Annotated in this window: 183 protein-coding genes and 5 pseudogenes; 94 read left to right on the top strand and 94 right to left on the bottom strand. The window is 59.8% G+C overall.

Features of this window, described 5'->3' with window-relative positions; genetic code table 11:
- Positions 1-22: 22 nt before the first annotated feature.
- Genes KGB20_RS21805 through KGB20_RS21785 form a run of 5 tightly spaced genes read right to left on the bottom strand, consistent with a single transcriptional unit; the run spans position 23 to position 3,604 of the window.
- Positions 23-502 carry an Lrp/AsnC family transcriptional regulator gene (locus KGB20_RS21805; protein ID WP_007974731.1) on the bottom strand — a complete coding sequence of 160 codons (480 nt, stop codon included), beginning with the start codon at positions 500-502 and terminating at the stop codon, positions 23-25.
- Positions 503-514: 12 nt separating this feature from the next.
- Entirely contained in the window at positions 515-1,276 is a 762-nt protein-coding gene (locus tag KGB20_RS21800; RefSeq protein WP_154909058.1) for an ABC transporter ATP-binding protein, read from the bottom strand.
- 56 nt (positions 1,277-1,332) lie between these two features.
- A complete protein-coding gene (locus KGB20_RS21795) occupies positions 1,333-2,043 on the bottom strand; it encodes an ABC transporter permease (RefSeq protein WP_154909057.1) in 711 nt (236 codons plus the stop codon).
- On the bottom strand, positions 2,040-2,765 hold the full coding sequence (locus KGB20_RS21790; protein WP_102669631.1) for an ABC transporter permease: 726 nt from the start codon (positions 2,763-2,765) through the stop codon (positions 2,040-2,042). Before KGB20_RS21790 ends, KGB20_RS21795 begins: the two co-directional genes overlap by 4 nt.
- Positions 2,766-2,824: 59 nt before the next feature.
- A complete protein-coding gene (locus KGB20_RS21785; protein ID WP_154909056.1) occupies positions 2,825-3,604 on the bottom strand; it encodes a transporter substrate-binding domain-containing protein in 780 nt (259 codons plus the stop codon).
- 621 nt (positions 3,605-4,225) lie between these two features.
- On the opposite strand from KGB20_RS21785, the gene KGB20_RS21780 reads away from it, so the two are divergent.
- Both KGB20_RS21780 and alr read left to right on the top strand, forming a co-directional pair.
- Positions 4,226-5,272: an ornithine cyclodeaminase gene (locus KGB20_RS21780; RefSeq protein ID WP_154909055.1), complete on the top strand. Its 1,047-nt coding sequence runs from the start codon at positions 4,226-4,228 to the stop codon at positions 5,270-5,272.
- 249 nt (positions 5,273-5,521) lie between these two features.
- Positions 5,522-6,760 carry an alanine racemase gene (alr, locus tag KGB20_RS21775; protein WP_223508479.1) on the top strand — a complete coding sequence of 413 codons (1,239 nt, stop codon included), beginning with the start codon at positions 5,522-5,524 and terminating at the stop codon, positions 6,758-6,760.
- Positions 6,761-6,925: 165 nt separating this feature from the next.
- Here alr and KGB20_RS21770 read toward each other — a convergent pair whose 3' ends face one another.
- Positions 6,926-7,618, bottom strand: a complete 693-nt coding sequence (locus KGB20_RS21770; protein WP_154909053.1) for a GntR family transcriptional regulator — start codon at positions 7,616-7,618, stop codon at positions 6,926-6,928.
- 325 nt (positions 7,619-7,943) lie between these two features.
- On the opposite strand from KGB20_RS21770, the gene KGB20_RS21765 reads away from it, so the two are divergent.
- The gene (locus KGB20_RS21765; protein ID WP_150813079.1) at positions 7,944-8,678 is read left to right on the top strand and encodes an amino acid ABC transporter ATP-binding protein; all 735 of its coding nucleotides are present in this window, start codon (positions 7,944-7,946) and stop codon (positions 8,676-8,678) included.
- Between the two features lie 23 nt (positions 8,679-8,701).
- On the opposite strand, the gene KGB20_RS21760 is transcribed toward KGB20_RS21765, so the two are convergent.
- The 7 genes from KGB20_RS21760 to KGB20_RS21730 form a co-directional block, all read right to left on the bottom strand.
- The gene (locus tag KGB20_RS21760; protein WP_154909052.1) at positions 8,702-9,814 is read right to left on the bottom strand and encodes a CapA family protein; all 1,113 of its coding nucleotides are present in this window, start codon (positions 9,812-9,814) and stop codon (positions 8,702-8,704) included.
- Between the two features lie 89 nt (positions 9,815-9,903).
- Positions 9,904-10,860, bottom strand: a complete 957-nt coding sequence (locus tag KGB20_RS21755) for an ornithine cyclodeaminase family protein (RefSeq protein WP_154909051.1) — start codon at positions 10,858-10,860, stop codon at positions 9,904-9,906.
- A 160-nt stretch (positions 10,861-11,020) separates the two neighbouring features.
- Positions 11,021-11,410: a RidA family protein gene (locus tag KGB20_RS21750; RefSeq protein WP_150813082.1), complete on the bottom strand. Its 390-nt coding sequence runs from the start codon at positions 11,408-11,410 to the stop codon at positions 11,021-11,023.
- 11 nt (positions 11,411-11,421) lie between these two features.
- The gene (locus KGB20_RS21745; protein ID WP_154909050.1) at positions 11,422-12,513 is read right to left on the bottom strand and encodes an amino acid ABC transporter permease; all 1,092 of its coding nucleotides are present in this window, start codon (positions 12,511-12,513) and stop codon (positions 11,422-11,424) included.
- Entirely contained in the window at positions 12,503-13,639 is a 1,137-nt protein-coding gene (locus KGB20_RS21740; RefSeq protein WP_150813084.1) for an amino acid ABC transporter permease, read from the bottom strand. Before KGB20_RS21740 ends, KGB20_RS21745 begins: the two co-directional genes overlap by 11 nt.
- 62 nt (positions 13,640-13,701) lie before the next feature.
- Positions 13,702-14,724, bottom strand: a complete 1,023-nt coding sequence (locus KGB20_RS21735; protein WP_154909049.1) for an amino acid ABC transporter substrate-binding protein — start codon at positions 14,722-14,724, stop codon at positions 13,702-13,704.
- Between the two features lie 209 nt (positions 14,725-14,933).
- The gene (locus KGB20_RS21730; RefSeq protein ID WP_154909048.1) at positions 14,934-15,938 is read right to left on the bottom strand and encodes a LysR family transcriptional regulator; all 1,005 of its coding nucleotides are present in this window, start codon (positions 15,936-15,938) and stop codon (positions 14,934-14,936) included.
- 159 nt (positions 15,939-16,097) lie between these two features.
- On the opposite strand from KGB20_RS21730, the gene KGB20_RS21725 reads away from it, so the two are divergent.
- The 8 genes from KGB20_RS21725 to KGB20_RS21690 all read left to right on the top strand — a co-directional run bounded on the left by KGB20_RS21725 (position 16,098) and on the right by KGB20_RS21690 (position 28,067).
- Positions 16,098-16,853 (top strand): class II aldolase/adducin family protein, encoded by a 756-nt coding sequence (locus tag KGB20_RS21725; protein ID WP_150813087.1) that lies wholly within the window; start codon positions 16,098-16,100, stop codon positions 16,851-16,853.
- Positions 16,850-17,779, top strand: a complete 930-nt coding sequence (locus KGB20_RS21720) for a 2-hydroxyacid dehydrogenase (protein ID WP_154909047.1) — start codon at positions 16,850-16,852, stop codon at positions 17,777-17,779. Before KGB20_RS21725 ends, KGB20_RS21720 begins: the two co-directional genes overlap by 4 nt.
- Positions 17,780-17,801: 22 nt before the next feature.
- Entirely contained in the window at positions 17,802-19,040 is a 1,239-nt protein-coding gene (locus KGB20_RS21715; protein WP_154909286.1) for a Zn-dependent hydrolase, read from the top strand.
- Positions 19,041-19,215: 175 nt separating this feature from the next.
- Positions 19,216-20,544 (top strand): MFS transporter, encoded by a 1,329-nt coding sequence (locus KGB20_RS21710; RefSeq protein WP_095966169.1) that lies wholly within the window; start codon positions 19,216-19,218, stop codon positions 20,542-20,544.
- 80 nt (positions 20,545-20,624) lie between these two features.
- Positions 20,625-21,950 (top strand): OprD family porin, encoded by a 1,326-nt coding sequence (locus tag KGB20_RS21705; protein WP_154909046.1) that lies wholly within the window; start codon positions 20,625-20,627, stop codon positions 21,948-21,950.
- Between the two features lie 59 nt (positions 21,951-22,009).
- Complete coding sequence (locus KGB20_RS21700; protein ID WP_154909045.1) at positions 22,010-22,399, top strand: RidA family protein; 390 nt, start codon at positions 22,010-22,012, stop codon at positions 22,397-22,399.
- A 3-nt stretch (positions 22,400-22,402) separates the two neighbouring features.
- Positions 22,403-23,020, top strand: coding sequence for an RraA family protein (locus tag KGB20_RS21695; protein WP_154909044.1), 618 nt, complete (start codon positions 22,403-22,405; stop codon positions 23,018-23,020).
- Between the two features lie 214 nt (positions 23,021-23,234).
- On the top strand, positions 23,235-28,067 hold the full coding sequence (locus KGB20_RS21690; RefSeq protein WP_154909043.1) for a M10 family metallopeptidase C-terminal domain-containing protein: 4,833 nt from the start codon (positions 23,235-23,237) through the stop codon (positions 28,065-28,067).
- A 76-nt stretch (positions 28,068-28,143) separates the two neighbouring features.
- Here the strand turns inward: KGB20_RS21690 and KGB20_RS21685 are convergent, their stop codons facing one another.
- Entirely contained in the window at positions 28,144-28,296 is a 153-nt protein-coding gene (locus tag KGB20_RS21685; RefSeq protein WP_223508477.1) for a hypothetical protein, read from the bottom strand.
- A 125-nt stretch (positions 28,297-28,421) separates the two neighbouring features.
- Between KGB20_RS21685 and KGB20_RS21680 the strand changes: the two genes are divergently transcribed.
- From KGB20_RS21680 to KGB20_RS21660, 5 genes are all read left to right on the top strand, one after another.
- The gene (locus KGB20_RS21680; protein WP_154909042.1) at positions 28,422-29,858 is read left to right on the top strand and encodes an NAD(P)-binding protein; all 1,437 of its coding nucleotides are present in this window, start codon (positions 28,422-28,424) and stop codon (positions 29,856-29,858) included.
- 204 nt (positions 29,859-30,062) lie between these two features.
- Positions 30,063-30,518, top strand: coding sequence for a glycine zipper 2TM domain-containing protein (locus KGB20_RS21675; RefSeq protein WP_154909041.1), 456 nt, complete (start codon positions 30,063-30,065; stop codon positions 30,516-30,518).
- Positions 30,519-30,718: 200 nt separating this feature from the next.
- Positions 30,719-31,534, top strand: a complete 816-nt coding sequence (locus KGB20_RS21670) for an AraC family transcriptional regulator (protein WP_154909040.1) — start codon at positions 30,719-30,721, stop codon at positions 31,532-31,534.
- A 113-nt stretch (positions 31,535-31,647) separates the two neighbouring features.
- The gene (locus KGB20_RS21665) at positions 31,648-32,721 is read left to right on the top strand and encodes a threonine aldolase family protein (RefSeq protein ID WP_154909039.1); all 1,074 of its coding nucleotides are present in this window, start codon (positions 31,648-31,650) and stop codon (positions 32,719-32,721) included.
- Between the two features lie 191 nt (positions 32,722-32,912).
- Positions 32,913-33,371, top strand: a complete 459-nt coding sequence (locus KGB20_RS21660) for a metallophosphoesterase family protein (RefSeq protein WP_154909285.1) — start codon at positions 32,913-32,915, stop codon at positions 33,369-33,371.
- Between the two features lie 165 nt (positions 33,372-33,536).
- Here KGB20_RS21660 and KGB20_RS21655 read toward each other — a convergent pair whose 3' ends face one another.
- A complete protein-coding gene (locus KGB20_RS21655) occupies positions 33,537-33,968 on the bottom strand; it encodes a GFA family protein (protein ID WP_154909038.1) in 432 nt (143 codons plus the stop codon).
- Between the two features lie 192 nt (positions 33,969-34,160).
- Complete coding sequence (locus KGB20_RS21650; RefSeq protein ID WP_150813170.1) at positions 34,161-34,406, bottom strand: hypothetical protein; 246 nt, start codon at positions 34,404-34,406, stop codon at positions 34,161-34,163.
- 330 nt (positions 34,407-34,736) lie between these two features.
- On the opposite strand from KGB20_RS21650, the gene KGB20_RS21645 reads away from it, so the two are divergent.
- Positions 34,737-36,059, top strand: coding sequence for a DUF1329 domain-containing protein (locus KGB20_RS21645; RefSeq protein WP_154909037.1), 1,323 nt, complete (start codon positions 34,737-34,739; stop codon positions 36,057-36,059).
- Positions 36,060-36,166: 107 nt separating this feature from the next.
- Here the strand turns inward: KGB20_RS21645 and KGB20_RS21640 are convergent, their stop codons facing one another.
- The 14 genes from KGB20_RS21640 to KGB20_RS21575 form a co-directional block, all read right to left on the bottom strand.
- Entirely contained in the window at positions 36,167-37,663 is a 1,497-nt protein-coding gene (locus tag KGB20_RS21640; RefSeq protein ID WP_154909036.1) for an aldehyde dehydrogenase, read from the bottom strand.
- Positions 37,660-38,565: a dihydrodipicolinate synthase family protein gene (locus KGB20_RS21635; RefSeq protein ID WP_154909035.1), complete on the bottom strand. Its 906-nt coding sequence runs from the start codon at positions 38,563-38,565 to the stop codon at positions 37,660-37,662. The genes KGB20_RS21640 and KGB20_RS21635 overlap by 4 nt, the downstream gene beginning before the upstream one ends.
- A 95-nt stretch (positions 38,566-38,660) precedes the next feature.
- Positions 38,661-39,992, bottom strand: coding sequence for an MFS transporter (locus KGB20_RS21630; RefSeq protein WP_154909034.1), 1,332 nt, complete (start codon positions 39,990-39,992; stop codon positions 38,661-38,663).
- A gap of 172 nt (positions 39,993-40,164) precedes the next feature.
- Positions 40,165-41,484: an NAD(P)/FAD-dependent oxidoreductase gene (locus KGB20_RS21625; protein ID WP_154909033.1), complete on the bottom strand. Its 1,320-nt coding sequence runs from the start codon at positions 41,482-41,484 to the stop codon at positions 40,165-40,167.
- Positions 41,485-41,583: 99 nt separating this feature from the next.
- Entirely contained in the window at positions 41,584-42,306 is a 723-nt protein-coding gene (locus KGB20_RS21620; protein WP_154909032.1) for a GntR family transcriptional regulator, read from the bottom strand.
- Positions 42,307-42,582: 276 nt separating this feature from the next.
- Positions 42,583-43,566 carry a GlxA family transcriptional regulator gene (locus KGB20_RS21615; RefSeq protein ID WP_154909284.1) on the bottom strand — a complete coding sequence of 328 codons (984 nt, stop codon included), beginning with the start codon at positions 43,564-43,566 and terminating at the stop codon, positions 42,583-42,585.
- A gap of 112 nt (positions 43,567-43,678) precedes the next feature.
- Positions 43,679-44,677, bottom strand: a complete 999-nt coding sequence (locus KGB20_RS21610) for a 4-hydroxyproline epimerase (RefSeq protein ID WP_154909031.1) — start codon at positions 44,675-44,677, stop codon at positions 43,679-43,681.
- 12 nt (positions 44,678-44,689) lie between these two features.
- Positions 44,690-45,541: an ABC transporter permease gene (locus KGB20_RS21605; protein ID WP_057714865.1), complete on the bottom strand. Its 852-nt coding sequence runs from the start codon at positions 45,539-45,541 to the stop codon at positions 44,690-44,692.
- Positions 45,538-46,386 carry an ABC transporter permease gene (locus KGB20_RS21600; protein WP_154909030.1) on the bottom strand — a complete coding sequence of 283 codons (849 nt, stop codon included), beginning with the start codon at positions 46,384-46,386 and terminating at the stop codon, positions 45,538-45,540. Before KGB20_RS21600 ends, KGB20_RS21605 begins: the two co-directional genes overlap by 4 nt.
- Positions 46,383-47,501, bottom strand: a complete 1,119-nt coding sequence (locus KGB20_RS21595) for a glycine betaine/L-proline ABC transporter ATP-binding protein (protein WP_057714867.1) — start codon at positions 47,499-47,501, stop codon at positions 46,383-46,385. Before KGB20_RS21595 ends, KGB20_RS21600 begins: the two co-directional genes overlap by 4 nt.
- A gap of 78 nt (positions 47,502-47,579) precedes the next feature.
- Entirely contained in the window at positions 47,580-48,428 is an 849-nt protein-coding gene (locus tag KGB20_RS21590; RefSeq protein ID WP_154909029.1) for a glycine betaine ABC transporter substrate-binding protein, read from the bottom strand.
- Between the two features lie 197 nt (positions 48,429-48,625).
- Entirely contained in the window at positions 48,626-49,312 is a 687-nt protein-coding gene (locus KGB20_RS21585; protein WP_057714869.1) for a GntR family transcriptional regulator, read from the bottom strand.
- Positions 49,313-49,738: 426 nt separating this feature from the next.
- Positions 49,739-49,900, bottom strand: a complete 162-nt coding sequence (locus KGB20_RS21580; RefSeq protein WP_154909028.1) for a DUF2986 domain-containing protein — start codon at positions 49,898-49,900, stop codon at positions 49,739-49,741.
- A gap of 57 nt (positions 49,901-49,957) precedes the next feature.
- Positions 49,958-50,488: a nucleotidyltransferase family protein gene (locus KGB20_RS21575; RefSeq protein WP_154909027.1), complete on the bottom strand. Its 531-nt coding sequence runs from the start codon at positions 50,486-50,488 to the stop codon at positions 49,958-49,960.
- A 265-nt stretch (positions 50,489-50,753) separates the two neighbouring features.
- Here KGB20_RS21575 and KGB20_RS21570 point away from each other — a divergent pair, with 265 nt between their 5' ends.
- The 9 genes and pseudogenes from KGB20_RS21570 to KGB20_RS21535 all read left to right on the top strand — a co-directional run bounded on the left by KGB20_RS21570 (position 50,754) and on the right by KGB20_RS21535 (position 57,393).
- Positions 50,754-52,091, top strand: a complete 1,338-nt coding sequence (locus tag KGB20_RS21570; protein ID WP_154909026.1) for an MFS transporter — start codon at positions 50,754-50,756, stop codon at positions 52,089-52,091.
- Positions 52,092-52,205: 114 nt separating this feature from the next.
- Entirely contained in the window at positions 52,206-52,742 is a 537-nt protein-coding gene (locus KGB20_RS21565; RefSeq protein WP_090455142.1) for an AAA family ATPase, read from the top strand.
- Positions 52,743-52,957: 215 nt separating this feature from the next.
- Positions 52,958-53,266 (top strand): annotated as a pseudogene (locus tag KGB20_RS29355) (PAS domain-containing protein); the annotation flags it as partial.
- Between the two features lie 282 nt (positions 53,267-53,548).
- Positions 53,549-54,523 (top strand): annotated as a pseudogene (locus KGB20_RS29350) (methyl-accepting chemotaxis protein); the annotation flags it as partial.
- A gap of 169 nt (positions 54,524-54,692) precedes the next feature.
- Positions 54,693-55,028, top strand: a complete 336-nt coding sequence (locus KGB20_RS21555) for a hypothetical protein (protein WP_154909024.1) — start codon at positions 54,693-54,695, stop codon at positions 55,026-55,028.
- A 312-nt stretch (positions 55,029-55,340) separates the two neighbouring features.
- Positions 55,341-55,619, top strand: coding sequence for a DUF2790 domain-containing protein (locus KGB20_RS21550; RefSeq protein ID WP_102669614.1), 279 nt, complete (start codon positions 55,341-55,343; stop codon positions 55,617-55,619).
- A gap of 277 nt (positions 55,620-55,896) precedes the next feature.
- Positions 55,897-56,550 carry a hypothetical protein gene (locus KGB20_RS21545; RefSeq protein WP_154909023.1) on the top strand — a complete coding sequence of 218 codons (654 nt, stop codon included), beginning with the start codon at positions 55,897-55,899 and terminating at the stop codon, positions 56,548-56,550.
- 73 nt (positions 56,551-56,623) lie between these two features.
- Positions 56,624-56,830 (top strand): co-regulatory protein PtrA N-terminal domain-containing protein, encoded by a 207-nt coding sequence (locus KGB20_RS21540; protein WP_154909022.1) that lies wholly within the window; start codon positions 56,624-56,626, stop codon positions 56,828-56,830.
- Positions 56,831-56,940: 110 nt separating this feature from the next.
- Positions 56,941-57,393: a thiol-disulfide oxidoreductase DCC family protein gene (locus KGB20_RS21535; RefSeq protein ID WP_150813180.1), complete on the top strand. Its 453-nt coding sequence runs from the start codon at positions 56,941-56,943 to the stop codon at positions 57,391-57,393.
- A gap of 114 nt (positions 57,394-57,507) precedes the next feature.
- Here KGB20_RS21535 and KGB20_RS21530 read toward each other — a convergent pair whose 3' ends face one another.
- Positions 57,508-59,631, bottom strand: coding sequence for a TonB-dependent receptor (locus KGB20_RS21530; RefSeq protein ID WP_154909021.1), 2,124 nt, complete (start codon positions 59,629-59,631; stop codon positions 57,508-57,510).
- Positions 59,632-59,898: 267 nt separating this feature from the next.
- Here KGB20_RS21530 and KGB20_RS21525 point away from each other — a divergent pair, with 267 nt between their 5' ends.
- The 3 genes from KGB20_RS21525 to KGB20_RS21515 all read left to right on the top strand — a co-directional run bounded on the left by KGB20_RS21525 (position 59,899) and on the right by KGB20_RS21515 (position 63,907).
- Entirely contained in the window at positions 59,899-61,407 is a 1,509-nt protein-coding gene (locus tag KGB20_RS21525) for a PLP-dependent aminotransferase family protein (protein WP_057714879.1), read from the top strand.
- 112 nt (positions 61,408-61,519) lie between these two features.
- Entirely contained in the window at positions 61,520-62,590 is a 1,071-nt protein-coding gene (locus KGB20_RS21520; RefSeq protein WP_154909020.1) for a sugar phosphate isomerase/epimerase family protein, read from the top strand.
- 51 nt (positions 62,591-62,641) lie between these two features.
- On the top strand, positions 62,642-63,907 hold the full coding sequence (locus KGB20_RS21515; RefSeq protein ID WP_223508471.1) for an MFS transporter: 1,266 nt from the start codon (positions 62,642-62,644) through the stop codon (positions 63,905-63,907).
- A gap of 66 nt (positions 63,908-63,973) precedes the next feature.
- Here KGB20_RS21515 and KGB20_RS21510 read toward each other — a convergent pair whose 3' ends face one another.
- Positions 63,974-65,764, bottom strand: a complete 1,791-nt coding sequence (locus KGB20_RS21510; RefSeq protein WP_154909018.1) for an acyl-CoA dehydrogenase C-terminal domain-containing protein — start codon at positions 65,762-65,764, stop codon at positions 63,974-63,976.
- Between the two features lie 82 nt (positions 65,765-65,846).
- Between KGB20_RS21510 and KGB20_RS21505 the strand changes: the two genes are divergently transcribed.
- Positions 65,847-66,764 carry a LysR family transcriptional regulator gene (locus KGB20_RS21505; RefSeq protein WP_154909017.1) on the top strand — a complete coding sequence of 306 codons (918 nt, stop codon included), beginning with the start codon at positions 65,847-65,849 and terminating at the stop codon, positions 66,762-66,764.
- Positions 66,765-66,855: 91 nt separating this feature from the next.
- Here KGB20_RS21505 and KGB20_RS21500 read toward each other — a convergent pair whose 3' ends face one another.
- The 8 genes and pseudogenes from KGB20_RS21500 to KGB20_RS21465 form a co-directional block, all read right to left on the bottom strand.
- The gene (locus KGB20_RS21500) at positions 66,856-68,223 is read right to left on the bottom strand and encodes an ATP-binding protein (protein ID WP_150813186.1); all 1,368 of its coding nucleotides are present in this window, start codon (positions 68,221-68,223) and stop codon (positions 66,856-66,858) included.
- A complete protein-coding gene (locus KGB20_RS21495) occupies positions 68,220-68,882 on the bottom strand; it encodes a response regulator (protein WP_057714885.1) in 663 nt (220 codons plus the stop codon). Before KGB20_RS21495 ends, KGB20_RS21500 begins: the two co-directional genes overlap by 4 nt.
- A gap of 11 nt (positions 68,883-68,893) precedes the next feature.
- A complete protein-coding gene (locus KGB20_RS21490) occupies positions 68,894-69,538 on the bottom strand; it encodes a tetratricopeptide repeat protein (RefSeq protein ID WP_154909016.1) in 645 nt (214 codons plus the stop codon).
- Positions 69,535-70,344: an SDR family oxidoreductase gene (locus KGB20_RS21485; RefSeq protein ID WP_223532970.1), complete on the bottom strand. Its 810-nt coding sequence runs from the start codon at positions 70,342-70,344 to the stop codon at positions 69,535-69,537. Before KGB20_RS21485 ends, KGB20_RS21490 begins: the two co-directional genes overlap by 4 nt.
- Positions 70,331-71,005, bottom strand: a complete 675-nt coding sequence (locus tag KGB20_RS21480) for a TenA family transcriptional regulator (protein WP_090455124.1) — start codon at positions 71,003-71,005, stop codon at positions 70,331-70,333. Before KGB20_RS21480 ends, KGB20_RS21485 begins: the two co-directional genes overlap by 14 nt.
- Complete coding sequence (locus KGB20_RS21475; RefSeq protein WP_154909015.1) at positions 71,002-72,483, bottom strand: AMP-binding protein; 1,482 nt, start codon at positions 72,481-72,483, stop codon at positions 71,002-71,004. The genes KGB20_RS21480 and KGB20_RS21475 overlap by 4 nt, the downstream gene beginning before the upstream one ends.
- A complete protein-coding gene (locus tag KGB20_RS21470) occupies positions 72,473-73,150 on the bottom strand; it encodes a thermostable hemolysin (RefSeq protein WP_223532968.1) in 678 nt (225 codons plus the stop codon). The genes KGB20_RS21475 and KGB20_RS21470 overlap by 11 nt, the downstream gene beginning before the upstream one ends.
- Before the next feature lie 206 nt (positions 73,151-73,356).
- A pseudogene (locus tag KGB20_RS21465) lies at positions 73,357-73,548 on the bottom strand (LysR substrate-binding domain-containing protein); the annotation flags it as partial.
- Positions 73,549-73,934: 386 nt separating this feature from the next.
- Between KGB20_RS21465 and KGB20_RS21460 the strand changes: the two are divergent.
- Positions 73,935-76,845 (top strand): annotated as a pseudogene (locus KGB20_RS21460) (multicopper oxidase domain-containing protein).
- A 268-nt stretch (positions 76,846-77,113) separates the two neighbouring features.
- On the opposite strand, the gene KGB20_RS21455 reads toward KGB20_RS21460, so the two are convergent.
- From KGB20_RS21455 to KGB20_RS21420, 8 genes are all read right to left on the bottom strand, one after another.
- A complete protein-coding gene (locus tag KGB20_RS21455; RefSeq protein WP_154909013.1) occupies positions 77,114-78,619 on the bottom strand; it encodes a multiheme c-type cytochrome in 1,506 nt (501 codons plus the stop codon).
- Positions 78,620-79,030: 411 nt separating this feature from the next.
- Positions 79,031-79,489, bottom strand: a complete 459-nt coding sequence (locus KGB20_RS21450; protein ID WP_057714893.1) for a MarR family winged helix-turn-helix transcriptional regulator — start codon at positions 79,487-79,489, stop codon at positions 79,031-79,033.
- Positions 79,490-79,616: 127 nt separating this feature from the next.
- On the bottom strand, positions 79,617-80,069 hold the full coding sequence (locus tag KGB20_RS21445; protein WP_057714894.1) for an Ohr family peroxiredoxin: 453 nt from the start codon (positions 80,067-80,069) through the stop codon (positions 79,617-79,619).
- 78 nt (positions 80,070-80,147) lie between these two features.
- A complete protein-coding gene (locus KGB20_RS21440) occupies positions 80,148-80,588 on the bottom strand; it encodes an Ohr family peroxiredoxin (RefSeq protein WP_150813192.1) in 441 nt (146 codons plus the stop codon).
- 271 nt (positions 80,589-80,859) lie between these two features.
- Complete coding sequence (locus KGB20_RS21435) at positions 80,860-81,066, bottom strand: hypothetical protein (protein ID WP_057714895.1); 207 nt, start codon at positions 81,064-81,066, stop codon at positions 80,860-80,862.
- A gap of 118 nt (positions 81,067-81,184) precedes the next feature.
- Positions 81,185-81,805 carry a hypothetical protein gene (locus KGB20_RS21430; RefSeq protein WP_154909283.1) on the bottom strand — a complete coding sequence of 207 codons (621 nt, stop codon included), beginning with the start codon at positions 81,803-81,805 and terminating at the stop codon, positions 81,185-81,187.
- Positions 81,806-82,451: 646 nt separating this feature from the next.
- Entirely contained in the window at positions 82,452-83,147 is a 696-nt protein-coding gene (locus tag KGB20_RS21425) for a tRNA (adenine(22)-N(1))-methyltransferase (RefSeq protein ID WP_317849461.1), read from the bottom strand.
- Between the two features lie 111 nt (positions 83,148-83,258).
- Entirely contained in the window at positions 83,259-84,215 is a 957-nt protein-coding gene (locus KGB20_RS21420) for a threonine dehydratase (RefSeq protein ID WP_150813194.1), read from the bottom strand.
- Positions 84,216-84,311: 96 nt separating this feature from the next.
- Between KGB20_RS21420 and KGB20_RS21415 the strand changes: the two genes are divergently transcribed.
- Both KGB20_RS21415 and KGB20_RS21410 read left to right on the top strand, forming a co-directional pair.
- Positions 84,312-85,190 (top strand): helix-turn-helix transcriptional regulator, encoded by an 879-nt coding sequence (locus KGB20_RS21415; RefSeq protein WP_223473540.1) that lies wholly within the window; start codon positions 84,312-84,314, stop codon positions 85,188-85,190.
- Positions 85,191-85,300: 110 nt separating this feature from the next.
- Positions 85,301-85,924: a DUF4157 domain-containing protein gene (locus tag KGB20_RS21410; protein WP_224790374.1), complete on the top strand. Its 624-nt coding sequence runs from the start codon at positions 85,301-85,303 to the stop codon at positions 85,922-85,924.
- Between the two features lie 54 nt (positions 85,925-85,978).
- Here KGB20_RS21410 and KGB20_RS21405 read toward each other — a convergent pair whose 3' ends face one another.
- Entirely contained in the window at positions 85,979-86,935 is a 957-nt protein-coding gene (locus KGB20_RS21405; RefSeq protein WP_090455113.1) for an AraC family transcriptional regulator, read from the bottom strand.
- Between the two features lie 199 nt (positions 86,936-87,134).
- Here KGB20_RS21405 and KGB20_RS21400 point away from each other — a divergent pair, with 199 nt between their 5' ends.
- Both KGB20_RS21400 and KGB20_RS21395 read left to right on the top strand, forming a co-directional pair.
- Positions 87,135-88,088, top strand: a complete 954-nt coding sequence (locus tag KGB20_RS21400) for a diiron oxygenase (protein ID WP_154909011.1) — start codon at positions 87,135-87,137, stop codon at positions 88,086-88,088.
- 78 nt (positions 88,089-88,166) lie between these two features.
- Positions 88,167-88,589, top strand: a complete 423-nt coding sequence (locus KGB20_RS21395; RefSeq protein WP_057716609.1) for an MAPEG family protein — start codon at positions 88,167-88,169, stop codon at positions 88,587-88,589.
- A gap of 11 nt (positions 88,590-88,600) precedes the next feature.
- Here the strand turns inward: KGB20_RS21395 and KGB20_RS21390 are convergent, their stop codons facing one another.
- The gene (locus tag KGB20_RS21390) at positions 88,601-88,993 is read right to left on the bottom strand and encodes a GFA family protein (RefSeq protein ID WP_057714901.1); all 393 of its coding nucleotides are present in this window, start codon (positions 88,991-88,993) and stop codon (positions 88,601-88,603) included.
- Positions 88,994-89,326: 333 nt separating this feature from the next.
- Here KGB20_RS21390 and KGB20_RS21385 point away from each other — a divergent pair, with 333 nt between their 5' ends.
- From KGB20_RS21385 to KGB20_RS21350, 8 genes are all read left to right on the top strand, one after another.
- Complete coding sequence (locus KGB20_RS21385) at positions 89,327-90,007, top strand: DUF3313 domain-containing protein (protein ID WP_057714902.1); 681 nt, start codon at positions 89,327-89,329, stop codon at positions 90,005-90,007.
- 159 nt (positions 90,008-90,166) lie between these two features.
- Complete coding sequence (locus tag KGB20_RS21380) at positions 90,167-90,628, top strand: hypothetical protein (RefSeq protein WP_223532972.1); 462 nt, start codon at positions 90,167-90,169, stop codon at positions 90,626-90,628.
- Between the two features lie 625 nt (positions 90,629-91,253).
- Positions 91,254-92,075 carry a transcriptional regulator gene (locus KGB20_RS21375; RefSeq protein ID WP_154909010.1) on the top strand — a complete coding sequence of 274 codons (822 nt, stop codon included), beginning with the start codon at positions 91,254-91,256 and terminating at the stop codon, positions 92,073-92,075.
- A complete protein-coding gene (locus tag KGB20_RS21370) occupies positions 92,072-92,554 on the top strand; it encodes a hypothetical protein (protein WP_154909009.1) in 483 nt (160 codons plus the stop codon). The genes KGB20_RS21375 and KGB20_RS21370 overlap by 4 nt, the downstream gene beginning before the upstream one ends.
- A 658-nt stretch (positions 92,555-93,212) precedes the next feature.
- Positions 93,213-93,545, top strand: a complete 333-nt coding sequence (locus KGB20_RS21365) for a hypothetical protein (protein WP_154909008.1) — start codon at positions 93,213-93,215, stop codon at positions 93,543-93,545.
- A gap of 127 nt (positions 93,546-93,672) precedes the next feature.
- Positions 93,673-94,686 carry a helix-turn-helix domain-containing protein gene (locus KGB20_RS21360; RefSeq protein WP_154909007.1) on the top strand — a complete coding sequence of 338 codons (1,014 nt, stop codon included), beginning with the start codon at positions 93,673-93,675 and terminating at the stop codon, positions 94,684-94,686.
- Positions 94,687-94,949: 263 nt separating this feature from the next.
- A complete protein-coding gene (locus tag KGB20_RS21355) occupies positions 94,950-96,545 on the top strand; it encodes an EAL domain-containing protein (RefSeq protein WP_154909006.1) in 1,596 nt (531 codons plus the stop codon).
- Positions 96,546-96,615: 70 nt separating this feature from the next.
- Entirely contained in the window at positions 96,616-97,116 is a 501-nt protein-coding gene (locus KGB20_RS21350) for an outer membrane beta-barrel protein (RefSeq protein ID WP_154909005.1), read from the top strand.
- Between the two features lie 86 nt (positions 97,117-97,202).
- Here the strand turns inward: KGB20_RS21350 and KGB20_RS21345 are convergent, their stop codons facing one another.
- From KGB20_RS21345 to KGB20_RS21250, 20 genes are all read right to left on the bottom strand, one after another.
- Positions 97,203-98,819, bottom strand: a complete 1,617-nt coding sequence (locus KGB20_RS21345; RefSeq protein WP_154909004.1) for a mechanosensitive ion channel family protein — start codon at positions 98,817-98,819, stop codon at positions 97,203-97,205.
- A gap of 288 nt (positions 98,820-99,107) precedes the next feature.
- Positions 99,108-99,563: a YMGG-like glycine zipper-containing protein gene (locus tag KGB20_RS21340; protein WP_057714911.1), complete on the bottom strand. Its 456-nt coding sequence runs from the start codon at positions 99,561-99,563 to the stop codon at positions 99,108-99,110.
- A gap of 765 nt (positions 99,564-100,328) precedes the next feature.
- Positions 100,329-101,039 carry an NAD(P)H-dependent oxidoreductase gene (locus KGB20_RS21335; protein ID WP_057714912.1) on the bottom strand — a complete coding sequence of 237 codons (711 nt, stop codon included), beginning with the start codon at positions 101,037-101,039 and terminating at the stop codon, positions 100,329-100,331.
- Positions 101,040-101,048: 9 nt separating this feature from the next.
- Positions 101,049-102,695 (bottom strand): ABC transporter ATP-binding protein, encoded by a 1,647-nt coding sequence (locus tag KGB20_RS21330; protein ID WP_102669585.1) that lies wholly within the window; start codon positions 102,693-102,695, stop codon positions 101,049-101,051.
- A 2-nt stretch (positions 102,696-102,697) separates the two neighbouring features.
- The gene (locus tag KGB20_RS21325; RefSeq protein WP_057714914.1) at positions 102,698-103,525 is read right to left on the bottom strand and encodes an ABC transporter permease; all 828 of its coding nucleotides are present in this window, start codon (positions 103,523-103,525) and stop codon (positions 102,698-102,700) included.
- Positions 103,526-103,528: 3 nt separating this feature from the next.
- Complete coding sequence (locus tag KGB20_RS21320) at positions 103,529-104,488, bottom strand: ABC transporter permease (RefSeq protein WP_057714915.1); 960 nt, start codon at positions 104,486-104,488, stop codon at positions 103,529-103,531.
- Between the two features lie 169 nt (positions 104,489-104,657).
- Positions 104,658-106,259 (bottom strand): ABC transporter substrate-binding protein, encoded by a 1,602-nt coding sequence (locus tag KGB20_RS21315; protein WP_154909003.1) that lies wholly within the window; start codon positions 106,257-106,259, stop codon positions 104,658-104,660.
- Positions 106,260-106,358: 99 nt separating this feature from the next.
- On the bottom strand, positions 106,359-107,774 hold the full coding sequence (locus KGB20_RS21310) for an aldehyde dehydrogenase family protein (RefSeq protein WP_154909002.1): 1,416 nt from the start codon (positions 107,772-107,774) through the stop codon (positions 106,359-106,361).
- Positions 107,767-108,957, bottom strand: coding sequence for a pyridoxal phosphate-dependent aminotransferase (locus tag KGB20_RS21305; protein ID WP_154909001.1), 1,191 nt, complete (start codon positions 108,955-108,957; stop codon positions 107,767-107,769). The genes KGB20_RS21310 and KGB20_RS21305 overlap by 8 nt, the downstream gene beginning before the upstream one ends.
- Positions 108,958-108,981: 24 nt before the next feature.
- Positions 108,982-110,589: a 5-guanidino-2-oxopentanoate decarboxylase gene (locus tag KGB20_RS21300; protein WP_154909000.1), complete on the bottom strand. Its 1,608-nt coding sequence runs from the start codon at positions 110,587-110,589 to the stop codon at positions 108,982-108,984.
- A 10-nt stretch (positions 110,590-110,599) separates the two neighbouring features.
- Positions 110,600-112,699: an acetate--CoA ligase family protein gene (locus tag KGB20_RS21295; protein ID WP_154908999.1), complete on the bottom strand. Its 2,100-nt coding sequence runs from the start codon at positions 112,697-112,699 to the stop codon at positions 110,600-110,602.
- Positions 112,700-112,717: 18 nt separating this feature from the next.
- Positions 112,718-113,878: an acyl-CoA dehydrogenase family protein gene (locus KGB20_RS21290; RefSeq protein ID WP_154908998.1), complete on the bottom strand. Its 1,161-nt coding sequence runs from the start codon at positions 113,876-113,878 to the stop codon at positions 112,718-112,720.
- Positions 113,879-113,918: 40 nt separating this feature from the next.
- On the bottom strand, positions 113,919-114,710 hold the full coding sequence (locus KGB20_RS21285; protein WP_154908997.1) for an enoyl-CoA hydratase/isomerase family protein: 792 nt from the start codon (positions 114,708-114,710) through the stop codon (positions 113,919-113,921).
- Between the two features lie 356 nt (positions 114,711-115,066).
- Positions 115,067-116,491, bottom strand: coding sequence for an amino acid permease (locus KGB20_RS21280; RefSeq protein WP_154908996.1), 1,425 nt, complete (start codon positions 116,489-116,491; stop codon positions 115,067-115,069).
- A 208-nt stretch (positions 116,492-116,699) separates the two neighbouring features.
- Positions 116,700-118,955, bottom strand: coding sequence for an ATP-binding protein (locus KGB20_RS21275; protein ID WP_154908995.1), 2,256 nt, complete (start codon positions 118,953-118,955; stop codon positions 116,700-116,702).
- Positions 118,952-119,725 (bottom strand): substrate-binding periplasmic protein, encoded by a 774-nt coding sequence (locus KGB20_RS21270; RefSeq protein ID WP_154908994.1) that lies wholly within the window; start codon positions 119,723-119,725, stop codon positions 118,952-118,954. Before KGB20_RS21270 ends, KGB20_RS21275 begins: the two co-directional genes overlap by 4 nt.
- A gap of 5 nt (positions 119,726-119,730) precedes the next feature.
- A complete protein-coding gene (locus KGB20_RS21265; RefSeq protein WP_154908993.1) occupies positions 119,731-120,447 on the bottom strand; it encodes a response regulator in 717 nt (238 codons plus the stop codon).
- Between the two features lie 92 nt (positions 120,448-120,539).
- Positions 120,540-121,187 carry a TetR family transcriptional regulator C-terminal domain-containing protein gene (locus KGB20_RS21260; RefSeq protein ID WP_090455090.1) on the bottom strand — a complete coding sequence of 216 codons (648 nt, stop codon included), beginning with the start codon at positions 121,185-121,187 and terminating at the stop codon, positions 120,540-120,542.
- 246 nt (positions 121,188-121,433) lie between these two features.
- Complete coding sequence (locus KGB20_RS21255; RefSeq protein ID WP_154908991.1) at positions 121,434-122,222, bottom strand: class II aldolase/adducin family protein; 789 nt, start codon at positions 122,220-122,222, stop codon at positions 121,434-121,436.
- Positions 122,223-122,297: 75 nt separating this feature from the next.
- Complete coding sequence (locus tag KGB20_RS21250; protein WP_223532967.1) at positions 122,298-123,347, bottom strand: ABC transporter substrate-binding protein; 1,050 nt, start codon at positions 123,345-123,347, stop codon at positions 122,298-122,300.
- Positions 123,348-123,661: 314 nt separating this feature from the next.
- Between KGB20_RS21250 and KGB20_RS21245 the strand changes: the two genes are divergently transcribed.
- Both KGB20_RS21245 and KGB20_RS21240 read left to right on the top strand, forming a co-directional pair.
- Entirely contained in the window at positions 123,662-125,623 is a 1,962-nt protein-coding gene (locus tag KGB20_RS21245) for an FAD-dependent oxidoreductase (protein ID WP_154908989.1), read from the top strand.
- Positions 125,624-125,801: 178 nt separating this feature from the next.
- Positions 125,802-126,398, top strand: coding sequence for a cupin domain-containing protein (locus tag KGB20_RS21240; protein WP_090455087.1), 597 nt, complete (start codon positions 125,802-125,804; stop codon positions 126,396-126,398).
- On the opposite strand, the gene KGB20_RS21235 is transcribed toward KGB20_RS21240, so the two are convergent.
- Positions 126,395-127,327 carry a helix-turn-helix domain-containing protein gene (locus KGB20_RS21235; RefSeq protein ID WP_154908987.1) on the bottom strand — a complete coding sequence of 311 codons (933 nt, stop codon included), beginning with the start codon at positions 127,325-127,327 and terminating at the stop codon, positions 126,395-126,397. The two genes, KGB20_RS21240 and KGB20_RS21235, sit on opposite strands and share 4 nt — an antisense overlap.
- A 162-nt stretch (positions 127,328-127,489) precedes the next feature.
- On the opposite strand from KGB20_RS21235, the gene KGB20_RS21230 reads away from it, so the two are divergent.
- The 10 genes from KGB20_RS21230 to KGB20_RS21185 all read left to right on the top strand — a co-directional run bounded on the left by KGB20_RS21230 (position 127,490) and on the right by KGB20_RS21185 (position 139,092).
- Positions 127,490-128,848, top strand: coding sequence for a glutamine synthetase family protein (locus KGB20_RS21230; protein WP_150813217.1), 1,359 nt, complete (start codon positions 127,490-127,492; stop codon positions 128,846-128,848).
- Positions 128,849-128,926: 78 nt separating this feature from the next.
- Positions 128,927-130,015, top strand: a complete 1,089-nt coding sequence (locus KGB20_RS21225) for a polyamine ABC transporter substrate-binding protein (protein WP_154908986.1) — start codon at positions 128,927-128,929, stop codon at positions 130,013-130,015.
- Positions 130,012-131,313 (top strand): NAD(P)/FAD-dependent oxidoreductase, encoded by a 1,302-nt coding sequence (locus tag KGB20_RS21220; RefSeq protein WP_150813219.1) that lies wholly within the window; start codon positions 130,012-130,014, stop codon positions 131,311-131,313. Before KGB20_RS21225 ends, KGB20_RS21220 begins: the two co-directional genes overlap by 4 nt.
- 239 nt (positions 131,314-131,552) lie before the next feature.
- A complete protein-coding gene (locus KGB20_RS21215) occupies positions 131,553-132,149 on the top strand; it encodes a paraquat-inducible protein A (RefSeq protein WP_057714935.1) in 597 nt (198 codons plus the stop codon).
- Complete coding sequence (locus tag KGB20_RS21210) at positions 132,146-132,802, top strand: paraquat-inducible protein A (RefSeq protein ID WP_150813220.1); 657 nt, start codon at positions 132,146-132,148, stop codon at positions 132,800-132,802. The genes KGB20_RS21215 and KGB20_RS21210 overlap by 4 nt, the downstream gene beginning before the upstream one ends.
- Positions 132,783-134,459, top strand: coding sequence for an intermembrane transport protein PqiB (locus tag KGB20_RS21205; protein ID WP_150813221.1), 1,677 nt, complete (start codon positions 132,783-132,785; stop codon positions 134,457-134,459). Before KGB20_RS21210 ends, KGB20_RS21205 begins: the two co-directional genes overlap by 20 nt.
- Before the next feature lie 17 nt (positions 134,460-134,476).
- Positions 134,477-135,034 (top strand): membrane integrity-associated transporter subunit PqiC, encoded by a 558-nt coding sequence (locus KGB20_RS21200; protein WP_154908984.1) that lies wholly within the window; start codon positions 134,477-134,479, stop codon positions 135,032-135,034.
- Between the two features lie 375 nt (positions 135,035-135,409).
- Complete coding sequence (locus tag KGB20_RS21195; RefSeq protein WP_154908983.1) at positions 135,410-136,423, top strand: iron ABC transporter substrate-binding protein; 1,014 nt, start codon at positions 135,410-135,412, stop codon at positions 136,421-136,423.
- A 3-nt stretch (positions 136,424-136,426) separates the two neighbouring features.
- Positions 136,427-138,025, top strand: coding sequence for an ABC transporter permease (locus tag KGB20_RS21190; RefSeq protein ID WP_154908982.1), 1,599 nt, complete (start codon positions 136,427-136,429; stop codon positions 138,023-138,025).
- The gene (locus KGB20_RS21185; protein ID WP_057714941.1) at positions 138,022-139,092 is read left to right on the top strand and encodes an ABC transporter ATP-binding protein; all 1,071 of its coding nucleotides are present in this window, start codon (positions 138,022-138,024) and stop codon (positions 139,090-139,092) included. Before KGB20_RS21190 ends, KGB20_RS21185 begins: the two co-directional genes overlap by 4 nt.
- 4 nt (positions 139,093-139,096) lie before the next feature.
- Here the strand turns inward: KGB20_RS21185 and xerC are convergent, their stop codons facing one another.
- Complete coding sequence (gene xerC / locus KGB20_RS21180) at positions 139,097-140,035, bottom strand: tyrosine recombinase XerC (protein WP_057714942.1); 939 nt, start codon at positions 140,033-140,035, stop codon at positions 139,097-139,099.
- Between the two features lie 253 nt (positions 140,036-140,288).
- Between xerC and KGB20_RS21175 the strand changes: the two genes are divergently transcribed.
- The 6 genes from KGB20_RS21175 (at position 140,289) to KGB20_RS21150 (ending at position 146,159) form a co-directional block, all read left to right on the top strand.
- Complete coding sequence (locus tag KGB20_RS21175) at positions 140,289-140,444, top strand: hypothetical protein (RefSeq protein WP_159389879.1); 156 nt, start codon at positions 140,289-140,291, stop codon at positions 140,442-140,444.
- Positions 140,422-141,801 carry a UDP-glucose dehydrogenase family protein gene (locus KGB20_RS21170; protein ID WP_057714943.1) on the top strand — a complete coding sequence of 460 codons (1,380 nt, stop codon included), beginning with the start codon at positions 140,422-140,424 and terminating at the stop codon, positions 141,799-141,801. Before KGB20_RS21175 ends, KGB20_RS21170 begins: the two co-directional genes overlap by 23 nt.
- Before the next feature lie 215 nt (positions 141,802-142,016).
- Positions 142,017-143,195, top strand: a complete 1,179-nt coding sequence (locus KGB20_RS21165; RefSeq protein WP_057716612.1) for an MFS transporter — start codon at positions 142,017-142,019, stop codon at positions 143,193-143,195.
- 158 nt (positions 143,196-143,353) lie between these two features.
- Positions 143,354-144,061, top strand: coding sequence for an HPP family protein (locus KGB20_RS21160; RefSeq protein ID WP_154908981.1), 708 nt, complete (start codon positions 143,354-143,356; stop codon positions 144,059-144,061).
- Positions 144,062-144,158: 97 nt separating this feature from the next.
- A complete protein-coding gene (locus tag KGB20_RS21155) occupies positions 144,159-145,631 on the top strand; it encodes a nucleobase:cation symporter-2 family protein (RefSeq protein ID WP_150813227.1) in 1,473 nt (490 codons plus the stop codon).
- A gap of 57 nt (positions 145,632-145,688) precedes the next feature.
- Positions 145,689-146,159 (top strand): LEA type 2 family protein, encoded by a 471-nt coding sequence (locus tag KGB20_RS21150; protein ID WP_154908980.1) that lies wholly within the window; start codon positions 145,689-145,691, stop codon positions 146,157-146,159.
- A 35-nt stretch (positions 146,160-146,194) separates the two neighbouring features.
- Here KGB20_RS21150 and KGB20_RS21145 read toward each other — a convergent pair whose 3' ends face one another.
- Together KGB20_RS21145 and pssA are read right to left on the bottom strand one after the other, a co-directional pair.
- Positions 146,195-147,211, bottom strand: a complete 1,017-nt coding sequence (locus tag KGB20_RS21145; protein WP_154909280.1) for an AraC family transcriptional regulator — start codon at positions 147,209-147,211, stop codon at positions 146,195-146,197.
- 183 nt (positions 147,212-147,394) lie between these two features.
- Positions 147,395-148,738, bottom strand: coding sequence for a CDP-diacylglycerol--serine O-phosphatidyltransferase (gene pssA, locus KGB20_RS21140; RefSeq protein ID WP_154860069.1), 1,344 nt, complete (start codon positions 148,736-148,738; stop codon positions 147,395-147,397).
- Between the two features lie 216 nt (positions 148,739-148,954).
- On the opposite strand from pssA, the gene KGB20_RS21135 reads away from it, so the two are divergent.
- The 3 genes from KGB20_RS21135 (at position 148,955) to KGB20_RS21125 (ending at position 151,028) form a co-directional block, all read left to right on the top strand.
- Positions 148,955-149,518 carry a TetR/AcrR family transcriptional regulator gene (locus KGB20_RS21135; RefSeq protein WP_090455074.1) on the top strand — a complete coding sequence of 188 codons (564 nt, stop codon included), beginning with the start codon at positions 148,955-148,957 and terminating at the stop codon, positions 149,516-149,518.
- 55 nt (positions 149,519-149,573) lie between these two features.
- On the top strand, positions 149,574-150,050 hold the full coding sequence (locus KGB20_RS21130) for a DUF1348 family protein (RefSeq protein ID WP_154908979.1): 477 nt from the start codon (positions 149,574-149,576) through the stop codon (positions 150,048-150,050).
- Between the two features lie 198 nt (positions 150,051-150,248).
- Complete coding sequence (locus tag KGB20_RS21125; protein ID WP_057714950.1) at positions 150,249-151,028, top strand: TSUP family transporter; 780 nt, start codon at positions 150,249-150,251, stop codon at positions 151,026-151,028.
- Here the strand turns inward: KGB20_RS21125 and nudC are convergent.
- Positions 150,996-151,826 (bottom strand): NAD(+) diphosphatase, encoded by an 831-nt coding sequence (nudC, locus tag KGB20_RS21120; RefSeq protein WP_057714951.1) that lies wholly within the window; start codon positions 151,824-151,826, stop codon positions 150,996-150,998. The two genes, KGB20_RS21125 and nudC, sit on opposite strands and share 33 nt — an antisense overlap.
- Positions 151,827-151,832: 6 nt before the next feature.
- Positions 151,833-152,645: a crotonase/enoyl-CoA hydratase family protein gene (locus tag KGB20_RS21115; protein WP_057714952.1), complete on the bottom strand. Its 813-nt coding sequence runs from the start codon at positions 152,643-152,645 to the stop codon at positions 151,833-151,835.
- 559 nt (positions 152,646-153,204) lie between these two features.
- Here KGB20_RS21115 and glgA point away from each other — a divergent pair.
- The 8 genes from glgA (at position 153,205) to KGB20_RS21075 (ending at position 166,038) form a co-directional block, all read left to right on the top strand.
- Positions 153,205-154,788, top strand: coding sequence for a glycogen synthase GlgA (gene glgA / locus KGB20_RS21110; protein WP_150813232.1), 1,584 nt, complete (start codon positions 153,205-153,207; stop codon positions 154,786-154,788).
- A gap of 12 nt (positions 154,789-154,800) precedes the next feature.
- Positions 154,801-156,597 carry a malto-oligosyltrehalose trehalohydrolase gene (gene treZ / locus KGB20_RS21105; RefSeq protein ID WP_154908978.1) on the top strand — a complete coding sequence of 599 codons (1,797 nt, stop codon included), beginning with the start codon at positions 154,801-154,803 and terminating at the stop codon, positions 156,595-156,597.
- Complete coding sequence (gene malQ / locus KGB20_RS21100; protein ID WP_154908977.1) at positions 156,594-158,672, top strand: 4-alpha-glucanotransferase; 2,079 nt, start codon at positions 156,594-156,596, stop codon at positions 158,670-158,672. The genes treZ and malQ overlap by 4 nt, the downstream gene beginning before the upstream one ends.
- Positions 158,669-161,464, top strand: coding sequence for a malto-oligosyltrehalose synthase (locus tag KGB20_RS21095; RefSeq protein WP_154908976.1), 2,796 nt, complete (start codon positions 158,669-158,671; stop codon positions 161,462-161,464). The genes malQ and KGB20_RS21095 overlap by 4 nt, the downstream gene beginning before the upstream one ends.
- Before the next feature lie 21 nt (positions 161,465-161,485).
- Positions 161,486-161,803: a DUF2934 domain-containing protein gene (locus tag KGB20_RS21090; RefSeq protein WP_154908975.1), complete on the top strand. Its 318-nt coding sequence runs from the start codon at positions 161,486-161,488 to the stop codon at positions 161,801-161,803.
- Positions 161,804-162,024: 221 nt separating this feature from the next.
- Positions 162,025-164,187, top strand: a complete 2,163-nt coding sequence (gene glgX / locus KGB20_RS21085) for a glycogen debranching protein GlgX (RefSeq protein WP_057714958.1) — start codon at positions 162,025-162,027, stop codon at positions 164,185-164,187.
- Between the two features lie 213 nt (positions 164,188-164,400).
- Positions 164,401-165,159 carry a PIG-L deacetylase family protein gene (locus tag KGB20_RS21080; protein WP_150813236.1) on the top strand — a complete coding sequence of 253 codons (759 nt, stop codon included), beginning with the start codon at positions 164,401-164,403 and terminating at the stop codon, positions 165,157-165,159.
- Positions 165,160-165,273: 114 nt separating this feature from the next.
- Positions 165,274-166,038: an endonuclease/exonuclease/phosphatase family protein gene (locus tag KGB20_RS21075; protein WP_150813237.1), complete on the top strand. Its 765-nt coding sequence runs from the start codon at positions 165,274-165,276 to the stop codon at positions 166,036-166,038.
- A gap of 144 nt (positions 166,039-166,182) precedes the next feature.
- Here the strand turns inward: KGB20_RS21075 and glgB are convergent, their stop codons facing one another.
- The 3 genes from glgB to KGB20_RS21060 all read right to left on the bottom strand — a co-directional run bounded on the left by glgB (position 166,183) and on the right by KGB20_RS21060 (position 173,967).
- Positions 166,183-168,414: a 1,4-alpha-glucan branching protein GlgB gene (gene glgB / locus KGB20_RS21070; protein WP_154908974.1), complete on the bottom strand. Its 2,232-nt coding sequence runs from the start codon at positions 168,412-168,414 to the stop codon at positions 166,183-166,185.
- Positions 168,415-168,416: 2 nt separating this feature from the next.
- Positions 168,417-171,758: a maltose alpha-D-glucosyltransferase gene (gene treS / locus KGB20_RS21065; protein ID WP_154908973.1), complete on the bottom strand. Its 3,342-nt coding sequence runs from the start codon at positions 171,756-171,758 to the stop codon at positions 168,417-168,419.
- Positions 171,759-171,972: 214 nt separating this feature from the next.
- Entirely contained in the window at positions 171,973-173,967 is a 1,995-nt protein-coding gene (locus KGB20_RS21060) for an alpha-1,4-glucan--maltose-1-phosphate maltosyltransferase (RefSeq protein WP_154908972.1), read from the bottom strand.
- Between the two features lie 214 nt (positions 173,968-174,181).
- On the opposite strand from KGB20_RS21060, the gene KGB20_RS21055 reads away from it, so the two are divergent.
- Entirely contained in the window at positions 174,182-174,349 is a 168-nt protein-coding gene (locus KGB20_RS21055; RefSeq protein WP_167362862.1) for a hypothetical protein, read from the top strand.
- 37 nt (positions 174,350-174,386) lie between these two features.
- Here KGB20_RS21055 and KGB20_RS21050 read toward each other — a convergent pair whose 3' ends face one another.
- On the bottom strand, positions 174,387-174,884 hold the full coding sequence (locus KGB20_RS21050) for an MgtC/SapB family protein (RefSeq protein WP_154908971.1): 498 nt from the start codon (positions 174,882-174,884) through the stop codon (positions 174,387-174,389).
- Positions 174,885-175,005: 121 nt separating this feature from the next.
- Between KGB20_RS21050 and KGB20_RS21045 the strand changes: the two genes are divergently transcribed.
- The 3 genes from KGB20_RS21045 (at position 175,006) to mapR (ending at position 178,375) form a co-directional block, all read left to right on the top strand.
- Positions 175,006-175,239: a DUF3203 family protein gene (locus KGB20_RS21045; protein WP_057714965.1), complete on the top strand. Its 234-nt coding sequence runs from the start codon at positions 175,006-175,008 to the stop codon at positions 175,237-175,239.
- Positions 175,240-175,434: 195 nt separating this feature from the next.
- Positions 175,435-176,847 (top strand): cytochrome c oxidase accessory protein CcoG, encoded by a 1,413-nt coding sequence (ccoG, locus tag KGB20_RS21040; RefSeq protein WP_154908970.1) that lies wholly within the window; start codon positions 175,435-175,437, stop codon positions 176,845-176,847.
- A 118-nt stretch (positions 176,848-176,965) separates the two neighbouring features.
- Positions 176,966-178,375 carry a GntR family transcriptional regulator MpaR gene (mapR, locus tag KGB20_RS21035; RefSeq protein WP_057714966.1) on the top strand — a complete coding sequence of 470 codons (1,410 nt, stop codon included), beginning with the start codon at positions 176,966-176,968 and terminating at the stop codon, positions 178,373-178,375.
- A gap of 149 nt (positions 178,376-178,524) precedes the next feature.
- On the opposite strand, the gene KGB20_RS21025 is transcribed toward mapR, so the two are convergent.
- The 8 genes from KGB20_RS21025 to KGB20_RS20990 all read right to left on the bottom strand — a co-directional run bounded on the left by KGB20_RS21025 (position 178,525) and on the right by KGB20_RS20990 (position 192,295).
- Entirely contained in the window at positions 178,525-179,271 is a 747-nt protein-coding gene (locus KGB20_RS21025; protein WP_057714967.1) for an SDR family oxidoreductase, read from the bottom strand.
- Positions 179,272-179,356: 85 nt separating this feature from the next.
- Positions 179,357-181,474, bottom strand: a complete 2,118-nt coding sequence (locus KGB20_RS21020; protein ID WP_154860070.1) for a putative bifunctional diguanylate cyclase/phosphodiesterase — start codon at positions 181,472-181,474, stop codon at positions 179,357-179,359.
- 290 nt (positions 181,475-181,764) lie between these two features.
- Positions 181,765-183,246 carry an efflux transporter outer membrane subunit gene (locus KGB20_RS21015; protein WP_154908969.1) on the bottom strand — a complete coding sequence of 494 codons (1,482 nt, stop codon included), beginning with the start codon at positions 183,244-183,246 and terminating at the stop codon, positions 181,765-181,767.
- A complete protein-coding gene (locus KGB20_RS21010) occupies positions 183,243-186,350 on the bottom strand; it encodes an efflux RND transporter permease subunit (RefSeq protein ID WP_154908968.1) in 3,108 nt (1,035 codons plus the stop codon). The genes KGB20_RS21015 and KGB20_RS21010 overlap by 4 nt, the downstream gene beginning before the upstream one ends.
- A 148-nt stretch (positions 186,351-186,498) precedes the next feature.
- Positions 186,499-189,594, bottom strand: coding sequence for an MdtB/MuxB family multidrug efflux RND transporter permease subunit (locus KGB20_RS21005; protein ID WP_223532965.1), 3,096 nt, complete (start codon positions 189,592-189,594; stop codon positions 186,499-186,501).
- Entirely contained in the window at positions 189,591-190,907 is a 1,317-nt protein-coding gene (locus KGB20_RS21000) for an MdtA/MuxA family multidrug efflux RND transporter periplasmic adaptor subunit (protein ID WP_154860073.1), read from the bottom strand. Before KGB20_RS21000 ends, KGB20_RS21005 begins: the two co-directional genes overlap by 4 nt.
- A gap of 177 nt (positions 190,908-191,084) precedes the next feature.
- Entirely contained in the window at positions 191,085-191,585 is a 501-nt protein-coding gene (gene tpx, locus KGB20_RS20995) for a thiol peroxidase (protein ID WP_057714973.1), read from the bottom strand.
- A 266-nt stretch (positions 191,586-191,851) separates the two neighbouring features.
- Positions 191,852-192,295: an SRPBCC family protein gene (locus tag KGB20_RS20990; protein ID WP_150813813.1), complete on the bottom strand. Its 444-nt coding sequence runs from the start codon at positions 192,293-192,295 to the stop codon at positions 191,852-191,854.
- A gap of 175 nt (positions 192,296-192,470) precedes the next feature.
- On the opposite strand from KGB20_RS20990, the gene KGB20_RS20985 reads away from it, so the two are divergent.
- The 13 genes and pseudogenes from KGB20_RS20985 (at position 192,471) to KGB20_RS20925 (ending at position 209,203) form a co-directional block, all read left to right on the top strand.
- Positions 192,471-192,896, top strand: a complete 426-nt coding sequence (locus KGB20_RS20985; protein ID WP_057714975.1) for a YciI family protein — start codon at positions 192,471-192,473, stop codon at positions 192,894-192,896.
- 364 nt (positions 192,897-193,260) lie between these two features.
- Positions 193,261-193,674 (top strand): annotated as a pseudogene (locus KGB20_RS20980) (hypothetical protein); the annotation flags it as partial.
- A gap of 115 nt (positions 193,675-193,789) precedes the next feature.
- Complete coding sequence (locus KGB20_RS20975; RefSeq protein WP_090455053.1) at positions 193,790-194,737, top strand: transporter; 948 nt, start codon at positions 193,790-193,792, stop codon at positions 194,735-194,737.
- Positions 194,738-194,745: 8 nt separating this feature from the next.
- On the top strand, positions 194,746-195,726 hold the full coding sequence (locus KGB20_RS20970) for an AAA family ATPase (protein WP_090455052.1): 981 nt from the start codon (positions 194,746-194,748) through the stop codon (positions 195,724-195,726).
- Entirely contained in the window at positions 195,723-196,658 is a 936-nt protein-coding gene (locus tag KGB20_RS20965; RefSeq protein ID WP_154908967.1) for a DUF58 domain-containing protein, read from the top strand. Before KGB20_RS20970 ends, KGB20_RS20965 begins: the two co-directional genes overlap by 4 nt.
- Positions 196,655-197,254 carry a DUF4381 domain-containing protein gene (locus KGB20_RS20960; protein WP_154908966.1) on the top strand — a complete coding sequence of 200 codons (600 nt, stop codon included), beginning with the start codon at positions 196,655-196,657 and terminating at the stop codon, positions 197,252-197,254. The genes KGB20_RS20965 and KGB20_RS20960 overlap by 4 nt, the downstream gene beginning before the upstream one ends.
- Positions 197,241-198,233: a vWA domain-containing protein gene (locus KGB20_RS20955; protein ID WP_154860080.1), complete on the top strand. Its 993-nt coding sequence runs from the start codon at positions 197,241-197,243 to the stop codon at positions 198,231-198,233. The genes KGB20_RS20960 and KGB20_RS20955 overlap by 14 nt, the downstream gene beginning before the upstream one ends.
- Position 198,234: 1 nt before the next feature.
- Positions 198,235-199,815 (top strand): VWA domain-containing protein, encoded by a 1,581-nt coding sequence (locus tag KGB20_RS20950; protein WP_154908965.1) that lies wholly within the window; start codon positions 198,235-198,237, stop codon positions 199,813-199,815.
- Positions 199,812-201,233, top strand: coding sequence for a BatD family protein (locus tag KGB20_RS20945; protein ID WP_154908964.1), 1,422 nt, complete (start codon positions 199,812-199,814; stop codon positions 201,231-201,233). Before KGB20_RS20950 ends, KGB20_RS20945 begins: the two co-directional genes overlap by 4 nt.
- Positions 201,230-202,258: an HAD family hydrolase gene (locus tag KGB20_RS20940; protein ID WP_154908963.1), complete on the top strand. Its 1,029-nt coding sequence runs from the start codon at positions 201,230-201,232 to the stop codon at positions 202,256-202,258. The genes KGB20_RS20945 and KGB20_RS20940 overlap by 4 nt, the downstream gene beginning before the upstream one ends.
- Positions 202,259-202,331: 73 nt before the next feature.
- Positions 202,332-203,912 carry an arylsulfatase gene (locus KGB20_RS20935; RefSeq protein ID WP_154908962.1) on the top strand — a complete coding sequence of 527 codons (1,581 nt, stop codon included), beginning with the start codon at positions 202,332-202,334 and terminating at the stop codon, positions 203,910-203,912.
- A 191-nt stretch (positions 203,913-204,103) separates the two neighbouring features.
- Positions 204,104-206,617 carry a fused MFS/spermidine synthase gene (locus tag KGB20_RS20930; RefSeq protein WP_154908961.1) on the top strand — a complete coding sequence of 838 codons (2,514 nt, stop codon included), beginning with the start codon at positions 204,104-204,106 and terminating at the stop codon, positions 206,615-206,617.
- Positions 206,618-206,842: 225 nt separating this feature from the next.
- Positions 206,843-209,203 carry a tetratricopeptide repeat protein gene (locus KGB20_RS20925; protein WP_154908960.1) on the top strand — a complete coding sequence of 787 codons (2,361 nt, stop codon included), beginning with the start codon at positions 206,843-206,845 and terminating at the stop codon, positions 209,201-209,203.
- 121 nt (positions 209,204-209,324) lie between these two features.
- Here the strand turns inward: KGB20_RS20925 and KGB20_RS20920 are convergent, their stop codons facing one another.
- Both KGB20_RS20920 and KGB20_RS20915 read right to left on the bottom strand, forming a co-directional pair.
- Positions 209,325-209,804 carry a DUF934 domain-containing protein gene (locus KGB20_RS20920; RefSeq protein ID WP_154908958.1) on the bottom strand — a complete coding sequence of 160 codons (480 nt, stop codon included), beginning with the start codon at positions 209,802-209,804 and terminating at the stop codon, positions 209,325-209,327.
- A complete protein-coding gene (locus KGB20_RS20915; protein WP_154908957.1) occupies positions 209,801-211,474 on the bottom strand; it encodes a nitrite/sulfite reductase in 1,674 nt (557 codons plus the stop codon). Before KGB20_RS20915 ends, KGB20_RS20920 begins: the two co-directional genes overlap by 4 nt.
- A gap of 359 nt (positions 211,475-211,833) precedes the next feature.
- Here KGB20_RS20915 and ccoN point away from each other — a divergent pair, with 359 nt between their 5' ends.
- Both ccoN and KGB20_RS20905 read left to right on the top strand, forming a co-directional pair.
- Positions 211,834-213,261, top strand: a complete 1,428-nt coding sequence (ccoN, locus tag KGB20_RS20910) for a cytochrome-c oxidase, cbb3-type subunit I (protein WP_154908956.1) — start codon at positions 211,834-211,836, stop codon at positions 213,259-213,261.
- Positions 213,261-213,482, top strand: coding sequence for a cbb3-type cytochrome c oxidase subunit 3 (locus tag KGB20_RS20905; RefSeq protein ID WP_223532963.1), 222 nt, complete (start codon positions 213,261-213,263; stop codon positions 213,480-213,482). The genes ccoN and KGB20_RS20905 overlap by 1 nt, the downstream gene beginning before the upstream one ends.
- A 57-nt stretch (positions 213,483-213,539) precedes the next feature.
- On the opposite strand, the gene KGB20_RS20900 is transcribed toward KGB20_RS20905, so the two are convergent.
- The 4 genes from KGB20_RS20900 to KGB20_RS20885 form a co-directional block, all read right to left on the bottom strand.
- Positions 213,540-214,034 (bottom strand): hypothetical protein, encoded by a 495-nt coding sequence (locus KGB20_RS20900; RefSeq protein ID WP_154908955.1) that lies wholly within the window; start codon positions 214,032-214,034, stop codon positions 213,540-213,542.
- A 145-nt stretch (positions 214,035-214,179) separates the two neighbouring features.
- Positions 214,180-214,701 carry a GNAT family N-acetyltransferase gene (locus KGB20_RS20895; protein ID WP_154908954.1) on the bottom strand — a complete coding sequence of 174 codons (522 nt, stop codon included), beginning with the start codon at positions 214,699-214,701 and terminating at the stop codon, positions 214,180-214,182.
- Between the two features lie 173 nt (positions 214,702-214,874).
- Positions 214,875-215,855: a LysR family transcriptional regulator gene (locus tag KGB20_RS20890; protein ID WP_154908952.1), complete on the bottom strand. Its 981-nt coding sequence runs from the start codon at positions 215,853-215,855 to the stop codon at positions 214,875-214,877.
- Positions 215,856-215,928: 73 nt separating this feature from the next.
- Positions 215,929-216,369 (bottom strand): carboxymuconolactone decarboxylase family protein, encoded by a 441-nt coding sequence (locus KGB20_RS20885; RefSeq protein WP_150813834.1) that lies wholly within the window; start codon positions 216,367-216,369, stop codon positions 215,929-215,931.
- 204 nt (positions 216,370-216,573) lie between these two features.
- Between KGB20_RS20885 and KGB20_RS20880 the strand changes: the two genes are divergently transcribed.
- From KGB20_RS20880 to KGB20_RS20870, 3 genes are all read left to right on the top strand, one after another.
- Positions 216,574-218,007: a PLP-dependent aminotransferase family protein gene (locus KGB20_RS20880; RefSeq protein ID WP_154908951.1), complete on the top strand. Its 1,434-nt coding sequence runs from the start codon at positions 216,574-216,576 to the stop codon at positions 218,005-218,007.
- A gap of 123 nt (positions 218,008-218,130) precedes the next feature.
- On the top strand, positions 218,131-218,424 hold the full coding sequence (locus tag KGB20_RS20875) for an antibiotic biosynthesis monooxygenase family protein (RefSeq protein ID WP_150813836.1): 294 nt from the start codon (positions 218,131-218,133) through the stop codon (positions 218,422-218,424).
- 238 nt (positions 218,425-218,662) lie between these two features.
- On the top strand, positions 218,663-219,082 hold the full coding sequence (locus KGB20_RS20870) for a cupin domain-containing protein (protein ID WP_150813838.1): 420 nt from the start codon (positions 218,663-218,665) through the stop codon (positions 219,080-219,082).
- Positions 219,083-219,265 lie beyond the last annotated feature (183 nt).

The following is a 219,265-nucleotide window of genomic DNA, read 5'->3' as shown; positions in this document are numbered from 1 at the left end:
AGATGTGTATAAGAGACAGCGCTTACTCCATCGTGGTCTTGACCATCGCCAGTTCCGGGTGGCTGACCAGTTTGTCGATGTGCAAATCCGGGTCGTCAAACCAGACTTCGGTCAACACCCGGTAATGTTCCATATCACGGCAGCGCATGCGCAGGCTGTAGTCGAACGCACCGCTGATCAGACGACATTCCAGCACCTGCGGACAGGCGCGGACCTTGGCCTCGAAGGCCTTTTGCGCCGCGCGTCCGCTCTGGTTCGACAACGCCACCAGCACCAGCAACGACAAGCCCGGCGTCAGCTTCTTCTCATCGAGAATCGCACCATAACCGCGAATGACCCCGAGCTGTTCCAGCTTGCGCACCCGTTCCAGACACGGCCTGGGGGTCAGGTGTACGCGCTCGGACAGCTTTTGATAGGTGATGCGCCCTTCGTGGCGCAACACTTCAATGATTGCCTGATCGATACGATCAAGCACGATCGACAGATCGCGGATATCCGCCATGTACGCCTTGCCTCACTTCAAACGACCCGATAGAAATTGCTGCAAACGTTCACTGTTTGGCCGGTCGAGTATCGTAGCATCACCCAGCTCTTCGACCCGGCCCTGATGCAAAAACAACACCTGGCTGGAGACCTGCCGGGCAAAGCCCATTTCGTGGGTCACCATCAACATGGTCCGGCCCTCTTCGGCCAGTGCCTGAATGACCTTCAGGACTTCACCCACCAGTTCCGGGTCGAGCGCCGAGGTTGGCTCGTCGAACAACAGGATTTCCGGTTCCACCGCCAGGGCACGGGCAATCGCCACCCGCTGTTGCTGCCCGCCGGACAGAAACGCCGGGTACTGATCGGCCACCCGTTGCGGCAGGCCGACTTTGTCCAGATACGCCCGAGCGCTCTCTTCGGCGGCCTTGCGACTCATGCCCAGGACTCGACACGGCGCCAGCACGATGTTCTCCAGTACGGTCAGGTGGCTCCACAGATTAAAATGCTGGAACACCATCGCCAGTCGCGTGCGCAAGCGCTGCAACTGCTTCGGATTGGCAACGCGCATGCCGCCGACGCCCTGGCGGGTGAGGACTCGCTCGCCATCCAGAGCAATGGCGCCTTCGTCCGCCCGTTCCAGAAAGTTGATGCAGCGCAGCATGGTGCTTTTGCCCGATCCGCTGGCGCCGATCATGCTCACCACGTCCCCTGCCCTCGCGTTTAACGAGACGCCCTTGAGGACTTCGTTGTCACCAAAACGTTTATACAGATTTTCAACCGTGAGTTTGTACATGCGAATACTCCTGAAGCGGCACACTTATCGGCGCCGCTCTGGATAAAGAATGGAAGTCAGTGGGTCGGGCCCAGAAAGCTCAGCCAGCGTTTCTCAGCCAGGCGGAACGCACCGACCAGCCCGAACGACAGCACGAGGTACAGCAGGCCGGCGATACCGAAAGCCTGAAACGTCATGAAAGTCGCGGCGTTGGCATCCCGGGCGATTTTCAGGATGTCCGGGATGGTTGCGGTGAACGCCACCGAAGTCGCGTGCAACATAAGGATCACTTCGTTGCTGTAGTACGGCAGCGCGCGGCGCAGCGCCGAAGGCAGGATCAATTGCAGATACAGGCGCCAGCCACTGAGGCCATAGGCATGGGCCGCTTCGATTTCACCGTAGGGAATGCTGCGGATCGCTCCGGCGAAAATTTCCACAGTGTAGGCACAGGTGTTGAGCGTGAACGCCAGCAAGGTGCAATTCATGGCGTCGCGGAAAAACGCTTCGAGCAATGGCTGCGAACGGACCACCGCAATGCCGTAGATCCCGCTGTAGCAAATCAGCAACTGGATATACAACGGCGTGCCGCGAAAGATGTAGGTGAACAGCTGAACCGGCCAACGCAAGACGCCCCAGCGCGAGACGCGCATGATCGCCAGGGGCAATGACAGGAAAAACCCCATGGCAATACTCGCCACCAGCAGCCACAGGGTCATCGCCAACCCGGTGAGGGTCTCACCATCGCTGAACAGAAAGGGTTTCCAGTATTCGGCAATCAACTCGATCATCGCGCCATCCCCCGTACACCCTGGTTGTAGCGCCGTTCCAGCACACGCAAAACGTAGTTCGAAGCGCTGGTGATCAGCAGGTAAAGCGCTGCGGCCAGCAGCAGGAAATCAAGCATATTGAACGTACTTTTGCCGGCCTCTTGCGCGACTTTGACCAGGTCCGACAAACCGATGATCGATACCAGCGCTGTGGCCTTGAGCAGCACCAGCCAGTTGTTGCCAAGACTCGGCAAGGCAAAACGCATCATTTGCGGGAACACCACGAAACGAAAGCGCTGCCAACGGCTCAGGCCAAAGCACGCCGCGGCTTCCTGTTGACCGCGCGGCACACTCAGAATCGCCCCGCGAAAGGTCTCGGTGAAATACGCCCCGTAGATAAAACCAAGGGTGATGATGCCGGCCACGAATGGGTCGATTTCCATGTAGGGCCAGCCCATGGCCTCGGTCAGGGCGCTGAGCCAGCCTTGCAGGCTGTAGAAAATCAGCAGCATCAACACCAGATCGGGCACGCCACGGATCAGTGTCGTGTAAAAGGTCGCCGGGAGATTCAACAGTTTCAGCGGCGACAGTTTGGCCGCCGCGCCGAGCAGCCCCAGCGCCATGCTCACCAAAAGTGCGAGCGCCGACAGTTTGAGGGTGACCCAGGTGCCGTGCAGCAACAAAGGGCCATAGCCTTGCAGGGCCGAAAGATCGAGCCCCAGAATATTCAGGAAGGAGTTCACGCCAGTCACCTGTCTTGATGCGCCCCGATCGCTGCGATACAACGACTGGGGCACGAGGATCAGTTGTTGTAGAGGTCCAGATCACCGAAGTGTTTCTGCTGGATCTGCGCGTAGATGCCCTTGTCGTGCAGGGCCTTGATGGCGGCGTTGAGCATGCCTTTGAGTTCTTCGTTGTCCTTGCGCACACCAATGGCGATTTCCGACGGCACCAACGGGTCGCTGATGCCTTCGCTGTTTTGGAATTCCGCCCCTTGTGGCGAGGTCAGGAAACTCATCTGCGCTTGCAGCTTGTCCTGGATCGACGCATCGAGACGGCCAAATACCAGGTCGGCATAGACCTGATCCTGATTCTGATAGGCCCGCAGCTTCACCCCGCCTGGCCCCAGTTTGGCCTTGGCGTAGGTTTCCTGAATCGTGCCCTGCATGTAACCGATGGTTTTTCCGCGCAGCGATTCGGCGGTAGGCAGCAGTCCGGAGTCTTTGCGGGTGACGATGGCGGTCGGTCCTGCGTACAGGCGATCGGTGAAGTCGATCTGTTTTTTGCGCGCGTCGGTAACGGTCATCGAAGATTCGATGGCATCGAACTTACCGGCCTTGAGCCCCGGAATCAGCCCGTCGAAATCATTGCTGACCCACACGCAGGTCAGCTTCAGCTCGGCACATATTGCATTGCCCAGGTCCACGCCGAAGCCCTGAACCCCGCCATCGGCCGTGGTGGATTCAAAGGGTGGGTAGCTTGGGTTGACGCCAAATCGCAGCTCCTTCCATTCCTTGGCACTGGCGCCCGTGGTGCAGCAAAGCAACGCGAGTGCCGGCAAAGTCAGCCATTTGATGTTCATTTTCTAGAGTCCCGGATTATTTGGATTTATAGCGATCCGGCGCTTGCGTCGGACCACACTTTTTTGACAGGGGCAGAGAGTCGATGCGGTCTTCACCGCAGCCGTTTTTGTTGTTGTTTTCGACTGGAAGGTGCCAGTCGTCGGAGTTGCACTCCATCTCGGACAGCGATCAACAAGCGCTTGAAATGGACCGTCAGAATGCCAATTGCCGGGAGGGTGCTGGTGTCGTAACCCCACGTTCAAACAGCGTGCCTGTGCTGAACGAAGGGCTTTCACAGCCGATTCTGTCGCCCACTGTGTCCCCACATAAAAGGGAGCGGCGCAAGACATGTGCTTGTCTTTGAGGCCTTCTTTACCTGCATGACGATGCTTCGTGAAGTACATCGCGCCTGAGCCGTGCGAGCGAGATGCGAGCGGTCACTGTCACCCGGCCGATTCCGCTGTGCGCTCTGTGTTTTTCGACTTGTCTCGCTGTGTCCAGGGTCAGTATTGGCCGAAATCTTCTCTCCATTGCCTCGACAATAGGTCCGTTGCAAACACATGGACCGCCTCCTGAGTCTCAGCCGCCAAAGCGAAAGGCAGTCCGGACCGGCACACCATAAAAGCCCAAAGGAACCCAATATGACCCGTTACATTGACGTCAATGATCTGAGCCGTCTCGTCCAGGAAAAAGGTTTGCCTCGTTGCCTGATCGAAATGGCCGAGTACATCCGTCAAGACTACGTACGCTGGCCGGATTTCGAAAAGTGCGCGCGACTGGCGAACCACTCCCCCGAGGGCGTCATCGAGCTTATGCCTGTGTCTGATACCTCGCTCTACGCCTTCAAGTATGTCAACGGGCATCCGAAGAACACGCACAATGGCATGCTGACGGTCATGGCGTTTGGTGCACTGGGAGACGTCGATACCGGCAAGCCTGTCTTGCTGAGTGAAATGACCCTGACTACCGCCATTCGCACCGCTGCCACTTCTGCACTCGCCGCCCGTTACCTCGCCCGACCGGACAGTCGCCGAATGGCACTTATCGGCAACGGTTCACAGAGCGAATTCCAGGCCCTGGCATTTCATACACTGCTAGGCATTACTGAAATCAGCCTCTACGACATCGATCCTGCCGCGACGGCGAAGCTGGTAGCCAACCTGCGTGCCTACCCCGCCATACAGGTGAGCGTTGCAAAAACCGTCGCGGAAGCCGTACGTGGGGCCGATATCGTGACCACGGTCACGGCCGACAAGGCCTACGCAACGATTTTGACGCCTGAGATGATCGAGCCCGGGATGCACCTCAACGCAGTGGGCGGCGACTGCCCCGGCAAGACCGAACTGCACCGAGACATCGTGGAGCGTGCGCGAGTCATGGTTGAGTACGAACCACAAAGCCGCATTGAAGGCGAAATTCAGCAGATGCCCGCCGACTCACCGGTGATCGAATTCTGGAAAGTCATCAATGGTCAGACCCAAGGTCGCCAGCATGCCGAGGAAGTCACCTTGTTCGACTCGGTCGGCTTCGCCATCGAAGACTACTCCGCCTTGCGCTATGTGCTGGATGTTGCAAGAGCGCTCAACGTTGGCAGCGACATCCAGCTGGTGCCGGAGCTGCAGGATCCCAAGAACCTGTTCTCGTTGCTGCAACCTTCAGCAACTGACGATGTAAGGCTTCGGGCTTAACTGCACTCGACACTTCAAAGCGTTTACCTGGCGGCCCCTTCGGCTGCCAGGCGGAACCTTGAACAACCCCTCGGTCGTTTGAGCCATTTTTACAGCGCCATCCGCTGCGCCAGCGGCCTGGATCCACATAAACAAACGACGCCTTTGCATAAAAATTCCATGGCTGCTCGCCCCATGCCTGATGGACCTGGCTGATGCCAAATCCACGCCAGCATGCGGGCTTTCCTCATCCACTATGGAAGACTCGATATGCCACGTTTCATGCTCAGCACGCTGACGCTCGCCCTGGCCTTGACGGCAATGATGCCGGTAGTCAATGCCGCCCCTTTACTCGATCCCACACCTGCACACGCTCGCGTCGACAATCAATCAGGCCAGGCCAATACCTGGCTGGAGATTGATCAGGCTGCCTTCGAAGGAAACATCACCAGGCTTCAGCAACGGCTGGCGGGTAAAAGCCAGATGTGTGCCGTGATGAAAGCCGACGCTTATGGAAATGGCATAGGTTTACTGATCCCTTCCGCCATCCGGATGGGCATCACCTGTATCGGCGTGGCGAGCAATGAGGAGGCGCGTGTTGCACGGGAAAAAGGCTTCAAGGGACGCCTGATGCGTTTGCGCAGCGCTACCGTTGATGAAGTCGAGAATGCACTGCGCTACAACATCGAAGAACTGGTAGGCAATCTGGAGGTTGCACGCCAGCTCAATGCACTGGCCACCCGCAAGGGCGTGAAGCTGCCGGTCCACCTGGCGCTGAATTCGGCGGGCATGAGCCGCAACGGTCTGGAAATGAGCACGGCTGAAGGACAACAACAGGCGGTGGATCTGACCCGGCTGGATCATCTGAATATCGTCGGAATCATGACCCACTTCCCAGTCGAGGAACGTGAAGATGTGCTGCAGGGCCTGGCGAAATTCAAGGAGCAGTCCGGCTGGTTGATCGAGCACGCCAAACTGGACCGCAGCCGGATCACCCTGCACTGCGCCAATACCTTCACCACCCTTGAGGTGCCGGAAGGTTGGCTGGACATGGTTCGCCCAGGGGCAGCACTTTATGGCTACCCGGTGGGTGGGCATAACGAATTCCAACGGGTGATGCAGTTCAAATCATGGGTCGCGGCGGTCAATGCCTACCCGGCGGGCAGTACGATCAGCTACGACCGCACCTTTACCCTGAGCAAAGACTCGTTGATCGCCAACATCCCGGCCGGCTACTCCGATGGTTATCGAAGAGCGTTTTCCAACAAAGCTTCAGTTCTGATCCGCGGCCAACGCGCGCCGGTGATCGGCAAGGTCACCATGAACACGCTGATGGTCGACGTCAGTGGTATCAAGGGCGTGCAGGCGGGAGATGAGGTCGTTCTCTACGGCAAGCAAGGTGATGAAGAGATTACCCAGACGGAGCTTGAGACCATCAACGGCGCATTGCTGGCGGACCTGTACACGATCTGGGGCAACTCCAATCCGAAAGTCTTGAAGTCCAAATAAGGGAAGCCTGATACCAGTCACTTAACGAACGCAGGACATCTGTAGGAGCCGAGCTTGCTCGCGATGGACGTTAACGATAACGCGTGTTTTCTGAATACACGCGCCGCCTTGAGTCCATCGCGAGCAAGCTCGGCTCCTACACAGACCTCATCGATACAGTCCCGATCAGTTTTGCTCAAAGTGATCTTTCAGGTACTCAGCCGCCTCATCCGACGCTTGCTTGACATGCTTTGTCATCAACGCAACCGCCGCCTCCACATCTTTAGCCCGATACGCCGCAAGGATCGCGCGGTGCTCGTCCTGGCTATCAATCCCTGCTGAGCGCAGCTGCATGTAGATATGTGTATAACGCTGCGCGACGGTGTGCGCACGGATGATCATGTTTTCCAGGTGCTTCATTCGCGCAGGAGCATATAGCGCCGTATGAAGCGAGAGGTTCCATTGGCTGCTCAAGATCGGATCGTGAACTTTCTCGAACTCATCGATGATGCGTTCGACAGCATCAAGTTGCTCGGGTGTCGAAAGCGGTACCGAATGGCGCACAGCCAGTGGCTCCAGAACCGCCCGCAACTCAAAGCACTCATTCATTTCATGCCGGGAGGGCTGCGTCACCATAAAGCCACGGTTTGGCAGGAATTGGACCAGTCCCTGCCCTTCAAGCTCGCGCAGCGCTTCGCGAACCGGCACCTTGCTAGTGTTGAGTTCGGTAGCGATCAGGTCCTGACGCAGAGGTTCGCTACCGGAGAGCGCGCCGGTGACGATGGCTTCTCTGATAACGGCCGCAACAAATTGCGGTGCGGACACGCGTGCCAGCGGGATCAGTCCTGCAATGTATTTCAGTGGTGATTGGTTAGACATATGACACTAAGTGGCCAGGGGCGATTTAAAGGCGTGTCTGGGTTTGGCAGATACGAGGAACAACTACATCACTGTGGACAACCGTATACGATTATACGAAAACGGACAAGGACGGCATCCTCGGCCTGCCCTCTCGAACTTCAGTCCAATCCCTCGCCCCATCCATCTGAAATACAAGTCTCATTCATCGTTTTGTTGTTGTCGCTGGCGGATCTATAATCGTATACTTTCTACAGTAGGACGGAATGAAAACACCCTGGTTTGCCGTTTGCGATCAGGTCCTCGTCCCTCTTGCGCCATCTGCAACCACATCAGGACAACCACCGTGATCAACATAAAAAATGTTTCCAAGTGGTACGGTAACTTTCAGGTACTGAGCGACTGCTCTACCGCAATAAAAAAGAGCGAAGTCGTCGTAGTGTGCGGCCCTTCCGGCTCTGGCAAATCAACGCTGATCAAAACGGTCAATGCGCTGGAGCCCTTCCAGAAAGGCGAAATTGTCGTCGACGGTATCAGCCTCTCGGACCCGAAAACCAACCTGCCCAAGCTACGCAGCCGGGTCGGCATGGTGTTTCAACACTTCGAGTTGTTTCCGCACCTGTCCGTGACGCAAAACCTGACGCTCGCCCAGATGAAGGTGCTGGGCCGTGGCCAGGACGAGGCGCTCAAACGTGGACTGAAAATGCTCGATCGTGTTGGCCTGAGTGCCCACAAGGACAAGTTCCCAGGGCAGCTCTCAGGTGGTCAGCAGCAGCGTGTGGCAATTGCTCGTGCATTATCCATGGACCCGATCGTCATGCTGTTTGACGAACCTACCTCCGCCCTGGACCCGGAAATGGTCGGAGAGGTTCTAGACGTCATGATCAAGCTCGCAAACGAGGGCATGACCATGATGTGCGTCACCCACGAAATGGGCTTTGCCAGGAAGGTCAGTGACCGTGTGATTTTCATGGACGCGGGAAAAATCATTGAAGACTGTAAAAAAGAAGAGTTCTTCGGCTCTCCCGAAGCACGCTCCCCTCGTGCCAAGGACTTCCTGTCAAAGATCCTGCAACATTGATCACGCGGAGTCGCCAAGGGGACTCACCAACGCAACTCAAAGGCATTTTTCGCGCCCGGCTGGATGCTGCTGCCCAAGCGTGCGCACTCGCGAGAAAGGGTGTCGTGCAGCCATTGACGGTCATCCCCTTCGGCGCGACAGATGCGAAAGCGACGCAGGCGGGTGGGTACCAAGTCCAGCGACTGCAGGTGCCCGCCCGGGTCCAGCGAGGCAAAGTATAGAAACCCCAGGTCGCCGCGAAAGGCTGTGTAGCCTTCGATGCCTTCGTAATCGTTCAGAAGATCACCGCAGCCATAGAGAATCAGGCGTTCGCGGTAGACCTCGATGCCTTTGACGTGGTGCGAGGAATGCCCGTGCACCACGTCAACTCCGGCCTCGTCGATCAAGGCATGGGCGAACCAGCGCTGCTCGCGCGGGATATCGAACCCCCAGTTGTCGCCCCAGTGAATGGAGGCGACCACCAGATCCCGCGGTTTTTTGCCCTCGAGAATCCGTTTGGCCACAGGGCGCAGGCTTTGCATCGACAGATCCTCCAGCCGCGCGACGCCCGCGCCCTTATCCGTGGCGGCCCAGTCCGACGCAATGCCGCTGTCGGGTGCGCCGACGCCAAACACCAGCAGGCGCCGCCCGCCAGGCTGCAGCAATACGGCAGGCGCTTCGGCAGATCGCCGGTTGTGCCCGGCACCGGCGCTGCACATACCATTGCTCGCCAGGGTATCTAGCGTATCGGCCAGGCCGGCTGCCCCCCAGTCCAGCACATGGTTGTTGGCCAGCACGCAGCAGTCGATGCCGGCTGCGCTGATGGCCGGGAAGTTCTCCGGGCTCATGCGGTAGTTGATGCCCTTTGGCTCCGGTCGTCCGCGGTGAGATACCGCAGTTTCCAGATTGATGATGCGTGCGTGTGGCTGGCGAAGTTCGAACTCATCCAGCGCAGCGCCCCAGACATAGGTGAAATCGACTGGGCGGGGAATCGGGCCATTGACTCGCTCTGCCAGCCGGACGTAGTCGCCGGCATTCTTGACGTAAGCTTCGTAAAGCCGCGGATCGCCAGGATGCGGCAGTACTGCATCGATGCCGCGGGCAGTCATGACGTCGCCGGAGAGAAACAGCTTAAGCGTATCGGTAACAGCTGCCATGGCACCCTCCCGAATATAAGCCGGGGGATGTTTCCATCCCCCGGCTTATTATTACGCTGAAATAGGCAGAACGACTTCTGAACCTCTACTCAGTTGTTCTTCATATGCAACTGATAAAGCTCATTGGCAATGGCGATATCCTCCAGCCCCAGCCCGATTGAGCGGAAGAAGGTATGGCGCTCGGGATCGGGAAGTCGGGCGGCTCCCGTCATCAGCTCGGGCAAATCCCCGCAAATACTCTCGGGTAACCAGCCATGCTGGTCTTTTGCCAAGCGCATTTCCCCTGCGCTGTCGGGCGTTGTAGCCCGGTAATCGCAATAGACGCTCATGTTCAGCAAGGACTCTGGCGGTACTTCATGTGCCAAGGGTGCATTGGTACAAATGGAAGTGATCAGCGCCGGTTTTTTCAGCGTGACAGGGTCAAGCACCGTTCGACCGGCCGAGGTGCACAGCATGATGACATCCGCATCTTCGACCGCACTGGCCAGTTCGGTATGGATGCTCACGCGAGGATCGATGTCCCTGAGTGCCTGCTGCTCGGACGCTGGCAGAGCATCAATATTGGGTGCATACAACCTGATATCCCCCCATTTGCGCAGTGCCGAGACATGCCGGGCATGAGCCTGCCCCAGCCGCCCTACTCCCACCACGGCCAGCTTGCTGACATCCGTGGGCGCGAGCAAATCGACGGCGAGTGCAGTGGTTCCCGCCGTTCGCTCAACCGTCAGTTGTCCCGAATCACAGAGCAAACGGGGTTGACCGTCATCCATCGACATCATCAACGTCCAGGCCGTCACCAGAGCCCCTTCCGGAAGCGGGATATAGGGCGAGAGCTTTGCACCAAAGACCCGCTCCTCGGCAAGCGTTCCGAGGTAGCTGATAAAGTTGCCCTGCCCATTGGGAAACGGATTGCGCAGTTGTGGCGGTTGCACTGCCTTTTCCTGTCCCAACGCCAGGAACATACGACGCAATGCGGACAGCACATCAATCTGATCGATCAGTTTGGCCACTTGAACTGAATCAAGTACGGCAATGTCATTTTTCATCGAATTCATTCCTTCATCGAGCATCTGACAGAAAGCCTAAAACGTCGAAACCACTCGGTTCGAGTTCATGGGAAAGAGTATTCAAACAACTAGTTGAATAGCTTGAAGCTACCAAGAGAACTGATACTTCTTACTCAATACAACCCTGCACATCGGTTTTCTAAAGATGGGCAACTACATCGATTTCAATATCAAACGGAAACGGCCAAGGCTTGACTGCAACGAATGAGCGGACGGGTGGATTCTCAGGGAAATACTTGCGATACACTGTGTTTACCTCATCCATCATCGATGGATCCGTCACGAAGATCGTGGTTTTCACGACGTTATCGAGGCACGATCCTGCCGATTCAAGTACAACTTTCATCACCTGCAATACAGCATGCGTCTGTTCAATAATCGTGCCTCGAACTATATTCCCGGTCAGTGGATCGAGCGGCGGCAGGCCACAGGTATAGAGCATCGAGCCCGAACGAATCAGCAAAGAAGTCGGTGTATTCAAACGTCTTAGCGCGTCAGATAAAAACGGTACTTCTATTATTTCTTTCATGGAGGCATCCATTATTGATACAGGCGGGCCCTACGTTCACGCTCAATCGACGCAACGTAGTGTTGGATATACATGCAGATAACGAAGTAGATGACGCCGACAAACAGATAGAGCTCTTTGTAGAACCCTTGCCAGTTTTCGTCATAAAGGCTTGATCTTGCCGATCCAAGCAAATCGAAAAGTCCGATGATCATCAACAGCGAACTGTTCTTGACGAACGCGATGGCGATGTTGGCAATCGGTTGCAGCGAATGGGCGATGACTTGCGGCAAGATGACGTAGGCATGACTGCCCCAATAACCGAACCCCAAGCTTGCCGACGCTTGGCGCTGACCGACTGAAAGTGCTTGCAGGGCACCGCGCAAGGCTTCGGAAAAGTAAGCGGCGGTAAACAACGAGAGACCGATACCTGCCCGAAAAAGCTTGTCGAAAATAAGCTCGTCCGGAAGTATCAACGGAATGATCGCAAAGGTCATGAAGACAATAGTGATCGCCGGAACACTACGAATGAGATCCACATAAAGCCGGCACGGAACAGAGACAAGCGGCATCTGCGACCGACACCCCAACGCCAGCAGTACACCCAGAGGGAACGCACACACGAGGCCGGCAATGCTGATCAGCAGGGTGATCGGCAGTCCACCCCAGCGCGCACGATCCACTGACTCAAGACCGAACAGTCCGCCACTCATCAATAGATAACCAATCAACGCGGCCAGTACCCACAACACAATGGCCACTGTGTGATGGCGGACTCGAAACAAACACCAGAGCGCAACGGCCGCGATCAATGCAACGAAGGTGATCGGACGCCAAAGCGATTCCGGAGGATAGGCCCCGAACAGGATGAGATTGAGCTTGGTGCCGATGAACGCCCAGCAAGCGCCTCCGTTCTGGTGGCATTGCGCGGCATCGCCACTAAAGGTTGCATCAAGCAACAGCCATTTGAAGATATCTGGGCCAACCAAAACGACGCCCCAGAGAAAAAGCGCGCCGAGCACAATCCGGCTTGGCATACCCGAGCCCAGGCCTTTCAGACGCTGGATCAGCGTCAAGGGTGCGACAATCGACACTTGGGCACCATTATTCAGATCACCAGACATAATGTTTCTCCCAAAGACCGATTACCCGCGTCGTAATAATGTTTACCGTGACGTAAACCAGCATGAAAATGCTGATCAATTCGATGGCCTGCCCCGTTTGATTCATGGCGGTATTTCCCGCCGAGACCAGTTCCGGGTATCCCACGGCAACACCGAGCGAACTGTTTTTCATCAGGTTCAGAAGTTCACTGACCACCGCCGGCATCGCGATCCGGAAGGCTTGTGGCATCACGATGTAACGCAGCACGCCAAAGTGCGTCAGGCCCAGCGCATAACCTGCGGCAATCTGTCCCTGGGCAATGGACTGCACGGCCCCACGGATCGCTTCGGCTATGTAAGTGCCCGTGTACACCGAGAGCCCGATGAACATACTCATGAACTCGGGTGAAAAGTGCCCGCCGCCGCCGATTGAAAACTTGCTCGCTGTGGGCCATTCAAATGTCATTTGCCCGGACCACAGGGCATAAGCGGTGGACACGAAGGCAACCAGGCTCAGGAGTATCAGCAACGCTCCCGGGTTTTTCAGTGTGCTGCCACCGGTGCGCACGCTTCTGAGGACAAACGCCACGACGGTGCAAAAGATCGCGACGATTGCTGTCAATGCGAAGGGGGACGGCCACGGGAAATTGATCCCGCGATTACTGATGAACACACCCGGTACCGGCTCCAGTGCCTCCCGGACGACTGGTAGACCGTAAGTAAAAACAGCGAACCAGAAGAACAACTGCAGCAGTAGCGGTGTATTGCGGATCGTCGAGACATACACTTTGGCAATTCGTCTGGCCAGGCCGAATTTCGATAACTGAGCCAGCGCCGCCAATACCCCGAGCAGCACGGAGAACACGATGGCGCAAAACGCCACTTTCAACGTGTTTGAAAACCCCGCTAGCAAGGCGTACGCATATGACTTGTCACCGCTGAAAGCAATCATGCTTTCGCTGAGGTCGAAGCCGGCGCGAGTCCACAGAAAGCCGAACCCGGTATTGATCCCTTTCTGTGTAAGGCGCTCGTTAATCACGTGCCCGAAATACCAAACCGCAATCACGACAGCCGTGAGTACTACAAGCTGGACCAACACCGTGACTGCCCGGTGTTGGTGTTTAACTGCGCCATCTCTTGCCGACATGACCTTCACCTCTCGTTTCTGATTCGCCATCTACGCGGCGTTTGAGCCATTCACATCGCGGATCAGAAAAGCGGGGCGTACAGCAGGCCACCGTCCGACCACAGGGCATTCTGGCCACGCTTCATCTGCAAGGGAGTATTGGCACCCACGTTGCGCTCGAAGATTTCTTTGTAGTTGCCTACCGCGGAGATGACATTGATCACCCAGTCATCCTTGAGACCCAGCCCTGCCCCAACGCCAGGTGTTACACCCAGAAGACGCCGGACGTCTTCGTTGTTACTGGTGAGCATTTGTTTAACGTTTTCTTTGGTGATACCGAGTTCTTCTGCAGTAAAGGTTGCGAAGACGGTCCACTTGACGATGTCTGCAAAGTGCTTGTCATCGCCCCGCACGACTGGACCCATTGGCGACTTCGAGATCACATCCGGAAGGATGGCGTAGTTTTCAGGGTTGCCTGAGTTGAGCCGGATAACCGCCAACTGCGACACATCGCTGGTGATTACATCGCAGCGGCTTGCGAAAAAGGCCGAGAAGAATTCAGTCCCGCTTTCGATCACCACAGGTTTGAATGTGATCTTCAACTTGTCGAAGAAATTGCGAACCACATACTCGCTGGTGGTGCCCTGCTGAATGCAGACCGTAGCGCCATCGAGTTCTGCCGCCTTGGTGACGCCCAGTTTCTTGTTGATCAGAAAGCCTTGGCCGTCGAAGAAGTCCACCACCGGAAATTGCAGCCCCATCGTGGTATCGCGCGTCAGGGTCCAGGTGCTGTTCCGAGAGAGGACATCCACTTCGCCATTCTGCAGCGCCGTGAAACGTGCCTGATCGGACAGCGGGACAAACTTGACTTTCGGCTTCTCGAAAATCGCCGCCGCAAAGGCTTTGCAGAAATCCGCATCAAACCCCTGCCAATCACCTGCACTGTTGGGCGCACCAAAGCCGACCAGGCCCGGGTGCACACCACAGACAAGCACTCCACGCTCTCGAATTTTCGACAAGGTATCGGCCTGTACCGGTGCAGAAATTGCCAATGAAAGCCCCAGGGCTGCTGCGGTAGATGCGAAAAGAACTCTTAGACGTGTCATCAGATTCTCCACTCGGTAGAAAGTATACGATTTCAAGCTATATGACTTTGCGAGCGGCTGTCAAGCCACAAGAATGGTCGCATTGGCAATTTGTTTTGAGTTTAGATCGGGTGCGCTGCGAGGTGGCTGATCACCGGCGTGTGTCGCAATGGCTCAAGCAGCCCATCGGGATTGCGCAGACCCAAATCACGGATGATGCCCATCAAAAGTCAGACTTCCTGGTCGACCTTCTGATCAACGGATTGTTCTGCAACTGCGATGGCATGCTGGAAGCTTTCAAGAAATACAGTTTCTGCATGGGTCATTTTTTGCTCGCGGTTCCACAACAAGTGAATGTCCACGTCGGAGACTCCATCCCGGGGCGGCAGGCGCCAGAGCATGCCGTTGTAGAGGTCAATATCGAGTAAGTGCTCTGGCAAACAGCCGATACCAAATCCTGCGATCACCAACCTGCGTATTTCTTCAAAGTTTGATGACGACGCGACGATCTTGCCGGTGAAGCCCTGTTGGTCACGAAACACGGTAAGCGGCGAAAGATTGCCGCCAATCTGGTCGCTCGTGAAGCTGACAAAATTTTCCCCTTGCAGCTCAGCCAGATCCAGGCCCCGCACGCCAAAAAAGCGATGGCGTTTTCCGCAAAAGAACGCATATCGCTGACGTATCAGACAACGCTGCTCAAGCTTGGGTTGAGCGATGCGGCATAAACCGACACCGACGGTGGCGGTCTTCTGTATCAGCGAACTGAGAATGTCGGAGCTGCGCATTACCTCTATTTCCAACTCCACACGCGGATGATTGAGATGAAAATTCGCGAGAAAATCATCATAGACCGTCGATTGCACCCGGCTGATCGAGAGCAGGCGAACCTTCCCCACCACATCATCCTGGGGGCCTTCGATGGCCGAGCCGATGCGCGACACGTTGCCGTACATCTCTTCGGCAATCCGCAGTATTTCTTCCCCTGCCTCAGTGAGATCGAAGCGTGGCCCCTTGCGCGAAATCAAGGCGCACTCCAACTGCTCTTCCAGCCGCTTGAGCGATTGACTGACGGCTGATTGGGTAATGAACAGCCGCGCCGCAGCACGGCTGATGCTCCCTTCCTGACCAATCGCCAGGTACGTGCGCAACAAATTCCAGTCCAGACGATCGTTGAGGAAACGCCGCCCTCCCCATCTAGCCTGCATTAGCTCTTCATTCGAGTTTTTGCTGCTCATCTTAATGTCCATTATTAGCGTGACTTAATCAGCGCTTAAGGATTAGCAAATTGCTTAATTATAGAGGCTACGAGATAAAGCACGAAGGCGCCAGAGGGCAGAGCGTTACCGTGATCCGATTGATCCCTGTCGGTAAAATAATCAGAGAAAGGAACTTACATGTACACACCCGACAACATTGCCCCCGCCGAGTGGAAAGCCCGCTGCGAGCTGGCCGCACTGTATCGACTGGTCGCGTACTTTCGCATGACCGACCTGATCGACACTCACATCACCCTGCGCATTCCAGGCCCTGAACACCACTTCCTGATCAACCGCTACGGCGTGATCTTCGATCGCATGAAAGCCAGCGACCTGGTGCGCATAGACCAGTATGGTCAGGTGGTGGGCGGTGCGAACGAGCGCACCCGTGTCAACGCCGCAGGCTTCGTGATTCATTCGGCGATCCACATGGCCCGCCCGGATCTCAATTGCGTGGTGCATACCCATACCGCAGCCGGGATGGCTGTGGCCGCCCAGGAGCAAGGTCTGTTACCGATCAGCCAGCATGCGCTGAAGTTCTACGGCAAATTGGCTTATCACACCTATGAAGGCATTGCGCTGTCGCTGGCCGAGCGTGAACGATTGGTCGCCGACCTGGGGCCACACAAGGCCATGATCCTGCGTAACCATGGCCTGCTGGCGGCCGGTGGAAACGTGGCTGAAGCCTTCCACGAAATTCACTTCCTGGAGCGCGCCTGCCAGGCGCAGGTCGCGGCGCTGGCCGGCGGCAGCCAGCTGGTCTACCCCAGCAAAGAAGTCTGCCAACACACAGCAGAACAGTTCGGCCGCGACGAAGCCGAGGAAATCATGGGGCTGAGCTGGAATGCCGCCTTGACCTTGATTGAAGACCAGCGCGAGTCCTATTGCTCATGAACACCGTCGTACTGCTGTCGCGCGACAGCATCCTGCTCGGCCAGCTCCAAGCGGCCTTTGCCCGTCAGGCGCCAGACATACGGGTAGTGCTGGCCGATGACCCGGTCGCCAGTGAAGCACTGGTCGCGGCATGCTGGTTCCCGCCGGCCAACAGTTTGGGCGCGCTGCCCAATCTGCAACTGGTGCATTCGGTTGCCGCGGGTGTTGATCACTTGCACACCGATCCCAGCTGCCCGAACTTGCACGTGTGCCGAGTGGTCGATCCCGCGCACCGCCAAGGCATGACCGAGTACGTACGCTGGGCGGTGATTCACTATCACCGACGTTTCGATCAGGTCTTGCAGCAGCAGCCTGACCAGCTCTGGCAGCGCCCGATACAGATTCAGGCAAAGGATTTCAAGGTCGGTGTGATGGGCTTGGGTTCGCTGGGCGCAGCCATTGCCGAAGACCTGGCCAGTGCCGGCTACAGCGTTCACGGCTGGGCGCGCAGTGTCAAAAACATACCCGACGTGGTCTGCCACAGCGGCGACCAGGCGTTCAGTGGCTTTCTCGAAGGCCTCGATCTATTGATCAACCTGCTGCCGTTGACCCCGGCGACCCGAGGCATTCTCTGCACTGAAACCTTCAAGGCCTTGGCGCCTGGTGCTGTAGTCGTCAACTGCGGTCGCGGCCAGCACGTACGCATCGACGATCTACAACAGGCATTGAGCAGCGGTCAGCTGCGCGGTGCGGTGCTCGACGTCTTCGAGCATGAACCCCTGCCGGTCGATGATCGCCTGTGGCGCATGCCCGGGGTGATCGTTACCCCGCACATGGCATCGGCGGCGTCCCACGACTGCATCGCCAGCCAGATTGCCGAAAACACGCGGCGGCTGGCCCGTGGTGAACCCCTGAACAACCCGGTCGATACGTCCCTGGGCTATTAAGACACGCGACAAGAGGTGAATGATGAAAGTATCCAAGGTCAACGGTGAGCGCCTGTGGGGCAGCCTGATGGACATGGCCAAAATTGGCGCCACCGAGCGTGGCGGCAACTGTCGCCTGGCCCTTTCCAGGGAAGACCTGGCTGGCCGCGAGTTGTTCATGGGCTGGTGCCGTGAGGCTGGCTTGAGTATCGCGTTCGATGCCATTGGCAATCTTTTCGCCCGCCGCGAAGGCCAGGACAATGCCCTGCCGCCGATCGTCATGGGCAGTCACCTGGACACCCAGCCAAAAGGTGGTCGCTTCGATGGTATCTACGGCGTGCTGAGCGGACTGGAGGTGGTGCGTTGCCTGAATGATCAAGGCATCGAAACCCGCCAGCCCATCGAAATCGCCGTGTGGACCAATGAGGAAGGTGCGCGCTTTACTCCGGCCATGTTCGGTTCGGCGGTGTTCACTGGCATTCTGCCGTTGCAAACCGCATTGGATGCCCGTGATGCCCAGGGCATCAGCGTCGCTGAAGCCTTGGCCGATATTGGCCATGGTGGAGACCTTCCCCTGCAGCGGGCCTTCGATTCTTACTTCGAGGCTCATATCGAACAAGGCCCAATCCTGGAGGACAACGGCCTGCCAGTAGGCGTTGTCACTGGCGGCCAGGCGATCTGCTGGCTGGATGTGCAGGTTGGCGGTGTCAGTGCCCACGCCGGCACCACACCGATGCCGTTGCGTAAGGATGCCCTGTTCGGTGTCGCGGAAATGGCCAGCGTGCTGGAATCCATCGCCAGAGACTTCGCACCTAAGGGGCTGGTCACGGTGGGCCAGCTGGAGATCGCCAAGTCATCGCGCAACACCATCCCCGGCCGGATCAACTTTACTGTCGATCTGCGCCACCACGAAGACGAACAGATTTCCGCAATGGAGCAAGCCGTATGCGAGCGCTTGCAAATCGTGGCTGATAAGCGCGGTTTGAGCCTGGCGATCAGTCGTCACTGGCTCAGCCCCGCAACACCCTTCGATGCCGATTGCGTGGCCGCTGTGCGTTCGGCGGTCCAGGCGCTGGGTTACCCCCATCAGGACATCGTCAGCGGTGCCGGGCATGACGCCATTCACCTCGCCGGGCATTGCCCCACCACTATGGTCTTCATTCCCTGTGTCGGTGGCCTGAGCCACAACGAAGCCGAAGACGCCCTGCCGGACGATGTACGAATGGGCTGCGACGTGCTGCTCAATGCGGTACTGCAACGAGCTCAGCACCTGAGCGACTGATTATGCAAGCAACAACGAACCTCTGAGGTTGCGTCATTCACACGACCTCCGAGGCAGGGCCCGTTTGCGCCTGAAAAACAATAAAACCGATCTCCAGCTACAGCATCACCGTTACCCACACTGCCAACCAATAAATCAATCCACTGAGCCCAACGCTCAATTTGGAGAAAAAGGCATGAACAGCTCCGCGTGCATCCAGACCGCTACCCCGACGGTCGAACCCAGCGTCAACATGAAAAAAGTCGCCGTCGCCAGCGTCATCGGCACCACGGTGGAATGGTACGACCTGTTTGTTTTCGCCACGGCTTCCGCCCTGGTGTTCAACAAGATTTTCTTCCCGGCGTTCGATGCCTTGATTGGCACCCTCCTGGCCTTCGGCACCTTCGCTTCGGCTTATGGTGCGCGCATCGTCGGGGCTGCCTTGTTCGGCCACTACGGCGACAAGCTTGGGCGCAAATCGATGCTGCTGATTTCGCTATTGACCATGGGTGCGGCAACCTTTGCCATCGGTCTGTTACCGGATTACGCCAGCATTGGCATCTGGGCACCGATCCTGCTTTTAACCCTGCGGATCATTCAAGGCCTGGCACTGGGCGGTGAATGGGGCGGTGCGGTGTTGATGGCCGTCGAGCATGCCCCCGCCAACCAGCGTGGTTTATATGGCTCATGGGTACAGATCGGCGTGCCGGCCGGTACCATGATTGCCAACCTGGCCTTCCTGGCGATCGCCTGGCTGCTGCCGGCTGAAGACATGCTTGCCTGGGGCTGGCGCATCCCGTTCCTGGCCAGCGCGCTGCTGATTGCCGTGGGCCTGTACATCCGCCTCAACATTACCGAGACACCTGCGTTCCACAAGGCTCAAACCAGCGAGCCGCAAATCAAGCTGCCGCTGGCCGAAGTCTTCAGCAAATACTGGAAGCAAGTCCTGCTCGGCGGCGTGGCAACCATGTCGACCGGCGCATCTTTCAACATCATCGTCGCCTTCGGCCTGACCTATGGGACCCAGACCCTGGGCTTCAGCCGCACCATCATGCTCAGCGTGGTACTGGCCTCCTGTGCGCTGTGCATTGTGCTCTTGCCAGCCTTCGGTGCACTGTCTGACCGCTTCGGCCGCAAGCCGGTGATCATCGCCGGTATCGTCGGTGAAGCGCTGGTCGCCTTCCCTATGTTCTGGCTGATGGATACTCGCGAGCTGCCGCTGGTGTTTCTCGGCTATGGCCTGTTGATGACCGCGTTCGCCGCCAACTACGGGCCCATCGCAACCTTCCTCGCCGAGCTGTTCGGCACCCGTGTGCGTTACTCCGGCCTATCGGTGGCTTACATGCTCTCCGGGCTGCTGGGCAGCGCGGCCACGCCTATCGTGACCACGGCCCTGCTGGCAATGACCGGCAAAGGTTCGTCAGTGGCCTGGTACCTGATTGGCTCTGCGGTCATTTCCCTGATTGCCCTGTTACTGCTGACCGAAACCTTCAAACGCGACTTGAGCGCTGGACGGGCTGAATAGCACCAAGTGACCCACAACAAGAATAAATCCACCCGCACTTGATCCTGCTGCCATTCACGCTCCCTCTGGATTCGTACACCATGGAAAAAACTCTGCACCTGTTTGGCATGAGCGCCGGCGCTTGCCTTTTGACTCTGAGCCAGGTCGCTTCAGCCGATTTCATCAGCGATAGCAAGGCCACACTGGGCTTGCGTAACTTCTACTTCAACAACGACTACCGCGACCGGCCCGGCAGCGCCGGCCAGAGCAAGACCGAGGAATGGGCACAGGGACTCATGCTCAATTACTCCTCCGGTTTCACCGACGGCACCCTGGGGTTTGGCGTCGATGCGCTGGGGCTGGTGGGCCTGACCCTGGACAGCGGCCAGGGCCGCCATCGCGGCAGCTCGATGATCCCGACTGATGGTGATGGTGCTGCCGATGAATGGAGCCGCCTGGGCGTGACCGCAAAAGCCCGCTTGAACAAGACCGAAATGCGTTACGGCACGCTGACGCCCAAGCTGCCGATCCTGATAGCGAACGACGGTCGCCTGTTGCCCCAGACCTTTGAAGGCGGCCAGATCACCAGCAACGATCTCGACAAGCTGACCTTGACCGCCGGCCGTTTGGAGCACGCTACCGGGCGTGGCTCCAGTGACAGCACCGGGTTGGCGGTCAGCGGTGGGCGTCAGGAGAGCAACCAGTTTCTCTTCGCCGGTGCCGACTACAAAGTCACTAAAGATCTGACCGCGCAGTATTACTTGGCCAATCTCGAGGACTACTACACCCAGCACTTTTTCGGGCTGCAGCATGTGCTCGCACTCGGCGAAGGCCAGTCGTTGAAGACCGACCTGCGCTACTTCGATACATCTTCTGACGGCGCCAACAGCACGGTCAGCGGACGGGCCGACGGTTACCGGGTCGGTGGCTATAGCCGAAACGGTGCCGGTGAAATCGACAACCGCACCTGGAGCGCCCTCTTCACCTACAGCCTTGGTGGCCACGGGTTGACCGGCGGTTACCAGAGCGTTTCCGATGGCAGCAACTTCGTCCAGCTCAACCAGGGCTCCCTGGTGGACAAAGGGGCCGGTGGCGCAAGCCTGTATCTGTTCACCGACCGCATGCTCACCAGCTTCAACCGGGCCGGCGAACGCACCTGGTTCGGCCAGTACGCCTATGACTTCGCCGCCTCGGGCGTACCGGGCCTTCGCGCGTCGATGGTTTATCTCAAAGGCAGCCAGATCAAGACCACTTCTGGTAGCGATCAGCAGGAATGGGAGCGTGATCTGGCCCTGGATTACGTTATCCAGGACGGCACGTTCACAGGCCTTGGTTTCGGTTGGCGCTATGGCGTTCTGCACTCCGAAGCCGACGCTAATCAGGACCAGAACCGCTTGTTCGCCAGCTACACCCTGGCATTGTTCTGATTCACCGGCCCGCCGCCCATGCCGGGTCGGCGGGCCTCTATTCTCAGCGAGGTTCATTAATGAAACGTATACAGGCAGCACCCGGCACAATCGGCCCGGTCGGTCCTTACTCCCAGGCAGTGGTCAGCGGCCATCTGGTGTTCACTGCCGGTCAAATACCCGCCGTAGGCGGACTGGATCAGCAACCCGAAGGCTTCGAAGAGCAAGTGCGCCAGACCTTGCGTAACCTGCAAGCCATCCTGATCGCGGCAGGTTCGGACTTCGATCACGTGATCAAGGTCAACGGCTATCTCACCGATCCAGCTCAACTGGAACCCTTCAACCGGGTCTATACCGAGGTACTCGGCCATGCGCCGCCGGCACGAACCACGGTCTGCGTGGCACTCTGGGGGGTGGCACTGGAAATCGATTGTGTGGCCGAACTCATTGATTCAGCAAAGCAGAGGTAAGCCATGAACGCCCCTACTCAATTGCTTGAAAAACTCCATCAGGTCAGCTTCGCCACCCTCGGGCATTTGCTCGAAGACGGCTTTGTCAGTGCCGAAATTCGCTCCATGCTGAGCGCCGTCAAAGTTGTAGGTCGTGCCGTGACGCTGAGCGTGATCGACGCCGATGCCATTGCCGTCAACCGCGCCTTGGCAAGCCTTCAAGACGGCGACGTGCTGGTGATTGACATGAACGGTGATCGACATCACGCCTGTGTCGGTACGGTGACAGCCTGTGCAGCTAAAGCGAGAGGCGCCAGGGCCATCGTGGTCGATGGCGTGGTGACCGATATCCTTGAACTGCGCGAAGCCGGACTGCCCGTTTTCGCCCGTGGCACCAACCTGCTGACCACCAAACTGCACGGCAATGCCGAGAGCCAGTTGAATGTACCGGTGCAGTGCGGCGGGGTTCAGGTGCACCCGGGCGATCTGGTGTTGGGAGACGATAACGGGTTACTGATTCTTGACAGTCAGGCACTCGCCGCAGTCATCGACCAGGCACTGGCCAGTGATCGTGCAGAACCCGGTCTGCTGGAACGTCTTGAAGCCGGAGAGCCAATAGCATCCGTACTGCGTGTTCAATGATTGATCGCTTGTAATGCGGACCGCCGCGCGGCGGCGAGCGTCAACAAAGCGTTATTTTTTTGAAATTCTTCACAGCCGCTAATCAGTTAGTTCGGTTTTTTGACACTCCCCCGATATGCGGTCACAACTTTTGCGCTCCGTTGGGTCATAACACGGTAGCTGCCGATGGAATATTGGCATCTGCCGAGGTTTTGCCTGATACGGAGATAAACTCATGATTTTCAATGTACAAAATTTTGGCGCCAAAGGAGATGGCATCACTGACGATACGGCGGCGATACAAAATGCAATTGATGCGGCGGCCGCTGCAGGCGGGGGGCAGGTGTACATGCCGACCGGAACTTATATCGTTTCGGGAGGTGCGGAACCCTCCGACGGCTGCCTGATGCTCAAGAGCAATGTCTACTTGTACGGCGACGGCATGGGCGCAACCACCGTCAAGGTGGCTGACGGCTCCGACACCAAGATCACCGGAGTCATCCGCTCCACCTATGGCGAGCAAACCCACGACTTCGGTGTCAGCAACCTCACCATCGACGGCAACCGTGACAACACCACGGGCAAGATCGACGGTTGGTTCAACGGCTACATTCCCGGCGAAGCGGGCTACGACTCCAACGTCACCCTCGACAGCGTCGAGATCAAGGATTGCTCCGGGTACGGTTTCGACCCCCACGAGCAGACCGTGAACATGGTCATCAGCAACAGCGTGTCCCACGGCAACGGCCTGGACGGTTTCGTTGCCGACTTTCTCAGCGACAGCACCTTCGAAAACAACGTTGCCTACGACAACGACCGGCACGGTTTCAACATCGTTACCAGCACCCACGACTTCACGCTCACCAATAACGTTGCCTACAACAACGGCGGCACTGGCATCGTCGTGCAGCGCGGCAGCGAGGACATCCCCTCCCCCAGCAACATCACCATCACCGGTGGCGAGGTGTACGGCAACGGCGCCGAAGGGGTGCTGATCAAACTGTCCAGCGAGGTGACCGTCAGTGGCGTCGACATCCACGACAACGCCAGCGCCGGGATCCGCATCTACGGCAGCAACCACGTCGAGATCATCGACAACACGCTCAACAACAATTCCCTGGGCAGCCCCGTACCGGAGATCATCATCCAGTCCTACGACGACACCCTGGGCGTGTCCGGCAAGTACTTCAACGGCAGCGATAACACCATCCAGGGCAACCTCATCACCGGCAGCAACCTGTCGACCTATGGCGTTGCAGAGCGCAATGAAGACGGCACTGATCGCAACGCCATCATCGGCAACACCATCAGCCACACCAGCAACGGTGCCACTCTGGTCTATGGCGACGGCAGCTACGTCAGCGCCACGGTGCCGATGACCACCGTGCAAGGTACGGCTGGCAATGACACCCTGCTGGGCAGCGCCGCCAGCGAGATTTTCTACGGCGTTGCCGGCAACGACACCCTCAATGGCGGGGCCGGCGACGACATTCTGGTGGGTGGTGCAGGCATCGACAAACTCACCGGCGGTACCGGCGCCGATACGTTCCGTTTCGCCGCTCAGTCCGACAGTTACCGCAACGCGACCACAAGCTTTGATGACACCATTACCGACTTCGACGTCACCCAGGACAAGATCGACCTCGCCGGCCTCGGCTTCACTGGCCTGGGCAATGGCCGTGGCGGCACCCTGCAGGTCAGCTACAGCGCCAGCAGCGACCGCACCTACATCAAGGACTACGACGCCGACGCCAGCGGCAATCGTTTCGAGTTGATCCTCTCGGGCAACCTTGCCAGCACCCTGACGGCCAATAACTTCATCTTTAATCGGGTGATTACCGGCACCAGCGGCAGCGACTCGCTGTTGGGTAGCGATTCGGCCGACACCCTGCTCGGCCTGGCGGGCAACGACAGCCTCAGTGGCGGCGCGGGCGACGACAAGCTCGACGGCGGTGCCGGCATGGACACCCTCACCGGCGGTGCCGGGGCAGACACGTTCGTGTTTTCCAATCGCCTGGACAGTTACCGCAACTACAACACCGGCGGTGCAAACTTTGGCGACCTGATCACCGATTTCGACTTCACCGCCGACAAGATCGACCTCTCGGCCATGGGTTTCACCGGCCTGGGGGATGGCAAGAACAACACCGTGTACGTGGTGCTCAACAGTGCCGGCACCAAGACTTACATCAAGTCCCTGACCGCCGACGCCAATGGCAACCGCTTCGAAGTGGCACTGGACGGCAACCACCTCGACAAACTGACCAGCGCCAATTTCATCTTCGCCACATCGTCACCGACCAACCAGGCGCCGGTGCTGAGCACGCCGCTGCTGGATCAGAACGCCACCGAAAACACCGTGTTCAGCTACGTGGTGCCGGCCACCAGCTTCACCGATCCGGACAATGACAGCCTCAGCTACACCGCCACCCTGGCCGATGGCAGCGCCCTGCCCGCGTGGCTGAGCTTCAATGCCAGCAGCCTGACCTTCACCGGCACGCCGACCAGCACTGCGTCCGGCAATTACAACGTGCTGGTCAGAGCCACGGACCCGGCCGGTGCATCGGTCAGCGATAGCTTCGCCCTGGTGGTGGCCGATGCGCCCGCCAACACCGTCACCGGCACCAACAATGCCGAAACCCTCAACGGCACGGCGGGTGCCGACCTGATCCTTGGCCTCGGTGGCAACGACACGATCAAGGCCGGCACCGGCGCGGATATCGTCGACGGCGGCGCCGGACGCGATTCGCTGTACGGCGGTGACGGTGTCGATACCTTCCGCTACAGCAACGTGCTCGACAGCTACCGCGACTACGACACCGGCGGTGTCACGGCCACCGACACGATTTATGACTTCACCGCGGGCGTCGACAAGATCGATGTTTCGGGCCTGGGCTTTCTCGGCCTCGGCGATGGCCGCAATGGCACGTTGTACATCACCCTCAACGCGGCCGGCGACAAGACCTACATCAAGTCCGCCGAAACGGATGCCGATGGCAATCGTTTTGAAATCGCGCTCATCGGCAACCACCTCAACACCCTGACCGCCAGCGACTTCGTGTTCGGCGAGAGCACCCAACAGGACATCCTCTATCTGCCCACCCTCGGCCAATCCAATGCGCGCCTGCTGCGCATGACGGAGGACGACAATCAGTCCGGCACCTCGATGCTGGTCAACGACCTGGACCGCTACACCCCCTATGACGTGCGCAGCCAGTTCACCGATGCCGATGGCAACGGCATCGACATCGCGGTGGGCGGCAGCACGGTCACCGGCCTGTCGACGCTCAGCGCCGGGGAACTCGAGTTGTGCTGGTGGCTGACCGACACCAACCAACCCGGAGCGGCGCTGTTGCGCGCCGTGACGCTGCTGCGGGGTCAGCTCAGCGAACTGCAATCGATCAGTAACGTCACCATGGGCATCATTTGGGGCCAGGGCGAGGAAGCTGCCCAGGAGATCGCCCGAGCCACGGACAAAGCAGCGGCAGCAGCGACGTACAAGGCCGCGACCCTGAAGGTGTTTGATTACCTGCATGCCCAGTTCGGCAACTTCAGCGTGTACATGATGGAGACCGGTCACTACGAACAGGACGCAGCGCGTGCCCGTGGTTATTCGGAGGAGAAAATTGCCTCCATCGTCGAGGGGGGTGGCTATGTCCGCGCGGCCCAGGAAGCCATCGCCGCCGAGCGCGTCGACGTCAAGCTGGCGGTGGACTACACCGACCTCCCCTTGCGCTACGAAGTCGATCCGCTGGCGTATCCCGACGACGTCTGGCACCTGCACGAAGAGTCGGCTGAGATCGTCGGCCAGCGCCTGGCCGACTACATTGCCAATGACCTTGGCTTCCAGGGCAACCCCAACGACAACAACAGCGTGCAGGACATTTTCGACAACGCCCGGAACATGATTTCCGGTACCGACCAGGCAGACACCTTGGTGGGCAGTTCGGGCAACGACACGCTGGATGGCGACCTGGGCGCCGACACCATGACCGGTGGCAATGGCAACGATATCTATGTGGTCGACAACGCGTTCGACCGCGTGGTGGAAACCAGCACCTCGACCTCGCAGATCGATACAGTGCAGGCTTCCGTCAGCTGGACCCTGGGCGCGAATCTCGAGAACCTGGTGCTCAACGGCGTGTCGGACATCAACGGCACCGGCAATGAGCGGCACAATTTCATCACCGGCAATGCCGCCAATAACGTGCTCGACGGTGCCGCAGGGGCCGACAGCATGAGCGGCGGCGATGGCAACGACACCTATTATGTCGACAACGCCAATGACACCGTGATCGAGACCAACAGCAATGCGGCGCCTGGAGGAGTCGACAGCGTGCACAGCAGCCTGGCGGCCTTTATCCTCAGCAATAACGTTGAACATCTGTATGTCGATAGCACTGGCGCCGCCAATGGCACGGGCAACGCGTTGGACAACACGCTGTTCGCCGGAGCCGGCAACAACGTGCTGGACGGACGCGATGGCATTGACACGGTGTCTTTTGAGCGCGCCCTGTCCGGCGTTACCGTAAACCTCTCGACGTCAGCGCAACAAAACACCACGGGTTCCGGGCTCGACACCTTGAAATTCTGCGAAAACCTGACGGGAAGCGCCTACGCCGATAGTCTCTCGGGCAACAGCGCCGCGAACGTTCTGAACGGTGGTGCGGGCAACGATTCGCTGGTGGGCGGTTCGGGCGATGACCGGCTGATCGGCGGTACAGGCACCGACAACCTCATCGGTGGCACTGGCGCGGATACCTTCGCGTTCAGTGCGCTGTCAGACATGGGCGTCGGGGCTTTGCGCGATGTGATCAACGGTTTCAAGAGCACCGAGGGCGATCATCTGGATTTCACCGGCCTGGACGCCAACCCGCTGACCGCAACCGTCGACGCCTTCACCTTCATCGGCAGCAATGCCTTCGACCCTGCCAACGCCACCGGTCAACTGCGCTTTGCCAATGGCATTCTCCAGGGCAGTGTCAACGCCGACGCCACCCCCGAGTTCGAAATCCAATTGGTGGGCGTCCAGGAGCTGCACGCCAGCGATTTCACAGCCTTGGGTTAAGCCCACACCCTGCGGGAGCGGGTTCGCCCTGATGCCGGTCAGACGAGGGTGATACTGAACCTGCAGGCGTAAACGATCAGGTGCGCAAGTGCGCACTCATGTAGTCAATGAACACACGCAACTTGGGCGAGGCATAACGGCTGGCTGTCCACAGCATCCAGAAGACGACCTGGCGGTCAATGTAATCGTCCGGCACGGTGACCAACTGGCCGCTTTCCAGAGTCGACATGGTATTTAGAGAGTCTTTAAATCTGTTGGCTATGTCGGCAAGGAACAACTGTTCTTTTGCGACAAGCGAAAACAACTAGCCTGATTCGATGGAGGAGTATTTTCAACTTTCATCAGGGCGTACCTATGAACACATCCACCATAGCAACGGATTATCTGGTCATCGGCGCGGGGGCAACAGCCATGGCCTTCGTCGATACATTGCTCGATCAGTCGGATGCGAGTGTGCTGATGGTGGATCGACACGCTCAACCTGGTGGACACTGGAACGATGCCTACTCGTTCGTCCGCTTGCACCAGCCGTCTGCCTTCTATGGCGTTAACTCCTGCGAGTTGGGCTCCGGCCAAAAGGACGAATCCGAATGGGGCGGTGGCTTGTATGAATTGGCCTCAGGCGCCGAGATTGTCAGTTACTTCGATCAGCTTATGCATCATCGATTCTTGCCGTCAGGTCGGGTGCGATATTTTCCGATGCACAACTACGAAGGTGATCGCACCGATAGTCATTGCATCACTTCCCTGCTCACCGGCGAACGTAATGCTGTCCAGGTCCGAAGGAAGCTGGTGGATGCAACTATTTCACAGGCAGCCGTTCCTTCGACCCATCCTCCGCATTACCGGATAGAGCCTGGTATACGGTGCGTACCGCTCAACGACTTGCCAAAGATCGGACAGCCTTACTTGCGTTACGTGGTGGTGGGGGGAGGAAAGACCGGCATCGATGCCTGTCTGTGGCTGCTACAGAATGGCGTGGCACCAGGCAGGATTCAATGGATCGTTCCAAACGCCCCCTGGCTGTTGGATCGCGCCAACTTTCAACCCGGCCAGGAGAATGTTGTACGAACGATCGGTAGCCTCGCGAACCAGTTCGAAGCAATAGGTGCGGCAGATTCGATCCCGGACCTGTTTCTCAGACTCGAAAGTGCCGGCGAACTGCTGCGCATCGATCAAGCCGTCGAACCCACCGCCTTCCGTGCTGCGACCATTTCACAGGCTGAGTTGCGTGCGCTACGGCGCATAACCAATGTAGTGCGCCTGGGGCGGGTATGCGCGATTGAAGCCAGCCGTATCTCCCTCGAAAGGGGCAGCATCGCTGGAGATCCCGACGCCCTTTACATCGACTGCAGCGCAAGCGCTGTCCCGATTATTCCTGAGGGAAGCGTGAAAGCGTTTGATGGCAATCGCATCAACCTGGTGACAGTCAGCAGTTATCAGATTCTGTTCAGCGCCGCAGTCATCGCATACGTGGAAAGCCACCTCGACGATCAAATGCAGATGAATCAACTATGTGGGTTTGTCCCGCTGCCACGCTCACCAGTGGACTGGGTCAGGATGTGGGCCGCTTATCTGGGCAATCAGCGGCAATGGAAGAACCACGCGGGGTTGTCCAACTGGCTTGCGCAGTGCCATCTGCACCTTTTGCCGACAGTGCTGAGAAGCCTGCAGGAGGGGGATCCTGAAAAGCTTGCCGTGTTGAACCGATTTACTGAAGCCAGGAAAAAAGCCCTGGAAAACATGCCCAGGCTCCTGCAGGCCGTAGCAGGTTTGGCGCAAGAGTCCTGAACGACTGGAGTCAACCAGACCACCTGCCGCCTTTTGCGTGAGCATGGGCGAATCAGTGGCCATCCTGGTCGTGCGCTGGCGCTGGCGCGCTTTCTCGACCTCAAACACCTTGCACAGTCAGACAAGCGCATGAACCGGACTTTTTCGTCTAACGTCATTGGATGCGTTTGCATGATCCACTTCCTCTGAAAATGGAGTTCGACGATGAAAACCATCACTTCCTGGCTGACGATTTCGCTTTTTGGTCTGTTGCTTGGCGGCTGTGCCGCGGTGGGAGCCGGGAGCGGAGGCGCTGGCGAGATGGAGATTCGCTCGGGGAAAATCGAGCAGATCACACAGACCCAGATGCAGACCAATCACGATAGCGGCGTCGGTGCCATCTTGGGCGGTATTGGCGGTCTGGGCCTGGGTAGCCTGATCGGCCAGGGTACCGGCCGGGATGTGGCGATGGTCGCCGGAGCCCTCGCGGGGGCGGCGGGCGGCAACTACGTCGAAAAGAAAAAATATGATCAGCCCGTGGACGCACAGCAGATCATCGTTCGCACCCAGAGCGGCGTACTGGTTTCGGTAACGCAGCCGATCAACCCGACGCTGAGAAAAGGCATGAACGTGTACGTCGAGGGTGCCGGAAACGAAGCACGGGTGGTACCACAAAGCTAGGACGGCTACCGGGCGTTGCGCAGCGGACAAATGAGCCGTCGTCACTTGCTGCGCAACATCCTCATGGCGAGCGAGTTCGGTTGACACTCAATGACTCATGCACAACCTCAGGCCAATTGCTGGCAACCCATGGATCTATACCTCTTGCGCACTTAAACTTCGAGCCTCTCGCCCTCCTCGCCGATTGTTGAACGGGTTTCATGACTGAGCAAGCCAAGTACCATCACGTGTCCGAAGTACCAGGCCTGGTGCTGGGGTCCGCACGTTTTGCGGATGTCGGCTTCGATCGCCATTACCACCTCGATTTCCACATTGGTTTTGTCACCGAAGGCATCCAGCGTCATCGAGCGAAAGGCGAGTCGTTTCTTTTGGGGCCGGGAAGTGTTGCCCTGATGCCGCCGGGTGAAATCCACGACGGTGTATCCGAGGGCGGCGGCACTTATACGCTCAAGACATTCCGTCTATCCCAGGCGCTGGTCGCGAGCCTGGCCGAGGAAATCAGCGGTCAACCGAAAGAGCTTGAATTGACCGGTGTGTTGCTCGAAGACACGGGGCTTGCCGGCAACCTGCGCGGGTTGCACGATGCAATGCAGCAGGCCGTTGGCCCCGGCAGCCTCGCGGTGCAGACGCAATGGTTCACCCTCCTTGAACACCTGTTGAGCCAGTCACGGGCAATCAAGCCCGAAACGATTACCGGCTCGCTATCGCCCCTGCAATGGTCTCGCGTCAGGGACTATTGTTTCAGCCACATCGATGAGCGAATCACCCTCGATGATCTCGCCGGACTATGTGGGCTGGGGCGTTTCCCGTTTCTCAAGCAGTTCAAGCGGACCATCGGCATGACGCCCCACGCATGGCTGCTTCGCCTGCGTCTCGAACGGGCGTGTGGCCTGCTGTCTGGCAGCGAGCAACCGATCATCGATGTCGCCCACGCCGTCGGCTTCTACGATCAAAGCCATTTCAACCGCGCCTTTCGACAGGCATTCGGCGTCGCGCCATCACGCTACAGGACTTAGGCCGTCGACCATCAGGCGAGCGTCAATTTTTTACAAGCGCAACAACCGTCCCCCTCCATAGGATGCGCCAATCCGGGCGAAACACCTTCGCCTGCGCAGCCGAGAACTGGATGATGAACGGTGAAACAAGCAGACCGCCCGCGCTGGGTTTTTCAAGTGACAACATCGCCGGTGCATCGCCGGAGGTGGCACAAGCCCTCGTCAAACACAGTTCGGGCCAGGCGGGTCCCTATGGCACCGACGAGTTGACGGCACAGGTCAAGCGCAAGTTCTGCGAAATCTTCGAGCGCGACGTGGAGGTCTTTCTCGTGCCCACCGGCACCGCCGCCAACGCCCTGTGCCTGAGTGCGATGACACCACCCTGGGGCAACATCTACTGCCACCCGGCCAGCCATATCAACAACGATGAATGCGGCGCGCCCGAGTTCTTTTCCAACGGCGCGAAGCTGATGACCGTCGACGGCCCGGCGGCCAAGCTGGATATCGTCCGATTGCGCGAGCGCACTCGCGAAAAAGTCGGCGACGTACACACGACCCAGCCCGCCTGCGTCAGCATCACTCAGGCCACCGAAGTCGGCAGCATCTACACCCTGGATGAAATCGCAGCCATTGGTGACGTCTGCAAGTCCTCTTCCCTGGGATTGCATATGGATGGATCGCGCTTTGCCAACGCCCTGGTGTCGCTTGGCTGCTCCCCGGCCGAAATGACGTGGAAGGCCGGCGTGGATGCCCTGTCGTTCGGTGCCACCAAGAACGGCGTGCTGGCGGCGGAAGCGATCGTCCTGTTCAACACCTCCCTCGCCACCGAGATGAGTTACCGCCGCAAGCGTGCAGGCCATCTCTCTTCGAAGATGCGTTTTCTGTCGGCGCAGATCGATGCGTACCTGACCGACGATCTCTGGCTGCGCAATGCACGCAAGGCCAACGCTGCCGCCCAGCGCCTGGCGCAAGGGCTTGAGGGCCTGGGTGGCGTCGAGGTGCTCGGCGGCACCGAGGCGAACATCCTGTTCTGCCGTCTGGACTCGGCAATGATCGATGCGCTGCTGAAGGCCGGCTTCGGGTTCTACCATGATCGCTGGGGACCGAATGTCGTTCGCTTTGTCACCTCGTTCGCCACCACCGCCGAGGATGTCGATCACCTGTTGAACCAGGTGAGGCGAGCTGCTGACCGCACACAAGAACGATAGTCGATGGCGGGTGGCGGCTGTGCTCGCTCTGGTTTCAATGAGCAGCCGCCAAAGCGGAGTTACGCCTTCGACGTCATTTACCGCCCGGGGTCGGCTGCGATGTGGTTGAATTGAACGCTTCGTTCAACAATGCTCCGCGCAGGAGACATCCGCTTGAACCTGGAACCAGCATGCATCTCGAGCCGCCCGCGATGAAAATCGGCGTCATCTCCGACACCCACGGTTTGCTCCGCCCCGAAGCCATTGCCGCCCTGCAAGGCTGTGATCGCATCCTTCACGCGGGTGACATCGGTAACGAGGCGATCCTCGAACAATTGGCCGCAATCGCGCCGGTGGATGCGGTGCGGGGCAACAATGACCTGGACGCATCCTGGGCGCGGGAGTTGCCCGACTGTCTGCACCTGAAGTTCAACGGCTGGACGGTGCTGCTGGTGCATGACATCGCCGACGTGGCGGCCGATCTTGATAGCCGCATCAAGCTGGTGATCACCGGTCATTCGCACAAACCGTGCATCGACTGGCGCGGTGAACGGCTGTTCCTGAATCCAGGCAGTGCCGGGCGCAGACGCTTCAAGTTGCCTGTCACCCTGGCGTTGCTTGAAGTGGTGGACCAGTCAATCGAACCGCGACTGGTATCGCTGCTCGACTGAGTCGCCCTCAACCGTTCGATTCACGACTCGCCGGCAAGCACCCTCACTCTGTGGCAGTCGGACGGTCCAAGTTTTTGGCCGCTCGAGATCAGTGTGACGGCCCTGGTGCTGTGGTTGTTCACCTTCCAACTGTCAACGGGTCCCAAAGCCGACCTCGCGCCTGAGTCAAGCATCGACCTGCAACTCATGCAGAAGAAACCCCAGTGAATCCGGGGCTGCGCAATAACTTTTTGCCGAGCGTTGTTCATCCCACGACATCGCATCATCGGTGCAGAAATCTCCAACACACTCCATGCTCAACTCGCCATCGAGAAGTCCAAGCGGAATCCAGTAGTAAGGCGTTTCGCGAAGAACATTAGGCACGGTCGAGCCACATCGTGAGCAAAAGTCATTTCTGTACCCGCTGGGTTTGCGCCACCCCGTGATCGTCCCTTGCCCTTGCTCCCACCGAAAGTCGCGAGCGTTGACCAGCGTGGCAAGATTATGGCCGACCCCGGTTTGCTTGCGGCACAGGGTGCAATGGCAGCGATAGAAAAATCGGGGTTCAACCGCCAGCGAAAAACGTACCGCCCCGCAAAGACATTGCCCTGATGCCATGAGTATCTCCCTTGAAAAATGCTTCATCCGTATTTGCCGGTCAACGGGTTGGTATTGGAAAAGGGGGGCCGTCCTGTTACTGGCCCCTTATTGCCATGTCGGCTTGGCAAAATGATAACCTTGGGCTTTTCCTGCCCCTATTTCACGCAGCTCCCCACTAGCTCCCCCTGCATTTCAATGACGTTGAACCTATCAGTCGTCGTTGTCATCGCGATCACGGTAGCGACGGTGATCGCGATCATAGTCACTGCGATCATAGCCACGACGATCATAGTCACGGTCATAACCTTGATCATCGTCCCCTCTCTGGTCGTAACCACGTCGATGGTCATGATCGTGATATCGCCCGTACCGCTCCCCGTCATCCCAGTGCGGGCCGCACCCTCCCAACAAGACGGCGCTGGAAATGGCCACGATCAAGATTACTGCGCGATTCATATGAACGTCCTAAACGTCGGAAGTATGGAAGGGTCATGGCTGCTCGAAACCTTCGTCCGGGCAGTGTTCAGACATAGCTATGACCATTCGGTAACCTAATGATTCCGCTGAAAAATACAAACAAGTGACAGTCACTCTCCCATCGAATGCCCGACGAGGCAGCCCGGGCCTGTCATCAATAGCCAAGGGGCTGTCGTCGAATGAAAAGCGCCCCTGATAAGGCGGCTATCTAATGGCAGTACTGAAAAAGTCTCTGGTGATGAGTCGACGTAAGCGACTGCTGCGCCTGAGTCACGAGTTGCCTGGTACGCCAGGCAGGAGAATAACAATATGAAATTCGTGAAAAGTCTTCTGGCTGCCGTACCCCTCATGGCACTGGCCATCGATGCCCGCGCCTATGTATCGAGCCAGGAAGCCGCCCGGCTGGGCACCAGCCTGACGTGGGTGGGAGCCGAAAAGGCCGGTAATGCCGACGGTTCCATTCCGCCCTACAACGGTGGCCTGACCACTGCGCCGCCCGGTTTCAAGACCGGCGACAGCATGCGCCCGGACCCCTTCGCGGGCGAAAGACCGTTGCTGGTGATCAACGGCAAGAACGTCGAAGCTTACAAAGGCATGCTGACCGCCACCACTGTAGCGTTGGCCAAGCGCTACCCCGCCTTTCGCGTCGACGTCTATCCGACCCACCGCACGGCATCGCTCCCACAGGCGGTACTGGACAACAGCCGCAGAAATGCCACCAACGCCAGGTCCCTCAACGGCGGGATCGCCATCGACAACGTGATGCCCGGGGTGCCTTTCCCGATTCCGCAATCCGGCGCCGAAGCGATGTGGAATTTCCTGCTGCGCTACCAGGGCGTCAACATCCACTCCAAGTACGACTCCTGGAGCGTCGACACGGCGGGTGTACCGAGCCTGGCGGTCACCGGCGAGGCATTCGTCTCCTTCCCGATCTACGAGAACCTGTCGAAACCGTTCAACAGCTCCGACATCTACTATCAGTTGAAGCTGTCCTATACCGGACCTGCGCGCCGAGCCGGCGAATCGATCATGCTCAAGAACGCGACCAACCCGGCGGAGTTCCCTGGCCGCGCCTGGCAGTACATGCCTGCCCAGCGCCGCGTCAAACAGATCTCGATCCTGGCATACGACACCCCCAACCCCGGTACTGCCCGTGCACTCGAGCTGTACGACTGGACGCTGGTGGGCAAGCAGGAAATGATCGTGCCCTACAACACTTACAAACTCACCTACGCTCGCGCTGCCAAGTCGCTGACCACGCCTGACTTCATTTCCCCGGACTTCGTACGCTGGGAAAAGCACCGGGTCTACGTCGTGGAGGGCAACCTCAAGCCGGGGGCGAAGCACATCTACCAGAAGCGCCGCTTCTACCTGGATGAAGACACCTGGGCCGCGGTGGCCTCCGATCAGTACGACACCAGTGGCCAGCTATACCGCGGCTCCTTCGCGTTCTTCAGCCAGAGCTACGACCAGCAGGTCCCGGACGCCACCCCTTTCATGACTTACGACCTGTCCAAAGGCACCTACAACATCAATGGCGTGGTGGGCCCCCATGGCGGCATCCGCTACATCGAGCCGCTATCGACGGCGCAGTGGGTGCCAGAATCCATGGCGGGTGCCGGTATCCGTTAGGTCCGCGGCGAACTCCCGATCATGCATGACCGATGAATAACAAAGCCCCCAGGTTCAAAAGAACCAGGGGGCTTGAGATTTCCGAGCGCTGTCATCCGTTCGGTAGATTACCGCTCAGAGACGTCGATCCAGATGGTCTTGATTTCGGTGTACTGATCGTGGGCCCAGATTGACTTGTCGCGCCCGCCAAACCCGGACTCCTTGTATCCACCAAACGGCGTGGAAGCATCACCCTCACCGAAGCAGTTGACCGTCACAATCCCCGCGCGAATTTCGCGCGAGAGCTTGATGGCGTTGCGCAGGTTGTCGGTGTACACCGATGCCGCCAGGCCATACACCGAGTCATTGGCCAGAGCGATGGCTTCGTCAACGGTGTTGAACGTAGTGACCGCCAATACAGGGCCGAAGATCTCTTCCTGGAACAGTCGGCTGTCGACACCTACGCCATCGACAACGGTAGGCTCGACAAAGATATCGCGCTCGGTGTTGCCGCCAAACACAACGTCCAGTTTCTCGACGGCCGCTTGCTCGAGGTAGGAACGAACCTTCTCGAAATGCGCTTTGCTGACCATGGCACCAAGGCGATTGTCCGGATCCAGTGGATTGCCCATTTTCCATTCGCGCATCTGCACGCCGATGCGCTTCAACAACTCGTCCTTGATGTCCGCATGCACGATCAAGCGTGAGGAAGCCGAGCAGTTTTCGCCCATGTTCCAGAATGCGCCATTGACGACGTGGCTGGCGACCAGATCCAGGTCTTCAACGTCATTCATCACCACTGCAGGATTCTTGCCGCCACACTCCAGCACAATGCGCTTGAGGTTCGAATCCGCCGCGTAGTTAAGGAACCGGCGCCCGGTGGCTGTCGAGCCAGTGAAGCTGACCATGGACACGTCCATGTGGCGACCAAGCGGCTCGCCTACTTCACCGCCCCCGCCGGACAGCACGTTGAACACACCGGCGGGCACGCCTGCTTCATGAGCCAGTTCGGCGACACGCAGTGCGGTCAAGGTGGTTTCCTTGGCCGGCTTGACGATGATGGAGCAGCCCGCGGCCAGCGATGGGCCGATTTTCCACGCCAGCATCAGCAGCGGGAAGTTCCAGGGCAGCACCAGACCGACGACCCCGATGGCTTCACGCACCACCAGGCTCAACGCGCCGGAACCGACCGGTGCGGTGCTGTCGTAGATCTTGTCGATCAACTCCGCATGCCAGCGGATCATGTGAATGGTTTCCGGAACATCCGTGAGTTGGCACTCGCGAACGGGTTTTCCACTATCCAGACTTTCCAGGACAGAAAGCTCGTGGGAGTTCTGCTCCAGCAGATCGGCAAAGCGCAGCAACACCTTCTTGCGCTCGCCTGGGCTCAGTTTATGCCAGCGACCGTCTTCGAAGGCTTCCTTGGCCTTGGCCACCGCGAAGTCAACGTCTTGAGCGTTGCAGGCCGTGATCTCGGCCAGCACATCATTGGTCGCCGGGTTGGTTGTCGTAAAGGTTTTGCCCGACACCGATGTGTAGGACTCACCGTTGACGAACGACTGAGTCGGGAACTTCAGGTCCCGAGCGATGGCGGCGTATTCTTCCGCGCTGAGAAGGCCAGTCATTTTGCGCTCCCGGTCACCTGGGCGACGTCACGTTTCAGAGTGGTGATGATGTCCTGCAAGGCCTGTTTCTCGTGTTCGTACAGAGGTTGCAGAGGCGAACGTACACCGCCAGTACGAAGGCCGTTCAACTCGCAGCCAACTTTGATCGACTGCACGAATTTTCCGCTTTCCAGGAAGTCCATCAGCGGCATGAAGGCGCTCATGATCTTGCGGCCTTTATCGAAGTCTTTTTCCACGACACAGGCTTCGTAGAGCGCAACGTGCTCACGGGGAATGAAGTTCGATCCGGCGCAAACCCAGCTGCGTGCGCCCCAGGCGAAGAACTCCAGCGCCTGGTCATCCCAGCCACAGGACAGGCTGATGTTCGGGTATTCCCGTGCCAGGCGATGGACTTGCGCCATGTCGCCGGAGCTTTCCTTGATGGCCACGATGTTTTTGCTTTCGGCAACGGCCGCGAAATACTCCGGGCCCATGCTGACGCCCATGCGTGCCGGGTAGTTGTAGAGCATGATCGGCAAGCCGGCGGCACGATCCACGGTCAGCGCATGGATGGCGTTTTCTTTCTCGGTAGGTAATGCATAAGGCGGAGAGCCCACCAGAATCGCATCGGCCTTGATCTCGCGAGCGGCCTTGGCATATTCGACGGAGTCTTCAGTGCGGATTGCACCGGTACCAATCACCAGTGGCAGTCGTGCGCCGATCACATCTTTAGCCTGGGTCGCCAGTTCGATACGCTCTTGAGAGGTGTGGGCGTAGTACTCGCCGGTCGAACCACCAATGATAATGCCGTGCACTTTCGACTCGATCAGATACTCCAGCACGTCGGCGAAAGCGGCCTTGTCGATTTCACCGCTCGCGGTCAAAGGAGTAATTGCCGGGGTATAAATGCCTTCGAATTTCATGATTGCCTCTCCATTACTAAGGGAATGTTATTCAACCTGGCGTCCACCGCCATTTATCAGGGACAACTCATCGCTTACGGCTCAGTTGCAACTTCTCAACTGCTCAGCGCCGCTGCGTCGCGCAAGTTCAACGAACGTGTTTCAGGTGCCATGGCCCAAGCTGCCATCAGGCCGATAAAAGTGACCACGGCGGCCACATACATCGTGTTGCCGATACCCAGGGTCTGTAGCGAAACAGGTACCAGGTAAGTGCCAACCGCTGCGCCCACTCGGGAAAGGGAAGTTCCGATGCCTACGGCAAATGCGCGAATCTCTGTAGGGAACAACTCGTTCGGATAAACAAGCTGCAGAACTTGTGCTCCACCGATAAACACCGCGTAGGCACCGAACAGGAAGAGCACCAGTACTTCATTGCTGTGTGAAAAAGTCGCCAAGCCCAACAGCGCCAGACCCGACCATAGAAAGCTGTGAATCAGCATGCAGCGCCGGCCAATCGTGTTGATCAGCCTTGTCGCGAGTACACAACCGACCACAAACAGCATCGTGATGATCATGGAACCGTATGAGGCCCACTCCCCTTTCAAATTCAACGCCAGGAGAACCTTGGGGGCGAACGCATAGACTGCAAAAACAGGAATGATCGAGCATGACCAAAAGACGGAAACAAAGAACAACCGTTTCCCATATCCGGAATGAAGCAAATCCAGGAATGACGTTTTCTTTTGGTCTGGCTCCTCAGGGAGATCGCGAAGCGAATAGTGCTGACCGTACACATGCTTGATCACGCACTCTGCATCAGCCTCGCGCCCCTTGCTCAAGAGCCAGCGCGCGGACTCCGGGGTGCCGACACGCAGCAATAGCAGCAACAGCCCGATGACGGAGGCACTCGCCAGCGCATAACGCCAGGCGTCATCTCCGCCCACATTGAGGATTGAAGTACCGACAACGTAGGCAAATGCCGCACCGGCAAACCACAGGATGGTCAGCGCCGCGAGCCTGGGACCGCGTTGTTTCTTCGGCAGGAACTCGACCAACAACGACGTGGCCACTGGATATTCAATGCCCACCGCCAGACCGATGATAAATCTGAGGGCGAACAATACCGGTGCTGACTCAACCCAGAACTGTGCCAACGAACAAACGATGAACAGCGTAGGCCCAACGAAATAAACCTTTTTGCGACCCAGCCTGTCGGTCAACCAGCCACCGATGAAACCGCCAAAAAACACCCCTATGAGTGCCGATGCGGCAATCATTCCTTGCCAGAACTCCGACAAATTCAGGGCGGATGTTATTTGCATCATCGCTATACCGATAATGCTCAGTACATAACCGTCTACAAATGACCCGCCCCCGGAGCGGGCTGTCAGTAATCGATGGAAATTATTGAGAGGAACATCCTCAATAGAGGTATTAGGACTTGTCATTATTGTCTCCTATTCCGCTTCGGTCATTCAGAGGGCTGAAGCGCAAACCCAAAATCCGGGCGAATCAAAGCCGCCTCGATAAGAAACCATCAGCCTTAATGGACTAACCAATAAGCTAAAAACTTCTAACCAATTACTTAACGTTTAACTTGCCTGTCAGAGTGTTGCGAAATCAGCTTTCTTTCCCTGCCCGGCACTGTCCCCACAGCAAGTTCATATTCACGCCTGCTGAAAGTAAGGGTTCCGGTGGGTTTCTGTTAGGTCCTGGGGACGACAACAGAAAATCGATCAGTGGGTCCTTCTTGCCTGCCAGCCAGTCTGCCAGCAAGGTGCCTGTCACCGTGCCACGGGTCACGCCCAGTCCATTGCAGCACAGTGCACCATAGACGTTGTTGGCCAGTTGCCCGAAGTGCGCCATGTGGTTGCGCGACAACGCTAGCGACCCGCCCCAGGTGTATTCGAAATTGACATCGGGGAGCATGGGGAATCTGCGATCAAACGAATCCTTGTGTCGCTGGATAAACCGCTCCAGGTATTTCTGATGGCTGCGTCCATCGGCATTGAAGCTGAAGCTGTTGCGCACCAACAGGCGGTTATCCGTTGTCCGGCGCAATGTAGTGCCGAAAGGATCGGCAGGAATAACACCCCAATAAGGCCGACCTCCCAAGCGTGCCTGCTCATCTTCCGTCAGCTGCCGGGTCAGGCTTGCGTACGTAAAGATCGGCAGCATGCGCCCTTTCAAAAAACCGAAGCTCATGGCGAACGCGTTATTGGTCAGCAGCAACTTGTCCGCAACAATACGACCGTTCTTATGGGTGAGGATGGTTTTGTCGCCGTACTCCACGTCGGTAATCGGCGTATTTTCATAAAGCGTCACGTTGGCCGGCAGGCTGTCGGCCAGGCCCTTTACCAAGGCGGCCGGCTGGATGAGTGCCGTGCCCGGGGTGAACAGTGCCTTGCGATAGAAAGGCGTGCCGATGTGATCCGGCAAGTCCTTCTCTTCGATCATTTCGTATTCCTGACCGAGTTTGTCCAGCCCACGGCGATAAGCATCCAGAACAGAGATACCCCGGTCTTCAATGGCAGCCTGATACTTCCCGCACATGCGCAACTGACAGTCGATCCGGTGTTTTTCCACGAGGCTTTTCAGAATGTGTTGCCCTGTCAGGTTCAACGCCATACTGATTTTTGCCGTCTCGATATCGCCGATATAGTCATCGGCACCGATATCGTGTGGCAGGTCGATGGCGAAGCCGGCATTTCTACCGGAGGCCCCGTAACCGACCTCCTGGGCCTCGATCAGGACAATCTCGTCATCCGGAAAATTCAGCGCCAGTTGGCGAGCTGCCGCAAGCCCGGTAAACCCGGCACCCAGCACGACCCAACGGGCCGAGCGGATGCCCGAGTGGGACGCACGGGCCACTCTCGGCTGGCTAAGGTGGAACCAGCCGCACGTAGAGTCATCTGCAGGTGTGTATCTGATTTTTGCCATTTTTCGCGACCTGGGCTCTTTTATATTTGTAGTTACTAAAAGCGTCCCTTCTGCACGTTCTCGTCACACGGTTCATGCAAGTAGCATCGGTACTGCTTTTTAGTAGGTAAGTGCCACATCCAACCCTTCCGGCGCGGCGTACTCGGACATACGACGTCGCGACAATTCCAGATGCGCGCGCACGATATCTCCCGCCAGAACCTGATCATGGTTTTCAATGGCACTGATCATTTCGTCATGTTGTTGCGCCGCCACTTCCAGGTCTGCTTGCATGTCCACTGTCGTGGGATGGCGATAGAAGATCTTCCCCAGCCGCGCATGGTCGATCAGCAGGCGTTGCAGGCTTGGCATCAAGTAAGCGTTGTGAGCCATCTTGCCGATCTGCAGATGGAACTCGTCGTTGTAGAGCACTCGCTTCTCTACATCTTTCTCTTCGATGGCCGTGCGGAAGAACGCCTGGATGCGCTTGAGCTCTGCAATCTCGGATGGGGTTGCATGGGCGGCCGCCAATTGGGTGGTGGCGATGTAAATCAACGGGGCTGCCAGGAAAAAGCTTCTGAGCGACTGGTAGCTCATCGACGACACGCGGGCGGCACGGTTCGCTTCAAGATCGATGTATCCCTCGGCCGCCATCTGCCGCATGAGCTCGCGCACAGGTGGTCGGGAAAGGCCGAACTCGTCGCACAAGGCCAGTTCGTCAACGACTGCGCCAGGTGCCAGCTCCATGCTCAGGATCCGGCGACGCAACGCCTCTCCCAGCACAGCTTTACGGTCAACGGGCAGATCCGCGGTGGCTTGCAGATCGAGTTCTTTGGTAGCCATTTATTAGAAACCTTTGTACGGGTGAGTGAACGCTGTCTACTACCTGTATTCTCACTATAAAACAACGTTATTCTTTGTGTCTACAATTAAAATACACATTCAAAACAGCCCTTATCCCGAATCGACGGGTGGTTTTTGGGAGGCGGATATAGGGTGGCGTCAGGGCGCCGGATTTTGGCAAAAACAGACATTGGCACGCCCAGGCATACCCTGAGCGCACTCGACTCATAAATGGCGGATGGAGAGCGCCGTGAGCATCAAATCAATGGGGCTTCTTTACTTGACCAGACGAACTTCCTTCGACGGGCGATAGCCAAAGTAGGAGCTGTAGCACTTGCTGAAATGGCTGGGTGAAACAAAGCCACAGGCAACCAGCACATCGACCTGGGAGAGTTCCGTGTGCTGCAGGAGCCGACGCGCTTCGGTGATGCGCAACTCCAGGTAATAGCGTTGCGGTGTAGTGCCCAACTGCTCCCTGAACAGGCGTTCGAGTTGCCGGCGTGAGCGGCCGGCGTAGGTCGCCAGTTGCTCCAGTTCCAGGGGCTCTTCGAGGTTGGCATCCATCAGCTTGACCACCTCCCGTAGCGGCGCACTCAAACAGATGTTTTCTGTCGGCTTGATGCGCCGGTAGCGAGACTCTTCAAAAGCAAGAATGTCCTCGATGCCTTCGACCAGCGCTTTGTCGTGCAGCCCCTTGATCCAGTCCAGTGCCATGTGGAACGCCCCGGAGGGACTGGAGGCTGTAAGCCGGTCTCGATCAATCACATAGGGCTCACTGCTGACCTGTGTCGCCTTGCAGAACTCGGCCAGTGCGGGACGGTGCTCGGGGTGAATGGCGCACCGGTAGCCGGCGAGCAATCCGGCGCGCCCCAGGAACCATGCGCCATTCCACAATCCGGCGAGCGTGATGCCCAGGCCCGCAGCTGTCTTGAGTAACTGTATGAACTCATCGCTAGCCCTGAGCTCTGTCCGGTAACCGCCACAAATGACCAGCATGTCCAGATCTTGAAGTACCGAACAATTGATACGGGCATCTGGCCGGATGACCAGGCCCAGGTCACTGATGACCTCCCCGTCGTTCAAGCCGAACGTCTGGGACGAGAACAGCTTGGGACGCAGTAGATTCGCGGTGACAATCGTATCCAGCGCCTGGGTGAACGCAGGTAAAGAGAAATGTTCGAGCAACAGGAATCCCGCTCGAACCATTTGCGTCGGCTGGTTGGGGTTGTCATTCACATAGCGAAGATTCTTCCCCTTCATGCCTCCGCTAAACTGGCGTCTTTCGATCAATCTTCAATCCACTCTATTACGTTCGAGAATGCGTCATTTGTAGCGCTGAGAAGCCCATCATCCTGACGCCACTCCTGCCGCGTCAAGCAAGCTGAAAGCCATGACGAAGGGGATCTTTGTCATCGACAAAAATGGTGTTGTGTCCGGTGATCTGCGCCCAGCCACCAATACTCGGCCTGATTGCGTCAAAGGTTCCCACTTTCACCGACGCTTCGACTTTTCCTTCGAAGATCGTACCGATCAGGCTTTCGTTGCGGTACGTGTCCCCGACCTTCAACCGTCCTTTGCCAAACAGTTGCGCCATTCGTGCCGAAGTACCTGTGCCACCGGGCGAGCGATCAATCGCCTTGTCACCGTAGAATACTGCACCGCGCCCGTCTGCTGCCGTCGAGTGTTCCTCGTCACACCAGATGACATGGTGAACGCCACTGATCCTGCTGTTCTCTGGATGCACGGGATCACTGACTTCAGACAAGGCGGCGCGAAGCTTCTGGCTCAGGCTGACGATGTCTGCCGTGGTCAATCCATTCAAACCCGGCCAGTTTTCCTGCGGCTCGACCACCGCATAAAAATTGCCGCCGTAGGCAATGTCTACGACAAGCTCGCCAACACCAGGCACATCCACCACCACATCGGCGCTGTGCAGATAACTCGCCACGTTGAACAGGCGGATGGAGTCAACATATTCACCGTTCATGGTGTAGTCGACATCCACGCGACCTGCCGGTGTCTCGATGGCCAGCCGACCAGGTTCGCGAGGCGTGACCAGGCCTTCTTCGATGACGACGGTAGATAATCCGATGGTGCCCGCCCCGCACATCGGCAGGCACCCGCTAACCTCGATAAACAAGGCACCGAAGTCGCAATCCTCGCGGGAGGATGGATAGATGATCACGCCGGACATGATGTCGTGCCCTCGCGGCTCAAACATCAACGCCGTGCGCACCCAGTCATGATCACGAACGAAAATCTCGCGTCGCTCCGCCATCGACACGGATGGCAGCAATGGCCCGCCACCCGTGACGACGCGAACCGGGTTCCCGCACGCATGGGAATCAACACAAAAAAAGCTACGTCTCATTCTGGAAATCTCTTACACGAGTTTGCGCGGGGAGTGACGCTGCAACGCGCCGCGAGACAGCCGATCCAGAAGGAGTGCGACAGCGACGATCGCCAGGCCGGCACGCAGGCCCAACCCCATCTCCATCCTTGTGAGGCCTCGGGTGACTTCAGCACCCAGTCCACCCGCCCCCACCAGGCCTGCCAACACCACCATTGCCAGCGACAGGAGGATGCATTGGTTCAGTCCCACCAACAGCGTCGGCGCGGCAGTCGGCAATTCGATCTTGAACAGTATCGCCCTTGGCGAGGCACCGATGGCCTGGCCCAGTTCAAGGAACTCCTTGGGCAGTTGCTTGAAGGCAAGGGTCGTCAATCTGAGCATCGGTGGAATGCCGTAGACGATGGTCGCAATGATCGCGGGCACCCGTCCCAGGCTAAACAGCATCACGGCCGGGATCAGGTAAACCCAAGGCGGTACGGTTTGCATGATGTTGAGGATCGGCAAGAACGCCTCGTCGACCCGCTTCACCCGTGCTGCCAGAACGCCGAGCGGAAAGGCGATGGATACCGAAATCAGCACCGCAACCGAGACCAGGGCAATGGTCTGCATGGACGCGACCCACAGCCCGGAGAACAGGCAGAATGCCAACATCAACCCGGCAAACAGGGCCACTTTCTTGTTGGCAAAAAACAATGCCAACACCACTACCCCACCGATCAGGGCATAGGGATGCGGCGCAAGCAATGCACCCTCAACGCCGCCCAGTACCGCCTCGATCACCTGGCTGATGACTTTGAACAGACCATGCAAATTGGCGTTGAGCCAATCCACGGCGGGTGCGAGAAATGCGCCTGGTGAAAAATGGATTTCTGCTGAACTCATTTCGATTCTCCCATCCGGGAACGTGCGGCGCTCTGCGCCAATCGATCCAGAATCATGGTCAGGATCACGATGGCAATGGCGGCATTGATCGACTTGGCGATGTCCAGCGTGCGAACAGCGCCATAGATCGATTCACCCAGGCCGCCGGAACCGACGATGCCGGCGATGACCACCATGCCGAAGGCCATCATCAGACTTTGATTGACCCCGGCCATGATGCTTGGCATGGCAAACGGCAGGCGAATCTTGAAGAACATCTGCCATCCGGTGACGCCGCTGGCGTCCCCCAGTTCGATGAACTCTTTTGGCGTCATGCGAATCCCCAGGGAGGTCAGGCGCATGGCGGGTGGCACAGCCACGATAAAAGTCGCCAACAGTGCCGTGGCGGTGCCATAGCCCAGCAGCGCAATGGCCGGCAGCAAGTAGATGTAGGGCGGCATGGTCTGGATCAGATCCAGGAACGGATCCACGACCCGATCAAACGACGGCGCGAGCCCCGCCAGCACGCCCAGTGGAATCGCCACCACCAAGGCAAGCACGGTAGATGTCAGCACCAGGGCAAGCGTGCTGACTGTTTCTGGCCACAAACCAATGACATCACAAAACAACAAGGCCAGCCCGGTGAGGATCGCGAAACGCAAACCGACAGCCCGCCAGCCGATCAGGGCAATGGCTATCGCAATGACGTAGTAAGGTGGGTAGGCGATGCACCACTGCACGCCTTCGTAAACGCCCTTCAAAAACGCATTGGTCGTGTCGAACACGGACTCTCCATTGTCCATTAGCCATTCAAGGCTCGAGTCGACGACCGAATCGAATTGGTTGGAAAAGTCAGGCGTGCTCATGTTGAGGCCTCCAGTGCAGTGGCGGCCTTCGATACCGCGAACTCGTTTGGAATACCTTGGACGCCACGCAGCAAATCACGGGGCGTAATGATCCCCACTACCACTCCGTTATCAACCACAGCGAGTGCGTCGCGCTCGGACTTCATCGTCAAGCCGATAAGCTCGTTGATATCCGCATCGACTGAGGTTTTGATGAGCCGGGCGATGTCGCAGCCGGGGTTTGCTACCTTGAATGACTCCACGGGCGTCATGACGGAATTTGCCCTGACCAGATGCAACCTGGAGATACCGGCGACAAATTCCGCGACGTAATCGTCCGCGGGGTTGAGGACGATCTCCTCGGCCGTCCCCACCTGAATAATCGCGCCGTCCTTCATGATCGCAATCCGGTCGCCGATACGAATCGCTTCGTCCAGATCGTGAGTGATGAATACTGCAGACTTGCCCAGTTCCTTGGTCAGTTGGCGGAACTCATCCTGCAACTGCCGGCGAATCAACGGGTCGAGCGCGCTGAAAGGCTCATCCATCAGGATCACTTCCGGGTCTGCGGTGATTGCCCTGGCAAGCCCTACCCGTTGTTGCATGCCCCCGGACAATTCGCTGGGGTAGCGCGACATCCAGTCGCTCAACCCGACTTTGGCCAAGGCCTGCTCGGCAACCTTGTAGCGCTCGGCCTTGCCCACGCCTTGTACTTCCAGTCCAAACGCCGTGTTCTCCAGAACCGTACGGTTAGGCAGCAACGCAACACTCTGGAAAACCATGCCGATATGACGTGCCCTCACCTCACGCAGTTGTGCGGCATTCAACGACGAGAGTTCTTTGCCCTTGACTACGATCTTGCCGGCGCTGGGTGTGATGAGTTTGTTCAACAGCCTTATCAGCGTAGATTTGCCACTGCCTGACAATCCCATGATGCAGAAGATCTCTCCCCGGCGAACCTGGAGACTGACATCCGAGACCCCGACCACGCAGCCGTAGTTTTGCAGGATCTGAGTCTTGGTGAGCCCCTGCTGAACGACGGCATTCATCGCAGCAGGTGCGGCTTTCCCGAAGATTTTCCAGACTGACTGGCAATCTATCAGCACTTCGTTGGTATCAATGTTGGGCGTTGTCATTTTTCGTACCCGTCGAACCAGTTTTTCTGGTTTTTCTAATGAATCAAAGGGCGGCAGTGGCGTTTAAAAAGATGCTCGTTATTTCTTTATGTTTTCCCAGCGCTTCAACAGGTCAGCGTGCCCATCAGTCCAGCCTTGAATGGCTTGCTCCATGGTCTTGCCGTCCTTTACTTCACCGTTTATTGCCGTGATATCTGAAATCGGCACGTATACGCTGGCCATTACTTCACGTGCACGTGGGTTTTCCTTTGAGAAATCCTTGTGGCCAATCCAGTAGTAACCTTGTGGCGGTGGGAACACACCCTTTGGATCCTTGAGGAACTTCAGGTCGAACTTCTGCGCCATCCATGAAGGCTCCCACACTGTGACGGCAACCCACTCTTTACGATCGACTGCCGACTTCAGTGCGGCTGTCATGGCAGCGGTACTGCCTTCGAGCAGTTGCAATTTGATGCCGTAGTCCTTGACCGCCTTGCTCGCGTCATTCATCAAGCCCGAACCTGGTTCGATACCGATGATCTTGTTGCCGAACTTCTCGGCGTTGTCATTGAGTTGTTCGATTGAATCGATGTCGACGTATTTAGGTACGGCGATCGCTTGGTAAAGGCCATAGGAAACCGGGGATAGTTTTTCCAGGCGGTTCTTGTTTTTGTTCCAGTAGTCATTCGCCGCGTAGTCGGTTTGTGAGGCAAGTACCTGGATATCTCCTTTGGTCAGAGCGGCATAAGCAATACCCCACTCGGAAAACTCGATGACTTTTACGCTATAACCGGAATCCTCAAGCACCTTTTTGGTAATACCGGTAATGGGGGTCAAGTCTTCCCAGGTCAACGTACCCATGGTGATTGTTTTTTCTTCCGCGTGAACAGGCAGCATTACCATGCCCATCATCGCGACCGCGCAGACTGCCTTCCAAATCTTCTTCATGGCGTTCCTCGATCTACGTTAATATTTTTTATATTAGTCTCTAAACAATAGAGGCCCGTGGTGCACAGCTATAAGCTCACCATCTGTTTCAGTTGTTGTTGTTGCCTATCAATCCGTAAGCGGATTGATATTCAATGCCGCCGTTTCTACGACATCAACTCGTATCGACCCTCATGCCAATTAAGCGAGGACCGGTATTATTTAAATGGAGTTGGCAGGTCTGCCTTCATTCCATTGGGGGCGATAAACATTTCCATGTTCTCGCGAGAGAGCTCCCAATGCTCAAAGACCAGGTCAACTACAGCGCTCTCGTCACGACGCTCAATGGCTTCAATAAAAGAATCGTGGTGCTCTGCGGAAAGCTGTAGCCGTTGTTCCATGTCCTCATCGCGAGGGCGGAAAAATGTATGACCAATCCGTGCGTGATCAATCAGCAGTCTTTCGAGGCTCGGCTCAAGGTACTGATTGCCCGACATTTCACCCATGATCGCGTGGAATCGATTGTTTTCCACGACCATCATCAGGGCATCACGGGACACCGTCGCAGCACGGAAACGGCGTTGCGTTTCCTTCAGGTCAACCAGCTGCTGAGCCTTGAAATTCTGAACGGCCAGGCGACCTATCGCGGCGTACACCATGGGAGCCACCAGGAAAAAATTTCGCAGTGTCGAGTGGTTCATGGGAATCACCCGGGCACCGCGGTTCTCCCTGATATCGATGTACCCCTCACCGGCAAGACGTCGAAATACTTCTCGCACCGGGGTTCTCGAAAGCCCGTACCGTTCGCTGATGGCAACCTCATCCAGCGCCTCGTCAGGATCGAGCTCCATCGTGAGGATCTGACGCTTGAGGTCGTCATAAAGAGTGCTCTTGCCGTTTTTCACAATGACCTCCCGAGGCAGTCAAATCAGCGGTTACGGCTTGTTGTTGAATTCAGATTCGCACGGGTTTCGGGTGTCGTCAATGATTTGTATTTTTTATGTATACACAGAAAATACTGTAAGAACACACATAGGAAATAGATTATTTCTTTACAAATCAAATAGATAAAATTTCAAACCGAAATCATAGGGTCGTTAACAGAAATGTAACCTGTCGCAAATTGAACGGCCCTTCGGCCTCGGGATCGGGCACCTGGCCAGGTCGGATGTCCGACGGCGCCGTTTTCAAGACCGCAAACGACATGCTGCCGACATGACAAACAGGGCAATGTTCGAGAAATGTAGCGAGGGGGATCTGGTCATTCAAAGCCGCGAAGCGGCTTCGACTTGAAGGAAGGGGTCGACCACGTCTACGCGGTCCGATCTGAATCAGCTCTCAGAGGCGATCGCTGACTCGTCAATGGTTTCTGCCGCCAGCTTCAATCGGTCCGCTTTACAAATGTATTTAGGCTTGCTCTTCGGTGCCAGTTTGGCACTGGCCTTTTTGGCCTTAGCCTTGAATAGTTGCTTTAGTTTCTTTTGACGGTTCATGTTGTTCTACTCAGCCTGTAATTCTTGAATGATATCAGCTTGAGACATTTAGCCGATTCAACTTTGCGGCTCCACGATCCTGAGCCAGGGCCAGCGATCCCGATAACTTCTCGCCTTCTGATCGAACAGCTCTGGCTTGAGATTCTTTGGGTTGATTCGAAGTAGGCCGTGCTCGGTGTCGGCCAGACCGTTGGGTGCATAGACCTCACCCGTTTCGATATCCAGACCAATGCAGGTGCCGGCAATCAGGTAGCGATCTATCCCGTCTTTAGCCGACTGAAGCCTTGGATAATCCCCACCAAAGCGCTGGCGGTACCACAGGTGGACGCGGGCCTGATTCTTGATCTCAATGTTCACGTCGAGGTCCTGGAACAGACGCTGACCTGATTCGATGACCTCATTCTCAGCTTCCCATGACAGGTCATCATCGAAGTAAAAGACGTCGTAATCCTTCACGCCCCACTCTGGCGGTCGCTGTGCCTGTTGATTCCAGACGGCCTGGAACAGGCAGCCGGCCGTTAGCATGCACTGGTTCAAACCGAGTTCAGGCAAGCGAGTGGAAATCTCTGCGTTTACCGGATTGGTCATTGCGATCCTGACCAGGCTTTCGACAGTCAATGTTATCTTCATCCCTTCTGATTGATCTAATCCCGGCGACCGACAATACCCTCAACGCTGTTCAAATTTGCAAAAAAAGTCGCCCTTTTTTCTCTCTCGGCCAATCTGGCGCGAATCATGCCTGATTCAATGGCCTGAAGTCGGTACTGACTATGTGGGTGACACTTTTGAAGTGAACCACCTCAGTGCCTGCCCCGATAATCGATAGCTTACTGACGAACTGTCGAGGTCAAGCATGACGAACGCAACTACGGAACAAGTCAGCCCACAAACACTGAGAAGAGTGATTGTGGCTGCCGGCATCGGCAATTTCGTCGAGTGGTTCGACTTTGCCGTGTATGGCTTTTTGGCCACGACCATCGCCCAGCAATTTTTCCCCAGCGGCGATGCCAGTGCCGCGCTGCTCAAGACCTTTGCGGTATTCGCCGTGGCCTTTGCGTTTCGACCCCTTGGAGGGATTTTCTTCGGCATGCTGGGCGACAGGATCGGCCGCAAGCGCACCCTCGCGATGACCATCCTGCTGATGGCAGGAGCAACGACCTTGATCGGTCTGCTGCCCACTTATGCGGCAATCGGGGTCATGGCGCCGATTCTTCTGTCCCTGATCCGTTGCGCCCAGGGTTTTTCCGCCGGCGGAGAATACGCAGGTGCCTGTGCCTACCTGATGGAACATGCGCCGAGTGACAAGCGCGCCTGGTACGGCAGCTTCATTCCGGTGTCGACATTTTCCGCCTTCGCCGCGGCCGCCGTGGTGGCCTACGCGCTCGAGGCGTCATTGTCGGCCGAAGCCATGCGAAGCTGGGGTTGGCGCCTGCCGTTCCTGATTGCCGCACCCCTGGGCCTGGTGGGTCTTTACCTGCGCTGGAAGCTCGATGAGACACCGGCATTCCAGGCGGTGACTCAGGAACATGCTGTCGCACATTCTCCACTCAAGGAAACCTTGCGCAACCATGGTGCGGCGATCTGTTGCCTGGGCGCTTTTGTGTCACTCACAGCACTTTCGTTTTATATGTTCACCACCTACTTCGCGACCTACCTGCAAGTGGCCGGTGGCCTGAGTCGTGCAACAGCGTTGCTGGTGTCACTGATTGCATTGCTGTTCGCTGCGGCGATCTGCCCGTTGGCCGGGCTGTATTCGGACCGGGTCGGGCGTCGAGTCACGGTGATGACCGCATGCGCGCTGTTGATCGTGGTCGTGTATCCATCGTTCCTGATGGCCAGTTCCGGTTCGTTCGCCGCGTCCATCGTCGGCGTCATGCTCCTGGCGATTGGCGCGGTGTTGTGTGGCGTGGTAACCGCAGCCTTGCTCTCGGAAACCTTCCCTACCCGCACTCGGTATACCGCCTCGGCGATCACCTACAACATGGCGTACACCCTTTTCGGCGGCACCGCGCCGCTGGTGGCAACGTGGCTGATCAGCACCACCGGCAGCAACCTGTCGCCGGCGTTCTACCTGATTGCGATTGCGTTGCTCGCATTGGCGGGCGGGCTGGCATTACCGGAGACTTCAAGGATTTCCCTGCACGACGTTGCGGCGCAGGAGAAAGCCGAGGGCGTGGGCGCATCCGCCTGAAAACACGAAACGAGCCGGCCAGGCGTCACGTGAGCGAGGTTTCCCTCAGCGGCCGTTGACTGGCCGTCAAAACCCCGCACAATTGCCGGCTTTTTTCGCGACAGGACGTCACTCATGCAACGGATTGTAATTCTAGGCAATGCCGGTAGCGGCAAATCCACCCTCGCCCGCGCCCTTGGCAAGCGTCTGGGCCTGCCCGTGGTGCACCTCGATACCTTGTTCTGGGAGCCCGGCTGGATAGAACCCGACGCGGAGCAATTCCGCGCGCGGGTCAGCGCAGCGATCGCAGCGGATACCTGGATTTGTGAAGGCAACTATGCCCGGCGCACCTTTGACCTTCGCCTGCCCCGGGCCGACCTGATCATCTGGCTCGATACGCCGCGACTGACCTGCTTCGCCCGAGTGATCATGCGCAGCGTCAGCAAGCGCCCTCGCCCTGACCTTGCAGCCGGTTGCCCAGAGAAGCTCGACCGGGCGTTCCTGACCTTTCTGAACTTTGTGTGGAATTTCGATCAGGGTTACCGCCCCGGTATCGAGGCGGTGCGCCTGACCACAGGCCCGCGGATTCCTGTGGTGCATTTGTGCAATAGCCAGCAGATTGCCGCCTTTCTCCATGGTTTGCCCGCAATGCCAGGCACCTGCCCTGTATAGAGGGCGCATGATTTCACATTGATATCGCCGTTTTGTCATGAAATGAAAAGAAATTGTCGTCGAATGAATGGTCGATAGCCTCCCCCGTCCATAAATTTCTCTTCGGGCCCGCGCGTTGAATCCCGCGATCCGACGCCTGGCCCGGCTGGCGCAATGCCTGGGCGCATTTCTGATTTATATGCTCAACATAATAATAATCCGAGGGGTCGCATTGTATGCGTGTGAATTTACCCGTAACCGAGCATGAAAGAGTTTTCCCCACCGAACAGCGATTGATCTCCACGACCGATCTGGATAGCCGAATCACTTACTGCAACGACGCCTTTGTTGCCATCAGCGGTTTCACCTACGACGAACTGGTGGGTCAGACCCATAACCTGGTTCGACACCCCGATATGCCACCCGGGGTATTCGTGCATATGTGGCACACCATCAAGCAAGGCAAACCCTGGATGGGTATTGTGAAAAACCGCTCGAAGAATGGTGATTTCTATTGGGTCAGTGCCTACGTCACGCCCATCTATGAAAACGGACGCATGAGTGGCTACGAGTCGGTCCGCTCGGTGCCCAGCCGCGACCAGGTCCGCCGGGCATCAGCGCTCTATTCCAGGATGCGGGCCGGCAAGCCGATCGTTGCGCGCAGCGCGCGGATTTTCCGGCCACTGCGACAGGGGTGGCCATTATTGATGGCTGGCGGGGTTTCACTGTCCGGTAGTCAGTGGCTATCGACAACCGCGGCACAAGGGGTCCTGATCGCGAGCCTTGGCGTTGCCTGGTACCTGATCGAGTCCCGAAATCGCAAGGCCATCGAGCGTACCCTGGCCGAACATCCGAAAGCCTTTTCCGATCCGTTGGTCGCCCTCACCTACAGCGATAACCACGGCCCCCAGGGGCAACTGGACATGGCCATGGTCAGTGAGGAAGCGCGCCTGCAGACAGCCCTGAGCCGGCTCGTCGATGCCGGGGTCAATGTCAAGGCCAAGGCGGCGCAATCATCCGAGCTCTCAGGTTCCCAGGCACAGTCGCTTGATCGTCAGCGCAGTGAAACCGATCAGTCTGCAGCGGCCATTTCACAGATGGCCGCCACCATTCAGGAAGTCACGCAGAACGTCATCAGCACCGCACATGCCGCGTCGGAGGCTGACCAGTTGACCCGTGACGGTAGTGAGTTGGCCCGGCAAAGCCTGAGCGCCATGAAAACCATGCATGAGGCGGTCAACGAGATTGGCCAGGCGGTCGATGCATTGGCGAGCGAAACGCAATCGATCGGCAGTGTCGTGGATGTCATCACCTCCATTGCCGAACAGACCAACCTGCTGGCGCTCAATGCGGCCATCGAGGCGGCCCGGGCAGGTGAGCAAGGTCGCGGTTTTGCCGTGGTTGCCGACGAGGTGCGTTCCCTTGCACAACGCACCCGCACCTCCACCGAACAGATCCACGGCATCATCGCTTCACTGTATGCCGGTGCCGATCGCGCCGTATCAACGGCCAATCGTGGCGAGCAGATTTCCCGCGAAAGCATGCAAAGTGTCGAGGCGGTGCAGTCGGCGTTGGTCGGCATCAGCCAGGCCGTCACCCGGATAACCGGCATGAGCCAGCAGATGGCCTCGGCGTCTGAAGAACAAAGTCACGTGGCTGAAGATATCAATCAGCAGATCACCCGGATTGCCCAACTGTGCGACCACAGTGCCGGGCAGGCCAAGCAAGGCGCGGCGATCAGCCAGGATCTGGAAGTCATGGCCGATTATCTGCACAGCCTGGCCGAACGTTTCAGCCGATAGCCATCAGTGCCTGTTGACCATCTTGCATCCGGACAACAGGCAGCCTCAGTGGAAAACAGCGACGCGTCCCTCAACGCCCCCAGTCCCAATGATAGAATCCTGTTTTGAAAAAGGAGTTTCATCTGTGGAGGCTGGAAAAATGAGTTGCCCATATTGCGCGGAAGTCATCATGGCTGAAGCCATTCTATGCAAGCACTGCCAATCCGACCTCAGGCAGAAAATACAAATCCCGCCTGGGCGGCCACTACCGTCAGAAAAGAGAATGGGCCCTGTCAGCAAGGTCCTGATCGGAACCATTATCGTCATCACCTTGTACCTGGCTTTCGGCTCTTCTGTCAGTAACAGGTCGCAAGACAAGGAAATGATACAGGCCCGAGATGCCGTCGACCTATGCCGCCAGGAAGTAAACAGCTACTCCGGCCCTGCAGTCGGGAAAAGCATCATCGTAGAAACTTGTCAGAAGCTTGAAGACGAATTCCGTAAGGGTTTTGGCGACGCACTATAGGAAAAACCGATTACGAAGCCCGCCATTGAGCGGGCTTTTTTGCCTCTGGCATCAGGCAACAAATCACTGATTCACCCAGCATGAAAATCCATCATGACATGTTATGACATCGTTCAAAAACGGACTTTGGTCAACAAATACGGGGTTAAAAGGACGAATGGTCGAGAGGCGTCAAGCGTGGGGAATTGCCGGGAGTTTGCAGCCACTACAGGCTTTTCAGGCAGGCACGTTCGTCGCGGTAAGGTGAACTTCACTTACTCAACGTGTCACATTAGGTCCCCGTCAAGCGAACTTCAGTGGAGGTATAGCCTTATGAGCATGGCCACAATTGTCAGTGCCGTGATTTCCAGTCTCGCACCCAGTGTCTTTGACCAGAACAACCTGCAAGAACCCGGCGCACATGTTTCAGCCGTCGATTACCACTACGGTATGGACATCGATGTGAAACAGGTACTGCAGCGCACCGATACATCCGACAAGACCGGCGTAGTACCAGTGACTGTGGTCTACCTGGACAGCCAGGGTGAGCTTCACAAGATCCGTTTCCTCGAATGGGGTGCAAGCCCTGCCAGCCCCACCAGCATTGCCTGATCCGCTCGTCGATCGGATTCCGGGCCTCACCGCCCCCCAGAAGCGGAAGTTAAACCTCCCATGCACTCAGTGCGATTGAGGTTTTTTGTTACTTGAAAATGGACATGATCGAATGACTAAAAAGTTCATTCGAGAAACTCACTTTTATCTTGGTGGCTTAATGTCGCAAGATTAATTGATAACAATTGCTGGATCTAAATGGCAGTCAGCAACGGTAAGTTCCAATCAAACCGTGCATAGAGCCAAGTTGATTCACTATTGAAACCAAGAGGTCACCATGGAACTTAGTATGTTCTCTTCGTCCACCGTGGAATACGTGCGTTTAGGCGTTGTATATTTTCATCTTATCGCCTGCTGTGTGGCAATCGGGCTGGTCTTGACCAGTGACATTGCAATGGTCAAGCAACTCCTGAAGGGAGATGCGTCAGGCCACCACGATGACGCGCACATGGAAAGCCTTCAAAAAACCGTAGTGCTTGCACTTGTAGCGCTCTGGATTACGGGCATTGGTATTGTCGGGATCGATTATGCCGGCAAGGGGATGGAATATTTCCTCAATCCAAAATTGCAAGCCAAAATCGGCATAGTTGTGCTGTTGACCTTTAACGGTTTCCTGTTGCATAGCGCGGTATTGCCGGCGCTGAAAAAAGCCGGTTCGTTACTCAAACTCTCCTTCAGCTTGCGCATGCTGGCGCTGTTCTCCGGCGCCCTCTCTGGCGTGTCGTGGTTCTATGCCGCCATGCTGGGTGTTGGTCGTCCGCTGGCCTGGAAGTATTCGCTGGTGGAGTTGCTGGCAGCCTATCCGGTACTCATCGTCGGTGGTTTCGGAGCGATGGTACTGCTCACTACCTGGGCAAAAAGCAGAGACACCGAAGCGCGTCGGGAGCAAGGCACCTGGTCACCAGGAAACGCCGCCCTGGCTGGATGGTGAGACAAGGAAGTTCAGCTTTCGCCAATAAAACCCATTTTTAGCAGTTCGTAAAATGTCACTTGAGGATACCCAAATGAAATCCATGAAAGCCCTTTTCGTAATCGCCGCTCTGACCGCTTCTTCTCTGGCGATGGCCACAGGTGGTGGTGACAAGACGTTCAATCGCATGGAGTCGGCCCGGAAAGTCTCGATGGAGGCCTTCCAGGTTGCACAGAAACAGAAGGCTGAAGCCGCTGTCGCTGAAAGCAAAGCCAAGGCTACCAATCACACCAACAGCTGATCGATGTAGCCTGCCCCCCGGCTGACAGAAATGTGCAGCCTCAAGCCTCGCCAGCAGCACCCAAGGTGCTGCTGGCGCCGGTTTAACCGAGATCCCTTGGACCCACGCCTATGCCAGCCTCGCAAACCCGCCCCTCACCCGCGCCGTTGCTCAAACCGGGAGAGACAGTGGTTTTGTTCGACGGTGTCTGCAAGCTATGCAATGGCTGGGTGAGATTCTTGATTCGCCATGACCGCCAGCGTCGCGTGCGGTTGGCGGCGGTTCAGTCACCCGAGGGGCAAGCTCTGCTCGCATGGGCAGGTTTGCCCCTGGATCAGTTCCACACCATGGCGGTGATCCGCGACCGGCACTACTGGGAGCGTTCGCAAGCATATTTCGAAGTCATTGCCCAGTTACCCGCACGCTGGCACCCCGTGCTTCTGTTGCGCATCTTTCCTCGCAAGCTTCTGGATTGGGCATACGACCGCATTGCGCTTAATCGTTATCGGCTCTTCGGGAAATACGACACATGCCTGTTGCCGGATCCTGATCATGAAAGGCGCTTTTTGAAAGCGCCCCTATGAACGGCTTCACGCGCATTAACCGGAACGCCCCTGAGTAACCGGCTATCGCTTCAGGAGACAATCCCCTCAAACAAACGCCCGACAATGCCGGGCGCCTGTTCTTCAGGTCTGTACTCAGAAGCGATAGTTGGTGCTCAGTTCCAGCGTCCGTGGGGCACCTGGTGTGATCAGATCCACTGAGCCATGCGCCGAAGCGTAATAGTCCTTGTCGAAAACGTTGCGCAGACGCAGGGCCATGTCCCATTTCGGCTCGTTGTACAGCAGCGCGGCGTCCACGGTTGTGTAAGCCGGCATGACCACATTGTTATCCAGCGCGGTATAGCGATCATCGACATAGTTGGCCCCCATGCCCACACGCCAGGTTTGCGTCAGTGAACGCACCAACCACAGATTGGCGCTGTGGCGCGGCGTCAGAGTGGGCACCTGCCCTTCGTTGGCGACCCCGTTGGTAAAGCTGTTGGACTTGGTGATTTCGGCATCCAGAAAGGCGTAACCGGCATAGACCTGCCATTTGTCACTCAACTGCCCGCTGGCGGTCAGCTCAAGACCGTCGGTGCGCTGCTCACCCGCAAGCACCAGTTTGGTCGGGTTCGCCGGATCGCTGGTTTTCATATTGGTGCGTTCCAGGCGGAACAGCGCCGCGGTCAACGCCAGGCGATTGTCGAGCAGGTCCCACTTGCCGCCGATCTCGAAGTTGGTGGTTTCCTCTGGTTCAAGATCCTGGTTCGTCGTGCTCAGGGCGAACATCTCGGCGGAGGGTTGGTAGGAGCGGCTCACCGAGACGTAATAGGACTGCACTTGATCAGGCTGGTAGACCAGACCGACTCGCGGACTCCAGGTCGTATCGGTGCGGGACAGCTCGCTTTGCGTCAGGTCATCGGCGTACTCCTGGTCGAACACGTCGTAACGCACACCCAGCAGTGCCTTCCACTCTGGCGCCAGTTCGATCAGGTCCTGTACGTAGAAGCCGGCGGTGTCCTGGGTGTTGGTACCTTTGGCGGTTTGCCGGTTGGCCTGGAACGGCACGTCGACCAAGGCATCGCGGTACACAGGCACCCGGGCCACATTGGATTGGCTGAATACGGACTGGTCCTTCACCTGGCGCCCCAACTCCACACCATAGAGCAGGTTATGGTTCATCCCGGCAAGCACGGCGCGTTGCTTGAGTTCGGTCTGGTTGAACCACCCGTCCTCCTTGCGCTGCACGTTGCCGCGGTTGAGTTTTACCAGCAGTTCACCATTGGGAGCAGTGACGAAACGTGTCGGGCTGGAGTCAGCGAGTGTGTTGTTGCGATCCAGATCGTAGTGGTAGTAACGACTGGTATTGCTCAGGCTGAAATCGTCGTTGATCCGGTAGTCGACACCCGCCGTGAACGAGAACACTTCGCTGCGGGTGTAGTCATCATCCGGGTCGGCGGCACCGAAGCGCTTGTCGCGGTCCACATCGACCGGTCGGTCGCCTCGTGCCGGGATGCCGAAGTCAATCAGGCGCTTGTCATACAGATAGGTAGCACCCAGGTCCAGTTCCAGATCATCCGAGAGCTTGAAGTAGGCCGAAGGCGCGATGGCCTTGCGGTCGATGTAGCCGTCATCCCGGTAGGTGTCACTGTTCTCCAGCGCGCCTGTCACACGAAAGGCTTTATTGCCTTGCTGCTGATCGGCCCAGCCGGCATCGAACTGAGTGCGTTTTTCGCCCTCGCTGTCGACACTGACGCCGACCTCCTGCTTGGGTGCGAAGTTGGGTGTCTTGCTGATGCTGTTGATCAGCCCCCCCGAAGAGCCTCGGCCATAGAGCACCGCAGCCGGCCCCTTGATCACTTCCACCCGCTCGACGTTGGACAGATCACGGAAGTACAGCGCATCGTCGCGAATGCCGTCGACATACATGTCGCCAATGGCACTGAAACCACGGATGGTGACCTGATCGCGCTGACCGTCACCATTGGACAGGCCGATACCAGGGACGTTCTTCAGCACGTCCTCCATCGACCGCGCCCCCTGATCCTTGATGACGCTTTGGGGAATCACATTGACGGTTTGCGGGATATCTCGCAGAGGGGCGTCGATCTTCAGCGCGCTCCTGCTCTCGGTCGACATGTAGCTCTGCTCGCTGTACTCACTGTTCACAGCGGTTGCCGGTAGGGTTAGAGCAGACTCCGTTTCTGCCTGTAATTCAGGTACAACCAGAACACCCAGCAACGACAGAGAGGCTGGGTAAATGCGCGATCGAGCCACCATGGACACCTTTGTTTGAATTATCGCGCGAATAATAACGATTATCTTTTGTAAGTAAATAAATATCATTCCTATATGCAACTCAGAACGATCGTCTCAATTTCATGGGCGGTCGACAGAAGCGTAAGTGCAATGCCGTACTCGGCAGCCACATTATTGTGACGCTGACGCTGTGGTGGATGACTTATCCAGCCCCCCTCGATACCCTTTCGCCTCCGGGTGCCTGACGGCAATTCAGGTCAAACCACACTTCATCCAGACGAACCAAAAATGAAATCCTCCGCAGGTTTGCTGTTGTCAGGTATCGAGCTGGACCGTGCCAGTTCCATCCCCTTGTACCGCCAACTCTACTTGCAGATTCGCAAACAGATCCTCAGTGGCAGGATTCAGGGAGGCGTGCGCCTGCCCTCCACCCGGACCCTGAGCAAGGAACTGCAGTTGTCGCGAATCAGCATTCTCAATGCGTTCGATCAACTGATTGCCGAAGGTTTTCTGACGTCGAGGACCGGGGCCGGGACCTATGTCGGCCATGAATGGGAAAGCCGCGGTATTGAAGACGATGAACACAAGCGCCAGCCTCCGCGTCTGTCCGACCTTAGCCAGTCCATGCTGTCATTGCGCAGCGATCATTTTCGCGGCGTTTCCTATGCCGACTGGGCGACCGGGAGCCCGACCTCGTTCCTGCCCAGCCACAGCGCCTACGATGCATTCCCGCAATCGGTCTGGAAGCGGCTGTTGAACCGCCACCTGCACAAGCCGACCAAGGCCATGCTCGGTTATGGCGAACTGCAGGGATTGCTGGCCCTGCGCGAGGCGATTGCCGAGTACGTCTTCGATGCCCGTGGCATCGATTGCACTGCCGATCAGGTGGTCATCGTGTCCGGCGCCCAGCAAGCCTTCAACCTGCTGGGCATGCTGTTGCTCAATCCGCAGGACAGTTTCTGGATGGAAGATCCGGGGCATATCGCGGCGCGAATTGCGCTCCAGGCCCAAGGTGGTCAGGTCGTGCCGTTGCGTATCGACGAACAGGGGATCGATGTCCGGCAAGGCCTGGCTTTGTGTCCTGACGCCCGCCTGGTGTTTACCACACCTTCCCGTCAGCATCCCTTGGGCGTCACCATGAGTTATGGGCGACGCCAGGAACTCATCGACTGGGCCGCCCAGAATCAAAGCTGGATCATCGAGGACGACTGCGACAGTGAATTTCGCTACAACGGTCGCCCCCTGCCGGCACTCTATGCCATGGACCAATGGGCCCGGGTCATCTACGCCGGAACCTTCAGCAAAGTGCTCTTCCCCTCGCTGCGACTGGGTTACGTGATACTGCCGAACGCCTTGATCGAACCCTTCTGCACCCTGCGGGCGGTCATGGATCGCAGCCCGCCCACGCTGCTACAGGCCGCCACGGCGGACTTCATGCGCGAAGGCCACTTTCTCGGCCATATTCGCCGAATGCGCGCCCTGTACCAGGCTCGCCAGCAGGCACTGGTCGAACAACTGCAGAAACGGCTGGGCTCTTTCTTCAGGATCACGCCAGTGGAAGCCGGCATGCACCTGATCGCCTGGTTACCCGCGCATCTCGATGACGACGCCCTGGCCAGGGAACTCGGCCAGCATGACATTCATACCTATCCCCTGAGTGACTACTGCGTCGAACATGTCTTGCCACCGGCGCTGTTGATCGGTTTTGCCAGCACCCCCGAGGACCAGGCCCAGGCGCGCGTCGAAGCACTGGCCCAGGCCCTGGACAAAATGGGCTACCTGCAACCGGCCACCTGACTCAAGGCAAGTGGTCTTATGATTTAACTGATAATGGATCTATCGAGAGTTCCTGACTGGCGCGATAAAGGCTGCGCCGGTAGACCCGGTGTCTGAACCAGGAACGACTCGAATGAACAATAAGATCCAGGAACGATTCAACGCCTTGCTCAGCCATAAGGCTGTCGAGGCCGGAACTCCCCCCGTACTGACCGAGGCACTGGCCGGCCGGTTGCTCGACCGACTGGCACAGTTGCGCCTGTTTGCCCATGCCTACCCCTTGCTGACCAATCTGACCCACGGCCGTGTCACCCCTGGCGACCTGTTGGACTTCGCCTATCGCCACGAACTGCAGGGCCTGAGCCTGCACTTGCTCGACGGTGAGGAAAACAGCCTCAGTCAAATGACAGCCGCGCAGCTTCAGGCATTTGCAGACAAGGCCAATGCGCTGGGGCTGGATGTGCATCTGGAAATCAGCAGCACGCTGAAAAAAGATGTCGATCAAGTGATCGCCATTGCCAAGGCGCTGGGCACCCGCAACATCCGTGTCTACTCACGCTACGAAGGGGCGTTGTCCCGGGTCATGGACGTGATCGAGTCAGACCTGCACTACCTCGCGCAACAGGCAGACGAGCACGACCTGTTCTTCGACTTCGAACAGCATGAAGAACTCAAGAGCGCCGAAATCGCGCAACTGCTGAACCGGCTGAACCACCCTCGCCTGCACGCGCTGTTCGACTTCGGCAACATGATCAATGCCTGCGAGCAGCCCCTGGCGGCACTGCGCACCCTGGCGCCGCACATACGCCAGACCCACCTCAAGGGTGTGCGCATCGTGCCTGAACAAAACGGCTTCGGGCATTACGGCGTGCTGCAAGGCTGTGACGAAGACGACCTGCCCAACGCACGCATGTTGTTCGAATTGCTGATGCTCGGCGAATCATCCCCGCAAGTGATCGCCTTCATTCTGGAGCAGGAAAACCACTACGTCGCCCCGGCGTTCCGCCAGCTCGACGAAGCCGCCGACCCGTTCATTGCGTACCGGGAAATGAGTGAAACAGCGCTGCCGGAAGGCTTCTCGCTGGAGCGAATGCTGGCCGATGAGCACCGTTGGGCAAACAACCAGGTCGCCTACGTACGAGGTCTGCTGGCCGAGTTCCGCACCCTGGCCGAGTTGACCCTGGCCCATTGCGCTAACGCCTGAACCTGACGTGCCGACCGGCACTGCCTACCCAATAACGCCTGGAGAACAATAATGACATCCCATGACAAGGCCAAATGGCTCAGATTCCTGATTCTCATCCTCGGTGGCGGCACCATCTACAAGCTGGCGAATCTCAAAGACGCCTTCTACATCCCCATGCAAGAATTCATGGGGCTGTCCCACACTGAAATCGGCGTGCTGCTGAGCGCCAACGCCATCATCGCCACCGCGCTGTTCGTGGTGGGCGGCATGCTTGCCGACCGGTACGACACGCGTAAGCTGATCCCCCTTGGCTTGATCGGTACCGGCGGCCTCGGGCTTTACCTGGCGACCTTCCCGCCCTTCAGCAATCTGCTGGTGGTGTTCTGCCTGCTGGCCGTGTGTGCCGACTGCCTCTTTTGGCCTTCGCTGCTCAAAGCCATCCGCAACCTTGGCGACGATAAGGAACAGGGTCGCCTGTTCGGCCTGCTCGAAGGCGGGCGTGGCGTCATCGATACCCTGGTCGCCTTCTCTGCGCTGGGCGTCTTCGTCGCCATGGGCTCCGGTGAAAACGGTCTGAAATCGGCGATCCTGTTCTACTCGGTCATCGACATTCTTGCCGGTACCCTGACCTGGCTGCTGCTCAAGAGCGGCAAAACCCAATCGACCGTCAAGCCGAAGAACGGGTTGTCGAACCTGTTCGAGGCCATCAAGGTGCCGGGCATCTGGCTGGTCAGCCTCAACGTGTTCATGGTCTACATCGTGTACTGCGGCCTGACCTATTTCATTCCCTACCTCAAGGAAATGTACGAGCTGCCCGTGGCCCTGGTGGGCGCCTACGGCATCATCAACCAGTACTTCCTCAAGATCCTGGGCGGCCCTGCCGGTGGCTTCATTGCCGACAAACAGTTCAAGAGTTCCAGCCGCTATCTGAAGTGGGCATTCCTGGCGTTGTTGCCGCTGATGGGTGTCATCATGCTCATCCCGAAAAGCCCGGATTTCATCTACGCAGGCATGGCGGCCACCCTCTCCTTCGCGCTGATTGTCTTTTCCATGCGCGGCGTATTCTGGGCACCCATGGGTGAAGTCGGCATTCCCCAGCACATCACCGGTTCAGCCTTCGGAATCGGTTGCCTGATCGGCTATGCGCCGGGCATGTTCGCCTACGTCATCTATGGCGCCATCCTTGATCACTTCCCGGGTCAGCAGGGCTACAACTACGTGTTCTCGTTGATGAGCGTACTGGCCATTGTCGGGTTCATGGTGTCCAGCCTGCTGTATCAAGCGGTCCGCAAGAATGCCACGATCACTGGCAAAGTCAGCGCCGCGCAAGCCTGAACATAGACGGTGCATGCAGCGCGGCGGTAACCGGAGTCTCTCGGTTACCGCCGCGCTGCGCTGCCATCAAAAGGCGAAATCGGCCTCGTCCATGGCCATCAGACAATGGGCTCCGCCCCGCAGGCTTTCGCGGTGGGCACTGGCACGGGGCAGCACCCGGCGCCAGTAAAAATCCGCCGCTTGCAGCTTGGCCCGATAGAACCCGGGTTCGTCGGTACCAGCATCCAGTGCCGCTTGGGCACGCACAGCCGCCTGCAACCACAGTCCGCCCACCAGCACGTAAGCGCTGTACGCCAGGAAGTCCACCGACATGGCGCCGATTTCCTGCACATCACGCCGACACGCCTCGACCACCTCGGTACCCAGTTCACGCCACTCGGCGAGACGCTGCTGCATTGCCTCGGCCATTTGCCTCAGCGCTGCTTGCGAGCCGGCCGCGTCGACATGCACGGCCAGCTCATCGATCAAGGCGCCCAGTTCCGTTGCGCCGTCGCCCAGCACCTTGCGCCGCAGCAGATCCAGCGCCTGGATACCGTTGGTACCTTCGTATAGCTGAGTGATGCGGCTGTCACGCATCAACTGCTCCATACCCCACTCGCGGATGTAACCGTGGCCGCCGTACAACTGAACGCCCAGGCTGGCGACTTCCTGGCCGACGTCGGTAAAGAAGGCCTTGACGATCGGAATCAGCAGCGCTGCCCGACGACTCGCCTTCTGGCGAGCCTCGGGTTGTGGGTCGCCTTGTTCGAGGTCCAGTTGCAGGGCGGTGTAGGCCGCGAGCAAGCGGCAGCCTTCGCTCAAGGTTTTTTGCGTCAGCAGCATGCGCCGAACATCGGGGTGCACGATGATCGGGTCGGCGCTCTTGTCCGGCGCCACCGGGCCGCTGATGGCCCGCGATTGCAGGCGCTCACGGGCATAAGCGAGGCCACCCTGGAAGGCGGCCTCGGCGATGCCCAGTCCCTGCAAGCCAACCTGGAAGCGTGCATCGTTCATCATGGTGAACATACAGGCCAGCCCCTGATTCGCTTCACCGATCAACCAGCCTTGTGCGCCGTCGAAGTTCATCACGCAGGTGGACGCGCCCTTGATGCCCATCTTGTGTTCCAGTGCGCCACAGCTCAGCGAATTGCGCGGCCCCGGAGTTCCATCGGCAGCGGCAATGAACTTGGGAACCAGGAACAGGCTGATGCCCTTCACCCCGGCCGGTGCATCCGGCAAACGGGCAAGGACCAGATGAACGATGTTGGCGGTCAGGTCCTGCTCGCCACCACTGATGAAAATCTTGCTGCCGCTGACCTGATAGCTGCCGTCGGCTTGAGGTTGGGCACGGGTTCGCAGCAGGGCAAGGTCGGTACCGGCCTGGGGCTCGGTGAGGCACATGGTACCGGACCATTCACCGCTGACCATTTTTTCCAGGTAAGCCTGTTTGAGCGCCTCGCTGCCATGGCGATGCAGAGCCAGCACCGCGCCTTCGGTGAGGCCGGAATAAATGCGAAACGACAACGAGGCGGCCATCAGCATTTCGTGGAAGCTGGCCGAAATCAGCTGCGGGAAACCCTGGCCGGCGAACTCCAGCGGTCCGGTCATGCTCGCCCAGCCGTTATCAACGTACTGCCGGTAGGCGTCGCGAAATCCCTGGGGCGTTGTGACGTGGCCGTCGATCAACTGACAGCCCTGCTCGTCACTGTTGCGGTTCAGCGGCGCGACCACTTCGGCGGCGAAGCGGGCGGCTTCTTCGAGGACGCCGTCGATGGTTTCCCGGTCCAGCCCATTGTTCAACCGCTCGCAATGGCCGCTGACATCGAACAGTTCGTGCAGCACAAAACGCATGTCGCGCAGGGGAGCTTGATAATTCATGTCGGCCTCATGGGTTGGCGCAGTAGAAAAGATTGCCGTCACCCTAAGCAGGCGCCTACTATTTTTGAAATTTCATTTTCATATGCCTGGTATTTGTAATTTGAATTTAAAAAGCTTCGATCTGAATTTGCTCCGGGTGCTCGATATGCTGCTGCGCGAACAGAACGTGTCGCGAGCGGCCGAGCGCCTGGCCCTCAGTCAGCCCACCGTCAGCAACGCCCTCGCCCGCCTGCGTTCACTGTTCGACGATCCCTTGCTGGTGCGGGTTGGCCGCCACATGCAACCCACCTCCCGGGCGCTGGCGCTTGAAGGGCCGATTCGCGCGGCCTTGCAACAGATCGAACAGACACTCAATGCCGGGGAAACCTTCGACCCACGCCTGAGCCAGCAACAGGTGCGCATCGCCCTGACCGACTTTGTCGAACAGCTGTGCATGCCGCCCTTGCTGGCACGCCTGGGAGAGCTGGCGCCAAACCTGCGTATCGACGTTGCTCACCTGGCCCCCAGCCTTCCTGCCGAGCTGCTGGATCGGGGTGAACTGGACATGGTTCTGGGACGCTTCGAAGAAGTGCCAGCGCGTTTCACCCGCCGGACCTGGCACAGCGAAACCCTGCGGCTGGCCGTGCGCAAGCAGCATCCGCTGGCACACGACACACTCACACTGGATGACTTTCTGGGGCTGCGCCATCTCTGGGTGAGTGGCGGCCAGTCGCGGGGCATGGTCGACCAATGGCTGGGCAAGCAAGGCCTGTCGCGCAAAATCGTCTACACCACGCCCAACTACCTGCAGGCGGCGCACCTGGTCGCCCATTCCGACTTGAGCGTCGTCCTGCCGACCCAATTGGCCAATCAATTCGCGCAGTTGCTACCGCTACAGGTGTTCGAACTGCCATTCGACGTCGGCTCGTTCCACCTCGAACTGGTGTATCTGGCGCAACGCCAACATGAGCCAGCGCTGGCGTGGCTGATCGAGCAAATCCTGGCGGTGCGGCCGGCTTGAACGGACGCCCGGCATAACGCCTTGCCTGAGCCAACGCATGGGGTTTGCCGAAGTGATTTTTCGGTTGCGCCAGACAACACCAGGAACAACGTCAAGAGCGACGAATTTCCAACGTAGCGCGTAACCCTCCAGGGCTGCGGTTCTCCAGTTTGATCTGCCCGCCAAAGCGATCGGCAATGGCCTTGACGATAGTCAGCCCCAACCCTGCACCCTGATGATTTCCGCTGCTGTAGAAACGTTCGAAAAGCCGTTCACGATCCTGCTCATTGATGCCCGGCCCCTCATCTTCGACAGTCAGTTCGTAGCTATTTTCCTTTTCTACGAGCCTGACGGTGATCACTCCGTGCCGGGGAGAGAAATTCGCCGCATTGGTCACCAGGTTGTTCAAGGCAATATCGATCGCAGCGGGGTCGACTCTGGCAAGACTGATGTCGTCCCTGACATCAAAAACCAGCTCAAGCCCCTTGCTCAGTAGCCAGGGCGTCAACTGAACCAGGCTTTCGCGAACGGTGCTGGCCAGATCAATAGGCACAGGCGCTTTAGTCCCTGCTGTAGGTTCTATACGAGCCATCGTCAGCAATTGGTTAACCAGTCGGCTGGTACGGTCCACGCCGGCAATCAAGAATTCGAGCGATGCGCGACGATCCGCTTCACTCCCCGCCGCCATCAGGTTTTCAGCGTGGATCCTGAGCACGGCCAGTGGTGTACGCATTTCGTGGGCGGCGTCGGCGATAAAGCGTCGCTCGCGCCCCATGACGTCCTGAATTTGCGCGAGCATACGATTGAGGGCGGCCTGCATGGGCTCAAGCTCAGTGGGTAGCGGCGTCAATTGCAAGGGTTCGAGTGAACCGGGATGCCGGGCCCGCAGCGTTGCAGCCATATTGACCAGTGGTTTGAGTCCCCAGCCGATGGCCAGCCAGATCATGGCGGCCAGCAACAAGCTCCCCAGGATATTGGGCCACAGTGTGTGACGTACGATGCGGTCCACCAAGTCCATTCGCACGTCGTCCCGTTCGCCCACCCAGATGCGCAGGTTGTTCTCCTTGTCTACAAGCAGGAAGGCACGCCAATGCCGGTTGTTCAGGTCGACTACATCGCTGAAACCTGGTGTGACCGCGGGTGTGCTGAAGGACGGAGAACTGGCCGTATGTACCAGCACTTCGTTCCTGGCGTTCCAGACCTGAAACGCAATTTTCGTTTCATACGGATGCCCCTCGCCCCCGGGCGTCGCCTCGTTCAGGGCCTGGTTGAAAGCCTTGTACAGATCCGCATGTTCCTTGCTCACCATGGGCATACGCATGACGCCTTGTAGCAGGCGAGCGTTCTGGGCCAGATGGGCATCATAGACTTCGGCGATTTCGTGGTTGCTGTCGTGCAGATTCAACACACTGATCACGGCCAGGCCAGCGAGCATCAGGCCGATGATCAGGACCAGGGTCCGACGCCGGATAGAGCTCATCGACGCTCCTCCACCAAGTAGCCGATACCACGGACGGTGCGGATCAGATCGGTGGAGAACTTCTTGCGCAGGTGATGGATGTGCACTTCCAGGGTGTTGCTTTCGGCCTCCTCGTTCCAGCCGTACAGCAACTGCATCAAATGATCGCGAGTCATTACCCGACCCGGTGGCGAGAGCAGTTCGTGGAGCAACTGGTACTCCTTAGGTGTCAGGGCCACTGGCTCGCCTTTGTAGCTGACTTGCTGGGTGCCGGGGTTCAGGCTGATACCTGCGTGCTCGATCAGCGATTGTCCACGCCCGGCACTGCGACGAAGCAACGCACGTATGCGCGCCTTCAATTCTGCCAGGTCGAAAGGCTTGATCAGGTAGTCGTCGGCGCCGGCATCCAGACCCGCGATACGGTCTTCGGTGGCATCGCGCGCGGTCAGGATCAACACCGGCAGATTGGAACCGCTGTCACGCAAGCGCCTGAGCACTTCGAGACCGTCCATGCGTGGCAGGCCAAGGTCGAGCACCGCCAGATCGAAGATTTCACTGCGCAGCGAGTGCAAGGCGCTGTTGCCGTCCTGCAACCAGTCGACGGTATAACCTTCCCGGCTGAGGGCCTGATGAATACCCTCGCCGAGCGCCACGTCATCCTCTATGAGTAATAAGCGCACAGGGTCTCCTGTCAGCCGAGTTTCTTGTTCACATCCACCAACAGCGTCTCGATCTCCTTGCGGCGCCCGGCGTCAGCGCTCTCGCGGCCAGGTCGAGGCGCAGCCTGCAAGGCTTTTTGCAGCGCTGCCCTGGCTTCAACATAACGCTTCTGACGGTAGAGGTGATCGCCCCAGAAGTACAGGCTGTCGATGCCGTTGGGGTTCATTTGCAATGCCAGCTTGAGCAACTGTTCGGCCTTGTCCGAATCGCCGAAACCGATGGGCCAGCCCGGTACGCGGTCATAGAGAGCCCCCAGACTGGTATAGGCTGAGCCTTGCAGGGCCTTGGGGTCCAGAGTCAAGGCTGTTTCCAGATCGGCTTTCGCATCCTTGACCTTGCTCAGCGCACCCAGCCCACCCTGTGCGCCCGCCCAGCTACTGGTGACGATGCCAGACCAGATCCAGGCCTCAGCCACCGTTTGGCGCTCCTGCTTGAAACTCGAAGCCTGAGCGGCCAGCTTTTCAAAAGCCGCGGTCCGTTGCCCCTCGGGCAACTCGTATTGAATGTGCGCCCAGCTTTGCTGGATACCGTTGAGGCGTTGCTGGTCGGCGGGGTCCAGCGCCCAGACGCTCTGGCTCATTGCGCCAAGCAGTAGGCAAGCGATGATCTTTCTCATGGTTTGACATTCTCCTGGTCGGGTTTCTGGCTCAGGCGGCGGATCAGGGGCAATTGTTTGCGCAACCCACGGTCCACCAGATGGGGCAAAAAGCTGTTCAGGTGTACAAAAAAACGTTCGGGCCAGCCCAGGTACAAGTCGCGACGGTCACCGGCAATGGCGTGAATCACTGCGGCCGCCACGGCTTGCGGATCGTCGACATTGGTCTTGAGCGCATCATTCAGCGCCTGGGCCGCCGGGCTGTTCATGCTGGTACGGGTCGCTCGCGGGGCGACGTAAAGCACACTGACCCGAGTGTCGGCCAGCTCCCGGCGCAGGGCCTCAGAGAACCCGCGCAGGGCAAACTTGGTGGCGCAGTAACTGGCGTAGCCGGGGTAGCCGATGGAGCCATAGGTCGAACCGACGTTTACCACCATGGCACTGGCGGCTTGCTTTAGCTGCGGCAACAAAAGTTTTGTCAGGCACATGGGCGCACTGATGTTCACCGCGAGCATCGAATTGATCTCGCTGTCGTCCAGCTGTTCGAGCATGGCGAAATGATTGACCCCGGCGGCATTGATCAGCAGGTTGATGCCACCGATGCCCTGGGCCTGCGCCAACACCTGACGGCGGTCGGAGAGCAACGTCAGGTCCGCACGGACCCAACTCAGGTTACCGGGATAACGCTCAAGCAGCGGCACCAACGGTTCCCGATGCCGAGCCACGGCCAGCACCTGGGCACCACTGGCGCACAGTGCGGTGGCAATGGCCAGGCCGATGCCGCCGCTGGCACCGGTCAACACGACGCGAGCTTCAGACAGGCGCATGCAGATTCTCCCCGTTACGCGGCAAGCCACGAAACATATCGGTGTAGAGCCGGTACACCACTTTGGAGGCGTGAATGACGGCGGCCTGGTCGCCCGGGTCATCCAGACGGTTCATCAGTCGACGGTAGGTCTGCATATGTTCGATATCCAGTGAGCCGTGGGAACTGAGGTAGCTGAAGGCGCTTTCCGGCAAGTCCAGGCGCCGGCGAATGCTGCCGGCGGCGTGTGTGGCCAAGGCGATGCTCGTGCCTTCAAGTACGTTGACCATGCCGAACAGACCCACCGGATTGTCCCTGGCAATCAGGTCGTAAAGGAAGCTGACCATCAATTCGATCGGCAATGACGGGCGTCCATCCCGTACAGCGGCTCTGTCACCCCCGCAGGCTTCAATATCATTGAGTACCCATTGTTCGTGGCCGTATTCGTCCTCGATGTATTCACATACCGCTTCGCGCAGCCATTCCAGACGTGATGCCAACCGCGCACCACAGGCCATCATCAACGGCACGGTATGGCGCACGTGGTAATAGGCCTGAGCCAGAAAGGCCCGGTAACTTTCCAGGCTGACGTCGCCCTCCAGCGCATCACGGATGATCGGCAGGTTGAACAACTCAATGCGTTCTTGCTCAGTGGCTTTTTGCAACGTGTCAAAAAAACTCATGGTGCGGATTCCTCGGAAAATGCAGACTCGCTCAATTGCCCCCGGTAGCGTTCGACGATGGCGTCACGGCGGGGCCGGCCATTGGCGGTGAGCAAGCCGTTGGTGGCAGTGAAGGGTTGGTCGAGCCGGCTCCAGTGGTGGACCTGGGCGTACTCGGGCAAAGCCTCGTTGGCCTGGGCCACGGCGGCGGCCAGTTGTTCGTCGGTGCAGTCCGGGCGATACGGCCAGAGCAGTGCATGGTTATGGGGCATGGCCTCGCCATAGACGAAGGCCTGGGCGACAGGCCCGCGCTGCGTCAATTCGGCTTCCACCCACTCGGGGTTCACGTTGCGCCCGAAACTGGTGACGAACTGATGTTTCTTGCGTCCGTTGAGGTAGAGAAAACCCTCGGCGTCGAACTCGCCGAGATCACCGCTGGGCCACCACTGGGCGGTGTGCGGTGCCTCTCCCAGATAGCCCAGCAAGGTTGAACCCTTGATCAGCACTTCGCCGTCCTCCGCCAGGCGAATCTCCACATGGGGCAATGGCCGTCCGACACTGCCGGGGCGCCGTGCTTGCGGGCGATTGAGGCACACGACCGACGCGCATTCCGACAGCCCGTAACCTTCATAGACGGGTATGCGCACGCGTTGAGCGCGATGCAGTAGATCTTCGCTGACCCGGGCGCCGCCCACGGCGGCAAAACGCAGGTGCTGTGGGTCGAAAGCCTTTTGCTCGGCAGCGTTGACCAGCATCAGCAACAACTGCGGTACCAGAACCAGACTCTGGGGTGATCGGCTGGACAGGCAACTCAACAATGTCGGCACATCCACACCGCTGGCGCCTTCAATTCCCAGGGTTTTCGGGCCGGGCAGGCTCAAGGTGGCGCCGGCATACAGTGCAGCGTAACAACCGATGTTCTCCAGCAAAATGGCCAGCGGCAGCAGCGCCATGTGGTGTTGCGGATCGGTGGGTTTGCTGGCCAGGTGCAACTCGTGAGCGACCCGCAGAATGCTGTCGGCACTCAAGCACACGCCCTTGGGTGTGCCTGTGGTGCCCGAGGTGAAGGTCAACTTGGCGGTGCCTTCAGGCATCCGGTTCGAGCCACTGAACGTGCGGCGCCAGAACTCGCCGCACTTCTGATATCCAGCCGCTTGCAGTTCGTCCTGCAGTTGCGGTTCGGCAATGACGTGTTCGGCCTGGCTTTGCTCCAGGCAATGCCTGCGTTGCCCCGGACTGAAAAAAGGCGGCAAGGCCACACAGGTCAAACCCTCGAACAACGCGGCCAGGTCCCAGAGCAGAGCCTCGACGCCATTGTCCAGCGTCAGGGCGACCACCCTGACCCGTTCATCGCGCAGGCGCTGCTGGCGAAAAATGACCTCGGCATACAGCGTGGCGTAGTCCAGTTTCAGATGATCGCCCCACAACGCAATGGCGTTGGTTTTTTGCTCAGCATGATTACGCAGGGTCTGTTTGAAGCGCTCCATTTCAGGCGACATGGCAGGCCCCTTCAATAGAGGTCGGCAAGCCCAGGCGACTGAACAGGCCAATGTTGCGCAAATGAATGAAACCGGAGCGAACATTGCCGAAATGAACCCACGGTTTGCTTTCGTAGTAACTGCCCCAGGCATGGCGGTCCTTGCCCAGACGCGCCGGGTCGGCAGCACACAGGGTCACGGGCTTCAAGCCAAGGCGGTGAAAGCTATTGACCAGCCCCAGGTTCCCGGTGAAGGCAACCCATTCCAGCCCTCCCATGGCCAGCAGGTAGGTCATCGCGATGATGCTCATCCGTGCGCTGCCGGTGTCGCTGGCAGCCAGATTGCCTACCTCTACGATGGCTGAGCGGCTTACGGTCTGGTCGGCCGCGGCACTGATCAGCGGATCGATCGCATCGTCCAGGTAACCTTCCAGGAACAGCGGTCCGCTACGCGCCAGACGCACGCCAATCACCGCGCAAAGCGCGCCGGACGCCTCGCTCATGCCAAACAGCTCCGGCATGAAGTGGCGAATATCGGCACCGTGGGCCTTACGAAAGCGTTGCTGGATAAAGGCTTCGAAGGCACTTCGTTGCGGGGCGTCCGGCAAGGCCCTGACGAGATACATCTGCTGCGCTTCGGTCAGGCCAAAGTGCAGCGGCAACTGAACGTTCCAGTTGAAATCGGACATTGAAAACATCTCCCCCGGATCAATTGGGGAGAAGTATCAAAGGCATTTCTTAACGAAGTCTGAAGGTGAAAAAACGATTGTCGCCTTGGGTGACAGTCCGTAATGACATGCCATGGCCTGCTTCAGGAACGGACTTAGGCCAACAAATACGGGGGTTTAACCGGAGCCCCCGACTGTCTCGCCACAGTTACTCATGGCACGGACGCTTATGCGCCCTCCAGTTGATCGCGCAAAAACTCGATGAAGCGCTGGGTTTTCGCCGGCAACAGGCGCGTCTCGGTCAGCGCATACACTGAAACCGAAGTGGCGTGCCATTGAGGCAAGACCTTAAGCAGCTTTCCATTGATCAGGTCTTGCTCAGCGATGCTCTCGGGCAGCAAAACGATACCCAGGTCCAGTGGTCAGTATCCCTGCCCTCACGCACTAGTCACTTCTGCCAACAGCGGGCACCGATGAAGTCGGGACGAATGAAAGCAGCCGGTCATCGACACATTCAGAAAACAGCCACTTCTCCTGGCCCAGACGCCCCGCACAATCGCACCCTTTATTGGGGGATATTCCCCGTCATCGGGGTATTCGTCCTGGCTGCTCATACGCCAGTTTGAAGCCCGCGGACAAGGGGAGCGTGGCGTAGAGCCATTAGTCACCTCCTGTCACTTTCGGCGGGAAATTTGCATCGTTCCCATCCCGGCTCGAAATCAAACGTTTCGCCAGCCGGGCCAGGAGCCGTGGCTCGTTGCTCATCTATTGCCACGCTCCGAGGAACCCGTCAGAGGTGTTTGCGATGAAACAGGACACCGGAAGGTTGAATCCTAGTCTTTTGTCCAAAACCAGGCTGGCGCTGAGTATCTCTGCTGCCGCGATCATGTTGGGGCTGGGCTTGTCCCAGACCCAGGCAGTCCCCCTCGACAACACCGATCCCCCGCCTCCTACCGACGCCATCGGCGTTCACCAATCCGCCCGCCGACCCCAATGCCGCATTGAGGGACTTGCTCAAGCAGCCTCCCGCAAACGTCGGCGCCTTCGACTTACCCAATGGTGTGGCCGGTAACCGCCAGACCCCCTTGGTCGACAATGTGCTGCCACCCGATCTGCAACCCAGCTTCAATATCCCCACTAACGGTAACGCCAGCCCGGTGTTCGGGGTTCAACCGTTCACGCAGAAGCTCGAGCTTTTCGAGGAGTTCGGCTCGAACAAACTGGATGCGGCCGACCCTCCATCACCTGTTCCGTTTCCGGTTCCGACGCTGGGGCCCGCACCGGCGCAGGATCCCTTGAAGGTGGCGCGTAGCGGCCCGTCGCCGGCTGCGCTGGATGCCTTTCTCAGGCAGCCAGCTTTGACGCCCTTCCCGACAGAGTTCTCCAATGTACTGGACCGCAACCCGTGGAAGGCGCAGATCGAGGATTTCCTCAATCGCCGAGTCGATTCGCCCGCAGAAGGCCGGCCACCGGGAAAAGGTTGGTCGCACCAGCGTTTCAATGAGTTTTTCCCGCGCAACGCCTTCAAGACTGTGCAAGCAGGCGCGCACGTCAACAGCGGCTTACGAGATCGTATGCAACGGCATAACTACGCCGTGGGGGAATTTGCGCCAGGCGGGCTCTATCACAACACCAGCGGCAACCCGGCCAACGAGGGCACAACCAAGGGCATACAAGTGCAATTTCACGACAACTTCCCTGTCCAGGACCATAATGCGCTGTGGACTTTCGACGGCACCTTTCCGCCCAAACTGCTGCAAGTACGCTATGGCCAAGCGATGCTGATGCGTCATTACGATGCCTTGCCCATTGACCCATCGGCCAACCGGGGCTTTGGCCTGCACACCATCACCACCCACGAGCATAACGGCCACTCGCCCGCGGAAAGCGATGGCTTTGCCAACGCGTTCTTCTTCCCGGGCCAGTACTACGACTATCGCTGGCCGATCCAGTTGGCCGGTTACGACAGCATCAACACCAGCGCTCAGGATCCGCGTGCGGCGTTCCCGTGCGACCCCGGTGAAAAGCTTTTCGTCAACGACGCCAACCCCGGCTTCAAGACTTGCGACCGCGGCACCATCAAGATCCGTGGCGACTGGCGCGAAACCATGAGCACCCACTGGTTCCACGACCACATGCTCGATTTCACCGCGCAGAATGTCTACAAGGGCAATGCCACGATGATGAACTACTACAGCGCCGTGGATCGTGGCAACGAGTCGGTCGACGACGGGGTCAACCTGCGCCTGCCCAGCGGTTCGGGGCTGGGGTGGGGTAACCGCGACTATGACGTCAACCTGACGATCGCCGACAAGGCCTGGGACAAGGCCGGCCAGTTGTGGTTCAACCCCTTCAATACCGACGGTTTTCTCGGTGATCAGGTCCTGACCAACTGGGAGTACAAGCCCTTCCTGGACGTGCGTGCCCGCCGCTACCGTTTGCGCATTCTCAACGGATCGGTTTCTCGCTACTTCAAGCTGGCGTTGGTGCGTCAGGTCAATGGTAATGGTGGCGAGTTTCCTGGCCCGAAAAGCTCCGGGGTTTCATACAACCGGGTGCCGTTCCACATGATTGCCAACGACGGCAATATCATGGAGCACGCAGTGCCGTTCGATGGCAGCCTGGACCTCGATGGCGACGGCGACACACAGGACCACAATGCCATTTTGCCGATACAGGGCATTGCCGAACGCTATGACATCGTCGTCGACTTCGCGAAAAACGGCATCAAGCCAGGCGACAGGATTTTCTTCGTCAACATCGAGGAGCATGAAAACGGCAAGCGTCCCGAACGTGACATTCCATTGGCGGATGTACTCTCCGGGAAGTACCTGCCCGTTGTCAGGCAAACCAGCCACGGGCCACAGTGGGTCAACGGTGACCCGGGCGTGGGCGTGTTCATGCAACTGAACGTCCAGCCTTACACCGGCCAGGATGTCAGCATGAATCCGGTCGACTTCGAGCCCGCCAAGCCTGGCAAGCCCGAGGGCAAGTTCATGATCCCCCTGCCCTTGCACCGTGATGACCCTGCCGATATCGCCCGGCTTGCCCAGGCGCGGCACCGCACCTTTATCTTTGGCCGCTCCAACGGCACGGATTTCAAGCCCTGGACGATCAAGACCGATGGCGGCGAAGGTTTCAACATGGACCCGCGCCGGATTTCAGCCGCGCCACAACTGGCCACTGGCCCTACACCGGCAGGGTTCAAGGGTGAAGGCACGCTGGAAATCTGGAAGATCGAAAACGGCGGCAACGGCTGGAGTCACCCGGTGCATGTGCACTTCGAGGAAGGGATCATTCTCACTCGAGGTGGCAAGACTCCACCCGAATGGGAAAAAGGGGCGCGCAAAGATATCTACGATATAGGTCGTCATCCTGAGAGCCTCGACAATGTCGAAATGGCCATCCGCATCCGTGAGTTTGCCGGTACCTACATGGAGCACTGCCACAACACACAGCATGAGGACACGTCGATGCTGCTGCGCTGGGACTCTGAGCACCCGGGCCAGTTCCAATTGATGCCCACTCCATTGCCAAGCTGGGACGGCGTGAGATTCGTGGCCTCGGTTGCGTTACCGACATTCCGTACGGGAGATGGTGTGGGGCCACAGGTCGAGGTCGACAATAACCAGGAAGATGGCAGCGGTAGCGGTAGCGGTAGCGGCAGCAGCGGCAGCGGTAGTAGCGGCAGCGGTGTTAGCGGAGGCAAAGGCTAGCGTCGTCTCTGCTCAACTACCTGAGCAATGCGGTGAAGTTGACCGAGCGTGGGCACATCCTGGTTAAGGTGTGCCTGCGTCAGGCCCGCTTGAAAGTCGACGGTGTGGACATGGTTGGCAGACTCCGACGGGTACTGGGCCGGCACAGTCTGCATGTTGATTTGCTGCACAGTTACCAGCCCCACAAGAGCCACTTGCTACAACGCGAGTTACTGGATGCAGTAGCTGTCCGTGACGCGATACCTGTTCGACGATGGTAATGACATGTTCATTCTTTGTAGTAAGCGCTAGCGTCGTCGAGTTTCAACTTCGCGGGTACCACTCGCTTCGCCGTATCGGATCCGGTCGACAGGGGTACGCTCTGCGTGACATTGGCCATCCGGGTGATTTCCACCTGCAGCTTATCCTTGCCGAGCAGGTAGTCGGCCAGCTTCTGGGAAAACGGCCAGTAGTTCAGATCGGCTGTCAGGGTCAGCGGTCCGACGGCGTCGGCCGGCACCAGGAAGGAGAACTCCCCGATATTGTAGCCCTTGGGCAGAATGCGATTGTCCGAGAGTATCTGCGTGGCATTCCAGACCTCGACGTCCAATGGATTGCCGTTCTTGTCGCCTATGTGCACTTTGAAATTTCGCGTGTTGACTTCGGTCTTGCCGTCCTTGATCGAACCCAGGCGATAGAGCTCGCGACCACTGGCATCCTGCACCCGAAAATCGATCCACATCTCCCGCCCCTCGGGAAAGCCGGTTGGCAGCTTGTGCCCTGCGCCGACGTTGGTCACTTTGACGGCTACCGAGGCGTATTGTCCGGGAATGATGGCGGCCGGCAGTTGCTGGAACGTTATTTGCGCCGCGCGCGCGAGCATGTCGCGTGCGCGTTGCGCGCCCTCCTCCTGACCAAGGTGCTTGAGCATCGTCGCGTTGGCTCCGCTGAACCAATGCGAGGCGACCTCCTTACGGTCCGGCCCCATGATCGCGGCCTTGCCCGCAAAGCCCGGCATGTGGCAACTCTGGCAGGTCACATTGTTAAGGCTGTAGGTGCTCTCCTGCCATTCGTCATAAGTGCGCTCCACCGCCACGCTGCTGAACGGGTGCGTGACGTTGTGGCAGGTGCCGCAAAAGTCCGAGCGCGTGTGCAGAGCGGAATACACGGTGTCGTGATAAGGCGAAACGGCATCCTTGCGCGGGCCGAACTTGGTCGGTTTGCCGTGCGCTCGCGGGCTCAGAACATAGGCGCCGTTATCGAGGCCCGTGCGGGCACTGATGTTGTGGCAGGTGTCGCAATCGACCCCGGGCATCGGATGATTCTTCGCACTGTCTTCAATCGAGGAGCGGTTGACTTGCGAAGTGATCTGCCCGGTGGTGAGACCGATCGGGGTATGGCAGCCGGTGCAGAAGTTATCGACCTTGCCCTCGGTGGCCGCACTCGCACGCTTGAGCAAGGCCCGATAGATGGGCTCATCCCAGGCCTGGGACATCATCGACGAGCGCCACTGCCTGTAGATCTCCGTATGGCAAGCGCCACAGACCTGGGCATTGTCGAAGTCCTTCACATTCAAGACCAGGTTGCCGGTGGTATTGGCCCGATGCGGAAAGAACGGCATCGCGCCAATCACATGCATGAGCCTGGAGCGTGCCGGCTCCAGCCACTTCTCATTGTTTTGATTGTCATTGCCCTGAGGTTCGTCAGCCACCACCAGCGTTACCGTCAGCAGACAGGTTAGAAAGCACAACCGGTGCAGCGCTACCTGTGCACACGTATGTCTGGAGTGGCTCATAAGCATTTCCCCTGGACGGTTGCAGAGGATGACCGCAGTACTTCTATTGAGTAGGCCCGGTATTGAGAAGCCAGGGCTACTTCGTGATGCAAACCGATGGCTACAGGCAATCACTCAATGGAGTACTGACAGCTCCACAGCATCCCGGCCCTGCACCTTGCATGAACGGGACAAGCTCACTCAGCAATTACTCTGCCAGCGTTGTATAAAATAGGCGCGGTGACCTGAAAGATCCGCAAACATTGGCCAGCGATTGAAGTAACCGGTTAATGAACATGCGAATACCGCTGAGCAATAGCCCCCATTAGTGGGGGGCTCACTCCGAATCGGGGGGTGTCAGACGGGAGGGCCAGGGTTTCTCTGCGGGGTGCGCCTCGCAAATCCGGGGCCACTCACTTTACTCGATACGACTTACTCTCTGTCCTTGGTCGATCGAATGAGATTGCCCCGTAACTTCACAATGGCCTTCTGCATCTGCACGAAGTCGTCGGGATCAAGACCGGTTTGCGGGAAGCCGTCTTCGGTGAGACCTTCGCGCAGTTTTCGCCCCTCTTTGGTCAAACTGATCCGCACCTGGCGTTCGTCTTCCGGGTCGCGCTGGCGCATTAAATAACCCATCGCTTCCAACTTCTTCAGGATCGGCGTGAGGGTATTGGATTCGAGAAACAGCTTTTCGCCGAGGCTGCCAACGGTCTGGTTGTCTTCCTCCCACAGCGCAACGAGGGTGATGTATTGCGTATAGGTCAGGCCGAGCCGTTCGAGCATCGGCTTGTAGGCCTTGCCGAAGGCCAGGTTGGTGGAATAGACCGCAAAACACAGGAAGTCGGTGAGTTTGAGATCCAGGGCGGATGTCTTGTCGGTGTTTTTCATGGGCGTTCTCCTGGCTCAATCTTGCGAGACCGAAACTATACGTCGTACGCGATGGTATCGGAAGTGCGTATAAACGCCGACGGCCAGCTCACCGGGGAAATCCCCGGTGAGCTGGCCGTGCAGTGGGTTATGCCGTCAGGACGTTGATGTCGACATCAATATTGCCGCGTGTGGCCTTGGAGTAAGGGCAGATTGCATCGGCGTTGTGGGCCAACTCGGTCGCCACCCCCTGGTCCAGCCCCGGAACCCGCAAGGTCAGTCGGGCCTGGAGGAAGTAAGCCGCGCCGGTCTGGCCCAGGTCCACTTCAATGTCGACGGCGGTGTCGGTCGGCAGTGTCACCTTCATCTGTTGGGCGGCCAGCCCCACCGCTGCGATGTAGCAGGCCGACCACGCTCCGGCGAACAGTTGCTCGGCTTTCGGGTGCGGCTGGACGGCGGTGAGCACGTGTGCCGGTGTATCGCTGCCGGGGGACGACAGCACGATATCGAGGTTGCCGTTATGACCGCGCGAGGTGTTGCCCGCGCTGTTATGAGTGGTGTGGGTTTTGCCGCTGGCCAGTACTTTTTCGATCTTGCTCATGATGATTCCCTCAGGATTACAGTGAGTTATGTTCGTGCACGCTTTTATCGCATGCGATGTTAGTGACGCATCCAGGCATCACGCCGTAATAACGTTCAGGGCAACGTCGATATTGCCGCGTGTGGCTTTGGAGTAAGGGCAGATGGAGTCGGCAATGTGCGCCAGTTCGGTCGCGACATCGTGTGCCAGCCCTGGCACTCGCAGGGTCAGTCGGGCCTGAAGGAAATAGGCCAGACCAGTCTGGCCCAGGTCCACTTCGATGTCGACGGCCATATCCGTCGGCAACACGATATTGCGCTCCTGGGCCACCAGCCCCACTGCCGCGGTGTAGCAGGCAGACCAGGCACCGGCAAACAGTTGCTCGGCTTTCGGGTGCGGCTGTGTAGCGGTAAAGACGTGGGCCGGCTGGGCGGAACCCGGTGACGACAGTTCGATATCGAGGTTGCCATTGTGACCGCCGACACCGCTGTGGGTGGTGTGGGTTTTGCCGGTTGCCAGTACTTTTTCGATCTTGCTCATGGGGACTTCCTCAGGACTTGATATTTCGTGCGATCATATCGCATGCGATATTAGTGATATTTAAAAAGACAACGTTCATCAATTGGCGTGTGCAATGATCCAGTTGTTGCCGTTTTGGCCATGGGAAGCGTGAGCGGTTGAGATAAACATTGTGCGGCGGCTTCCGGTGTTCATGGCTGAGTCTCCAAACGGCAGGGGTTGTTGTTATCTTTAATCGCTATCGATTAAATCGTATGCGATGGATGAATATTCAACCAAAGCCCCAATGATGTCAAAGTTTATTTTGTGCCTTGCCGATGAGCGGTAGACGCGAGATCAACCTCGCTACCCTCTCCCTTGCGGAAAGGATGATGGGCTTCTCACCGTCCGGCCCTCCGGAGCCCCCGGTTACGCGCATCGGATCGCTTTCACCCATGACGATCAACGCTTTGGCGCTGAAGTGAAATGGACGTTTTTCACTCGAAAAAAAACCGGCCATTCGAGCCGGTTCTTTGATTTCCTGAGCCCCACACACAAAAAACCCCCTCACAAGGAGGGGGTCTGATGTTTGAAAGGTTCAGACAGGTTCACCCGTCTTTTCCTGGAGCCTCGTCAGTTCAGCGCAGCGCAGGAATACCCGCAAACAACCACGAAGTTTCGTGAACCGGAGTTGCTTCGTTGCGCTTACGCGCCCACTGGGTCAGCGCCACCATCATCGCAAAGCCGAGCACGATCAACACCGGATAGGCCATCAGCAACTCGGTGAGCGAATACTTCCAGGCCAGCGGTCGACCGACACCGAGCATGGCGGCATACAACCAGGACACGCCCGACAGTGCGCCAGAGAACAGGGCAAACATTCGCACATTGATCTGTAGATCAAGCAGCGAACCGGCCTTCAGCATTGCCGGCAATACATAGCGGTGCAACAACATGCCGTTGAACGTCAGCAACAATACAATAATAACTTTTGCTTGAAGTTTCGGATTGGCAAAATAGGTCATGCCTTTTTCAAGGTAATCAATACCTATAATCGCAGCTCCGGTGACCCACAAGAAGATCAACGCATTGGAAACAGACTTCTGAAGACTGGCCATATGTTCATTATCGTGCCCCGACGACACGCGACCTTTCAATAAGTCCTTTACCATTGCCGCGTCGCTGGCAAACACCAGGCCAATAGCTACGCAGCAAGCCAACAGGTGAACGTACACAACGCCTAAACGCAAAAACTCCATGGATTCTTTCTGGCCGATCAGGCCGATAATTGTACTAATATCCAAGATTACATCTCCACTTATTGCGGCAGTGCAAATTGACCATGCCCCAGGCATGCGAATTAATTAATTGCGCCTGCACGATCAAGTTCGCATTGATTGAATCAACTAAATAATTTGGTATTACAAGAGAGAGCGACTCGCCCAGCAAGTCAGTGATGACGACATACTATCACTCCAGGTCTCAGGTAAAAAAAATCCCCATGCGCATTCCATTCAATGCAGATGAGGTATACGTCCATTTTATTAGTGAGTGCAGCGCGAACTGTCAAAGGATCCGCCTGCCGGTAAATCAGAGCGAAGCATATCAAAATCGTTCACTTTTTGAGCAGTACGCTCGACAAACGGTACTAAATTCAACACCTGGAGGTACCTGTTTTCCTGGCTGAAACCTGCATAGCTACGGTGCTGAATCGATTCTCTTAGCATACCGAAAAAAAACCCGCTATTGCGCTGAACTTTCGTCGCCAGCGCCGACCAATGGCGAAAATTGCCTACTGGTCACCGGCAAATTCGAGTCGCCTGAAGGGGCCGTCGACGCGTCTCGCTCGACTCAGCCACACCCACGCTGAATCGAGGTTCTTTTTGGGCGGTGCCCCAGGCTTGCTCAAGCCAGCAATTGGGTGATCCACCGGGCCTGCCGAGCGATGTCCTGCACCGTCTCCTCGGGCACGGCCTGCTGCGCCAGGGCAAAGTGGCTCAGGGTCTTCTGTTTCTGGCGCAACTTGCGCTGCCACTTGACCAGGAACGCCGGGCTGCGGGTCTGCATCTGCAACGGGCCAAAGTACAGCTCCTGGGCGGTGTAGATCACCGGCCCTGCGCGTTCGGCGACGATGATTTCGTAGTCGAAACGATTTTCCCGCAGCACTTCTTCGCAGAGGATGCGATAGCCATTGTCCATCAGCCATTGGCGCAGTGGCTGCTCGCCGCCATTGGGCTGCAGGATCAGGCGCTCCTGACCGCTCAGGTACGCCTTGCCACTGTCGAGGATGTCACGGATGGTTTCGCCGCCCATGCCGCAGATGCTGACCGCTGTAATTCCGTCTCCCGGCTCGATCGCCGCCAGGCCGTTGGCCAGGCGCACGGTGATTTGCGAGTCCAGGCCGTTCTCGCGCACGGTGCGGTTGGCCGCGTGGAACGGCGTCAAGGCCACCTCGCCGGCCACTGCCGCCGCGATGGCGCCACGGCGCATCAAGGCCACCGGCAGGTAGCCGTGATCCGAGCCGATATCGGCCAGGCGCGCACCGACTGGCACATAGGCGGCAACGCGCTCCAGGCGCATGGACAATGTCTGTTCGTTCAACTGCGGCCCCTTTTCACCACTAACGTCCGGCGACTTGGGCCGGATCGGGGCGTGATTCTGTCGAGCAATGCCGTGCATTTCAAATTTATGTGACCAGGGTCATGGCCCTTTTCACGCAATCACTTGCGCATACACCGATCTGTCGACGTTGCCACCGGAGAGAATCACCCCCACCCTTCTTCCCGACATGGCTTCACGCTCCGAGATGAGCGCTGCCAACGCCGACGCACCGGCCCCTTCGGCAAGGTTATGGGTATCGGTGTAATACACGCGCATGGCTTCGGCGATCTGGTCATCGCTGACCGATACGATCCGCGCAGCACCTGCCGCGTAGACGGCAAAGGCTTCAGGAATCGGCTTGCGCACGGCAAGGCCGTCGGCAAAGGTGTTGGCCGAGGCGGTTTCGCAGATTGCGCCAGCGTCAAACGATAACTGTGCAGCCGCCGCCTGCGTGGAAACCACGCCAACCACTTCGGTTTCCAGACCCAGCGCATCGCGGGCGGCGATCACCCCGCAAATCCCCGATCCACAGCCAATCGGTACATAAACGGTATCCAGGTCCGGTGCTGCGTTGAACAGCTCCAGCGCATAAGTGGCGACGCCTTTGACCAGCTCGGTGTGAAACGGCGGAACCAGGAACAGGTCATGCGCGTGGGCCAGGCGGGCCGCCTCTTCACGGGCATCATCGAAATCGCGGCCATACTCGACCACTTCAGCGCCAAAGCCGCGCATGGCGTTGTTCTTTTCTACCGAGTTACCTTCCGGCACGACGATCAACGCCTGCAAACCCAGTGTGCGAGCCGCCAGTGCCAGGCTCTGGCCATGGTTGCCGCGGGTAGCGCTGACAATGCCCTTCGCGCCCGGGTGCTCGCGCTTGAGCCAGTGCATGAACGTAATACCGCCGCGCACTTTGAAGGCACCGGTAGGCGTGTGATTTTCGTGCTTGACCCACACCGTGCAACCCAACCGCTGAGCCAGCAAGGGCCAAGGGTACTGGGCTGTGGCGGGCATGACCTGGTAAACGTGGCGAGCAGCTTGTTCGATATCGTCGCGAGTCAGTGTGTGCATGAGAGGTCCCCCTGAGGTTTTGCCCAGTCTGAACAACGGCGCAGTACTCCGGCTTTCAAAAAACTGACCTGACTTTTGTCCCTCCTCTTCACTACTATGGTGTCCATGAGTCATCGAAATCGCCCGCCGCCACCACGCTTGTCCGAACCGGTCCGTCGTATCGAGGCCGGCCCTTGGGCGATCGAATTGCTCCCCGGCTGCGCCTACGCGACCCGCTATGTCGCGACCCAGGCGGGAATCGGCTTCGCCTTCGACAGCCAGCGAGGCCTGCACGCCATCGGCAGCGACCGAATACGCCCCTTCGATGCCGTGCCCAACGGCCTGGCGTTCGTCCCCGCCGGGTGTGACGTGTTGTCCGAATCCCCCCAGGGCGGCGAATACTTGCGGGTGATTCGCACCGATGGCATGGCGCTGATGGGGGATCGTGCCTTCAACAATCGCATCGACCGGCAGGCCACCGCTCTCGCGTGGCGTATGCGTGCGGCGCTGTTGCTGTCCTCTGTGGAGGACGATTGGGAGGCCTGGGCACTGGCATTGTCCGAACGGGCGACCGGTAGCGAAGCGGTGTCGACAACACCCCATGGCTCGATAACCGGCAGCCGGATGCGCTTGCTCGATGAGTTCATCGATGCAGGCCTCGAAGACCCGTTGAGCGTGCCGGCAATGGCGGGCCTGCTTGGATTGTCCGAAGGGTATTTCATGCGGGCCTTCAAAAACGCCACCGGCAAAAGCCCGCACAGCTACCTGATCGACCGACGCGTCGCCAAGGCCCGTGCCCTGATGCGCGATTCGACCGCCACCCTGACGGAAATCGCCTACGCCTGCGGTTTCAATTCCCAGGCGCACATGGCGACCACCTTCAAGCAACGCCTTGGAGTGAGTCCGGCGCAGCTGCGTCAGTCTTTGGGGTTAGAGCAGATTGACAGCGAAGCCCACGCCACAGCTGACCTGCTCGGCATGGCCAAAAGAAACTGAGGAACCCAGGGAATCGAACGGTGTCGCAGCGGTCCAACACGCGGCAGCACAATGGGCGCGAGACGCCCAACGTATTGCCTGCCGACCGCCTTTGCCCATGGGAGGACCCATTGCCAGCTATTTTTTTGCGTCAAGTTTTCCGGTTAGCGATCGTGCTCTTTTGTGCCGGCACCTCGTCCTCGGTTTTCGCCTGCCCGGCCGGGCAGTATCAGGTCTGCATGGTCGCTTGTTTTTGTGCTCCAGGTTCCGAAGAGGAAGCTGGAACGATCTTCAACGACATGAACCAGATGGCGGCCTCTGGATTGCAGAACTGGATTGTGCAATCGCGCAACACCGCGGCAACCGGCGATATCCAGCCAATCCCGCTGAATATCCGGGCCCAGCTCGAACCCTACTATGACATTCAAGTGCTCGATTCGGTTCGCTACAAGGTAGGCGATGATGTGGAGCTGAACGCCGCACACACCATGCTGCAGAATCCCGATGTACGTGCGGTCACCCTTATCGACATCATCGTCTTTCGAAATCCCGAAGATGCACTTAACGATGTCGCGCTGTGGGCGCATGAGTTGAAGCACGTGCAGCAGTACCAGCAATGGGGCGATCGCGAGTTCGCCACTCGTTATACCCGTGATTACGAAGCCGTCGAGGCGCCGGCCTACGAGATTCAAGCCCAGGTAGCCAGAACGCTACGAGCCAGCCAGGCTCGGGCAGAATCGCCTCGGCTTCCTTGAGTTCAAAAGGTCAAGCCTGGTCAGGTCAACATGGAAAGGTGGCACCGCCCCTTCTCATGCGGATTGTCTGCGCCAGGTGCCGGGGGATGTGCCGAATTGGCGTTTGAATGCGCGACTGAACGCGGCTTCGGAGTCGTAACCAACGGCAAAGCCGATTTGCGCCACATTGCCGCGACCTTCGCGCAACTGTTGAGCCGCCACGTGCATGCGCCACAGCGTCAGGTATTGCATCGGTGGCTGTCCGACCAATGCCGTGAAGCGCTCGGCGAACACCGAGCGCGACATGCCCACCTCAAGCGCCAGGGCTTCTGCCGTCCAGCCTTCGGTTGGACGGGCATGCAATAGCGCCAGTGCGCGCCCGATATGCGGATCCCGCAACCCCGCCAGCCACCCACGCCGCTCAGCGGGAAGGCTGGCGACATACTGGCCGACGGCTTCGACGAATAGCAGCTCCGATAGCTTGGCGATGACCGTTGTCGAACCGACGCGGCCCGCCGCGATTTCACTGACAGCAAAACGAAAGGAGCTTTCGATCCAGGTGCCCGAAGCCGTCGCGCGCAAATCCAGTTTCAATAAGGAAGGCAACGACGAAAGCAACGGACTGAAGGGTGTTTCTGAACCGAGGAACCCGCACAGCAACTGCGTAGCCTCGCCGCCCCCGCCGTACTTGATCCGTGATATGCCGCCGACTTCTGGCGGCTGGATGACTTCTCTGGCTGGCATGGGCGCAATGCTCAGGTCGCTGCCAAAAGAATGTGCGTCGTTGCGAGGAAGCAAAACGAGTTCGCCTGCCCCTACCTCGATGGCGGCACCACCGTCGATTTGAATTTGCATGCGCCCAGCGGCGACAAAGTGCGACGCAATGATGTGTCGAGGTGCCGCCAGGAACGGCTTGCAATCATCCGCCGAGATTCTGCCGTTGATGCACCAGGGCGCAGTGAGCTCCGCCTCGAGGAAGACCCCTCCAGACAGCCGAATCACACGCAACACATCAGAAAGCGCATCCAGCACTTGACCGCCCTCCTTTCCGGAGTCCGGAGCAGGTTTTCAGGCGCACCGGTCATTCACCGCCGGAACTGCGACGCCTAGATTAGCACCAACGCGGAATCAGCGATCGAAACTGTCCCCAGAGGCTTCACCCAGGGTCATTGGCTCCGACGTCAATCGAAATTGCCCCATTCCAACGCCACCAGGGCAGCAGGAGATCCATATGAACAGCGTCGTTACCCTACCCGGTTCAGCGTCAGGCAACACCGCCCGTTATGCGCAAATGGTCAGGTCATCGAAAAAGTCCGAATGGCAGATCGATCGCGATCTGCTCCAGGACCGCAGTTTCGACTTCTCGCGCAAATTCCTCCCCGACGGACTGTCGCAGGTCGACCGCCTGACCTTTCTCGATGCGGCCCAGGCGCGCCTGCTCAGTCAGATCCAGGGCCGGACCTATGCGTACATCTTTGGCCTGGTCGAGCGTTTTATCAGCGCCAAGATGCTCGATCAGGGGCGGGCCCATGTATTTGACAATCAACTGGCCCTTGAAGCGCTGGTGCGTTTTTCCAACGACGAGATCAAGCACCAGGAGTTGTTTCGGCGCATGGAGACGATGATGAGTTCGAAATTGCCAGCGGGATATCGTCAGGTTGCCGATCCAAACGAGGTGGCGCGCGCGGTACTGGCGGCCAGTACCTGGTCGGTGCTGGCACTGACCTGTCACATCGAGCTGTTTGTTCAGGCGCACTACGTGCAAAGCATCGCCCCGCGCGAGGAACTGTGCCCGTTGTTCAAGGATGTCTTCAAATTCCACTGGAAGGATGAAAGCCGGCACGTCGTACTCGATGAACTGGAATGGCAGGACGAGCACGCGAAACTCTCGTCGGCCGAGCACGACCAGGCAGTGAATGACCTGATTGCGCTGGTAGCGGCCGTCGACGCAATCCTGCAGGCACAATCGGCAGCCGATGCCGACTACTTCATCAGTCATGCTTCACGATCGTTCAGTGTCGATGAGACCGCGCAAATCAAGGCCTGCGTGCTGAGCGCCTACCGCTGGCAATACATTATCTCGGGCGTACGGCATCCACACTTCGGTCGACTGCTGACGCAGATGACAACGCCGGCACAGATGTCCAGGATTCAGACCGCTCTGGCCCCCATCATGAGCAATTGACCGACAGCGCGCGACTGACTGCTCGTCGGTCGCGCTGCGGGACGACGTGCTGATAATGAACCATTGAGGATGGCGGCCATGACGATACCGATGTGGATGCTGCTTGGGTTTGCAACCTGGACCTTGCTGCTATTGATGGCAACCGTCGGGGTTTATCGCTGGGTCGCAATCCTGTTCTCGAGTGTTCCGATCGCCTCTTTCCGAAGCGATCGGCTCGAAGGAGAAGATTGGTATCGCCGCGGGACTAGAGCCCACGCCAACTGTGTGGAAAACCTGCCTGTGTTTGGCGTCATCGTGTTCGTGATTACAGCCCTTGATGTCAACGGCGCCGCAGTGAACTACTTGTCCACACTCGTCCTGATCGCTCGCGTGTGCCAGTCATTGGTTCACGTCTCCCATGAGCAAACCAATGCGTTCGTGGCAGTTCGGTTTGCCTTCTTTAGCGTTCAGTTGGTGTGTTTTCTCGCGCTCATTGTCATAGCCGCTTGTTATGGCATATGAACAGGTGCCCGCTAATCCTCAAATCGCCCCGTGCCGTCTCGATCGCGCTCGTAGTGTCGGGTGAGTGCAAACGCCGGCAACCAGGCCTCGCGCCGCACAGTCCAGCTCTCGTAGGTTGGCGTCAACTGGTCAGGGGCATCCAGAGATCCAAGGTTCACCTCGACTTCGTCTGCGCTGCGTGAGAACACCGACGAACCGCACTGCGGACAGAAGTGCCGCCCGGCGTAGTCACGCGTTTCGCCCTCGATTGTCACGGCATCCTGATGAAATATCGCGGACGCGTGGAACAGCGCCCCATGGTGCTTGCGGCAGTCGAGACAGTGACAAACACCAACCCGGAACGGGCGCCCCGACGCGACAAGACGCACTTTGCCGCACAAACAACCGCCGGTGAATCGGTCCATGCGATGCCTCCTTCAGGCCGTCCGAAACGGCGTATCGGCGTGGGAACAGGAACGTTACGGCGATGCCAAAACCGGCGTTGCAAAGGGTTAGCGTAGGCAACTGTGATCGATGTGCAATTTGTCCCGACCGTGTGTTTAACAGTTTTTGAGAGTTATTGATTCGGATTATCCCGCCGCTACGGGCAGCATTCGGCCCGCATTGACCGGCGTGCAAGCACCTGCTTTGCGTAACCGACCGGCAAATACCAGTGCCTGAAAACAAGGCGCCCGGACCATTGCCCGGGGCCAGGTCGGAACCCGAATGACAACTTTCATCACTTGAGAACCAAACATATGGGCATGTCGAATAAATGGATTGCGGGTATTGCTTTGAGCTGTGTATTTCAGGTCGGCTGTGTCTCGCAAGTCGCGCAGCAAGAGCAATACTCGGGCTTCCTGGGCAATTACCAGGGCCTGGAGGAGCAAACTACGCCAAGTGAGCAGAAAGTATTGCGCTGGGTATCGCCAGGGTTCGATCCACGCGCGTATTCCACTGTGGTGTTCAGGCAGATGGAACTGTATCCATCGCCGCAGCCGACTGCTCGCGTCAGCCTGAAAACCCTGCAAGACCTGCAATTGATGGCCAGCAACAGCGTCAAGACCGCCTTTGCCCGCCGCTATGCGATCGTCCCATATCCACAGTTGGCGCCAACCAATTCACGGTCGCTGATCCTGCAGGCGGCGATCACTCACGTCAGCGCCAACAACGAAGGCATGCACTGGTATGAAGTCGTACCAATCGGGGCGATTGTCGGGGCGACACAAGCAGCCACCGGGCACCGGGACCAGACCGCCGAGATGTACATCGAAGCCAACCTGATCGACGCCAAAACCGGTTTGCCGGTAGCGAAGATCGTGCGCAAGGTGTTCGGCGAGACCATCAAGAATGCCAAGCAGCCGATCGTTGCCAATGACTTCAAGGTTGCACTCAAAGGCATGTCAGACGATATGCAGGCCCTGCTCCTCAAGCACTGACGTTCAAGCAAACCCCATCGCAAGCGTGAAAGTGCCTGCCGTCCACCGGCATTGGATGGCATCGCAAGCAGACCGGCATGGGGTTTCAACGTGGCGCCACGCCGCGTTTTCCCTCTGACAAACCGTTAGCCGTGCCGACGTCTGACGCGAGACTCTATGATGAAAATTCTGGCCCATACCCTGGCGATCCTGATGCTGTTGCCGAGCACCAGCGCCCTGGCGGCGACCGTGATTCCCCTCAAAGGTCAGACCTCCCAGACCATCCAGCAGGACACCAGTGCCTGCCAATCCCAGGGCAACGCGCAGCATCCGGTACAAAGCACCGTGCCCTCCGGTGGTCGGGCCAAGGGCGCCGCAACCGCTGCGGTAGCCGGTGCGACGGCGGCGGAAGTTCGGGGCCGCCAACATGAAAACGTCTATGACCAGATCGACGACGATACCCGCCAAGACTATCGCCAGAACCACGCACGCAGTGCCGCGGCTGCCGGCGTCGTCGTGGGGGGCGCCAGGCAACGCCAGGCGCGCCGGGAGAATCTGAGTGAGAGCGAACAAAGCATCACCGCCAACAACTCCGTCTACAGCAGCTGCCTGCAACAACGTGGCTACGATGTTTTGCCTTGATCGATGACGACAACGGCGTGAAGAACCAAAAAAAAGCCCCGGGCCCTTCATGAAAGGACTCGGGGCAAAGTCGTAGAACGAGAGGTGAGGATCGTTGACGCCGCGACAAACAAACCGTGAACACGCAACGTTCCTCGAGATCCATTTAAATCGGTAACGTCCCTGGTTAAAAGCTAATAAGAATCAAAAATAATCTTTCACAAGCCAAGTGCACAAGAACACCATCATTGATTTGTATCCTGATAGTTCAGGCTGATACAGAAACCTGGCGCAACAGCGAGGTTAGTTCATTGAGGTGTGGCCGCGCGCCCCCCCCCTCCTGCCCGAGCTTGCAGTTTTCGGATAGCGCAGTTATTCCATTCCAAGCATTATTCATGGTGTCCAAATCGAAAACCATGGGTCATCCAGCGATGCTTTTCCTTTGTATGATTGAACGGATACCTCTGACAGACAGGGCTGTTTGCCGAACTGCACGCCTCTGAAACGAGCCAATCCAGCATCGTAAATGCAACACACAGTGCACCTTCCGCTGGGCCCTCATCTTCGTTCACTTCCCAGACCAGAATGTACCGAGCCAAATCCGGCCCCTATACTCAGGCCAGCACCGCCTGAACGGAAGATTTCTATGAGTTACACCTTCAAGTTGAAAAATGGCGCCGTCGCGGTGTTCGACCCGGACAGCGCCATGCTTTCCATTACAACACCCCATGGAGATGTACAGAATTCCACGCTAGGTAGAGCTGAGTCGCGCCTGTTGGACCTGCTGCTCATGGAGCCAGGTGTCACTAAAAGCCGCGATGAAATCATCGAATACACCTGGAATGACCGCGTGGTTGCCTCCGGCAGTTTGAATCAAACGGTTTTCTCACTACGCAATATTCTCAATGACAGCCGGGATCACGAGATCTTGATGACTGTTCCTCGACGAGGATATTGCTTCAACCGGCAATGTGTCGTCGATGCACAAGCGGATGTACCGGCACCCCGGGAGGAAACAACGCAGCCCCCTGCCCCCGTCGCTGAGCAACTACCGCCGGCTGGTAGTGATGGGCTGCTTGCACCCTCAGGTAAAACCAATGAATCCGCGCGCATTACAAAAGCCCAGCTGATCGCTTATATCGTTACGCTGGCAGTCGTTGCCTTTACTGTTTTTCAATTCGACTTCGACGCGCCAAAAATTGAAATTTCCAGTGCCGACAAGAATGGACTGGTCATACACGCCGTGGGCAGTGATCTTGCCGAGGCGCAAGCGCTGATGGAGTTGTCGGCCAAACAAACCGAACAGCTGCCACCAAACCTGAAGGGCCAGGTCTGGATCAACCTGTATAAAGCCAATTATTCCGTTTCGTGCATCCGCCAGGATCTAAGCACTGCAAATCTACAATTGAACAGCAGCGAAAGGGACCTCGCCTTGATGATTCGTCAATGTCTGGAAGTCACTTTATGAAATTTGAAATTTCGCAAGCGGTTCACTGGCCTCTTATAGGCTTGGTCAATGCACTGTGCATTTTCTCTTTCGTTTACTCACCTTCGCACTACATGGAAAATATCAGTTACCAGACAAAATCCCGACAATGGCTGGAAGATCTCAACCAACTCAACACCGAAGAGTACCTCACTATCGGGCATGGCAGGCTCACGGGGACCACGCTGGAAAGCCTGAATGGGAAAATCCGCAACGCGACCATCTCAGCGAACATAATCGGAGAAACCAATAAACACGTCGAGATCAAAGTCAGCAACATCAAGCTCAGCCAGGACAATGAACTTTTTGCCATTGAAAAGACCCCTGACTTGTTCTTTAGACGTCAATACGTCTTGCAAGAAGGCGCCATTCTGAACTACGAGTTGATCCCGACCCAGGATAAAAACGCGGTGTGTTTTTACATCCATGAACTTGGCCGTTTGCGCTGCATGAACCATTAATCGGGCTCCCGAACGGGCTCGGCACCCGCCTGGCAAAGGTTCACATCAAAGATTTTCAAACAAAAATAATACTTATTGATTTGAATCAAACGTCTCCCCCGCCAAAAATCCCTCCTCGATAATCCTTGGAATCGAGCCCGCTTGATTCTCGTCCGGGACAATGCCCTACAGGGGGAATCAAGTGAACGCCATGCATTTCCTGCGAGCCCATAAATCGACGACTTTCAGATTCCTGGGGGTCTTGTTTCTGTCTGCCTTTCCACTTTATTCGTTGGCGCACGACGAGCACTCCGTCGAAAGCACGACCATTGAATATTATGAAGTTGAAACAAGCCCGGATGACAGCCAGAAACTATCGCACCTGAAGATTCACAGTGAGAATGAGTATCATGCAGACGAGCAGAGCAGTGATTCTACTCTCCCCGCCCCACCACAAAGTGACACAGGCATGAGCTACGCCAGTTCGCTCATACTTCTTTGAGGAGCGTGGTATTCACCGAGGCAAGTGCTGACTGGCCTCTTCTGACGGCCTGGCAAATATGAGTTATTGACTTTGGCAGGCACCATCGAAGTGAGATTATTTGCAGCCCAAGTCGTGGCAGAGATGCAGCTGACATTCTGCGCTGCCTGAATACACTGTTAATAAGGAATCGCCTCGATGCTACTGAAAAACTTCGTCACCGTGTCGTTTGGTTTATTGCTTTCTCTCAAGGCCATGGCCGACGACAAGGGTGTCTACAGTGCCAAATTAACGAGTGTCGAAACCAACAAAAAGGCCCCAACTACTGTGAAAACTGGCTATCAGGTAAAAAACGGTTATCGTATCGACGACTTTTACGCCTTTACAGCAGCAGCCATTGACCCGATGAAACCCCAATCGCAGATCTTCAGTTCGAAAATCGATCCGCGCAAGGTTCAACACATGGACGACTCACCGTTGGACAGCAAGTACGCATTTTCGGCGGAACTGGAACTGATCCGGGGACTCTGAAAACCCGTTCAAAGCCAGTGACAATGGGGTCGATCTCACGGACAGCAAGAACGCCCAATCGCGTATCTTCTCCATGACTGCCCGTCAGGCTTGACCCTTATCATTTAACAGATGAGCCTTCAATTTCATGAGTATCGCACCGCCCGACGAGATCTTTCATTTGTCTTCTGCCTTGCCGAGCCAACTGAACAGAACAATAGGCAAATGGGAAATGAGCCTTATTCCGACCGAGCATGAAGCGCGCATTCGGCAACACAAACTCTTTCACAGTCCGCAACTGCAGTGCAGTCGCCTTGAGTTCGACTCATCCGTGACGCTGGTCAGTTCTGTCCCTGCCGGATTCGTCACATTCGCCATCTCCCAGGCACCGATTGGCCGCCCCGTCGTGAACAATCAAAAACTACGGCCTGACGAAGTCATCGTACTGCACAGTGATGAATCGGTGCATTACACCTGCGAACCGAATGAAACACTTTTCACCATCACCACGACACTGGAAAACTATGATCGGTGCCGTCAAAATCACTCTGTCATAGATATCCTTGCAAACAGAACACAACACAGCTTCCAGGTTGAAAACTTTCAATTCATACAATCGGCCATTCAAGCCATCAGCGCTTGCTGTGTCGACATCAACGACGCAGCTTCAGCACAGTGCAGCGAAACAGAGGGTTCGACGATTGAAAGTGCGGTACTCGCTTCTCTGTTGCAATCATTGACGCCCGCTGGCCGCTTCATCCGCAAAGTCCCGACAAGAAGAAAGGTGGCGATACAAGCCATACAGTACATCCATGAAAACACAAAAAAAACGCTCACTATAAAATCGCTGGTAAGGCAACTGGAAACCACCACACGCACTTTGCATTTTGGCTTTATTGAAACGTTCGGGATATCGCCAATTGCTTATATCAGGAACTTGAGACTCGCAAGCGCCCGTCGCGACCTGATCAATAAAACGTGGCCTACCGTCACAGAAACCGCGATGTTTTGGAATTTTCACCATCTGGGCCGGTTTTCCAAGGCCTATCAACTGGCTTACGGAGAGACGCCGTCGGAAACGGCCAAGCGCAACTCGGCCAGGCCAAGGAACACGACAACATCTGTTTACAACCAGGTCGTCGGGGATAGAAATTATCGTTAACAGGCGTTTATCAAAGCCGCGAAAATGATGATTAATGATTTCCCTTGATTAACCACAAGTTTCCACAATTGCTTATTTGCCTACTCAAGGAGATAAGCATGCAACATCGAATAAACACACTTCCACTCAAGCAGAAAATCGCACTGTGTATTACCGTCTATGCCAGCGGCATCTTGTTGGCTTGGGTAATTGACTGGTACTGAAGTCGCTTAATCCGTGACTACAGAAAGCACAGCGAATTAATGATACCTCGGAGTTTTTCGATGGTTGCCGCATATAAAGCGTTACTTGGAAGGCACGCAGTCACTGTATGTCTGATTGCTGCAACAGGTTGGGCCGCATGGTTCTGTGCTGGAGGGTTGGCGGATCAATTCGTTGCACGGAAGTTGAATAATGTTTATGCCGATCTGCGTGCTGCTCAAGTGGAGCCCAATGCGCAGATCGACAAAGTACTGGAAACCCTCGGCGATCTCGATCGCTCGGGTCAGGAATGCTCCGTAGAGCAATACTCACAACTGGCTGACCTGGTCAAGAACCTGCGATTTGTTGATCAAGCGGCAATCCAGTTGCCCAATGGCAAGATCTGTTCCTCCTACGGACAAGCACCTCCCTCGATACTGGCCGATAGCGACAAGCGCAAGTTTTCCGTTGGAAAGCGAACCTACTGGGTGGATGCTGGCCACACGGTTTCTGCGGACTCCGATTTTATCATTGTGTCGGAACAGTCAACCTACGTCTGGGCAAACAAGAAGCTCCTGCTCGACAACTTGAAGTTTCCCAAGGACCTGCAACTGGACCTCATCGGCCCCGGCGGCGCAGTGCCCATTGCCTCTACGGGCCACAAACCGCTGACGGTGCAGAAACCGTTCCACCTGGAAGAACTGGTTACCTCGGCAGACAAGGTCCTCATCGCCTTTGCGGGCAACCGAAATGAACTGATCTCGGTCATTTCTCTTCCGTTGAGCTACCTGACGAGTCTCAAATTCAAATTATTCATTGGCCTTGTGTGCGTTTTCGCAGCGCTGTTTTTGCTCGCATGGTGTGTCAAACGGCATTACACCTCTACCGCCGTACGGCTTCGCAATGCCCTGAAAGCCAACAGGCTGGATGTTCACTACCAGCCTATCGTCAACCTGACGACGGGCTATCTGGTGGGCGCTGAATCACTTTCCCGCTGGAACGACAACGGCACCCAAGTGCCTGCGGATGTTTTCATTGCGGTGGCGGAAAAATCCGACTTGATCCGCGTACTTACACGTTCGGTGATTCGACAGGTGGCGGAGGATTACAGCACCTACCTTTGGGCGTGCAAGGACTTCTACATTACGGTCAATCTTTGCGCCCAGGATATCCAGGACCCAAGTTTTCCAGACTATGTGGCCAGCGTGCTGGCAACCTACAACATGCCAGTGTCCGCCATGGCTTTTGAAATCACCGAAAGGACCCTGATCGATCAGAAGCCTGCCGCCCTGCAATTGCGACGGCTTCGTGCGTGCGGACATCGTATTGCCGTGGACGACTTCGGTATCGGCTATTCCAACCTTTCGCTCCTCGATTCAGTGCCTTTCGACATTCTGAAATTAGATCGCTCATTCATCGCCGACGACAAGATCGCGGCCAAGGATGCCTTGTGGCGCCACATTGCCCAGTTGGCCAGGTCGCTGAGACTCAAGGTCGTGGCCGAAGGTGTCGAGACTCAGGAGCAACTGCCGCATCTGGTCTCGGAGGGGGTTCTATTGGCACAAGGCTGGTTGTTCTCCAAAGCGCTGCCAATTCAAGCATTGGCAAGACGCTACTTTCAATGTCCGGAAAACATCCCGCCTTACGACTCAAAAATATCAATCAATGATTTTTATTAACCCTTCATGGCCCCTCAAATGCTCGCCGAACCCTAACACCAGACAAACCTGAAGAAGGACTCCACCACCCATGCTACTTCGAAACCTTGGCTTCGCTTCACTGCTATCGCTGCTGTCTTTTCAGGCGCTCGCTGATGACAAAGGTTTATATCTTGGAGCTGGCGTAAGCAGCATACAGACCGACGAATCCAGATTGGACGACGACGACACCAGCTACAAGGTTTATGCCGGGTATCGCGTCAATAGCTACCTGGCCTTCGAGGGGGCCTACGTAGACCTGGGTCAATTCAAGGACAAGAATGTCGATTTCGATGGTAAATCGGCTCAGGCTGCCGCCCATGTCGGCTTTCCGCTGGGCGATCGGTTGCGGGTATTCGGCAGTGTCGGTGCTCACGCCTGGGACGCCGACGGTAATGCCACCGACGACGATACCGGGGTTGACCTGACCTATGGTGTCGGCGTCGAGTTCGATGTCTTTCGCAACATCGGCGTGCGCGCTGAATACGAAGTTCTGGAGGTCGGAGAGATCGACCTGAATCAGACGACTGCATCCGCCTATATGCTTTTCTGACACCGCTACAACTGAGCGGCCTCCCCCGGGCCGCTCATCGCACTCTGCACAATGCTTGTCCTCGCCCTACCTACCCCACCCTGCCATTACTTCAACGTCTCCTTCGATTCCTGCGCAGGTGCCATGTACCACTTGTCCCTGGGCACCCATTTCTCTTGTTGCGGATCGCCCAGATAGTGCGGCGACATGATCTGCACACCGTACTCGTTGAACACGTCCTGGATGTTGGCGTGCAGCATGCTCAGCAGCACGGCGCGCGGTCGAGGCTGGCTGGGTATGGCCTGGGCCACCAGCCGGTATTCCGGGTAGAAGTCCGACAATGCCGTCTGGAACACCTGCGGCGGTGGGGTTTCGAGGACGCCGGGCGTGCGTCTGGCGGCTTCCAGCAACATCCCTTCGACCTGCCGCCAGGGGGTGTCATAACCGATGGTGACTACGGTATCGACCACATAACCGGGGCCTTGTACGACCCGTGAGTAGTTCTTGGTGACCGTGCCGGTGATCATCGAGTTGGGCAGGGTCAGCACTTCGCCCAGGCCGGTACGAATGCTCGTGGTGAACATGCCCAGCTCAGTGACCGTCCCTTCGTGCTCGCCAATGCGCACGAACTCACCGGGACGCAGGGTTCGGGTGTACGTCAGGATCAATCCGGCCGCCGCCTGCCCGACGACGCTGGAAGCACCCAGGGAGATCATCAGGCCGACCAGCACCGACAAGCCTTTGAACGCATCAGTACCCGCACCCGGCAAGTAGGGATAAGCCATGGCCAGGGCAAACAACCAGATCGCCAGCGAAGTCAGGCGCTGAGTCGGTTTAAGGGTTTCGTGGTTCAGCCAGTTGAAGGTGCCAGGCGTGGCCATGCGCCGCAGTATCCGGCGAGAGAACGCTGTCGCGCCACGGGCAATGAAAAAGATCGCCAGCGCCACGCCGAGCCCGGGGATGGCCCCTAGAATCCCTTGCAGCAAATAGTCGGCGACTTCCAGCAGATAGTTGTTAAGGCTTTCACCCCAAGGCCGGGTATAGGGAAACCGCGACAGGACAAACCCCAACCACTCGTAAGAGAGCAGCAGCACGATGACCCAGCGCAGCAACTCCAGCACGCGGCTGACCAAGGGATAAAGGAAGTTGGCGTCGATCAGCGGAACCTTTCCGACTTTCAGCGCCTGGGTGTGCCGATGCATCAGTTCAGGCAGTTTCTGCAGCACTCTGCGCCGCAGGTACGACATGCCGAACAGCAGCGCGATGTAAATGCCGGTGGCCAGCAACGCAGCGACGACGGAACGCAGGATCAACTGCAGGCTACGGGCTTCCCGGGTTTCGGCCACGACCTGGCGCAGCCTGTCGGCCGCGGATTCGGCGGCCAGTTGCACCGAGTCGAATTCGGTCTCGTCGACATCTGTGGGCGAAACGATAAAAGCACGGCGAGACCCCAGCAGCACCATGTAGCTTTTCATGATCGGGTCGAGGGTGACATTGAGGTCGTCGGCGTCATCCAGCGCCTCACCGATCACCGCTTTCGCCCGTTTGACCCGCGAGGCCGGGGCTTCACCGAGGATGGTCGCGCGAAACACCATGATGCTGCGGTTGGCCACTTTCAATTCAACGGGAGCATCGACCACTTTCGGTGCGTCTTCGGCCCACAGTTGCACCGACCAAAACATCCCGAAAACAGTAAACATTACAGCGAGCAGCCTGCTCCGCATGTGTCAGATCCTTACGTCACGAAATTCAAATCCAGAGTACGTATCGCAGCGTAGTTCACCGATGAACGGTTGTCAGATTGGAGCTACAGACCGTTTCCTTATCCGTCTGTTTTCTTGAAACAGCGAGCTCAAGCCCCGGACATTGTGCTCTTGACCGAATTCTCGAAACACTGAAGATCCCTGTGGGAGCGAGCCTGCTCGCGATAGCGGTGGGTCAGACACCTGGATGTCGAATGTGCCGCCACCATCGCGAGCAAGCTCGCTCCCACAGTGTGTTCCATACCTGATTCAAGGATTGACCTGATAACCCTTGCCCTGCAAACAGCTGGTGTAAGCCGTCGTGGTGTTCGCCTGGGTGGTTTTCGATTGCTCCCGGCGTTCCTGGCGCTGACGTGAAGCACCGACCACGGCGCCGGCCGCCGCCGTCTCCTTGGCGCGGTTCTGGCGATAGTCCTGTTTCCTGTCATCGTCGACACGATCATAAGCTTCGTCATGCTGATTGCCCCGCACCTGGGCCCCGACCGCGCCGGCGGCGGCCCCGGCAGCAGCACCCTTGATCCTCCCGCCGGAAGGCGTGGAAGCCGTCGAGGCGCTCTGGCTGGCGGCGATGCTGTTGCATTCGTTGATGTCGGCCTGGGTTTGTTGCGAACTTTGCCCTTTCATCGGCACCACCGATTGCGCCCAACCCGGGGCACTCAAAATCGACAATGCGATACATAGGCTGACCGGTGAAAATCGTTTCATGATGACCTCCGACAGGCTTGCCACATCGGGCAAGCCTTTGGGTCGACTGGCGGGCGGCAAGCGGCGCCATGCGTCGCCTGCCGATCGGGTGGAGCAACTGAAAAGTGTAGTTCAACGGCCCCGCACAGAAGGACTTCCGAACAAGCGGTGGACGTTGTGCAGGAGCGAGCCTGCTCGCGATGGCGGTGTATCAGGCACATAAATGTCGAATGTACGGCCGATATCGCGAGCAGGCTCGCTCCTGCAGGTCTATTGGTGAACTGCGGATGTGCGGTTACTCAGCCGGATCGAGCCGATCCAGCGCCCGATTCACTGCCAATACCAAACGAGGGGTGGTGGCCATACGCAGGTTGGTAGACCGGCCCAGGAACCCGGCGCATCCGAAGACGCCCTACGCATGACCACCATTAAGCAGAGACAAAATACTCTGTAAAGCGTGGTGCTCTGCGCCTGGATAACCGGGCTACCAAACCCGATCGCTGTTGTTTTCCAGCGACCGGCAAACGATAGAACCCGACTCCAAGACGCACAAGCCGGCGGGTTCTGGCGTAGCTGTAGGCAATGACGCAAGCCGTCGTAGCTTGCTGGAAGTAACGCTGACAGCCGTTAAACAGATCCGGAACAGCAGGCTGCAGAATACCTGGCACACAACAAAAAACTGTGGGAGCGAGCTTGCTCGCGATGGCGGTGGCTCAGTCAACATAGATGTTGAAGCTGATGTCCTCATCGCGAGCAAGCTCGCTCCCACAGGGTTTAGGGTGTTAATCAGGCATTGGTTGTCAGCGGATAGAGCTTGTCATCAAACTCCGCCAACTTCGGAAACACCAGCGGTTGATCATCGCTCAGATGCTGCAGTCGCTGCCCGTAATCCACCAGAAACTGCTGGCGCGCCTCGTCACTGATGTACGGCACATGCCAGGCCACGAACGGCTCCAGCACATCAAAACCAACATAAGCCAGGGTGCCACGCAGGATCGGCCGCAGCATGTCCTCCAGCGGACCATGGATCGCACCTTCGCCGAACATGTGCTCACGCCCGCCCAGGGTCACGGTCACCAGCGCTTTCTTGCCGGCCAGGCCGCCCTGATCGTAAAAACGCTTGCCGCCATAGCAGATGCCCGACACCAGCACCCGGTCGATCCAGCCCTTGAGCATGGCCGGGGTGGAGAACCAGAAGATCGGGAAGTTGAGGATCAGCAGGTCGGCCCACAGCAGTTTGTCCAGCTCAGCCTGGATATCCGCCGCCAGCGACTGGCTCTTCACGCCCAGGCGTTGTTCCAGGGCATAGACCAGGTATTCGGGGTTTTCCCGATTCGAGAAGTCCGCGTCGCTGGCCACCGGGTTCCAGTTCATTTTGTACAGGTCGCTGACCTGCACTTCGTGGCCCTGGGCTTCAAGCGTGGCGACAGCCTGGTCCCGCAGGGCGGCGGTGAAGGATTGTGGCTCCGGGTGAGCGTGGACGATCAGTACTTTCATGGTGGTTCCTTAGACTTGTTCCAGCGTATCGGTTGAAGGTGTGGAAGCGCGCGTGGCCAGCAACCGGTCGAGCCAGTCGGGGTCCATTTGCGGTTCGGAAGAAAACAGCAGCCCGGTGTAGTCCTGATGCGGCGGGGTGAAGATCTGGCTGCGCGAGCCGTGGTCCACCACCCTGCCCCGTTGCATCACCAATACCTCATCGGCGATCGCCCGCACAGTAGCAACATCGTGGGTGATGAACAGATAGCCGACACCCAGTTGCTGCTGGATGCGGTTGAGCAACTTCAGTACGCCTTCAGCCACCAGTTGGTCGAGGGCCGAGGTCACTTCATCGCAGATGATCAGTTGCGGTTCGGCCGCCAGGGCCCTGGCGATGCAGATGCGTTGCTTCTGCCCGCCGGACAGTTCCCGAGGCTGACGATCCATGAAGGTCGCGGGGTCGAGTTCGATCATCTCCAGCAGTTCGGCAACCCGGGCGCGCATGGCTTTACCCTTGAGGCCCAGATAAAACGTCAGCGGCCGGCCGATAATGTCGACGATGCGCTGACGCGGATTCAGCGCGGTGTCGGGGATCTGGTAGATCATCTGGATGCGCCGCAGTTGCTCCTTGCTGCGCTGGCGAAAGTCCGCCGGCAAGGGTTCGCCGTCGTACAGCACCTGGCCGTAAGTCGGTGGCAGCAATCCGGTGATCAGCCGCGCCGTGGAGCTTTTGCCGCTGCCTGACTCACCGATCACCGCCAGGGTCTGACCACGGTAAAGCTTGAGGGAAACGTCGTGCAGCACCGGTTGCTGGCCATAACTGGCGCAACTGTTGCGCAGTTCCAGCAGCGGTTGTTCCTGCTGCGGACAGGCCTTGGGTTCGGTGCGGAAACTGCGCACCGCCCACAGCGACTTGGTGTAGTCCTCCTGCGGATCGCCGAGCATCTGCCGGGTCTCGGCCTCTTCCACCAGTTTGCCGTGACGCAGCACCATGATGCGGTCGGCCATCTGCGCCACCACCGCCAGGTCGTGGCTGATGTAGATCGCCGCGCTGCCATAGGTCGCGACTGCGTCACGAATGGCTGCCAGCACCTCGATCTGGGTGGTGACGTCCAGCGCGGTGGTCGGTTCGTCGAAGATGATCAGGTCCGGATGGCAGGCCATCGCCATGGCGGTCATGACCCGCTGTAACTGACCGCCGGAGACTTGATGCGGATAGCGCTGGCCGATGGTTTCGGGATTGGGCAAGCGCAGCACCCGGTACAACTCCACCGCCTCGCGCATGGCCTGCTCGCGGCTCATGCCGCCGTTTTTCACAGCGGTTTCGACGTGCTGGTCGATCAGGCGATGGGCCGGGTTGAACGAGGCTGCCGCGCTCTGTGCCACATAGGCAATACGCAGCCCCCGCAGTTTACGCAGGGCTTCAGGCTTGGCGTTGAGCAAGTCGATGCCGTCGAAGTGCACCGAGCCGCCGGTGATCCGGCAGCCGTCGCGGGTGTAGCCCATGGCCGACAGGCCGAGGGTCGACTTGCCCGCGCCGGACTCGCCGATCAGCCCCAGCACCTCGCCCCGTTGCAGGGTCAGGTCGATGCCCTTGATCAGCGGATGCCAGGCATCTTCGTAGTGGCCTTCGATGTGCAGGTTGCGGATTTCCAGCAAAGGTTTTGAGGTCGTCATGTTCAGCATTCCTTGAGGCCGCTGGATTTGTGCAGCATCCAGTCGACGACGAAATTGACGCTGACTGTGATCAAGGCCACGGCCAGGGCGGGCAGCAACGGGCTGATGTCGCCAAAGGTGATCAGCACCGCGTTGTCGCGCACCATGCTGCCCCAGTCGGCGGTGGGCGGCTGGATGCCCAGGCCGAGGAACGACAGCGCACTGATGAACAGGAACACGAAGCAGAAACGCAGGCCGAACTCGGCAATCAGCGGTGCCGCCGCGTTCGGCAACACCTCGCGGGTCACCAGCCACCACAGGCCTTCACCGCGCAGGCGTGCGGCTTCGACGAAATCCTGCACCACCACGTTCATCGCCACAGCACGAGACAGCCGAAACACCCGGGTCGCATCCAGTAGCGCAATCACCAGCACCAGCGACGTCGCCGTGGTGCCGACCACGCTGAGAATCAGCAAGGCAAAGATCAGTTGCGGAATGGCCATCAGGATGTCCACCACCCGGGACAATCCCTGGTCGACCCAACCACCCTTGATCGCCGCGATCAAGCCGCTCAAGCCGCCGAGCAGAAACGCCAGGACGGTGGTGAGGAAGGCTATGCCCAGGGTGTTGCGCGCGCCATAGACCAGGCGACTGAACATGTCGCGCCCCAGGTTATCGGTGCCCAACAGGAACTGCCCGCCCCAGGGGGCGAAGCCCTCGCCCACCACCTGGGTTTCGCCGAACGGTGCCAATACCGGCGCGAACACCGCCACCAGCACGTACAGCAGGATCATCAACAAACCGAACTTGGCGCTCAGGGGCGCCTGCCACACTTGTTTTAACAGGCTCATGGTCTACCCCTTCGGATGCATCAGGCGTGGGTTGCTGGCAATCGACAGCACATCGGCACTGGTGTTGAGCAGGATGTAGGTCGCGGCGAAGATCAGGCTGCAGGCCTGCACCACCGGGATGTCACGCTTGGCCACCGAGTCCACCAGCAACTGGCCGAGCCCCGGATAGACAAACACCACCTCGACCACCACCACGCCAACCACCAGGTACGCGAGGTTCAGCGCCACTACGTTGACGATGGGGGCCAGGGCATTGGGCAAGGCGTGACGGAAGATGATCCGCGACTGGCTGATGCCCTTGAGCCGGGCCATTTCGATGTAGGGGCTGGCCAGCAGGTTGATCAAGGATGCGCGGGTCATGCGCATCATCTGCGCGATGACCACCAGGCTCAGAGTCGCTACCGGCAACACCGAACGCTCCAGTACCGTGCCCAACGAGGCGTCCGGCGCGAGGTTGGAAATGCTCGGGAACCAGTTGAGCTTCACCGCGAACACCAGGATCAGGATGTAGGCGACGAAAAACTCGGGGAACGACACCGCGCTCAGCGCCGAGGTGTTGAGCAAACGGTCGAACCAGCTGTTGCGGTACAGCGCCGCGAGCATCCCCAGCAGCAAAGCCAGCGGAACCGACACCAGCGCTGCCAGCAATGCGAGGCTGAAGGTGTTGCCCAAACGCGTACCCACCAGTTCGGCGATCGGCCGCTGGTTGGCCAGCGACACACCGAGATCACCGTGCAGCAACTGCCAGATCCAGTGGCCAAAGCGGGACAATGGCGGCAGGTCCAGCCCCAGTTGCGCGCGGTAGGCGGCCACGGTTTCCGGGGTGGCCGACTGGCCCAGCATGGCCTGGGCGATATCGCCCGGGAGCATGCCGACGGCCAGGAAAATGATCACTGAGACGGCGAACAGCGAGAGCAGGCCTAGCGCCAGACGCTGCCCCAACAGCTTGAAAATACTTCTCATCGTGCAGTTCCTTGAATTTGGCACGTCTTTGAAGGCAGCGATTTCCCCTGTGGGAGCGGGCTTGCTCGCGAAGAGGTTCTGTCAGCTGACATATGTGGCGACTGACACACCGCTTTCGCGAGCAAGCCCGCTCCCACAGTTGATCGTCATTGTTTGATCGAACCCGGCATCACGCCTGCCACCACCGCTCGATCACCCGCAGGCCATCCAGCTCGCCATAGGGCGCGGTCTGTGCGCCGTGAGCAACCTTGTTCGAGCGCGCCGCCACCGAGCTTGCGAACAACGGCACGATCGCCCCGCCCTCGTCCCGGCACAGCGCCTGCATTTCGTTGTACATCTCGCGGCGCAGCGGGTCGTTCATTTCGCCGCGAGCGGCGTTGAGCAGTTGATTGAAGCGCGGGTTGTCCCAGTGGGTTTCGTTCCACGCCGCGCCCTTGGCGTAACCGATGCTGAACATGCGGTCGGCGGTCAGGCTGCTGTACCAGAACGAAGTGGTGAACGGTTGCTTCATCCACACGTTGGAGAAGAAGCCGTCCGCCGGTTCGCGCACCACGTCGATGTCGATCCCGGCGGCGCGAGCCTGTTCCTTGAACAGCACCGAAGCATCCACGGCGCCGGTATAGGCAGCGTCGGAGGCTTGCAGGCGAACTTTGAGCGAATCCAGACCGGCCTTTTTCAGGTAGAAGCGCGACTTGTCCGGGTCGTAGGTGCGCTGCTCCAGCGCAGTGTTGATGAAGCGGCTGCCAGGCTGGATCGGATGGTCGTTGCCCACCAGGCCATAGCCATGCAGCACCGAAGCCAGCAGGGTTTCGCGGTTGATCGCATGCTTCATCGCCAGGCGCACGTCGTTGTTCTGGAACACCTGACTGTCGGTGAGCATCGGGAAGGTGTAGTGCTGGGCGCCTTTGGTTTCTTCGATGACCAGATTCGGGTTGCGCTTGAGCAGCGCGACGGTTTTCAGGTCGACCTTGTTGATCACATCCACTTGCCCGGTGACCAGCGCATTGACCCGCGCCGCGCCGTCGGCAATGGCAATCAGCTCGGCACTGGCGAAGTGTGCCCGGCCCGGTTTCCAGTAATCGGGGCTGCGTTCCAGGGTCATGCGCACACCCGGCTCGAAGTCCTTGAGGCGATAGCCACCGGTGCCGGCGCCGGCCTGCCAGTCCGCCGCGCCATCCTTGCTCGGCATGATCGCCAGATGGTAATCGGCGACCACATACGAGAAGTCGGCGTTGCCCGAGTGCAGTTCGAACACCACGCTGTCGCTGCCGTTGGCGCTGACCTTGGCCACGTCACCCAGCACGGTCTTGGCCGCCGAGGTGGATTTCTCGCCGAGGTGGTGCTGGATCGAAGCGACCACGTCGTCGGCGGTCAGGGTCTTGCCGTTGTGGAAGGTCACGCCCTGACGGATTTTGAAGGTCCAGATGCGCGCGTCCGGGGTCGAGATCCAGCTTTCCGCCAGTTCGGGGATCGCGGTGCCGTCGACGGCAATTTCGGTCAGGGTGTTATAGACCGCCGAGAAGCCGACGAAGGTGAAGGTGTCCGCCCAGGAGCCCGGATCCTTAGAGTCCGTGGTGCTGCCTCCGGCCAGGCCCAGACGCAGTACGCCGCCGGGTTTTGGCGTGGCGTCTTCGGCGAAGGCACCGAACGGCAGGCCCATGGAGAACGCCCCGGCCACCGCTGCGGCAGCAGCGCTGTACTTGAGGAAGTCTCTACGCGGAAAACTGAATTCATGGTTCGCTTGAGTAATCTTGTTTTTGTTATCGCTCATTGCATTGCCCCTGATCAAAAAGCTAATGAATTACCGGTTCAAAACCACGCAAGACACCGGGCCATGGCCCGGTGCATACAACGTTTGAATCGCCAACCGTCACACCTGGATCGCCTTCACTTCGACGAACTCGTTCAGCCCCTCCTCACCCCATTCGCGACCGTTACCCGACTGTTTGTAGCCACCGAACGGCGCCTGATAATTGAACGCCGCACCGTTGAGGAAGCACTGACCGGCGCGCAGCTGACGCCCCAGTTGCAAGGCACGCTCGGCACTGCCGGCCCAGACGCCGCTGGACAGGCCGAACGGCGAGTCGTTGGCGATCTGGATCGCTTGCGCCTCATCGGCGTAGGGAATCAGGCACAGCACCGGGCCGAAGATTTCTTCCTGGGCAATGCGCATGCGGTTGTCGACATCGGCGAACAGTGTCGGGCTGACATAGAACCCGCGCTCGAACGTCGTTGGCGTGTCACCGCCGCACAGCAGTCGTGCGCCTTCCTGTTGGCCGACCTTGATGTAATCGAGCACGGTTCGTTTTTGCCCGGCCGAACACATCGGGCCGAGGAAGCTTTGCGGGTCGAGGGGATCGCCCATGCGCAGGCTCAACGTTTCCGCCAGCACCAGTTCGACGGCCTCCGCGTAGCGGCTGGCCGGCAGCAGCATGCGGGTCAGCGCGGTGCAGGTCTGGCCGGAGTTGATCATCACGTCCTGCACGCCGTAGCGCACCGCCGCTGCCAGGTCGGCATCCTCGGCGATCAGCAACGGCGACTTGCCGCCCAGTTCCAGGCACACGCGCTTGACTGAAGGTGCCGCCGCTTGCGCGACCCGCACCCCGGCACCGGTGGAGCCGGTAAACGACACCATGTCCACGTCCCGGTGTTTGGCCAGCGCTTCGCCGACTTTCGAACCCGGACCGCTGACCAGGTTGAACACCCCGGCAGGCAGGCCGATGTCCTCGATCATCTGCGCCAGCAGGAAGGCATGCAGCGGGGTTTCCTGACTCGGCTTGACCACCACCGTGCAACCGGCGGCCAGTGCCGGGGCGAGTTTGCCGATCAACTGGTGCAGCGGGTAATTCCACGGATTGATGAACGCGCAGACACCCACGGCCTCGCGGATCACCAGCGAGTTGCCGACTTCGCGCACCTCGTCCATGAGATGCGCCAGTTCGACGTACTGCTCAAGGCCAGTGATCGGCCCGTCGACCTGCACCGAGCGGCACCATTGCACCGGCATGCCCAGTTCCGTTGTGATGACCGCGGCCATCTCATCGGCACGATTGCGCAGTTGATCGGCCAGTGCACGGATATAACCGGCACGCACGCTGGACGGCGTGCGCGACCATGAAGCGAAGGCCCGGCGAGCCGACGCCACGGCGTTTTCAACATCGAGTTCATCACCCAGCGGAACGCTGCCGCAGACTTCCTCGGTGGCCGGGTTGATCACCTCGGCGATGCCCCGCCCCGACGGGATTTGCCAGCGGCCATCAATGAACAGTGTCTTGTGATTAAGCATGAACCTGGGCCTCCATCAATTCCTGGGCACAACGGGCAATGCGCTGGCAGGCATCGCGCAGCGGTTCGGCACCGACCACCAGACCGAGGCGAATGTGCCCCGCCGCGCTCGGACCAAAGGCCTCGCCCGCCAGGACCGACACGCCGTGGCGACCCAGCAGACGGTCGGCAAACGCCTGGGCGCTGAGCCCGGTCTGGCGGATATCGAGCATCACGAACATCCCGCCATCGGGTTTCAACGCCCGCACGCCGGGGCAATCGGCCAGGCTGTCGCACACCAGATCGCGACGCTGGCGATAGGCTTCGCGCATGGCTTCGAGTTCCGGCAGGTTGCTTTCCAGGGCCACCACGGCGGCGTCCTGAATGAAATCCGGCGAGCCGTAGAGCATGCACAACGCGAGGTTTTCCAGGTGCGCGGCCAAAGATGGCGGCGCCACCACCCAGCCGACGCGCCAACCGGTCATGGCGTGGGATTTCGACAGACTGTTGAGGGTCGCGGTGCGCTCGGCCATGCCCGGCAGACTCGCCGGGCTGACGTGTTCGCCTTCGAACAGCAGTTCGCTGTAGACCTCATCGGAAATCAGCCACAGGTCATGGCCGATGCACAACTCAGCCAAGGCGGCCCAGGTGCTGCGCGGCAGGCTCGCGCCCGACGGGTTGTGCGGGCTGTTCAGTGCCAGTGCCCGGGTGCGTGGCGTGATGCGCGCGGCGACATCTTCGGGCAACACGCGAAAGCCGTTTTCCGAGCGTACGGGCACCGGCACCACCACGGCACCGCAAGCACCGAATACCGCTTCGTAGGTGACGTACATGGGCTCGGCGACGATCACTTCGTCACCCGGATTGAGTACGCATTGGGCCACGCTGAACAGCGCACATTGCGCCCCGGCCAGTACGGTGACCTGATCGGCCGAAACGCTTTGGCCGCTGCGTTGTTGATGACGCCTGGCGATGGCTTCACGCAGGGCACGCTTGCCGCGCACCTCGGCATAGTGCGTGTTGCCGTTTAGCAGGCTATCGATGGCACCCTGCACGATGGGCTGTGGCGTGTCGAAATCCGGATCGCCCACGGACAACAGCAGAATGTCTTCGCCTTGCTCGCGCAGTGCCAAGGCCCGGTAGTGAATGTCCCACGCGGCGGCGCCGTCACCGGCGATACGTTGAGTCAGATCGGAAAAGCGCATGGCTTCATCCCCTTAAAATGCAGATCAATGCGCACAGGCATGCTTGAGTTCGATCAGGGTCACGCCGTTGCGCTTGAAGCCATGGCGCAAGTCGGTCTGCAACTCGGCGAGGCTTTGCGGCTGGGTCACGGTGCAGCCGAAGGCACGCGCAAGGGCGGCGAAATCCGGGTTGCGCGGCAATACGCCGATGGGCTCGATGTCCAGGCCGAGCATGTCGTCGCGGATCTGCCCCAGCGCATCGTTGTTCCACAGCAGCACCACCAGCGGGCTGTCCAGTTCTTCCACGGCGGTGGCCAGTTCCTGGGCGGTGTAGAGGAAACCACCGTCGCCCACCAGCACCAGCCCAGGCCGCTGCGGCGCACCGAATTTGGCGCCGATCCCGGCCGGCAGGCCATATCCCAAGGTGCCGTAGCCGGTCGGGTGCAACCAACTGCGAATGGCGAGGCTGTCGAAGGCATAGTTGCCGGTGTAAGCCAGTTGGGTCATGTCGGTGCTGATGAAAGCGTTGTCCGGCAGCTCCGCCGCAATGCGATCCAGGATCGACTGATGGATCGACTGCAACGGGCCATGGCTGGCCTTGACCGCTTTACGCAGTGCGGCGACCGAGGCAATCGCAGCGCTGGCCTCGCGCACGTCGGTTGGCAGGCGCCCAAGCAAGCCACTGAGGGTTTGTTGCGCATCGCCATGCAACGCCACCGCGCAGGGGTAGAAGTCGTTGAATTTGCGTGGGTCGATGTCGACGCGCAGCAGTTCGCCATTGAGTGGCAGGCGTTCGCGCCAGAAGTCGGTGTCGGCCATTTCGGTGCCGACCGCCAGCACCACGTCAGCCTCGGCGATCAGGTTCCAGCCCGACTCCACACACAGGGATGAGCCGGCGTTGAGCGGCGCGTCCGGCGGCAGCAGGCCTTTACCGGCGACGCTGGTGAACAGTGGCGCGGCCAGCCGGGTGCTGATTTCTTGCAGTTCAGAGGTGGCATTGAGGGCGCCACCACCGGCGATGATCATCGGCCGCTTGGCAGCCTTGAGTTTGGCCACGGCTTGATCAATTGCGGTGGTCGACGCCGGGCCACGCCCCGGACGACGCACTACCTCATTGCTCCAGTCACGGGCAATCGGCGCCGACAACACGTCCAGCGGCACCGAGATGTGCACCGGACGCGGGCGCTCGCTGTCGAACACCGCGTAGGCACGGGCGATCAGTTCCGGCAGGTCTTCGGCAGTCAGTGCCACGGCCGAGAACGCAGTGATCGGCGCGGTCATTGCGCGCTGGTCCTGGCACTCGTGCAGACTGCCCCAACCCTTGCCCAGGCTGGCGCTGTGGTTGACGCTGGAAATCACCAGCATCGGAATCGAGTCGGCGTAGGCCTGGCCGATGCCGGTGGCGGCGTTGGTCACGCCGGGGCCGGTGATGACGAAGCACACGCCGGGTTTGCCGCTGACCCGGGCGTAGCCGTCGGCCATGAAACTGGCGCCCTGCTCATGACGAGTCAGCACATGACGGATGCCGCTGCCGGGCAAGCCGCGATACAGCTCCAGGGTGTGTACGCCGGGAATGCCGAACACGGTATCGACGCCGTAGTTGGCCAACAGGCGCACCAGGGCCTGGCCACCGGTCAATGTTTTGCTTTGCATGTTCATGTCCTCACTCGTGGCCGAAGCGAATCAACGCATCGACCGCAGTCGTGCCTTGGGCACTGACCAACAATGGGTTCACATCGAGTTCCAGCAACTGCGCGGCGTTTTCGCAGGCGTAATCGGCCACGGCGCGGATCGCGGCCACCAGGGCGTCCAGGTCAGCAGACTCGCGACCACGGAAACCTTGCAGTAGCGGTGCGCTGCGCAGACTGAGCAAGGCATTGCGGATCGCGCCGTCGGTGGTCGGCAGCAACAGACTGCGACTGTCCTTGAGCAACTCCACCAGAATGCCGCCGGCACCGATCACCAGGGCGAGGCCGAAATCGTTTTCGCGCTTGATGCCGACAATCAGCTCAGCCAGTGGCGGCTTGGCCATGGGTTCGAGCAACAGCTGATCGAACACGACGCCCGGGGCGTAAGCGGCAATGCTGGTGCGCATCTTCTCCAGTGCAGCGCTCAATGCCGCGCCATCCTTGAGGTTCAGCGCCACGGCACCGGCCTCGGTCTTGTGTGGCAGTTGAGCGCTGACCGCTTTGAGTACCAGCGGATAGCCCAGGGTTTCTGCGTCCTTCAGGGCCTTGTCCGGCGTGCTCAATACGCCGTTGGGCGTCGGCAGGCCAAAGCCTTTTAACGCCTGTTTGGAATCCCATTCATTGAACACGCGTCCCTCGCCTTCCAGCGCCTGCGGGCACAACGGCACCAGCGCCGATTCCCCCAAAGCCAGCAAGGTATGGCGATTGCGCTGATAACCGGCGATGCGGCCCCACGCGGCCAACCCGTCTTCAACGCCCTGCAAGGCTGCGACGCCTTGGGTGTGCAGACGTTCACGGGCATGGGCCGGCAGCAACTCGGGGAAGGCCGAGGTGACAAAGCCGGTCTTGCCGTGACGTTGCAGTGCCGCGCAGTACAACTCCAGAAGCAGGTCGCATTCCTTGCGTTCGCCGGTGAACTCCGACGGATAGTCGAGCACGAGCATCGCCGCATCGGCTTCGGTGCGCAGCGCGCTGTCGAGCATGCGGTTCAAGGCTTCGCCGTCGCCCCAGATCGCCGTGGTGAAATCCAGCGGGTTGACCAGGTTGGCGTAGGTCGGCAGCACTTGCGCGAGTTCGCCGACCTGCCCTTGATCGAGTTTCGGCAGGCCCAGGTCGTTGCGTTCGGCATAGTCGGCAATCAGCCCGGCGTCGCCACCGGAACAGGCCAGCGCAATCAGGCTGTTGCCCGCCGGCAGATTGCCGCAGGCCGCGGCTTTGAGGGTTTCGACAAAACTCACCGGGCCGCTGACGCGAATCACCCCGAGACGGTCGAACAACGCGTCATACAGCGCATCGGAGCCGGACAGCGAACTGGTGTGACTCAAGGCCAGTTCGGCACCGATCTGCGACACGCCGGTTTTCAGGGCGATGATCGGAATGCCCTTCTCCAGAGCCTTGTGCGCAGCGCGGGCAAAACCCGGCACATTCTTCAGGCCTTCCAGATGCAGGCCGATGGCGGTGACCCGAGGTTCGTCGAGCAACACGTCCATCAGTTCAGCCACGCCCAGTTGCGCCTGATTGCCCACCGAGACCATGTAGGCCACCGGCAGCGAGCGGTCGCTCATGGACAGGTTGTAGGCGAAGTTGCCGCTCTGGGTCAGCACCGCCACGCCCTTCCCGACTGCGTTGCCGCCGTGGGCCACCGGCCACAGAGCGGAGCTGTGCAGGTAATCGAGCAGACCGTAGCAGTTGGGGCCGAGCAAGGCCATGTCGCCAGCGGCCTTGAGCAGTTGCTGTTGCAGGGCCTGGCCTTCGGCACCGGTCTCGGCGAAGCCGGAGGCGTAGCAGATCGCGCCGCCTGCACCGATGGCGGCCAGTTCGGCCACGCAAGTCAGGGTCAACTCACGGTTGGTCGCAATAAATACCGCGTCCGGGCCGCAAGGCAGCTCGGCCACGCTGCGCACGCAAGGAACGCCTTCGAGGCTGTCGTGCTGCGGATTGACCAGCCACATTTGCCCTTGGTAGCCGCCTTCGGCACAGCGCTTGAGGGCGCGGGCCATGCTGCGGCCGCCGACGAACGCCACGTGTTGCGGCGCAAGCATGCGTTTGAGGTTGTCACGAATGGTGTGGGACATGGGAGTTCTCCGGGCCGATCAGCGCAGCAGCGGCCGCAGCAGCTCGCGGGAAATGATGTGGCGCTGGATTTCGGAAGTGCCTTCCCAGATCCGTTCGATCCGCGCGTTACGCCAGATGCGCTCCACCGGACCTTCGTCCATCAGGCCCATGCCGCCGAAGATCTGCACCGCTTCGTCGGCGGTACGGCCGAGCACTTCACTGGCGAACAGCTTGGCCATGCCGGCCTCGCCATCGGTCATGGTGCCCTGGTCCATTTTCCAGGCGGTGTGCAGGGTCAGCAGTTCGGCGGCGCGGAGTTGCGTGGCCATGTCGGCCAATTTGAACGACACGCCTTGATAGGTACCGATCGGCTGGCCGAATTGCTTGCGGTCCGCCGCCCATTGCAAGGACACGTCCAGTGCGCGCTGGGCCTGACCGACACAGTTGGCCGCGACCATCACGCGCCCGGCGGTCAGCCAGGCGTTGGCCACGTCCCAACCCTTGCCGACTTCGCCCAGCACTTTGCTGGCCGGCACGCGGCAGTCGTCGAAGAACATTTCGAAGGTGTGATAACCACGGTTGCTCACGCACTTCGGCCCACGGCGGATGGTCATGCCCGGGGTGTTGCGGTCGACCAGGAACGAGGTCACGGCGTTGCGCTTCTTGCCGTTGTGTTCGTAGGTGTCGGTGACGGCGAAGACGATGGCGAAATCGGCGTGGCCGGCGTGGCTAATGAAGTGCTTGCTGCCGTTGAGAATGAAGTCGTCGCCTTCACGCACGGCGCGGGTCTTGATCGCATTGGCATCGGAGCCGGCACCCGGTTCGGTCAAGGCGAAGCAGTCGATTTTTTCGCCCTGGATACACGGCAACAGGTAGTCGTTGATCTGTTCGCCCTTGCAAGCCATGAGGATTTTCGACGGCCGTGCGACAAACACGTGCAGCGCCCAGGACACCTTGGACAGCTCGCGCTCGATCAGCGCCTGGGACAGGTAATCCAGGCCACCGCCACCCACTTCTTCGGGCATGTTGAAGGCGTAGAAACCTGCCGCGATGGCCTTGCGGCGAATCTGCGCTGCCAGTTCCGGGGAAACCTCGTCGGCGCGGTCGACTTGCTCTTCATAGGGCAGCAGTTCCTTCTCGACGAAGCTGCGTACCGAGTCCACCAACATTTCTTGTTCTTGGGTCAGTTGGAAATTCATGGTGCTACCTGTTGTTCGTGTTCTGGGAGATGGAGAGGTATCAACGACCGATGAAGCGTGCCGGGCGTTTTTCCATGGCGGCGCGCAGGGCTTCGTTGCCGTCTTCGCTGCGACCACACAACAGGCCGGCGGCCAGTTCGGCCTGCAGTTGTTCGGCCAGGCTGCGTTCGGCGCCTTCACGCATGAGTTTCTTCGTCTGGGCGAAGGCAAAGGTCGGGCCAGCGGCCAGGCGTGCGGCCAGTTCGCTGGTAACCGTCAGCAATTGATCGTCGGCACAGACATCGCCGACCAGACCGGCGTCGAGGGCCCGGTCGGCGCCCCACAATTCGTCCAGGAACAGCAGACGCTTGGCCTGTTCGCTGCCGATCAGGCGCGGCAAGTGCCAACTGGCGCCGGCGTCCGGCGAGTACGCCATGCTGGTGTAGCCGGCCTTGAAGCGTGCCGATTGCCCGGCGATGCGCAGGTCGCAGCACAGGGTCAGGTCCATCCCGGCGCCGACGGCGGTGCCGTTGATGGCGGCGATGGTCGGTTTTTCCAGGCTGTGCAGGCGGGTCATCAAGGCGTGGGCGGTTTCGGTCCAGCCGTAGGTTTCCAACGCACCCCGGGCTTCGGCATCGGCCCATTCATCAAGGTCCGCGCCGGCGCAGAAGCTGCGGCCGCTACCGGTGAGCACCACCACGCGCACCGCTGGATCGGCGTTGTAAGCGTCGAGCAGGCCGTGCAGGTTTCTCAGCGTCGGAATGTCCAGCGCATTGCGCTGGGCCGTGCGATTGAGGGTGATCCAGGCAACGCCTGCTTCGACCTGACTGAGCAGCGACGATTGAGTGGTCATGGGAATCCTCGAATTATTGTGTTTGGTCTGAGGTGATGCGACTTGAGGCCATACTAAACGAGTGTTCAGTAAGGCGGCAATCGGCTTGGAAATGGGCTGTAACAAGCCGCCACTGTCGCCAAGTCATTGGTTTTATTAGGTATTATTCGGATTGCGAGGGATGTGCCGATGGTGCTGTTACAACTTCGAACAACTGATCACAGAGGACTAAGTCGCAGATCGACTGCCCACCACAAAACCAATGTGGGAGCGGGCTTGCTCGCGAAGGCGGCATCACATTCAACATCTCTGTCGACTGATCTACCGCTTTCGCGAGCAAGCCCGCTCCCACAGAGGGATGTGCTTGCTTCAAGGAATCAGGCAGTCGGCAAGCTCGGCGCCAATACCCCCTGACGCTTGCGATGGATCAGGAAGTACGCGCCATAGCACAGCGCAATGAATCCAAAGCCCCAATACAGCGACGGACGCTGGGTTTCATCCAGGGCCAGGAACACGAACAGCGAGCAGCACAATGTGATGCACATCAGCGGCAGCACCGGGAACCACGGTGCGCGGTATTTCAGGTCGCTGAGTTTGCCGCCGTCACGCAAATACGCCTTGCGGAACTTGTACTGCGCCAGCGCGATGACAATCCAGGTCACGGTGCCGGACATGCCGCTCACCGCCATCAACACCATGAACAAGGTGTCGGCGGCGACGAAGCTGGTCATCAGCGACACCAACGCGAAGCACAAAGTGATGCTCAAGGCACGCAGCGGCACGCCACGTTTGCTCAGCGGCGACAGGCTCTTGGGCGCCATGCCGGTTTTCGACATTGCCCACAGGATGCGCGTCGACGCATACAGGCCGGAGTTGCCCACCGACAGGATCGCGGTAAGGATCACGAAGTTCATCAGGTCCGCCGCATAGGGAATGCCGACCATGTCGAACACCTGCACGAACGGGCTTTCCATCAGGCCGGCCTGCTGCCACGGCACGATGGCCGACAGCACGATGATCGCCAGCACGTAGAAGATCAGCACGCGGAACACCACGTTGCGCACGGCGCGGGGAATGCTTTTTTCCGGCTGATCGGTTTCACCGGCAGCCACGCCCATGATCTCGCAACCCTGGAACGCGTAGACCACGGTCATCATCACCGCGAACACGGCTGACAGGCCGTTGGGGAACAGCGAATCGCCGATCAGGTTGGTCGCCATCGGCGCCGGTGCGCCACTGCTCAGGGGCATCACGCCGAAGATCACCAGCACACCGACCACGATGAAACCGAGAATCGCCGCAACCTTGATCCCCGAAAACCAGTATTCGGCTTCACCAAAGGCGCGGGTCGCCATGGCATTGATACCGAACAGCACCACCACGAACAGCGCCGACCAGTACCAGATTGGCACCTCCGGGAACCAACGGGTCATCAGCATGCCGGCGGCGGTGAACTCCAGACCCACGGTGGTGGCCCAGCTCATCCAGTACACCCAGCCGATCATGAACCCGGTGGCCGGGCCGATGTATTTTGTGGCGTGGGTCTGGAACGAACCGGACACCGGCATCTGCACCGACAGTTCACCCAGGCAGACCATCACCAGGTACATCAGGAAGCCCGCGACCAGGTAAGCCAGGATCGCCCCCACCGGACCGCCCTGGTTGATGGTCACGCCAGAGCCCATGAACAACCCGGTGCCGATGACGCCGCCCAGGGACAACATGAAAATGTGCCGGCTCTTGAGGGCCCGGGTCAGCTGGATGCCTTTACGATCAGTGCTGTGATCAGTGTTTTCGTTCATGTCGGCACCTCAGCAGTCAGAGAGGTGCGCAGCGCGCGACAGGACGTCACGGCGCAGGGACGGATCAGCTTTACGGCAATTCATTATTATTATCTCCAATAAGCTTCGAAGACCGCGCTGCGGCGGTTGCGTCGATTATTGGAAAGCCATGTAAGTTCGCGTTGACCGTAAAGATCGAAGTTGTTCGAAGTCGTAACAAACCTGTACGTCAGCTCTGCAACAGGCCTTTGAGAGTATCGAGCGAATGCTGCAATTGCTCATCGAGCGTGAGGCTCATGCGGCGGATCGCCGATTCATCGTTTGCCAGCGCCAAGGTCTCCAGCGCCCTTAACGTGCTGGCCAAGCCCCGAAAACCCAGGGAATCGCAGCTACCGGCCAGGCGGTGAGCCAGTTGCGCGACCTCTGTGCAGTCATCGGCGGCCATGGCTTCATTCAGCGCGTCGCGGTGCTGCAGGATCGAGTCACGCAGAACCGCCAGCAGACCCTGAACCTTTTGCGCACCGAGCAGGCTGCGATGGGTCTGTAACAGCGGCCAGTCCATCGTTTCATCACCCGCAAGCGACTCGGCGACGGGCGTATGCCCTTCCAGCACCTGGCGCAGGTTTTCCAGCTTCAAGGGCTTGGCCAGGACACCGTCCATGCCGGCCTCCAGATAACCGCGCACCAGTGCCGGTTGCACGCTGGCGGTCAGGGCGAAAATGCGGGTATGGCGGTTCGGCCCGTCGCTGTGGCGGATCTGGCGGCATAACTCGACACCACTAATGCCCGGCAGATGCACGTCCAGCAGGATCAGGTCGAACACCTGCGCCGCGCAGTGTTGCAGCGCCTGATCCGCTTCTTCGGCGAGCCACACCCGGTGGCCGTCCCGTTGCAGCAAGCCCTTGACCACTTCGCGGTTGAGCGCCACGTCTTCGACCACCAGGATGTTCAGTGCTGGCCCCGCCGCCCGAACCGGCGGGACCTCAGCCACGCCGCTGGCCGGCTGCAAGGACAACTCGAACCAGAAGCAACTGCCGCGCCCCTCTTCACTGTCCACGCCGATACAGCCCCCCATCTGCTCCACCAGGTGTTTGCAGATCGCCAACCCCAACCCCGTGCCCCCAAAACGTTGAGCGACTTCTTCGCTGGCCTGGGTGAAACGCTCGAAAATCTTTTCCTGCATCTGCGGGGCAATGCCGATGCCGTCATCCGTGACACAGACCCGCAGCCGCTGTCCCAACTGCTCGCCAGTTTCGCCAAGAAGCCCCACCTCGACGCTGACTTCGCCGCCTTCGGTGAATTTGATCGCGTTGGCCAGCAGGTTGCTCAGCACTTGGCGCAGGAACTGCTCGGCGCCGTGGTGATGCTCGGCAATCCGCCGGTCGACGCGGCAACTGAGGATCGTGTCGTTGTTCAGCGCTCGCGGTTCCAGCAGAGTCAGTACTTCGTCGAGCAACTGGCGCAGCGAGAAATCCACCGGTTCGGGATGGCTGACGCCCTCCTCCAGCTTGGCGAAATACAGCACTTCGTTGAGGATTGTCAGCAAGCCTTCGCCGGCCTTGTGCAAGGCATCCAGGCGTTTGCCGTCCTGGGCATCCAGCCGAGCGCCGCGCAGCAATTCGGCCATGCCGAGAATGCCATTGAGGGGTGTGCGCAGTTCGTGGCTCATGGTCGCCAGGAACCGCGACTTGGCAAGGTTGGCCGCTTCCGCTTCGTCCTTGGCGCGCATCAGGCTGGCGGTGCGGCGCTCGACCATTTTCAGCAACTCGTCACGGTTGTCCTGCAAGGCCAGCCGATCGGTTTCCCGGCGCTCGATGTCCCGCAGGATCGCCCGGCGCATGTCGTCCAGCGCATGGGCCACGGTGTCGATTTCGTCACTGCCGCGGCGCTTGTCCAGATGCAAGGGTTCCTGCCATTCACCGGCGGCGATACGCCGGGCAAACTCGGCCATGACTTTCAGGTGCCGGGTCACCAGTCGATAAAACAAGCCCGACAAGGCAACGGCCAGACCGCAGAGAAACACCGCCATCCACAACAGGCTGGTCAAACCGGTGGCGTAGAGTCGCTGGTACACCGCCCCCAGATCGGTGCTGACTTCCAGTTCACCCAAGTTGCGCAAAGGGCCGGACGGCGGCTGATAGTCCAGGGCAAAGCGTTCGATGCGCAGCGGTCCCGCAGGGGCCGGATTGCCCTGTACCAGGTCGAAGTCGGCGCTGGTCAAGTGCACCCGCGCGACGTCGGAGAAGTCCACCAGCCCGCGCAACTGCACATTCAACTGCTCCTGGTTCAAGTCCCAGAGGCTGCGTTCCAGGCTGGCCAGGTACCCGGCGCGGATCAGTTCCATGCGCGAATCGATATCGCGCATTTCCCGTCGATACTCGATGTACAGTTGCACGCTGCTGGCGAGCACGGTGAAGCACAGGCTGAACAACAGAATGAACAGCAACAGGCGTCGCAACAGTCCACCGGGACGGGCGCGAATCATTGCGCATCCGCCGGCAGGTTGATCATGTCGCGGTAGGTCACTTCGCTTTCGTTGAGCCAGCGCTCGATGTCACCGGCATCGATCATGCGCTGCAACTGCGCATTGATCTCGGGCATGCGAGTGGCCAAAGGCGAGCGCCGCGACACGGCAACCCGCAGGTAGTCCACGTTCAACGCCTTGGGCAAGGCGACGATGTCCTGGCCGCCGGGCAGGTTTTCCACGTACAGCTGGCCGGTGCGCCGCTCCTGAGTGATGAAGTCGATGCGCCCGCGAATCAGCTTGCCGAAGTTCTGGTGGCTGTCGGAAACCCATTCGATATTGTTGTTGCGCGCAACCATGCGATCGAACTCCACGCCGTAGCTCTCACCGAACAACAGGCCACCGCGGTAACGGGCCAGGTCGTCCAGTTGTTCGAATTTCACCGGATGCTGGCGGTTGACGAACAACGCCACTTCTTCACGCAATACCGGCACCGTCGAGAACAGCATGCTCTGCTCCCGTTGCGCGGTGCTGTAGGCCAGTACCACATCGACCCGGCCTTCGGCGGCGTCCAGCAGGCAGCGTTTCCAGTTGCCCAGCACGACCATCTCGACTTCATACCCCAGTTGACCGAACAAGTGCTTCACCACGCTGGGCGCCAGGCCGCGCACCTGCTTGCCATCACTCCAGGAGATCGGCGGGTACACCGGGTAATCGCAGTAACGCACCTTGTCCGCTGCGACGGCATGGCCGGCCACCAGTATCGCCAGCAGGCAAAGCCATCGCGTCATCAGCTTCAGGCCGCCACGCTGGCGGTGAACAGGTAACCGGCGCCGTGAATGGTGATGATCAACTGAGGTTCGGCCGGATCGTCATGCAACTTGCGGCGCAGGCGCCCGACCAGCACGTCGATGGAGCGGTCGTTGGGCACCCATTCGCGGTTGCGGATCTGGTCCATCAACTGGTCGCGGCTGAGGGTGTGGCCGCTGTTGCGCAGGAACACGCTGAGCAACTGGTATTCGCCGTGGGTCAGCAGGGTTTCGCTGCCGGACGGATCGATCAGGCGACGGCGGTCGGTGTCCAGCGCCCAGTCGGCAAACTGCTTGACCGGTTTTGCCGCCGGGATGGCGGGCGCTGGCGTTTGCGCATGACGTACCCGGCGAATCAGGTTTTTCGCCCGGGACACCAGCTCCCTTGGATTGAGGGGTTTGATCACGTAGTCATCGGCGCCGCATTCGAGGCCGACGATGCGGTCGATTTCATCGTTGCGCCCGGTGATCAGGATGATCCCGACCTCCGAACGTACCCGCAACTCGCGGGTCAGGGTCAGGCCGTCCTTGCCCGGCAGGCGGATGTCGAGCATCACCAGGTCGACGCTCTGGCTGGCCAGGAAGGTTTCCGCCAGTTCCGCCGTGGCGGCGCAATGGACGTCGTAACCTTCCTGGGACAGGTAGGCGTGCAGCAGATCGCGAATCAGCGGATCGTCATCGACGATCAATACCCGAGGAGTCATCGCTTGGTGTCCGGCATAGGCCCGAGGGCCAGTTTCTTATTAGAGTGTTTTCCTGCGTCGGCGCCAGAGAGTATCGATTGCTGAACGACTGATCAACAGTCGCTCGTCTGCACGCAAAAGCGCTGTCGTCCGCCGGCCTGCAAACCATCGACCCAGGCCTCGCAAATCTGGATGCCCTGCTCCGGGGTGAAGGTGCCGGGGTTCAACCCGGACTCCAGCCACAAGCCGTCTAGCAAGGCGCTGAGGCTGATGGCGGCGAGGTCGGCGTCGAAGCTTTCCCAGCCCTCCTCCTGGGCCAGCTCCGCCAACACCTTGCGCAGGATGCCGCGATACTCGCCATAGGAATGATCGTGGGCCTGGTTGATGGCCTCGGCGGTTTTCACTGCGCCCCAGAACGCCAGCCACGCATCGATCAGTTGCGGATCGAGCAGCTCGGCGGAGAACGATCCGCGAAAAAACGCCGACAAGCGTTCCCGGGCATTCGGCGCGGCTTGCTCCATGGCGTCACGCAGCAAGGTCATGACCCGCCCGGTGATCGCCATATAAGCCTCGGCCACCAGTTCATCCTTGCCGGAATAGTGATGGCTGATCAGCCCCACCGAGACCCCGGCCTCGGCGGAAATCTTGCGGATCGACGCGCCCTGGAAGCCATGACGCTTGAGGCACACCAGCGTCGCCTCGATCAGGTTGGCTTTGCGCAACTCCGGTTCCATGCGGGAAAAACGGGCTTCCTGATTCATGGGCGACACGCTCCTTGGTTCAATCGTTTAGGCCCGCGCGGGTTAGCGGCGGGCTGAACGAATGTACAGCAAGAGCGGGCTACTTCTCCAGTCAGTTGCCAGTCTGCTAGAACGTGGCGCCTGCTTCGCGAGCAAGCCCGCTCCCACAGGGTTTTGTGTTGGTCACAGATTTTGCGTACACCCACCTACCCCTGTGGGAGCGGGCTTGCTCGCGAAGGGGCCAGCTCAAACAACACAGAACCCGGATCAGTCGCGGTAACCCGGCGCCACTCGATCCAGCATTCTCAACAACGCAGCCCAGGCCAGTTGCATGGCATCCGGATCAGCCAGCTCACCCTCCTCCAACGGCCGCCCCGGATCATTGAACTGCCGTTCGGTATGCGCGCAGACCTCGTCCGACGGCAGTACAACCTCACCGGCGGCCTGGGCGGCCAACTGGATTTCACAGGCCTTTTCCAGGTAGTACATGCGCAGGAACGCCTGGCTCACCGTCTCACCGACGGTCAGCAAACCATGGTTGCGCAGCATCAGTACCGATTTGTCGCCCAGGTCCGCCACCAGCCTTTTTTGCTCGCTCAGGTCCAGCGCCACGCCCTCGTAGTCGTGGTAGGCAACACGGCCGTAGAACTCCATGGAAATCTGGTTCACCGGCAACAACCCGCACTTCAACGCCGCCACCGCGCAACCGGATTTGGTGTGGGTGTGCAACACGCATTGCGCATCTTCGCGGGCGCCATGAATAGCGCTGTGGATCACGAAGCCAGCCGGATTGACCGGGTACTGCGACGGTTCCACGGCGTGGCCATCAAGGTCGATCTTCACCAGATTGGACGCGGTTATTTCATCGAACATCAGCCCGTAAGGGTTGATCAGAAAGTGATGCTCCGGCCCCGGAATGCGCACCGAGATGTGGGTGAAGATCAAATCGGTCATGCGAAAGTGCGCAATCAAGCGGTAACAGGCCGCCAGTTCCTCACGCAGGCGCTGCTCGGTGGCGCTGCGTTCGGGTGCCAGGTGGGTGGCGATGTTGTTCATTCTTGTGGTTCTCCAGGCTGATCGGCTGGGGCAGACAGTAAGGCTGGACGCTCGGACACGTCCAGCCGTCCGTGTTTATTTACTGGCCCAGGCGTTGAAGCGCTCTTCGAGCTCTTCGCCATGATCGACCCAGAAACCGACGTTCATCGACAGTGCGCCCTTGAGGTTCTGCGGCGCGGTGGGCACCCATTGCGCCAGTTTGTCGTCCAGCCGTGCGGCGGCCTGGGTGTTGGTCGGGCCGTAGGGGATCTGTTGCACGTAGTTGACCTGAGCGTCCGGTTGATTGGCGAAGGCAATGAATCGCTTGGCCTGATCCACATGTTTGGACCCTTTGATGATCGCCCAGTAATCCATGCCGTACAGGCTGCCGGGCCAGACCAGACCCAGGTGGCTGCCTTTCTGCGCGGCGTCGGCGATGCGCCCGCTGTAGGTCGAGGTCATTACCACATCGCCGGCGGTCAGCCATTGCGGCGGTTGCGCGCCCGCCTCCCACCACTGGATGTAAGGCTTGAGTTCAGAGAGTTTGGCGAATGCCCGGTCCACGCCCTGCGGGGTGCTGAGTACCTTGTAGACGTCATCGGTCTTGACCCCGTCCGCCAGCAAGGCGAATTCCAGGTTGTACACCGCGCGTTTACGCAGCCCACGCTTGCCGGGGGTTTTCTTCACGTCCCAAAAGTCTGCCCACGAGGTCGGGGCCTGGGCCAGTTTGTCGGTGTCATAGGCAATGGCCACGCTCCACACCAGCGCAGCGGAGCCGCATTCCTGTGCCGCTTCGGGGATCAACTGGTCGGCATGGCCCAGACGGGTCCAGTCCAGGCGCTCGTACATGCCTTCCTCGCAACCGCGCATCAGGTCCGGGCCTTCGATCTGCACTACGTCCCAGTCGACGTTGCCGGTATCGACCATCACTTTGATTTTGGCCATTTCGCCGTTGTATTCGCTCTGGATCACTTTGCTTTGATCCACGGCGGCGAAGGGTTGAAAGAACGCCACGTCCTGGGCTTTTTGTCCGGCTCCGCCGTATCCGACCACCACCATGTCCGATGCTGCCTGAGCGCTGCCCAGGCCCATGGCCACGGACAACACCAAGGGATAAAAACCGTGCTTGAGCGTGTGCGATTTCATCAGTGGTTCCTCTTGCAGGTGCCACGGGACCCAAGGCCCGCGCAGCCCTTTTTTATTGTTGTGAGGTTTGGCCCTGGAGCGGGCTCGAGACGAAACTACTGCAAGGCATAGTAAAAAAACAAGTTGATTTTTTACTGAAGGTAAATTTCTATAGATAAAAATAACAACACCGAAAACCTTATGCCACTGTAGGAGCGAGCTTGCTCGCGATGGACCTGAGGGCGACGCGTTCATCCAGACAACACGCGTTATCGTTAACGTCCATCGCGAGCAAGCTCGCTCCTACAGGTCAGCCTGCCAGGAGTACCCGCCACATGACGACCTCTGCACCCGCCTTCGCGCACCTGTTCGAACCCCTGGAGATCCGTGGCAAGCGCCTGAAAAACCGCATCATGTCCAGTGGTCACGACACCTCGATGCCCACCGACAACCTGGTCAACGAACAATTGATCGCCTATCACCGGGCACGGGCCGAAGGCGGAGCCGGGCTGATCGTGCTGCAAGTGGCCGGGGTACATGACAGTGCGCGCTACACCTCCCACGTGCTGATGGCCACCGACGATGCGTGCATCGAGGGCTACCGCAAACTGGCGCAAACCTGCCATGCCCACGGCACCCTGGTGTTGTCCCAGGTGTTCCATCCGGGGCGGGAGATCATGGAGTCCAGCGATGGCCTGCTGGCGGTGGCCTATTCCGCATCGTCGGTGCCCAACGAACGTTTCCGGGTGATGCCCCGCGCGCTGGACCAGGCAATGATCGACGATATCGTCGCCGGTTATGCCGCTGCCGCCCGCCGCCTGCATCAGGCAGGCATTGATGGCGTCGAGGTCGTGGCCAGCCACGGTTACCTGCCGGCACAGTTCATCAATCCGCGGGTCAACCGGCGTACCGATGGCTACAACGGTGAGCTGGACCAGCGTTTGCGTTTTCTGCGCGAGGTCATCGCCGCCGTGCGCGCGGCGACCGACGAGCAGTTCATCATCGGCCTGCGCATTTCCGCCGACGAGCGCGACCCGGAAGGCCTGACCGAGGACGAATCCCTGGCCGCCGTGCAGTCACTGCAAGCGCAGCTCGATTACGTGCATATCGTCGCCGGCACCTCGGCTTCCCTTGGCGGCGCGGTGCATATCGTGCCGCCCATGGCGATCGAAGCCGCGTACCTGGCCAAGGAAGCCGGAACGTTCAAGGCCAGTTTGAACATTCCGTTGTTCGTCACCGGACGCATCAACCAACCCCAGGAAGCCGAGCTGATCCTGGCTCGTGGCCAGGCCGATGTGTGCGGCATGACCCGGGCACTGATCTGCGATCCGCAAATGCCCAACAAGACCGACACCGGCCGCGTCGAAGACGTGCGGGCGTGCATTGCCTGCAATCAGGCGTGCATCGGCCACTTCCACAAGGGCTTGCCGATTTCCTGTATCCAGCACCCGGAAACCGGTCGCGAACTGATCTTCGGCGAACGGCGACAAGCGCCACAGCGCAAACGCATCATGATCGCCGGCGGTGGCCCGGCCGGAATGAAAGCCGCCACCGTCGCGGCCCAGCGCGGCCATGAGGTGACGTTGTACGAAGCCAGTTCGCAACTGGGCGGTCAGGTGTTGCTCGCGCAATTGCTGCCCCGGCGCAGCGAGTTCGGCGGTGCCAGCACCAACCTGCAGCGGGAAATGGAACTGGCCGGCGTGCGCGTAGTGCGCAATACCCGAGTCGACCGGGCACTGGTGGAACAGGAAAAACCGGACATGGTGATCGTCGCTACCGGTGCCGAGCCCTACTGGCCACCCTTCGAGCGCGGTGGTGAGTTGCAGGTGGTGGACGCCTGGCAGGTATTGCGCGATGAAGTACGGATCGGCCGTTCGGTGGTGGTGGTCGACTGGCGCTGCGACTGGATCGGCCCCGGCATCGCCGAACGCCTGGTTCGCGCCGGGCACCAGGTACAACTGGCGGTCAACGGCACCCATTGCGGGGAAAACCTGCCGTTGTACGTGCGCGATCAACTGGCCGGCGAGCTGCATAAACTGGGCGTGCCGATCACGCCATATGCGCGGTTGTATGGCTGCGATGACAACACGGTTTACCTGCAACACACCGCCAGTGGCGAACCGATGCTGATGGAGAACATCGACACCCTGGTGCTGTGCCAGGGGCATCAGCCGGTCGATACCCTGGGTGCGGAGTTGCAAGGGCTGGTGGAGTTTCGCCGGATCGGCGACTGCCTGGCGCCGCGCACCGCCGAAGAAGCGATTTATGAAGGCCTTAAAGTCGCGTGGGAGCTTTAAGGCTGTTTATACTCCGGGGCTTAGACGGCTAACACCAACCCTGTAGGAGCGAGCTCTGCTCGCGATGGACCCGAGAACACCGCTGGGTGTCAGGCTTCCAGCGTTATCGTTGGCGACCATCGCGAGCAAGCTCGCTCCTACGGGGATTTGCGCCACTCCTCCCGGTTCGGATTTGACCATGAGCAACAGCAGCACCACACAGCCCGCACCCGGCAACGCCGAACCGCATTTTCTCGGCACGCGCATTCGCGGCCTGCGCAAGCGTCGGGGCATGACCCTGACGGAACTGGCGCAACAGAGCGAACTCACCGCCGGCTACATCAGCCAGCTGGAACGCAACCTCGCCTACCCTTCGATTCCGGCGCTGTTCAACATTGCCCGCAGCCTCGGCGTCACCATCCAGTGGTTCTTCGCCAGTGAAGCGGTCACCGCACCCGAAGACGATGGCATCGTGGTGCGCAAGAACAGCCGCCTGAACGTGCATTACGAAGACGGCATCGTCGACCAGTTGCTGACACCGCAAGCCAACCGCCAACTGGAAATGCTCCACTCGCGTTTCCCGCCCGGCACCTACAGCCAGCAAAGCTACAGCCACGACGGTGAAGAAGCCGGCTACTTGCTCTCGGGGAGTTTCGAGTTGTGGGTGGGCGAGCGCCATTTCCAGCTCAATGAAGGCGACAGCTTCAGCTTTTCCAGCCAGGAACCGCACCGCTATGGCAACCCTGGCGATGTCGATGCGGTGGTGATCTGGGTGATTACACCGCCGACGTTCTAACGTCGGCCGCGACCAGGGGACAGCGTGACACTCGCACGCTTGAGGGTGTCGCTCGGCAATTCCTTGAACAGCGCACGATAGCTGCTGGAAAACCGCCCCAGATGCCAGAACGACCAACGCATCGCCACTTCAGCCACGGTGGTTTGCGTCGGCGTGCGACTCAGCAATTCGCGGTGGGCGCTGTTGAGTCGGCGCAGGCGCAGCCACTGGGTCGGCGACATGCCGGTGTAGGTCTTGAACGCATGCTGCAACTGACGCAGTGAAAACCCCGCGATTTGGGACAACTGCAGCAGATTGAGATGTTCTTCCGGGGTGTCAGCGGCCCATTCCCCTACCCGTTTCATGATCGAGCGCTCCCCGGCCCGACGCTGCAAGGCGCCCTGGTCGAGGCCGACACACGCGTTGTCGAGGATGAACAGGCAATCTTCCAGCAGTTGCTGGGTCAGCGCTTCGCGGCTCGGTGGATCGAAGGTCTGCGACAGCCGCGTCAAGGTTCCGCTGAGCCAACGGCAAAACAGCGCGTTCTGCTGGGCGTTGAGCGGTGCCATGAACAACCCTTCAAGCCTGGCGATGTCCAGGCTGTGGCGCTTTACAAACTCCGGCCCGAACACCACGGCGATTTCCTGGTAGTTCTCCGGGGTGATCCAGATGTTGCGGCTTTCGCCATTCAACACGTACAGCGCGTTGTCACCGCGATCGAAACAGAACGATAACGAACCCTGGGGCGCGCTGAAATTCTGCTCGACCCGGGTGTTCATCGACTCTTCGTAAATCTCCACGCCCTGCAGATCCAGATAACGCACCCGACCCGCGAAGTGCCCCGGCGACATCTGCTGGTATTGCTGCACCCAGCCCGGCGTGGCGCGGATTTGCTCGGCGACATCGGCGGTGTTGAACGCTTGGACCTGGAGGGAACTGGAACCTGTCATGGGGCGACCTTACGCACTCTTTTGGTGCGTTTTGTGCTGCTTAAAGTGGATAGATGGAACCGCAAGGCTCGCACAAGATAGTCGTCAACGCGCTACAGGGGAAGTGTCCGGCGGATGAAACCGGTCTCTCCTGGCGTTAATAAAACCAATAACGAGGTCTTTATGAATGTCCCTTTCGATCAGCTGTTCACTTGGCTGAAAGATCACAAGATTACCGAAGTCGAGTGCGTCGTCAGCGATCTGACCGGCATTGCACGCGGCAAAATTGCACCGACCAACAAGTTCCTGCATGAGCGAGGCATGCGCCTGCCGGAAAGTGTCCTTCTGCAAACGGTAACCGGGGACTTTGTCGACGACGACATCTACTACGACCTGCTCGACCCGGCCGATATCGACATGGTCTGCAAGCCGGACGCCGACGCCGTCTACGTGGTGCCATGGGCCATCGAGCCGACCGCCATCGTGATCCACGACACCTTCGACAAGTTCGGTAACCCGATCGAACTGTCGCCGCGCAATGTGTTGAAGAAAGTCCTGCAGTTGTACACCGATAAAGGCTGGCGGCCGATTGTCGCGCCGGAAATGGAGTTCTACCTGACCCAGCGCTGCGAAGACCCGGACCTGCCGCTCAAGGCGCCGATGGGCCGTTCGGGCCGCGCCGAAAGCGGTCGTCAGTCGTTCTCCATCGACGCGGCCAACGAATTCGACCCGCTGTTCGAAGACGTCTACGACTGGTGCGAACTGCAAGGTCTGGACCTCGACACGCTGATCCACGAAGACGGCCCGGCGCAGATGGAAATCAACTTCCGTCATGGCAACGCCCTGGACCTGGCCGACCAGATCACCGTGTTCAAGCGCACCATGCGTGAAGCGGCGCTCAAGCACAACGTGGCGGCAACCTTCATGGCCAAGCCGGTCGGCGACGAGCCTGGCAGCGCCATGCACCTTCACCAGAGCGTGGTGGACATTGCCACCGGCCAGCCGATCTTCGCCGATGCCGATGGCAACATGAGCGAGCTGTTCCTGCATCACATTGGCGGCCTGCAGAAGTACATCCCGAAAGTGCTGCCGATGTTCGCGCCGAACGTCAACTCCTTCCGCCGCTTCCTGCCGGACACCTCGGCACCGGTGAACGTCGAGTGGGGCGAAGAAAACCGCACTGTCGGCCTGCGCGTGCCGACCTCCAGCCCCGACGCCATGCGTGTCGAGAACCGTCTGCCGGGCGCTGACGCCAACCCGTACCTGGCCATCGCCGCCAGCCTGCTGTGTGGTTACCTGGGCATGGTCGAACGCATCGAGCCAAGCGCTGCGGTACAGGGCCGCGCCTATGAGCGCCGCAACCTGCGCCTGCCGATCACCATCGAGGACGCCCTGACCCAGATGGAAGAATGCGACACCATTGGCCGTTACCTGGGCAGCAAGTTCGTGCGGGGCTATGTCGCGGTCAAACGCGCCGAGCACGAGAACTTCAAACGGGTGATCAGCTCCTGGGAGCGTGAGTTCCTGATGCTCAGTGTCTAAAAACCTCGCTCCCACAGGAGGCACGTGAATACCAAGCAAATCACCTGAAGAATCCAATAATTCCAAGAAGGTATCGATATGCGTCTATTGAAATCCATGGTCCCGGCCGCACTCGCGGTCTTGTTCAGCGCCGTTGCCCAGGCTCAGCCACAGGTCAGCGTCTACAACTGGACCGACTACATCGGCGAAACCACCCTCGCCGACTTCCAGGCCAAGACCGGGATCAAGGTGATCTACGACGTATTCGATTCCAACGAAACCCTGGAAGGCAAACTGCTTGCCGGTCGTACCGGGTATGACGTGGTGGTGCCGTCCAACCACTTCCTCGCCCGCCAGGTGAAGGCCGGCGCGTTCCTCAAGCTCGATCGCGAGCAACTGCCGAATTTCAAGAACCTCGACCCGAAATTGCTGGCGCTGCTGGAGAAAAACGATCCGGGCAACGCACACTCGGTGCCGTACCTGTGGGGCACCAACGGCATCGGCTATAACGTCGACAAGGTCAAGGCTGTGCTGGGCATCGACAAGATCGACTCCTGGGCCGTGCTGTTCGAACCGGAGAACATCAAGAAGCTCAGCGCCTGCGGCGTGTCGATGATGGACTCGGCGGACGAAGTGTTCCCGGCGATGCTCAACTACATGGGCATGGACCCACGCAGCGAAAACCCCGAGGACTTCAAGAAGGCCGAAGCCAAGCTGCTGAGCATTCGCCCCTACATCACCTACTTCCACTCCTCCAAGTACGTCTCGGACCTGGCCAACGGCGACATCTGCGTGGCGTTCGGATACTCGGGTGATGTGTTCCAGGCCGCCAACCGCGCCAAGGAAGCCGGCAACGGCGTGAACATCGCCTACGCCATTCCCAAGGAAGGCGCCAACCTGTGGTTCGACCTGCTGGCCATCCCTGCCGACGCCAGCAATCCGAAGGAAGCTCATGCCTTCATCAACTACCTGCTGGACCCGCAAGTGATCGCCAAGGTCAGTGAGTCGGTCGGCTACGCCAACCCGAACCCGGCCGCCAAGCAGTACATGGACCCTGAGCTGGTCAGCAACCCCGAGGTTTATCCGTCCCAGGAAGTCCTCGACAAACTCTACATCTCCACCACGCCGCCGCAGTCGATCATGCGCCTGATGACCCGTTCGTGGAGCAAAGTGAAGTCCAACAAATGAATCAGTACACCAAGGAACACACCCACTCCTATTACGCGGCGTCCGCCAAGGGCATGAGGCAGCGCCCCGCGCTGGCCTCGGACCTGGTGGCCGATGTCTGTGTGGTCGGCGCGGGTTTCACCGGCATCAACACCGCCATCGAGCTGGCCCAGCGTGGGCTCTCGGTAGTCCTGCTGGAGGCCCGACGGATCGGCTGGGGCGCCAGCGGGCGCAACGGCGGCCAGTTGATTCGTGGTATCGGCCATGACGTCAGCGGTTTCGCCAAGCACATCGGCGCCGATGGCGTGCAATACCTGGAACACGCCGGGAACGAGTCGGTGCAAGTCGTGGCCAATCGCATCCGCGAGCACGGCATCGATTGCGACCTGAGCTGGGGCTTCTGCGAACTGGCCAATACCCCGGCCCAGTTCAAGGCGCTCAAGGCCGAGCAGGCGCAACTGATTGAATCCGGCTACGCCTTTGAAACCCGCCTGGTGGCGCCAGAACAAATCCGTGAACAGGTGGTGAACTCCGGTGTGTACGCCGGCGGCCTGGTGGACATGGGCTCGGGGCATTTGCATCCGCTGAACCTGGTCCTTGGCGAAGCGCAAGTTGCCGAGTCCCTTGGGGTGCGGATTTTCGAGCAGAGCCCGGTGCTGGAGTTGATCCATGGCAGCACGGTGCAAGTGCGCTGCGCCGGTGGCACTGTGAGTGCAGGCACGTTGGTGCTTGCTTGCAATGCCCATCTGGAAGAGCTCGAACCGAAGCTCAGCGGCAAAGTACTCCCGGCAGGCAGCTACATCATCGCCACCGAACCCTTGTCGCAAGAGGCCGCTGCAAAACTGATCCCGCACAATGTTGCGCTGTGCGACCAGAAGGTCGGCCTGGATTACTACCGGCTCTCGGCTGACCGGCGCTTGTTGTTCGGTGGTGCCTGCCATTACTCCGGGCGCGATCCTTCGGACATCAGCGCCTACATGCGCCCGCAGATGCTCAAGGTGTTCCCCCAACTGGCCGATGTGCGCATCGACTATCAGTGGGGCGGCAAGATCGGCATCTCGGCCAACCGCTTCCCCCAGGTCGGGCGCCTGAGCCAGCACCCGAACGTGTTCTACGCCCAGGGCTATTCAGGCCATGGCCTGAACGTGACCCACTGGTGCGCGAAGTTGTTGGGCGAAGCGATCCATGCCGGCCACAGCAAAGGCTTCGACGTGTTCAGCGCCGTGCCGCACATGACCTTCCCCGGCGGACGCGCCCTGCGTTCACCCTTGCTGGCCCTTGGCATGTTCTGGTATCGGATGCGGGAAATGCTGGGCTGACGTAGGCCTGCCGGGCGCCTGCTAACCACTGTGGGAGCGAGCTTGCTCGCGATAGCGACCTGAAATCCAATGATTGGGTTGTCTGGCACACCGCTATCGCGAGCAAGCTCGCTCCCACACTGTTTTACGTATTCCCTCTTCTACCATCCCCTTGTTTCGACTTTCGATTTGCTCAATTGCGAGTCACTTCTATATTGAGGGAGTGCTCTGAACTTCCTGCCTTCTGTCGAGCTTGACCCATGGCGACTACTGATCAGCTGATCATCTGCGAGCACTGCGACAGCGTGTACCAAAAAGTAACGCTCGCCAAACATCAAAAAACCCTGTGTACACGCTGCGGCGGCGTGCTTCAGCGCTATAACGGCCTCACGGTGGAGCAGCGGCTTGCGTTGACCTTCACCGCGTTGATGCTCTGGATATTCGCCAATTTCTATCCGGTAATGAGCATCAACCTCAAAGGCGTGAAGAACAGCGCAACGCTCTGGGACTCGGTGCTGGCCCTGAGCCTGGGGCCTATCACCTTCATTGCCATGGTGGCGGCAATCGCCATGATCATCGCGCCGATTTTCCAGTTGCTGCTGCTGATCTGGGTGCTGGGCTTCGCACTCGGCGGGCGACGCTCGCCCGGATTCAAATTCTGCATGCGCTGGCTCGAAACCCTGAGGCCCTGGAGCATGCTCGAAGTCTGCCTGCTGGGCGCCATGGTCGCGGTGATCAAGCTCGCCGGACTGCTCGATGTGCTGCCCGGCATAGGGTTGTTTGCCCTGGCGGCACTGAGCCTGATGATGATCCGCATCGCCGGGCGCGACATCCGCGAACTATGGGACATTGTATGAGCACGCCTCCTTACGCCGACGAGCTCAACCTGTGCCTGTGCCACACCTGCGGCCTGGCCTGCGACATGACTTGCGAGCCCCACGAATGCGAGCGTTGCGGTGCACCGCTGCACCGGCGCAAAGCCAATTCTCTGGCCCGCACCTGGGCCTACATGATCGCGGCCCTGGTGTTCTACATCCCGGCCAACCTGTTGCCGGTGATGAACACCGAGATGGTCGGCAACGGCGCCGACAGCACGATCATGAGCGGCGTGCTGGAGTTCTGGGAAGCCGGGGCCTGGGATATCGCCCTGATCATATTCATTGCCAGTATCGCGGTGCCGGGAATCAAGTTCGTCGCCATCACATTGCTGCTGGTCACCGTGCAACGCGACAGCGAGTGGGCACGCAAGGAGCGGTCGACGCTGTACCGCTTCGTCGAAGTCATCGGTTACTGGTCGATGCTCGATGTGATCGTGGTCGCCCTGGTGGCCTCGCTGGTGAAATTCCAGGCCCTGGCCGACATCGAACCGCGCCCGGGCATTCTGTTTTTTGGTCTGGTAGTGGTGTTCACCATGCTTTCGGCAATGAGTTTCGATCCCCGCATGATCTGGGATAAAGAACGGAAAAACCCACACAATGAGGAGGTCACTGATGAAGTCACAAGCCACTGACGGGCCACAAGCTCCCGGGCAGGCTCCGATCAAGACCCGCCGTTTCAGCGTTTCGCTGGTCTGGATCGTCCCGATCGTCGCGGTGCTGGTGGGTATTTCGCTGGTGGTCCACAGCATTTTGCAGCAGGGCCCGACCATCGTTGTCACGTTCAAGACCGGTAACGGCCTGACCGCGAACAAGACCGAGGTCAAATACCGCAATGTCGTGATTGGTCATGTCTCCGATGTGGAGCTCAGCGGTGACCAGAAAAGCGTCAATGCCACCATCAAACTGGAAAAGCAGGCCGAAAGCTTTACCCGCGAAGATTCGCAGTTCTGGGTTGTGCGGCCGCGCATTGGCGCGGGCGGTGTATCGGGGATCGATACGCTGCTGTCGGGCGATTACATCGGGGCCGATATCGGCCAGGCCAACGGCCGGGCAAAAAACTTCATCGGACTGGAGAATCCGCCACCCATCACCTACGGCGAACCGGGCAAGCGTTTTACGCTGTTCACCCAGGACCTGGGGTCGCTGGACATCGGTTCTCCGGTCTACTACCGCAAGATCCCCGTGGGCCAGGTGGTGGCCTACGCGCTGGACCCGGATGGCAAGGGCGTGAACATTGAACTGTTCATCCATGCACCCCATGACAAGTACGTCACCGAAAACACCCGTTTCTGGAACGCAAGCGGCATTGACGTGAACGTCGGCGCCAATGGCTTTGCGGTCAAGACCGAGTCGTTGTCTTCCTTGCTGGTGGGCGGCATAGCCTTCCGCGCGCCCGACTACAGCCCCAACGACAAGCCGGCTGCCGCAGAGTATGCCTACGAATTGTTCGACGACCAACAAACCGCCCTGGCCCCGCCAAACGGCAAGCCGCAGTATCTGGCCATGCGTTTCGACCAGGCACTGCGCGGGCTCAAGGTCGATGCCCCGGTGGAGTTCCTCGGTGTGGAAATCGGCAAGGTAGTGGCGGTCAATCTGGATTACGACGAGAAAAAGCGCTCCTTTCCGGTCAACGTCGGTATCGTGATCTACCCGCAGCGCCTGGGCCAGGCCCATGTCAAAATGCTCAAGGCGCTCAATCATGACCCTGATAACGAAGCCGCTGGCGTACGCTTGATCGGTACCTTTATCGAAAACGGCCTGCGCGCCCAGGCCCGCACCGGCAACTTCCTGACCGGCCAGTTGTACATTGCCCTGGACTTCTACCCAAAAACCGACAAGGTCGCCTTCGATGTAAACGCACGCCCGGTCATGATTCCGACCATTCCCGGCAGCCTCGAGCAATTGCAGGAAAAACTCGAATCCATGGTCGACAAGATCAACAAACTGCCGATCGAGCGTATTGCCGGCAATCTCGATGGCAATCTCGTCGAACTGCGCAAAGGCATGATGCAATTCAACGGAAAGATCTTGCCTGGCGTGCAAACAACTTTGTCGGATGTCAGCAAGACGCTGGAAACGGCCAATTCGACCCTGCAGTCGGCCAGTTCGACCTTGGCCGAGGATTCGCCGCAACGGGAAAAACTGGGGCTAACCCTGGATGAACTGGGACGCACGTCGAGATCCTTGCGTGATCTTTCGGATTACCTGGGACGGCATCCGGAATCGCTGCTTCGCGGCCGCCCGAATAATGCCGCCCCCATGGATCTGCAAGGGCCACCGCGCAATTGAACACAGGAGCAACACCCATGGCTTTACCACTGAAGTTCACCCTGGTCACCGCGATGTTGCTGCTCGCCGCCTGCCGCAGCGACCCGATTCAATTCCATACCCTGACCCCGGCCCAGGAGGGCAATCACTCAAGGACCACCGTCGGCGTGATCCAGATCGAGTCGATCAGCGTGCCGCCCCAGGTCGATCGTGCGCAGATCGTCATTCGCGAGGGCAACAGTGGCCTGGCGATCCTGGAAACCCAATGGTGGGGCGCGACCCTGGTGGACGAACTGCGCAGTGCGTTGGTCGATCAACTGAGCAACAGTCCTGTACAAGGCCGACACTCGGTGCGGGTCGATGTGCAGCGTTTCGACTCGGTGCCCGGCCAGTACGCCTTGATGGACGTGGAATGGCGCCTGCGCAGCGCCAGCACCGGCGACACGGCACGGTTGATTTGCCGCAGCACCTTGCAAACGCCCTCGGGTGCGAGCATCGATGACCTGGTGCTTGCCCAGCAAAACAACGTCAAACGCCTGGCTGCGCTGATCAGCCAGGCTGCCGTCAGACCACAGGCAAGCTGCCCTGCGCCCTGAATGTATTCCTCCCCAGGATCAACGGCGACAGGTTCGCCGTTAATCCGTCCCTCCTGTTTCCTGCTGTCATTCCCCGAGAGAGGCGGCCCGTAGCAACTGGCAACGTCAAATACGCCGAGGCACACGACAAAAAGGCAGCCGGGGCAGCGTCATATTCTGATCGGCGGCATCGTTTGATCGACGAGTCGAAACACAGCGGGCACAGTGCTGCTAATCTGAATGAAAATTACATGTATTAACGGTTTTTTTGACGTTATTTTCTCATTTGGATCTCTACATTTCCCGCACTTCAAAAACATGCAAATGATTCGCATTGGTTAACTGGCGTTTGAATGCGCATGACTTTCAAAAAATGCACCAGGAGCAGCCCGCAGAATGATTCCAAAAATCCCTTCGTTCTTGAAACAAGCCCTGCTGGCCACCGCTTTGCTGAGCGCTGGCCAGGCCTATGCAGCCGACTCCGTCGGCATCGTGGTGTACAACGCGCAACACGCAGGCCTGACCAAGGCCTGGGTCGAGGGCTTTACCCAGGAGACCGGTATTCCCGTCACCTTGCGCAACGGCGATGACACCGAAATGGGCAACCAGATCGTGCAGGAAGGCGCGGCTTCGCCGGCGGACGTATTCCTGACCGAGAACTCCCCGGCCATGGTCCTGGTCGACAACGCCGGGCTGTTTGCGCCTGTCGATAAGGCCACGCTGGAGCAGATTGACTCCGCCTACCGTCCGGCCCACGGCAAATGGACAGGCATCGCCGCGCGCTCCACGGTGTTCGTCTACAACCCGAGCAAACTGCCAGAAGCCGACCTGCCGAAATCGATCATGGACCTGGCTTCACCGAGCTGGAAGGGTCGCTGGGGTGCATCGCCCGGTGGTGCTGACTTCCAGGCCATCGTCGCTGCCATCCTCCAACAAAAGGGTGAAGCCGCCACGCTGGATTGGCTCAAGGCGATGAAAACCAACTATGCCAACTACCGTGGCAACAGCTCGGTACTCAAGGCCGTGAATGCCGGGCAGATCGACAGCGGCGTGATTTACCACTATTACAGCCTGGTGGATCAGTCCAAGACCGGCGAAAACAGCAAGAACACCGCCCTGCACTATTTCAGGCACAAAGACCCGGGCGCTTTTGTTAGCATCTCCGGCGGCGGCGTCCTCGCTTCCAGTAAACACCAGGAGCAAGCCCAGGCGTTCCTCAAGTACATTACCGGCAAGGATGGCCAGGCTGTCCTGAAGAACGGCAAGTCGTTTGAATACGCCGTGGGCAAAGGCGCTGAATCCAACCCTAAACTAGTGCCTCTGAATCAACTCGATGCGCCGACTGTCGATGCGTCAAAACTCGACAGTAAAAAAGCCGTGGAGCTGATGACACAGGCCGGACTGCTCTAATTGATGCCAGAAACCCTGCCTGCGGAGGTCGCTGAGGCGACACCCGCACATTTACGTCGACGTTCCCGCGGAGTTTTTGCGGGACGTGGCGGTGTATGGGTAATCGGTTTGTCGGTGCTGGTTTCATTACTGGCACTGCTACCGATCGCCTACGTTATTGGTGTGTCCCTGCAAACCGGCTGGTCAACCGTTGTGGCCCTGGTGTTCCGCCCTCGGGTCGGTGAACTGCTGGCCAACACCGTGCTGCTGGTGCTGCTGACGATTCCCTTGTGCGTCGCGCTGGGGGTGACGCTGGCCTGGCTCACGGAACGCACGAATCTGCCGGGGCGGCGCTGGTGGTCGTTGCTGGCCACCGCGCCGCTGGCAGTGCCTGCGTTCGTTCACAGCTACGCCTGGGTCAGCCTGGTGCCACCGATTCACGGCTTGTTTGCCGGTGTCCTGGTCTCGGTCATCGCCTACTTCCCGTTCCTGTATTTGCCGGTAGCGGCCACTTTGCGCCGGCTCGATCCGGCCATCGAAGACGTCGCCGAGTCCATGGGGCTCAAACCCTGGAAAGTGTTTTTCCGCGTTGTGTTGCCGCAATTGCGCCTGGCGATCTGCGGCGGCGCCTTGCTGGTCGGCCTGCACCTGCTGGCCGAATATGGCCTGTACGCCATGATCCGCTTCGACACCTTTACCACCGCGATCTTCGATCAGTTCAAATCGACCTTCAACGGCGCAGCGGCGCACATGCTGGCCAGTGTGCTGGCGCTGTGTTGCCTGGCAATGTTGACGGCCGAATCCGCCGCCCGGGGTTCGGCGCGTTACGCCCGCGTCGGTTCGGGAAGCGCCCGGGAGCAACGGGTTGTACGCCTGAAACCGGTATCCACCCTGCTCTCGCTGACGCTGCAGATCATGACCTGCGCCCTGGCCCTTGGCGTGCCCTTGATCACCCTGGGCAAGTGGCTCATCGCCGGAGGCGTGGAAGTCTGGGACATGGCCGAATTGTTGCCCGCACTAGAGCAAACCCTGCTGCTGGGCATCGGGGGCGCGGCGCTGACCACCTGCGCGGCGATCCCGATTGCCTGGCTGTCGATCCGCTACCCCGGTCGACTGCAACGGGTGCTGGAAAGCTGCAACTACATCACCAGTTCCTTGCCCGGCATTATCGTGGCGCTGGCACTGGTGACCGTCACGATCCACTTTGCCCGGCCGATATACCAGACCACCTTCACCGTGCTGCTGGCGTACCTGTTGATGTTCTTGCCCCGTGCCCTGGTGAGCCTGCGCGCGGGCATTGCCCAGGCCCCGGTGGAACTGGAAAACATTGCCCGCAGCCTTGGCCGCTCGCCAGCCCGGGCACTGTGGCTGATCACCTTGCGCCTTGCTGCCCCGGGGGCGGCCGCCGGCGCGGCGCTGGTGTTCCTGGCGATCACCAACGAACTGACCGCCACACTGCTGCTGGCCCCGAACGGCACGCGCACCCTGGCGACCGGGTTCTGGGCCTTGACCAGCGAAATCGATTACGCAGCCGCCGCACCCTACGCCTTATTGATGGTTGTGCTGTCGCTTCCGTTGACCGGACTTCTTTATCACCAATCGAAAAAAACGGCTGGCCGATGAACACTCTTGAATTGAATGCCCTCTACAAGTCCTATGGTGCCCATTGCGCCCTGGACAACGTCAGCCTCTCGGTGCCCAGCGGCAGTCGCACGGTCATCGTAGGCCCCTCCGGCTCGGGCAAGACCACGTTGCTGCGGATGATTGCCGGTTTCGAGTTCCCCGATTCCGGACGCCTGTCGCTCAATGGCCAGACCCTGGTCGACGGCACCCACGAAGTGCCGGCCCATCAACGCCTGATCGGCTACGTGCCACAGGACGGCGCACTGTTCCCGCACATGACCGTGGCAGCGAACATCGGTTTCGGCCTGGCGACCAAGGGCACAGAAAAACAGCAGCGCGTTGCCGAACTGATGGACAGCGTGGCGCTGGACGCGAAGATGGCCGAGCGCTGGCCCCATGAATTGTCCGGTGGCCAGCAACAGCGCGTGGCCCTGGCCCGGGCCTTGGCGCAACAGCCACGACTGATGCTGCTGGACGAGCCGTTCTCGGCGCTCGACACCGGATTGCGCGCCGCCATGCGCAAGATGGTTGCACGGCTGCTGGAGGACGCGGGCGTCACCACCATTCTGGTCACCCATGACCAGAGCGAAGCCCTGTCGTTCGCCGACCAGTTGGCGGTGATGCGTCATGGCCGACTGGTCCAGTCAGGGCATCCGCTGGACCTTTACCGCTATCCCGAAGACGAGCAAACCGCGCTGTTCCTGGGGGATGCCGTGGTGATGCCCGCACGCATCGAGGCCGGTTGGGCCCATTGCGACCTGGGCCGGATCCCCGTCAACAACCACCGCAACAACAGTTCGGCGCAGATCATGCTGCGCCCCGAACAACTGCAACTGGCCAGTATCCTCCCCAGCGACCCGGAAGCCAGCGGTTGTCGGGCCGTGGTCACCGATCGGGATTTCAGCGGCAACACCTGCACGCTGACGGTGGAACTGCAGCCATTGACCCGCAACGCGCAGTCGGGCCGATCACTGCTGGTGCGCAGTTCAGGCATGTATGCACCACCCGCCGGCAGCTCGGTTCAGGTCTCGACCATCGGCCATGCCCATGTACTGAGCGAGGTGTGATCGTTCACAGATCGAATCGATCCACCGCCCGACGCCGCTCGTTGTCATCGCGCACATCGTAGTTGGCCGTGGTCTGGATATTGCTGTGGTGCGCCAGCTTCTGCGCAATCGACAAGTCATGCTCTTCGATCACCCGGGTGATGAATGAACGCCGGAAGTCGTGGGGCATGATTTTCACCCCGACCTGCGCGCCCCGTTGCCGGGCGATGTAGTAAATCGCGTGTTTGGTGATGCGCTCCCGGGTGATGTGGCTGCCACGGCGGATGCGGTTGAACAGGAACGGGTCGTCCGACTCGCCGTCCTTGAGCATCGAACGGCGCAGCTCGAGCCAGGCTTCAAGCTTGGCGAAGGCCCAGGCCGGTGCGTACTTGATCAACTGCTTGTTGCCCTTGGCCGTCACCCGCAGGCTGCGCTCGGTGAAATCGACCTGGTTCAGCTCCAGGTTCACCGATTCGGATTTGCGCATCCCGGAACCGTACAAAATCCCGATGATCGCGGCATCCCGCAGGCCTTGCGGCCGCGGATCGGCAGCGCAGACCGCCATCAGTTCCTGGATCAGCGTACGCCTGAGATTGCGCCCCTGGGACAGCCGTGTACCGGCCATGCCCTTCACCGTACGCATCTTCAACAGATGCTCCTGAGAGATCAGGCTCATGCGCCATGCTTCGTTCATCACCCCACGCACTGCGTTGACATAGAGCGAAGACGTGTTCGGCGCATAGCCGTCCGAGCGCAAGGTGGCCACCAACGCAATGACGTCCTCTGGCTGCAGATTGTGCCAGGGAATTTCCTCGATATCGTGGTCTTCGAAGCCCAAGCGGTCGGCGGCATCCTGCAGCACATAACGCATGGTCAGTTGGCTGGACGGCGCCAGTCTCGCCAGATACAGGGTCAGTGGATTGGTGAGGGGTGTGCGTGAATCAGATACAGGTAAGTCAATCAAACGAAACGGCCTTGAATTAAAACAGTTAAGTGAAACAACTAATAAGTAAAAAAACAATGATGTAAAGGCTATTTACGTTTACAGCCCCAGGGCTGCCCAAGAGTCAGGCCTTGCGCCCGTTGCACTACTGGGCAGCGTCGGCATTGTCCTGACGGTTGCAACAGCCGGATGTGACTTTTTTCAACACGATAGACAAATTGAAATATGACCTTGCCTATCCTGACTCGGTTTTGATTATTCCTCAGGCGGCACCATGAGCCTGCAATTGCTGCTGGTCGCCTGTCTGCTGACCCGTCTGGAAAAGCCTTGGCGTGGCATTGCTCATCCTCGGCGTCATAACCATCAATATCCCGACCTGCTCGTGCGCCTGAATCAAGGAGTGACCCATGAAAATCAGTGTATTTGGTAGCGGATATGTCGGCCTGGTGCAGGCAGCGGTACTGGCGGAAGTCGGCCACGACGTGGTCTGCATGGACGTTGACGAGAATAAAGTCGAACTGCTCCAACAGGGCCACGTGAGCATATTCGAACCCGGGCTGGCCAGCCTGGTACGCGAAGGCCTTGACGCCAGGCGGTTGCAGTTCACCAGCGACGAAAAATTCGCCGTCCAGCACGGACAGGTGCTGTTCATCGCCGTTGGCACCCCGTCCCGGGACGACGGCTCGGCGGACTTGCGCTACGTGATGTCGGTGGGCGACGCCGTGGCCCGTCATCGCGAGCAACCGGCGATCCTGGTGGAGAAATCCACCGTCCCGGTCGGCACCGGCGATGCCTTGCGTGCACACATCGACAAATGCCTGATCAGCGTCGGGCGCGTATTGCAGTTCGATATCGTCTCCAATCCGGAATTCTTGAAAGAAGGTTCGGCCGTGGCCGACTGCCGACGCCCCGACCGTATCGTCATCGGCTGTGAACGCGAAGAAGTGCGTGAGGTGATGCGTGATCTGTACTCGCCCTTCAACCGCAACCATGAGCGCATCATGTTCATGGACCTGCGCAGCGCCGAGCTGACCAAGTACGCCGCCAACTGCATGCTGGCGACCAAGATCAGCTTCATCAACCAGATCGCAGAACTGGCCGAACACCTGGGTGCCGACATCGAATCGATACGCCTGGGCATCGGCGCCGACTCCCGCATCGGCTACCACTTCATCTACCCCGGTTGCGGCTACGGTGGCTCATGTTTCCCCAAGGACATGCGCGCCCTGATCCACAGCGCTGAACAGGCCCATTGCTCCAGTGACCTGCTGCAAGCGGTGGAAGCCATCAACGAGCGGCAGAAATACAAGCTGTTCGAGCGCATCAACGCGTTCTACAAGGGCGACTTGCGTGGCAGGACCTTTGCTCTGTGGGGCCTGGCATTCAAACCAAACACCGACGACATGCGCGATGCGCCGAGCCGGGTGTTGCTCGAATCCTTGTGGGCCGCCGGAGCGAATGTCCGTGCGTTCGATCCGGAAGCCATGCAGGAAACCCAGAAGCTGTATCCCGATGAATCGAAGCTGATGCTCATGGGTACACCCGAGTCGGTCTTGTCCGGTGCCGATGCACTGATCATCTGCACCGAATGGCAACAGTTCAAGGCGCCGGACTTTCAACTGATCCGACAGCGGCTCAACGCACCGCTGATCTTCGACGGCCGCAACCTTTACGACACAGACCGTCTGGCACGCATCGGTTTCACCTACTTCCCGATCGGTCGGGGCGAGTCGAGCAAATTGCCGATTCCGTACCAGCAATGGTTTGCCGAGTCAGTGGTCGCCTGAACAGCCTGTTCCCTCACATCCGCCAACAGTCTCCCGCGCTGGCTCTGCACGGCCGTCGGTGCATTGCCGCCAGTGCTGGGCGGGCGGTTCGACAAGAATGATTTTGTGCTGCGGCACCTCAAGCAAATCCCATAGCAACGACCGCGTGTCTGACTGCTAGAGTAGCGCTCACGATCGGGCTGATGCCGGCCCGATTGAATAAGGATATTCGCGCCGTGACCAGCTACTCCCCCCTCATCCGCCGCCTGTTGATCTGCTCGCTGACCATCGTCGTCAGCCGCGCCATCACCAGCCCTTTGCTCACGCTATTCGTCAGCGACAAGCTGGGGCTCAACCAGCAGGACGTTGGCTTGCTGCTCGGCATTGCGGTGTTCGTCGCCACCCTGCTCTCCCTGTATGGCGGCTACATCATCGATCGCTTCGAAAAGCGCCGGTTGCTGATTCTCTCGATGGCGTCCAGCGCTGTCGGCCTGGTGTTGCTGACCTTTGCTGAAAACCTCTACCTGACGACCATCACCCTGATCGTCACCGAAACCGCTTCATCGCTGTTCCTCATCGGTTCGAAAGCGATCCTCAGCGACAACCTCCCGGTGGGTCAACGCGCCAAGGCGTTTTCCCTGAGCTATACGCTGACCAACATTGGCTACGCTGTCGGGCCGATGCTCGGTGTGCTGATTGCCGGGGCCTTTGCCAGTGCCCCCTTCCTGATCGCTGCGGCCATCGCTTTTTTCAGTATTTTCCTGATGACCGGGATCGCGAAGGACCCGGCGCGCTCGACTGTCGGCGGCCAGGGGCAGAGTTTCCTCAAAACCCTGATCACCCTGAAAAACGACCGCACCCTGATCCTGTTCACCGCCGGCTGCCTGCTCAGCACCGTGGTGCACGGGCGATTTACCTTTTACCTGTCGCAGTACCTGCTGGTGACCAGCAATCCCCAACACACCATGGAAATCATGGCCGCCCTGCTCGCCTGCAACGCCATCAGTGTGATCTTGCTGCAATACCAGATCGGGCGTTTTCTCAAGCGCGAGCAACTGCGCCAATGGATCGTGGCCGGCACCGGCCTGTTCATCCTCGGGCTGATCGGTTTCAGTCTGGCGGACAGCCTGGTGAGCTGGTGCGTGGCGATGTTCATCTTCACCCTCGGTGAAATCATCATTTACCCAGCCGAGTTTCTCTTCGTCGACACCCTGGCACCGGAAGAACTGCGGGGCAGCTACTACGGCGCGCAAAACCTTGCTGCCCTTGGCGGTGCGTTGAGCCCGGTGATTTGCGGCTTCATGCTGATGCACACCCCGGCGCCGACGATGTTTTATGCCTTGAGTGCACTCGCGGCCCTGGGCGGCTTGCTGTGCTACACAAGCGGTCGACGGAGCAAATTACAGCAAAATTAATGCACTGAAAGCTCATTAATATGAATTTGTCAGTAGCAGGATTGGACGGCACACTGTGCGCGTTCCTCCCCCAACAGTTGGAACAACTTCAAGGGCTTTCTGGGTTCCCCAGCCAAGCCCTTTTTTTTGCCTGGATTTTCTGCCGGAGTCTTCTCGAAATGCTTGCTCGCTGGTTGCCCGCCGCCATCAACACCCGCCCCACCGAATGGAGCCGCGCCGCCATCGGCATGGCCCTGGGGACACTGATGAGCGTGTGGCTCTGTAGCCAGGTGTTCGGCATTGAGGTGGCCCAGCACCTGATCGGCCCGCTGGGGGCTTCGGCGGTGCTGTTGTTTGCCGTGTCTTCGGGCGCGCTCGCCCAGCCCTGGTCGATTCTCGGTGGTTACTTGAGTGCCGGTGTGATTGCCCTGCTGGTGGCCCATGTGTTGGGCCGGACCCTGGGTAGCGCTTGCCTGGCGGCGGGCATGGCGTTGATCCTGATGTGCTGGCTGCGGTGTCTGCATCCACCGGCCGGTGCGTTGGCCCTGACCCTGGTGCTGGCCGATCCGGCAACCATTGCCATGGACTGGAAAGCCATTGGACCGGTGATGCTCAGCGCGGCGACGATGCTGCTGTGCGCCCTGGCCTACAACAACCTGACCCGCGTTCGTTACCCCAAGAGCGCCAGCGAGCCCGCGGCCAGGATTCCTGCCGATCACCCGCCGGTCGACCGTCAGGCCATCACCGCCGAAGACCTGAAACTGGCGTTGGCCGACATGGAAGCGTTCTATGACGTGACCCCCGAAGACCTCGAACAGCTGATCCAGGCCAGCCAACTGCACGCCAAACGCCGCAGCGTTGGCGAAGTGCTCGCCCCACGACTGTAAGTCGCTGTTCTGGAGGTTCTTTTGCCGTGGCCGGGCGGTTCTGGCATCCTGCGCCTCCATTTTCTGACCCGGCCCGCCTTCTGGCACGCAAACCACCATGACCGCCTCCGAAAAAGCCCCCGCTCCACGCCACAGCGACCTGATCTACGGCCTCGATGACCGCCCGCATCTGACCGCTACCGTCTTCGCCGCCCTGCAACACGTGCTGGCAAGTTTCGTCGGCATCATCACCCCGACGCTGATCATGGGCAGCGCCCTGGGCCTGCAAAGTGAAATTCCTTACTTGATCAGCATGGCGCTGTTCGTTTCCGGCCTGGGCACCTTCGTGCAGGCGCGGCGCTTCGGCCCGGTGGGCTCTGGCCTGTTGTGCCTGCAAGGCACCAGTTTCTCGTTCATCAGTGTGATTCTCAGCGCCGGCTTCATGGTCAAGGCTCGTGGTGGCGGTACCGATGAGATTCTCTCGACCATTTTCGGCGTGTGCTTTTTTGCCGCGTTCATCGAGGTGGTGTTGAGCCAGTTCATCGGCAAATTGCGCATGCTGATCACCCCGGTGGTGACCGGCACGATCATCACGCTGATGGGCTTGTCGCTGATCAAGGTGGCGATGACCGACATCGCCGGCGGCTTCGGCGCCCCGGACCTGGGGGCGGCCAGTCACCTGGCCCTGGCGGCGCTGGTGCTGGGAACCATCGTAGTGTTGAACCGGGTGGATGTGCCGTTTCTGCGCCTGGGGGCGATTGTCATCGGCCTGACCCTGGGCTACGGGGTGGCATGGCTCATGGGCCAGGTGGATTTCAACAGCCTGCCCGAAGTGCCGCTGATGAGCGTACCGGTGCCGTTCAAATACGGGTTCTCCTTCGATTGGGTGGCGTTCATTCCGGTGGCGGTGATTTTTCTCGTGTCGCCGCTGGAGGCCGCCGGTGACCTCACCGCCAACTCGATGATCTCCCGGCAACCGGTTAAAGGCCCGGTGTACATTCGACGGATCAAGTCCGGCCTGCTCGCCGATGGCCTCAACTCGGCCATGGCCGCGGTGTTCAACAGCATGCCGATGGTGACCTTCGCCCAGAACAACGGGGTGATCCAGCTCACCGGCGTGGCCAGCCGCTACGTGGCGTTTTTCATTGCCGGATTGCTGGTGGTGCTTGGCCTGTTCCCGATGATCGGCGCGGTACTGCAACTGATGCCGAAACCGGTGCTCGGTGGTGCGGAACTGGTGATGTTCGGCACCGTCGCCGTGGCCGGGATCAAGATTCTCGCCGAGGCAGGCCTGCATCGACGCAACATGCTGATCGTGGCGATTTCCATCGGCATGGGCCTGGGCGTGGCCGCCGTGCCGGAAGTCTTGCGTGAACTGCCCAAGGCCCTGCACAACATTTTCGAATCGCCCATCACCGTCGGCGCGCTGTGCGCTATCGTTCTTAATATCTTCCTGCCCGAGGAGTTCATCGAGCTGGAGGAGGACGAATTCGATCCGGAAGCCTCCGTGCTTCAGGTGATGCAGAACCCCGATGTGACCGCCAGGGATGAACCCGCAAAGGCTGCGGTGGTTGCACAGTCGAACCACTAGGCGGGCTCAAGGGCTGAGCCGCTGGCGGTTCAGCCTTTTTCAGATGAGAACACGTCCATGCGCAGCCTCCACGCGGTCCTGATTTCCCTCCTGCTTTGTCTGAGCGCCTGTTCCTCGCTGCCCAATCGAGACCCGTTGAAAATCAACGTCGTGGATGTCGAACCCCTGCAAGGCGAAGGCATGGAAGTGCGCTTTGCCGTGAGAATCCGCGTGCAGAACCCCAATGACTACACCCTCACCTACAGCGGCGTTGCCCTGGACCTGGACATCAACGGCCAGCCCTTCGCCTCTGGCGTCACCGATGAGAGGGGTACGATCGGGCGCTTTTCCGACACCATCGTCAGCGTACCGGTCAGCGTTTCGGCGTTTTCGGTGATCCGCCAGACCTATGGCATCAGCCAGATGGAAACCCTCAACAACATGCCTTATGTCCTTCGCGGCAAGCTCTCGGGTGGGGTGTTCAACACGAAGCGTTTCGTGGACAGTGGCACGCTCAATCTGCCTGGACCGACCACTGGCAGCCGTTAAACGTCTTGGATGAATTGGCTGTTGCGCCGCTGAAGTCACTCGGTGTCATTGAGAATCAGGCTGCGGTAATGCCCCGGATTTGACCCCGACCATTTGCGAAACGCCTTGTAGAACGAACTGACGTCAGCGAACCCGAGCCGTGTGGCGATTTCGCTGAAGCTGATCGTGGGTTCCGCCAGCCAGACAATCGCCAACTCCTTGCGCACGCTGTCCTTGAGGCCTTGATAGGTTTGCCCTTCTTCGGCCAGTCGGCGGCGCAAGGTTGAAGCCGACATGCACAGGCGTTGCGCCAGGGCTTCGGTTTCCGGCCAGTGCTCGGCCGGCAGGTGGCGCAGGTCGTGTTTGATGCGGCTGGCCAGGCTCTGCGGATCGCGGTACTTCACCAGAATGTTCGCCGGCGCACGGGCCAGGAATCGCTCGAGTTCTTCAGGGCTGCGCTTGATGGGCAGGTCCAGGCAATCGGCGGAGAAAATCATCCGGGTGCGTGGGCGGTCGAAGCGCAGGTTCTCGGAAAACATCACCTGATAGTCATCGCAGAAATCCGGTTTGGAACAGCGCAGCTCGATGGCAAGGATCGGAATCCGCCGTCCTGCCAGCCAGCAGGCAACGCCGTGCACGATCATCCAGTAAGTGAAATAAGTGAAGGCCCGGCGCGGGTCCTTGTCGTCCTCCAGCAGGACGATTTCCGCCAGGCTTTGCTGACGTACCAGCTGCGCCGGCAAGTATTCGAGGATCAACGACAGAAACGCCAGGCCGCTGGCCACTCCCGCCGCCACGTTGGGCTGGAGCATGGCGCTGCGGCACAGGAACGCAAAGCTGCCGGACTTGAGTTTGCGTGGGTCCATGCCAAAGAACTCATCATCCCCGCGCCGTGCCAGCAACCGCCACAGGCGCGCATAAGCCGTGGCCGGAACGCGGGCGTCGGTGCTGCCCAACAGTTGCGGGTCGATGCCGACCTTGATCAACACCTCGTCCGTGGCGATTCCTGGCGCGCAGCTTTGCAACAGTGCTTCACGCACCAGTTGAATGGAGATGGTGTCTTTTTCCGACATGGATCGCGGCAAGCCCTGTTCTTGTTCGAGTGGGGGGCATATTAGCTGAAACAGTATCCCTGTTGATTGATCCGCCGCTATCGCGAGCAAGCTCGCTCCCACACTGGATCTGCGTTGTTCACAAATGCTGTGAACACCCGGATTCCTGTGGGAGCGAGCTTGCTCGCGATGGCTTTTCTGAATTCACAGAATGCGGTAGAGCAACCGTTCGATCCGCACACGACTCACACGCTTGAGGAACTTGGCCACGCCCGCCGGGTATTCGGCCAGGGTTTCCAGGTTCTGGAAGTGCTCGATTCGCCGGGTGTGCTGGAAGATCTCCGCCAGCTCTTTGCCACGCGGTTCCAGCAGTTCGCCATGGGGATCATCGAGCAACAAGGCGTTTTCCAGATCGAGTCGAAACGCCCGCGGGTTGAGGTTGTTACCGGTCAGCAAGGTATAGCGCCGGTCGACCCACATGCCCTTGAGGTGGTAGGTGTTGTCACCGTCGCGCCACAGGTGCAGGTTCAATTGCCCGCTGTCGATGTTGCGCTGATGACGCTTGGCAAACCGGCGCAAGCTGATTTCGTACAGGTACGGCAGCGCGGAAATGACCCGGAACGGTTCGCTCGGCGGAATGTAGAAGTCGTTGGCCGTCTTGTCGCCGACCACGATGTCGATCTTCACCCCGCGGGCCAGCGCGCGGTTGATCTCGCGGATGATCGCCAGCGGCAGGTTGAAGTACGGTGTGCAAATGGTCAGTTGCTGCTGGGCGCTGGCGATCAGTTCGCAGATCACCCGGTTCAGCGGATTGTTCTTGCCGACGCCAAGCAGCGGGCTGACGGACAAACCGGTCCTGTCGGTGGTGCCCTGCGTGGTGTCGTACGCCGCGTGCTTGAGGCGGCTGCGCAGGTCACCGATGTCATTGCGCAGGCTGCGGGTGGTCGGCAGGTTTGGCAGGTCGAGGCGGTGCACCGCTTTGGAAGCCACCAGGCCGTGCTGCACCAGGTGCTGCATCGAATCGGCCAGTTCACGATTGTGCAGCAGGTGATAGCGGTCGTAGCGGTACTTGTCGAACTTGTGCAGATACACGTTGTTCAGGCTCGCACCGCTGTAGATCACGCAGTCATCGATCACGAAGCCTTTAAGGTGCAACACACCGAACAGTTCGCGGGTTTGTACCGGAACGCCGTAGATCGGCACTTCGCTGGCATGGGTGCGGGTCATTTCCTGATACCAGGCGGAGTTGCCCGGTTGCTTGCCGGCACCGATCAGGCCGCGCTGGGCGCGCAGCCAGTCGACGACCACCACCACGTCCAGTTCCGGACGCGCCAGTTTGGCGGCGTGCAAGGCATCGAGAATTTCCTGGCCGGCTTCATCCTGTTGCAGGTACAGCGCAACGATGTAGATGCGCCGGGTCGCGCTGGCGATTTTCTCCAGCAGGCAACGACGGAATTCGGCAGCGCCGCAGAGGATGCCAACGGCATCGGCCGTCAGCGGAAAACTGCGCAACTTGGGCAGCAGAGAGCGTTTGAAAAGCGACGGCATAGGGCTCGCAATGGGTCGAATCCGAAGAACCCATGAGCTTACACCATGCAAAGGTTCGGGTCTTGTTACCGTCTGTAATGCCCTCTTCGCGAGCAAGCCCGCTCCCACAGGGGAACGCATTTCAAATGTGGGAGCGGGCTTGCTCGCGAAGACCATTTGTCAAACACCACAAAAAACCGATTGACCAAGGAGAACGATCGTTCTACTGTTTGCAGCATGAACGAAATCACTAGCAACGACACACGCGACATCATTCTGGATGTCACCGAAAAGTTGATCTACAAAAGTGGCATAGCCGCCACTGGCATGGATCTTCTGGTGAAAACCGCCGGCGTCTCCAGAAAAAGCATCTACCGCTACTTCGCCAACAAGGACGAACTGGTGGTGGCCGCCCTGCAACGCCGGGACCAGCGCTGGATGCACTGGTACAGAGGCGCAGTCGGCCAGGCACAAACCCCGGCCGAGCGACTGCTCAACCTGTTTACCGTACTCAAATCGTGGTTCGCCTCCGACGGTTTCCGCGGCTGCGCGTTCATCAACACCAGTGGCGAAACCGGCGACCCGCAAGACCCGGTGCGCCTGCTCGCCAAAGAGCATAAACAAAAGCTGCTCGACTACGTGTGCGAGCTGTGTACCGAACATGGCGCCGAGGATCCGCAGTTGCTGGCCAAACAGCTGCTGATCCTGATCGACGGTGCCATTACCGTGGCGCTTGTCATGGGTGATCACAGTGCCGCCGATAATGCGCAATGCATGGCGCGAAAGTTATTGGACCTGTAGCAACCTGATCAAGCTCGACAGTTGTTTTAACTTTAACTTGATACGGAGACTTTAAATGTCTAATGCCGAAGTTCGTCCGCCATTACCCCCTTTCACCCGTGAATCGGCCATTGAAAAAGTTCGCCTGGCCGAAGACGGCTGGAACTCCCGGGACCCGGAGCGTGTGTCCCTGGCCTATACCCTGGACACTAAGTGGCGCAATCGCGCCGAGTTCGCCTATAACCGCGAAGAAGCCAAAGGCTTCCTGACCCGCAAGTGGGCCAAGGAGCTTGATTATCGGTTGATCAAGGAGCTGTGGGCGTTCACCGATAACCGAATTGCCGTGCGTTATGCCTATGAATGGCATGACGACTCGGGCAACTGGTTCCGCTCCTACGGCAACGAAAACTGGGAGTTCAACGAGGACGGCCTGATGGCCCGCCGCTTCGCCTGCATCAACGACATGCCGATCAAGGAAAGCGAGCGCAAGTTCCACTGGCCGCTGGGGCGTCGCCCTGACGATCATCCGAGTTTGTCGGATCTGAGCCTGTAAACACTGAGCAAAATGTGGGAGCGGCGGTGCGGCGATCCGACTTGCTCGCGAAAGTGGTGTGTCAGCCAACATTTATGCTGGATCTGACGGCCTCTTCGCGAGCAAGCCCGCTCCCACAATGGTTTTGTGGTGTGCAGGTGGTTAAGATGCTGCCCTTCCCCGCAGCCTCTTTCTGCACCCGCCGAATAAGCCGATCCCATGCCTTTCGAACTCAGCGTTGACCTCTCCACCCTGGCCATCCTGGCCTTAGTCGCTTTTGTTGCCGGTTTCATCGACGCCATCGCCGGTGGCGGTGGGCTGTTGACCACCCCGGCCTTGTTGACCGCCGGCCTGCCGCCGCATCTGGTGCTGGGCACCAACAAACTCAGCTCGACCTTCGGCTCGGCCATCGCCAGCTTCACCTTCTACCGCCGCAAGCTGTTCCACCCCGCGCAATGGATTCATGCCATCGTCGGCACCCTGGTCGGTGCGCTGACCGGTGCCGTGGTCGCGCATTACCTGCCGGCGGAATGGCTGAACAAGATGCTGCCGGTGATCGTCTTCGCTTGCGGTGTCTATCTATTGTTTGGCGGCACGCCAAAAGCGCCACTGGACAGCGAGGCACCGATCAAGAAAAAGTGGCAGTCGACCCAAGGCTTCAGCCTCGGCTTCTATGACGGTGTGGCGGGTCCCGGCACGGGCGCGTTCTGGACCGTGAGCAGCCTGCTGCTCTACCCCATCGATCTGGTGAAAGCCAGCGGTGTGGCACGCAGCATGAACTTCGTCAGCAACGCGGCGGCGCTGTCGATCTTCATCTTTTCCGGCCAGGTGGACTGGATCATCGGCCTGTGCATGGGCTTGTCGTTGATGGTCGGCGCCTTCTTCGGCGCCCGCACCGCCATCAGCGGCGGCGCGAAATTCATTCGTCCGGTGTTCATCACCGTGGTGCTGGGCCTGACCGTGCGCCTAGCCTGGCAGCACTGGTTCAGCGTGGCCTAAGCGCCGCGCCACGTAGACGTCGATCAGGTAACGGGCAATCGAGCGTGACGCCGGCAACGGCGGCAGCTCGTGCACGTTGAACCACTGGGCGTCCTCGATCTCGTCTTCCTGACAGACGATCTCGCCACCGGCATATTCGGCGTGAAAGCCGAGCATCATCGAGTGCGGGAACGGCCAGCACTGGCTGCCCATGTACTGGATGTTCCTGACCTCGATGCTCACCTCTTCGCGAACTTCGCGAATCAGGCAGTCCTCGGCCGATTCGCCCGGCTCGGCAAACCCGGCCAGGGTGCTGTAGACACCGCTGACAAAACGCGGTGAGCGCGCCAACAGCACTTCATCGCCTCGGGTCACCAGTACGATCATGCTCGGCGAAATCCGTGGGTAGCTGCGCAGATCGCACGGCTGACAATACATCGCCCGCTCGCGTGGCACCTGGGTCATGGCCTGACCGCAGTTACCGCAATAGCGGTGTTCACGGGCCCAGGTGCCGATCTGTGCGGCGTAACCGAGCACCTTGTAGAGCGTGTGATCGCCTTCGAGCATGAACGCCCGCAGGCCTTTCCAGTTGCAACCCGACACTTCGCTGTGACTGCGCAACTCCAGCAGATAGACCGGCTCGCCATCGAGATGACCGATGCCATGTTCGGCAAGAATCGACAGGTCCTGGCGCTTGAGCCATTCGCGAGCGAACAGTGCGCCGTTGTCATCGAACAGAAAGCCTTCGGGGCTGCGCGCGATGGCCCAGCCGCCGGGTTGATCGGTGTCCAGTACTGCGGTGGTCCAGCGAGGAATCATGGTTAATCAATCCAGAAATTCGGGTTTCTGTTTGCTCATATGGGCGGCCATGGCCACGCGCAGATCGGTGGATTGCAGCATGGCGGCGTTCCAGGTGGCGATGTATTCGAGGCCGTCATCGATGCGATGGTCGCGCATGTAGCTGATCATTTCCTTGGTGCCGGTGACGGCGATCGGCGACTTGCTGGCGATTGCGTAGGCAATGCCCATGACGCCGTCGAGCAGGCTGGCGTTGTCGCTGTAGACGCGATTGACCAAGCCCATGCCTCGCGCTTCATCGGCGCCGAAGGTGCGACCAGTGTAAGCCAGTTCGCGCAGCATGCCGTCACCGATGATCCGCGGCAAGCGTTGCAGCGTGCCAACGTCGGCGGCCATGCCGATGTCGATTTCCTTGATCGAAAACTGTGCGTCCTCGGCGGCATAACGCATGTCGCACGCGGCAATCAGGTCGATGGCGCCCCCCAGGCAGTAACCCTGAATGGCCGCAAGCACCGGTTTGCGGCAGTTATCGACTGCATTGAACGACGCTTGCAGGGTGAGGATCTTGCGCCGCAACAGGCGCGCGTTGCGCCCGACGTCCTTGCCCAGCTCATTGGCCACGCCGGCCAGCATCATCAGGTCGATCCCCGAGGAGAAATGCTTGCCTGCCCCGCTGAGGACCACCACGCGCACTTCATCGGTGTCGTCGATCCACTGGAAGATCTCGACGATCTCGCTCCAGAACGCCGCGTTCATCGAGTTGATCTTCTCCGGGCGGTTGATCTGTACGTGGGCGATTTTATCGACCAGCTCGACGTTGAACGCGCTGTATTGAGACATGCCAATGATCCTTTTGCGGGCAAAAATGAAGCCCGAACTATAACAAGGCATCAAGGTGGGCAGTAAGGCAGCGGTTCGGCCAAATGTGGGACTCAAACCGGCGCACCAGAACAGTGCACTCCTGATAAATCACGTCGCACATTTATGTGACTGCCCAGTGACTTTTTGATGCCAAAACGCAAAAAAACCTGCACTTCGTCGGGGCGTTTGCACCTCTATCAGGCACGTTCGTACCGCTACAAACCGATTGTCGAACAATTTTGCCATCTGGCCTTTACCGCTCTAAGTTCTGGCCTAGACTCATTTTCTCAAGGCGAAACCGGTTGGTCACAAAGTGGAAAAATAGTCGAAACTTTTTCCAATCCCGATCGGTCCTCTGACAAGAAGGTGCGTTGCGACTGGTGCAATCCTTGCAATGGCTCATTCACCCCTTTTGCTTCGACGCATTGGGCAGCGCTTGCTCACTGATGCGTAGCGCGATTGCGCCCGGCCACAGCAATTGGCCATGAAACACCGTTTGCCAGACCTAAGAATTAGATCAACAACACGGGAGATTCATATGATCAGTACGGCTTTGGAAATACAGGGAGAGCGTGCTCATCAGGTCGGCGAATCGAGCGCCGTAACTGCCGCAAACACCCAACCCGTCGGCGTTCCTGGCACCAGGACGCTGACTCCGGCAGCCAACCAGAATCCCAACCGTAAAAAAGTGTTGTTCGTCACCTCGGAAATTGCCGACCTGGTGAAGACCGGTGGCCTGGGCGACGTTTCTGCAGCGCTGCCACGGGCCATGGCCCATCTGCACGATGTGCGGGTACTGATCCCGGGTTACCCGCAGGTGCTGAACAGCGAAAATCCGATCCATATCATTGGCGAGCTTGGCGGTCATGCTGCGCTGCCACCGTGCAAGATCGGGCGCATGGACATGCCCGACGGTCTGGTCATTTACGTTCTGATCTGCCCCGAACTCTACGAGCGCGAAGGTTCGCCCTACGGCGCCAACAACGGCCGCGACTGGCCGGACAACCATATCCGTTTCGCCCGCCTGGGCCTGGCGGCGGCCGATATTGCCGCCAACCTCGCACAAATCCACTGGTGCCCGGACCTGGTGCACGCTCACGACTGGCCCGCCGGCCTGGCCCCGGCCTACATGCACTGGCGTGGGCAGCGCACGCCGACGCTGTTCACCATTCACAACCTGGCCTATCAAGGAGTGACCAGCCTGGGCTCGTGCCCCGAACTGGGCATTCCCCATCACGCGCTGCAACAGGAAGGCATGGAGTTCTACGGTAAGATGTCGTTCCTCAAGGCCGGCATGGCCTATTCGAGCCACATCACCACCGTCAGCGCGACCTACGCCCAGGAAATCACCACCCCGGATTTCGGCTGTGGCCTGGACGGTTTCCTCGCCGCCAAGACCCAGCAAGGCCTGCTCAGCGGGATTCCCAACGGCATCGATGAAAGCTGGGATGCGGCGACCGATCCGCACCTGTTCTGCCCGTTCAGCATCGGCGACTGGGATGGCAAGGCGGTGAACGCCGCCCATGTCCGCGAGCTGTTCGGTCTGGAAGATTCCCAAGGGCCGCTGTTCGCCGTGGTTTCACGCCTGGTCTACCAGAAAGGCCTGGACCTGACCGAAGCGGTGTCCGAGTACATCGTCAAATCCGGCGGCCAGATCGCGATCATCGGCCGTGGCGAGCCGGAAGAGGAACAGTCGATGCGCGAACTGGCCCTGCGCTTCCCCGGGCAGATCGGCGTACGCATCGGCTTCAACGAAACCGACGCCCGGCGCATGTTCGCCGGCAGCGACTTCCTGCTGATGCCTTCGCGTTACGAGCCATGCGGCCTGAGCCAGATGTACGCCCAGCGCTTCGGTTCGTTGCCGGTGGCGCGCAACACCGGTGGCCTGGCCGACACCATCGAAAACGGCGTGACCGGTTTCCTGTTCGATGAATCCACTGTGCAGAGCTACCAGGAAGCCCTGAGCCGCGCGTTCAAGGTGTTCGCCTTTCCCGACCTGCTGCACGCCATGCGCTGCCGGGCCATGGCGGCGCCGTTCAACTGGTGCAAGGCGGTCGAACCCTACGCCGAGCTCTACGAACAGCTTGTGGCGAAGGCATTGGGGAAATCGCACAAACAGTAAGAGGCTTTCAAGATGCCGTTACGGACCCTTGAGACCTGGCCCCACGGCGCAATCATGCTGGACGCAGAGCACACGCGATTCGCGTTGTGGGCGCCAGATGCGTTCTACGTCAGTGTCGAACTGGAAAATGGACAGTCCTTGCCGTTGCTGCCCCAGGCCGACGGCTGGTTCGTGAGCAACATCCGATGCACGGCGGGCACGCGTTACCGCTACAGCATCGACGGCGAACTGGAAGTGCCCGACCCGGCCTCCCGCGCTCAGGCCGGCGATATCGACCGGCACAGTGTGGTGGTCGATCCGCTGGTCTATGCCTGGCAACACAGTGCCTGGTTGGGACGGCCATGGAACGAAGCGGTGATCTACGAACTGCATGTCGGTGCGCTCGGCGGCTTCAGCGCCGTCGAGCAGCATTTGGCGCGGCTGGTCGAACTGGGTGTCACCGCGATCGAACTGATGCCCGTCGCGCAGTTTCCCGGTGAGCGCAATTGGGGTTATGACGGCGTCCTGCCCTACGCGCCCCAGGCGTCATACGGCTCCCCCGAGCAGCTCAAGCACTTGATCGACACCGCCCACGGCCACGGCCTGGCGGTGATTCTCGACGTGGTCTACAACCACTTCGGCCCGGATGGCAATTACCTGCATCGTTATGCCAAGGGCTTTTTTCGCGAAGACAAACACACGCCGTGGGGCGCGGCCATCGACTTGCGCCGCCGCGAAGTACGGGACTTCTTCATCGAAAACGCCTTGATGTGGCTGCTGGAATACCGTTTCGACGGTTTGCGCCTGGACGCGGTGCATGCCATCGAAGACCCGGATTTCCTCCAGGAACTGGCACGACGGGTGCGCCAGCAGACGGGCCCGACGCGGCATGTGTGGCTGATGGTGGAGAACGAACACAACCAGGCCAGCCTGCTCGAACAAGGTTACGACGCGCAGTGGAACGATGACGGCCACAACGCCCTGCATGTGTTGCTGACCGGGGAAACCGACGCCTATTACGCCGATTACGCGCAAAACCCCACCGAGCAACTGGCGCGCTGCCTGAGCCAGGGCTTCGTGTTCCAGGGCCATCTCAACCGCCATGGTGTGGCGCGGGGTGAACCCAGCGGGCATCTGCCGCCCAGTGCATTCATCCTGTTTTTGCAGAACCATGACCAGATCGGCAACCGGGCCTTCGGCGAGCGCCTGCATCAACTCGCCCACCCGCAAGCGCTGCGGGCCGCCACGGTGCTGCTGCTGTTATCGCCGATGATTCCGCTGCTGTTCATGGGCGACGAATTTGCGGTCGAGCAGCCCTTCCTGTTTTTCACCAGCCATCATGGTGAATTGGCCAAGCAGGTTCGCGACGGCCGGCGCAGCGAGTTCGCGGCGCTCAGCGCCTTTGCCGACCCGATCCTGCGCGAACACATTCCGGACCCGAATGATCCGCAGACGTTTGCAGCGTCCCGCCCGGTCCTGCCATCGACCGGCCATTGCGAGATGCACGACCTGTATTGCCGCCTGTTGCAGATCCGTCACCGGCACATCATCCCGCACCTGCCGGGCGCCCAGGCACTGGGAACCGATGTGCTGGGCGAAGGCGCGGTCAGTGCATCCTGGCGCTTGGGCGATGGCAGCCAGCTGCGCATTGACCTGAACCTCAGCGCCAGGCCTGTAGTCCATACCTCACAGACCGATGCCATGCGCTTGTTCGAATACCCGCCACAGAACCCCGACCTGCCGGCTACAAACACTCTTGCCCCGTATTGCGCGCTCGTCAGCCTTGCCGCCGCAGTCCCCTTTGCTACCTCGTTTGGAGAGCGTCCATGAGTGATGCGCAACTGGAAATCCTGGCCAGCCGTGCCGGCCTCGCCGTCGACTGGATCGACGCCAACGGCCGCCCGCAAAAAGTCGCGCCGTCCGTGTTGCGCAACGTGCTGGCCGGCCTGGGCCACCCGGCCGGCAGTGCCCAGGAAATCGACGCCAGCCTGCTGGAACTGCAAGAGGCGCAACAGACCCATCACTTGCCGCCATTGATCACCGCCGATGCGGGGATGGGCCTGGACCTGGCGCGTTTTTTCGAGCCCGGAACCCCTTGCGAAATCCACCTGGAGGACGGTTCGCGGCTCAACCTGAAACTGGACGCCAACGCAGTGCTGCCGGGGCTGGTACCGGTCGGCTATCAACAGATCAGTATGGACGGACAAAACTTCACCCTGGCCGTGGCCCCGGCCCGTTGCTACAGTGTGGCCGATGCCGTGGACAACCCGATCCCCCGGGCCTGGGGCCTGAGCGTGCAACTGTATGGACTGCGCCGCCCCTGCGACGGCGGGTTTGGTGACACCCAGGCGCTGGAGGACCTCGCCCGGGTAGCCGGCGAGCGTGGTGCCGAGGCGCTGGCGATCAGCCCGCTGCATGCGATGTTTTCCAGTGACACCCAACGCTACAGCCCGTATTCGCCGTCCAGCCGTTTGTTTCTCAACAGCCTTTACTGCGCCCCCGGCACCATTCTCGGCGAACGCGCGCTGCGTACCGCCATCGATGCAACCGGGCTGGCCATTGAACTCAAGGCGCTGGAAGAGCGTCCGCTGATTGACTGGCCGGCCGCCGCCGAAGCCAAGCATCGGCTGTTGCAGTCGCTGTACGAAGGTTTCGTCCAGGGTGAACACCCCTTGCACGAAGACTTCAGCAGCTTTCGTCACGCCGCTGGCGAAGCGCTGGAAAACCACTGCCGCTTCGAAGCCATCCAGGAGGCGCGCGCTGCCCGGGGTGAACACCTCGACTGGCGGCAGTGGCCCGAACCCTGGCGCAACCCGCGCAGCGCCGAACTGGCGGCATTCGCCGAAGAGAATGCCGGGCGCATCGGCTTCTTCGCCTTCTGCCAGTGGCTGATCACGCGCTGCCTGGAGCGCGCGCAAACCGCCGCCCGCGCCAGCGGCATGAGTATCGGCCTGATCGCCGACCTGGCCGTTGGCGCCGATGGCGGCGGCAGCCAGGCCTGGAGCCGTCAGGACGAACTGCTCGCGTCCCTCACTGTCGGCGCGCCACCGGATATTCTCAACCGCACCGGCCAGGGCTGGGGGATTTCCGCGTTCTCCCCTGAAGGCCTGGTGCGCAATGGTTTCCGGGCCTTCATCGAAATGTTGCGGGCCAACTTCGCCCACTGCGGCGGCTTGCGCATCGATCACGTCATGGGCTTGCAGCGTCTATGGGTAATCCCCAACGGATCGCCGCCAGCCGACGGCGCTTACCTGTACTACCCGGTGGACGATCTGCTGCGTTTGCTGACCCTGGAATCCCATCGTCACCAGGCCATCGTCCTCGGCGAAGACCTCGGCACTGTGCCGGACGGCCTGCGGGAAAAACTCATCGCCCGTTCGATGCTGGGCATGCGGGTATTGCTGTTCGAACAGGACAACACGCACTTCAAGCCGATCCTCGACTGGCCCGACAACGCCCTGGCCACCACCAGCACCCATGACCTGCCGACCCTCAACGGTTGGTGGCATGGTCGCGATATCGACTGGAATGCCCGGCTCGGCATGGTCGATGCCGGCGGTGAAATCGAATGGCGCCAGCACCGCGAACGCGAGCGCGAAGGCCTGCGTCGGGCGTTGAGCCAGGACCCGCAAAACTTTCGCGAAGAGTCCCACGAAACCGACCAGGTGCTCGATGCCAGCGTGCGCTTCCTCGGTCATACCCGGGCACCCTTGGTGCTGCTGCCCCTGGAAGATGCCCTTGGCGTCGAACAGCAGGCCAACCTGCCCGGCACCACCGACACCCACCCCAACTGGTCGCGGCGCTTGCCCGGTTACAGCGAAGCCCTGCTCGACGGAGCGGATGCCGCGCGACGTCTGGAACTGCTCGCCTGCGCACGGCTCCAGGCGGCCGAGCGTGATCGATGACCCAGGTGCCGACCCGACCACTGCGCGCCACCTTGCGCCTGCAATTTCACAAAGGCTTCACGCTCGAAGATGCGGTGCCACTGGTGCCGTATTTCGCCCGCCTCGGCATCAGCCATGTCTACGCCTCCCCACTGTTGCGCGCCCGCGCCGGGTCGATGCATGGCTACGACGTGGTGGATCCGACCAGGGTCAATCCGGAACTGGGCGGTGAGGCGGCGCTGAACAGCCTGGTCAGCGCCCTGCATGGGCACAACATGGGGTTGATCCTCGACGTTGTCTCCAACCATATGGCGGTCGGCGGCAACGATAATCCCTGGTGGCTGGATTTGCTGGAGTGGGGACGCCTGAGTCCTTACGGAGAGTTTTTCGACATCCAGTGGCACTCATCCGACCCGTTGATGGAAGGCCAGTTGCTCCTGCCGTTTCTGGGCAGCGACTACGGCGTCGCGTTACAGGACGGCACCCTGCCCCTGCGATTCGATGCCTGGCACGGCACCTTCCATGTCGAGCACTACGAACACCGCTTTCCCATTTGCCCCAGCGATTACGGGGAGCTACTCAGGGCCGATGCACCGCTCGATACGCAACAGGCCGAACAACTTAAAAACCTGGCCGATCGCTTCAGCACCCTGAGCTACCAGACCGACGCCCACAGCCTGGCCCTGCCATTGAAAGCAGAACTTCGCGATCTGGTCAGCGATCCGGCCATTGCCCAAGCCATTGAGCAGCACCTGAACAACTACGTCTCACTGACCGGCGAAGGCTTCCAGCGCCTGCACAACCTGCTGGAACGCCAGAGCTATCGCCTTGCCAGCTGGCGCACCGCCGCCGATGACATCAACTGGCGGCGCTTCTTCGATATCAATGAGTTGGGCGGACTGCGCGTCGAGCGTCCCGCCGTGTTCGAAGCCACCCACGCGAAGATCTTCCAATTGGTGGCTCAAGGGCTGATCGACGGGTTGCGCATCGACCACATCGACGGCCTCGCCGACCCGCGGGGCTACTGCCGAAAACTGCGCCGCCGGGTCGACAGCCTGTCAGCCGGCCGCCACCTGCCCATCTATGTGGAAAAGATCCTCGGCGAAGGGGAAACCCTGCATCGCGACTGGTCGGTGGACGGCACCACCGGCTACGAATTCATGAACCAGTTGTCACTGTTGCAACAGGATCCACAGGGCGCGCAGACACTGGCCGAACTCTGGCACCGTCACAGCGAGCGGCCCGCCGACTTCTACCAGGAAGCACAACTGGCCCGTCAACAAATCCTCGGTGGTTCCCTGGCCGGAGATTTCGAAAGCGTCGCCCAGGCCCTGCTGCAAGTGGCCCGGGACAACCTCATGACCCGCGACCTGACCCTCGGCGCCATTCGCCGGGCCTTGCAGGCGCTGATCGTGCATTTCCCGGTGTACCGCACCTACATAGGCCCCCTTGGCCGTTCAGCCCGGGACGAGGCGTTTTTCCGCCAGGCCATGGACGGTGCCCGCCAAACCCTGGGCGAAGCGGACTGGCCGGTGCTCGATTGCCTGGCCGGCTGGCTCGGCGGTGAACCCTGGCGTTCGCGCCCGGCCGGGCGCGAACGCAAGCGTCTGAAGCATGCCTGCGTACGTTTCCAGCAACTGACCTCGCCGGCGGCGGCGAAATCGGTGGAAGACACTGCGCTCTATCGATCGGCCGTCCTGCTCTCGCGCAATGACGTTGGCTTCAACACCGAACAGTTCAGCGCACCGGCCGCCGACTTTCATCAGGCCTGCATCGAGCGCCTCGACACCTTCCCGGACAATCTGCTGGCCAGCGCCACCCACGACCACAAGCGCGGCGAAGATTCACGGGCGCGGCTGGCGGTACTGAGCGAGCGCAGCGCCTGGTACGTCGACCAGATCGGCCTGTGGCGCGCCCTCGCCCGGCCCTTGCGCAACGACGATCAAATGCCATCGTCGGGCGATGAAATGATTCTGTACCAGACGATTCTCGGCAGTTGGCCGCTGGAGTTGGGGATCGATCATCCGCCGTCCCTCGAGGACTACGCAAAACGTATCTGGCAGTGGCAACGCAAGGCCCTGCGTGAAGCCAAACTGCAAAGCAGCTGGAGCGCGCCCAATGACCCTTACGAGCAAGCGACAGAGGACTTCATCCAGCGCCTGTTGCTCAGCCCCGAAGGTGAGCTGTTGCGTACGGCCCTGGCCAAGGCTGCCCGTTCGATTGCCGCCCCCGGCGCACTCAATGGTTTGGCGCAAACCTTGCTGCGCATGACCGTGCCCGGCGTGCCGGATTTGTATCAGGGCAACGATTTCTGGGACTTCAGCCTGGTCGACCCGGACAACCGTCGTCCCGTGGATTACGCCAGCCGCCAGCAGGCGTTGCAGCAAGCGGTGGACCTGCCGGACTTGTTGCAGAACTGGCGTGACGGGCGCATCAAGCAAACCTTGATTGCGCGCACCCTGGGCCTGCGCGCCGAGCATGCCGAGCTGTTTCGGCGTGGCACCTACCAGGCCCTGGAAGTGGTGGGCAGCGAGGCCCATCGAGTGCTGGGATTTGTCCGTGAACGGGAGGGGAAACGCGCCATTGTGATTGTGCCGATACGTTGTGCCGATCTGCTGGAAAACGGTGCCGAACCACAGGTCCACGCGCTGCGGTGGGGCGAAACCCGGGTCAAACTGCCGTTCGCCGTCCCTGACGAACATCTGCAGGGACTTTTTTCCGGCATCACAGTCACAAAACACAGGGAGCTGTTGATCAGCGCCGCGCTGGGGGATTTCCCGGTCAATCTCATTATTCAAACTACCCACACTTGAGTTCAGTTCAGGAGCATTGCGATGAGTACCGACGAAAAACGCATCCGCGAATTTGCCTATCAGATCTGGGAATCCGAAGGAAAACCCGAAGGCCAGGAAGCCCGCCACTGGGAGATGGCGTGCAAACTGGCGGAAGCCGAAGCCCTGGCCCCGAAAAAACCGGCCAAGGCTGCCCCGAAAACCCCGGTCAGCAAAACGGCCAATGGCAAGGCTGGCGATGCCAAGGTCGCCGCGCCAAAAACCAAGGCCAAACCGGCAGCGGCTTCAAAAGTGATCCCGCCGGGGGAAAAGGCCGTCGAGAAAAAGCCCCGGGCTGCGCGAAAACCGCCAGCGGTTTGAATATGTCTTGAGGCCCCTTCGCGGGCAAGTCGGACCGCCGCTCCCACAGTGTTTGAAGGTGTGGCTGCAATCTGTGGCAACTCACAATACCTGTGGGAGCGGGCTTGCCCGCGAAGAGACCATCACTTCCAGCATTGATGTTGCCTGACACACCGTTTTCGTCGGAGCGCCGCCCGGAGCAAGCTCGCTCCTACAGGTAACCCCCGTTTACAGGAGTACCTATGACCAGTCCGAAGAAAGCCGCCGCGCCAGCCCCTCGTGCCGAAACCACACGAATCCGCGAAGGCCTGCCCTTTCCGCTGGGTGCCACCTGGGATGGACTGGGAGTCAACTTCGCCCTGTTTTCCGCCCACGCCACCAAGGTTGAACTGTGCCTGTTCGACGACGCCGGCGAAGTGGAACTCGAACGCATCGAACTGCCCGAATACACCGACGAGATTTACCACGGCTACCTGCCCGACGCCCATCCGGGGTTGGTTTATGGCTATCGCGTCTACGGTCCGTACGACCCGGCCAACGGCCATCGCTTCAACCCCAACAAACTGCTGATCGACCCCTACGCCAAACAACTGGTGGGCAAGTTGAAATGGTCCGAAGCGCTGTTCGGCTACACCATCGGCCACCCCGACGCCGACCTCAGCTTCGATGAGCGCGACAGCGCGCCTTTCGTGCCCAAATGCAAGGTCATCGACCCGGCGCACACCTGGGGCCACGATCATCGTGTCAGCGTGCCGTGGGACAGGACGATCATCTATGAAACCCATGTGCGCGGCTTCAGCATGCGTCACCCTGCCGTCCCCGAAAATCTGCGCGGCACCTTTGCCGGGTTGATGGTCGATGAAGTGGTCGAGCACATCCGCAAACTCGGTGTGTCGACCGTGGAGCTGCTGCCGATCCATGCGTTCGTCAACGACCAGCATTTGCTGCACAAGGGCATGACCAACTATTGGGGCTACAACAGCATTGCATTCTTCGCCCCCGACCCGCGGTACCTGGCCAGTGGCAAGATTGCCGAATTCAAGGAAATGGTCGCGCACCTGCACGAAGCCAATCTGGAGGTGATCCTCGACGTGGTCTACAACCACACCGCCGAGGGCAACGAACAAGGCCCGACCCTGTCCATGCGCGGCATCGACAATGCCTCCTACTACCGCCTGATGCCCGATGACAAACGCTTCTATATCAACGATTCCGGCACCGGCAACACCCTGGACCTGAGCCACCCGTGCGTGCTGCAAATGGTCACCGACTCCCTGCGCTACTGGGCCACGGAAATGCACGTGGACGGCTTTCGCTTCGACCTCGCAACCATCCTTGGGCGCTATCACGACGGTTTCGACGAGCGCCACAGTTTCCTGGTGGCCTGCCGCCAGGACCCGGTGCTGCGCCAGGTCAAACTGATCGCCGAGTCGTGGGACTGCGGCCCCGGCGGTTATCAGGTCGGCAATTTTCCGCCGGGCTGGGTCGAGTGGAACGACAAGTTCCGCGACACCGTGCGCGCCTTCTGGAAAGGCGACGACGGGCAACTGGCGGACTTTGCCAACCGCCTGACCGCTTCGGGCGAAATGTTCAACCAACGTGGCCGGCGGCCTTACTCATCGGTCAATTTCGTCACCGCCCACGACGGTTTCACCCTCAACGACCTGGTGTCCTACAACGACAAGCACAACGAAGCCAACGACGAAAACAATCAAGACGGCAGCAACAACAACCTGTCCTGGAACCACGGCGTCGAAGGCCCCACCGACGATCCCGAGATCAACGCGCTGCGCCATCGGCAGATGCGCAATTTCTTCGCCACCCTGCTGCTGGCCCAAGGCACGCCGATGCTGGTGGCCGGCGACGAGTTCGCCCGCACCCAGGACGGCAACAACAATGCGTACTGCCAGGACAGCGAGACCGGCTGGGTCAACTGGGACCTCAGCGACGACGGCAAGGCCCTGCTCAAGTTCGTCAAACGCCTGATCAAATTGCGCCTGACCTACCCGGTCCTGCGGCGCGGGCGTTTCCTGGTGGGCAATTACAACGAGGACATCGGCGTCAAGGACGTGACCTGGCTGGCGCCGGACGGTACTGAAATGACCACCGAGCATTGGCACGATGCGCACAATCGATGCCTGGGCATGCTGCTCGATGGCCGCGCCCAGGAAACCGGCATTCGCCGCAAAGGCGTCGACGCGACATTGATGCTGGTGGTCAACGCACATCACGACATCGTCAATTTCCGGCTGCCTGAAGTGCCTGACGGCGGTTTCTGGACTTGCATGATCGACACCAACCAACCGTCGATCCGCGGCCAGGAGCGCTTTGAGTTTGGCCACGAGTACTCGGTCACCGGCCGTTCGTTGCTACTGTTCGAATTGCAGCATGAGGAAGAAGAGTAAAAGAGACCCCAGGTACTCATAGCCGTAACACCGCAGGGCGGAAATATCATTGCGGATAACTTCACGACGCGACGAATAGCGTTACATGAGCAATACTCGATTCGCGGCAATCCAGGGTTTGGCTTGTCGCGCCGCTATCCACCAGCCCTCACGGGTCTGCCGGGCTTGTCCCATGCACGACTGAAGGCGACGCAGAACAAGGACGTATCCACCATGAAACCCGTTTCCCTGAGCGAAGTCAGCCTGCCCTCACAGATCTGGAACAGCGCCCCGCAACTGGACAGCATTCCGGTCATCAACACCCAATCCCTGGTACCCACCGGCGCACGCGCGGTGCTCATTGCCCCGCACCCCGGCGATGAAGTCGTGACCTGCGGCGGCCTGCTGCAATTGCTCAGTAACCTGGGCCACCCGCTGCAATTGATCTCGATCACCGACGGCAGCGCCAGCCATCCGGGGTCACAGCAGTGGTCGGAAAAACGCCTCAGCGTATTTCGTCCCCAGGAAAGCGTGGAAGCCATACGTCGACTCGGGTTGCCGATGCACAGCCTGAAGTGGATTCGTGGCGGGTTTACCGATAACGCGCTGGCGGAGCAGGAAGATCAGATCGCCCGATTCATCACGCGCTACCTGCGCCCAGGTGATGTGGTGTTCAGCACCTGGCGCCAGGACGGCAATGTCGACCACGACACGGTTGGCCGCGCGAGCGCCAGGGCGGCGGCCAATATCGGGGCCACCTACAACGACGTACCGTTCTGGGCCTGGCACTGGCCGGCACGGGACCGGGAGCTGATTCCCTGGCACCGTGCCCGCAAGGTGCGCCTCGATACCTGGACCGTCGCCCGCAAGAGTCACGCCACCCACGCCTACGCCAGCCAACTGGACGGCGAACCGGCCATCGGCCTCGCGCCGTTGCTGCCCCGACCGCTGCTGGAGCGTATCCGTTTGCCTTATGAAATTGTGCTGGTTTGAAAACGCAGCCCATTGGACTGAACTGCCTGCTATCGCATCAGTCGCATACATAAGCAGCCCTGAGTCAGAGGAGTGCATGTGGCCAGTCATTCAAAACCGCAGGTAACCGAATCAATGCCATTGAACACGCCCCCGGCGATTCATCGGCTTCGCGTGCTGACGGTCAACACCCATAAGGGTTTTACCGCACTCAACCGGCGCTTCATCCTTCCTGAATTGCGTGAAGCGGTGCGCAGTACGTCGGCAGACCTGGTGTTCCTGCAAGAAGTCGTCGGTGAGCACGACCGCCACTCCTCCCGCTACAACGATTGGCCACAAACCTCGCAATATGAATTCCTCGCCGACAGCATGTGGAGCGACTTCGCCTATGGGCGCAATGCCGTCTATCCCGACGGTCACCATGGCAATGCCCTGCTGTCGAAATATCCGATCCGCGAGTATCGAAACCTGGATGTTTCCATTACCGGCCCGGAACGCCGTGGCTTGCTGCACTGCGTGCTGGACGTACCGGGTCATCGCGAAGTGCATGCGATCTGCGTTCACCTCAGCCTGCTGGAAAGCCATCGTCAGCTGCAATTGCAGTTGCTCTGTCAGCTCCTCGAGTCCCTGCCGGATGATGCGCCGGTGATCATTGCCGGCGACTTCAACGACTGGCAGATGCAGGGCAATGCCACCCTTGTCCGCCGCGATTACTTGCACGAAGCCTTCGAACGCCACCTGGGTCGTCCTGCCAAAACCTACCCCGCGCGGTTTCCCTTGCTGCGCCTGGACCGCGTCTACCTGCGCAACGCCAGCAGCCATGAGCCGCAAATACTGGGAAACAAGCCGTGGACGCACCTGTCTGACCATTTGCCGCTGGCGGTGGAAGTGCATCTCTGAATCACGGCCATTCATTGCCGGGTGTCGGCGTCGACAGCACCGGCCCCTTCGCGAGCAAGCCCGCTCCCACACTGGTTTTGAGTACGACATCAATCCAGTGTGGGAGCGGGCTTGCTCGCGAATAGCAGCACCGCCGACTTCGGATCAGCCCTGCGGCCGCAACATCAACACCGCCAACGGCGGCAAATTCAGCACCAGCGACAACGCCTGGCCATGGCTCGGCGTTTCCTCGGCCACCGCCCCGCCACTGTTGCCGTAGTTGGAACCGGCATAGATGGACGAGTCGCTGTTGAGCACCTCGTTCCACTGCCCGGCAAACGGCACCCCGACGCGATAAGCCTCGCGAGGCACTGGCGTGAAGTTGGCCACCACCAACACCGGTTCGCCGTCCTTGCTCCAGCGCAACCACGCATAAACGCTGTTGATCGCGTCATCGCCGATCAGCCATTGGAAACCCTGCGGCACGTCGTCCTGCTCATGCAGCGCCGGCTCTTCGCGGTACAAGCGGTTGAGGTCGGCCACCAGTTTCTGCACCCCCTGGTGCTCGGGGTATTGCAACAGGTACCAGTCCAGTTGCTGGTCATGGTTCCACTCGCGCCACTGGCCGAACTCGCAGCCCATGAACAGCAGTTTCTTGCCCGGATGCGCCCACATGAAACTCAGGTAGGCCCGCAGGTTGGCGAATTTCTGCCAGCGGTCGCCGGGCATCTTGTCGATCAGCGAGTGTTTGCCGTGCACCACTTCATCGTGGGAGATCGGCAGGATGAAGCGCTCGGACCACGCATACACCAGGCCGAAACTCAGTTCGTTGTGGTGATGGGCGCGGTACACCGGGTCCTGCTGGATGTAATGCAGCGAGTCGTGCATCCAGCCCATGTTCCATTTGTAGGCAAAGCCCAGGCCGCCCTGTTGCGTGCCCTGGCTTACACCGGGCCATGCGGTGGATTCCTCGGCGATCACCAGCGCACCGGGCGCTTCGAGGGCCACCACGTCATTGAGGTGACGCAGGAAGTCGATGGCTTCCAGGTTCTCCCGCCCGCCATGGCGGTTCGGCACCCACTCGCCGGCCTTGCGCGAGTAGTCGCGGTAGAGCATCGAGGCCACTGCATCGACCCGCAGGCCGTCGACGTGGAAATGCTTGAGCCAGTGCAGCGCCGACGCCAGCATGTAACCATGCACTTCGGTGCGACCCAGGTTGTAGATCAGGGTGTCCCAGTCCTGATGGAAACCTTCCTGCGGGTTGCCGTACTCGTACAGCGCCGTGCCGTCGAACTGGGCCAGGCCGTGGGTATCGGTGGGGAAATGCGCCGGCACCCAATCGAGAATCACCCCGAGTTCGGCCTGGTGGCAGGCGTTGATGAACGCGGCGAACTCGTCCGGCGTGCCATACCGCGCACTCGGCGCGAATTGCGACAACAACTGATAACCCCACGAGCCGCCGAACGGGTGCTCCATGATCGGCATCAGTTCGATGTGGGTGAAACCGAGGTCTTTGACATAGGGAATCAGCCGCTCGGTCAACTCGGGCCAAGTGTACTGGCGGGCCACTTCGCCCAGATCGTCCAGCTCGCATTGCCACGAGCCGGCGTGCAATTCGTAGATCGACAACGGCGCCGTCACCCGCTGGCGGTCGCCCCGGGACATCATCCAGTCCTGATCCTGCCAGTCGATGTTCAAGGGGGAAGCGACTTTCGAGGCGGTGTCCGGTGGCAGGCTGGTGGCCAACGCCACGGGATCGGCCTTCAACGGCAGGATGCCGTGGGCGCCGAGAATCTCGTATTTGTAGGTGTCCCCGGCTTGCAGGCGCGGGATGAACAATTCCCAGACGCCTGTGGGGTGACGCAGTCGCATCGGGTGCCGGCGCCCGTCCCAGACGTTGAAATCACCGACCACCGACACCCGCCGGGCATTCGGCGCCCACACGGCGAAACGCACGCCGTCGATGCCGTCCACGGTTTTCAGTTGCGCGCCCAGGCACCCGCTGAGGTCGCGGTGATTGCCTTCGGCAAACAGATACAAATCCATTTCGCCCAACAACGGACCGAAGCTGTAAGGATCTTCTGCCGTTTGCTCGCCGCCGGCCCAACGGGTACGCAGCAGATACGCTTGCGCACGTTCGAAATGCCCGACAAACAATCCCGGCGTCTCTGTGGCTTCAAGTTGGCCGAGCTCTTGTCCGCAATCCCTGGCCAGCACCTGCACACTCAAGGCACCCGGCAGATACGCGCGAATGAATTGCCCGCCAGCGCCATCAGCGTGGGGGCCAAGAATCGCAAAAGGATCAATATGCTCGGCGCGCACCAATGCGTCGATATCCCGTGCCCTGGGCAGCAGCGCTTCTTTGTGATGACCCTGTTCCTTGTTCGAGACACTCATGACTACTCTCCATCAAGATCGGAAAAGGGTTTAAGCCCACTCAATAATCCATATAAACCGTGCAACGGCACGGGCAACCAGGCGGGGCGATTTTCCGCTTCATAAGCCACTTCATACGCCGCCTTCTCCAGACCGAACAACGCCAGCGCGGCATCCTCGCCTTCGGGATCTTGCCATGCATGGGCAAGACTAGCTGCCGCCAGCCGATAAGCGTCGACAAATGCTTGCCGCGCCTCGCTCAAGTAGCGATCGGTGACCCGCAAGCGCGCGGCATCGGCCGCTGCGGTGTTATCGATGCTCTGCACGTTGATCGCCATCGCCGCCGCATAGTCGAAGGACCGCAGCACTCCGCTGACATCCTTGTACGGGCTGTGTTTGCCCCGTCGTTCATGCAATGGCCGGGCCGGTTCGCCTTCGAAGTCGATCAGGTAGGCATCGCCCTTGATCACCAGCACCTGCCCCAGGTGCAGGTCGCCGTGCACACGAATGCGCAAGCCGCCCGCGGTCTTTTTGCCCAACGCCTGTACATGGCCGAGGATGGCTTTCTTGTTGTCCAGTAAACGACCGACCAGGGTCTGGTCCGCCGGGTCAAGTTGATTTTTATGCTGCTTGAGCAAGTAAAGCGCGCGCTCGATTTGCGCCGCGACATCCTTGGCCGAGGCCAGCGCCTCCTTCTGCGTAGTGACCTGGGGCAAGAAGTCCGGGTTGGCACTCGGCGCCGCCAGCACCTGGTGCATTTCCCCCAGACGCTGACCAAGCATAGCGGCGAAATCTTTCAGTTCGCCGAGCGCGTTGTAATGCTGTTCCTGCTCGGACACGGCGTCGGCCAGTTCATCACGAAGCGCCCGTTCGAGGTTGTTCTGGGTCCATTCCCAGGCGTCGCCCTGATTGCTCAGGTAGCCTTGGGCGATCATCAGCAAATTATCTTCACCCGCCCCGTCCCGGCGCACCACGGCCCCCAGCAATGGTGAAATATTGCTGAACCCGGCTTGCGTCAGGTACGCGCTCATTTCCAGCTCAGGATGCACGCCGCAGGCGACCTTGCGGATCAGCTTCAGCACCAGGCTGTTGCCGATCACCACCGAGCTGTTGGACTGTTCGGCCGACAGGTAACGCACCGGCGACTCGGCATTGAGGCCGAGTTTTTCCAGTTCGGCGGTGGACTCGAAGCGAATGTCGCCATCGCTGGAGGCCAATACGGTGCCGGCCTGAATGCCCTGCAATACGGCATGCACAAAGGTGTCCAGGCTGAAGGCGTCGGTGATCAGGCCCACCTGGCGCCCACGCCGTACCCGCGACAATGCCAATTGCTGCGGCAAGGGAGTACCGACCTGATCTTCCGAGATAAAACCGAACGGCAACTGGTAGCGGCTGCTCTGGCCACCGCTGGTGACATTGATCTCGCTGAACAGCACCGGGTGCTGCGGATCGCCGAATCGCACGCCATAGGCCAGTTCGACCTGTTCGATGGCTGCGTCCTTACCCGCAAACCAGCGGCGGTTCTGCAACCAGTTGGGCAGGATGCTTTGCTCCAGCGTGGTGCGTGACGGTGCTTCGAGCAGTTCCTCCATGCGTTTTTTCAGCACCAGCGTGGTGAAGTCCGGCAGGCTCTGTGCAGGCTCCACGTGCCAGCTCGGCATCTGGTTTTCCGCGGCGAGGCCGAACCAGTAGAAGCCGTAAGGCGCCAGCGTCAGGAGGAAGTTCAGCTGGCCGATGGGGGGGAATGCGTTACCCCCGAGCATCTCCACCGGCACCATGCCGACGTAGGCCGACAGATCCAGCTCGGCGGCCTGGGCGCTGCGCGACACGTTGGCCACGCACAGAATGACTTCGTGCTTGCCGTCCGCCCCGGTGTATTCACGGGTGTAGGCCAGAATCCGCCGGTTGCTCGGCGACAGCATCTTCAACGTACCGCGCCCGAAGGCCTTGGATTGCTTGCGCACGGCGAGCATGCGCCGGGTCCAGTTCAATAGCGAATGCGGGTCGCCAGCCTGGGTTTCGACGTTGACCGACAGATAGCCGTACTGCGGGTCCATGATTGGCGGCAGCACCAGACTCGCCGGGTCGGCTCGGGAGAAACCGCCGTTGCGGTCGATGGACCATTGCATCGGCGTACGCACACCGTCGCGGTCGCCGAGGTAGATGTTGTCGCCCATGCCGATCTCATCGCCGTAATACAGGGTCGGCGTGCCGGGCATGGACAGCAGCAGGCTGTTGAGCAGCTCGACCCGACGGCGGTCGCGCTCCATCAGCGGCGCCAGGCGGCGGCGAATCCCCAGGTTGATCCGGGCGCGACGGTCGGCGGCGTAATAATTCCACAGGTAGTCGCGTTCCTTGTCGGTGACCATCTCCAGGGTCAGCTCATCGTGGTTGCGCAGGAAGATCGCCCATTGGCAGTTGGCGGGTATATCCGGGGTCTGGCGCAGAATGTCGGTAATCGGGAAACGATCTTCCTGGGCCAGCGCCATATACATGCGCGGCATCAACGGGAAGTGGAAGGCCATGTGGCATTCATCGCCGTTCAGGCCTTTCTTGTCGGTGTCGCCGAAGTACAACTGAGTATCCTCCGGCCACTGATTGGCCTCGGCCAGCAACATGCGGTCGGGGTAGTTGGCGTCGATTTCCGCACGGATCTTTTTCAGGACGTCGTGGGTTTCCGGCAAGTTCTCATTGTTGGTGCCATCGCGCTCGATCAGGTAGGGAATCGCGTCCAGGCGCAAGCCGTCGATGCCCATGTCGAGCCAGTAACGCATCACCGACAGCACCGCTTTCATGACTTGCGGGTTATCGAAGTTCAGGTCCGGTTGGTGGGAGTAGAAACGGTGCCAGAAGTATTGGCCGGCGACCGGGTCCCAGGTCCAGTTGGACTTCTCTGTATCGAGAAAGATGATGCGCGTGCCATCGTATTTTTGATCGTCATCGGACCACACATAGAAGTCCCGCGCCGCCGATCCGGGTTTGGCCTTGCGCGCCCGCTGGAACCACGGGTGCTGGTCGGAGGTGTGGTTGATGACCAGTTCGGTGATCACCCGCAGGCCGCGTTTGTGCGCCTCGGCAATGAAGCGCCTGGCATCGGCCATGGTGCCGTAGTCGCTGTGTACGCCGCGGTATTCGGCGATGTCGTAGCCGTCATCGCGCCGTGGCGAGGGATAGAACGGCAACAGCCAGATGGTGTTGACGCCCAGGTCGGCGATGTAATCGAGCTTGGCGATGAGGCCGGGAAAGTCGCCAATCCCGTCGTTGTTGGAGTCGAAATACGATTTGACGTGGACTTGATAGATCACCGCGTCCTTGTACCAGAGCGGGTCCTTGATGAACGTGGCTGCCTTGGGTTTCTTCGCCATGTGCAACTCCTGGTGAATTCATCTTGGCCACAGGCTGAGAATCCCCTGTGGCGAGGGGGCTTGCCCCCGTTCGGCTGCGAAGCAGTCGTCAATCCAGAGACTCGGTTTCGCTGAAAGAAAAAGCGGGGCCGCTTCGCGACCCAACGGGGGCAAGCCCCCTCACCACAGGCAAGCCCCCTCGCCACCGGCAAGCTCGCTCCCACAAGTTCAGCGTCTACGCGGTAATGCGCCAAATCCCGAACGGCTGGTAAGCCGGGTCGATCCGCATGAACTGCTGCTTGCCGTGCCAGGTCCAGCGATGACCATTCATCAAATCTTCGCCCTGGGTGCTGGCGTAGTCAGGCAAGCCCATGTCCCACAACGGCAACTCGAAGTTCGCTTCCTGCACGTTGTGCGGATCGAGACTGACCGCCACCAGAATGAAATTGCCTCCATCGGCGCTGCGCTTGCCGAAGTACAGGATGTTGTCGTTCCAGGCGTTGTAGACCTTCAGGCCCAGATGCGTGTGCAACGCCGGGTTCTGCCGTCGGATGCGGTTGAGCTGGGCGATCTCGGCAATGATGTTGCCCGGCGCATTGAAGTCCCGCGGGCGGATCTCATACTTCTCGGAATCGAGGTATTCCTCCTTACCCGGTACCGGTGCCGACTCGCACAACTCGAAACCCGAATACATGCCCCAAAGGCCCGAGCCCATGGTCGCCAGCACGGCGCGAATGAGAAACCCGGGACGCCCGGATTCGTGGAGGAACGCCGGGTTGATGTCCGGTGTATTGACGAAAAAATTCGGCCGGTAGCATTCTCGCCACGGCGACTCGTTGAGTTCGGTGAAGTAGGTCGCCAGTTCGGCCTTGGTGTTGCGCCAGGTGAAATAGGTATAGCTCTGGGAGTAACCGACCTTGCCCAGGCGCGCCATCATTGCCGGGGTGGTAAAGGCTTCGGCGAGGAAGATCACCTCGGGGTACAGCGCCCGTACATCGGCGATCAGCCATTGCCAGAACGGCAACGGCTTGGTGTGCGGATTATCGACGCGAAAGATCTTCACACCCTCCTCGACCCAGCCCACCACAATGTCGCGCAGTTCCACCCACAGGCTCGGAATCGCCTCGGGGGCATAGAAGTCGACGTTGACGATGTCCTGGTATTTCTTCGGTGGGTTCTCCGCATATTTGATCGTGCCGTCCGGCCGCCAGTTGAACCAGCCGGGGTGTTGCTTGAGCCATGGATGGTCCTGGGAACACTGGATGGCAAAATCCAGGGCGATTTCCAGACCATGGGCCGCAGCGGCCGCCACCAGTCGGCGAAAGTCTTCGCGGGTACCCAATTGCGAGTGAATCGCCTCGTGCCCGCCTTCCTCGCTACCAATCGCATAGGGGCTGCCCGGATCATCGGGACCCGCCGTCAGCGAGTTGTTCGGGCCTTTGCGGTAGCTGCGCCCGATCGGGTGGATCGGCGGGAAATACAGCACATCGAAACCCATGTCCTGGATCATCGCCAGCCGCGTATGCACGTCATTGAAGGTGCCATGGCGCGTCGGGCTGTCGGTGATCGAGCGCGGGAACAATTCATACCAGCTGGCGAACTGCGCCAGTTCGCGCTCGACATCCACCGGGTACTCCGGGCTCAGGCTCAGGTAGGCGCGATGATTGACGCGGGCCATGAGGTCGGCGCTACGCGGGTGCAAAAACAGTGCGACCTGCTCGGTTTCGAGCAGTCCTGACAGTTCATGGTGCAAGGCCGCCAGTTGCTCGCTGAGTAGCCCTTCGCTACGTTCGGCAGCCTGCTGGACATGAATCCGCCCTTCCTGCAATTCCAGACTGACGGGCACTGCCGCCGCATGCTTCTTTTCCAGCTCATGGCAAAAACTGGCGAACTGATCGATCCAGGCTTCGATACAGAACAGATAACGGCCCTGGCTGTCGACCCGGAACTGCCCTTGCCAGCCGTTATTGCCCAGGTCGTTCATGGCCGCGCTTTGCCAGGTGTCCTCGTCCTCGGCCCGCCAGCGCACGCGCACCGCCAGCTTGTCATGCCCGTCGGCGAAGACCTTGGCCGTCACCACCACGTCCTGCCCCACCACGGTCTTGACGGCGAATTGTCCGCCTTCAAGGATCGGCATGATGTTTTCAATGACGATACGCGGCAGCAACAACGCCTGCGACAGCGGCATGTGCGGGTTGTAGCTCAACTCAGTCGGTTTTTCAGCCGTCATCGAGCCTCTCTCCTTACGCCCCATGGACGCGCTTGTGTCTGGTCGCCCCCCGCCGGGCAATCCGCCCCGGGATGCACTCACTTAGGTTCCGAGCGACAGCCGCCGGGAAAGTTTCATCGGCAATTCCCGGAATCAAGTCCTTCGCGCTGCGGTCAACCAATCAGTCCACCTACTTAAGCACGACTCACGCCATGTGCCACCGGAGGCTTGAACAATGAACAATCCATTCCCGGCTGAAACCCCCGATCCCAACATCGACAACCCGGTGATCCCACCCAGCGATCCGCAACCGGTGCCCGAACAGGATCCGCCCGGCACGAACCCGCCACCAAGGGAAGAACCGCCAACGACGATGCCGCCGGTGATTGTGCCCCCTGAATGACGACAGTTGATCGCTCCCATACTGCCGGGGAACGATCTCATTGGTGATCCTTGTCGATCAGTTTCACAATCCCCGGCATCACACTGAACACTCCCAGCGCCAACAACGTACTGAACACCGCCGTCGCCTCCCGGCCCAGCCCGGCCGCGACGCCGATGGCGGCGGTCATCCACAGGCCGGCGGCGGTGGTCAGGCCCTTGACGTGCCCCTCATCGCCATCGCGATTTTTCAGGATAGTGCCAGCCCCCAGGAAGCCGATCCCGGCAATCACGCCCTGCACCACCCGGCTCATGGCATCGGGCTGTGAGCCGGACATCTGCGGCACCAACACGAACAGCGCCGCCCCCATTGCCACCAGCATGTGGGTGCGCACGCCGGCGGCCTTGCCCTGGTGTTCACGCTCGAACCCGAGAATCCCGCCCAGCACCGCGGCCATCAACAGGCGCACGGTCACTCGCGTCAATTGCGAGGCATCGCCGATGTCGGCGAACTCGCCTTGCAGCGTCACCCAGACTTCGTGCCACCAGGTGTTCATGGGATTGTCCTTGTGAGGGGCCATGGACGGTGGACCGCAGCGACCATTAATCGGTTGCACAGAACGATGACCGGCGGTTGCGGCCTGAAACTTTAGTTTCCACTGAAAAAAGGATCCCGTCATGACCGTACGCATCGAGAACCAGACCTGCTTTTTCACCACTGAAAATGGCGAACTCATTCGTCTGTGTCCCGACGTGACCATCATCACCGACGGTGCCATGGCCATGTCGGCAGTGGACATCGAAGGCGAGCGCATCTACATCACGGAAGCCGAGGCCGACGCCTTGACCGTCGCAGGCGCGGTGGATGGACGCCGACACCTGAAAGCTACCGACAGTGGTTCGGTGATTTGACCGGGGTTGATCCGCACTTGCCGCCGCTGTTTTGCAACGCCCCATGGACCCCACAGCGTCGGCTGCTTCAAGTTGTCGCAGTCCGTGCAAACACGGCCATCTGATCCGCTTTTTAATGCAATACCTGAGTCTGTTATGCAAACAGATCGCCGCTCATAGTGCTCATGCCTGATGGAGGCTGATGAGCGAAAGACCATGAGCGAAAGAATCCCCGTCCGAACCGTAGAAACATTCGAGCCTTCGCGCCCCAAGATGAAGGCCAAATCCAGCGACAACCTGATCCACACCCGCAGCTTCACCGGGTTGTTCCGCAACCTGCGCATCAGCGGCGCCGGTTTTCTGTTTGTGCTGTTTTTCGGCACCGTGTGGCTGAACTGGGGCGGCCGCCAGGCGGTGCTCTGGGATCTTTCGCAAAGCAAGTTCCATATCTTCGGCGCGACCTTCTGGCCACAGGATTTCATCCTGCTCTCGGCGCTGCTGATCATCGCCGCGTTCGGCCTGTTTGCAATCACCGTGTTCGCGGGCCGGGTCTGGTGCGGCTACGCCTGCCCACAAAGTTCATGGACCTGGATCTTCATGTGGTGCGAGAAGATCACCGAAGGCGAACGCAACCAGCGGATCAAGTTGCAAGCCGCGCCGTGGGGCCTGAACAAGCTGATGCGTCGCGCGGCCAAGCACACCTTGTGGCTGGCCATCAGCCTGCTGACCGGCCTGACCTTCGTCGGCTACTTCACGCCGATCCGGCCGTTGGCCGAAGAGCTGCTGACCTTCCAGATGAGTGGCGTCAGCCTGTTCTGGGTGCTGTTTTTTACCGGCGCCACGTACATCAATGCCGGTTGGCTGCGTGAAGCGGTGTGCATGCACATGTGTCCCTACGCGCGGTTCCAGAGCGTGATGTTCGACAAGGACACCCTGACCATTTCCTACGACGCGGCCCGTGGCGAGAGTCGTGGCCCACGCAAGCGCGAAGTCAAACCGGCCGAGGTCGGGCTGGGTGATTGCATCGACTGCCAGCTGTGCGTACAGGTCTGTCCCACCGGCATCGATATCCGCGACGGCTTGCAGATGGAATGTATCGGTTGTGCGGCGTGCATCGACGCCTGTGACTCGATCATGGACAAAATGGGCTACGCCCCAGGGTTGATCAGCTACACCTCCGAGCATCAGTTGCAGGGTGGCAAGACACACCTGCTGCGCCCACGTCTTGTCGGCTACACCGCCGTGCTGCTGGTGATGATCGCAGCCCTGGTGATGGCGCTGGTGGAACGACCGATGGTGTCCCTTGATGTCAGCAAGGACCGGGGCCTGTTCCGCGAGAACAGCCAGGGGCAGATCGAAAACATCTACAGTCTGAAGGTGATCAACAAAACCCAGCAGCGTCAGGACTATCAATTGAGCCTGGTGGATGCCGATGATTTCCAGTTGCAGGGCAGGACCGAATTCAGCCTGGCGCAAGGCGAGATTGTCGATGTACCGGTGTCGGTGGCGATGCTCACGGAGCGTCCGGCCAGCAGTTCACAGAGCATCGGCTTCAAGGTGGTCGACAGCGATGAGCCTGGCGTCTACAGCGTGGCGAAGAGCCGGTTTGTGGCGCCAATGAATCGCTGAGCCTTTAAGATGCTGACCTTGGTGAAGTGCAGTCTTGTTTTGGCAATGCAATCCACTGTGGCGAGGGGGCTTGCCCCCTCGCCACAATTAATCGAACAGACTCCATTGCGGGACACCGATGAAACGCTACGAAAAATTCGCCGACGACATCGCAGAACTGATCCGCTCCGGCGTCCTGGGTCCCGGCCAGCGGGTGCCGTCGGTGCGCTACGCCAGCCAGACCTACGGGGTCAGCCCGTCGACGGTGTTCCAGGCCTATTACCTGCTGGAGCGTCGCGGCCTGATCCGCGCTCGACCGCGCTCCGGCTATTTCGTCAACGCCCACGCACCCCGGCCGTTTTCCGAGCCGGTGATCAGCAATGAGGTCAACGAGTCGACGGAAGTCGACGTCAGCGAACTGGTGTTTTCGGTGCTCGACTCGATCAAGGACCCGAACACCGTGCCCTTCGGCTCGGCGTTCCCCAGCCCGACGCTGTTTCCCCTGCAACGTTTGTCCCGCTCCCTGGCCAGCGCCAGCCGCGACATGGATCCGCGCATGGTGGTCACCGACATGTCGCCGGGCAACCCGCAACTGCGCCGGCAAATCGCCCTGCGCTATATGGTCGGCGGGCTGATGTTGCCCATGGAGGAACTGCTGATCACCAACGGCGCCCTCGAAGCCCTGAACCTTTGCCTGCAAGCGGTGACCGAACCCGGCGATCTGGTGGCCATCGAAGCCCCGGCGTTCTACGCCTGTCTGCAAGTGTTGGAACGACTGAAACTCAAGGCCGTGGAAATTCCCGTGCACCCGCGCGATGGCATCGACCTTGGCGTGCTCGAGCAAACCCTGGAACGGCATCCGATCAAGGCCTGCTGGTGCATGACCAGTTTCCAGAACCCCATGGGCGCGACCCTGCCCGAGGCCAAGAAACAGCAGCTTGTGGAATTGTTGCGGCGCCACCAGGTGCCGCTGATCGAAGACGATGTCTACGCCGAACTCTATTACGGCCAGCAAGCACCGAAACCGGCCAAGGCCTTTGATACCGAAGGCCTGGTGATGCACTGTGGTTCATTCGCCAAGAGCCTGGCCCCTGGCTACCGCATCGGCTGGGTGGCTGCCGGGCGTTACGCACAGAAAATCGAACGGCTGAAACTCATGACCTCGCTGTGCGCCTCGATGCCGGCCCAGGCGGCAATCGCCGATTACCTGCAACACGGCGGCTACGACCGGCACCTACGTAAATTGCGCCACGCCCTGGAAGACCAGCAAAGCGCCATGCTTGCCGCCATCGCCCGCTATTTCCCGGCGCAGACGCGGGTCAGCCAACCGGCCGGCGGGTACTTTCTGTGGCTGGAATTACCACAGCAGATGGATTCGTTGAAATTGTTCCAGATGGCATTGGCGCAAGGCATCAGCATTGCACCGGGGCCGATCTTTTCACCGACCCAGCGCTTCAGGAATTGTATTCGGTTGAATTACGGCAGCCCGTGGACCGAGGACTCGGAGAAGGCGATGGAGACGTTGGGGCGGATTGTGCGGTCGTTCTGATAAGCAGGTGTCGCCAGGTCTATTGCCTTCGCGAGCAAGCCCGCTCCCACAAGGAATCTCCGGTGTTCACAGACTTTGCGTACACCACGGAACCCTGTGGGAGCGGGCTTGCCCGCGAAGAGGCCAGCACTGACAACGCAAACCTCAGATCAACGCCCACCACCAAGATCAACAAAAGTCCCCGTCGCATAAGAAGCCTTGTCCGACAACAACCAGACAATCGCCTCCGCCACTTCATCCGGCCGGCCTCCCCGCGCCATCGGAATCGCCGATTCCAGCTTGCTGACCCGATCCGGATCGCCGCTCAAGGCATGGAAATCGGTGTAGATGTAACCCGGACGCACGGCGTTGACCCGAATCCCCTCACCCGCCACTTCCTTGGACAGGCCGATGGTGAAGGTGTCCAGCGCGCCTTTGGACGCTGCGTAATCCACGTACTCGTTGGGCGATCCCAAACGCGAGGCGACCGACGATACGTTGACGATGCTGCCGCCCTGCCCGCCGTGCCTGGGCGACATGCGCAGGATCGCGTGCTTGGCACAGAGCATCGGCGCCAGGACGTTGGTTTTCATGATTTTGAGAATGCGGAACTCGGACATCTCGTCGACCCGGGACTTCTGCCCGACGGTGCCGGCGTTGTTCACCAGCGCGGTGACCCGCCCCAGCTCACTGTCCACCCGATTGAACAGGGCGATCACTTCGTCTTCGATACTGACGTCGGCCCGTACCGCAATGGCTTGCGCACCGAGGGCGCGGACTTGCTCCAGCACGCCGAATGCAGACTGTTCGTCCGCCTGATAGTTGATGCAGATCCGATAGCCCTGCGCGGCGGCCAACAGAGCGGTGGCGGCACCGATGCCGCGGCTACCGCCGGTGATGACGATGACTTTGTCCATGCGAGCTTTCCCCCAATCAAAGCTTAAGCGGTCGGGGGCAAGAATAACCGCCATTGGCGGTTTTTGCATGGCTTCACATCGGCTGTCATGTCATCGACATCTCGCGCCTGGCACTGGCTTTCAACTGCTCGACCAACTGCTCCCCGCGATGGATTTCCACCATGAAACCTGCGGCCGGCAGCGGATGCCCCAGCAGGTAACCCTGCAACGAATCGCAGCCGAGCTGAGTCAGGAAGTCCTGCTGCACACCGGTTTCCACGCCTTCGGCGACGATGCGCAACCCCAGCGCCTGACCGAGGGCGACGATGGCCGAAACGATGGCGGCGTCATCGCTGTCGCGCTCCAGGTCCCGGACAAAACCGCGGTCGATCTTCAGCTCGTTGGCCGGCAGGCGCTTGAGGTACATCAAGCTCGAATAGCCGGTACCAAAATCGTCGATGGACAGGTCGACACCCATTTCCGACAGTTCCTGCAGCACCGTCATGCTCGCATCGGCATCGCTCATGGCGGTGGTTTCGGTGATTTCCAGGGTCAGGCTGTTGGGTGGCAGATGGTGCGTCGCCAGCGCCTTGGCGACGCTCTGGACCAGCCCGGCATGGCAAAACTGAATGGCCGAAAGGTTCACCGCGATGCGCCAGTCGGTGTAGCCCAGCACGTACCACTCGCGCATCTGACGGCAGGCTTCGTTGAGCACCCACTCGCCGATCGGAATGATCAGCCCGGTTTTTTCCGCCAGCTCGATGAATTTGTCCGGCAACAGCATTCCTTGAGTCGGGTGTTCCCAGCGCAACAAGGCCTCGGCGCCCACCGGCCGGCCATTGGCGGCGTCGAACTTGGGCTGGTAATGCAGGCTGAACTCCTGCTGTTCCACGGCATTGCGCAGATCCTGCAGCAATTGCAGCTGCTTACGGGCGTTGTTGTTCATCGAGACATCGAAAAAGCTGTAGCCGTTTTTACCCGCGCCCTTGGCGTGGTACATCGCCGCGTCGGCGTTCATCAGCAACTCGTGGGCGGACTGCCCGTTACCCGGGTAGAGCGCGATGCCGACACTGGCGGAAATGTGCAAATCATGTTCGGCAACCCGGAACGCGCGCGCGATCAACCCGACCTGACGGGCCGCCAGGTTCAAGGCGTCGTTCTGTTCGCTCAATTGCACCAGCAACACGAACTCATCGCCGCCGATCCGTGCCAGGGTGTCCTGGCTGCGCAAGTCTTCGCGCAAGCGCAGGGCCACTTCGCGCAACAACAGATCACCCATGTGGTGGCCGAAGGCATCGTTGACCGGTTTGAAGCCGTCCAGATCGATGAACATCAGGGCAAAGCACCCCCCTTCTTCCCGGACCCGCGACATGGCCTGATCGATTCGATCGGCGAGCAACGTCCGGTTCGGCAATCCGGTGAGGGTGTCGTGCAGGGCCAATTGGGTCAGTTCACGGTTGGCCTCGGTCAGCGACTGGGCCAGGCTCGCGGTGCGAGCCTCCAGGCGTGCATCGAGGATCGAGGTCAGCAGGGCAATACTCAGCACCGCCAACGTGGTGATCAGCACCAGGTTGTCCAGGCCATTGCCGCTCAATCCATTGACCGCCGCGCCACAGAAACTGCCGTCGGCAAAGCGTGCGGCGGCCATCCCGGTGTAGTGCATGCCGACGATGGCGATGCCCATGATCACGGCGGCGCCACCACGGATCAGACGGACATAAGGCGTGTGCTGGCGCAGATGGAAAGCGATCCACAATGCTGCGCCCGAAGCACCGACAGCGATCAGCAGCGAGGCGCCGAACAGCGTCGGGTCATAGTCGATGCCCGGTTGCATGCGCATGGCGGCCATGCCGGTGTAGTGCATAGCGCTGATGCCGGCGCCCATGACCAACGCGCCAAAGGCCAGTTGCCAGGCCGGCAATTGCGGCTGGCTGACCAGCCACAGCGCAAAACCGCTGGAGAGCACGCCGATCAGCAACGACAACAGGGTGATGGTCCCGTCGTACCCCAGGTCGATCGGCAACTTGAACGCGAGCATGCCGATAAAGTGCATCGACCAGATGCCGATGCCCATGGCAACGGCCCCGCCCGCAGTCCACAAATGCACCGCGCGGCCTTTGGCGGTGGCAATGCGTCCGGTCAGGTCGAGTGCAGTGTATGAGGCGAGAATCGCTACACAGAGCGAAATGATGACCAGAGAGGGGGAATAGCTGCCGATGAGCATGGAGACTTCTCGCGAAAGCCCCCTTGTTAATGGCTTTCATTCTCGGGTGGGGGCAAATGCGGCGATTGTACTGATTCCAAATGAGAACGCACTCACAAAATGAGCAAAGGGCCATCAGTCCGATGAAACGCTTGTTTTAAGGTTTTACATTAACTTGCTTCAAGCTGCCGGCACCTGACAAAACCTGTGGGAGCGAGCTTGCTCGCGATAGCGGTGGGTCAGGCAACATCCATGCTGAATGTGACGCAGCCATCGCGAGCAAGCTCGCTCCCACAGGGATTGCAGCTACGCTATTGGTTTTCGCTCACCTCAAGCTGCCCGTCCCAGCCACCCCCCAACGCGGCAATCAACTGCACACTGGCTATCAGGCGGCTTTGCAACAGGTCCAGGTTGCTGCGTTCATTGTTCAGCGCCGCCGCCTGGGTCACCACCACATCGATGTACGCGATCAAACCGGCCTTGTACTGGTTCTGGGTCAGGCGCAACGATTCACGGGCGGCATCCAGTGCCTGTTGGCGCACGACGGCTTCATCCTCAAGCACCTTGAGCTGCACCAGGTAGTTTTCCACTTCGCGGAATCCGTCCAGTACGGTCTGGCGGTACTTGGCCACCGTTTCGTCATAGGCCGCTTCACTGCGGTCGACTTCCGCCGAGCGCTGGCCACCGTCGAACAGGGTCATGGCCAATTGCGGTCCGACCGACCAGAAGCGGTTCGGCAGGCTGAACAAGTCTTTCGAGGTACTGCTGCTGTAACCACCGTTCAAGCTCAGGGTCAGGTCCGGGTAATAGGCGGCCTTGGCCACACCGATGTTGGCGTTGGCGGCCATCACCGAGCGCTCGGCCGAAGCGATGTCCGGGCGACGCTCCAGCAACTGCGAAGGCAGCGCCAGCGGTACTTGCGGCAATTGCGGGATGTCCTGGCTTTGCGCCAGGCTGAACTCGGCCGGCGGCAGGCCGATCAGCACAGCGATGGCGTTCTCCAACTGGGCGCGTTGCCAGATCAGGTCGATCATATCGGCTTCGGTGCTTTTGAGCTGTGTCTGGGCCTGGGCCACCGCGTCCTTGCCCGATACGCCTGCGCGGTACTGGTTTTCGGTCATCTTCAACGAACGCTGATATGCCTCGACCGTGTCCTGGAGCAAGCGTTTCTGGCCATCGATCACGCGCAGTTGCAGGTAATTCTGCACCAGCTCCGACTGTTGACTCAGGCGCATGGCCGCCAGATCGGCAAAGCTTGCCTGGGCATTGGCGGTGTCGGCTTCGAGGCCTCGGCGCAGCTTGCCCCATACGTCCGCTTCCCAACTGACGCCCGCCTGGGCCGAGTACGTGTCGCGAATACCGCTGGACGAACTGCTCAGGCTGGAACTGCTGCTGCCGGTGCCCTGGCTTGAACGGTTCTTGCTGACGTTCAGGTCCACCGTCGGGAAAAACGCCCCGCGTGCACTGCGCACCAGGGCCTGGGCCTGGCGGTACTGCGCTTCGGACTGGGCGACGGTCTGGTTGGCGCTGTTGAGTTTTTCGATCAGGTCGTTGAGTTGCCGGTCGCCATACAACTCCCACCACGCGCCACGCGCCAGGGCATCGCTCGGGTTGGCCTGACGCCAGCCCTCCGCTGCCTTGTACTGCGCAGGCTCGGCGGTTTGCGGGCGCTGGTAATCCGGGCCGACGGCGCAGGCACTGAGCATCGCCACGCACAGTGACAGGCTCAACAGGCGCGAGCCTCGAGCCGTGATCAGCGGTGCAGCCAGGTTGAAAAGCGAACGGTCAGTCATAGCGGAGTTTCCAGAGCAACATCAGTACGCACCCCGCGCCATTTATTGAAGCGATGGCGCAGGTTGTCGAGATAGAGGTAAACCACCGGGGTGGTGTAAAGCGTCAGTACCTGGCTGAAGATCAGCCCGCCGATGATGGTCAGGCCCAGCGGCTGGCGCATTTCCGCCCCTTCGGCGCGGCTCAGCAGCAACGGCAAGGCACCGAGGATCGCCGCCAGGGTGGTCATCAGGATAGGTCGCAAACGTTGCAGGCAGGCGCTGCGGATCGATTCCAGCGGTGCCATGCCCTGGTTTCGTTCCAGTTGCAACGCCAGGTCGATCATCAGGATCGCGTTTTTCTTCACCACGCCGATCAGCAGAAACAGCCCCAGCAACGAAATCAGGCTGAACTCGCCGCCCAGCGCATAGATCGACAGCAACGCGCCGACCCCGGCCGACGGCAGGGTCGAGAGAATCGTCAGCGGGTGAATGTAGCTTTCGTACAGCACACCCAAGACCAGATACACCGCCACCAGCGCCCCCAGAATCATCCACGGCTGACTTTTTTGGGTCGCCGCGAAAGCGTTGGCTGTGCCGGCCATTTTCGCGATCACGTCTTCCGGCAGGCCGACCTTGGCAATCGCCCGCTCGATGGCGGCACCGCCCTGCTCCACGGTCACGCCTTCGGCCATGTCGAAGGCAATGCTCTCCGAAGCAAACTGGCCTTCGTGGCTGACCCGGTCGTTTTCCAGGCTGTTTTCGTAATGGGCGATGGTCGACAGCGGGATTCGCGCGCCGTCAGCGGTGATCACCTGGACTTGCGTGAGGGTGATCGGGTCCTGGGCGTATTTCGGATTGACCTCCATCACCACCTGGTACTGATTAAGACTGTCGTAGATGGTCGAAATCTGCCGCTGACTGTAGGCGTTGTTCAGCACCGCCGTGACCATGTCCATGTCGACACCCAGACGCTTGGCCTGGTCTCGGTCGACGATCAGGGTCACTTGGCGGGCGCCCCGGCCTTCCCGCGCATCGATCGCCGTCAGCTCCGGCAAGGCCCTGAGCGCGGTGACGACTTTCGGATACCACTCGCGCAATGCCCCCAGATCCCCGCTCTGCAGGATGTACGAGTATTGCGAGGTGGTCTGCTCACGGCCACCACCGAATTGCAGGTCCTGGTCCGCCATGAGCATCAGTTGTGCCCCGGGAACCTTGGGCATTTCCTTGCGCAGGCGTTCGATGACTTTCTGCGCGGAAATGCTGCGCTCCTTGATCGGCTTGAGGCGCACCAGCATGAAGGCGTTGTTGGTGCCGTTATTGCCGCCAATGAACCCGGCGACGCTTTCTACCGCCTCATCCTTCAACACCGCACGGCGGAAAATCTCCATCTTCGGCTGCATCACACTGAACGACAGGCCGTCGTCGCCGCGCACGAAACCGATCAGTTGACCGGTATCCTGCTGAGGTAAAAACGTTTTAGGAACAACCACATACAACGCAATATTAACGCCAATTGTTACGAACAGGCTGAACAAGGTCAGGCGCTTGTGGCGCAGTACCCAGTCGAGGCTGGTGGCGTATTTTCCGACCATCCAGTCGTTGGTCCGCCGGCTCCAGCGTTGCAGGCGGTTCTCCTGCCCCGGCGTGTGCGGCTTGAGCCAGCGAGCGCAGAGCATCGGGGTCAGGGTCAACGACACCACCAGCGAGACCACGATGGCCGCCGCCAGGGTGATGGAGAATTCGCGGAACAGGCTTTCGATGATCCCGCCCATGAACAGGATCGACAGGAACACCGCCACCAGCGACACGTTCATCGACAGCAAGGTAAAACCGACTTCCTGGGCGCCGAGGTACGCGGCCCTCATCGGCCGCACGCCTTCGTCGATGTGCCGGGAAATGTTCTCCAGCACCACGATGGCATCGTCCACCACCAGCCCGGTGGCCAGGATCAGCGCCATCAGCGACAGGTTGTTCAGCGAAAAACCGTAGAGGTACATCACGGCAAAGGTGCCGACCAGCGACACCGGCACCGCCAGGGTCGGGATCAGCGAGGCACGGAAGTTACCGAGGAACAGGAACACCACCAGGATCACCAGCGCTACGGCGATCAGCAGGGTCATTTCCGCCTCGTGCAGCGTGGCCTTGATCACCGGCGAGCGATCCATGGCCAGGTTCAGCTTGACGCTGGCCGGCAGCACCGCCTGCAACGCCGGCAGCTGGGCCTTGATCTCGTTGACCGTCTCGATGATGTTCGCACCGGCCTGGCGGTTGATCACCAGCAGCACCGCCGCGTCGTCGTTGAAGAAACCGCTGTTGTAACGGTCCTCGACGCCATCGCTGACCTTGGCCACGTCCTTCAGGCGCAGGGCCGCGCCACCGTTGTAGTGGATGATCAGCGACTCGTAGTCCTTGGCTTTTTCCAGCTGATCGTTGGCCTGGACCTGCCACAGCCGCTGATCGTCTTCCACCGAGCCCTTGGGCCGGCGCACGTTGGCATTGGCGATGGTGTTGCGTACATCGTCCAGGGCCACGCCGTACTGGTTCAATGACTGCGGTTCAAGCTCGATACGTACCGCCGGCAACGAACTGCCGCCGATCTGCACCTCGCCGACGCCCTGCACCTGGGACAGGCTCTGGGACAGGATGGTCGATGCCAGGTCATAGAGCTGGCCTTTTTCCAGCACGTCCGACGTCAGCGACAGCACCATGATCGGCGCCTGGGACGGGTTGACCTTCTTGTAGGTCGGCATGCTGCGCATCCCGCTCGGCAGCAGGGTGCGCGAGGCGTTGATCGCTGCCTGCACTTCCCGCGCCGCGCCGTTGATGTCGCGGTCCAGGTCGAATTGCAGGATCACCCGGGTCGAACCCTGGCTGGACCGGCTGCTCATGGTGTTGACCCCGGCAATGCTGCCGAAAGAACGCTCCAAAGGCGTGGCCACGGTCGACGCCATCACCTCGGGGCTGGCCCCGGGCAGGCTGGCCTGGACCACGATCACCGGAAAGTCCATTTGCGGCAGCGGCGACACGGGCAGCAAACCGAAGCTCACGCCGCCCAGCAGCATGATCGCCAGGCTCAGCAGCATGGTCGCGACCGGGCGCTTGATGAAAGGGCCGGAAAGGTTCATCGATGATTGCCCCCCGCACCAGCCCACGAGCCCTGCTGCCCCCCTGTGGGAGCGGGCTTGCTCACAAAGAGGGCCTTGCATTCAACATCCCTGTCGACTGACCGGACGCCTTCGCGAGCAAGCCCGCTCCCACAGGTTCTGCGGGGCGTCATACCGTCGCCTCCTGAGCGTCGGACTTGCCAAAACGCCGACCGAGACGGTCGAAGTACAGATAGATCACAGGCGTAGTGAACAGCGTCAGAATCTGGCTCAGCAACAGGCCGCCGACCATCACCAGACCCAGCGGTTGGCGCAGTTCCGCGCCGGAACCGGTGGCCAGCATCAACGGCACGGCACCGAACAAAGCCGCCAGGGTGGTCATCAGGATCGGCCGGAAACGCAGCAATGCCGCCTGATAGATCGCCGTTTGCGGGTCCATGCCCTGGTTGCGCTCGGCGTCGAGGGCGAAGTCGATCATCATGATCGCGTTCTTCTTCACGATGCCGATCAACAGGATGATGCCGATGATCGCAATCATGCCCAGGTCGTTGCCGCTGAGGATCAACGCCAGCAAGGCGCCCACCGCCGCCGAAGGCAAGGTCGAAAGAATGGTGATCGGGTGGATGTAGCTCTCGTAGAGCACACCCAGCACGATATACATGGTCACCACCGCCGCCAGGATCAGCAGCAAGGTGCTCGACAACGAAGCCTGGAACGCCTGCGCCGCGCCCTGGAACTGGGTCTGCACGCCAATCGGCATGCCGATGTCCTTCTGCACCTGCTCGATGATCTCGACCGCATGCCCCAGCGCCACGCCGGGCGCGAGGTTGAAGGACATCATCACTGCCGGGAACTGGCCGATGTGGGTGATCGCCAGTTGCGCCTGACGCTCCTCGACATGCGCCAGGCTGGACAGGCGTACCTGACCGCCATCGGTGGTCTTGACGTGAATCTGCTCCAGCGCCTGCGGGCCGATCTTCTCCCCTGACTGCGATTGCAGCACCACGCGGTACTGACTGGCCTGGGTATAGATCGTGGAAATCTGCCGCTGACCAAAGGCGTCGTACAGCGCATCGGTGATGTTCGACACCGACACACCAACCCGCGACGCCGCATCGCGGTCAATCACCAGATAGACCTGCAAGCCCTTGTCCTGCAAATCGCTGGCGACGTCGGTCAATTCCGGCCGGTCGGCCAAAGCCTCGACCAGACGCCCGCTCCACAGGCTCAGCAGCTCCGAGTCCGGCGACGACATGCTGAACTGATACTGCGTGCGGCTGACCCGGTCTTCGATGGTCAGGTCCTGCACCGGCTGCATGAACAGGCGGATGCCGACCAGTTTGTCCAGTTCCGGTTGCAGGCGGGCAATCACTTGCATGGCGCTCAGGTCGCGGTCGTTGTGCGACTTGAGGTTGATCAGCAACCGGCCGCTGTTGAGGGTCGAGTTGTCGCCATCCACGCCAATGTAGGAGGACAGGCTCTCGACCGCCGGGTCGGCCAGGATGACCTTGGCCAGTTCCTGCTGGCGCTCGTTCATGGCGGCGAAGGAAATCGATTGCGGCGCTTCGGAAATGCCCTGGATGACGCCGGTGTCCTGCACCGGGAAGAAGCCCTTGGGCACCACCATGTACAGCAATACCGTCAGCGCCAAGGTGCCAATGGCCACCATCAAGGTCAGCGGCTGGTGCTTGAGCACCCACTGCAACTTGCGCCCGTAGGCGGCGATCATCCAGTCGATGAACGCACCGCTGGCACGGTAGAAGCGGCCCTGCTCTGCTTCCTTGGGTTCACGCTTGAGCAACCGCGCGCACATCATCGGCGTCAGGGTCAGGGAAACGACCAGGGAAATCAGGATCGCTACCGCCAGCGTAATGGCAAATTCGCGGAACAACCGCCCGACCACGTCCGCCATGAACAGCAGCGGGATCAGCACGGCGATCAGCGACAACGTCAGGGAGATCAGGGTGAAACCGATCTGCTTGGCGCCCTTGAGCGCCGCGTTCAGCGGGCTGTCGCCCTCCTCGATGAAACGCGAAATGTTCTCCAGCATGACGATCGCATCGTCCACCACGAAACCGGTGGCGATGGTCAGGGCCATCAGGGTCAGGTTATTGACCGAGAACCCAGCCAGGTACATCACGCCGAACGTACCGATCAGCGACAGCGGCACGGCCACCGACGGAATGATCGTGGCGCTGGCGCGACGCAGGAACAGGAAGGTGACCATGACCACCAGGGCGATGGCGATCAGCAATTCGTGCTGCACGTCCTTGACCGAGGCGCGGATGGTCTGGGTGCGGTCGGTCAGCACCACCACGTCGAGGCCGGCTGGCAGGTTGTCGGTGATGCTCGGCAGCAGGGCCTTGATCCGGTCCACCACCTCGATCACGTTGGCGCCGGGCTGACGCTGGATGTTCAGCAGCACGGCCTGGTTCTCGTTGGCCCACGCCGCGAGCCGCTCGTTCTCGGCGCCGTCGACGATCTCCGCCACGTCCTTGAGCCGCAACGGTGCGCCGTTGGCGTAGGCCAGGATCAGGTTGGCGTAGTCCTTGGGCGACGTCAGTTGATCGTTGGCATCGAGCATCGAGACCCGGGTCGGGCCGTCGAAGTTGCCTTTAGGCTGGTTGACGTTGGAGGCGCCGATCAGCGTGCGCACATCCGACAGGTTCAGGCCGTTGGCCGCCAAAGCCTCGGGATTGACCTTGATCCGCACGGCCTGGCGTTGACCACCGGCAATGCTGACCATGCCGACGCCGCTGATCTGGGCAATCTTCTGCGCCATGCGCGTATCGACCAGATCGTTGAGCTTGGGCAACAACATGGTCTTGGAAGTGATGGCCAGGGTCAGCACCGGCGTATCGGCCGGGTTGACCTTGTTGTACACCGGCGGTGCCGGCAGGTCCTTGGGCAACAGGTTGGTCGCGGCGTTGATCGCCGCCTGCACTTGCTGCTCGGCCACATCCATGTTGATGTCGAGGCTGAACCGCAGTGTCAGCACCGACGCGCCACCGGAACTGGTGGACGCCATTTGCGTCAAGCCGGGCATCTGCCCGAACTGCCGCTCAAGTGGCGCGGTCACCGCGCTGGTCATGACATCCGGACTGGCGCCGGGGTACAAGGTCATGACGCGAATGGTCGGGTAATCGACCTGGGGCAACGCCGACACCGGCAGCAACCGGTAGGCGATGACGCCGGCCAGGATAATCGCCAGCATGCTCAGCGTGGTGGCTACCGGGCGAAGGATGAACAGCCGCGAGAGATTCATGCGCCGCCCTTTTTCGCCTTGTCGGTGGTCGCAGGCTCAGCCGAGTTGACCGCAGACTTGCCTTGCAGGTGTTCGGTTGGCGTGGTCGGCACGTCCTGGCTGTCGTTGACCACCTCCACATCGCTGCCGTCTTTCAGGCGGTCAGTGCCTTCCAATACGACCCGATCGCCCGCCGACAGTCCTTCGGTGACCACAGTGTTCAGGCCGTCACTGGCGCCGACTTTCAACTGACGGATCTTGACCTTCTTGTCACCGTCCAGGACATAGGCGAACGTGCCGTTGGTGCCGAACTGGATCGCGGCGGAAGGCGCCAGTACCACGTCTTTGAGAGTGTCGGCCAACAGGCGCACATTGACGAACTGGTTGGGGAACAGCGACTGATCGCGGTTCTCGTAACGGGCCTTGAATTTCAGGGTGCCGGTGGTGACGTCGATCTGGTTGTCCAGGCTCTGCAGCACGCCCGTGGCTTGCAGTTTGGTATCACCGCGGTCCCAGGCTTCAGCCGGCAGTTTGGCGCCGCTGCGATAACGGGCCAGCACGGTGTCGAGGCTGTTTTCCGGCAGGGTGAAGGCCACGCTGATCGGTTGGGTCTGGGTGATGATCGCCAATGCAGTGGTGTCGTTGGCCGCTACCAGGTTGCCGACGTCCAGTTGACGCAGGCCGACGCGACCGGTAATCGGGGCGCGGATCCTGGTGAATTCGAGGTTGAGCCTGGCGTCGTTGACCGCCGCCTGATTGGTCTTGACCGTGCCCTGGAACTGACCGACCAGCGCTTCGGCGGTGTCCAGGGTCTGCTTGGCAATACTGTCTTCGCGGTACAGGCCGCGATAACGCTCGACGTCGACCTGGGCGTTTTTCAGCTGCGCCTGATTCTGCAGCAAGGTGCCCTCGGCTTGAAGCAAGGCATTCTGGTAAGGGCGCGGGTCGATTTCGACGAGCATGTCGCCGGCCTTGACCATCTGCCCTTCTTCGAAATAGATCTTGACCAACTCACCGCCAACGCGACTGCGGACATTGATGGTGTTCAGCGCCGTAACCGTGCCCAGAGCCTTGAAATACAGCGGGAAATCACCCTTGACTGCCGGAGCCACTCGCACCGGCACCGGCCCGGACGCGCCACCGAATCCCGGGCGCATCCCGCCCGACCTGCCGGTATGCCCGGCGACAGCTTTCTGCCCCGCAGCCTCTTTGGGTGCAGCGCTGCCGGGCCAGAATTTCCAGCACAGGCCAGCGATGACCAACAGGACAAGCAGGCCGAACAGCCAGCGACGAGGACTACGGGAAGCGGAGGATTGCATTGAGTGATCAACCATTGGGCGCGTGGGCTTTTTTACATGAGGCTGAACGATAAGCACTGGCGGGTTTTAAGCAAAGCGCCTTTACCGGCAATTTACCTTCGGCTTACGTAACAGGAGAATTATCCAAGACACTGAAACACAAATGAAAACGGCCTGGACAGGGCCAGGCCGTTAAACATTGTAAAGCCCGGCTTATTTCAGAACAGCAAGTGCCGCGTCATAGTTCGGCTCGTCAGCGATTTCGCCAACCAGTTCGCTGTGCAGCACGTTGTCGTTTTCGTCCAGAACCACGACGGCACGAGCGGTCAAGCCTTTGAGCGGGCCGTCGGCGATGGCCACGCCGTAGTTCTGGATGAACTCGGCACCACGCAGGGTCGACAGGTTCTGTACGTTTTCCAGGCCTTCGGCGCCGCAGAAACGGGCCTGGGCGAACGGCAGGTCAGCGGAGATGCACAGCACGACAGTGTTGTCGACGCTGCTGGCCTTGGCGTTGAACTGGCGCACGGAGGTGGCGCAGGTCGGGGTATCAACGCTTGGGAAGATGTTCAGCACTTTGCGCTTGCCGGCAAAGTCCTTCAGGGTGACGTCGGACAGATTGCCGGCAACCAGGGAAAAGGCTGGCGCCTTGGAACCGGCTTGTGGCAGTTGGCCGTTGACTTGAACCGGGTTGCCTTTGAGAGTGACTTGAGCCATGAACGGAGTCCTTCTGAACGTTGTGGTGGAGAATTTTGACGAGGCCGAAGTTAACCACGAAATTGTCCGACGACCTATGGTCAAACATAAATTGTCATGTATCAGAGCACAAAATTGGATACACGTGCCCTCCCATACACCACAAGACCCTGTGGGAGCGGGCTTGCTCGCGAATACGGCAGCACATTCAGCATCGCCGGGACTGACAGATCGCTTTCGCGAGCAAGTCGGATCGCCGCACCGCCGCTCCCACAGGGACAGCGGTGTTATTTGAGCAACCGCAACATATTGCGATGGCGCGCCTCGAAAATCCGTCGCATATAGCCATTGACCAGCAACCACTCCACCGGCGCGCCGCCAATCGCCGAATACGTCACCCGGTCGGTGTATAGCGTACCGCCCTCTCCCGCTGCGACCCGATGTTCATGACGAAAGGCGCGCATCGGCCCGTTGAGCATTTCGTCGATGAAATGCCACTCACCGACCTCACGGATCACCACCGTCCAGTTCGACGGAAGAACATTGAACATCCAGTGCCTGAAACGAAACTGTCGACCTGCCTCGATGTGCAGGTTATTCAGGTCGATATCGCCCAGCGGTGTGATGCGTTCGGGGAAGATTTTCGGGAAGTTCACGCCTTCGAGGCAGAAGTCGAGGACTTGCCCAGGCGAGCGGTTGGGGATGAGGGTCGTGAGCTCCAGGACAGGCATGAGCAGTGGCAATCCATTGGCCGAGGGACCCGCAGGCTACCATCACACCAAAGCCCCATGCATCCCCTTGGGGTATCACTAAAATCTGTTGCAGTTTTTTGTTAGAGGGTTGTCGATTCAGACGCTGATCATTCGACTATCAAGTAACTCACTTACCCCCCAATGGAGAAAAGCCATGCGATTCATGATCATCATCAAGGCCAGCCAGGATTCCGAAGCCGGCGTGATGCCCAGCCAGGAACTGCTGACCGCCATGGGTAACTACAACGAAGAACTGGTGAAGGCTGGCATCATGCTTGCGGGCGAAGGCCTGCACCCGAGCAGCAAAGGCGCTCGTATAAAGTTTTCAGGTGACAAACGCACAGTGATCGACGGCCCCTTCATCGAAACCAAGGAACTGATTGCCGGTTTCTGGTTGTGGAAAGTGAAGTCCAAAGAAGAAGCCATCGAATGGGTCAAGCGCTGCCCCAACCCGATGCCTGGCACCGAGGCCGAGATCGAGATTCGCCAGGTGTTTGAAGCGGAAGATTTTGGTGCAGAGTTCACACCGGAACTGCGTGAGCAGGAACAGCGGGTTTGGGAACAGGCGAAGAAGAACTGAGGTTGACTGAACCGGCTGTTGCTTCAGTTTCCTGTGGGAGCGAGCCTGCTCGCGAAGAGGTCGTCATATCCAACGCTTATATTGACTGACAGGCCGCCTTCGCGAGCAGGCTCGCTCTTGCATCGGCTAGATAGCCACTTAACTTGTTTGGGCAAACGCTTGATCCGTATTAACTTTTTAGTACACGAAATTCACGAGAAACCGCCCACAAAACGAAAGAATTAATCCTTCCTACTGGTTAACCCGCGGTTAACTGCTAAGTTCATCTGACGAGTCCTACAGGCTTGATCGGAAAGGGATTACGCAGTTACGGCCAGGTTCAGGGGCCATCTGCCCAATCAGCCACCAGGGAACGGGGGGATTAATGTCTAAGAATTTGCGGAAGTACGCCTTTGTATGGGTGACTTCACTCGCACCTGCTTTTTGTGCTCACGCGGATAACGCCGAGACCGCCAACAAAAGCAACAACCCGCTGAACCTGGCACCCGGTATAAACCTGCAGGATTACTACACACCCAAACTGTTCGATACCAACGCTCACACCAATGATGCGCTGCTGCGCGGCGCCCTTCCGATGGCAGCCAATGACGTCATAGGCGTCCCGCAGTTGCTGCGCGTCACGCTCCCCGTCAGCACCCGACCCGATCCGCACAACGGCTACAGCACCGGCATCGGCGACCTGAACGTATTCGACATTTTCCTGCTCAAGACCAAAGGCGTGCAGCTGGGCATCGGCCCACAAATCACTGCGCCGACCGCCGAGCAGGATGAACTGGGGTGGTCCGTTCTACGGGATTTTGCGTTTGTATCTACCAAAACCGAAAGTCACCAACGGCCAATGGCACATGCCGTTGCTGACTCCTGTCACCCCAAAACAATAAACGGAGTCAGGCATGTTCAGGCCTCTCGTAGTGCGCCCCTTGTTGGCGCTGTGCATGGTCAGCGGTAGTCCATTGGTACTGGCGGCCGAGGGCGGCGTCGGTCGCCCCATCACCGGGCAGCAAGTGTTTTCCAACGCCGGGATCGTGCCCCCGGAGCCGGGTTGGGTCATGTCCCTGACCAGCATCTGGTACGACGGTGAACTCAAGGGCAGCGCTCAAGTGCCGATCGTGGGTGCCATCAGTACCGGGCTGGACATGAAGGTTTCCTACACCATGGCCAACTTCACCCATGTCTGGGACACCGGCAAGGGTCCCTGGAACTATGCCTCGGCCATAGGCGTGCCAGTGCAGTACACCGACATCACCGCCAACGTAACCGGCCCCCGTGGCCGTACCCTGGGCACCTCGGACACCGGCACCCAGTTCGCCGACATGCTGGTGACCCCGATCGCGGCCGGCTACCACTTCGACGAACTCAACCACATCTCGCTCTCGCTGCCGATCTACGTGCCGACAGGCGCCTACAACGTCGATCGCCTGGCCAACCCCGGGCAGAACAATTACACCTTCATGCCTACCGTGGCGTTCACCCACCTGGACGGCAAGGGCGGCGAATTCACCCTGTCGAGCGGCCTGGAGTTCTACACCGAGAACGACGCCACGGATTATCGCAACGGCAACATTTTCACCCTCGATGCACTGTGGACCCATGGATTCGGCAACGGCTGGAACGCCGGCATGGTGGCAGGCTATATCCAGCAGGTCACCGATGACTCCGGATCCGGCGCAACCAGTGGCTTTCGCGGGCGCTCCGTTGGCGCTGGCCCGACAGTGGGCTGGACCGGCAAGTTCGCCGACGCCCAGGCCAATATCAGTGCTCGCTGGGTCCCGGAGTTCGATACCAAGAACCGGCCTGAAGGCAATGGTTTCAGCGTCAACATGACCCTGGCGTTTTTCTAGGAGACCCCATGACCGCACTCAACGACCTCAACGCCCTGCAAGCCAGCATCGCCGAAGCCGTGCTCGGCCAGGATCAGGTCATTCGACAAATCCTTGTGGGCCTGCTGGCCAACGGTCACCTGCTGCTGGAAAGCCTGCCCGGCCTGGCCAAGACCCGTACGGTGAAAGCATTGGCCAAACACCTGGACGCGAAGATGAGCCGCATTCAGTTCACCCCGGATTTGCTGCCGTCGGACATCACCGGCGCCGAGGTGCTGCATCAGGTCGAAGGCAAGAACGAAATCCGCTTCCAGCCCGGCCCGCTGTTCGGCAACCTGATTCTCGCCGACGAAATCAACCGTGCGCCGGCCAAGGTCCAGGCGGCGTTGCTCGAAGCCATGGAAGAACGCCAGATCACCGTGGCCGGCAACAGCCATGCGCTGCCGGAACTGTTCATTGTGGTAGCGACTCAGAACCCGATCGAACAGGAAGGCACGTACCCGCTGCCGGAAGCGCAGATGGACCGCTTCCTGATGAAAGTGTTGCTCGATTACCCGAGCGCGGAAAACGAAAGCCAGGTGCTGCGTCTGCTGCGCGAAGAAGAACAGGCCCTCGGCGCCAGGACCGCTGCGGTGCAGGGATTCTCGTTGTCTCAGGACGTGGTGTTCGCCGCGCGCCGAGAAGTCAGTGCCGTGCACGTCTCCCCGGCCATCGACCGTTACCTGATCGACCTGATCAACGCCACTCGCCACCCGGTCGATTACGACGCCGACCTCGGGCGCTGGATCAGCATCGGCGCCAGCCCTCGCGGCGGCATCGGTCTGGACCGCTGCGCCCGGGCGGACGCCTGGTTGCAGGGTCAGGATTTCGTTTCTCCGGACAACGTCCGCGCCGTGGTGCACCCGGTGCTGCGCCATCGTCTGCAACTGAGCTACGACGCGGTGGCCGATGGTGTGAGCGCCGATCAGGTGCTCGACCGTCTGCTCGATAAAGTGGCGATTCCTGCGTGAACATTGATGGCCTGGTGTATGTCTCTCTGGCGCAGTTGATGGCCCTGGAGTTCAAGGCCCGTGACCTGAGCTTTCTGGCGCGTCAGCCCCAGGGCAGCATCCTGGCCGGCAACCACGCTTCGCGTTTGCGTGGCCGGGGCCTGAACTTCGATGAACTGCGGCGCTATCAGCCGGGGGACGATTTGCGTCACCTCGACTGGCGCGCATCCCTGCGCACCGGCAAACCGGTGGTACGGACATTCACCGAAGAGCGCGACCGCCCGGCGCTGATCCTCGTCGACCAGCGCATGTCGATGTTCTTTGGTTCGCAACGCAGCTTCAAATCCGCGGTCGCCGCCGAGCTCGGCGCCCTGGCGGCGTGGATGGTGTTCAACGCCGGCGACCGCGTCGGTGGACTGGTCTTCAACGATCAACGCATCGACAGCATCGCCCCGCTGCGCAGCCGCAAACGGATCGAAGCGCTGTGCAGCCGCATCGCCCAGCAGAACCAGGCGCTCAATGCCGCCAACCCGGACGCCGAGGGCGAAGACCGGCTCGACAAGGTCCTGCAGCATTGCCTGGCCGTGGCCGGTCACGATCACCTGATCTGCATCGTCAGCGACTTCGCCGGGGCCGGCGAACGCACCTTGCAACTGATGCGGCAACTGGCGGCGCACAACGATGTAATTGCCATGCAGGTGTATGACCCGCTTGCGCTTAACCTGCCGAAAAACGGCCGCGTGCTGGTCACCCAAGGGCAATTGCAGGTGGAGCTGGCGGTGGATCGGCAACAGGTGCACCAACCCCTCGGGGATTTTCTCAGCGGGCGGCTCAAGGATGTCGCGACTTTGCTGCGCCGCAGCCAGGTGCCACTGATGATGTTCAGCACCGCCACAGAGCCCCACGAACAACTGCGCGCCGAACTGGGCAAGCTTACCGGAGGGCGCCGATGAACCCCGCTATCCCGAGCATCGACCAACTCAAGGAAATGGCGCTGCCGGTGCCGGTCAGTTATGCACCGCAAACCTGGGGTTGGTGGGCGTTGCTGGCGTTGTTGATCGTTACGTTGGGGGTGACCGGCGCGCGGCGCTACCGGCAATGGCGGCGCGATCGCTATCGGCGCGAGGCGTTGGTGCGGCTGGAGGAATTGCAGCAGCGCAGCAATGACCTGAATGCATTGCGCGAGCTTCCTGAGTTGCTCAAGCGCGTGGCCCTCTCGATGCCCTCCGCAAAACCTGTGGGAGCGGGCTTGCTCGCGAAGAGGGCCTTAAACGCAACATCCATGTCGACTGACCGGACGCATTCGCGAGCAAGTCGAATCGTCGCACCGCCGCTCCCACAGGGCTCTCCAGCGGCGTTGGGGAAGGAGGACTGGCAGGCATTTTTGCAGCGGCACAGTAAACAGCCGCTACCCGTCGACTTCAGCCAACAACTGTCGCTGCTGGCCTACGCCCCCGACGCAACATTGCGGGCCATGCCCAATGAACAGCGCCAACAGCTGTTCAGCACCTGCAAAACCTGGGTGGAGCGTCATCATGTGGCAGCTTGATTATCCCTGGCTGCTGATCCTGCTGCCGCTGCCGTGGTTCGGCTATCGCTACCTGTCCGACTACCGCGAAGCGCGCAGCGCCGTGCGTGTACCGTTTTTCGGGGCGATGAGCCGCGCCGTCGGCCAGGCACCGAGCCAGGCCGGCACCCGCAGCAACGGCTGGCAATTGCTCCTGAATCTGCTGGTCTGGACGCTGCTGCTGGTGGCGGCGAGTCGGCCTGTGTTGGTGGAAAAGCCCATCGAGCGCCAGCAGCCGGTGCGGGACCTGATGCTGGCCATCGACATTTCCCAGTCGATGGAAACCACCGATTTCACCGACGCCAACGGCCAGAAAATCAATCGCCTGGCCGCAGTCAAGGAAGTGGTGCACGGGTTCATCGACAAACGTAAAGACGATCGAATCGGACTGATCGTGTTCGGCACAGGTGCCTATCCGCAGGCACCGCTGACCCTGGACCACGCCAGCCTGTCGCTACTTCTGGACGACACCGGCATCGGCATGGCCGGCCCCAACACCGCCATCGGCGACGCTATCGGCCTGAGCCTGAAACTGCTGGCCCAGGCCCACGAGCAGGAAAAAGTGCTGATCCTGCTCACTGACGGCAATGACACCAGCAGCGCCATTACCCCGGATCACGCGGCCGCCATGGCCGCGGCCAAAGGCGTGGTGATTCACACCATCGGCATCGGCGACCCGACTGCCGAGGGCGAAGCCAGGGTCAACCTGCAAGGCTTGCAGGACATTGCCCAAGCCACGGGCGGGCGTTTCTTCCGCGCCGAAGACCGCAACGCCCTGGATCAGGTCTACAGCACCCTGGACAAACTCACCCCGCATCAGGTGAAAACCCTCAGCCACCAGCCCAAACGCGATCTGTTCTGGTGGCCGCTGGGCGCTGCCATTGCCCTGCTGGCGCTTTATCACTTGGGCGCCCTGCTGCTTCCACGGCTGATGCTCGCCCGTCAACGGCAGGAAGCCTGACATGGACATCAACCTCAGCGACTTCCATTTCCTGCGCCCACTGTGGCTGTTGCTCGCGGTGTTCGGCGCATTGCTGCCATTGCTGTGGCGGCGCAACCAGGACCTGCAACGGCGCTTGCGCAGCAACATCGCCGCGCACCTGCTGCCGCATCTGCTGATCACCCCGCAGGACCGGCAACGCCTGCGTCCCGTGCATCTGGTATGTGCGCTGCTGGTACTGGGCGCCATCGCCGCCGCCGGGCCGACCTGGGAACAGGATCGGCCGGACTTTCTGGAAAACCGTGCGCCGCTGATCATTGCCATCGACCTGTCGCCCTCCATGGACGCCAGCGACGTTCCACCCAGTCGCCTGGAAGCGGTCAAGCACAAGCTCCACGACTTGATCCAGCGCCGCGCCGGTTCGCGCAATGCCTTGATTGCCTACGCCGGCAGCGCGCATCTGGTGTTGCCCGCCACCGACGATCCGGCGTTGCTCGATACGTTCATTCAGGCCCTGAGCACCGACCTGATCAGCAAACCGGGGAAAAATGTCAGCGCGGTCATCGATCAGGCCAAGCGCCTGCTCGCCGCCGAGAAAACGCCCGGCACCCTGCTGTTGATCACCGATGGCGCCGACATCTCGGCACTGGCCGGGCTGCACAAGCAACTGGCAGACAGTGCGCTGCAAGTGCTGATATTGGCGGCCGGCAGCAGCGACGGCGGGATCATCCGCGATGCCAGCGGCCAGCCACGCACCGACAGCGACGGTCGCCCGCAACTCGGCAGCTTCGATCAGGACGCCCTCAAGCAGCTTGCCTCAACGCTGGACGCCCCGCTGGGCAGCCTGACCCTCAACGATGACGATCTGGACTGGATCGAACTGCACGCCGAGCAGCACTTCCAGGCAGCCAGTGACGAGCAGCGCGAATTGCACTGGAAAGACGCCGGTTACTGGCTGTGCTGGCCGCTGTTGTTGCTCGCTTTCTTCAGCGTACGCAGGGGCTGGAGCCTGAACTGGATGGCTGCACTGCTGCTGACGGTGGGCTTGGGCCTGCAACCGGCGCCGGCACAGGCCAACGCGCTGACCGATGCCTTTTTCACCCGCGACCAGCAAGGTCGCTGGGCCTTCGAACATGAGCACTACCCTCAGGCGGCGGCACTGTTTGTCGATCCGTACTGGAAAGGCGTGGCCGCCTACAACGCCGCCGATTTCGACCTGGCACTGGCCAGCTTCGCGCGACTCGATACTGCGCAGGCGTATTTCTACCTGGGCAACATCTACGTGCGCCGGTTCAAGTTCGATCAGGCCGTCGCGTCCTATACCCAGGCGCTGAAATTGCAACCGCAGTTCCCGGAAGCCACGGCCAACCTGGCCCTGGCCATTGCCTTGCAGAAAGACACCGAAAGCGCCGAGAAAAACACGCCTGAGGTCAAACCCGACGAAATCAAGATGGACAAGGCGCCGGGTAAAGGCCAAAGCAAAAAGGTGGAAACCCTGCAAGCGGCCTCGGATGAGCAATGGTTGCAGAACCTCACCACATCGCCGGCGAAATTCCTCAAGCAGAAATTCAGCTTGCAGGATCAGGCGGGGGTCAAGCCATGAGCGTTATTCGGCAAGACCGCGTCGCGGCATTCGCGAGCAAGCCCGCTCCCACAGGGGGCTTGTGGTGTCCTTGTGGGAGCGGGCTTGCTCGCGAAAGGGCCCGACCACTCACCACAATACTCGGCGCCCTGCTCATCGGCCTGATCAGCCTCAACACATTCGCCGCCGACCCTCAGTTGAAAGTCCAGGCCAGCCTGCAACCCGCCGACCCCGTCATGGTCGGCAGCCTGGTCCAGTTGCGACTAGATGTCTTCACCGACTCCTGGTTCACCAGCGCCCCCACCCTGCCCGACCTGAAACTGCCCGGCGCATTGGTGATGCCACCGGACGGCCATGCCCAGCACATCAACCAGACCTTCGACGGCCAGTCCTTCAGCGGCATGCGCTACAGCTACCTGATCACCCCGAACCTGGCCCAGGGCTACGACATTCCGGCACTGACGGTACAAGCCACACCGGGTCAGACCAGCCACGAACTCAGCGCCCAAAGCCAGCCTTTGCATTTCAACGCCGCGCAACCACCGGGGTTCCAGCCCGGTGAGGCGGTGCTGGTGGCTCAAGGGCTGCGGTTTACCCAGAAGACCGTCAATTCGGCCACGCCGCTGAAGGTCGGCGACAGCATCACCCGGGAACTGACCTTGCAGGCCGACGGTGCCCTTGCCATGTCACTGCCGACACCGACGCAGGATGTCATCAAGGGCCTGAGCCGTTACCCGAAAGCACCGCAAATCCGCAATCTGGATGACGGTCGCGGCAACTTCAATGGCGGCCAGCGCATCGACAGCGTGACTTATCGAATCGACACCGAAGGCCACTACAGCCTGCCATCCGTCGAAATCAAATGGTGGGATGCCAGCAGCCAGCAAACCCGCATGGCCACGGTGCCTGCCGTGACCTTCGACGCGGTGGCCAACAACGCCTACAAACCGGTGTTTTCCATTACCGAAGACCTGAAAAAACTCGGCCAGCAGAATCGCCTGCACCTTTCCGGGCACTGGTTCGGACTATTGACACTGGTGTTGGCGGTAATGGCACTCGGCTGGTTCAGTCGCCCGCTCGTACACCGCACGCACCTCAAGTGGCAAGCCCGACGCCGCGCCCGACATGCCGCCTGGCTGGAGTCCGCCGACTACGCATGGCGGCAGATACCGCCGCAGATCGAAGGCAAACCGGCGCAACTCAGCGCCCTGTACCTGTGGACCCGCCGCAGTCGTCGGGGCCTGAAACTGACCGGCCTCGGCCCACGCCTGCAAACCTTCCTGCGCGCCTGTTATGGCCGCGAACCGGACAAAGACCAGGCGCTGCGCCAAATCGGGAAGTCCTTGTCTACGCTGCATAGTCAGTCCGGACGCAACAGAGAAACAGTCGTCTCTGCTCTTCATCCGCTCAACCCCGTTCACGAGAAGGACTTGCCATGACGAACTCGACATCGCTACGCCATCATCGCGCATTCAGTTTCCTGCTGACCCTGGCCTTGAGCCTGCCGCTGCTGGTGCAGGCAGCCGAGCCACTGCCCTCCTGGAACGACGGTCCGTCGAAAAAGCAGATCATCGAGTTCGTGCAGACGGTCACCGATCAAAACAGCAAGGACTTCGTCAAACCCGAGGACCGCATTGCCGTGTTCGACAACGACGGCACCTTGTGGAGCGAGCAACCGATGTACTTCGAGTTGCTGTTCGCCCTGGAAGAAGTCAAACGCACCGCGCCGCAGCACCCGGAATGGAAAACCACCCAGCCGTTCCAGGCCGTGCTGGAAAACGATCACAAGGCACTGGCCGCCACCGGCATGGAGGGCCTGCTGAAGATCTTCGGTGCGACCCACACCGGCATGACCACCGAAGCGTTCGATGACTATGCCAAGACCTGGCTGAGTCAGGCCAGGCATCCGAAAACCGGCAAGCCGTACACCGAAATGATCTTCCAGCCGATGCTGGAGATGCTCGACTACCTGCGCGGCAAAGACTTCAAGACCTACATCGTCTCCGGTGGCGACACCGGGTTCATGAGAGCCTTCGCCGAGAAGGTCTATGGGGTACCGCCCGAGCAGGTTATCGGCACGACCTTCGTTACCAGCTTTGAATACAAGGATGGCAAGGCGTCGATCCTGCGCACGCCGAAACTGGCCCACAACGACGATGGCCCGGGAAAGCCGGAAAGCATCGACGCGGTGATCGGTCGTCGGCCAATCCTCGCCTTCGGCAACTCCGACGGCGACCTGCAAATGCTCCAGTGGACCGCCGCCGGTCCTGGCAAGCGTTTCATGGGCCTGGTGCATCACACCGACGCCAAACGCGAATGGGCATACGACCGGCAGTCGCAGATCGGTCGTCTGGACAAGGCCCTGGACGAAGCAAACAAGCGTGGCTGGACGGTCGTCGACATGGCGTCCGAATGGCGTCGTATCTACCCGTTCGATGCCGCCACTTCCGAGCAAGTGCAATAAAAAGACGTTACGCAGGACCGCAATAAACGTTTGTCGCAGCACGCGACGCAAGTGAGCATAAGGAGCCAGTCAGATGACTCGCATACGTAAGTGGATACCGAAACTCGCCCTGGTGGCGACTACGGTCATGGCGTTTTCGGCAACCGCCGGGGCCGCCGAGAAACCCAACATTCTCGTGATCTTCGGCGACGATATTGGCCAGACCAACATCAGCGCCTACTCCATGGGCGTGGTCGGCTACAAGACTCCGAACATCGACCGGATTGCCAAAGAAGGCATGATGTTCACCGACTACTATGCGGAGAACAGCTGCACCGCCGGCCGGTCGTCGTTCATCACTGGCCAGACACCTTTGCGTACCGGCTTGTCGAAAGTCGGCATCCCGGGTGCTCCGGTGGGTTTGCAAAAGCGTGACATCACCATTGCCCAGGCACTGAAGTCCCAGGGCTATGCGACCGGCCAGTTCGGCAAGAACCACTTGGGCGACAAGGATGAATACCTGCCGACCAACCATGGTTTCGACGAGTTCTTTGGCAACCTGTACCACCTTAACGCCGAAGAAGAACCTGAGCGTCCGTACTGGCCAAAAGACGATGCCGAGTTCCTCAAAGCCAACACCCCGCGTGGCGTGATCCACAGCTTCGCCGACGGCAAGATCGAAGACACCGGCGCGCTGACCACCAAGCGCATGGAAACCATCGACGACGAAACCACCGCGGCGGCGCAGGCATTCATCGAGAAGCAGGCCAAGGCGGACAAGCCGTTCTTCGTCTGGATGAACACCACGCGCATGCACTTGTTCACCCACGTGCGCGAGTCGATGAAGGGCCAGAGCGGCATGCCCGGCAACGATTACGCCGATGGCATGATCGAGCACGACGGTGACGTCGGCAAACTGCTGAAAACCCTCGATGACCTGAAAATCACCGACAACACCATCGTCGTCTACACCACCGACAACGGCCCGAACCAGTTCTCCTGGCCGGACGCGGCGACCACGCCGTTCCGCAACGAGAAGAACTCTAACTGGGAAGGTGCCTACCGCGTGCCGGCAATCGTTCGCTGGCCGGGCAAGATCAAGGCCGGTGAGGTGTCCAACGAGATGTTCTCGGGCATGGACTGGTTCCCGACCTTGCTGGCCGCCGCTGGCGATGCCGACGTGAAAAACAAGCTGCTCAAGGGTTGGGCACCGACTTCCGGCGGCACCAACTTCAAGGTGCATCTGGACGGTTACAACCAACTGCCCTACCTGACCGGCCAGGCACCCAAGGGTGAGCGCAAGGAGTTCTACTACTTCAACGATGACGGCGTGCTGGTGTCGATGCGTTTCGACAACTGGAAAGCCGTGTTCTGCGAACAGCGCGCACCCGGCGGCTTCAAGGTCTGGAGTGAACCCTTCGTATGCTTGCGCGTACCGAAGATCTTCAACCTGCGGATGGACCCGTATGAACGTGCCGACGTGGTTTCCGATCAGTATTACGATTGGCAAACCAAAAACGTCTACCTGGCCGGTCAAGCGGTACAAAAGTCTGCCGGGTTCCTCCAAACGTTCATTGAATACCCGCCGAGCCAGAAACCGGCCAGCTTCAGCATTGACCAGATCCGTGCTGCGGTAGATGCCAAAATCGCTGAAAAAATGAAAGCTGCACAGTAAGACCGCTGGACCGCCGCTCGCCTTCATTGGCGAGCGGTACTGTTTCCGAGTTGGGACCGTATTGGCCCCAATCGCGGGCAAGCCCGCTCCCACACTGGATCTTCGGTACGACAAAATCCCTGTGGGAGCGGGCTTGTCCGCGATGAGGCCCGCACAGTCGCAGTTTTCTTGAATTGCAAAGGCAATCCGCAATGACCTCACGTGTCGCCAGCAAATCGTCGGCCATACCTGCCCCGCAAGTCGCCTCCCCGGCGCTGTTGATCCCCGCCCTGCTGCTGTTTGTCTCCGGCGCCGCGGCGCTGGTGTATCAGGTGCTGTGGATCAAGCAGTTGTCGTTGGTCGTAGGCGTCGAGGTCTATGCCATCACCACCGGGATCAGCGCGTTCTTTGCCGGGCTGGCCCTGGGTGGCTTGCTGTTCGGGCGCTGGGCGGACCGGATGCAGCAACCGGTTGTGCTGTACGCCGGGTTGGAAGTGCTGGTGGCCGTGCTCGGTGTCTCAGCAACCTTTGCCATGAGCCTGGCGGCCAGCCCGTTTGCCTGGCTGGAAGCACACGTGGGCTTGCTGGCCTGGGTGCTGCCGTTCGCGCTGGTGGGTATTCCTGCCCTGTTGATGGGCGGCACCCTGCCGGTGCTGGTTCGCTCCCTGGCCACTGACCCGCAACACCTGGGCAAGGCCGGCGGGCAGCTGTATGCGGCGAACACCGCCGGGGCCATCGCCGGCACCCTGCTCGCCGCGTTCGTGCTGATTGCCACCCTCGGCGTGCGCGGCAGCGCGCTGGCCGCCGCCATGCTGAACCTGCTGGCCGCCGCTGGGGCCTTGTGGTTCCAGCGCCAGCGCGTGGCACCCGTCGATGCCCCGGTGAAACATCACACTGAAAAAGCCCCCGACCGCCTGGCCCTGTGGCTGTATTCCATTGCCGGTGGTGTGGCCCTGGGCTACGAAGTGGTGTGGTCGCAATCGATCGTGCAATTCATGAGCACCCGCACCTACGCCTTTGCCGTGGTGCTGGCGACTTACCTCACCGGCTTGTTCCTGGGCAGCATGCTGCTGGCCCGTCGGGTCGATCGCCTGCGCGATCCCTGGGGAGTGTTCGGTGTGCTGATTGCCGCAGCCGGCGCGATTGCCTTGCTGGAAGTGGCGTTGCTCGGACGCTGGCTGGTGCTCGCCCAGACCCTGGCCGAATCCTGGGTATTGTCATTGGGCGGCAGTGAACTGGCTGGCATGAGCACGCGGTTTGCGGTGGCCGCCTTGAGCATCGTGTTTGTACCGACCCTGTGGCTGGGGGCTGCGTTCCCCTTGGCCCTGCGCTTGAGCGTCGGCGGCGAACAGGTGGGGCGCCATGTCGGCGAAGTCGTCGCGTTCAATACCCTTGGCGGGATTGTCGGCGTGATGCTCTGCGGCTTTGTCCTGATCCCGATGCTGGGTCTGGTACGGACCCTGGGCCTGCTGGCGCTGATTGCCGCCGGTATCGCGTACCTCGCCGTGCGCAAGGGCCATGGTGTGAAGAAAGGCCGGCGTCAGGCGGTGGTTGCCATTGGCCTGGTGTCCCTGGCGCTCGCCGTGTTCACGCCGGTCAACAAGCTCGCCAGCCTGCTGCCGGGCGCGCGCAATGGCACGCTGACGTTCTACGAAGAAGGCCGTGGCGGCACCGTCGCCGTGGTCACCCAGGGCAAGGGCGAAAGGGCATTCCAGCGTTTGTACATTCAGGGCGTATCCAATACCGGTGACGCCATGCCGTCCCTGCGCTACATGCGGATCCAGGCGCTGCTGCCCCTGCTGATCCACAACGGTGAGCCGCGCTCGGCACTGGTGATCGGGTTCGGTACCGGCATCACCGCGGGCGCCCTGACCCGCTACCCCGGCCTGGAACATCGCGTGGTCGCCGAACTGCTGCCTTCGGTGGTCAAGGCAGCCCCCTTGTTCAAGGGTAATTTCAATGCCGCGGCCGATCCGGGGGTCGATGTGCGCTTGCGTGACGGTCGCCAGGAACTGCTGCGCAATCCGCAGCGCTACGACCTGATCACTCTCGAGCCGCCACCGCCCTCCGCTGCCGGCGTGGTCAACCTGTACTCCCGGGACTTCTATCAACTGGCCGCCAGCCGCCTGCACAAACAAGGCCTGGTCGCCCAATGGCTGCCGCTGCCGACGCAGAACATCGACGACTCGCGCTCTCTGGTGCGCAGCTTCCTCGACGTGTTCCCGTACGCGACCCTGTGGACCAGCGAGTTCCACGAGATGCTGCTGGTGGGTTCGATGGAGCCGATTGAACTGGATGCGGCGAAGGTCAACGCGCGCTTCCAGCAGGACAGCGTTCGCAGCACCTTGCAGGATGTCGGCGTCGGTTCGGCCGCAGCATTGCTCGCGACATGGGTGACTGATCGTGAGGGGCTTGAACGCTTCGCTGGCGATGCGCAACCGGTGACGGACGATCAACCGCGCATCGAGTACGCACCCTGGGTTCGCTCGAAAGAGATCAGCCGCGCGTTGCCCGCCCTGCTCGCCCTGCACCAGCCGCCAGCCGTGTTGAACGCCGACGCCGGGTTCATCGAGCGCATGAACACCCAGCAACAACGCCTGATGCAGTTCTATCGGGCGAGCCTGCATGCGTACGACGGAAACCGTGACGCTTGGGCCAGGGATATGCGCGAGGTGATGCGTGGGGATTCCGGGAATCCGTATTACCGGTGGTTTGTCGGGGAGTGATGCGACGCCTGACAGATCGCCATCGCGAGCAAGCTCGCTCCCACAGGGTCTGGTGTTGTTCACGACAATTGAGTACGACACAAAACACTGTGGGAGCGGGCTTGCCCGCGAAGGGGCCATCAGCCTCAAAACAACATCATTTGACACAAACCGGTCATCCGGCAAAGCTGCATCGAGCGTCATCGCGCGCCGCAAGGCAATCGCACCTGGACCATGGAAGTCGTAATGCCGAAACATAAAAATAAAGCTGCAACCCCAAACCCTGATTCGCAACCGACCCTGATCAACCGTTATCTGTTCCCTGTCACCATCGGCATCCTGCTGCTGGCTGTGGCGGGTATTGGCTGGTTTTTGCTGGGCAGTACACCGACGCCGCTCAAGCCAATCCCCGTCAGCGCGCCTGCCGTGCAACCGGCCAAACCGCAACCGGTCGCTGTCGAGCCTGCGAAAATGGTCGATGAGCAACAATGCCAGGGCTGCCACGGCGAGCAGGTCAAGGACTGGCAAGGCTCCCATCACCAACTGGCGATGCAGCAAGCCAACGCGGACACCCTGCTCGGCGACTTCAACAACGTCACCTTCAAGGCCGAAAAAGAGACCACGGTGTTCTCGCGCAAAGGCGACGAATTCTGGGTCAACACGCCGGGTATCGATGGCAAGAATGCCGATTTCAAGGTCGCCTACACCTTTGGCATCGCCCCCTTGCAGCAATACCTGATCGAGGTCGGCGAAGGCCGGCTCCAGGCCCTCGGCGTGGCCTGGGATACCGAGAAGCAGCGCTGGTTTCACCTCTATCCGGGTCAGGGCGTGACCTTCAAGAACCCGTTGCACTGGAGCAAGCCGAGCCAGAACGCCAACTTCATGTGCGTCGAGTGCCACACCACCGGTTACAAGCGCAATTTCGATGCGGCGAAAAACACCTTCGACAGTCACTGGAACAGCCTCGGTGTCGGCTGCCAGGCCTGCCATGGCCCGGCGTCCAATCACCTGGAATGGACCGCGAAGAAAACCGACCTGATCCACGTAGGCTTTGCCGTCGACCTCAAGGACAAGAACGCCGCCGTCGAAATCGAAACCTGCGCCCGCTGCCACTCTCGCCGCGCGCCCCTGGACGATGGCTACACGGTCGGCAAACGGCTGATGGACGACTACCTGCCGAGCGTCCTGACCCGCGAGTTGTACACGCTGGACGGCAAGATCAAGGACGAAGTGTTCGAACACGGCTCCTTTGCCCAGAGCAAAATGTTCGACAAGGGCGTGCGTTGCAGCAACTGCCACAACCCCCACAGCACACAGTTGAAGGCACCCGGCAACGGCGTTTGCCTGCAATGTCACAACACCGCCGGCAAAACCACCGTGGAGGGCGTCGACGGCAAGGGCCTGCAAGCGAAAAACTACGATTCCAGCGAACACACTCGCCACACCATGGGCCAGCCGGGTTCGCAGTGCGTGGATTGCCACATGCCCGGCAAGTTCTACATGGGCAACGACTTGCGGCATGACCACAGCTTCAGCATTCCCAATCCTGAGCGAGCAAAGAAACTCGGTACGCCTGACGCCTGCCTGACCTGCCACAAAGGCAAGGCCGGCGACAAGGTCACCGAACAGTTCAAGCTGTGGAACACCGCCAACGCCAGCGCGGTACAAGCCCCTCGCTACGACGACAGCCTGTGGCTGATTCGCAACGGCCAGCCCGGCGCCGCGCAGGCGTTGTTCGAGCAACTGCAACGCAGCAACCTGCCGGCGATTCAGCGCGCGACGCTGCTGGCCGAACTGCCGGCGTACCCGAGCGAACAGGCGTTGAAACTGGCTACCAGGGACCTGGGCAACCCGGCGCCACAAGTCCGCGAGAGCGCGGTGCGGGCGGTCAGTGCCTTCCTGCCGCCTGCGGAGCGCGCGCCATTGCTGACGCCGTTGCTGAGCGACCCGGTGCGGGCTGTACGCATCGCCGTCGCCCGGGACCTGCTCAGCGTGGCGCGCAATGGCTTGGGCAGCGCCCAGGACGCCTGGAATGCCGCCATTGCCGAGTACGAAGCGGTGCAAAAGAGTCTGGCCGAGCGTGCCGAGGCCAACCTGAACCTGGCCATGCTCTATCAGGCCGATGGCCGCAGCGCAGAAGTCGAAGCTTTGCTGCGTACCGCCCTGCAGCGCGATCCGGACTTCTACCCGGCACTGGTCACCCTGGTGCAATGGCTGGAGGCCAGCGGACGCAGTCAGGAAGCCCATGCCCTGCTGGGGCAAAGCCTCAAGGACCACCCCGACTCTGGCCTGCTGCAACACACCCAGGGCCTGGCGCTGATTCGTGCGGGCCAGGCCGCTCAAGCCATGCCGTACCTGCGCAAGGCCGCGCAACTGGATCCCCAGAGCGGGCAGTTCGGCTATGTGCTGGCAGTGGCCCTGCATGACAGCGGCAAGATTGACCAGGCGTGCGCCGAACTGGAACGGCTGTTGAAGGTGCAGCCTGCCAATCGCAATGCCCGGTTGTCGTTGATCCAGTATTACCTGGACAACGGGCAGGAGCCCAAGGCGCAAGTGCTGTTGCAGGGCTGGAAGAAAATGAACATGGGGGATCCGGCGTTGAAGTGACGGGAGATACTTGTAGGAGCGAGTTTGCTCGCGATGGCGTTACAGGCGACGCGTTTGTTCAAAAAAATCGCGTTTTCGTTGACGTCGATCGCGAGCAAGCTCGCTCCTACAGGGGCCGAATTCACCGGCGCCTGAACAACGGCCGCGGCTCAATCACCGAACGCCCGTACAACACGCTCATCCCCGCCAATCCCTTCAATGCATCTTCTGCGGATTTGTCTTCACGCACGGCAAAGCTGTCGAAACCGCATTGGCGCATGTGGCTGAGTTGATCGCGCAAGACATCGCCGATGGCGCGCAACTCGCCGGCCCAACCCAATCGCGCACGCAGCAGATACGCCTGGCTGTACCCGCGGCCATCGCGAAAGCTCGGAAAATCCAGGGCGATCAAGGGCAGCTGGGTAAACCATGGCTGAAGGCTTTCCACTTCATCGTCCGGCCCCAGCCACACGCCGTTTTGCGACGGGTTTTCCAGCCAACGGCTCAGCGGCACAATCGTCGCCCCCACGGGCAGCGGTGCTTGCGGGTCGCGCACGAGCTTCCACGGATCATCCGCGACAATCCGCGCTACGCCCGCTTCCAGCCGCAACAGATTGTTCATGCCGACACCTCCAGCACTTTCGCATAGACCGCCTCCTTGAACGGCTCTAGCCCGATCCGTTGGAAGGCGTCGACGAACAGTTCTTCGCTCTCGCGATAACGCACGAAGGTGTCGATGATGCGCTCGATCACCTCGGGCACTTCGGTGGAGCTGAAGGACGGGCCAATGACCTTGCCCAACGCGCTGTTCTTGCCCTGGGCGCCGCCGAGGGTGATCTGGTACCACTCGGTGCCGTTCTTATCGACCCCCAGAATGCCGATGTTGCCGATGTGATGGTGACCGCAGGCATTCATGCAGCCGGAAATATTGAGGCTGATATCGCCCAGGTCGTGCAGGTAGTCGAGGTCTTCGAAGCGAGCGGCAATAGCCTTGGCGATGGGGATCGACTTGGCGTTGGCCAGTGCGCAGAAGTCGCCACCGGGGCAGGCGATGATGTCGGTGAGCAATCCGGCGTTGGCGCTGCCCAGATTGTGTCCGCAGGCCAGGCGCCACAGGGTGAACAGATCGGCCTTGGGCACGTCCGGAAGGACGATATTCTGCTCATGGGCAATGCGGATTTCACCGAAGCCAAAGCGCTCGGACCACTCGGCCACCGCCTCCATCTGCTCGGTGGTGACATCGCCCGGTGGCGCAGCGCTGCCGGGCTTGGTCGACAACACCACGCTGGCATAGCCCGATATTTTGTGCGGCTGCACGTTACGCTGCACCCAACGAGCGAACGCCGGGTTTTCGGCCAGGTGCGTGCCGAAATCGAGATTGGTGTCGGACAGATCACGATATGGCGGAGCGACGAACGCACTGGCCACCCGCTCGAACTCGTCAAGGGTCAGTTGCGCCGGGCCATCCTTGAGGTACTGCCACTCTTCTTCCACTTCCCGGGCGAAGGTCTCGATGCCCAGGGCTTTGACCAGAATCTTGATTCGCGCCTTGTACTTGTTGTCCCGCCGGCCATGGCGGTTGTACACCCGCAGCACCGCCTCTACGTAAGACAGCAGGTGCTGCCACGGCAAGCCTTCGCGGATCTGCACGCCGAGGATCGGCGTGCGCCCCAGACCGCCGCCCACCATGACTCGCAGGAGCATGTGCCCTTCGGAGCCTGGGTAAAGATAAAGGCCGATGTCATGCATCATGATCGCCGCGCGGTCCTGCTCGGCCGAGCAGATGGCGATCTTGAACTTGCGCGGCAGGAACAGGAATTCCGGGTTGATGGTCGACCACTGCCGCAGAATTTCCGCCAACGGTCGCGGGTCAATCATTTCGTCGGCCGCAACCCCCGCAAAGGCTTCGGTGGTGATGTTGCGCACACAGTTGCCGGAGGTCTGGATCGCATGCATTTCCACCTCGGCCAGGCGTTCGAGGATCGAAGGCACCTGGGCCAGTTCGATCCAGTTGAACTGCATGTTCTGCCGGGTGGTGAAATGGCCGTAACCGCGATCGTAATCCCTGGCAATGCTCGCCAACGTACGCATCTGCCGGGCACTCAGCGTGCCGTAGGGAATCGCCACTCGCAGCATGTAGGCGTGTTTCTGCATGTACAGACCGTTCTGCAGGCGCAACGGCAGGAATTCTTCCTCGCTCAGCTCACCGGCCAGAAAGCGTTCGACCTGATCACGAAACTGCGCAACTCGTTCGAGCACCAGTGCCCGGTCATAGTCGTCGTACTGATACATCTGGCTACCTCATCAGAATTAGGCACAGAACCCTGTAGGAGCGAGCTTGCTCGCGATGGACGTCAACGAAAACGCGAACCTCCTGGATAAACGCGTCGTCCTTGACTCCATCGCGAGCAAGCTCGCTCCTACAGGGGGCGCAAGTCGGGCTCTGCGGCTCGTTTCGAGGTAACGACTATGAGCTTGCGGCGCAGTACGTTACAGATTCACTTGAACTCTAAAAAACCGTATCAGAACACGACTGAAAGCCGCAGGAGTGGCGAAAAATCTGATCCGCACAAATGAATTTTCCCTGAGCCTGTTTTGTTTTTACCGGTGTTTTTACAGTGCACGGCATTGCAACCGAGGAAGCATTGACCATGAGCACAACAACCATCGGACAGGCCTATAACTACAAGGTCGTCCGCCAATTCATCGTGGCGACCGTAATCTGGGGCATCGTGGGGATGGCGATGGGCGTGTGGATCGCCTCGCAACTGGTGTGGCCGCAGATGAACCTGGACCTGCCGTGGACCACCTTCGGCCGCTTGCGCCCGCTGCACACCAGCCTGGTGATTTTCGGTTTCGCCGGCAGCGCGCAATTCGCCGCCAGCTATTACGCGGTGCAACGTACCTGCCAGGTACGGCTGTTCTCGGACACACTCGCTGCCTTCACGTTCTGGGGCTGGCAGTCGGTGATTGTGGTGATGCTGATCACCCTGCCGCTGGGCTACACCACCACCAAGGAATACGCCGAAATCGAATTCACCGGCGCGGTGTGGATGACCGTGGTCTGGGTTGCGTACGCCGTGGTGTTCTTCACTACCGTAGTGCAACGCAAGACCAGACACATCTACGTCGGCAACTGGTTTTTCGGTGCATTCATCGTGGTCATCGCCATGCTGCACGTGGTCAATCACCTGTCGATTCCAGTCGACTGGTTCAAGTCCTATCCGGTGTATTCCGGGGCCACCGACGCCATGGTGCAATGGTGGTACGGGCACAACGCCGTGGGCTTTTTCCTGACCACCGGTTTCCTGGGGATGATGTATTACTTCGTGCCGAAACAGGCGGGCCGGCCGGTGTATTCCTATCGCCTGTCGATTGTGCACTTCTGGGCGCTGATCACCCTGTACATCTGGGCCGGCCCGCACCACTTGCACTACACCGCGCTGCCGGACTGGGCGCAGTCGCTGGGCATGGCCATGTCGCTGATCCTGCTGGCGCCGAGTTGGGGCGGAATGATCAACGGCATGATGACCCTGTCCGGTGCCTGGCATAAGTTGCGCACCGACCCGATCCTGCGTTTCCTGGTGCTGTCCCTGGCGTTCTACGGCATGTCGACCTTCGAGGGGCCGATGATGGCGATCAAGACGGTCAACGCCCTCTCCCACTATACGGACTGGACCATCGGCCACGTGCACGCCGGGGCGCTGGGCTGGGTGGCGATGATTACCTTCGGTGCGACCTATCACATGGTGCCGAAGGTATTCGGGCGCGATCAGATGCACAGCACGCCGCTGATCAACCTGCACTTTTGGCTGGCGACCATCGGCACCGTGCTGTACATCGCCTCGATGTGGGTCAACGGCATCACCCAGGGCCTGATGTGGCGCGCGATCAACGATGACGGCACGCTGACCTACTCCTTCGTCGAAGCCTTGCAGGCAAGCCATCCCGGATTCGTCGTGCGCTTTGTCGGCGGGATGTTCTTCCTCAGCGGTATGCTGCTGATGGCCTACAACGTGTGGCGCACGGTGCGGGTAACGGACATGGCGATGGCCGAACGCGAGGCGCGGTTTGCCTGATGATTGAAGTCATACTGAACATTCTGGGTCTGGCATTTTTGTGGTTCGCCGTCGAGTATTGTCTGCGCCACCAGACCGCCGAGAGCCTGGACGATGCGAGCCTGATCCCGTTTGCGGATGACCCGGAAGTGGCGCGGCGGGTGGAATTGGCGACAGGAAAAACCGTTAGAACACTGCCGCCGCAAGAGGCGAACCCGGATTGGGAAACCCTCGATATCTGATGTGGCATCGATTACTGTGGGAGCAAGCTCGCTCCCACAGGGTTGTATGTCGAGATTTCAGGCACGCTCTCGGGGAATCAGGCTTTGCAGTTGTTGCGCCAGGAAGTTTGCATCGAACTCAAAAGTGTCCGGGTCTTTCAAGCCATTGGTCTTGCGCCACTGCCAGCCAGTGGATGGCGGCAGGCACACCAGTGACACGCTGCCATAACGTGCTGCTGTAAAGCCCATCACCGCCACGGAAATCTGCCCGCCGACACCCATCACCTCCGGCACGAATTCCACCGGTTTGCCAGCGATCAGGATGCTCAGCTTTTCGGTCTTGAACGGAGAGCTCTCCACCAGAACACTCGGCCCCGACGCGACGTACACTTCGCGGTTCACTTCGAGCAGGTCAGGTGCCTTGACCGGTTCCAGCCACTGCTGGATCTGATCGAACAGCGCACCAATGCGCTTCGCCCACTCGGCCGATTGCGACTCGAACACTTGCTTTTTGTGCGCTTCGCTTTCGGCATAGTGGCGAAGCATTTCGCCCAGTTGCTGTACATCGTCCATAGCGGTGTTCCTTTGGTTGAAGCGGTGTTGCGGATATCAAGCATGGCAGATGCGCGTGGCGGGCGTACGAGTAAAAGCGTGAGCGGTACTGCCACCGCCGGACCGAATGTGCAGGAGGCGGTGGCGTTCGCCCTGGGTGGCTGACTCAACCGGCCTTGGGCATGCGGCGCAGACGCGCCATGCTCAAGGTGTCCACCAGCACGCCGTCACGCACGGCGTAGTCGCGGTACAGGCCCTCGGTTTCGAAGCCGAACTTGCGGTACAGGGAAATGGCCGCTTCGTTGTCGGCATACACCGAAAGCTCGATGCGCTGCAGATTCATCCAGTTGTCGGCGATATCCAGCGCCGTCGCGAGCAGCTTCGAGCCCACACCCTTGCCCTGCCACGCCACCGCAACGCCCATGCCGAAACTGCCGGCATGGCTGCGACGAATGCGTGAGAACTGCTCCAGGCCAATGTTGCCGATGACCGTGCCTTGATGCAGGGCCACCACATTCACCAAGCGTTCGTTATCCAGCGCAAGGCGACTGCGCCAGAGTTCGGTGGACTGAAACGGCATTTGCAGGGTTTGACGGGCGATGGCCGGGTCGTTGTACAGCGCCGCAACGCCTTCGATATGGGATTCGTTGAAGCGTTTGAGGGTGATGACGGGTTCGGTGGCTGGCATGGGTGAATCATCCTTGAAGCAGACATGGCCGTTCACTCTACAACGCGACCTTCGTGTGTGGCGAGAAACAATGTGGGAGCGGGCTTGCTCGCGAATGCGGTTGACCAGTCACCTTCAATGTTGAATGTGATGGCGCCTTCGCGAGCAAGCCCGCGCCCACATTTTAATCGTGCTCAGCTTTCGAACCACTCCCGGCGCTCGCTGAAGGTGTTTTCGATCAATTCGACGATCATCCGTACTTGCTCGTCGTCCCCGGAATCAGCATTGACCGCCATCCACACCTGACGCCGCATTGGCTGGTCAAACAGGCCCGGCAAGGCAATCAGTCCGCGGTCGAAGTGGCTCATGTAGTGCGGCAGCAGGCCGATGCCGGCACTGCAATGGATCATCTCCAGCATCAGCTCCCAGGATTGCAGTTGCACCACCCCGGCCGGGCGCTGATCCACCAGCGTATTCCATGGCCGGAAGCTTTCAACCTGGCCGTCCTGCCGCCATTGCACCAGGAGAAAATCGGCCAGGTCATCCAGGCATTCCGGCCTGGAGGCAACCCGCGAGTAGCGCTTGGCAATGTGCGGCAGGTAATCGAGTTGCGCCAGGCGCCGGGGTTCGGTGGTGGCAAAGCTCGGTCCCGGCAACGGCGATCCGGTCTCGCCCAGCCACACCACCACGTCGGCGCTGACCGCCTGCAAAGCCAGCTCGCTGTCGAGCGTCATGATCTCCAGCCGAACGCTGGCGTTGCGCCGCAGCAGTGCAACCAGGTCACGTCCGAGAATGTCATGCAGGATCGAATCCGCCACGGCCAGGCGAATCAACGGCTGCTCGACCACCGGCAAACCGCGCTCATGGGCCAGGGCGATCAATTGTGCGTGCAAGCGCAAGCCATCGCGGCTGAGGCTCAAACCATTGTCGCAATGGTTGAACAGCGAACATTGGAGCTGCGTTTCCAGCAGCACCAGTTGCCTGCGCAGGCGCGTGGTCTTGATGTTGAGACTGCGGGCGGCCTGCATGAAGCAACCGCAACGGGCGCTGACGGTGAAACACAGCGCCAGTTCGGGGTCGATAGCCGCCGCCAACTGGCGCCAGGACGCATTTTTATCGATAGCTACACGATACTCCGCAGCCCCCTGGTGGGCGCTGGCTTCCATGAATGACATCGAGGACTCCCTGTCGATCTGACACTGACAGGTACATCCTGCGGATCGTTCATGAACCTGCTGTGACAATGACTCAGGCGCTGGGTGTCTGCCGAAAGCTCACGGCCAGGCGATTCCAGCTGTTGATGGTGGTAACGGCAATGGTCAGGTCGACCATTTCGCTTTCACTGAACTGCTCCCTGGCTTGCGCGTAGACATCGTCCGGCACATGGCTTTCGGAGAGCAAGGTGACCGCCTCGGTCCAGGCCAGCGCGGCTCTTTCCCGAGGATTGAAAAAGTTGCTGTCGCGCCAGACCACAATGGAATACAGACGCCGGTCGCTTTCGCCCAGGCGCCGTGCATCCACCGAGTGCATATCGGTGCAAAAGGCACAGCCATTGAGCTGCGAAGCACGAATCTTGATCAGGTGCAGCAGGGCCTGCTCGATACTCAGGCTGCTGGCCAGGGCCTCCATGGCGATCATGGCTTTCATCGCTTTGGGCGACGCGCTGTAGTAATCCAGACGGGGGTTCATGAGGCGATCTCGTGCAGGCGTGATGTGATCTTCACGGTAGTCGCTGGCGCAGGGGCATGACAGATCCAATCAGGCGATTTCCCCGGGGACCACCGCCGCCAGACCAATTGACGGTTTTTCCACTGCACAACTTCTGTACCACAAGCGGATAAGAGTAATCTTGCGCGACGCACACGCGCCCAACAGCCCCGGAGCCTCGCCGGTATGGAACTACATGTTGTCATCAACGGTCGCAAGGACCTGGCCGGCCAGCTGTACAACCAACTGCGCAGCGCTATCGAGTCCGGTCGCCTGACCGCCGGGACACAACTGCCCCCCAGCCGCTTGCTGGCCGAACAACTGGGTATTTCGCGCAAGACCATTTCCGACACCTACGCCCAACTGACTTACGAAAACTTCCTCACCGGGGTGGTCGGCAAAGGTACCTATGTCAACGCACGCTTGTCGAAGGTGCAGCGTAAACAGAACCACACCGAACTCGGCGGCTTCGAGGTGATCGAGTACTGGCGCAACCTGCCGGTGTTTCTGCGTCATCCGACCCTGGAAGGCTCGCTGCGCTACGACTTCATTGGTGGCGCCACCAGCAAGGGCCAGTTTCCCCAGGATGACTGGCGGCGCTGCACCTCTCATGCAATGCGCCAGATTGCCGGTTCCAAGGGCTTATACAGCCAGCCCGAGGGCTTGCCGGCGCTACGTAACGCCATTGCGCAGCACATCGCGTTCTCCCGCGGGGTCAATTGTCAGGATGAGGATGTGGTGGTGTGCAACGGCGCGCAGCAGGCGCTGGACCTGATTGCCCGGGTGCTGATCAGTCCGGGCAGCCTGGTCGCCATGGAAGACCCCGGCTACCCGCCGGCGCGCCTGCTGTTCGGCACCCATGGCGCCACCGTCATTGGCGTACCGGTGGACGCCGAAGGCATTGTGGTGGACCAGATTCCTCGCGGTACGCGCCTGATCTACGTCACCCCCTCGCACCAGTTCCCGCTGGGCATGCCGATGAGTCAGGCGCGCCGGGAAGCACTGCTGGCCAAGGCCCATGAGTTGGGTGCGATCATCATCGAGGACGACTACGACAGCGAGTTCCGCTATGAAGGCCGCCCCACCGATTCCCTGCAAAGCATGGATGAACGGGGAATCGTCGCGTACGTCGGGACGTTCTCCAAAACCCTGTTACCGGAACTGCGGCTCGGCTACGGGATCCTGCCGCCGGCGATCCTCGAGGCCGTGGTGCGCGCCAAGCAGCTCACCGACCTGCACACCTCGACCCTGCCGCAATGGGCGCTGGCCAAGTTCATCGCCGAAGGTTGCCTGCTCAAGCACATCCGGCGCTGCCATACGATCTATGCCGGGCGCCGCGAGCGGATCCTGACGCGCATGGCAGGCGATCTTTCGCCCTGGCTGGAGGCGGTACCGTCCACTGCAGGTTTCCACATGGTGGTGATGTGCAAAGTGCCGATGGATATTCCATTGGTGATCGAACTGGCGAAAAAAGTCGAAGTCGGGCTATATGCCATCGACAGCTTTTTCTATCAGGAAACGCCCAGGGCCGGGCTTTTTTTCGGTTTTGGCGCCATCGAAACCCTCGACATCGACATCGCCCTGGACCGTTTGCGCGACATCCTGCAGCAAGTGGCCTGACGGATTGGCCTGCGGTTTTATCCGGGGATTGGCTATTGGCGGTCCCGGGGGCCGGGCCTATCCTGCATAGGCGTTATCCCTCAATGAGCAGGATTCGTCCGGCCTGATTCAGGAGTGTGAGCAATGTCCCATGAAGTGATCAATACCGTACAGGTACAGGCCGCCGCCGGGCGCTCGGAAGAACTGGGTAAGCAACTTCAAAAGATTGTCGAAACCCTGCGTGAACTTCCCGGGTGCGAATCCTATATGGTCGACCGCTGCCCCGAGGACACCAATCGCTGGACCGTCAGCGCCCACTGGCAATCGGAAGAGGCCATGCGATCGCATTTCAACTGCCCGCAAGTCCAGGGTTTCATCGACCTGATCGATTGCCAACTGGCCAACTCCGTCGACTTCAACAGCTTTCCGATCCGCTAGCCCCCCCTGTAGGAGCGAGCTCGCTCGCGATGGTCGTCAACGATAACGCGTGCTTCCTGGTTAAACGCGGCGAATCTGAATCCATCGCGAGCAAGCTCGCTCCTACAGAACTCCCCCCCCGCTGGAGCGAGCCGCCCAGACATTGGTCCCCTGACCTTCCCGAATATTGGCTGTTTGATTGCCCCTCGCGGCGGACTAGATTGGTTCCTGACCACTTATCCAACGCAGGTAATGAACCATGAACGTTTTGCGCTTCTGTGCCGCTCCCCTTGTTGCCCTGACCCTGGCCGTCGGCGCCCCGGCATTCGCCCATGAAGCCGGCGACCCCTCGGAAAAAGTCACGGTATTGCAGGATCACATGCTGAAAAACGTGCCAGGCAAAAAAGCACTGATGATCGAAGTCGACTACAAGCCCGGCCAATCGTCCATCGCCCACAAGCACGACGGTACAGCCATGGCCTACGTCCTGTCGGGGTCTGTCACCTCTCAGGTGAAAGGCGAGAAAGCAGTGACGTACAAGGCGGGCGAATTCTGGTACGAAGCAGCTGGCTCCGAGCATCTGGTATCGAAAAACGCCAGCGCTACCGAGCCTGCCAAGTTGCTGGTGTTCATGGTGTTGTCGCCGGACGAACAGGTGCTGGTCCCCCTGAAAAACTGATCGCTGAACGAACAGCCATAAATAAACACGCCCAAATTTTCTATTCGGGCGTTTTTACTTCCCGGGGCAATTAACCCGACTTGTTTAAATCAAACAAAACTATAGCTCGACTGTTATCCACGCAATCGGCTGTTTCATTCTGCACTTCCCGCTTTAGTCTGGAACAACTGCCGATCAGTTCCG

Origin of the sequence: Pseudomonas sp. BF-R-30 (assembly GCF_019956175.1) — a bacterium.
In the GTDB taxonomy this organism is placed as follows: Bacteria; Pseudomonadota; Gammaproteobacteria; order Pseudomonadales; family Pseudomonadaceae; genus Aquipseudomonas; species Aquipseudomonas jessenii.
Note: the sequence above shows the minus strand (reverse complement) of the source record. Positions and strands in the feature narration are given on the sequence as shown.

Coding starts and splice junctions, on each gene's coding strand:
- KGB20_RS21805 (WP_007974731.1), bottom strand. CDS start 502: ATGGCGGATATCCGCGATCTGTCGATCGTGCTTGATCGTATCGATCAG.
- KGB20_RS21800 (WP_154909058.1), bottom strand. CDS start 1,276: ATGTACAAACTCACGGTTGAAAATCTGTATAAACGTTTTGGTGACAAC.
- KGB20_RS21795 (WP_154909057.1), bottom strand. CDS start 2,043: ATGATCGAGTTGATTGCCGAATACTGGAAACCCTTTCTGTTCAGCGAT.
- KGB20_RS21785 (WP_154909056.1), bottom strand. CDS start 3,604: ATGAACATCAAATGGCTGACTTTGCCGGCACTCGCGTTGCTTTGCTGC.
- KGB20_RS21780 (WP_154909055.1), top strand. CDS start 4,226: ATGACCCGTTACATTGACGTCAATGATCTGAGCCGTCTCGTCCAGGAA.
- alr (WP_223508479.1), top strand. CDS start 5,522: ATGCCACGTTTCATGCTCAGCACGCTGACGCTCGCCCTGGCCTTGACG.
- KGB20_RS21770 (WP_154909053.1), bottom strand. CDS start 7,618: ATGTCTAACCAATCACCACTGAAATACATTGCAGGACTGATCCCGCTG.
- KGB20_RS21760 (WP_154909052.1), bottom strand. CDS start 9,814: ATGGCAGCTGTTACCGATACGCTTAAGCTGTTTCTCTCCGGCGACGTC.
- KGB20_RS21755 (WP_154909051.1), bottom strand. CDS start 10,860: ATGAAAAATGACATTGCCGTACTTGATTCAGTTCAAGTGGCCAAACTG.
- KGB20_RS21750 (WP_150813082.1), bottom strand. CDS start 11,410: ATGAAAGAAATAATAGAAGTACCGTTTTTATCTGACGCGCTAAGACGT.
- KGB20_RS21745 (WP_154909050.1), bottom strand. CDS start 12,513: ATGTCTGGTGATCTGAATAATGGTGCCCAAGTGTCGATTGTCGCACCC.
- KGB20_RS21740 (WP_150813084.1), bottom strand. CDS start 13,639: ATGTCGGCAAGAGATGGCGCAGTTAAACACCAACACCGGGCAGTCACG.
- KGB20_RS21735 (WP_154909049.1), bottom strand. CDS start 14,724: ATGACACGTCTAAGAGTTCTTTTCGCATCTACCGCAGCAGCCCTGGGG.
- KGB20_RS21730 (WP_154909048.1), bottom strand. CDS start 15,938: ATGAGCAGCAAAAACTCGAATGAAGAGCTAATGCAGGCTAGATGGGGA.
- KGB20_RS21725 (WP_150813087.1), top strand. CDS start 16,098: ATGTACACACCCGACAACATTGCCCCCGCCGAGTGGAAAGCCCGCTGC.
- KGB20_RS21720 (WP_154909047.1), top strand. CDS start 16,850: ATGAACACCGTCGTACTGCTGTCGCGCGACAGCATCCTGCTCGGCCAG.
- KGB20_RS21715 (WP_154909286.1), top strand. CDS start 17,802: ATGAAAGTATCCAAGGTCAACGGTGAGCGCCTGTGGGGCAGCCTGATG.
- KGB20_RS21710 (WP_095966169.1), top strand. CDS start 19,216: ATGAACAGCTCCGCGTGCATCCAGACCGCTACCCCGACGGTCGAACCC.
- KGB20_RS21705 (WP_154909046.1), top strand. CDS start 20,625: ATGGAAAAAACTCTGCACCTGTTTGGCATGAGCGCCGGCGCTTGCCTT.
- KGB20_RS21700 (WP_154909045.1), top strand. CDS start 22,010: ATGAAACGTATACAGGCAGCACCCGGCACAATCGGCCCGGTCGGTCCT.
- KGB20_RS21695 (WP_154909044.1), top strand. CDS start 22,403: ATGAACGCCCCTACTCAATTGCTTGAAAAACTCCATCAGGTCAGCTTC.
- KGB20_RS21690 (WP_154909043.1), top strand. CDS start 23,235: ATGATTTTCAATGTACAAAATTTTGGCGCCAAAGGAGATGGCATCACT.
- KGB20_RS21685 (WP_223508477.1), bottom strand. CDS start 28,296: ATGTCGACTCTGGAAAGCGGCCAGTTGGTCACCGTGCCGGACGATTAC.
- KGB20_RS21680 (WP_154909042.1), top strand. CDS start 28,422: ATGAACACATCCACCATAGCAACGGATTATCTGGTCATCGGCGCGGGG.
- KGB20_RS21675 (WP_154909041.1), top strand. CDS start 30,063: ATGAAAACCATCACTTCCTGGCTGACGATTTCGCTTTTTGGTCTGTTG.
- KGB20_RS21670 (WP_154909040.1), top strand. CDS start 30,719: ATGACTGAGCAAGCCAAGTACCATCACGTGTCCGAAGTACCAGGCCTG.
- KGB20_RS21665 (WP_154909039.1), top strand. CDS start 31,648: ATGAACGGTGAAACAAGCAGACCGCCCGCGCTGGGTTTTTCAAGTGAC.
- KGB20_RS21660 (WP_154909285.1), top strand. CDS start 32,913: ATGAAAATCGGCGTCATCTCCGACACCCACGGTTTGCTCCGCCCCGAA.
- KGB20_RS21655 (WP_154909038.1), bottom strand. CDS start 33,968: ATGGCATCAGGGCAATGTCTTTGCGGGGCGGTACGTTTTTCGCTGGCG.
- KGB20_RS21650 (WP_150813170.1), bottom strand. CDS start 34,406: ATGAATCGCGCAGTAATCTTGATCGTGGCCATTTCCAGCGCCGTCTTG.
- KGB20_RS21645 (WP_154909037.1), top strand. CDS start 34,737: ATGAAATTCGTGAAAAGTCTTCTGGCTGCCGTACCCCTCATGGCACTG.
- KGB20_RS21640 (WP_154909036.1), bottom strand. CDS start 37,663: ATGACTGGCCTTCTCAGCGCGGAAGAATACGCCGCCATCGCTCGGGAC.
- KGB20_RS21635 (WP_154909035.1), bottom strand. CDS start 38,565: ATGAAATTCGAAGGCATTTATACCCCGGCAATTACTCCTTTGACCGCG.
- KGB20_RS21630 (WP_154909034.1), bottom strand. CDS start 39,992: ATGACAAGTCCTAATACCTCTATTGAGGATGTTCCTCTCAATAATTTC.
- KGB20_RS21625 (WP_154909033.1), bottom strand. CDS start 41,484: ATGGCAAAAATCAGATACACACCTGCAGATGACTCTACGTGCGGCTGG.
- KGB20_RS21620 (WP_154909032.1), bottom strand. CDS start 42,306: ATGGCTACCAAAGAACTCGATCTGCAAGCCACCGCGGATCTGCCCGTT.
- KGB20_RS21615 (WP_154909284.1), bottom strand. CDS start 43,566: ATGAAGGGGAAGAATCTTCGCTATGTGAATGACAACCCCAACCAGCCG.
- KGB20_RS21610 (WP_154909031.1), bottom strand. CDS start 44,677: ATGAGACGTAGCTTTTTTTGTGTTGATTCCCATGCGTGCGGGAACCCG.
- KGB20_RS21605 (WP_057714865.1), bottom strand. CDS start 45,541: ATGAGTTCAGCAGAAATCCATTTTTCACCAGGCGCATTTCTCGCACCC.
- KGB20_RS21600 (WP_154909030.1), bottom strand. CDS start 46,386: ATGAGCACGCCTGACTTTTCCAACCAATTCGATTCGGTCGTCGACTCG.
- KGB20_RS21595 (WP_057714867.1), bottom strand. CDS start 47,501: ATGACAACGCCCAACATTGATACCAACGAAGTGCTGATAGATTGCCAG.
- KGB20_RS21590 (WP_154909029.1), bottom strand. CDS start 48,428: ATGAAGAAGATTTGGAAGGCAGTCTGCGCGGTCGCGATGATGGGCATG.
- KGB20_RS21580 (WP_154909028.1), bottom strand. CDS start 49,900: ATGAACCGTCAAAAGAAACTAAAGCAACTATTCAAGGCTAAGGCCAAA.
- KGB20_RS21575 (WP_154909027.1), bottom strand. CDS start 50,488: ATGACCAATCCGGTAAACGCAGAGATTTCCACTCGCTTGCCTGAACTC.
- KGB20_RS21570 (WP_154909026.1), top strand. CDS start 50,754: ATGACGAACGCAACTACGGAACAAGTCAGCCCACAAACACTGAGAAGA.
- KGB20_RS21565 (WP_090455142.1), top strand. CDS start 52,206: ATGCAACGGATTGTAATTCTAGGCAATGCCGGTAGCGGCAAATCCACC.
- KGB20_RS21555 (WP_154909024.1), top strand. CDS start 54,693: ATGGCTGAAGCCATTCTATGCAAGCACTGCCAATCCGACCTCAGGCAG.
- KGB20_RS21550 (WP_102669614.1), top strand. CDS start 55,341: ATGAGCATGGCCACAATTGTCAGTGCCGTGATTTCCAGTCTCGCACCC.
- KGB20_RS21545 (WP_154909023.1), top strand. CDS start 55,897: ATGGAACTTAGTATGTTCTCTTCGTCCACCGTGGAATACGTGCGTTTA.
- KGB20_RS21540 (WP_154909022.1), top strand. CDS start 56,624: ATGAAATCCATGAAAGCCCTTTTCGTAATCGCCGCTCTGACCGCTTCT.
- KGB20_RS21535 (WP_150813180.1), top strand. CDS start 56,941: ATGCCAGCCTCGCAAACCCGCCCCTCACCCGCGCCGTTGCTCAAACCG.
- KGB20_RS21530 (WP_154909021.1), bottom strand. CDS start 59,631: ATGGTGGCTCGATCGCGCATTTACCCAGCCTCTCTGTCGTTGCTGGGT.
- KGB20_RS21525 (WP_057714879.1), top strand. CDS start 59,899: ATGAAATCCTCCGCAGGTTTGCTGTTGTCAGGTATCGAGCTGGACCGT.
- KGB20_RS21520 (WP_154909020.1), top strand. CDS start 61,520: ATGAACAATAAGATCCAGGAACGATTCAACGCCTTGCTCAGCCATAAG.
- KGB20_RS21515 (WP_223508471.1), top strand. CDS start 62,642: ATGACATCCCATGACAAGGCCAAATGGCTCAGATTCCTGATTCTCATC.
- KGB20_RS21510 (WP_154909018.1), bottom strand. CDS start 65,764: ATGAATTATCAAGCTCCCCTGCGCGACATGCGTTTTGTGCTGCACGAA.
- KGB20_RS21505 (WP_154909017.1), top strand. CDS start 65,847: ATGCCTGGTATTTGTAATTTGAATTTAAAAAGCTTCGATCTGAATTTG.
- KGB20_RS21500 (WP_150813186.1), bottom strand. CDS start 68,223: ATGAGCTCTATCCGGCGTCGGACCCTGGTCCTGATCATCGGCCTGATG.
- KGB20_RS21490 (WP_154909016.1), bottom strand. CDS start 69,538: ATGAGAAAGATCATCGCTTGCCTACTGCTTGGCGCAATGAGCCAGAGC.
- KGB20_RS21485 (WP_223532970.1), bottom strand. CDS start 70,344: ATGCGCCTGTCTGAAGCTCGCGTCGTGTTGACCGGTGCCAGCGGCGGC.
- KGB20_RS21480 (WP_090455124.1), bottom strand. CDS start 71,005: ATGAGTTTTTTTGACACGTTGCAAAAAGCCACTGAGCAAGAACGCATT.
- KGB20_RS21475 (WP_154909015.1), bottom strand. CDS start 72,483: ATGTCGCCTGAAATGGAGCGCTTCAAACAGACCCTGCGTAATCATGCT.
- KGB20_RS21470 (WP_223532968.1), bottom strand. CDS start 73,150: ATGTCCGATTTCAACTGGAACGTTCAGTTGCCGCTGCACTTTGGCCTG.
- KGB20_RS21455 (WP_154909013.1), bottom strand. CDS start 78,619: ATGAGCCACTCCAGACATACGTGTGCACAGGTAGCGCTGCACCGGTTG.
- KGB20_RS21450 (WP_057714893.1), bottom strand. CDS start 79,489: ATGAAAAACACCGACAAGACATCCGCCCTGGATCTCAAACTCACCGAC.
- KGB20_RS21445 (WP_057714894.1), bottom strand. CDS start 80,069: ATGAGCAAGATCGAAAAAGTACTGGCCAGCGGCAAAACCCACACCACT.
- KGB20_RS21440 (WP_150813192.1), bottom strand. CDS start 80,588: ATGAGCAAGATCGAAAAAGTACTGGCAACCGGCAAAACCCACACCACC.
- KGB20_RS21435 (WP_057714895.1), bottom strand. CDS start 81,066: ATGGCCGGTTTTTTTTCGAGTGAAAAACGTCCATTTCACTTCAGCGCC.
- KGB20_RS21430 (WP_154909283.1), bottom strand. CDS start 81,805: ATGGAGTTTTTGCGTTTAGGCGTTGTGTACGTTCACCTGTTGGCTTGC.
- KGB20_RS21420 (WP_150813194.1), bottom strand. CDS start 84,215: ATGCACACACTGACTCGCGACGATATCGAACAAGCTGCTCGCCACGTT.
- KGB20_RS21415 (WP_223473540.1), top strand. CDS start 84,312: ATGGTGTCCATGAGTCATCGAAATCGCCCGCCGCCACCACGCTTGTCC.
- KGB20_RS21400 (WP_154909011.1), top strand. CDS start 87,135: ATGAACAGCGTCGTTACCCTACCCGGTTCAGCGTCAGGCAACACCGCC.
- KGB20_RS21395 (WP_057716609.1), top strand. CDS start 88,167: ATGACGATACCGATGTGGATGCTGCTTGGGTTTGCAACCTGGACCTTG.
- KGB20_RS21390 (WP_057714901.1), bottom strand. CDS start 88,993: ATGGACCGATTCACCGGCGGTTGTTTGTGCGGCAAAGTGCGTCTTGTC.
- KGB20_RS21385 (WP_057714902.1), top strand. CDS start 89,327: ATGGGCATGTCGAATAAATGGATTGCGGGTATTGCTTTGAGCTGTGTA.
- KGB20_RS21380 (WP_223532972.1), top strand. CDS start 90,167: ATGAAAATTCTGGCCCATACCCTGGCGATCCTGATGCTGTTGCCGAGC.
- KGB20_RS21375 (WP_154909010.1), top strand. CDS start 91,254: ATGAGTTACACCTTCAAGTTGAAAAATGGCGCCGTCGCGGTGTTCGAC.
- KGB20_RS21370 (WP_154909009.1), top strand. CDS start 92,072: ATGAAATTTGAAATTTCGCAAGCGGTTCACTGGCCTCTTATAGGCTTG.
- KGB20_RS21365 (WP_154909008.1), top strand. CDS start 93,213: ATGCTACTGAAAAACTTCGTCACCGTGTCGTTTGGTTTATTGCTTTCT.
- KGB20_RS21360 (WP_154909007.1), top strand. CDS start 93,673: ATGAGTATCGCACCGCCCGACGAGATCTTTCATTTGTCTTCTGCCTTG.
- KGB20_RS21355 (WP_154909006.1), top strand. CDS start 94,950: ATGGTTGCCGCATATAAAGCGTTACTTGGAAGGCACGCAGTCACTGTA.
- KGB20_RS21350 (WP_154909005.1), top strand. CDS start 96,616: ATGCTACTTCGAAACCTTGGCTTCGCTTCACTGCTATCGCTGCTGTCT.
- KGB20_RS21345 (WP_154909004.1), bottom strand. CDS start 98,819: ATGCGGAGCAGGCTGCTCGCTGTAATGTTTACTGTTTTCGGGATGTTT.
- KGB20_RS21340 (WP_057714911.1), bottom strand. CDS start 99,563: ATGAAACGATTTTCACCGGTCAGCCTATGTATCGCATTGTCGATTTTG.
- KGB20_RS21335 (WP_057714912.1), bottom strand. CDS start 101,039: ATGAAAGTACTGATCGTCCACGCTCACCCGGAGCCACAATCCTTCACC.
- KGB20_RS21330 (WP_102669585.1), bottom strand. CDS start 102,695: ATGACGACCTCAAAACCTTTGCTGGAAATCCGCAACCTGCACATCGAA.
- KGB20_RS21325 (WP_057714914.1), bottom strand. CDS start 103,525: ATGAGCCTGTTAAAACAAGTGTGGCAGGCGCCCCTGAGCGCCAAGTTC.
- KGB20_RS21320 (WP_057714915.1), bottom strand. CDS start 104,488: ATGAGAAGTATTTTCAAGCTGTTGGGGCAGCGTCTGGCGCTAGGCCTG.
- KGB20_RS21315 (WP_154909003.1), bottom strand. CDS start 106,259: ATGAGCGATAACAAAAACAAGATTACTCAAGCGAACCATGAATTCAGT.
- KGB20_RS21310 (WP_154909002.1), bottom strand. CDS start 107,774: ATGCTTAATCACAAGACACTGTTCATTGATGGCCGCTGGCAAATCCCG.
- KGB20_RS21305 (WP_154909001.1), bottom strand. CDS start 108,957: ATGCGCTTTTCCGATCTGACTCAACGTATCGCCGGTGACGGCGCCGCC.
- KGB20_RS21300 (WP_154909000.1), bottom strand. CDS start 110,589: ATGCAAAGCAAAACATTGACCGGTGGCCAGGCCCTGGTGCGCCTGTTG.
- KGB20_RS21295 (WP_154908999.1), bottom strand. CDS start 112,699: ATGTCCCACACCATTCGTGACAACCTCAAACGCATGCTTGCGCCGCAA.
- KGB20_RS21290 (WP_154908998.1), bottom strand. CDS start 113,878: ATGAATTTCCAACTGACCCAAGAACAAGAAATGTTGGTGGACTCGGTA.
- KGB20_RS21285 (WP_154908997.1), bottom strand. CDS start 114,710: ATGACCACTCAATCGTCGCTGCTCAGTCAGGTCGAAGCAGGCGTTGCC.
- KGB20_RS21280 (WP_154908996.1), bottom strand. CDS start 116,491: ATGAACGAAAACACTGATCACAGCACTGATCGTAAAGGCATCCAGCTG.
- KGB20_RS21275 (WP_154908995.1), bottom strand. CDS start 118,955: ATGATTCGCGCCCGTCCCGGTGGACTGTTGCGACGCCTGTTGCTGTTC.
- KGB20_RS21270 (WP_154908994.1), bottom strand. CDS start 119,725: ATGACGCGATGGCTTTGCCTGCTGGCGATACTGGTGGCCGGCCATGCC.
- KGB20_RS21265 (WP_154908993.1), bottom strand. CDS start 120,447: ATGACTCCTCGGGTATTGATCGTCGATGACGATCCGCTGATTCGCGAT.
- KGB20_RS21260 (WP_090455090.1), bottom strand. CDS start 121,187: ATGAATCAGGAAGCCCGTTTTTCCCGCATGGAACCGGAGTTGCGCAAA.
- KGB20_RS21255 (WP_154908991.1), bottom strand. CDS start 122,222: ATGAACAACATCGCCACCCACCTGGCACCCGAACGCAGCGCCACCGAG.
- KGB20_RS21250 (WP_223532967.1), bottom strand. CDS start 123,347: ATGAAATCGCACACGCTCAAGCACGGTTTTTATCCCTTGGTGTTGTCC.
- KGB20_RS21245 (WP_154908989.1), top strand. CDS start 123,662: ATGACGACCTCTGCACCCGCCTTCGCGCACCTGTTCGAACCCCTGGAG.
- KGB20_RS21240 (WP_090455087.1), top strand. CDS start 125,802: ATGAGCAACAGCAGCACCACACAGCCCGCACCCGGCAACGCCGAACCG.
- KGB20_RS21235 (WP_154908987.1), bottom strand. CDS start 127,327: ATGACAGGTTCCAGTTCCCTCCAGGTCCAAGCGTTCAACACCGCCGAT.
- KGB20_RS21230 (WP_150813217.1), top strand. CDS start 127,490: ATGAATGTCCCTTTCGATCAGCTGTTCACTTGGCTGAAAGATCACAAG.
- KGB20_RS21225 (WP_154908986.1), top strand. CDS start 128,927: ATGCGTCTATTGAAATCCATGGTCCCGGCCGCACTCGCGGTCTTGTTC.
- KGB20_RS21220 (WP_150813219.1), top strand. CDS start 130,012: ATGAATCAGTACACCAAGGAACACACCCACTCCTATTACGCGGCGTCC.
- KGB20_RS21215 (WP_057714935.1), top strand. CDS start 131,553: ATGGCGACTACTGATCAGCTGATCATCTGCGAGCACTGCGACAGCGTG.
- KGB20_RS21210 (WP_150813220.1), top strand. CDS start 132,146: ATGAGCACGCCTCCTTACGCCGACGAGCTCAACCTGTGCCTGTGCCAC.
- KGB20_RS21205 (WP_150813221.1), top strand. CDS start 132,783: ATGAAGTCACAAGCCACTGACGGGCCACAAGCTCCCGGGCAGGCTCCG.
- KGB20_RS21200 (WP_154908984.1), top strand. CDS start 134,477: ATGGCTTTACCACTGAAGTTCACCCTGGTCACCGCGATGTTGCTGCTC.
- KGB20_RS21195 (WP_154908983.1), top strand. CDS start 135,410: ATGATTCCAAAAATCCCTTCGTTCTTGAAACAAGCCCTGCTGGCCACC.
- KGB20_RS21190 (WP_154908982.1), top strand. CDS start 136,427: ATGCCAGAAACCCTGCCTGCGGAGGTCGCTGAGGCGACACCCGCACAT.
- KGB20_RS21185 (WP_057714941.1), top strand. CDS start 138,022: ATGAACACTCTTGAATTGAATGCCCTCTACAAGTCCTATGGTGCCCAT.
- KGB20_RS21175 (WP_159389879.1), top strand. CDS start 140,289: ATGAGCCTGCAATTGCTGCTGGTCGCCTGTCTGCTGACCCGTCTGGAA.
- KGB20_RS21170 (WP_057714943.1), top strand. CDS start 140,422: ATGAAAATCAGTGTATTTGGTAGCGGATATGTCGGCCTGGTGCAGGCA.
- KGB20_RS21160 (WP_154908981.1), top strand. CDS start 143,354: ATGCTTGCTCGCTGGTTGCCCGCCGCCATCAACACCCGCCCCACCGAA.
- KGB20_RS21155 (WP_150813227.1), top strand. CDS start 144,159: ATGACCGCCTCCGAAAAAGCCCCCGCTCCACGCCACAGCGACCTGATC.
- KGB20_RS21150 (WP_154908980.1), top strand. CDS start 145,689: ATGCGCAGCCTCCACGCGGTCCTGATTTCCCTCCTGCTTTGTCTGAGC.
- KGB20_RS21145 (WP_154909280.1), bottom strand. CDS start 147,211: ATGTCGGAAAAAGACACCATCTCCATTCAACTGGTGCGTGAAGCACTG.
- pssA (WP_154860069.1), bottom strand. CDS start 148,738: ATGCCGTCGCTTTTCAAACGCTCTCTGCTGCCCAAGTTGCGCAGTTTT.
- KGB20_RS21135 (WP_090455074.1), top strand. CDS start 148,955: ATGAACGAAATCACTAGCAACGACACACGCGACATCATTCTGGATGTC.
- KGB20_RS21130 (WP_154908979.1), top strand. CDS start 149,574: ATGTCTAATGCCGAAGTTCGTCCGCCATTACCCCCTTTCACCCGTGAA.
- KGB20_RS21125 (WP_057714950.1), top strand. CDS start 150,249: ATGCCTTTCGAACTCAGCGTTGACCTCTCCACCCTGGCCATCCTGGCC.
- nudC (WP_057714951.1), bottom strand. CDS start 151,826: ATGATTCCTCGCTGGACCACCGCAGTACTGGACACCGATCAACCCGGC.
- KGB20_RS21115 (WP_057714952.1), bottom strand. CDS start 152,645: ATGTCTCAATACAGCGCGTTCAACGTCGAGCTGGTCGATAAAATCGCC.
- glgA (WP_150813232.1), top strand. CDS start 153,205: ATGATCAGTACGGCTTTGGAAATACAGGGAGAGCGTGCTCATCAGGTC.
- treZ (WP_154908978.1), top strand. CDS start 154,801: ATGCCGTTACGGACCCTTGAGACCTGGCCCCACGGCGCAATCATGCTG.
- malQ (WP_154908977.1), top strand. CDS start 156,594: ATGAGTGATGCGCAACTGGAAATCCTGGCCAGCCGTGCCGGCCTCGCC.
- KGB20_RS21095 (WP_154908976.1), top strand. CDS start 158,669: ATGACCCAGGTGCCGACCCGACCACTGCGCGCCACCTTGCGCCTGCAA.
- KGB20_RS21090 (WP_154908975.1), top strand. CDS start 161,486: ATGAGTACCGACGAAAAACGCATCCGCGAATTTGCCTATCAGATCTGG.
- glgX (WP_057714958.1), top strand. CDS start 162,025: ATGACCAGTCCGAAGAAAGCCGCCGCGCCAGCCCCTCGTGCCGAAACC.
- KGB20_RS21080 (WP_150813236.1), top strand. CDS start 164,401: ATGAAACCCGTTTCCCTGAGCGAAGTCAGCCTGCCCTCACAGATCTGG.
- KGB20_RS21075 (WP_150813237.1), top strand. CDS start 165,274: ATGCCATTGAACACGCCCCCGGCGATTCATCGGCTTCGCGTGCTGACG.
- glgB (WP_154908974.1), bottom strand. CDS start 168,414: ATGAGTGTCTCGAACAAGGAACAGGGTCATCACAAAGAAGCGCTGCTG.
- treS (WP_154908973.1), bottom strand. CDS start 171,758: ATGGCGAAGAAACCCAAGGCAGCCACGTTCATCAAGGACCCGCTCTGG.
- KGB20_RS21060 (WP_154908972.1), bottom strand. CDS start 173,967: ATGACGGCTGAAAAACCGACTGAGTTGAGCTACAACCCGCACATGCCG.
- KGB20_RS21055 (WP_167362862.1), top strand. CDS start 174,182: ATGAACAATCCATTCCCGGCTGAAACCCCCGATCCCAACATCGACAAC.
- KGB20_RS21050 (WP_154908971.1), bottom strand. CDS start 174,884: ATGAACACCTGGTGGCACGAAGTCTGGGTGACGCTGCAAGGCGAGTTC.
- KGB20_RS21045 (WP_057714965.1), top strand. CDS start 175,006: ATGACCGTACGCATCGAGAACCAGACCTGCTTTTTCACCACTGAAAAT.
- ccoG (WP_154908970.1), top strand. CDS start 175,435: ATGAGCGAAAGAATCCCCGTCCGAACCGTAGAAACATTCGAGCCTTCG.
- mapR (WP_057714966.1), top strand. CDS start 176,966: ATGAAACGCTACGAAAAATTCGCCGACGACATCGCAGAACTGATCCGC.
- KGB20_RS21025 (WP_057714967.1), bottom strand. CDS start 179,271: ATGGACAAAGTCATCGTCATCACCGGCGGTAGCCGCGGCATCGGTGCC.
- KGB20_RS21020 (WP_154860070.1), bottom strand. CDS start 181,474: ATGCTCATCGGCAGCTATTCCCCCTCTCTGGTCATCATTTCGCTCTGT.
- KGB20_RS21015 (WP_154908969.1), bottom strand. CDS start 183,246: ATGACTGACCGTTCGCTTTTCAACCTGGCTGCACCGCTGATCACGGCT.
- KGB20_RS21010 (WP_154908968.1), bottom strand. CDS start 186,350: ATGAACCTTTCCGGCCCTTTCATCAAGCGCCCGGTCGCGACCATGCTG.
- KGB20_RS21005 (WP_223532965.1), bottom strand. CDS start 189,594: ATGAATCTCTCGCGGCTGTTCATCCTTCGCCCGGTAGCCACCACGCTG.
- KGB20_RS21000 (WP_154860073.1), bottom strand. CDS start 190,907: ATGGTTGATCACTCAATGCAATCCTCCGCTTCCCGTAGTCCTCGTCGC.
- tpx (WP_057714973.1), bottom strand. CDS start 191,585: ATGGCTCAAGTCACTCTCAAAGGCAACCCGGTTCAAGTCAACGGCCAA.
- KGB20_RS20990 (WP_150813813.1), bottom strand. CDS start 192,295: ATGCCTGTCCTGGAGCTCACGACCCTCATCCCCAACCGCTCGCCTGGG.
- KGB20_RS20985 (WP_057714975.1), top strand. CDS start 192,471: ATGCGATTCATGATCATCATCAAGGCCAGCCAGGATTCCGAAGCCGGC.
- KGB20_RS20975 (WP_090455053.1), top strand. CDS start 193,790: ATGTTCAGGCCTCTCGTAGTGCGCCCCTTGTTGGCGCTGTGCATGGTC.
- KGB20_RS20970 (WP_090455052.1), top strand. CDS start 194,746: ATGACCGCACTCAACGACCTCAACGCCCTGCAAGCCAGCATCGCCGAA.
- KGB20_RS20960 (WP_154908966.1), top strand. CDS start 196,655: ATGAACCCCGCTATCCCGAGCATCGACCAACTCAAGGAAATGGCGCTG.
- KGB20_RS20955 (WP_154860080.1), top strand. CDS start 197,241: ATGTGGCAGCTTGATTATCCCTGGCTGCTGATCCTGCTGCCGCTGCCG.
- KGB20_RS20950 (WP_154908965.1), top strand. CDS start 198,235: ATGGACATCAACCTCAGCGACTTCCATTTCCTGCGCCCACTGTGGCTG.
- KGB20_RS20945 (WP_154908964.1), top strand. CDS start 199,812: ATGAGCGTTATTCGGCAAGACCGCGTCGCGGCATTCGCGAGCAAGCCC.
- KGB20_RS20940 (WP_154908963.1), top strand. CDS start 201,230: ATGACGAACTCGACATCGCTACGCCATCATCGCGCATTCAGTTTCCTG.
- KGB20_RS20935 (WP_154908962.1), top strand. CDS start 202,332: ATGACTCGCATACGTAAGTGGATACCGAAACTCGCCCTGGTGGCGACT.
- KGB20_RS20930 (WP_154908961.1), top strand. CDS start 204,104: ATGACCTCACGTGTCGCCAGCAAATCGTCGGCCATACCTGCCCCGCAA.
- KGB20_RS20925 (WP_154908960.1), top strand. CDS start 206,843: ATGCCGAAACATAAAAATAAAGCTGCAACCCCAAACCCTGATTCGCAA.
- KGB20_RS20920 (WP_154908958.1), bottom strand. CDS start 209,804: ATGAACAATCTGTTGCGGCTGGAAGCGGGCGTAGCGCGGATTGTCGCG.
- KGB20_RS20915 (WP_154908957.1), bottom strand. CDS start 211,474: ATGTATCAGTACGACGACTATGACCGGGCACTGGTGCTCGAACGAGTT.
- ccoN (WP_154908956.1), top strand. CDS start 211,834: ATGAGCACAACAACCATCGGACAGGCCTATAACTACAAGGTCGTCCGC.
- KGB20_RS20905 (WP_223532963.1), top strand. CDS start 213,261: ATGATTGAAGTCATACTGAACATTCTGGGTCTGGCATTTTTGTGGTTC.
- KGB20_RS20900 (WP_154908955.1), bottom strand. CDS start 214,034: ATGGACGATGTACAGCAACTGGGCGAAATGCTTCGCCACTATGCCGAA.
- KGB20_RS20895 (WP_154908954.1), bottom strand. CDS start 214,701: ATGCCAGCCACCGAACCCGTCATCACCCTCAAACGCTTCAACGAATCC.
- KGB20_RS20890 (WP_154908952.1), bottom strand. CDS start 215,855: ATGTCATTCATGGAAGCCAGCGCCCACCAGGGGGCTGCGGAGTATCGT.
- KGB20_RS20885 (WP_150813834.1), bottom strand. CDS start 216,369: ATGAACCCCCGTCTGGATTACTACAGCGCGTCGCCCAAAGCGATGAAA.
- KGB20_RS20880 (WP_154908951.1), top strand. CDS start 216,574: ATGGAACTACATGTTGTCATCAACGGTCGCAAGGACCTGGCCGGCCAG.
- KGB20_RS20875 (WP_150813836.1), top strand. CDS start 218,131: ATGTCCCATGAAGTGATCAATACCGTACAGGTACAGGCCGCCGCCGGG.
- KGB20_RS20870 (WP_150813838.1), top strand. CDS start 218,663: ATGAACGTTTTGCGCTTCTGTGCCGCTCCCCTTGTTGCCCTGACCCTG.